The organism is Solibacillus sp. FSL W8-0372 (assembly GCF_037969735.1).
GTDB lineage: Bacteria > Bacillota > Bacilli > Bacillales_A > Planococcaceae > Solibacillus > Solibacillus faecavium.
This window is the reverse complement of sequence record NZ_CP150204.1, coordinates 2631402-2862087: the sequence shown is the minus strand read 5'-3', so window position 1 is coordinate 2862087 and position 230686 is coordinate 2631402. Positions and strand designations below refer to the sequence as shown.

Annotated in this window: 224 protein-coding genes, 1 tRNA gene, 8 pseudogenes, 2 riboswitches and 2 other annotated features (1 of these 237 running past the window's edge); of the genes and pseudogenes, 189 read left to right on the top strand and 44 right to left on the bottom strand. The window is 36.6% G+C overall.

All coding sequences use genetic code 11. The features are described 5' to 3' along the window. The first annotated feature begins 183 nt into the window (after window positions 1-183). Window positions 184-825, top strand: coding sequence for a hemolysin III family protein (locus MKY13_RS14535; RefSeq protein ID WP_339213507.1), 642 nt, complete (start codon window positions 184-186; stop codon window positions 823-825). Between the two features lie 37 nt (window positions 826-862). On the opposite strand, the gene MKY13_RS14530 is transcribed toward MKY13_RS14535, so the two are convergent. Both MKY13_RS14530 and MKY13_RS14525 read right to left on the bottom strand, forming a co-directional pair. Continuing rightward, window positions 863-1678, bottom strand: a complete 816-nt coding sequence (locus MKY13_RS14530; protein WP_339213505.1) for a cysteine methyltransferase — start codon at window positions 1676-1678, stop codon at window positions 863-865. Window positions 1679-1758: 80 nt separating this feature from the next. After that, window positions 1759-3021 carry an NAD(P)/FAD-dependent oxidoreductase gene (locus MKY13_RS14525; protein ID WP_339213503.1) on the bottom strand — a complete coding sequence of 421 codons (1263 nt, stop codon included), beginning with the start codon at window positions 3019-3021 and terminating at the stop codon, window positions 1759-1761. A gap of 251 nt (window positions 3022-3272) precedes the next feature. Between MKY13_RS14525 and MKY13_RS14520 the strand changes: the two genes are divergently transcribed. Both MKY13_RS14520 and MKY13_RS14515 read left to right on the top strand, forming a co-directional pair. Then, on the top strand, window positions 3273-4889 hold the full coding sequence (locus MKY13_RS14520) for a polysaccharide biosynthesis protein (protein WP_191700631.1): 1617 nt from the start codon (window positions 3273-3275) through the stop codon (window positions 4887-4889). Window positions 4890-4939: 50 nt separating this feature from the next. After that, window positions 4940-5653: a pseudouridine synthase gene (locus MKY13_RS14515; RefSeq protein WP_191700630.1), complete on the top strand. Its 714-nt coding sequence runs from the start codon at window positions 4940-4942 to the stop codon at window positions 5651-5653. Between the two features lie 187 nt (window positions 5654-5840). Here the strand turns inward: MKY13_RS14515 and MKY13_RS14510 are convergent, their stop codons facing one another. Beyond that, window positions 5841-6062, bottom strand: coding sequence for a DeoR family transcriptional regulator (locus MKY13_RS14510; protein ID WP_008408196.1), 222 nt, complete (start codon window positions 6060-6062; stop codon window positions 5841-5843). Between the two features lie 327 nt (window positions 6063-6389). Here MKY13_RS14510 and pepV point away from each other — a divergent pair, with 327 nt between their 5' ends. The 6 genes from pepV to MKY13_RS14480 all read left to right on the top strand — a co-directional run bounded on the left by pepV (window position 6390) and on the right by MKY13_RS14480 (window position 12314). Further along, complete coding sequence (gene pepV / locus MKY13_RS14505; RefSeq protein WP_339213502.1) at window positions 6390-7784, top strand: dipeptidase PepV; 1395 nt, start codon at window positions 6390-6392, stop codon at window positions 7782-7784. 20 nt (window positions 7785-7804) lie between these two features. Next, entirely contained in the window at window positions 7805-8656 is an 852-nt protein-coding gene (dat, locus tag MKY13_RS14500) for a D-amino-acid transaminase (RefSeq protein ID WP_339213500.1), read from the top strand. 128 nt (window positions 8657-8784) lie between these two features. After that, complete coding sequence (locus MKY13_RS14495) at window positions 8785-9792, top strand: nuclease-related domain-containing protein (RefSeq protein ID WP_191700627.1); 1008 nt, start codon at window positions 8785-8787, stop codon at window positions 9790-9792. Between the two features lie 3 nt (window positions 9793-9795). Then, window positions 9796-10716 carry a diacylglycerol kinase family protein gene (locus MKY13_RS14490; RefSeq protein ID WP_339213497.1) on the top strand — a complete coding sequence of 307 codons (921 nt, stop codon included), beginning with the start codon at window positions 9796-9798 and terminating at the stop codon, window positions 10714-10716. A 65-nt stretch (window positions 10717-10781) separates the two neighbouring features. Further along, a complete protein-coding gene (gene trmB, locus MKY13_RS14485) occupies window positions 10782-11429 on the top strand; it encodes a tRNA (guanosine(46)-N7)-methyltransferase TrmB (protein ID WP_191700625.1) in 648 nt (215 codons plus the stop codon). 24 nt (window positions 11430-11453) lie between these two features. Next, window positions 11454-12314, top strand: a complete 861-nt coding sequence (locus tag MKY13_RS14480) for an MBL fold metallo-hydrolase (RefSeq protein ID WP_339213495.1) — start codon at window positions 11454-11456, stop codon at window positions 12312-12314. 45 nt (window positions 12315-12359) lie between these two features. Here the strand turns inward: MKY13_RS14480 and MKY13_RS14475 are convergent, their stop codons facing one another. The 3 genes from MKY13_RS14475 to MKY13_RS14465 all read right to left on the bottom strand — a co-directional run bounded on the left by MKY13_RS14475 (window position 12360) and on the right by MKY13_RS14465 (window position 13691). After that, on the bottom strand, window positions 12360-13043 hold the full coding sequence (locus MKY13_RS14475; RefSeq protein ID WP_339213493.1) for a DUF3169 family protein: 684 nt from the start codon (window positions 13041-13043) through the stop codon (window positions 12360-12362). Further along, entirely contained in the window at window positions 13040-13246 is a 207-nt protein-coding gene (locus MKY13_RS14470; protein ID WP_339213491.1) for a helix-turn-helix transcriptional regulator, read from the bottom strand. Before MKY13_RS14470 ends, MKY13_RS14475 begins: the two co-directional genes overlap by 4 nt. 130 nt (window positions 13247-13376) lie before the next feature. Further along, window positions 13377-13691 (bottom strand): hypothetical protein, encoded by a 315-nt coding sequence (locus MKY13_RS14465; RefSeq protein WP_191700621.1) that lies wholly within the window; start codon window positions 13689-13691, stop codon window positions 13377-13379. A 145-nt stretch (window positions 13692-13836) separates the two neighbouring features. Between MKY13_RS14465 and MKY13_RS14460 the strand changes: the two genes are divergently transcribed. From MKY13_RS14460 to MKY13_RS14420, 9 genes are all read left to right on the top strand, one after another. Next, entirely contained in the window at window positions 13837-14913 is a 1077-nt protein-coding gene (locus MKY13_RS14460) for a M42 family metallopeptidase (RefSeq protein ID WP_339213489.1), read from the top strand. A 144-nt stretch (window positions 14914-15057) separates the two neighbouring features. Continuing rightward, window positions 15058-15594: a DUF84 family protein gene (locus tag MKY13_RS14455; protein ID WP_339213487.1), complete on the top strand. Its 537-nt coding sequence runs from the start codon at window positions 15058-15060 to the stop codon at window positions 15592-15594. 71 nt (window positions 15595-15665) lie between these two features. Continuing rightward, window positions 15666-16184, top strand: a complete 519-nt coding sequence (locus tag MKY13_RS14450; RefSeq protein ID WP_339213485.1) for a hypothetical protein — start codon at window positions 15666-15668, stop codon at window positions 16182-16184. Window positions 16185-16291: 107 nt separating this feature from the next. Then, window positions 16292-17107, top strand: coding sequence for a DUF1444 domain-containing protein (locus MKY13_RS14445; RefSeq protein WP_191700617.1), 816 nt, complete (start codon window positions 16292-16294; stop codon window positions 17105-17107). Beyond that, the gene (gene ytpR / locus MKY13_RS14440; RefSeq protein WP_191700616.1) at window positions 17104-17718 is read left to right on the top strand and encodes a YtpR family tRNA-binding protein; all 615 of its coding nucleotides are present in this window, start codon (window positions 17104-17106) and stop codon (window positions 17716-17718) included. Before MKY13_RS14445 ends, ytpR begins: the two co-directional genes overlap by 4 nt. Window positions 17719-17912: 194 nt before the next feature. Continuing rightward, window positions 17913-20954: a DNA translocase FtsK gene (locus MKY13_RS14435; RefSeq protein WP_339213482.1), complete on the top strand. Its 3042-nt coding sequence runs from the start codon at window positions 17913-17915 to the stop codon at window positions 20952-20954. Window positions 20955-21101: 147 nt separating this feature from the next. Continuing rightward, on the top strand, window positions 21102-22400 hold the full coding sequence (gene murC, locus MKY13_RS14430; RefSeq protein WP_191700614.1) for a UDP-N-acetylmuramate--L-alanine ligase: 1299 nt from the start codon (window positions 21102-21104) through the stop codon (window positions 22398-22400). A 232-nt stretch (window positions 22401-22632) separates the two neighbouring features. Next, the gene (locus MKY13_RS14425) at window positions 22633-23148 is read left to right on the top strand and encodes a DUF948 domain-containing protein (RefSeq protein WP_191700613.1); all 516 of its coding nucleotides are present in this window, start codon (window positions 22633-22635) and stop codon (window positions 23146-23148) included. 33 nt (window positions 23149-23181) lie between these two features. Then, window positions 23182-23667: a YtxH domain-containing protein gene (locus tag MKY13_RS14420; RefSeq protein ID WP_191700612.1), complete on the top strand. Its 486-nt coding sequence runs from the start codon at window positions 23182-23184 to the stop codon at window positions 23665-23667. A gap of 498 nt (window positions 23668-24165) precedes the next feature. Here the strand turns inward: MKY13_RS14420 and MKY13_RS14415 are convergent, their stop codons facing one another. Then, complete coding sequence (locus MKY13_RS14415; protein ID WP_191700611.1) at window positions 24166-26313, bottom strand: cell division FtsA domain-containing protein; 2148 nt, start codon at window positions 26311-26313, stop codon at window positions 24166-24168. Between the two features lie 179 nt (window positions 26314-26492). Here MKY13_RS14415 and MKY13_RS14410 point away from each other — a divergent pair, with 179 nt between their 5' ends. The 3 genes from MKY13_RS14410 (at window position 26493) to ccpA (ending at window position 29617) form a co-directional block, all read left to right on the top strand. Continuing rightward, complete coding sequence (locus tag MKY13_RS14410) at window positions 26493-27578, top strand: bifunctional 3-deoxy-7-phosphoheptulonate synthase/chorismate mutase (protein ID WP_191700610.1); 1086 nt, start codon at window positions 26493-26495, stop codon at window positions 27576-27578. A 121-nt stretch (window positions 27579-27699) separates the two neighbouring features. Further along, window positions 27700-28461 (top strand): 3-hydroxybutyrate dehydrogenase, encoded by a 762-nt coding sequence (locus tag MKY13_RS14405; RefSeq protein WP_339213478.1) that lies wholly within the window; start codon window positions 27700-27702, stop codon window positions 28459-28461. Window positions 28462-28618: 157 nt separating this feature from the next. After that, complete coding sequence (gene ccpA / locus MKY13_RS14400; protein ID WP_339213476.1) at window positions 28619-29617, top strand: catabolite control protein A; 999 nt, start codon at window positions 28619-28621, stop codon at window positions 29615-29617. 81 nt (window positions 29618-29698) lie between these two features. Here ccpA and MKY13_RS14395 read toward each other — a convergent pair whose 3' ends face one another. The 4 genes from MKY13_RS14395 to MKY13_RS14380 form a co-directional block, all read right to left on the bottom strand. Next, entirely contained in the window at window positions 29699-30112 is a 414-nt protein-coding gene (locus tag MKY13_RS14395) for a universal stress protein (RefSeq protein WP_191700607.1), read from the bottom strand. A 105-nt stretch (window positions 30113-30217) separates the two neighbouring features. Further along, complete coding sequence (locus MKY13_RS14390) at window positions 30218-31381, bottom strand: acetoin utilization protein AcuC (protein WP_191700606.1); 1164 nt, start codon at window positions 31379-31381, stop codon at window positions 30218-30220. Next, window positions 31378-32025 (bottom strand): acetoin utilization AcuB family protein, encoded by a 648-nt coding sequence (locus MKY13_RS14385; RefSeq protein WP_191700605.1) that lies wholly within the window; start codon window positions 32023-32025, stop codon window positions 31378-31380. Before MKY13_RS14385 ends, MKY13_RS14390 begins: the two co-directional genes overlap by 4 nt. Window positions 32026-32050: 25 nt before the next feature. Continuing rightward, window positions 32051-32683 carry a GNAT family N-acetyltransferase gene (locus MKY13_RS14380; RefSeq protein ID WP_191700604.1) on the bottom strand — a complete coding sequence of 211 codons (633 nt, stop codon included), beginning with the start codon at window positions 32681-32683 and terminating at the stop codon, window positions 32051-32053. A gap of 164 nt (window positions 32684-32847) precedes the next feature. Here MKY13_RS14380 and acsA point away from each other — a divergent pair, with 164 nt between their 5' ends. From acsA to MKY13_RS14350, 6 genes are all read left to right on the top strand, one after another. Further along, window positions 32848-34575, top strand: coding sequence for an acetate--CoA ligase (acsA, locus tag MKY13_RS14375; RefSeq protein ID WP_191700603.1), 1728 nt, complete (start codon window positions 32848-32850; stop codon window positions 34573-34575). A 256-nt stretch (window positions 34576-34831) separates the two neighbouring features. After that, window positions 34832-35866, top strand: coding sequence for an N-acetyl-gamma-glutamyl-phosphate reductase (argC, locus tag MKY13_RS14370; RefSeq protein ID WP_339213474.1), 1035 nt, complete (start codon window positions 34832-34834; stop codon window positions 35864-35866). 19 nt (window positions 35867-35885) lie between these two features. Then, entirely contained in the window at window positions 35886-37109 is a 1224-nt protein-coding gene (argJ, locus tag MKY13_RS14365; protein WP_339213472.1) for a bifunctional glutamate N-acetyltransferase/amino-acid acetyltransferase ArgJ, read from the top strand. After that, the gene (argB, locus tag MKY13_RS14360; RefSeq protein WP_191700600.1) at window positions 37072-37848 is read left to right on the top strand and encodes an acetylglutamate kinase; all 777 of its coding nucleotides are present in this window, start codon (window positions 37072-37074) and stop codon (window positions 37846-37848) included. Before argJ ends, argB begins: the two co-directional genes overlap by 38 nt. Continuing rightward, window positions 37845-38993, top strand: coding sequence for an acetylornithine transaminase (locus tag MKY13_RS14355; protein WP_339213470.1), 1149 nt, complete (start codon window positions 37845-37847; stop codon window positions 38991-38993). Before argB ends, MKY13_RS14355 begins: the two co-directional genes overlap by 4 nt. 320 nt (window positions 38994-39313) lie before the next feature. Continuing rightward, window positions 39314-40663 carry an IS1182 family transposase gene (locus tag MKY13_RS14350; RefSeq protein ID WP_191701905.1) on the top strand — a complete coding sequence of 450 codons (1350 nt, stop codon included), beginning with the start codon at window positions 39314-39316 and terminating at the stop codon, window positions 40661-40663. A gap of 354 nt (window positions 40664-41017) precedes the next feature. Here the strand turns inward: MKY13_RS14350 and MKY13_RS14345 are convergent, their stop codons facing one another. After that, on the bottom strand, window positions 41018-43864 hold the full coding sequence (locus MKY13_RS14345) for a transglycosylase domain-containing protein (RefSeq protein ID WP_191700598.1): 2847 nt from the start codon (window positions 43862-43864) through the stop codon (window positions 41018-41020). Between the two features lie 102 nt (window positions 43865-43966). Next, window positions 43967-44174 (top strand) — a binding site (T-box leader). A gap of 70 nt (window positions 44175-44244) precedes the next feature. Between MKY13_RS14345 and tyrS the strand changes: the two genes are divergently transcribed. From tyrS to MKY13_RS14330, 3 genes are all read left to right on the top strand, one after another. After that, complete coding sequence (gene tyrS / locus MKY13_RS14340; RefSeq protein ID WP_339213468.1) at window positions 44245-45516, top strand: tyrosine--tRNA ligase; 1272 nt, start codon at window positions 44245-44247, stop codon at window positions 45514-45516. 103 nt (window positions 45517-45619) lie between these two features. Further along, window positions 45620-46792 carry a substrate-binding domain-containing protein gene (locus MKY13_RS14335; RefSeq protein WP_339213466.1) on the top strand — a complete coding sequence of 391 codons (1173 nt, stop codon included), beginning with the start codon at window positions 45620-45622 and terminating at the stop codon, window positions 46790-46792. A gap of 83 nt (window positions 46793-46875) precedes the next feature. Then, entirely contained in the window at window positions 46876-47493 is a 618-nt protein-coding gene (locus tag MKY13_RS14330) for a YIP1 family protein (RefSeq protein WP_191700595.1), read from the top strand. 59 nt (window positions 47494-47552) lie between these two features. On the opposite strand, the gene MKY13_RS14325 is transcribed toward MKY13_RS14330, so the two are convergent. Then, a complete protein-coding gene (locus MKY13_RS14325; protein ID WP_318245214.1) occupies window positions 47553-47720 on the bottom strand; it encodes a uroporphyrinogen-III decarboxylase in 168 nt (55 codons plus the stop codon). A 249-nt stretch (window positions 47721-47969) separates the two neighbouring features. Here MKY13_RS14325 and MKY13_RS14320 point away from each other — a divergent pair, with 249 nt between their 5' ends. After that, window positions 47970-48164 carry a hypothetical protein gene (locus MKY13_RS14320; protein ID WP_191700594.1) on the top strand — a complete coding sequence of 65 codons (195 nt, stop codon included), beginning with the start codon at window positions 47970-47972 and terminating at the stop codon, window positions 48162-48164. 149 nt (window positions 48165-48313) lie between these two features. On the opposite strand, the gene rpsD is transcribed toward MKY13_RS14320, so the two are convergent. Continuing rightward, the gene (rpsD, locus tag MKY13_RS14315) at window positions 48314-48916 is read right to left on the bottom strand and encodes a 30S ribosomal protein S4 (RefSeq protein ID WP_191700593.1); all 603 of its coding nucleotides are present in this window, start codon (window positions 48914-48916) and stop codon (window positions 48314-48316) included. Window positions 48917-49515: 599 nt separating this feature from the next. Between rpsD and MKY13_RS14310 the strand changes: the two genes are divergently transcribed. Then, window positions 49516-51315: a sensor domain-containing diguanylate cyclase gene (locus MKY13_RS14310; protein ID WP_339213461.1), complete on the top strand. Its 1800-nt coding sequence runs from the start codon at window positions 49516-49518 to the stop codon at window positions 51313-51315. A 43-nt stretch (window positions 51316-51358) separates the two neighbouring features. On the opposite strand, the gene MKY13_RS14305 is transcribed toward MKY13_RS14310, so the two are convergent. Together MKY13_RS14305 and hisJ are read right to left on the bottom strand one after the other, a co-directional pair. Beyond that, complete coding sequence (locus MKY13_RS14305) at window positions 51359-51838, bottom strand: GAF domain-containing protein (RefSeq protein WP_339213459.1); 480 nt, start codon at window positions 51836-51838, stop codon at window positions 51359-51361. Window positions 51839-51850: 12 nt separating this feature from the next. Beyond that, window positions 51851-52654 (bottom strand): histidinol-phosphatase HisJ, encoded by an 804-nt coding sequence (gene hisJ / locus MKY13_RS14300; protein WP_339213457.1) that lies wholly within the window; start codon window positions 52652-52654, stop codon window positions 51851-51853. A 140-nt stretch (window positions 52655-52794) separates the two neighbouring features. Between hisJ and ezrA the strand changes: the two genes are divergently transcribed. The 9 genes from ezrA to MKY13_RS14255 all read left to right on the top strand — a co-directional run bounded on the left by ezrA (window position 52795) and on the right by MKY13_RS14255 (window position 62610). Next, window positions 52795-54498, top strand: coding sequence for a septation ring formation regulator EzrA (ezrA, locus tag MKY13_RS14295; RefSeq protein WP_191700589.1), 1704 nt, complete (start codon window positions 52795-52797; stop codon window positions 54496-54498). 204 nt (window positions 54499-54702) lie between these two features. Continuing rightward, window positions 54703-55851 carry a cysteine desulfurase family protein gene (locus MKY13_RS14290; protein WP_339213454.1) on the top strand — a complete coding sequence of 383 codons (1149 nt, stop codon included), beginning with the start codon at window positions 54703-54705 and terminating at the stop codon, window positions 55849-55851. Continuing rightward, on the top strand, window positions 55848-57059 hold the full coding sequence (thiI, locus tag MKY13_RS14285; protein ID WP_339213452.1) for a tRNA uracil 4-sulfurtransferase ThiI: 1212 nt from the start codon (window positions 55848-55850) through the stop codon (window positions 57057-57059). Before MKY13_RS14290 ends, thiI begins: the two co-directional genes overlap by 4 nt. A gap of 109 nt (window positions 57060-57168) precedes the next feature. Continuing rightward, window positions 57169-57375 carry an alpha/beta-type small acid-soluble spore protein gene (locus MKY13_RS14280; protein ID WP_191700586.1) on the top strand — a complete coding sequence of 69 codons (207 nt, stop codon included), beginning with the start codon at window positions 57169-57171 and terminating at the stop codon, window positions 57373-57375. A gap of 165 nt (window positions 57376-57540) precedes the next feature. Next, on the top strand, window positions 57541-59112 hold the full coding sequence (locus tag MKY13_RS14275) for an acyl--CoA ligase (protein WP_339213449.1): 1572 nt from the start codon (window positions 57541-57543) through the stop codon (window positions 59110-59112). Between the two features lie 160 nt (window positions 59113-59272). Next, window positions 59273-60280: a signal peptide peptidase SppA gene (gene sppA / locus MKY13_RS14270; protein ID WP_191700584.1), complete on the top strand. Its 1008-nt coding sequence runs from the start codon at window positions 59273-59275 to the stop codon at window positions 60278-60280. Window positions 60281-60294: 14 nt separating this feature from the next. Continuing rightward, window positions 60295-60786 carry an RDD family protein gene (locus tag MKY13_RS14265; RefSeq protein WP_191700583.1) on the top strand — a complete coding sequence of 164 codons (492 nt, stop codon included), beginning with the start codon at window positions 60295-60297 and terminating at the stop codon, window positions 60784-60786. Between the two features lie 183 nt (window positions 60787-60969). Continuing rightward, window positions 60970-61476 carry a thiol peroxidase gene (gene tpx, locus MKY13_RS14260; protein WP_191700582.1) on the top strand — a complete coding sequence of 169 codons (507 nt, stop codon included), beginning with the start codon at window positions 60970-60972 and terminating at the stop codon, window positions 61474-61476. 192 nt (window positions 61477-61668) lie between these two features. Next, entirely contained in the window at window positions 61669-62610 is a 942-nt protein-coding gene (locus tag MKY13_RS14255; RefSeq protein ID WP_191700581.1) for a class I SAM-dependent methyltransferase, read from the top strand. 117 nt (window positions 62611-62727) lie between these two features. Here MKY13_RS14255 and MKY13_RS14250 read toward each other — a convergent pair whose 3' ends face one another. Further along, the gene (locus MKY13_RS14250) at window positions 62728-63174 is read right to left on the bottom strand and encodes a universal stress protein (protein ID WP_191700580.1); all 447 of its coding nucleotides are present in this window, start codon (window positions 63172-63174) and stop codon (window positions 62728-62730) included. Window positions 63175-63497: 323 nt separating this feature from the next. On the opposite strand from MKY13_RS14250, the gene ald reads away from it, so the two are divergent. Continuing rightward, window positions 63498-64634 (top strand): alanine dehydrogenase, encoded by a 1137-nt coding sequence (gene ald / locus MKY13_RS14245; RefSeq protein WP_191700579.1) that lies wholly within the window; start codon window positions 63498-63500, stop codon window positions 64632-64634. 62 nt (window positions 64635-64696) lie between these two features. Here the strand turns inward: ald and MKY13_RS14240 are convergent, their stop codons facing one another. Both MKY13_RS14240 and MKY13_RS14235 read right to left on the bottom strand, forming a co-directional pair. Continuing rightward, the gene (locus MKY13_RS14240) at window positions 64697-65470 is read right to left on the bottom strand and encodes an SH3 domain-containing protein (RefSeq protein ID WP_191700578.1); all 774 of its coding nucleotides are present in this window, start codon (window positions 65468-65470) and stop codon (window positions 64697-64699) included. Between the two features lie 433 nt (window positions 65471-65903). Continuing rightward, window positions 65904-66992 (bottom strand): Xaa-Pro peptidase family protein, encoded by a 1089-nt coding sequence (locus MKY13_RS14235; protein WP_191700577.1) that lies wholly within the window; start codon window positions 66990-66992, stop codon window positions 65904-65906. Window positions 66993-67115: 123 nt separating this feature from the next. On the opposite strand from MKY13_RS14235, the gene MKY13_RS14230 reads away from it, so the two are divergent. Further along, window positions 67116-67796: a metal-dependent hydrolase gene (locus MKY13_RS14230; protein WP_191700576.1), complete on the top strand. Its 681-nt coding sequence runs from the start codon at window positions 67116-67118 to the stop codon at window positions 67794-67796. A 171-nt stretch (window positions 67797-67967) separates the two neighbouring features. Continuing rightward, the gene (locus MKY13_RS14225) at window positions 67968-69275 is read left to right on the top strand and encodes a DRTGG domain-containing protein (protein ID WP_191700575.1); all 1308 of its coding nucleotides are present in this window, start codon (window positions 67968-67970) and stop codon (window positions 69273-69275) included. A 77-nt stretch (window positions 69276-69352) separates the two neighbouring features. On the opposite strand, the gene MKY13_RS14220 is transcribed toward MKY13_RS14225, so the two are convergent. Continuing rightward, window positions 69353-69664 carry a YtpI family protein gene (locus MKY13_RS14220; RefSeq protein ID WP_191700574.1) on the bottom strand — a complete coding sequence of 104 codons (312 nt, stop codon included), beginning with the start codon at window positions 69662-69664 and terminating at the stop codon, window positions 69353-69355. Between the two features lie 92 nt (window positions 69665-69756). Here MKY13_RS14220 and MKY13_RS14215 point away from each other — a divergent pair, with 92 nt between their 5' ends. From MKY13_RS14215 to MKY13_RS14180, 8 genes are all read left to right on the top strand, one after another. Further along, entirely contained in the window at window positions 69757-70701 is a 945-nt protein-coding gene (locus MKY13_RS14215) for a bifunctional oligoribonuclease/PAP phosphatase NrnA (protein WP_191700573.1), read from the top strand. Between the two features lie 19 nt (window positions 70702-70720). Next, window positions 70721-73795 (top strand): DNA polymerase III subunit alpha, encoded by a 3075-nt coding sequence (dnaE, locus tag MKY13_RS14210; protein ID WP_191700572.1) that lies wholly within the window; start codon window positions 70721-70723, stop codon window positions 73793-73795. Window positions 73796-74029: 234 nt separating this feature from the next. Next, a complete protein-coding gene (locus tag MKY13_RS14205; RefSeq protein ID WP_191700571.1) occupies window positions 74030-74662 on the top strand; it encodes a GntR family transcriptional regulator in 633 nt (210 codons plus the stop codon). 32 nt (window positions 74663-74694) lie between these two features. Further along, entirely contained in the window at window positions 74695-75567 is an 873-nt protein-coding gene (gene accD, locus MKY13_RS14200; protein ID WP_191700570.1) for an acetyl-CoA carboxylase, carboxyltransferase subunit beta, read from the top strand. Continuing rightward, on the top strand, window positions 75560-76516 hold the full coding sequence (locus MKY13_RS14195; protein WP_191700569.1) for an acetyl-CoA carboxylase carboxyltransferase subunit alpha: 957 nt from the start codon (window positions 75560-75562) through the stop codon (window positions 76514-76516). The genes accD and MKY13_RS14195 overlap by 8 nt, the downstream gene beginning before the upstream one ends. A gap of 156 nt (window positions 76517-76672) precedes the next feature. After that, window positions 76673-77632: a 6-phosphofructokinase gene (gene pfkA / locus MKY13_RS14190; RefSeq protein ID WP_191700568.1), complete on the top strand. Its 960-nt coding sequence runs from the start codon at window positions 76673-76675 to the stop codon at window positions 77630-77632. A 27-nt stretch (window positions 77633-77659) separates the two neighbouring features. Then, window positions 77660-79420, top strand: coding sequence for a pyruvate kinase (pyk, locus tag MKY13_RS14185; RefSeq protein ID WP_339213440.1), 1761 nt, complete (start codon window positions 77660-77662; stop codon window positions 79418-79420). 109 nt (window positions 79421-79529) lie between these two features. After that, entirely contained in the window at window positions 79530-79919 is a 390-nt protein-coding gene (locus MKY13_RS14180) for an FxsA family protein (RefSeq protein WP_191700566.1), read from the top strand. Here the strand turns inward: MKY13_RS14180 and MKY13_RS14175 are convergent. Further along, window positions 79903-80871, bottom strand: a complete 969-nt coding sequence (locus tag MKY13_RS14175; RefSeq protein WP_191700565.1) for an AI-2E family transporter — start codon at window positions 80869-80871, stop codon at window positions 79903-79905. The two genes, MKY13_RS14180 and MKY13_RS14175, sit on opposite strands and share 17 nt — an antisense overlap. A gap of 261 nt (window positions 80872-81132) precedes the next feature. On the opposite strand from MKY13_RS14175, the gene citZ reads away from it, so the two are divergent. The 3 genes from citZ (at window position 81133) to mdh (ending at window position 84755) form a co-directional block, all read left to right on the top strand. Beyond that, window positions 81133-82248, top strand: coding sequence for a citrate synthase (gene citZ / locus MKY13_RS14170; RefSeq protein WP_191700564.1), 1116 nt, complete (start codon window positions 81133-81135; stop codon window positions 82246-82248). A 79-nt stretch (window positions 82249-82327) separates the two neighbouring features. Continuing rightward, window positions 82328-83590 (top strand): NADP-dependent isocitrate dehydrogenase, encoded by a 1263-nt coding sequence (icd, locus tag MKY13_RS14165; RefSeq protein ID WP_191700563.1) that lies wholly within the window; start codon window positions 82328-82330, stop codon window positions 83588-83590. Window positions 83591-83816: 226 nt separating this feature from the next. Next, window positions 83817-84755 (top strand): malate dehydrogenase, encoded by a 939-nt coding sequence (mdh, locus tag MKY13_RS14160; protein WP_191700562.1) that lies wholly within the window; start codon window positions 83817-83819, stop codon window positions 84753-84755. A 50-nt stretch (window positions 84756-84805) separates the two neighbouring features. Here mdh and MKY13_RS14155 read toward each other — a convergent pair whose 3' ends face one another. From MKY13_RS14155 to MKY13_RS14145, 3 genes are read right to left on the bottom strand one after another with little or no spacing between them, the layout of a single operon-like run. Beyond that, complete coding sequence (locus tag MKY13_RS14155; RefSeq protein ID WP_191700561.1) at window positions 84806-85573, bottom strand: ABC transporter permease subunit; 768 nt, start codon at window positions 85571-85573, stop codon at window positions 84806-84808. An 11-nt stretch (window positions 85574-85584) separates the two neighbouring features. Next, window positions 85585-86523 carry a sulfonate ABC transporter substrate-binding protein gene (locus MKY13_RS14150; protein WP_191700560.1) on the bottom strand — a complete coding sequence of 313 codons (939 nt, stop codon included), beginning with the start codon at window positions 86521-86523 and terminating at the stop codon, window positions 85585-85587. A gap of 13 nt (window positions 86524-86536) precedes the next feature. Further along, window positions 86537-87310 (bottom strand): ATP-binding cassette domain-containing protein, encoded by a 774-nt coding sequence (locus tag MKY13_RS14145; protein ID WP_339213437.1) that lies wholly within the window; start codon window positions 87308-87310, stop codon window positions 86537-86539. Window positions 87311-87667: 357 nt separating this feature from the next. On the opposite strand from MKY13_RS14145, the gene MKY13_RS14140 reads away from it, so the two are divergent. From MKY13_RS14140 to MKY13_RS14040, 21 genes are all read left to right on the top strand, one after another. Further along, window positions 87668-88378: a response regulator transcription factor gene (locus tag MKY13_RS14140; protein WP_191700558.1), complete on the top strand. Its 711-nt coding sequence runs from the start codon at window positions 87668-87670 to the stop codon at window positions 88376-88378. Then, the gene (locus MKY13_RS14135) at window positions 88378-89916 is read left to right on the top strand and encodes an ATP-binding protein (protein ID WP_191700557.1); all 1539 of its coding nucleotides are present in this window, start codon (window positions 88378-88380) and stop codon (window positions 89914-89916) included. Before MKY13_RS14140 ends, MKY13_RS14135 begins: the two co-directional genes overlap by 1 nt. Window positions 89917-90162: 246 nt before the next feature. Then, window positions 90163-91134 carry an FtsH protease activity modulator HflK gene (hflK, locus tag MKY13_RS14130; protein ID WP_191700556.1) on the top strand — a complete coding sequence of 324 codons (972 nt, stop codon included), beginning with the start codon at window positions 90163-90165 and terminating at the stop codon, window positions 91132-91134. Then, on the top strand, window positions 91131-92204 hold the full coding sequence (locus MKY13_RS14125; RefSeq protein WP_191700555.1) for a protease modulator HflC: 1074 nt from the start codon (window positions 91131-91133) through the stop codon (window positions 92202-92204). Before hflK ends, MKY13_RS14125 begins: the two co-directional genes overlap by 4 nt. Before the next feature lie 164 nt (window positions 92205-92368). Further along, window positions 92369-92809 carry a DNA polymerase I gene (locus tag MKY13_RS14120; protein ID WP_191700554.1) on the top strand — a complete coding sequence of 147 codons (441 nt, stop codon included), beginning with the start codon at window positions 92369-92371 and terminating at the stop codon, window positions 92807-92809. A 224-nt stretch (window positions 92810-93033) separates the two neighbouring features. Beyond that, window positions 93034-94200: an ATP-grasp domain-containing protein gene (locus MKY13_RS14115; protein ID WP_191700553.1), complete on the top strand. Its 1167-nt coding sequence runs from the start codon at window positions 93034-93036 to the stop codon at window positions 94198-94200. A gap of 56 nt (window positions 94201-94256) precedes the next feature. Further along, window positions 94257-95939: a methyl-accepting chemotaxis protein gene (locus MKY13_RS14110; RefSeq protein WP_191700552.1), complete on the top strand. Its 1683-nt coding sequence runs from the start codon at window positions 94257-94259 to the stop codon at window positions 95937-95939. Between the two features lie 534 nt (window positions 95940-96473). Then, window positions 96474-99104, top strand: a complete 2631-nt coding sequence (gene polA, locus MKY13_RS14105) for a DNA polymerase I (RefSeq protein ID WP_191700551.1) — start codon at window positions 96474-96476, stop codon at window positions 99102-99104. Window positions 99105-99116: 12 nt separating this feature from the next. Then, window positions 99117-99989: a bifunctional DNA-formamidopyrimidine glycosylase/DNA-(apurinic or apyrimidinic site) lyase gene (gene mutM, locus MKY13_RS14100; protein ID WP_191700550.1), complete on the top strand. Its 873-nt coding sequence runs from the start codon at window positions 99117-99119 to the stop codon at window positions 99987-99989. Window positions 99990-100001: 12 nt separating this feature from the next. Continuing rightward, the gene (coaE, locus tag MKY13_RS14095) at window positions 100002-100598 is read left to right on the top strand and encodes a dephospho-CoA kinase (protein ID WP_318245213.1); all 597 of its coding nucleotides are present in this window, start codon (window positions 100002-100004) and stop codon (window positions 100596-100598) included. Window positions 100599-100781: 183 nt separating this feature from the next. Continuing rightward, the gene (locus MKY13_RS14090) at window positions 100782-101801 is read left to right on the top strand and encodes a glyceraldehyde-3-phosphate dehydrogenase (RefSeq protein WP_339213430.1); all 1020 of its coding nucleotides are present in this window, start codon (window positions 100782-100784) and stop codon (window positions 101799-101801) included. Between the two features lie 275 nt (window positions 101802-102076). Further along, window positions 102077-102544 (top strand): transcriptional regulator NrdR, encoded by a 468-nt coding sequence (nrdR, locus tag MKY13_RS14085; RefSeq protein WP_191700548.1) that lies wholly within the window; start codon window positions 102077-102079, stop codon window positions 102542-102544. 19 nt (window positions 102545-102563) lie between these two features. After that, a complete protein-coding gene (locus MKY13_RS14080; RefSeq protein WP_339213428.1) occupies window positions 102564-103928 on the top strand; it encodes a DnaD domain protein in 1365 nt (454 codons plus the stop codon). A gap of 2 nt (window positions 103929-103930) precedes the next feature. Continuing rightward, the gene (gene dnaI, locus MKY13_RS14075) at window positions 103931-104872 is read left to right on the top strand and encodes a primosomal protein DnaI (RefSeq protein ID WP_191700671.1); all 942 of its coding nucleotides are present in this window, start codon (window positions 103931-103933) and stop codon (window positions 104870-104872) included. Between the two features lie 560 nt (window positions 104873-105432). Then, complete coding sequence (thrS, locus tag MKY13_RS14070) at window positions 105433-107364, top strand: threonine--tRNA ligase (protein ID WP_339213426.1); 1932 nt, start codon at window positions 105433-105435, stop codon at window positions 107362-107364. A 412-nt stretch (window positions 107365-107776) separates the two neighbouring features. Beyond that, on the top strand, window positions 107777-107908 hold the full coding sequence (locus MKY13_RS14065; protein ID WP_336046680.1) for a hypothetical protein: 132 nt from the start codon (window positions 107777-107779) through the stop codon (window positions 107906-107908). Then, window positions 107899-108402, top strand: coding sequence for a translation initiation factor IF-3 (gene infC, locus MKY13_RS14060; protein WP_191700545.1), 504 nt, complete (start codon window positions 107899-107901; stop codon window positions 108400-108402). Before MKY13_RS14065 ends, infC begins: the two co-directional genes overlap by 10 nt. A 35-nt stretch (window positions 108403-108437) precedes the next feature. Continuing rightward, window positions 108438-108638, top strand: coding sequence for a 50S ribosomal protein L35 (gene rpmI / locus MKY13_RS14055; RefSeq protein ID WP_036156293.1), 201 nt, complete (start codon window positions 108438-108440; stop codon window positions 108636-108638). Between the two features lie 76 nt (window positions 108639-108714). After that, a complete protein-coding gene (gene rplT, locus MKY13_RS14050; RefSeq protein ID WP_191700544.1) occupies window positions 108715-109074 on the top strand; it encodes a 50S ribosomal protein L20 in 360 nt (119 codons plus the stop codon). A gap of 77 nt (window positions 109075-109151) precedes the next feature. Beyond that, window positions 109152-109421: a DUF1294 domain-containing protein gene (locus MKY13_RS14045; RefSeq protein WP_191700543.1), complete on the top strand. Its 270-nt coding sequence runs from the start codon at window positions 109152-109154 to the stop codon at window positions 109419-109421. A 205-nt stretch (window positions 109422-109626) separates the two neighbouring features. Next, window positions 109627-110220 carry a peroxidase-related enzyme gene (locus MKY13_RS14040; RefSeq protein WP_339213419.1) on the top strand — a complete coding sequence of 198 codons (594 nt, stop codon included), beginning with the start codon at window positions 109627-109629 and terminating at the stop codon, window positions 110218-110220. Window positions 110221-110268: 48 nt separating this feature from the next. Here the strand turns inward: MKY13_RS14040 and MKY13_RS14035 are convergent, their stop codons facing one another. Further along, window positions 110269-110649, bottom strand: a complete 381-nt coding sequence (locus MKY13_RS14035) for a sigma-w pathway protein ysdB (RefSeq protein ID WP_339213417.1) — start codon at window positions 110647-110649, stop codon at window positions 110269-110271. Between the two features lie 90 nt (window positions 110650-110739). Between MKY13_RS14035 and MKY13_RS14030 the strand changes: the two genes are divergently transcribed. Together MKY13_RS14030 and MKY13_RS14025 are read left to right on the top strand one after the other, a co-directional pair. Continuing rightward, a complete protein-coding gene (locus tag MKY13_RS14030; RefSeq protein WP_191700540.1) occupies window positions 110740-111222 on the top strand; it encodes a dUTP diphosphatase in 483 nt (160 codons plus the stop codon). 90 nt (window positions 111223-111312) lie between these two features. After that, window positions 111313-112401, top strand: coding sequence for a M42 family metallopeptidase (locus MKY13_RS14025; RefSeq protein WP_339213414.1), 1089 nt, complete (start codon window positions 111313-111315; stop codon window positions 112399-112401). 51 nt (window positions 112402-112452) lie between these two features. Here MKY13_RS14025 and MKY13_RS14020 read toward each other — a convergent pair whose 3' ends face one another. Then, the gene (locus MKY13_RS14020) at window positions 112453-114120 is read right to left on the bottom strand and encodes a sensor domain-containing diguanylate cyclase (protein WP_339213412.1); all 1668 of its coding nucleotides are present in this window, start codon (window positions 114118-114120) and stop codon (window positions 112453-112455) included. Between the two features lie 502 nt (window positions 114121-114622). Between MKY13_RS14020 and MKY13_RS14015 the strand changes: the two genes are divergently transcribed. The 3 genes from MKY13_RS14015 to MKY13_RS14005 all read left to right on the top strand — a co-directional run bounded on the left by MKY13_RS14015 (window position 114623) and on the right by MKY13_RS14005 (window position 120284). After that, window positions 114623-116368, top strand: a complete 1746-nt coding sequence (locus tag MKY13_RS14015; protein ID WP_339213410.1) for a HAMP domain-containing methyl-accepting chemotaxis protein — start codon at window positions 114623-114625, stop codon at window positions 116366-116368. 113 nt (window positions 116369-116481) lie between these two features. Further along, on the top strand, window positions 116482-119439 hold the full coding sequence (locus tag MKY13_RS14010) for an amino acid adenylation domain-containing protein (RefSeq protein ID WP_339213408.1): 2958 nt from the start codon (window positions 116482-116484) through the stop codon (window positions 119437-119439). Window positions 119440-119759: 320 nt separating this feature from the next. Next, complete coding sequence (locus tag MKY13_RS14005; RefSeq protein WP_191700535.1) at window positions 119760-120284, top strand: 4'-phosphopantetheinyl transferase superfamily protein; 525 nt, start codon at window positions 119760-119762, stop codon at window positions 120282-120284. Window positions 120285-120360: 76 nt separating this feature from the next. Here MKY13_RS14005 and MKY13_RS14000 read toward each other — a convergent pair whose 3' ends face one another. Continuing rightward, a complete protein-coding gene (locus MKY13_RS14000; RefSeq protein ID WP_191700534.1) occupies window positions 120361-120813 on the bottom strand; it encodes an SRPBCC family protein in 453 nt (150 codons plus the stop codon). Window positions 120814-121109: 296 nt separating this feature from the next. Here MKY13_RS14000 and argF point away from each other — a divergent pair, with 296 nt between their 5' ends. Further along, window positions 121110-122075 carry an ornithine carbamoyltransferase gene (argF, locus tag MKY13_RS13995; RefSeq protein WP_191700533.1) on the top strand — a complete coding sequence of 322 codons (966 nt, stop codon included), beginning with the start codon at window positions 121110-121112 and terminating at the stop codon, window positions 122073-122075. 267 nt (window positions 122076-122342) lie between these two features. Here the strand turns inward: argF and sspI are convergent, their stop codons facing one another. After that, window positions 122343-122552, bottom strand: coding sequence for a small acid-soluble spore protein SspI (sspI, locus tag MKY13_RS13990; RefSeq protein ID WP_191700532.1), 210 nt, complete (start codon window positions 122550-122552; stop codon window positions 122343-122345). Between the two features lie 128 nt (window positions 122553-122680). Between sspI and MKY13_RS13985 the strand changes: the two genes are divergently transcribed. The 7 genes from MKY13_RS13985 (at window position 122681) to pheT (ending at window position 132112) form a co-directional block, all read left to right on the top strand. Then, a complete protein-coding gene (locus tag MKY13_RS13985) occupies window positions 122681-123442 on the top strand; it encodes an RNA methyltransferase (RefSeq protein ID WP_191700531.1) in 762 nt (253 codons plus the stop codon). Window positions 123443-124051: 609 nt separating this feature from the next. Next, window positions 124052-124942, top strand: coding sequence for a cytochrome aa3 quinol oxidase subunit II (qoxA, locus tag MKY13_RS13980; protein WP_191700530.1), 891 nt, complete (start codon window positions 124052-124054; stop codon window positions 124940-124942). A gap of 36 nt (window positions 124943-124978) precedes the next feature. Continuing rightward, window positions 124979-126943 (top strand): cytochrome aa3 quinol oxidase subunit I, encoded by a 1965-nt coding sequence (gene qoxB / locus MKY13_RS13975; protein WP_191700529.1) that lies wholly within the window; start codon window positions 124979-124981, stop codon window positions 126941-126943. After that, window positions 126943-127542 (top strand): cytochrome (ubi)quinol oxidase subunit III, encoded by a 600-nt coding sequence (locus MKY13_RS13970; protein ID WP_191700528.1) that lies wholly within the window; start codon window positions 126943-126945, stop codon window positions 127540-127542. The genes qoxB and MKY13_RS13970 overlap by 1 nt, the downstream gene beginning before the upstream one ends. A 3-nt stretch (window positions 127543-127545) precedes the next feature. Further along, on the top strand, window positions 127546-127827 hold the full coding sequence (qoxD, locus tag MKY13_RS13965) for a cytochrome aa3 quinol oxidase subunit IV (RefSeq protein WP_191700527.1): 282 nt from the start codon (window positions 127546-127548) through the stop codon (window positions 127825-127827). A 68-nt stretch (window positions 127828-127895) separates the two neighbouring features. Then, window positions 127896-128125 (top strand) — a binding site (T-box leader). A gap of 526 nt (window positions 128126-128651) precedes the next feature. Then, window positions 128652-129689: a phenylalanine--tRNA ligase subunit alpha gene (gene pheS, locus MKY13_RS13960; protein WP_191700526.1), complete on the top strand. Its 1038-nt coding sequence runs from the start codon at window positions 128652-128654 to the stop codon at window positions 129687-129689. A gap of 17 nt (window positions 129690-129706) precedes the next feature. Next, the gene (gene pheT, locus MKY13_RS13955) at window positions 129707-132112 is read left to right on the top strand and encodes a phenylalanine--tRNA ligase subunit beta (protein ID WP_191700525.1); all 2406 of its coding nucleotides are present in this window, start codon (window positions 129707-129709) and stop codon (window positions 132110-132112) included. Between the two features lie 55 nt (window positions 132113-132167). Here pheT and MKY13_RS13950 read toward each other — a convergent pair whose 3' ends face one another. Continuing rightward, the gene (locus MKY13_RS13950; protein ID WP_191700524.1) at window positions 132168-132644 is read right to left on the bottom strand and encodes a nucleoside-diphosphate sugar epimerase; all 477 of its coding nucleotides are present in this window, start codon (window positions 132642-132644) and stop codon (window positions 132168-132170) included. Window positions 132645-132770: 126 nt separating this feature from the next. Between MKY13_RS13950 and MKY13_RS13945 the strand changes: the two genes are divergently transcribed. Continuing rightward, the gene (locus MKY13_RS13945) at window positions 132771-133310 is read left to right on the top strand and encodes a hydrolase (RefSeq protein ID WP_191700523.1); all 540 of its coding nucleotides are present in this window, start codon (window positions 132771-132773) and stop codon (window positions 133308-133310) included. Window positions 133311-133603: 293 nt separating this feature from the next. Here MKY13_RS13945 and MKY13_RS13940 read toward each other — a convergent pair whose 3' ends face one another. Continuing rightward, on the bottom strand, window positions 133604-134146 hold the full coding sequence (locus MKY13_RS13940) for an ECF transporter S component (RefSeq protein WP_191700522.1): 543 nt from the start codon (window positions 134144-134146) through the stop codon (window positions 133604-133606). 153 nt (window positions 134147-134299) lie between these two features. Further along, a complete protein-coding gene (locus tag MKY13_RS13935; RefSeq protein ID WP_318245212.1) occupies window positions 134300-135685 on the bottom strand; it encodes an amino acid permease in 1386 nt (461 codons plus the stop codon). 319 nt (window positions 135686-136004) lie between these two features. On the opposite strand from MKY13_RS13935, the gene MKY13_RS13930 reads away from it, so the two are divergent. The 4 genes from MKY13_RS13930 (at window position 136005) to MKY13_RS13915 (ending at window position 139827) form a co-directional block, all read left to right on the top strand. After that, window positions 136005-136631 (top strand): TrkA C-terminal domain-containing protein, encoded by a 627-nt coding sequence (locus tag MKY13_RS13930; protein ID WP_191700521.1) that lies wholly within the window; start codon window positions 136005-136007, stop codon window positions 136629-136631. Between the two features lie 251 nt (window positions 136632-136882). Next, window positions 136883-138082, top strand: coding sequence for a glycine betaine/L-proline ABC transporter ATP-binding protein (locus MKY13_RS13925; protein WP_191700520.1), 1200 nt, complete (start codon window positions 136883-136885; stop codon window positions 138080-138082). Then, the gene (locus MKY13_RS13920) at window positions 138075-138938 is read left to right on the top strand and encodes a proline/glycine betaine ABC transporter permease (protein ID WP_191700519.1); all 864 of its coding nucleotides are present in this window, start codon (window positions 138075-138077) and stop codon (window positions 138936-138938) included. The genes MKY13_RS13925 and MKY13_RS13920 overlap by 8 nt, the downstream gene beginning before the upstream one ends. A gap of 1 nt (window position 138939) precedes the next feature. Further along, window positions 138940-139827: a glycine betaine ABC transporter substrate-binding protein gene (locus MKY13_RS13915; RefSeq protein ID WP_191700518.1), complete on the top strand. Its 888-nt coding sequence runs from the start codon at window positions 138940-138942 to the stop codon at window positions 139825-139827. Between the two features lie 49 nt (window positions 139828-139876). Here the strand turns inward: MKY13_RS13915 and MKY13_RS13910 are convergent, their stop codons facing one another. Then, window positions 139877-141067, bottom strand: coding sequence for a coenzyme F420-0:L-glutamate ligase (locus MKY13_RS13910; RefSeq protein WP_191700517.1), 1191 nt, complete (start codon window positions 141065-141067; stop codon window positions 139877-139879). A 152-nt stretch (window positions 141068-141219) separates the two neighbouring features. Between MKY13_RS13910 and MKY13_RS13905 the strand changes: the two genes are divergently transcribed. After that, window positions 141220-142113 carry a LysR family transcriptional regulator gene (locus MKY13_RS13905; RefSeq protein ID WP_191700516.1) on the top strand — a complete coding sequence of 298 codons (894 nt, stop codon included), beginning with the start codon at window positions 141220-141222 and terminating at the stop codon, window positions 142111-142113. A gap of 22 nt (window positions 142114-142135) precedes the next feature. After that, window positions 142136-143581: a DEAD/DEAH box helicase gene (locus MKY13_RS13900; RefSeq protein ID WP_339213397.1), complete on the top strand. Its 1446-nt coding sequence runs from the start codon at window positions 142136-142138 to the stop codon at window positions 143579-143581. A gap of 63 nt (window positions 143582-143644) precedes the next feature. Here MKY13_RS13900 and MKY13_RS13895 read toward each other — a convergent pair whose 3' ends face one another. Beyond that, on the bottom strand, window positions 143645-144538 hold the full coding sequence (locus MKY13_RS13895; protein WP_339213395.1) for a TetR/AcrR family transcriptional regulator: 894 nt from the start codon (window positions 144536-144538) through the stop codon (window positions 143645-143647). Between the two features lie 229 nt (window positions 144539-144767). On the opposite strand from MKY13_RS13895, the gene MKY13_RS13890 reads away from it, so the two are divergent. Continuing rightward, window positions 144768-146291, top strand: a complete 1524-nt coding sequence (locus MKY13_RS13890; protein ID WP_191700513.1) for a DHA2 family efflux MFS transporter permease subunit — start codon at window positions 144768-144770, stop codon at window positions 146289-146291. 96 nt (window positions 146292-146387) lie between these two features. Beyond that, window positions 146388-146759 (top strand): VOC family protein, encoded by a 372-nt coding sequence (locus tag MKY13_RS13885; RefSeq protein ID WP_191700512.1) that lies wholly within the window; start codon window positions 146388-146390, stop codon window positions 146757-146759. 38 nt (window positions 146760-146797) lie between these two features. Here MKY13_RS13885 and rnhC read toward each other — a convergent pair whose 3' ends face one another. Next, window positions 146798-147730 (bottom strand): ribonuclease HIII, encoded by a 933-nt coding sequence (gene rnhC / locus MKY13_RS13880; RefSeq protein WP_339213392.1) that lies wholly within the window; start codon window positions 147728-147730, stop codon window positions 146798-146800. A gap of 264 nt (window positions 147731-147994) precedes the next feature. Here rnhC and zapA point away from each other — a divergent pair, with 264 nt between their 5' ends. The 5 genes from zapA (at window position 147995) to MKY13_RS13855 (ending at window position 153560) form a co-directional block, all read left to right on the top strand. Beyond that, a complete protein-coding gene (zapA, locus tag MKY13_RS13875) occupies window positions 147995-148255 on the top strand; it encodes a cell division protein ZapA (protein WP_191700510.1) in 261 nt (86 codons plus the stop codon). 5 nt (window positions 148256-148260) lie between these two features. Continuing rightward, entirely contained in the window at window positions 148261-148800 is a 540-nt protein-coding gene (locus MKY13_RS13870) for a CvpA family protein (protein ID WP_191700509.1), read from the top strand. Window positions 148801-148984: 184 nt separating this feature from the next. Further along, complete coding sequence (gene polX, locus MKY13_RS13865) at window positions 148985-150700, top strand: DNA polymerase/3'-5' exonuclease PolX (protein WP_339213390.1); 1716 nt, start codon at window positions 148985-148987, stop codon at window positions 150698-150700. 14 nt (window positions 150701-150714) lie between these two features. Then, window positions 150715-153078, top strand: coding sequence for an endonuclease MutS2 (locus MKY13_RS13860; RefSeq protein WP_339213388.1), 2364 nt, complete (start codon window positions 150715-150717; stop codon window positions 153076-153078). A 68-nt stretch (window positions 153079-153146) separates the two neighbouring features. Further along, the gene (locus MKY13_RS13855; protein ID WP_191700506.1) at window positions 153147-153560 is read left to right on the top strand and encodes a DUF350 domain-containing protein; all 414 of its coding nucleotides are present in this window, start codon (window positions 153147-153149) and stop codon (window positions 153558-153560) included. Window positions 153561-153805: 245 nt separating this feature from the next. Here MKY13_RS13855 and MKY13_RS13850 read toward each other — a convergent pair whose 3' ends face one another. Next, window positions 153806-155155, bottom strand: a complete 1350-nt coding sequence (locus MKY13_RS13850) for an IS1182 family transposase (protein ID WP_191701905.1) — start codon at window positions 155153-155155, stop codon at window positions 153806-153808. A gap of 595 nt (window positions 155156-155750) precedes the next feature. On the opposite strand from MKY13_RS13850, the gene MKY13_RS13845 reads away from it, so the two are divergent. From MKY13_RS13845 to MKY13_RS13810, 8 genes are all read left to right on the top strand, one after another. Continuing rightward, window positions 155751-157442, top strand: a complete 1692-nt coding sequence (locus MKY13_RS13845) for a long-chain-fatty-acid--CoA ligase (protein WP_191700505.1) — start codon at window positions 155751-155753, stop codon at window positions 157440-157442. A gap of 103 nt (window positions 157443-157545) precedes the next feature. Continuing rightward, window positions 157546-158127: a TetR/AcrR family transcriptional regulator gene (locus tag MKY13_RS13840; protein ID WP_191700504.1), complete on the top strand. Its 582-nt coding sequence runs from the start codon at window positions 157546-157548 to the stop codon at window positions 158125-158127. Between the two features lie 15 nt (window positions 158128-158142). After that, a complete protein-coding gene (locus MKY13_RS13835) occupies window positions 158143-158916 on the top strand; it encodes an enoyl-CoA hydratase (protein WP_191700503.1) in 774 nt (257 codons plus the stop codon). 60 nt (window positions 158917-158976) lie between these two features. Further along, entirely contained in the window at window positions 158977-159750 is a 774-nt protein-coding gene (locus tag MKY13_RS13830; protein WP_191700502.1) for an electron transfer flavoprotein subunit beta/FixA family protein, read from the top strand. A gap of 58 nt (window positions 159751-159808) precedes the next feature. Continuing rightward, window positions 159809-160786: an electron transfer flavoprotein subunit alpha/FixB family protein gene (locus tag MKY13_RS13825; protein ID WP_191700501.1), complete on the top strand. Its 978-nt coding sequence runs from the start codon at window positions 159809-159811 to the stop codon at window positions 160784-160786. Between the two features lie 171 nt (window positions 160787-160957). Next, window positions 160958-161272 carry a thioredoxin gene (trxA, locus tag MKY13_RS13820; RefSeq protein WP_191700500.1) on the top strand — a complete coding sequence of 105 codons (315 nt, stop codon included), beginning with the start codon at window positions 160958-160960 and terminating at the stop codon, window positions 161270-161272. 98 nt (window positions 161273-161370) lie between these two features. After that, window positions 161371-163161: an excinuclease ABC subunit UvrC gene (gene uvrC / locus MKY13_RS13815; RefSeq protein ID WP_191700499.1), complete on the top strand. Its 1791-nt coding sequence runs from the start codon at window positions 161371-161373 to the stop codon at window positions 163159-163161. A 34-nt stretch (window positions 163162-163195) separates the two neighbouring features. Further along, a riboswitch (Lysine riboswitch) is annotated at window positions 163196-163374 on the top strand. Between the two features lie 92 nt (window positions 163375-163466). Then, window positions 163467-164699, top strand: a complete 1233-nt coding sequence (locus MKY13_RS13810; protein ID WP_339216945.1) for an aspartate kinase — start codon at window positions 163467-163469, stop codon at window positions 164697-164699. Window positions 164700-164824: 125 nt separating this feature from the next. On the opposite strand, the gene MKY13_RS13805 is transcribed toward MKY13_RS13810, so the two are convergent. Continuing rightward, the gene (locus MKY13_RS13805) at window positions 164825-165241 is read right to left on the bottom strand and encodes a YslB family protein (protein ID WP_339213381.1); all 417 of its coding nucleotides are present in this window, start codon (window positions 165239-165241) and stop codon (window positions 164825-164827) included. Between the two features lie 271 nt (window positions 165242-165512). Between MKY13_RS13805 and MKY13_RS13800 the strand changes: the two genes are divergently transcribed. The 11 genes from MKY13_RS13800 to MKY13_RS13750 all read left to right on the top strand — a co-directional run bounded on the left by MKY13_RS13800 (window position 165513) and on the right by MKY13_RS13750 (window position 173338). Further along, on the top strand, window positions 165513-166130 hold the full coding sequence (locus MKY13_RS13800) for a succinate dehydrogenase cytochrome b558 subunit (protein ID WP_191700498.1): 618 nt from the start codon (window positions 165513-165515) through the stop codon (window positions 166128-166130). Window positions 166131-166222: 92 nt separating this feature from the next. Beyond that, complete coding sequence (gene sdhA / locus MKY13_RS13795; RefSeq protein ID WP_191700497.1) at window positions 166223-167968, top strand: succinate dehydrogenase flavoprotein subunit; 1746 nt, start codon at window positions 166223-166225, stop codon at window positions 167966-167968. A 16-nt stretch (window positions 167969-167984) separates the two neighbouring features. After that, window positions 167985-168761 (top strand): succinate dehydrogenase iron-sulfur subunit, encoded by a 777-nt coding sequence (gene sdhB / locus MKY13_RS13790; RefSeq protein WP_191700496.1) that lies wholly within the window; start codon window positions 167985-167987, stop codon window positions 168759-168761. A 170-nt stretch (window positions 168762-168931) separates the two neighbouring features. Continuing rightward, entirely contained in the window at window positions 168932-169375 is a 444-nt protein-coding gene (locus tag MKY13_RS13785; protein WP_191700495.1) for a thioesterase family protein, read from the top strand. Between the two features lie 69 nt (window positions 169376-169444). Then, complete coding sequence (locus MKY13_RS13780) at window positions 169445-169666, top strand: LuxR C-terminal-related transcriptional regulator (protein ID WP_339213378.1); 222 nt, start codon at window positions 169445-169447, stop codon at window positions 169664-169666. A gap of 73 nt (window positions 169667-169739) precedes the next feature. Then, window positions 169740-170183, top strand: a complete 444-nt coding sequence (locus MKY13_RS13775; RefSeq protein ID WP_191700493.1) for a MarR family transcriptional regulator — start codon at window positions 169740-169742, stop codon at window positions 170181-170183. A gap of 16 nt (window positions 170184-170199) precedes the next feature. After that, entirely contained in the window at window positions 170200-171000 is an 801-nt protein-coding gene (gene racE, locus MKY13_RS13770) for a glutamate racemase (protein WP_339213376.1), read from the top strand. Window positions 171001-171125: 125 nt separating this feature from the next. Then, on the top strand, window positions 171126-171881 hold the full coding sequence (gene rph / locus MKY13_RS13765; RefSeq protein ID WP_339213374.1) for a ribonuclease PH: 756 nt from the start codon (window positions 171126-171128) through the stop codon (window positions 171879-171881). After that, on the top strand, window positions 171878-172471 hold the full coding sequence (locus MKY13_RS13760; protein ID WP_191700490.1) for an XTP/dITP diphosphatase: 594 nt from the start codon (window positions 171878-171880) through the stop codon (window positions 172469-172471). The genes rph and MKY13_RS13760 overlap by 4 nt, the downstream gene beginning before the upstream one ends. A 114-nt stretch (window positions 172472-172585) precedes the next feature. Beyond that, entirely contained in the window at window positions 172586-173086 is a 501-nt protein-coding gene (locus tag MKY13_RS13755; protein ID WP_339213371.1) for a metallophosphoesterase, read from the top strand. 178 nt (window positions 173087-173264) lie between these two features. Further along, window positions 173265-173338 (top strand) — tRNA-Arg (locus MKY13_RS13750). Between the two features lie 159 nt (window positions 173339-173497). Here MKY13_RS13750 and MKY13_RS13745 read toward each other — a convergent pair. After that, window positions 173498-173977, bottom strand: a complete 480-nt coding sequence (locus MKY13_RS13745) for a DNA polymerase III subunit alpha (protein WP_191700488.1) — start codon at window positions 173975-173977, stop codon at window positions 173498-173500. A 359-nt stretch (window positions 173978-174336) separates the two neighbouring features. Here MKY13_RS13745 and MKY13_RS13740 point away from each other — a divergent pair, with 359 nt between their 5' ends. From MKY13_RS13740 to MKY13_RS13725, 4 genes are all read left to right on the top strand, one after another. Continuing rightward, the gene (locus MKY13_RS13740) at window positions 174337-175020 is read left to right on the top strand and encodes a GDSL-type esterase/lipase family protein (RefSeq protein WP_339213368.1); all 684 of its coding nucleotides are present in this window, start codon (window positions 174337-174339) and stop codon (window positions 175018-175020) included. 195 nt (window positions 175021-175215) lie between these two features. Then, entirely contained in the window at window positions 175216-176358 is a 1143-nt protein-coding gene (locus MKY13_RS13735) for a cation:proton antiporter (RefSeq protein ID WP_191700486.1), read from the top strand. 396 nt (window positions 176359-176754) lie between these two features. Further along, window positions 176755-177408 (top strand): SIMPL domain-containing protein, encoded by a 654-nt coding sequence (locus MKY13_RS13730; RefSeq protein WP_339213366.1) that lies wholly within the window; start codon window positions 176755-176757, stop codon window positions 177406-177408. A 192-nt stretch (window positions 177409-177600) separates the two neighbouring features. After that, window positions 177601-178662 (top strand): hypothetical protein, encoded by a 1062-nt coding sequence (locus MKY13_RS13725; RefSeq protein WP_339213363.1) that lies wholly within the window; start codon window positions 177601-177603, stop codon window positions 178660-178662. Window positions 178663-178703: 41 nt separating this feature from the next. On the opposite strand, the gene MKY13_RS13720 is transcribed toward MKY13_RS13725, so the two are convergent. Then, window positions 178704-179039 carry a DUF5082 family protein gene (locus tag MKY13_RS13720; RefSeq protein ID WP_339213361.1) on the bottom strand — a complete coding sequence of 112 codons (336 nt, stop codon included), beginning with the start codon at window positions 179037-179039 and terminating at the stop codon, window positions 178704-178706. A gap of 305 nt (window positions 179040-179344) precedes the next feature. On the opposite strand from MKY13_RS13720, the gene MKY13_RS13715 reads away from it, so the two are divergent. The 34 genes and pseudogenes from MKY13_RS13715 (at window position 179345) to MKY13_RS13550 (ending at window position 206570) form a co-directional block, all read left to right on the top strand. Then, window positions 179345-179638, top strand: coding sequence for a WXG100 family type VII secretion target (locus MKY13_RS13715; protein WP_191700482.1), 294 nt, complete (start codon window positions 179345-179347; stop codon window positions 179636-179638). Between the two features lie 148 nt (window positions 179639-179786). After that, on the top strand, window positions 179787-180026 hold the full coding sequence (locus tag MKY13_RS13710) for an EsaB/YukD family protein (protein ID WP_191700481.1): 240 nt from the start codon (window positions 179787-179789) through the stop codon (window positions 180024-180026). Between the two features lie 12 nt (window positions 180027-180038). Then, window positions 180039-181367, top strand: a complete 1329-nt coding sequence (gene essB, locus MKY13_RS13705) for a type VII secretion protein EssB (protein ID WP_339213357.1) — start codon at window positions 180039-180041, stop codon at window positions 181365-181367. A gap of 69 nt (window positions 181368-181436) precedes the next feature. After that, window positions 181437-185909: a type VII secretion protein EssC gene (gene essC, locus MKY13_RS13700; protein WP_339213356.1), complete on the top strand. Its 4473-nt coding sequence runs from the start codon at window positions 181437-181439 to the stop codon at window positions 185907-185909. Between the two features lie 17 nt (window positions 185910-185926). Then, window positions 185927-188650 (top strand): type VII secretion protein EsaA, encoded by a 2724-nt coding sequence (gene esaA, locus MKY13_RS13695; RefSeq protein WP_339213355.1) that lies wholly within the window; start codon window positions 185927-185929, stop codon window positions 188648-188650. Beyond that, entirely contained in the window at window positions 188640-189161 is a 522-nt protein-coding gene (essA, locus tag MKY13_RS13690) for a type VII secretion protein EssA (protein ID WP_339213354.1), read from the top strand. The genes esaA and essA overlap by 11 nt, the downstream gene beginning before the upstream one ends. 49 nt (window positions 189162-189210) lie before the next feature. After that, a complete protein-coding gene (locus MKY13_RS13685) occupies window positions 189211-189513 on the top strand; it encodes a YwqI/YxiC family protein (RefSeq protein ID WP_191702800.1) in 303 nt (100 codons plus the stop codon). Then, window positions 189513-191084 (top strand): LXG domain-containing protein, encoded by a 1572-nt coding sequence (locus MKY13_RS13680; protein WP_339213351.1) that lies wholly within the window; start codon window positions 189513-189515, stop codon window positions 191082-191084. Before MKY13_RS13685 ends, MKY13_RS13680 begins: the two co-directional genes overlap by 1 nt. A 19-nt stretch (window positions 191085-191103) precedes the next feature. Continuing rightward, a complete protein-coding gene (locus tag MKY13_RS13675) occupies window positions 191104-191889 on the top strand; it encodes an ABC transporter ATPase (RefSeq protein ID WP_339213349.1) in 786 nt (261 codons plus the stop codon). A 13-nt stretch (window positions 191890-191902) separates the two neighbouring features. Then, entirely contained in the window at window positions 191903-192352 is a 450-nt protein-coding gene (locus MKY13_RS13670; RefSeq protein WP_191700473.1) for a biotin carboxylase, read from the top strand. Beyond that, window positions 192349-192798, top strand: coding sequence for a DUF5085 family protein (locus tag MKY13_RS13665; protein ID WP_191700667.1), 450 nt, complete (start codon window positions 192349-192351; stop codon window positions 192796-192798). Before MKY13_RS13670 ends, MKY13_RS13665 begins: the two co-directional genes overlap by 4 nt. Before the next feature lie 55 nt (window positions 192799-192853). After that, window positions 192854-194497, top strand: coding sequence for a T7SS effector LXG polymorphic toxin (locus MKY13_RS13660; RefSeq protein ID WP_339213346.1), 1644 nt, complete (start codon window positions 192854-192856; stop codon window positions 194495-194497). A gap of 15 nt (window positions 194498-194512) precedes the next feature. Beyond that, on the top strand, window positions 194513-194929 hold the full coding sequence (locus MKY13_RS13655; RefSeq protein WP_339213344.1) for an SMI1/KNR4 family protein: 417 nt from the start codon (window positions 194513-194515) through the stop codon (window positions 194927-194929). A 267-nt stretch (window positions 194930-195196) separates the two neighbouring features. Next, window positions 195197-195654, top strand: a pseudogene (locus MKY13_RS13650) (DUF2247 family protein). Between the two features lie 141 nt (window positions 195655-195795). Beyond that, window positions 195796-196214: pseudogene (locus MKY13_RS13645) on the top strand (T6SS immunity protein Tdi1 domain-containing protein). Window positions 196215-196226: 12 nt separating this feature from the next. Then, on the top strand, window positions 196227-196970 hold the full coding sequence (locus MKY13_RS13640; RefSeq protein WP_339213342.1) for a hypothetical protein: 744 nt from the start codon (window positions 196227-196229) through the stop codon (window positions 196968-196970). Beyond that, window positions 196939-197205, top strand: coding sequence for a hypothetical protein (locus MKY13_RS13635; protein ID WP_339213340.1), 267 nt, complete (start codon window positions 196939-196941; stop codon window positions 197203-197205). Before MKY13_RS13640 ends, MKY13_RS13635 begins: the two co-directional genes overlap by 32 nt. A gap of 11 nt (window positions 197206-197216) precedes the next feature. Next, window positions 197217-197630, top strand: coding sequence for a hypothetical protein (locus MKY13_RS13630; RefSeq protein WP_339213338.1), 414 nt, complete (start codon window positions 197217-197219; stop codon window positions 197628-197630). A gap of 79 nt (window positions 197631-197709) precedes the next feature. Further along, window positions 197710-198264 (top strand): T6SS immunity protein Tdi1 domain-containing protein, encoded by a 555-nt coding sequence (locus MKY13_RS13625; protein WP_339213336.1) that lies wholly within the window; start codon window positions 197710-197712, stop codon window positions 198262-198264. A 182-nt stretch (window positions 198265-198446) separates the two neighbouring features. After that, on the top strand, window positions 198447-198695 hold the full coding sequence (locus MKY13_RS13620) for a hypothetical protein (protein WP_339213334.1): 249 nt from the start codon (window positions 198447-198449) through the stop codon (window positions 198693-198695). 610 nt (window positions 198696-199305) lie between these two features. Continuing rightward, window positions 199306-199812 (top strand): DNA polymerase III, encoded by a 507-nt coding sequence (locus MKY13_RS13615; protein ID WP_339213332.1) that lies wholly within the window; start codon window positions 199306-199308, stop codon window positions 199810-199812. A 15-nt stretch (window positions 199813-199827) separates the two neighbouring features. After that, complete coding sequence (locus MKY13_RS13610; protein WP_339213330.1) at window positions 199828-200397, top strand: hypothetical protein; 570 nt, start codon at window positions 199828-199830, stop codon at window positions 200395-200397. A 12-nt stretch (window positions 200398-200409) separates the two neighbouring features. After that, the gene (locus tag MKY13_RS13605) at window positions 200410-200898 is read left to right on the top strand and encodes a DUF2247 family protein (protein WP_339213328.1); all 489 of its coding nucleotides are present in this window, start codon (window positions 200410-200412) and stop codon (window positions 200896-200898) included. 109 nt (window positions 200899-201007) lie between these two features. After that, window positions 201008-201535: pseudogene (locus MKY13_RS13600) on the top strand (T6SS immunity protein Tdi1 domain-containing protein). Window positions 201536-201547: 12 nt separating this feature from the next. Continuing rightward, entirely contained in the window at window positions 201548-202570 is a 1023-nt protein-coding gene (locus tag MKY13_RS13595) for a hypothetical protein (RefSeq protein ID WP_339213326.1), read from the top strand. 3 nt (window positions 202571-202573) lie between these two features. Continuing rightward, entirely contained in the window at window positions 202574-202996 is a 423-nt protein-coding gene (locus tag MKY13_RS13590; RefSeq protein WP_339213324.1) for a hypothetical protein, read from the top strand. 619 nt (window positions 202997-203615) lie between these two features. After that, a pseudogene (locus tag MKY13_RS13585) lies at window positions 203616-203705 on the top strand (recombinase family protein); the annotation flags it as partial. Between the two features lies 1 nt (window position 203706). After that, a pseudogene (locus tag MKY13_RS13580) lies at window positions 203707-203988 on the top strand (SMI1/KNR4 family protein); the annotation flags it as partial. Window positions 203989-204166: 178 nt separating this feature from the next. Further along, window positions 204167-204415 carry a hypothetical protein gene (locus tag MKY13_RS13575; RefSeq protein WP_339213322.1) on the top strand — a complete coding sequence of 83 codons (249 nt, stop codon included), beginning with the start codon at window positions 204167-204169 and terminating at the stop codon, window positions 204413-204415. Between the two features lie 42 nt (window positions 204416-204457). Beyond that, window positions 204458-204673 carry a hypothetical protein gene (locus MKY13_RS13570; RefSeq protein ID WP_339213320.1) on the top strand — a complete coding sequence of 72 codons (216 nt, stop codon included), beginning with the start codon at window positions 204458-204460 and terminating at the stop codon, window positions 204671-204673. 96 nt (window positions 204674-204769) lie between these two features. Continuing rightward, window positions 204770-205195, top strand: coding sequence for an SMI1/KNR4 family protein (locus MKY13_RS13565; protein ID WP_339213318.1), 426 nt, complete (start codon window positions 204770-204772; stop codon window positions 205193-205195). Window positions 205196-205286: 91 nt separating this feature from the next. After that, window positions 205287-205409 (top strand): annotated as a pseudogene (locus MKY13_RS13560) (polymorphic toxin type 15 domain-containing protein); the annotation flags it as partial. A 12-nt stretch (window positions 205410-205421) separates the two neighbouring features. Further along, window positions 205422-205964 carry a T6SS immunity protein Tdi1 domain-containing protein gene (locus MKY13_RS13555; protein ID WP_339213316.1) on the top strand — a complete coding sequence of 181 codons (543 nt, stop codon included), beginning with the start codon at window positions 205422-205424 and terminating at the stop codon, window positions 205962-205964. Between the two features lie 165 nt (window positions 205965-206129). Continuing rightward, window positions 206130-206570 (top strand): toxin, encoded by a 441-nt coding sequence (locus MKY13_RS13550; protein ID WP_339213314.1) that lies wholly within the window; start codon window positions 206130-206132, stop codon window positions 206568-206570. 12 nt (window positions 206571-206582) lie between these two features. Here MKY13_RS13550 and MKY13_RS13545 read toward each other — a convergent pair. Further along, window positions 206583-207712 (bottom strand): IS3 family transposase gene (locus MKY13_RS13545; protein WP_339212252.1). Its coding sequence is split into 2 segments (ribosomal slippage): window positions 206583-207466 and window positions 207466-207712, totalling 1131 coding nucleotides; the frame shifts between segments, so codons are not numbered across the junction. A gap of 129 nt (window positions 207713-207841) precedes the next feature. Here MKY13_RS13545 and MKY13_RS13540 point away from each other — a divergent pair. From MKY13_RS13540 to MKY13_RS13440, 21 genes and pseudogenes are all read left to right on the top strand, one after another. Continuing rightward, complete coding sequence (locus tag MKY13_RS13540) at window positions 207842-208162, top strand: DUF6572 domain-containing protein (protein ID WP_339213312.1); 321 nt, start codon at window positions 207842-207844, stop codon at window positions 208160-208162. Window positions 208163-208296: 134 nt separating this feature from the next. Beyond that, a complete protein-coding gene (locus MKY13_RS13535) occupies window positions 208297-208671 on the top strand; it encodes a YwqJ-related putative deaminase (RefSeq protein WP_339213310.1) in 375 nt (124 codons plus the stop codon). After that, the gene (locus tag MKY13_RS13530) at window positions 208655-209116 is read left to right on the top strand and encodes a hypothetical protein (protein WP_339213308.1); all 462 of its coding nucleotides are present in this window, start codon (window positions 208655-208657) and stop codon (window positions 209114-209116) included. Before MKY13_RS13535 ends, MKY13_RS13530 begins: the two co-directional genes overlap by 17 nt. Continuing rightward, a pseudogene (locus MKY13_RS13525) lies at window positions 209113-209829 on the top strand (endonuclease V). Before MKY13_RS13530 ends, MKY13_RS13525 begins: the two are co-directional and overlap by 4 nt. Before the next feature lie 207 nt (window positions 209830-210036). Beyond that, complete coding sequence (locus MKY13_RS13520) at window positions 210037-210294, top strand: hypothetical protein (RefSeq protein WP_339213307.1); 258 nt, start codon at window positions 210037-210039, stop codon at window positions 210292-210294. Continuing rightward, window positions 210282-210572: a hypothetical protein gene (locus MKY13_RS13515; protein WP_339213306.1), complete on the top strand. Its 291-nt coding sequence runs from the start codon at window positions 210282-210284 to the stop codon at window positions 210570-210572. The genes MKY13_RS13520 and MKY13_RS13515 overlap by 13 nt, the downstream gene beginning before the upstream one ends. Before the next feature lie 306 nt (window positions 210573-210878). Then, on the top strand, window positions 210879-211085 hold the full coding sequence (locus MKY13_RS13510) for a hypothetical protein (RefSeq protein WP_339213304.1): 207 nt from the start codon (window positions 210879-210881) through the stop codon (window positions 211083-211085). A 127-nt stretch (window positions 211086-211212) separates the two neighbouring features. Further along, window positions 211213-211629, top strand: coding sequence for an immunity 70 family protein (locus MKY13_RS13505; RefSeq protein ID WP_339213302.1), 417 nt, complete (start codon window positions 211213-211215; stop codon window positions 211627-211629). Between the two features lie 114 nt (window positions 211630-211743). Beyond that, window positions 211744-211862 (top strand): annotated as a pseudogene (locus MKY13_RS13500) (hypothetical protein); the annotation flags it as partial. Window positions 211863-211873: 11 nt separating this feature from the next. Next, window positions 211874-212449 carry a suppressor of fused domain protein gene (locus tag MKY13_RS13495; protein ID WP_339213300.1) on the top strand — a complete coding sequence of 192 codons (576 nt, stop codon included), beginning with the start codon at window positions 211874-211876 and terminating at the stop codon, window positions 212447-212449. Between the two features lie 148 nt (window positions 212450-212597). After that, a complete protein-coding gene (locus MKY13_RS13490; RefSeq protein WP_339213298.1) occupies window positions 212598-213014 on the top strand; it encodes an immunity 70 family protein in 417 nt (138 codons plus the stop codon). 103 nt (window positions 213015-213117) lie between these two features. Continuing rightward, window positions 213118-213495: a hypothetical protein gene (locus tag MKY13_RS13485; RefSeq protein WP_339213296.1), complete on the top strand. Its 378-nt coding sequence runs from the start codon at window positions 213118-213120 to the stop codon at window positions 213493-213495. Between the two features lie 183 nt (window positions 213496-213678). Beyond that, window positions 213679-214131, top strand: a complete 453-nt coding sequence (locus MKY13_RS13480) for a hypothetical protein (protein ID WP_339213294.1) — start codon at window positions 213679-213681, stop codon at window positions 214129-214131. Then, on the top strand, window positions 214103-214438 hold the full coding sequence (locus MKY13_RS13475) for a DNA/RNA non-specific endonuclease (protein WP_339213292.1): 336 nt from the start codon (window positions 214103-214105) through the stop codon (window positions 214436-214438). The genes MKY13_RS13480 and MKY13_RS13475 overlap by 29 nt, the downstream gene beginning before the upstream one ends. 12 nt (window positions 214439-214450) lie before the next feature. Further along, window positions 214451-214984, top strand: a complete 534-nt coding sequence (locus MKY13_RS13470) for an SMI1/KNR4 family protein (protein WP_339213290.1) — start codon at window positions 214451-214453, stop codon at window positions 214982-214984. Between the two features lie 274 nt (window positions 214985-215258). Beyond that, the gene (locus MKY13_RS13465) at window positions 215259-215426 is read left to right on the top strand and encodes a hypothetical protein (RefSeq protein ID WP_339213288.1); all 168 of its coding nucleotides are present in this window, start codon (window positions 215259-215261) and stop codon (window positions 215424-215426) included. Between the two features lie 212 nt (window positions 215427-215638). Next, a complete protein-coding gene (locus tag MKY13_RS13460) occupies window positions 215639-215956 on the top strand; it encodes a hypothetical protein (protein WP_339213286.1) in 318 nt (105 codons plus the stop codon). 463 nt (window positions 215957-216419) lie between these two features. Next, window positions 216420-216701, top strand: a complete 282-nt coding sequence (locus MKY13_RS13455) for a hypothetical protein (RefSeq protein ID WP_339213284.1) — start codon at window positions 216420-216422, stop codon at window positions 216699-216701. A 77-nt stretch (window positions 216702-216778) separates the two neighbouring features. Then, a complete protein-coding gene (locus MKY13_RS13450) occupies window positions 216779-217450 on the top strand; it encodes a PoNe immunity protein domain-containing protein (RefSeq protein ID WP_339216943.1) in 672 nt (223 codons plus the stop codon). A gap of 247 nt (window positions 217451-217697) precedes the next feature. Then, complete coding sequence (locus MKY13_RS13445) at window positions 217698-218162, top strand: hypothetical protein (RefSeq protein WP_339213282.1); 465 nt, start codon at window positions 217698-217700, stop codon at window positions 218160-218162. Between the two features lie 104 nt (window positions 218163-218266). Further along, window positions 218267-218803, top strand: a complete 537-nt coding sequence (locus MKY13_RS13440; protein ID WP_339213280.1) for a hypothetical protein — start codon at window positions 218267-218269, stop codon at window positions 218801-218803. 394 nt (window positions 218804-219197) lie between these two features. Here the strand turns inward: MKY13_RS13440 and MKY13_RS13435 are convergent, their stop codons facing one another. After that, entirely contained in the window at window positions 219198-219827 is a 630-nt protein-coding gene (locus MKY13_RS13435) for a hypothetical protein (RefSeq protein WP_014823221.1), read from the bottom strand. 195 nt (window positions 219828-220022) lie between these two features. On the opposite strand from MKY13_RS13435, the gene MKY13_RS13430 reads away from it, so the two are divergent. Continuing rightward, the gene (locus MKY13_RS13430) at window positions 220023-221213 is read left to right on the top strand and encodes a M14 family zinc carboxypeptidase (RefSeq protein ID WP_339213277.1); all 1191 of its coding nucleotides are present in this window, start codon (window positions 220023-220025) and stop codon (window positions 221211-221213) included. A gap of 45 nt (window positions 221214-221258) precedes the next feature. Here MKY13_RS13430 and MKY13_RS13425 read toward each other — a convergent pair whose 3' ends face one another. Next, window positions 221259-221540, bottom strand: a complete 282-nt coding sequence (locus tag MKY13_RS13425) for a hypothetical protein (RefSeq protein ID WP_191700419.1) — start codon at window positions 221538-221540, stop codon at window positions 221259-221261. Window positions 221541-221722: 182 nt separating this feature from the next. Between MKY13_RS13425 and MKY13_RS13420 the strand changes: the two genes are divergently transcribed. Beyond that, on the top strand, window positions 221723-221875 hold the full coding sequence (locus MKY13_RS13420) for a YpzG family protein (RefSeq protein ID WP_191700418.1): 153 nt from the start codon (window positions 221723-221725) through the stop codon (window positions 221873-221875). A 67-nt stretch (window positions 221876-221942) separates the two neighbouring features. Here MKY13_RS13420 and MKY13_RS13415 read toward each other — a convergent pair whose 3' ends face one another. After that, entirely contained in the window at window positions 221943-222116 is a 174-nt protein-coding gene (locus MKY13_RS13415; protein WP_339213274.1) for a hypothetical protein, read from the bottom strand. Window positions 222117-222260: 144 nt separating this feature from the next. Here MKY13_RS13415 and MKY13_RS13410 point away from each other — a divergent pair, with 144 nt between their 5' ends. Next, on the top strand, window positions 222261-222464 hold the full coding sequence (locus tag MKY13_RS13410; protein ID WP_191700416.1) for a hypothetical protein: 204 nt from the start codon (window positions 222261-222263) through the stop codon (window positions 222462-222464). 74 nt (window positions 222465-222538) lie between these two features. Here the strand turns inward: MKY13_RS13410 and MKY13_RS13405 are convergent, their stop codons facing one another. Further along, entirely contained in the window at window positions 222539-222979 is a 441-nt protein-coding gene (locus tag MKY13_RS13405; RefSeq protein WP_191700415.1) for a cell wall hydrolase, read from the bottom strand. Between the two features lie 170 nt (window positions 222980-223149). On the opposite strand from MKY13_RS13405, the gene MKY13_RS13400 reads away from it, so the two are divergent. The 5 genes from MKY13_RS13400 (at window position 223150) to MKY13_RS13380 (ending at window position 230454) form a co-directional block, all read left to right on the top strand. Beyond that, the gene (locus MKY13_RS13400; protein WP_339216941.1) at window positions 223150-224439 is read left to right on the top strand and encodes a glycoside hydrolase family 18 protein; all 1290 of its coding nucleotides are present in this window, start codon (window positions 223150-223152) and stop codon (window positions 224437-224439) included. A gap of 169 nt (window positions 224440-224608) precedes the next feature. Next, window positions 224609-224707: riboswitch (TPP riboswitch) on the top strand. Between the two features lie 88 nt (window positions 224708-224795). Then, window positions 224796-225608, top strand: coding sequence for a bifunctional hydroxymethylpyrimidine kinase/phosphomethylpyrimidine kinase (thiD, locus tag MKY13_RS13395; protein ID WP_339213271.1), 813 nt, complete (start codon window positions 224796-224798; stop codon window positions 225606-225608). A gap of 178 nt (window positions 225609-225786) precedes the next feature. Further along, the gene (locus tag MKY13_RS13390; protein ID WP_339213269.1) at window positions 225787-228150 is read left to right on the top strand and encodes a bifunctional 2',3'-cyclic-nucleotide 2'-phosphodiesterase/3'-nucleotidase; all 2364 of its coding nucleotides are present in this window, start codon (window positions 225787-225789) and stop codon (window positions 228148-228150) included. A gap of 263 nt (window positions 228151-228413) precedes the next feature. Then, window positions 228414-229322, top strand: coding sequence for a CAP domain-containing protein (locus MKY13_RS13385; RefSeq protein ID WP_339213267.1), 909 nt, complete (start codon window positions 228414-228416; stop codon window positions 229320-229322). Window positions 229323-229542: 220 nt separating this feature from the next. Beyond that, a complete protein-coding gene (locus tag MKY13_RS13380) occupies window positions 229543-230454 on the top strand; it encodes a glycine betaine ABC transporter substrate-binding protein (protein ID WP_339213265.1) in 912 nt (303 codons plus the stop codon). A gap of 139 nt (window positions 230455-230593) precedes the next feature. Here the strand turns inward: MKY13_RS13380 and MKY13_RS13375 are convergent, their stop codons facing one another. Then, window positions 230594-230686, bottom strand: partial view of a TraR/DksA C4-type zinc finger protein gene (locus MKY13_RS13375; protein WP_339213263.1) — the 3' portion only. The gene runs 594 nt beyond the window's last position; only the last 93 of its 687 coding nucleotides appear in the window; its start codon lies beyond the right edge, outside the window; the stop codon is at window positions 230594-230596.

The following is a 230686-nucleotide window of genomic DNA, read 5'->3' as shown; positions in this document are numbered from 1 at the left end:
ACTCACTTGGAAAATTAGTTCAGGTGAGTTTTTTATTTGTGTATAAGTGGGTATAACTTTTATGGATATCCCTTTATAAAAACTTTTATTTATTATGATAACTATCATATGGAACTAATGACAACTACCTCTATAACAGGTACTTGTTATTTTTTATACTGGAAAGAAGGAAGAGGTGGCTTTATGACACAAATCATGTTTGAACAAGGTAAGTATAGTACGAAGGAAGAATTTTGGAATGGCCTCACACATGGAATAGCGGCTGTTATGACGATCCCTGCTACATTGATGCTTATTAATAAAGCGCAAAATCAGGGCTCGACTATCGAGTTAATTAGCTATGTTATTTTTGGGATATCTATGTTCTGCCTATATTTTGCATCAACAATGTATCATTCATGGCCGTCACATAAAACATTTCTGAAAAAGCTCGATCACAGTTCTATTTTTTTATTAATTGCTGGGACATACACACCTATTGCATTAGTTGCTATAGGTGGTAAATTAGGATGGACTATTTTTGCCATTCAATGGATTTTGGCGACAATCGGAATAGTACTAAAACAATTTTTCGTTCACCGATTTAAAGTATTGTCGCTATTTGTTTATATCGGAATGGGCTGGATCGTCATTTTTGTAGCAAAGCCTTTATATGCGCATATAGGAATAGCTGGTTTTACGACGTTATTAATCGGTGGTTTATCCTACACAATCGGTACGTATTTTTACAAAAATGACCGTATTCCATATAACCATGCAATTTGGCATTTATTTGTCATGGGGGGCAGTGTGGCAATGTTTTTAGCCGTTTACTTATATGTATAAAATAAAGAGTCAATCCGACTTTCCGGATTGACTCTTTTTAGATGCTGGCTGTAAATTTTTCGATTAGGTCCTGTAAGTAATCGTTATATTGTTCTTCGTTTCGTTTTTTCATTTCTTCCAATACTTGATTTAAAAACACTTTGTTGTCCATAAATTGATCAGGCAATGCATCATACAAAAGCTGATGATGATAGTTTTCCTGATCCAAATACAGTTCGAAATAATAGCCTAGTTTGTCCTCTTCATTAAATAAATGCATCATGCATTCCACTTCATAACATTGCATAATAAATTCATGCTTAAAGCCAATCTGAACTGTAAATGCTATATGTCCACCTTCACCATCTATTTTAAAAGGGCTTATACTGGAAATTATTTGATTCTGGTCCATAAGCCAATAGAGTTGGTTCGCTTGCCGATTCGTAGTATAGCTCGTAATTCCTTGCGGTGCATTTTCGATTAGAAAATGTTTGGCAAGTTTAGCTTGGACAGCTTCTTCAATTGATGATGAAACAGCAATTTTATCAAGGTGTTGACATACACTTTGTAAGAGCGTCGGACTTTTTTGAATGTGTTCGATTATTTTTTTTAATTGCATTGGAAAAACATTTGGTATATTTGCTAAATCGATAGCCAGTGACATCCCTAGGCCTTTTTTATTTAAACCGAGAGTCAATTTTAACGGTACGTTTTTGGCATAGGATTCATTTTTTTCGATATAGCAAAAAGCCTTTATGGAAAAAGTAAATTCATCTTTATTACTGTCGCTAATTTTTTTGCAAGTCAAATGAGTTTGCATAAGCTCGTCTGATGCTAAAAAGAGCATTGTTTGTTTTGTTTCGGAATTATGCATCGCATCATGTCCTCCTGAGTGTACATACCTTTTATGATACTAGGGAATTATTAGGAGTACTAGTATTTTTGTGATAAAAATTATAAATGTTTGATTTCACCAGCACTCATACCTGCTATTCTTCCAGTTACAAGTGCTGAGGTAATATTATAGCCGCCCGTATAGCCATGAATATCTAAAATTTCCCCACAGAAAAATAACCCCGGCTTTTTCTTGGAAGCCATCGTTTTAGGTTCAATTTCCTTTACAGAAATCCCGCCGCCTGTGACGAATGCCTTTTCGATTGGCTGGGTGCCATGAACATCCATCGTAAATGCAACAAGTTCACGTGCGAGATTGCGAATTTTCTCTTGAGATAATTCAATGCCAGTTAATGTAGCGTCAATGTCGGCACGTTCCAATAAGAATAATAACCAACGTTCTGGTACTAGTGACTTCCATAAATTTTTAACAGCCTTTTTCGGTTCATCTTTAATCGTCTTATTTAACATTTGGAAACATGTCTCTTCATTATAGTCAGTCAATGACTGAATACGTACTTGCACAGGAGCGCTACCGGTTTTCAGCTGCTCCTTTACTATAAACTGACTGCAACGTAATATTGCGGGACCACTTAATCCAAAGTGTGTAAATAACATATCCATTTGATGGGTAACGAGAACTTTCCCTTTTTTGTTAAGCACTGAAACAGCAACATTTCGTAATGCTAATCCTTGTAATTCACGGGATTGGATAAATGGTTCCTTTGATGTAACAGGTACTTCTGTCGGGTATAAAGTCGTAACTGTATGACCCGCACGTTCTGCCCAAGGATAACCATCACCGGTTGAACCCGTTTGTGGAACAGCTTTCCCACCAACTGCTACAACTACAGCATTTGCGCGGATTTCATCGCCACTTTCCAAACGAACACCATAAATTTTTTCCTCATCCATTAAAAGTTTATTAACCGCTGTATGCAGGCGCACTTCCACTTTCAGACGCTTCATTTCATTTACGAGTGCATCGACAACATCCTGTGCACGATCGGAAACCGGGAACATGCGACCGTGATCTTCTTCTTTTAAAGGGACGCCAAGCCCTTCAAAAAATGCAATTATGTCTTCATTGTTATAAACTGTAAAAGGACTGTATAAAAAGCGACCATTGCCAGGAATATGTTTAATAATTTCTTCTGCTGATAAACGATTTGTTACGTTACAGCGTCCTCCTCCTGAAATTGCGAGTTTTTTCCCTAGTTTCGAACCTTTTTCAAGTAGGAGTACTTTTCTATTTTTTTCGGCTGCGGCTATAGCTGCCATTAATCCAGATGGTCCGCCACCAATTACAATCACATCATACATATATTATTTCTCACTCTCTTTTATACAAATTTTCTTAAACGATTTTACTTCTACTTATTATACATGAATTGAAGAAACTATTTGAGTAAATGGACTTTCACATGTAAACTTGTAAAAGGAAATGTTCGGGAACTATAGCGAAGCACAATCCGTCTTTATCTTTCGAGAATAAAATTGGACTTCGCAAATGAATATAACGATTAAATAAAGGTATATTAAGAGAATTTTTATATAGAACGGTAGGTCATTTCATGTCTTCATTAATGAAAGGAACAGCCATATTAACTATCGGTTTGTTTCTATCAAAGCTTTTAGGATTAATTTATATTTTCCCGTTTTATGCCATTGTAGGTGAAGAAAACATTGTCTTGTACAACTACGCCTACATTCCTTATAACATTATGTTAAGTATTGCTATTGCGGGTTTACCAATTGCAGTATCAAAATTTGTTTCGAAATATAATGCATTAGGTGATTTTGATGCTGGTCGTCGTTTAGTTAAAACAGGAGCTCTCCTGATGACATTAACAGGGATCATAGCATTTATTTTAATGAATTTACTTGCAACACCGCTTGCCAATATAGTGATTGATAGTGAAGATCAAACGTTTAGTGTTGAGCAAGTTGCGAATGTTATTCAATGGGTAAGTTATGCATTAATTGTTGTACCATTCATGAGTTTAGTACGGGGTTATTTGCAAGGTTATGGGCATTATTTGCCGACATCTGTTTCACAATTAGTTGAGCAAATTGTGCGTATCGTCTTTTTACTAGGCGGTGCTTTTATCGTTGTCAATGTTATGGGTGGCGATGAAATAACAGCAATCAATTTCTCCGTATTTGCTGCATTTATTGGTGCGCTTGGCGGGCTTGTGACGCTGTTTTATTTTTGGAAAAAACTTCGCCCTGATATTAAGGCGGTTCAAGTTGTTGCACCGAAAGAGCGAAGACTTCCTTATTCAGATATGTATAAAGAGATTTTCAAATATTCGATACCTGTTGTATTCGTTGGTTTAGGGAGCTCTTTATTCCAACTTGTGGACCTACTCACATTCATCCGTGCAATGAACGCCAGTGGAATAGCAGGAGACATCAGCGAAGCCTACTTTACGATGCTGAATTTGTTAACACAAAAAATTGTTATGATTCCAGTCGTATTGGCGACAGGGTTTTCAATGGCAATTATTCCAACAGTCACGAAGTTTTATACAGAAGGCAATTTGCGGCAAGTACATTCTGCTATGGATAAAACATATCAAGTGCTACTGTTTATTACAGTACCGGCCGCGATCGGAATCTCAATTTTAGCGGAAGATTTATATCATTTCTTCTATTCCTACAGTGAGATGGGAACACAAGTGTTAAGTCATTATGCACCTGTGGCCATTTTATTTGCACTATTCACTGTAACAGCCGCGATACTGCAAGGGGTCAATTATCAAAAATGGGTTATTTTCAGTTTATTAGTGGGCTTACTCGTAAAGACGGTATTAAATACGCCACTTATTCACTTGATGTCTGTTGATGGGGCGATTTTAGCTACAGCGCTTGGTTATGGTGTTACGATAGTTATTAATATTTTTGTTATAAACAAAGTGACAAACTACAATGCGAAAGTTGTAGTACGCCGAATATTATTAATTATTATTTTAACTATTTTAATGGCATTAGCTGTTTCATTAACTCATGCGGCATTATCATCAATTGCACCTGCAACATCAAAACTATTAGCATTGCTTTATGCAATTGTTTGTGCGGCTGTTGGTGTCATTGTTTATGGTACAATATCCTATAAATTAGGGTTAGCACAGCTTTTATTAGGTGATAAGCTAACAAAAATCGCACGTAAATTAAGATTAGTAAAATAAAAATGAGGACGTCTCTAATAAAGGCGTCCCCTTTTTACATGGAGGATTTTATGCGTTTAGATAAATTATTGGCAAATATGGGCTACGGCTCACGAAAAGAAGTAAAGCAACTGTTAAAGCAAAAAGCTGTAACCGTAGACGGCATTACCGTGAAGGATTCGGCGATGCATGTAAATCCTGAAAAGCAGGATGTTTCGGTGTTAGGAGAACGTGTAGAATATGTAGAGTTTATATACTTAATGATGAATAAACCGCCTGGTATTATTTCTGCAACAGAAGACCGATATGATCAAACAGTTATTGATCTGTTGGATCCGGATTTCCAGCATTTCGAGCCTTTTCCTGTAGGGCGTCTGGATAAAGATACGGAAGGGTTTCTGCTTATTACGAATGACGGGAACTTAGCGCATAACTTATTATCTCCAAAAAAGCATGTACCCAAATGGTATTATGCGAAAATTGACGGAGTTGTAACGGAAGAGGATATTAAAGCTTTTGCACAAGGAGTTACATTGGACGATGGGTATCATACAAAGCCAGGGGAGTTAAAAATACTACACTCAGGTGAGCAATCGGAAATTGAACTCATGATTCAGGAAGGGAAATTCCATCAAGTAAAACGTATGTTTGAGGCGGTTGGTAAAACAGTTACGTACTTAAAACGTTTATCGATGGGACCATTGCAACTGGATGAGCAACTGGCACTAGGTGAATATCGTGAGCTGACAGAACAGGAACTTAATCTGTTAACAGCAAATAAATAAAAAGTAAAAGCGAATGCCCCGACGAAAAGGCATTCGCTTTTTAGTTCTCTCAATCAAGAACTGATAAACGTTTACTAAGAATAAACGTTCCTAATATTTCATTGTGTAACTGATCGACACCTTACGTTATGTTGGGACAAAATAAGTCCTTTCTCACAAAATAAAGAATCAGCCGCTTTCAAGAATTCTAAGATGTCATTTTTACTTTTTTCTTCGTCGTTGTCCATTTACCCCGACTTGGACTCATTACCAAGTCATTGAAGGCTAACACATTCAAATCTCTTTGAATGGTGCGAGGAGTGATGTTAAACTCTTCGACTAAATCCTGTGTAGTCACTTCTCCTTTATTGAGGATAAACATATACACGTCTTTAATACGATTAAGCATTCTATCAGTAGTTGGTTTCATTTCTAAAAACCACTCCTTCGATCTTAAATTCTCATGGCATAAGACTAGCGGACGACAAAATGTGTGCGGAGTGCACTTAGGCTTTAGTTGTTTGCCTTAGACATCCCCTTTTCTGAAAGTTTGGTCAGAATAGAAGTTCCGACACACACATTATAGCGGAAAATCAAATAAAATTCCAGAATTGAGTTGCAATTTCTGATATTTTTACAGAAAATTCATATTTTTAATATTAATAGAAATATAGTTCTTTGTAAAAATAATGAATGATTATTGTAATTTTGTTTAGAAAGAGTACAATAACAATATTATAAAAATGAGGTGCAGTTAATGGATTGGTTACAGATGGCAAAAGCAAGAAAACAAGAGCTCATTCAAGAATTACAACAGTTAATTCAAATTGAAAGTGTAAAAGATGAAAATAATTTTTCTGATATAATACCTTTTGGTGCTGGACCTAAAGCGGCATTGGATTTTATGCTGCAAAAAGGTATAGAGCAAGGAATGACTACAAAAAACATTGACAATATGGCAGGTCATATTGAAATGGGACAAGGTGAAGAGCTTATCGGTGTGCTTTGTCATGTCGATGTTGTACCTGCCGGTGATGTTGCAAGTTGGACATATCCCCCTTTCGCTGGGCAAGTAGCAGACGGGAAATTATTTGGTCGCGGAGCAATCGACGATAAAGGTCCGACAATGGCTGCTTGGATGGCGATGAAACTTATACATGATGCCAAAATCCCTTTAAATAAACGTGTACGCATGATTATCGGCACCGATGAAGAAAGCGGATTCCAATGTGTGACACGTTATTTCGAAAAAGAAGAAATGCCGACGATTGGTTTTGCTCCGGATGCAGATTTCCCGCTAATCAATGCTGAAAAGGGTATTGCCCATTTAACGTTTACAAGTAAAGAAAAACCATCAAGCGATGAACAACTACTAACATTCTATGCAGGAAAAAGAACAAATATGGTACCAGACGAAGCAACCGCTACTTTAAAATATGCCGAAAACAGCACAAGTGAGAATTTTCAGAAATATTTAAAAGAAAATCAGGTTGAAGGTACTTTCACAGAAACAGATAATGGGATTATAATTGTTGTTAAAGGGAAATCAGCCCATGCGATGGAACCGGAAAAAGGGCGTAATGCAGCGGTTTATTTAGCGAAATTTTTACAAAATGTTCTGACGACAGAACAAAGTAAGTCATTTGTCGATTTTATCGTTCGTGTTTTTGATAAGGACCATTTTGGAACTGCATTGGATTTAAACTTTGAAGATGCAATGTCAGGTCCAACTACATTCAATCCTGGAATTGTAAAATTTGATAAGCACGGGGCATCAATTGAAGTGAGCATGCGTTATTCAGTTTCTTACCCTTTTGAAGAGAAAATAACAAGAGCACAATTATTGTTACAGGGTGAAGTGTTTACATTAGATGTTGTGAGTAACTCAAACCCACATTATGTTAGCGAGGAAGATGAATTAATCCAAACATTGTTGCAAGTGTATCGTAAATACAGTGATGATTACTCGAAGCCACTTTCAACTGGTGGAGGCACCTATGCACGCGTTATGAAAAAAGGGGTGGCATTCGGGATGCTATTCCCTGGTGAGCCAGATGTTGCACACCAGGCAGATGAATTTGTAGATATTGAAAACTTAATAAAAGCAACTGCTATTTATGCAGAAGCGATTGTAAAATTGGCAACTAACTAATAATAAAGGTGGTATTTGAGATGAGCTTTAGTTTATGGAATGATCAAATTGTAAAAAATGAAGAAGTGTTAGTGGATAAGGAAGATCGCGGTTACCAATTTGGTGATGGAGTTTATGAAGTTGTGAAAGTATATAATGGAGAACTGTTTACAGCGACTGAGCACATTAATCGTTTTTATGACAGTGCGGAAAAAATCCGTATTACTATTCCATATACGAAGGATAAATTACACCAATTATTGCATCAGCTTGTAGAAGCAAACAATATTGATACGGGTCATGTTTACTTCCAAATTACACGTGGTGCAGGTCCACGTAATCATATTTTCCCTGGTGATGACGTGAAGCCGGTATTAACAGGAAGCGCGAAAGAAAATCCACGCCCATTAGATAACTTTGAAAAAGGTGTAAAAGCGACATTTGTTGAAGATATTCGCTGGCTGCGCTGTGATATTAAATCATTAAATCTTCTTGGTGCAGTGTTGGCAAAGCAGGAAGCATATGAAAAAGGCTGCTATGAAGCGATATTACATCGCGAAGAAACTGTTACAGAAGGCTCTTCTTCTAACATTTACGGAATTAAAGACGGTGTCCTTTATACACACCCAGCTAACAATTTAATTTTAAATGGGATTACACGTCAGGTGATCCTTAAATGTGCTGCAGAAATTGGTTTACCTGTAAACGAACAGGCGATGAAGAAAGAGCAGCTACTTGCAATGGACGAAGTAATCTTATCATCAACAACATCAGAAATAACGCCGATTATTGAAATAGATGGTACGGTTATTAGTAATGGTACTCCAGGTGAATGGACGCGTAAATTACAGGCTCAATTCGAAACCAAAATTCCTAAAGGGATTAATGCATAATCTTATACTCCAAGTAAAGAATTAAATAATTTAGCGCGTTGCTTATTGGCAATGCGCTATTTTTTTTGCACAATAACCTGTAAAATATAAGTATTAAAGATTAGCAATGAACTTAGGGAGAAGATAAAATGGCTCAGTTAGTAAAACTTCAGGATTATATTTCACGTTATGAAATTGATTTAGCTCGTTATCCAACACAATTTATACGCTTAAAGCAAAATCAGTGGGATAGGGTAAAGTATCAATGGCAAACGGGTGAAATGATTGAGCGTTGGGAACATATAGAGGAAGAAAATGTTCAGGAGGAGAAGAAAACTTCACTGTTCCAAAAAATCTTCCCATTTAAAAAAGATAAACTCAGTGAAGAAAATGAAGAACAAGAAGATATTGAAAAAATAACGATTTCAAATGATTGGGCAGTAGAAAATGACGAAGTTCTAGAAGAGGAAACAACGTTATTATTTGAACCGAATATCGTATATACACCACAAACTCTTGAAGAGTTAAAGAAAATGTTTATAGATCAGTTCTTCCACTTTCAAATGAAATGGGCAAGCTCGACATTACGTCAAAAATCGTATGTAGATCCAAAATTTATGCGGGATACATTGCTGCGTTCAATGCTACAAACATTACCAGATAATTATTTAATATTTTACTTCCCAATATTAAGGGTGAAAAAAGCACCAATTGAATTGGACATTATTATTTTAACGCCAACAGAATGCTTATGTATTACATTATTAGAACAAGAGGAGCAGGCTGTATTTATTGCAAATAGCGAGCGTTTCTGGACTAAAAAGGTCGGGAAAAATGAGAAAAAGCTTTTAAGTCCTCTAATTCAATTAAACCGTATGGAAAAAATAATCGAACAAATCTTTGCTCAGAACAATATTGAACTACCGATTCGTAAAGTGTTACTGACAAGAAATGGCTATATTGATTATCCAGGGACGATGTATGGCATTTCATTTGTTGATAAACGAAAATTTCCGGATTGGATGAATTCCTTGAAGCACTCTGTTTCACCAATGAAGCATATGCAAATACGCGGCGCACAGGCTATTTTGAATACGGTTCAAACGACTTCGTTTAACCGTGATATTTGGAATACAGATGGCAATAAGGAAGATTAACAAATGGAATTACATTTTATTATTAACTCTAATGCCGGTAATGGACGAGGGATAAAGCGTTGGGAGCAATTTAAACAGGATTTAACTTTGCCGTATACTACCCATTGGACACAATATGCAGGCCATACGTTATTGATCGTAAAAGAAATTACCGAGCGCGCTACAAAACAAAATCCGGTCTGTTTAATAGCGGTAGGGGGAGACGGAACAGTTCATGAAGTTTTGAACGGTGTCGTACATTTTGAACATGTATATATTGGCGTAATTGCAGCAGGTTCTGGTAATGACTTTGCCCGTGGCTTCGAAACATTTAAAACAGGCAAACAGCTGGAACAGTTTATTAAATACCCAACTCGTTCCCTACATGATTATGGAAGTGCACTATTTAATGGTACATCAAAATATTTTATTAATAATTTTGGTGTCGGTTTTGATGCATTTGTTGCAATGAAGGCAAACGAATCCAAACTGAAAAAATCTCTGAATAGATGGAAGCTAGGGAAGCTCAGTTATCCGTATTATGTAATTTCTGCCTTATTTACATATAAGCCGTTTCATTTAACGATCCTTCTGGACGGGAAAGAACAACGATTTGAAAATGTGTGGTTCACAACCGTCAGCAACCAGCCGTATTTTGGGGGTGGGATGAAGTTATCTCCCGCTTCCAACACTTGTGACGGAACATTGGAAGTTACAGTTGTATCCAATTTATCGAAGTGGAAATTATTATTTGTTTTCGGGAGTGTATTTTTTGCTAAACATACAGGCATGAGAGAAGTGCACCAGTTTTCAATGCACTGCATACAGTTGTTTTTTGAGGAACCTATTATGGCACATGCAGATGGGGAAAAACAAAAATTACAGCAACATATGAATACTATTGAAATATCGGTTCATCAAAAAGCATGGAGTTTAGCAAAATAAAAGCAAAAATAGATTATATAAGCTATAATATGAGACATGCAAACAACAGAAATGAGGATAAGTAAGTGAGATTAAAGCATAAACCATGGGCAGCAGATTATATTCAGGAACATCCGGATGTGATTATCCCAAACCCTGAGCATTATAAAGGGAAATGGAATGAAGTATTTGGTAATGACAACCCAATTCATATTGAAGTGGGTACTGGCAAAGGACAATTTGTATTAGGGATGGCTCTTCAAAACCCTGATATTAACTATATTGGAATTGAATTATTTGATAGTGTTATAGTATGTGCCTTGGAAAAAATCGTAGCAGCAAATAAGCCTGCAAATTTACGATTATTGAAAGTAAATGGCGAGAAGTTAGAAGAGTTCTTTGGCAAAGGTGATGTTAGTCGTGTGTATTTAAACTTTTCGGATCCATGGCCTAAAGTTCGCCATGCGAAACGACGATTAACACATGGCGGCTTCTTGAAGATTTATGAAAATGTTTTAGTCGATAACGGGGAAATCCACTTCAAAACGGATAACCGTGGTCTTTTTGAATATTCGCTAGTAAGTATGAATGAGTACGGCATGGCATTAAAATATGTATCGTTAGATTTGCATGCGAATATGCCGGAAGATAATATTATGACAGAGTACGAGGAGAGATTCTCGAAGCTCGGTCAACCAATTTATCGACTAGAATGTCAATTCAAAACTAAATAATTTATGATTTAGGGGGATGGAGAAATGGATCGATTTGAATTTCACAACATGACACTAACATGGTTACATGGGGGTGTTACAGCACTGGATGGCGGGGCTATGTTTGGGGTAGTGCCAAAAGCACTGTGGTCTCGTAAATATCCAGTAAATGAACTGAACCAAATTGAATTAGCATGTGAACCAATCTTAATTCAATACGAGGGGAAAAATTATTTAGTGGATTCTGGTGTTGGTGCTGGAAAATTAAATGAAAAGCAACTTCGCAATTTCGGTGTATCAGAAGAATCAACAATTGAAAAAAGCTTAGCTGAAGCTGGATTACAGCCGAATGATATTGATGCAATCTTAATGACACATCTACATTTCGATCATGCAGGTGGCTTAACAAAGTGGGAAGGTGACAAGCTAGTTCCTGTCTTCCCGAATGCTGTAATTTACACAACACAAATCGAGTGGGATGAAATGCGTAACCCGAATATTCGCTCGAAAAATACGTACTGGAAAGAAAATTGGGAGCCAGTAGAACATTTAGTTTCTACATTTGAAGGCGAGCTTGAAGTAGCACCAGGTTTAAAAATGATTCATACGGGTGGCCATAGTGAAGGACATGCGATTATTCGCCTGGAGCAAAATGGTGAAGTGGCGCTACATATGGCGGATATTATGCCAACGCATGCTCACCAAAATCCACTTTGGGTATTGGCGTATGATGATTACCCGATGACAAGCGTATATGCAAAGGAAAAATTACTGAAAGAAGCACTCGAAAATAACTACCGGTTTATTTTCTACCATGATGCGTATTACCGTATGATTCAATGGGATACAACAGGAAAAGTAATAACGGACAGCTTGGAACGTTCGAAAGAGGCTTTAATTAAGTAAGTAAAAAAGCGCCAGCATGATTTTTTCAATTCATGCAGGCGTTTTTTATCGATTACGTACTTTTAACATATATTGTGTGTTCACGATTATTAATATAAGAGAAATAATTAGAATCGCGAATAGCTGGGATTCTCCCGAAGCGATTGAATAGAACATCAATAATAATAATGATGCGAGTAATAAAATATTAGCCGTATTGAAGGCAGAATAAAATCCTTGAAGCATAACATGGCGTTCACCTTCATCTGACATTTCTAATAGTTTTTTTGAATATTGACTATCATTAAAAGAAGGAAATTCCCGATTAGGATACGCATATTTCAAAGATGTTCCTACTAAGATAGTTGATAAAATTGAAAGTAAAACAACGAAAATTGATAATATTAAAATGACAATAGATTGTTCGGTAATTACTCCAATACACATTGCTACAATACTTAAAATCAGAGCAATATTACTTGCTAAAGAAACATCGCTATACAATGTATATAAATATTGTTCATGTAAATCTTCTTCATCTCCTGAAAATTGCTGTGCAGATTTTTGTTTTAACTGAGCTAATTTCAGCAAGCTTCCAACTAATAAAAGAAATGCAATGCCTAAAAACACAAGGGTCATTTCAGTAGCGATTTCATATAACGGTAGTGCAAAATTCCCGCTTACGGTGAAAAAACCAATAGGTGCACCTATAGCCGCTCCGCCTAAAAGCTGTATTAACGTTTTTTTCATTCCAATTCCTCCTCCTCAAAAATAAAAATCTCATCAATAGACTCATTTAAAATTTTTGATATTCTGACGGCAATTAATAGCGAAGGGACGAGTTCTTCTCGTTCTATTAAGCTGATTGTCTGTCTCGATACTTTTGCCCGCTTTGCCAATTCGGTTTGGTTTAACTGATACCTTGCCCGTAACTCCTTTAGCCGAGTTTTCATTTCCTCACCTCTTAAATGAAGTGTAAAGTAAAAAAGTCAATTTGACAAGTATATTTGTCAACTTGACTAATAAAATTTACTTTTTGTTCAAAAAAATACGATGACATATTTCGTCATCGCATTTATATTTCTAAACTTGTTTAATATCTACAATTGCACCAGAACGGGCATCTGCTGCAAATTCGTAATTCTCTAACTCCCCATTCATCGTACGGGAAATACCACCACGATATACAGGTGTTTCTGTAAAGCCATTACTGAAGTTTTCAGTTTTCATATAAATCCAAGAACCATCAATCGGTGCCTGCTTTTTAAATTCATCTTTAATGTTTGTTAAAATATGATCAGGATTTGCATATGGCGCAACGCGATTGCTCATTTCCTTTACGATGACAGCTGCTGCCACCCCTGTTACAAGACCTATTGTAAAATCTTTTAAGTTCATCCCAAAAACCTCCTCAAAATATTCACTATATTTACTTTAACACACTCTGAAAATAGTGTAAAAAAAATAGAAGGTTCGAAAGTCGAAATACTCAATTAATTTTGTGTTATAATAAGTGCAAATCTACTTATAGAGGTGTTACATAATGAATCAAGACACACTGGCCCTATTTAAAACGTTAACAGAACTTCCTGGAGCACCAGGTAATGAACGTGCTGTTCGTAATTTTATGCGTTCAGAATTAGAAAAGTATTCCGATGAAATTATTCAGGACAATTTAGGGGGCATTTTTGGCTTACGTCAAGCAAAGGACGAAAATGCACCGAAAATTTTAGTAGCGGGGCATATGGATGAAGTAGCGTTCATGGTTACTTCCATCACTGACAATGGAATGATTCGCTTCCAAACTCTTGGTGGCTGGTGGAACCAGGTAATGTTGGCACAACGTGTGACAGTCTATACTAAAGAACGTGAAATTCCAGGGGTCATTGCATCAATTCCTCCACATTTATTAACAGATGCGGAGCGTTCAAAACCAATGGATATTAAAAATATGCTGATTGATATCGGAGCAGATTCAAAAGAAGATGCGATAAAATTAGGTGTACGTCCAGGTCAATCAATTATTCCTGTATGTCCATTTACACCGATGGCAAACCCAAAAAAAATTATGGCAAAAGCTTGGGATAATCGTTACGGCTGTGGATTGGCAATCGAGCTTTTAAAGGAGCTTCATGGAACAGAAGTGAACAGCCATATCTATTCGGGTGCAAATGTCATGGAAGAAGTAGGTTTACGCGGAGCGGCAGTTTCTGCAAATATGATTAAGCCGGACTTGTTCTTTGCATTAGATGCATCGCCAGCAAATGATACATCCGGTGATAAAAATGAGTTCGGACAATTGGGTAACGGCCCGTTATTACGCATTTTTGACCGTTCAATGGTGACTCACCGCGGGATGCGCGAGTTTGTATTGGATACAGCCGAAACAAATAAAATTCCTTACCAATATTTCGTATCTCCAGGTGGTACGGATGCAGGTCGAGTGCATACGCAAAATGATGGTATCCCTTCTGCTGTAATTGGAATTTGTTCCCGCTATATTCATACATCTGCTTCCATTATTCATGTGGATGATTATGCAGCGGCAAAAGAGTTGCTTGTTAATTTAGTTCAATCGGCAGACCGTTCCACAATTGATTCAATACGTGCAAACGTATAAAAAAATAGAAGAATATATTATAATACAAGGATGTGAAATAATTGCATCCTTGTTTTTTTGTGAAAATAAACGGGATAGGCAATCTACATAAGGAAACGGGTTTTAAGAACTTTTTCCTAAATTGATCAACTTGGAGATGAAAAGATGAAAGTAGCAGTCGGAACGAAAAATAAAGCGAAAGTCGGCGCTGTCGAAGTAATTGTCAAACAGTTCTTCCCAGAAGCTACAGTGGAAAGTATAGATGTACCTTCTGATGTATCAGTTCAACCTTTTTCAAACGAAGAAACGAGGCAAGGTGCCATTAATCGCGCACGCAATGCAATGATGAAAACAAATGCCGATATAACATTTGGTCTTGAAGGCGGGGTTGATGAGATAGAAGGGACAATGTATTGCTGTAACTGGGGAGCTGTAAATTTAAAGGACGGAACGGTCATTGCCAGCTCTGGTGCACAATTTGCATTGCCTGAAGAAATCGCACGGGAGCTTCGGGTAGGGATGGAACTTGGACCTGTCATGGACGTCTATACTAATATCGAAAATATTCGTCAACATCAAGGTGCAGTAGGCATCTTTACACATAATTTAATCGATCGTAAAGCAATGTTTGAACATATCGTAAAGCTATTGGTTGGACAAGTATTATTCAAAATGAGCAAAGAACAGAAAGAAGAAATGTAAATCATTTTCGTTGCTTTGCAAGTTGGAAAATTATTATGATACGTTAGAAAGTATGAAAGTGAGGGGAAACTATGAGTCGTAAATGGATACAGGCAGCTATACTTATCGCAATAGTTGCTGTATTAACTGCGTGTTCACAATCAGCTGAGGAACAAGCTTTAGCTGGAATGGAGAATGCCGAAACGGTGTTTGGTAGTGAACCGAAAGAAGTGAATAAATCGATTGGACATATAGAGCTTTACTTACCGGCAGGATATAGTATTGAAAAAGGAATTGATGATTTAAATTATACAATTCTAAATGGTAAAGATTCTTATATTTTATTTGTAAACGAAAATGAAACAAGTGATAGTCAGCTGCATTATGATATTTTCAAGAGTGAGAGCACAGGTAAAATTGTACAGGAAAAAACATTTCAATCAGAGGGTCTATTTGGCTTTGCGGGAGTTGTAGAGCAATCTGAAGAGAAATATGAACTCATTGCAAATTTAGGCGGCGTTAAATTATCTACGATTTCCGAAGACAAAAAGTTGGATATCAAAATTCAAGAAATGATGGAAATTGTAAAGACGGTCAACGTTATTGAATAACTGAAGCATTGAGCAAAGTATTCGTATTGCTTTTTTGCTACAATAGTGAAGTAGATGAAACGGTTCACATTTGTGGGCCGTTTTTGATTAGATAAAGGAGTGGTTGAATGGATTCGAAACAATTAGTGGCTGAACTGAAAACTAAATTGGGTGAGGCTAACTTTACATTCACATTCGATGAGAAGCATGATAAATTGCGTCTGGATCACAAAAAAATCGGTAAAGGGATGGATATTTTTTTACCGGAAATTGTGACGAAGTACAAAACGAAGAAACATCAGGCAATTGAGGAAGTTGTTTATACAATTGAACAAACTTTTTTAGCAATGGAACGAGAAGAGGAACAAGGATTTGGAGGATTGGCTTCTGTATATCCAATAATTCGTTCCACATCCTTCCCAAAAAAATCAAATGATGGTCATGCCTTTGTAATGACGAGCCACACTGCAGAAACTCGTATTTATTATGCGCTTGATTTAGGGACAACTTATCGTTTAATTGATGAATCGATGTTGCCAAAATTAAGTGTTACAGAGGAGCAGATCCGCGAAGCTGCCCGTTTTTCTGTAAAAAAATTACCGACTTCTGTTAAACGTGATGAAGTTTCAGGCAATATCTATTATTTTTTAAATCAGAATGATGGGTATGATGCAAGCCGTATATTAAACGAAAGCTTTTTAAAGGAAATGGAAAGTCAAATTGAAGGAGAAATGACAGTATCTGTACCACACCAGGATGTATTAATTATTGGTGATATTCGAAATGAAGTAGGGTATGATGTATTAGCGCAGATGACAATGCATTTCTTTACAGTTGGCGCGGTTCCGATTACGAGCTTGTCATTTGTATATGAAAACGGTCATTTAGAACCAATATTTATTTTAGCAAAAAACAAAGTGAAAAAGGAGCAAGACGAAAAATGAAAGTAGCATACAACAAAGCACATGTAGGAGATGTCCTATTAGTTCAGTTAGCAACAGAATCCATTGTAAAAACAGAGGTTGAACGTGCTGGTGACGTAGCCATATTAAAAGAAGAATCAACTGGAGAAATAAAAGCATTCAATCTTTTTAATGCTAGCAAATATTTAGAATTGGATGTAGCAGGCAATGTGGAAGTTACTCCTGAATTAGTTCAAAAAATAGAGGCAGCCTTAACGACTAATGGTGCAGAAATTTCTTTGGATGTAGATTTCTCCCCTAAATTCGTTGTAGGTTATGTAGAAGCGAAAGAAAAACACCCAAATGCTGATAAATTAAGTGTGTGTAAAGTAAATGTAGGTGACGAGACATTACAAATCGTATGTGGTGCACCAAATGTTGAAGCTGGCCAAAAAGTAGTAGTAGCAAAAGTTGGTGCAGTTATGCCTTCAGGATTATTAATTAAAGAGGGCAATTTACGTGGAGAAGATTCGTTTGGTATGCTTTGCTCTGCACGGGAACTAGCAATTCCAGGTGCTCCAGAGGTGAAAGGGATTTTAGTATTAGAGGATTCTGCTGAAGTAGGTAGTCCGTTCGAAATGCCTTCTCGTTAAATTAATCTAAAGTTAGTATGTTGAGCCTAGTCTCGCATACTAACTTTTTTTATGTTTAAAATTATTAACGACAAAGCGCATTTATACAGCAAATATGATATGCTTTTGATGTGTGTAAATCTTATATACATATAAAGACCGTTTAAATAATGAAATTTGAATGGCAATGTTTTTAAGGAAAGTAGTGGTATTTTATGAGTTGGATTAAAAATAAATTTAATAAACTTTTTAAGATGGATTTAAATGAAGAATATGATGAACATGAGGGCTATACAAACACCGATTTAAATGAACAACATAAGGTGCAACCCAATTACAATGAGCAGACAGATCGACCGAAAAATGCATTTCGATTCCCTTTAATAGAAGATGAATTTAAAGAAGCTGCACAAAAAGAAGAGCAACAACGCCAAACGACTAGCTTTTATGATGAAGATAATGAAAAGCTTTCATTGCCAAATTACTTGCAAAAATCTACTGCGGGTCGTGAAATCTATGATGTGGAAGTCTCAGGCATTGGAGAGCTGCTGGAGCGACGCCGTAAAGGAAAAGGGCATTCAAATGTCATACAGAAGAATGAGCCAGTACGCCGATTGCCGATTTTAAAAGAAGAGCGGGAAAATTTACGCAAAAAACCGTCGCTTGAAGAAAAACAAGTCAGCAACCAAGCTACGAAACCAATCGAATTGAGAAAACGCTTTATTCCTACGGATGTACCTTCGCCTGTACATGGATTTAAAAAGCCAACTCCCATTGAAAAGCTAATCGAAAAACAACAAGATGCGGATGAGCAACACAAAAATGATGAACCGTCTTCATTAATAAAGGTCGAACCGGAAAATAGTGAAGCGCTAAATCAATTCCCGGAGGCGGAGACAGCTGTTGAAAATCCCCTTGAATCGCAACAACACGAACTAGTTGAACAAAGTACAAGCGAAGAACCATTACGACAAAGTGAAGTTGTTGTGGAAAATGAAAATAGTAGTGAGAAAGAGCTTATTTTATTTGAAGTAGAAGAAGATGTTCTAGAACCACAAGAGTTCACTGAAGCACCAGATAATAAAGATTTATCCCCTCCTGTTATAGAGGTGGAAGAAGTTGAAGAAAAGAAAACAATTGAAGAGACACCTGCTGCAGATACTATGAATGATGTGCAGGTAAAACATGTAACAATTGAAAACTCAACAATTCATATAGGTCAATTAAATGTTGAGCAGGTTCCTTCGACAGACGATAATACTGTAATCGAGCAGAAGAGTGAAGAAACAGTAAAACCTGTAAGTACGGGAAGTCGTCTTCCATTCAATGTTGTGATGTTAAAATCAGATAAACAAAAGTTGCTTACAAAGAAATTTGTTGAGCAGCATTTAAGTCAACAGAAGCATATTGTTATAGAGTCGGAAGAAATAGATGAAGGTAATGAAGTGGTTAACGATCAAAATGAATTAATGGATTCTGAGATGACTATGACTACTACGTTTACCAAAGAAGTCACTACCATTCAACAATTGGATGATGTGCAGAATATTATTGATACAAACCCCTTAACACTATCTTATGGACAGGAACAAGAAGAACAATCTGAAATGATTATCTTACAACATGAGCCGGTACAAAAAGTTGAAGACAGTGGGGGACAGACAGAACCAATAAATGACCTGCCTTTGACTTCCGTAGGATTACTGGAACGAGATGAAAATGTGCAGCAACCAATGGAGGAAATACTTGAAGTAGCGGCTACTACAGAAGAAATTCAGGAATTACCTTCAATTGAAAATACTAGCGAGGAAGTTATAGAAACTCCTCCATTACCGAAACGAATTCCTTATGTAAAACCACCACTTGAGTATTTAGTGCCGCCCGAGGAAATGGTTGAAGACCGTGATTGGATGGACGAACAGGGAGAGAATTTAGTCGAAGCATTATCCCACTTCCAAATTCAGGCGCATATTGAGTCAATTGTGCAGGGACCTGCTGTAACACAGTTTGAAATTACGGTTGGGCAAGGAACGAAAGTAAGTAAAGTCCGGAATCTAACAGATGATATAAAGTTGGCGCTGGCTGCAAAAGATATTCGTATTGATGCACCAATTCCAGGGAAGCGCTCGATTGGCATTGAAATTCCAAACCGGATTTCCCGTTCAGTACGATTATCTGAAGTAACGGATTCGGCATCGTTTACAGATTCTGATTCACCATTAGAGGCTGCTTTAGGTTTGGATTTAACAGGCAAACCTGTAACAATCGATTTACGAAAGATGCCTCATGGTCTTATTGCAGGTGCAACAGGCTCAGGTAAGTCAGTATGTATTAACACGATTTTAGTTAGTTTACTGTATAAAGCAAACCCTAATGAATTAAAACTAATGTTAATTGATCCTAAAATGGTTGAATTGGCACCATTTAATCATATTCCACATTTAGTAAGTCCTGTTATAACGGACGTTAAGGCAGCTACGGCCGCACTTAAATGGGCAGTTGAGGAAATGGAAAGACGATATCAGTTATTTATGCATAGCGGTGCACGTAAAATAGAAGCATATAATAAAATGTGTGACGCAAATGGAATGTATGCACAGAAGCTTCCATACTTGTTGATTGTAATAGACGAGTTGGCGGATTTAATGATGATGTCTCCACAAGATGTAGAAGATAGTATTGTTCGGATTACTCAAAAGGCTCGTGCTGCAGGGATTCATTTAATTGTCGCAACACAACGACCTTCTGTGGATGTTATTACAGGGCTAATTAAATCCAATATCCCTACACGTATTGCCTTTTCAGTATCATCTCAAATTGACTCTCGTACAATTTTAGATACACAAGGCGCAGAACGCTTGCTTGGACGCGGAGATATGTTATATTTAGGAAATGGAATGTCGGCTCCTACCCGTATTCAAGGTACATTTGTTACTGATGATGAAATAGAAGAAATTATTGAGTATGTACGTGAACAGGGAGAGCCACAATATATATTTAAGCAAGAAGAACTATTAAAACGCTCTGAAACAGTAGAGGACCAAGATGAATTGTTTGAAGAAGTTTGCCGATTTGTATATGAACAAGGTTCAGCGTCGACATCTCTTTTACAACGTCGTTATCATATAGGCTACAATCGAGCGGCAAGACTAATTGACATGTTAGAGCGTCAGGGCTTTGTTTCTGAACCAAAAGGGAGTAAGCCGAGAGATGTATTTATAACTGAGGAAGATATAGTTGAGCAATTTGGCGGCTAAGGTACATGATAATTGAATGACAATAATTTTTGAATTGTCGTTCAATTATTGTTACGTATATTTAGTGCTATAATGTATGCATAACTTTGAAACAACAAATTGATAATTTCAATGGGATCAATGTATCCTAGGAGGGTTTTAACAATAATGACACGCTATCATTTTACAGGTATTAAAGGTTCAGGAATGAGTTCACTTGCGCAAATTTTATTTGATGCTGGAGAGCAAGTACAGGGTTCTGATGTTGATACGTATTATTTTACAGAGCAACCTTTACGTGAGCGAGGAATAGAAATTCTTACTTTTGATGAAAATAATATTAAAGAAGGCTTAACAATAATTGCAGGTAATGCATTTAATGATGACCACCCAGAATTAGTACGTGCACGTGAATTAGGTTTAGAGGTAATCCGTTACCATAAGTTTTTAGGAGAGTATAGTAATCGCTATACATCTATTGCTATTACTGGTGCGCACGGTAAAACATCAACAACTGGATTAATGAGTCATGTTGTAGGTGGCTATATGCCAACTTCTTATTTAATAGGTGATGGTACGGGTTCTGGTGCACAGGATGCATCGTACTTTGTAATGGAAGCATGCGAATACCGCCGACACTTTTTAGCCTATCATCCGGATTATGCAGTGATGACAAATATTGATTTTGATCACCCTGACTATTTTACGAGTATAGATGATGTTTATGACGCATTTCAGCAACTAGCTTTACAAGTAAATAAAGCAATCATTGCATGCGGAGATGATGAACAGCTTCAAAAAATTCAGGCAAATGTACCTGTTGTGTATTATGGTTTTGATTCTGCCAATGATTTTTCAGCTCGTAATATTGAGAAAACAACAGAAGGTACTAAGTTTGATGTATATGTTCGCAATGAATTTTACAGTAAGTTCTTTATTCCACTATTTGGGGATCATACAATTTTAAACTCATTAGCGGTTATTTCGCTTTGTCATTATGAGGGTATCCCAGCAAATTTAATTCAGGAACGACTTAATACTTATGGTGGGGTAAAACGCCGCTTTACAGAAACAAAAATTGGCGACGTTGTTTTAGTGGACGATTATGCACACCATCCTACTGAAATTGCCGCTACTTTGCAATCAGCACGACAAAAATATCCGGAACATAAAATTGTTGCGATATTCCAACCACATACATTTACTCGAACAAAAGCTTTTTTGCAAGACTTTGCGGATAGTTTAAGTGGGGCAGATAACACATACTTATGTGATATCTTTGGTTCTGCTCGCGAAAAACAAGGCGAACTTTCAATTGATGATTTAGCATGTCTAATCGAAGGGTGCACTGTATTGACTCTTGATGAGATTAGCGATCTTAAAAAGCATGGAAATGCCGTATTCCTTTTCATGGGAGCGGGAGATGTTCATAAATATCAAGATGCTTTTGAAGCTATTTTGAAATAAAAAGAGAAAAGCAGCTTAACCTGGATTAGAGGATAAGCTGTTTTTCATACATAATTGATAGAACTAATAATTATAAAGGGTTTTATTAACTGATAGATTGGGAAATATGACAATATGGACAAAAGGCACATTCATTTTTGAATGAAGTTTTGGCGAAATATGTTTTTCAAAGAAAAGGATTGTCAGGTTTTTTGTCGAATGTTTAAATGGACTAGATATAGGAGGTAACATTATGGAAGTACTACTTTATATTGCTGCATTAGTAGCTGCAATCGGATTTTTAGTATTATGTGTAAGCATCGGTATGACACTGTTTTCTGTAAAGAATACATTGAATTCTATTGCCGGGACAGTTGCTGGAATTGAAGGGCAAATGGAAGGCATTACCCGTGAGACGACGAGCTTACTTACAAAAACAAATGCATTGGCTGATGATATTTCAGAGAAGTCGGAGAAGTTAAATTCTGTAGTTCATGCAGTTAAAGGAGTAGGCGATTCTGTAAATAGTTTAAATTCTTCAGTACAACGTATTACTACATCAATTTCCACAGAAGTTCATAAAAATGAAGATAAAATTGCACAAGTCGTTCAGTGGAGTAATGTCGCAATGGGTATCGCAGATCAATGGCGTCAGCGCAAGCCAATTAACGATGAAGATGTAATTTATACGAGTACTAAAACAAATGAAACACCACCAAATATGAGTTCAAAATCAAAATTTGGGTTTTTGAAGAAGAATAATGGGTAAAATTATTTTAAAATGTCAAGGGGGAGTATTGTGATGGAAGAAAAACGAGTTAACTATCAACAGATTAATGATTCAATTTATGATGATGAAAAAATTCATGTAAAAGATTTTGTGATTGGTGCATTAGTTGGCGGAATAGTAGGGGTAGCTACTGCGTTATTATTAGCTCCAAAAACAGGCAGTGAAATGCGTAACGATGTTGCTGTACAAGCTGTAACTTTGAAAGATAAAAGTATCGAGCTTTCAGGAACAGCAAAGGAAAAGACTGCTCAACTATCTACTCAATTAAAAGAACAATCTTCATCAATTGTTGAAAAAGTAAAAGGGAAAACAACAAAACAACCACCAGTATTTGATGATGGAACAGCATCTTCAGAAGGGGAAGAACCATTACCTTTAGACGAAGTAGATAAAGTAGATGATCCGAAATCTCAGGCAATAGCTGCTGAAAATGCAGATCCTGATACTTTAAATACAGATCCAGATCTTGCAAATTCTACACGTCATACTGATATGTAATAAAAGCAAAAAGGCTTCCAATAAATGTTGGAAGCCTCAGACTGTAGACAAACTTGAAGGAATTCGGGATTGCCTACAGTCTTTTTTTATTAAAATAAAGTTAACTAATGAAAACCGTTAATTTCCATTCCGGGACCGATGCTTTCCCCGGGCACGGCTCCAGCTAACTAAATTGTGCCTACAACGGCAGGCACAATTTAGTGGATCTTCCGCGCGTGCTCCTGCGGTTACTCGTCGCAAAATAAATTTCGCTGTTCCCGGTGGAGTCACGGTCCCTCCACTCCAATCAACTTATTCATCGCTTTAAATAAAGTGAGAGATAGGATATCTACGATGACTAGTATTCAATTCAAATCAATGAACATAAACAACTTATTCCTGTTAAGCATCGAATAAAAATTTATAATAAAAAGACAAAAGGTCTCGAGAGACCTTTTGTCGACAATCTGAGGCTTCCAATAAATTTTGGAAGCCTTTTTTATTGTTGAAATTCTATGATTATTTAATTTCTGCGAGCTGAATTTCTAACAGGTCGCCACCGAATATTTCCGCATCAAATGTTGAAGGCTGTCCATTTCGTAAAATCGTGAAAGAACCTTTAAATGTGGTAGGAAGCTGCCAAGTTGAAAAACGGAAAACATCCTGATAAATCCACTTTCCCGTATCCTTTTCAATAATCTTAATCGTAGCTCCATTTGGTACGGTTGAAGTACTTTGAACAATTTGACCATTGACGTAGAACTCCCGTGCCGTTTTGGCAAGTTCTACTTGTTCCTGCTGGAATGTGACAATCACTTTTTCCTCCAAAAGCAAATTTAAAGATGCTGCTATTTGTTCTGCAGAAGGCAACATAATTTGCTCAAAGGTAATTACATCCCCTGTTTGGATAGGATAATGAGTTTTAGCAGGCTTTCCATTTATAAAAAGTTGCGAAGAAAACTCCGGTAAATAAACGGGTTTACCATCTAGATGAACACAGTAAGAACTAAACTGCTGGAGATGTTTCGTATTATTCGTACTGTTGAAAGCATCTTCTACCGTTGTAACTGTTTGGACAACAATGACATCACGATCCTGTATAGGAGTATCCAGTTTCACTGGCTTTTCATTAACTATTACTTTCGGCTCTATTATGTATTTTTCCTTACCTATAGTTATCTTTTTAACAGCTGCCTCATCAATAATGTCACGAACTGTGGCATATGCATCAGCACCATCTTTTCCTGGAATAAGCTGAATTTTATCGCCATTTTTTATTAGTGTTTTAGTGGAAGCTATTTCCCCGTTTAATACTATTTGTGCAGGCTGTCCATGTTCTCCCGGTACAAATACATTTTGACCATTCACTGTAATAGATAAACCGTGACCTAATCTGCCATACAACTGTTTCGCACGGATATTCGCTGCAAGAAAGGCATCGCCTACTGTCATTTCTTTTAATTCGAATAAACGAACAACTTGATCATTAACTGAGATGGACATGTAATGAATTGGTGATTTTTGAGCTGCAATTGCAATGCCAATCGGTGTGACAAGTTCAGGTGTTGCAGGGATATGTTCTGCACGTGTTAAATTCTGAATAGCATTTACATCACGAACAGCTACACGATTCGCAGGTAGGTTCAATACTTTTCCAAGCTCTTCCGGAAGATGAGGAGTTAAGCTCCCGCCACCTACAAGCATAACGGCCTTAGGAGGAACATTATTATTTAAACGTAAAATTTCCTCACCAATAGATTTTGCTAGGTTTTCAATTGCGGGAAAAATGGCTTTTACCACTTCTGCTCGAGGAATATATTCGTCAAATCCTAAAATATCCTGAATTAAAATTTCTTCATTTGTATGCATTTGGCGTTTCGTTATTTCAGCTATCGGAAAATCCAATAAATAATGGTCACTTAAGCTTTCAGTAATTTCATCACCGGCAGTTGGTACCATTCCGTATGCAACAACTGTACTTTTATCCGTAATTGCAATGTCCGAAGTTCCCGCACCAATATCAACTAGCGCAACATTCAACCGACGCATTGTTGGGGGGATAAGTACATTAATCGCCGCAATAGGCTCTAAAGTTAAAGCTTCCATTTCTAAATCTGCACGTTTTAATGCAGCAAGAAGTGATTCAACAACTACCCGTGGCAGGAATGTTGCGATAACTTCTACAGAAGCTTCATCACCTTGCTGATCGAGTAGGCTACCAATTTCTTCGCCATCTAACCGGAAATACAAAACGGAATAACCGACACAATAGTAATGATTATTTTTTACATCTTCTTTATGCTGCAATAATTGCTGTTGGGCTTGTTGGACAGCTTGAAGCTCTAACCTATTAATATCTTCTTCAGTAAAAATTGGTCTGTTTTTTATTGAAAGTGTGACAAGTGCTTGCTCAGTTTTTAATGCTCGACCTGCTGCTGCGACACTGACTTTTTTCAATGGACCATGTGTTTCTTCCAATTTTGTTTTAATCTCCTGGATGAGCTCTGCTACATACAGGACGTTATGTATTTGACCATCAACCATTGCACGTTCTTTATGTTCCTTCACTAAAATATCTGCGACATGATATTTATCTTCGTGTTGTTCTAGAATAATGCCAACAACGGAGCGCGTTCCGATATCAAGTGCAAACAATTTATTTGTCATATGATAACGCTTCCTTTCAATTTATTATTACAATATACTTTAGCGAGTTGAATCGCTAAATTAAAAAGACGTGACATTCTACAATAGATTGATTATAATAAGTTTATTACTTAAAAATGTATCATACTTTTAAGTTATCTGAAAGAGAAGGATACGCAAAGAAGAGGGGTAAGAGGAATATGAGTCAACAGGATTTAGAAAGCTTACGTAGTCAGATTGACAGCTTAAACTTGGAAATTTTACGATTAATTAATGAACGTGCAACCGTTGTAGAGGAAATAGGTAAAATAAAAGAGAAACAAGGCGTGAATCGCTATGATCCACTACGTGAGCGCCATATGCTTGATTTAATTAAAAAGAATAACAATGGTCCATTAAATCAGATGACGGTTGATTATATTTTTAAACAAATCTTCAAAACAGCATTAAAACAATTAGAAGCAGAGAAGAAAAAAGAATTGCTAGTATCACGTAAAGAAAAGTCAGAAGATACTGTCATTAACATTAACGGTGAACTAGTTGGATCTGGAACACCTTCATTTGTATTTGGACCATGTGCAGTTGAGTCATATGAGCAAGTTGCGGCAGTAGCTGCCTCTATCCAAGAAAAAGGATTAAAATTAATTCGTGGCGGTGCATACAAGCCGCGTACATCACCATATGATTTCCAAGGTTTAGGGTTAGATGGATTAAAAATATTAAAAGAAGTTTCAAAAGAATATGGTTTAGGGGTTATTACAGAAATCGTAACACCTTCAGACTTGGAGCATGCACTTGACTATATCGATGTAATTCAAATCGGTGCCCGCAATATGCAAAACTTTGAGTTATTAAAAGCAGCAGGTTCAACGAATAAACCTGTCCTATTGAAACGTGGTTTAGCAGCGACAATCGATGAGTTCATCCATGCTGCAGAATATATTATGTCAAAAGGAAATGAAAATATTATTTTATGTGAACGTGGTATTCGTACATACGAAAAAGCAACACGGAACACATTAGATATTTCGGCAGTTCCTATTTTAAAGCAAGAAACACATTTACCAGTCATGGTAGACGTTACACATTCAACAGGTCGTCGTGATTTACTGCTACCATGTTCTAAAGCAGCAATTGCTATTGGAGCAGACGGTGTCATGGCGGAAGTACACCCAGACCCATCAATTGCATTATCTGATCAACAACAGCAAATGGATATTCCTACTTTCAATGCGTATTATGATGAAATATTAAAATTCATGAAACAATACGAAGTATCAAAATAATATTTGATAAAGGCTATGTTGAATTTATTCGACATAGCCTTTTTTTTAGCTATATTTATTTGACTCATGGTGCATATTAAATTACAATTTTTTCTAAATAGCATTATAAAGGGGAAGTTGTATGGAGCAAAAGATTGCATTAATTACTGGGGCAGCACAAGGTATTGGGTTTGAAATTGCGAAAGAGCTGTCAAATAACGGGATTAAGGTTATAATTTCCGATAAAAATGAAGAGAGATTAAAACAGGCAGTTGAAGAGGAGCCTAGTTTAGGTTATTTATTATGTGATGTTAGCGATGAACGACAAATACAACAATCGATTGACGCTGTAATCTCCCAATTTGGTGCACTCCATATCGTTATAAACAATGCAGGCTTTCAACACGTGTCAATGATTGAGCAGTTTGATACGGAAATTTTTGATTTGATGCAGAAGGTGATGGTTGTCGCACCATTTATTTTTATGAAACATGCATTGCCGATTATGAAACAACAAAAATATGGCAGAATAATTAATATTGCTTCTATTAATGGTTTAGTCGGATTTGCAGGAAAAGCCGGCTATAATACTGCAAAACATGGGGTTATCGGATTAACTAAAGTAGCAGCACTCGAAACGGCTACCGATGGAATAACGGTCAATGCTATTTGTCCGGGCTATGTCGATACTGAACTCGTAAGAAATCAATTCGAAGATTTAGCGAAAACAAGAAATATTGCAGTTGAGGATGTATTAGAGCAAGTCCTGTATCCTTTAGTACCACAAAAGCGATTGATAAATGTTTCTGAAATAGCAGGATTGGTTGTATATTTATGTAGTGAGGCAGCAAAAGGCATGACAGGGCAAGCAATTGTCTTGGATGGTGGTTATACAGTGCAGTAAAATATTTTTTTTGCAGAAATTATAGGTAAAACTAGTTATTCACTAGGTTTTGGATTGAAAAAAGAAATGAAAATATTATATGATAAAACTATACATATTATTAGTTAATCTACTTTAAAAAATAAAAATCGTATAACATGCTAAAGGGGGAGATTTTTTGACTGTCACAATTTATGATGTTGCGCGTGAAGCAAATGTTTCAATGGCAACAGTATCACGTGTAGTGAATGGAAACCAAAATGTTAAGCCAGCTACAAGAAAAAAAGTGCTGGAAGTGATTGAGCGTCTTGAATATCGTCCAAATGCTGTAGCACGTGGCTTAGCTAGTAAAAAAACAACATCAGTAGGTGTCATTATCCCTGACATTTCGAATAACTTAAATGCAGAGCTTGCTCGTGGTATAGAAGATATTGCGACAATGTACCGCTATAATATTATTTTAGCAAACTCAGATCAGAATGAAGAAAAAGAGTTAACATTACTCGATACGATGCTAGGAAAGCAAGTAGATGGAATTGTCATGATGAGTGAGGAAGTAACGGAAATGCTCCAACGGGCAGTAGAGGCTTGTCCAGTCCCGATAGTTTTAGCTGGATCGATAAGTTCAACTGAAAAAGTTGCATCTGTGAATATCGATTACTACAAGGCAGCTTTGGAAGCAGTTCAAATACTGATTGACAATGGTCATACGCGCATTGCTTTTGTTTCGGGTCCTTTACAATATACAGTTAATGGTGAACGCAAATTAGCAGCTTATAAGGATGCCCTACAAAAAGCAAATATTGCCATTGATGAAGTATTAATTGTTGCTGGGGATGGGTCATATGACGATGGTTTGGAAAGTTGGGTAAATTTAAGTGAACTAGAGAACCCACCTACCGCTATTTTTGTAGGTAATGATGAACTTGCAATTGGTTTAGTTCATGGAATTCAGGATAGCGGGAAAATGGTACCAGAAGATGTAGAGATTATTAGCTTCGAAAATTCCAAACTGGCTCGTATGGTACGACCACAATTAACAAGTGTTGTATTGCCTTTATACGATATTGGGGCAGTTGCAATGCGTTTATTGACGAAGTATATGAATAAAGAAGAAGTCGATGATCAGCATGTCATCTTGCCACATCGAATAGAACAACGTGATTCAAGTAAATAACAAACAGCCTGTCACAACAATGTGGCAGGCTGTTTGTTATTTTTTGTTCTATGCTACTTGCATTTTGTAAATCACTAATAATTATTTTACTAATAAAGTAGAGCAATTCGCATTTTTGGAGACGTATGTACTAACACTGCCAAATACCATTTCCTGCATTGTATTTAATCCACGACAGCCAATTACAACTAAATCTACATTGTGATGGTTAGCATAGTTTGAAATCATTCGACCTGCAGGACCATGTACGATTGTTAATTTTAAATGGGGATGATTACTTTTTACATAATCAATTTCACGCGATAATTTTTGAATATATTGTTCATCTGTTTGAGTGAGGGTTCCCATATGTAACGGTTCATTTGAAATAGCTTCTGTAGGTATTGAAGAAATAATCTCAATCAACGATTCCTCTGTAGCAATGCCGACAGCATCTTTTGCAGCACGAAATGAATTTTCAGAACCATCGATAGCCAATAAAATATGTTTATACATGTAATAGCCCCCAATTTTCTTTATTCTATTTTAGTATATAGGAATATCCCTATTTTAGGAAAATAAAAACTATACAATCTTTGACTAAAGATTGTATAGCGACTTTTAAGAACGATTCTTTTCTGTACGAATAATATGTAGCGCTTTTTCAAGCATTCGTGCATTTTTTTCTTCAATTTCTGCTTTTCGAGGAATAGCATCATATAAAGGTGTTGGATCATCCCAAGTCGGAATTAAAGGAACTGGTGATTCCTGTTGCCATTTATCAAGCCATTTTTGTGGGAGTGGACCAGTTGGTGTAGGTTGGTCGGTCATTTCTGTCCATATATGTGACCAGGCACGTGGTACTACACGCCAAATATCATAGCCTCCACCACCGACAGCTATCCATCGGCCACCACAATATTCATGGGCCAATTTGTGGGCAAGCTTTGGAATTTCCCTATAAATATTCATCGTTCCATACAAATGAGTTAAAGGATCAAAATAGTGTGCATCTGCTCCGTTTTGAGTTAGTACTACATCCGGTTTAAAAAACTCAAATACTTCGCGCATTGATTGCTCATATATTTCTAGGAAGCTCTCATCTTCTGTAAAGGCGTCAATTGGGAAATTAAAGGATGTACCATAGCCCTCGCCATTACCACGTTCCGTAATATTCCCTGTACCCGGAAATAAGTAGCGACCTGTTTCATGGATAGAAAGAGTACATACATTGGGATCATCATAAAATGACCATTGAACACCATCACCATGATGGGCATCTGTATCTACATATAAAACACGAAGCCCATACTTCTCCTGGATGTATTTAATAGCAACGCTACTATCATTGTATATACAAAAACCGGAAGCTCTTCCACGGAAGCCATGGTGCAGTCCGCCCCCTAAATTTAGTGCATGCTGTGATTTCCCCTGCAAAACAGAGTCGACCGCCTGCAATGTACCCCCTACAAGCAATGCACTTGCTTCGTGCATATTTCGGAACATAGGCGTATCCTCAGTACCAATTCCAAATGGTTCACCCTGTTGTGCGGTTAATTCACCATGACCGGCTTTTTTTACAATTTCAATATACTGAGGGTCATGAGCCAAAGCAATTTCTTCATCTGTTGCAACACGGGCCGGAACAATATCCTCATCGTTTAAAGCCCCAATATTCTTAAGTAAATCAATTGTTAAATGTAGTCGTTTATGATTAAACGGGTGTGTGTCCGAAAATTTGTAAGTAAGTTGATCTGGAGAATAAATAAATACAGCTTTTTTCATAGTGAAACGCCAGGTAAATTCGGCCATAGTACATCGTATCCTTGCTTACGCAAATCCTCGATGATATGAAGCGGATTCATTACTTGTAATCGGACACTTACGATACGTGATTTTGTATTATCGCCATCAGGATATACAAGAACACTTACTACATTTGCTTTATTTTCCTGAAATACTCTTGAAATCTCAAAAAGCATGCCAGGTTGATTGCTAACTCGGATATCTATTTTTGAACCTGGCTGATGTGCCCCTGTTAATTCAATATATGTGTAAAGTAAATCTGTTGTAGTAACAATACCGACTAATTTACCGGCAGATACAATTGGCAAACAGCTGATTTTAGCATCATAAAATATTGAAGCAACTTCTTCAACAAAATCTAAAGGATGACCGACTATTGGATTCTTCACCATTATTTCTTCGATGGGTGAATCATAGATAGTAGAGTTCGGTTCTTCTCGTAAACATGATGGTAATGCGTTTTTTAAGTCATGATCTGTAATGATTCCGACAACTATATCGTCAGAACTTACAATCGGTACGTGGCGGATTTTTTCTTCCCGCATAAGACGGACGGCATCGCGTACCGTATTCTCGGGAAGGAGTGTATGTATATCCCTTTTCATAATTTCTTCGACAATCATTTTTCAATCCCCTTTGCAATAAGAATTAATACATGAAACGACTTCTAAAGCGAAGTTTGTCAAATCTTTCAAGTGTCTCGGTTCCTACACGTGACCCGACACGAGCCATTAAACAGTTTGCAGGATGGGACGTTATTTCAGGGTCGTCTGTAGCGTAATATTCAAAATTGGCGGTAGTCATCATTCTCTCCATCATATTCCGATAATCCCAAACTGATAAACCTGTTCCTTTGAGGTCCCAATGCCAATAATATTCAGTCGTGATAACTAAATAATCTTCCATAGCATCATCCATAAAGGAAACTTCGAGCAGTTTCTTTCCTGCACCCGTACCTCTATAAGAGGGTATTACCTCAATAGCACCAAGTTCAATCATATTAGGAATACGATCTTCTGCCCAACGCTCTAAAGGATCAGGATAAAGAAATGTCACATAGCCCACGATGATATCATCTTTTCGTATAATAATTATACGTCCTTCTTCTAGCCCGGCAATTTCGACTAGTGCTTTATGCTGTTGATGAGAAGGTCGAAATGCTTTCAGGTCTTCGTGTAATGAGTAGGATGCAAGTTTTTCTGAGGAAACGGGCCCTTCCACTAAAACATTACCATTCTTCGATTCGAATTCAAGACAATAGTATTTTTTTACATGATTCATAATCACACCACCTGCTTGTAATACCTCCATTATACTCTATTTAATGCGAAAATACGCTTTATTTTACGATAAATAACTAAATTGTTAGAAAATTATAAATGTTTTGCCCATTATAGTATTTTTATTGTAAAATGGTTGTATGTTTTAAAGAAAGGGGAAATTTCATGGGGACAAAAACAGTTGAAAAACTAGCAGTAATTCCAGGGGAACATAATTTGAAAAATTATGAGGATGCAGCTGCAAATCATGATTGGGTCAATACTGAGAAGGCATTTTCTTGGTATGAAACGGGGAAGATTAATATTGCTTATGAAGCAATAGATCGACATGTCGAAACACATCGGAAAAATAAAGTAGCACTTTATTATAATGATGGGCATCGAAAAGAGTCATATTCTTTCTTTGATATGAAACGCAACTCGAATAAAGCGGCAAATGTACTGAAGGAGAAAGCAAATTTGCGAAAAGGGGATCGTATATTTGTATTCATGCCACGTACACCGGAGCTTTATTTCAGCTTATTAGGGGCATTAAAAATAGGGGCAATTGTTGGACCGTTATTTGAGGCATTTATGGAAGGGGCCGTTTATGACCGTTTAATGGATAGTGAGGCAGTTGCAATTATTACAACACCATCATTATTAAATCGGGTACCTATTGAGAAGCTTCCACATTTAAAGACTATTTTTGTAGTTGGAGAAGATGTTGAAGAAACGGATAAAATATTAGATTTTAATAAATATTTCAAAGAGGCACCTCAAGATTTTGACATTGAATGGGTCGATAAAGAGGATGGCTCCATTTTACATTATACATCTGGTTCTACCGGTACTCCAAAAGGTGTATTGCATGTGCATTATGCAATGGTACAGCAATATCAAACCGCCCAATGGGTACTTGATTTAAAAGAGAATGACATTTATTGGTGTACAGCTGATCCAGGTTGGGTAACAGGAACAGCTTATGGCATTTTTGGACCTTGGTTGAATGGGGTTACTAATGTAATTATTGGTGGTCGCTTCAGCCCGCAAGCATGGTATGGTGCGATTGAAGAATACGGTGTTACTGTTTGGTATAGTGCACCAACTGCATTCAGAATGTTAATGGGTGCTGGTCCAAGTATGATCAGCAAATACAATCTATCTTCATTACGACATGTTTTATCCGTTGGGGAACCTTTAAACCCTGAAGTTGTGAAATGGGGAATGGAGATCCTAAATCACCGTATTCATGATACATGGTGGATGACAGAAACTGGCGGACATATGATATGCAATTTCCCGGCAATGGAGATCAAACCAGGATCTATGGGAAAACCAGTTCCGGGAGTATATGCTACGATTGTGGATGATCAGGGAAATGAAGTACCACCATACACAATGGGGAATTTAGCAATCAGAAAAGGCTGGCCAGCTATGATGCGCCAAATTTGGGGGAATCCTGAACGATATAATTCTTATTTTTTAAAAGGTGAATGGTACGTATCAGGTGACTCAGCATATAAGGATGAGGACGGATATTTTTGGTTCCAAGGGCGTGTAGATGATGTAATTATGACGGCAGGTGAGCGTGTCGGTCCGTTCGAGGTAGAAAGTAAATTACTTGAACATCCGGATGTAATAGAAGCAGGTGTCATCGGAAAACCGGATCCTGTGCGCGGGGAAATCATTAAAGCATTCATTTCATTGCGTGAAGGGGTAGAGCCAAGTGATGAACTTGAAGCAAATATTAGGGAATTTGTAAAAACAGGATTATCTGCCCATGCAGCACCACGTGAAATAGAATTTAAAGATAAGTTGCCAAAAACACGAAGTGGAAAAATCATGCGCCGGGTATTGAAAGCGTGGGAATTAAACTTACCAACGGGTGATTTATCCACTATGGAAGACTAATCCTTTCTACATTTGCATATGCTATGGGGCGCTTACATATGTAGGCGCTTTTTTTACTATTAATATAATGAGGCTATAAGAAAGGCAATTAGTGCTTTTCACCTTAAATACTCAAATAATTGAACGATAATTTGGAATTATCTATGATTATATAAAAATACAGTTGACTAAATAAATATACATAACTATACTTATTTTTATCTTTTAGATTTCATTGATGTATTTTTTGGCAATAAAAAAATTAGAGGTGACAAAGATGAAAGTAAGTATTATTGGTGCCACAGGGTATGGCGGTCTGGAATTATTGCGTTTCTTGCATAACCATAAAGAAGTAGAAGAAATAGGATTATTTACATCATCTGAGGAAGGAACAGTATTTTCAGATAAATTCCCTCACTTAACAAACATTTATAATCAACCTTTATTGAAAATAGATTACGATGTATTAGCAAAATCCGATGTTGTCTTTGCAAGTACACCGTCTGGGGTATCTAGTACTCTATTTCCACCTTTAGTAAACCGAGGTCCAAAATTAATCGATTTATCAGGGGATTTTCGATTGAAAAACCTTGAAAGCTATGAATCTTGGTATAAAAAAAAGCCGGCACCGAAAGAAGCAGTTGAAAAAAGTGTATATGGATTAACAGAGTGGAATGAAGCGGCCATTAAGACATCGGATTTAATTGCAAATCCAGGATGCTATCCAACAGCAGTTCTCTTATCCATCCTGCCCCTTATAAAGCATCAGCTGATTGATCCAAGTTTTTTAGTCATTGATGCAAAGAGCGGAATATCCGGCGCTGGCAATAAACCATCAAATACTACACATTACAGTGAAGCAAATGAAAGCTTTTCAATATATAAAATTAATGAGCATCAACATATTCCTGAAATAGAACAAGCAATTTCGATGTTTACCGATACCGAAACAACTATTACGTTTAACACACATTTAGTGCCTATGACACGGGGGATTTTAGCTACTTCCTATGCACAGGTAACAGAAGGTGTGACCCAAAAACAATTAGTTGATTGTTTAACTTCAACGTATGAGAATCACCCTTTCGTACGTGTCATTCAGGAAGCGTCATCTATTGGAACTAACCGCGTAAAAGGTTCGAATTATTGCGATATTTATGTGAAGCTCGATGAACGGACGAATCGCGCAACAATTATTGGGGTTATCGATAACTTAGTAAAAGGGGCTGCAGGGCAGGCAATCCAAAACATGAATGTTCAGTTTGGGTTGCCACAGCAAACAGGCCTACAACTTGTACCGTACTTTATTTAAACATTAGGAGGAACATCAAATGGCTTCAACAATTGAAATGAAAAAACTATCTAGCAAAAATATCGTATCACCAAAAGGCTTTACTGCAGCAGGTGTTCATTGCGGTATTAAACATAAGAAAAAAGATTTAGCGATTTTAGTCAGTGATGTACCAGCAAGTGTAGCGGGCGTATTTACAACAAATGCTGTTCAAGCGGCACCCCTTAAAGTAACAAAGGAAGTTGTATATGGAACGAAAAAAATGCAGGCAATGATTGTAAATTCAGGGAATGCTAATGCATGCACAGGTAAACAAGGGATAGCAGATGCATACGAAATGCAAAGACTTGCTGCACTAAAGCTCGGCATTTCTGAAGGTTTAGTTGGGGTAGCATCTACAGGTGTTATTGGGGAAATTATGAAAATGGAACCTATTAAAAAAGGGATGGAAATGTTATTACCGGATTCCAAACTTGAAAATGGAATTGATTTTTCACAAGCAATCCTGACAACAGATACAGTAATGAAAAATACAACATACGCTACGATTATAGACGGTAAAGAAGTAATCGTATCGGGAACAGCAAAAGGTTCAGGTATGATCGAACCGAATATGGCGACTATGTTGGGCTTTATTACGACAGATGCAAATATTGAATCGGATGAATTGCAAAAAGCGTTATCTAATGTAACGGATTGTACATTCAACTCAATTACAGTAGATGGAGATACATCAACAAATGATACGGTAGTAGTAATGGCAAATGGGTTAGCTGGTAATGAACCATTATCGCCTGCACATCCGGATTGGGAGAATTTTTATACAGCATTACGATTAGTATCCGAAGACTTAGCAAAATCGATTGCACGTGATGGAGAAGGCGCAACAAAACTCATTGAAGTTGAGGTCGATGGTGCAATTTCTGATGAAGAGGCAAGAAAAATTGCAAAAACAGTTGTCGGTTCCCCTCTTGTAAAAACAGCAGTTTTCGGATGTGATGCAAACTGGGGTCGTATTATCGCAGCAGTTGGTTATTCTGGAGCCGTTGTTGATCCAGATAAAATTACAATTAAAATTGGCGGGGCAACAATGGTCGAAAATGGAGAACCTATTAATTTTTCAGAAGAAGCGCTAATAGAAATTTTAAAACAACATGAAGTTAAAATCTTTGTGTCTTTAGAAGTGGGAGAGGGACACGGCTTTGCTTGGGGGTGTGATTTAACTTATGACTACGTTCAAATCAACGCATCATACCGTTCGTAAAATGGTCATCAAGCTAGGTGGCAGTACATTAGAAGGTCTTAACGAGGCCTTCTTTCGTAATTTCAAAGCCCTTCAAGATCAGGGGATTCAACTCATCATTACTCATGGGGGAGGACCTGCCATTAATCGTGAATTAGCCGCTGCTAACATTCAATCTCAAACTGTAAATGGCTTACGGGTAACGAATGAAGAAATGATTGAAATTGTTCAATCAACTTTAATCGGTAAAGTTAATCCTGCATTAGTTCATGAACTCAATGCTGCAGGAATTGACTCTGTAGGATTAAATGGTTTTGATCAAACTTTGTTGGAAAGTGAATATTTAGATTATGAAACTTATAAATATGTAGGTAAGGTAAAAAGTGTTAATGTAAACTTATTAAATACATTAACTGAAAGTGGTATTGTCCCTGTAATAGCATGCATTGGCGCAACAAAGGATGGGCATGCACTTAATATTAATGGAGATACAGTGGCAAGTGAAATTGCATTGGCAGTAGGTGCAGACCGTTTACTCCTCGTTACAGATGTTGCAGGTATTCGGATTAAAGATGAATTTCAAACAGAAGCCACACCAAATTTAATTAAGCAATGGATTGATGAAGGAGATATATACGGCGGTATGATACCGAAAGTACAAGGGGCTTTAAATTGTTTAGAGTCGGGAATACCATCTGTCCAAATTGTCAATGAAACATTAACCGGTACAACTATTTTAAGTGAGGAGCTAGTAAAATGAGTGCATTATTTCAAAATTACGCAAGAAGACCTTTCGCTATTGTTGAAGGGAAAGGAACTGAAGTATTCGATACTACAGGAAAACGCTATTTAGATTTTACAAGTGGAATAGCTGTCTGTAGCTTAGGTCATGCCAATCCTGCAATTGTAGAGGCAATTCAGCAGCAAAGTGAAAAACTATGGCATATTAGTAACTTATTTGAAAGCCCAGGTCAAGAGAAGCTGGCGGCATCCTTAGTGAAAGATTTACATCTATCCTATGCTTTTTTCTGTAATAGTGGAGCAGAGGCAAATGAGGCTGCAATTAAATTGGCTCGAAAGCATACAGGGAAGCATAAAATAATCGTTTTCGAACAAAGCTTTCATGGACGTACATTCGGTGCAATGAGTGCGACTGGTCAAGATAAAGTACGTAACGGCTTCGGACCATTAGTGAGTGAATTTATTACATTACCGTTTAATGATGTAGAGGCATTAAAAGCTGCAGCAGACTCTGAAACAGCAGCAATAATGTTGGAGATGATTCAAGGTGAAGGCGGGGTAAATTCTGTATCTGATGAATTTGCGCAAGCTATTCATGACATTCAGCAATCAACAGATATTTTAGTAATCGCCGATGAAGTACAAACGGGAATTGGGCGTACAGGTACCCGTTTTGCATTTGAGCAAACTGTAATTAAGCCTAATATTGTATCAATGGCGAAAGGTCTAGGAGGAGGTTTTCCAATTGGAGGCATTCTCGGTACAGAGGAACTATTTAATACGTTTAACGCAGGTACACATGGCACGACATTCGGTGGAAATCCACTAGCGGTGTCCGTAGCACAAACGGTTATTGATCATATATTTAATGATGAATTTTTACAATCTGTAAAACAAAAATCAAGCTATTTTGTAATAAAACTTAAAGAAGCATTTCCGAACTATACTGTTCAAGGGAAAGGTTTAATGCTTGGATTAGGATTAGGTGGAGAAGACGTAGCGCCATATGTAGCTGCTTTAGATAAAGCTGGATTGTTAACTGTAGCGGCAGGTCCGAAAGTAATACGCTTATTGCCACCATTAACAGTAAGTGAGCAGGAAATTGATGAAGCTGTAGACATTCTAAAAGGTGTATTACAAACAGATAAAATTACAACTCTATAAATAATTTAAAAGAGTTTGGGACAAAACGAAAAATATCCATTTTCCTTAAGGGAAAATGGATATTTCAGACTGTAGACAAACTCGAAGAAATTCGAGTTTGCCTACAGTCTTTTTTGTTTTAAAATAAATTTAAATGATGAAAACCGTTGATTTCCATTCCAGGGGACGCGTTTCGCGGGCGGGTGCCAATCCTCCTCGTCGCTACGCTCCTGCGGTGTATCGGCAGTCCCGCTATTCCCGCAGAAGTCGCCCCTTCCATTCCAATCAACTTGATCTATTCTTTCTAATATAGTTTATCTAAATCAAAGAGGTGTCCCGATATGATGACTAAAAACCAAATGAATGAACGTAATCAATTAGAAATGTTGACGATTGAACAACTTGTCCCAGAAAATCATCTCGTACGTAAATTAGAGGCAGCCATTGACTTTTCGTTTGTATATCCATTAGTTGAAAACTTATATTCACCTTTCGGTAGACCAAGTATTGATCCTGTTGTCTTATTTAAAATGACAATGATTCAATACGTTTTTGGTATTCGTTCGATGCGTCAAACGATTAAGGAAATTGAAACGAATGTAGCGTATCGCTGGTTTTTAGGCTTCGGTTTTCATACAGAAGTGCCTCACTTCTCAACGTTTGGCAAAAATTATACACGGCGTTTTGAGGATACAGATGTATTTGAACAGATTTTCTATCGCATCTTGAAAGAAATTGTGGATGCGGGTTTATTATCAGCTGACCATATCTTTATTGATTCTACGCATGTTAAGGCAAGTGCGAATAAACGAAAATTTGATAAGAAGATGGTTCGAAAAGAGACACGTGCTTATGAAGAAAAGCTACAAGAAGAGTTAAACATAGACCGTGAAAAGAACGGGAAAAAGCCGTTTCCACCGGAGAAGTTTGAAAAGGAAGAATGGAAAGAAATCAAAGAGAGCACAACGGACCCTGAAAGTGGTTACTATGTGAAGGACGAACGGACAAAACAATTTGCCTATTCATTTCATGCAGCGACAGATGAACGTGGCTTTGTATTAGGTACGATTGTGACACCGGGCAATATCCATGATAGTCATATGCTGCAACCGCTTGTTGAAAAGGTCATTCATCGTGTGAAAAAGCCTGTGGCTGTTGCTGCGGATGCGGCTTATAAAACACCTGCGATTACGAACTTTTTATTAGAAAATCAAATGTTGCCTGTTCTTCCTTATACAAGACCGAAAACGAAAGATGGCTTCTTCCGTAAACATGAGTATGTCTATGATGAGCACTATAATTGCTATATTTGCCCGAATGACCAGATGTTGCGCTATACAACGACGACGAAAGAAGGCTATCGCCAATACAAATCGAATCCAGCGGTTTGTGCAGATTGCCCATTTCTAGCACAATGTACGGAAAGTAAAAATCATACGAAAATGATTCAGCGACATATTTGGGCAGATTATCTAGAAGAAGCCGAACATCTTCGTCATCATCATGAAATTAAATCCATTTATGCAAAACGAAAAGAGACGGTTGAGCGTGTCTTTGCGGATGCGAAAGAGAAGCATGGTATGCGATGGACAACGCTAAGAGGCCTTAAAAAATTGTCCATGCAGGCGATGCTTACTTTTGCTGCCATGAACTTGAAGAAACTTGCCACATGGACTTGGCAAGGAGCTTAGATGAGGGCATCTTCCCTCGAAGAGGAGCCCTTTTACAGAACTTCGGAGCCTAATTTGATAAAAGAAATGACAAAAGGCATCGAGAGACGAGCTCTCGATGCCTTTTGTCGACAACCTGAAATATCCATTTTCCTTAAGGGAAAATGGATATTTTTCTGTTTCTACCAGAATTGATTTCCGTTGCGGGGACGCTTTCCGGGGGCGTGGCCTGAGCCTGTAGTCTCAGGCGTCACGCTCATCCCCCAGGAGTCGCCCCTTCACTCCAATCAATTCATAAAGTATCGGTTTCTTAATAAGGAATTTTCTCTTATACAAAGAAATTCTACTTATGTCTCAGCCACTGTTTTTTATAAATTAGTCAATAGTTGTTTCGGGATCGATTTCTATATCGTCTAAATCTTCTTCTATGATCTCTCCTGGTACAGTATTCTCTTCATCTTCGGGTTCAGGTGGCGCAATATAAACTTCCCCAACTTCATTCGAATAACCCGACTCCAGGCCAGTAATATCAACAGCAACAACGACATACCTAACGCCTTCTGACACAGACATTTGGAACCCTTCGTAAGACTTTAATGATCTTACAAGTGATGTGCCTTCATTTGTAATACTGTATACACGGTAGCCAACCACATCATTGGATGCTGAAGCCGTCCATGATAATGAGCCATTTGCCAATGTTGCAAATACAGCTTCAGGTGGAGCACCATCCGCTTCGAACTGGGCACCTGATACAACACCATTACCAGTACTAAACGGCAATAGCTTTGATGCATCCCCACCGAGCCTACCTAGCATACGGTCAATAAAGGCCTGATTCAATCCGAATCCACTCATTTGGACAAACTCAGTAGGTGTACTTGGTAGTGCCGCATAAGTACTGCCATTAATTACTACAGAAGTAGATGAAACGAAACTATCATCTGGCTGTGTAGGTAAAAATACATTTTTGTTAAATAAATCGGAAACGACTAAACCAGCATTTGAACAAGATGTGGAAGCAGCTAATCCGGATATTCCACAGAACGACTGCGTAACAACACCTTCTGGCTTTTTGAATGTTTCCTTCGTACCGATTAATTCTGGATCGATATCATAAAGCGTATTTAAATAACTTGCCCATAATCGGTTGACACGATTACTAGGGTGCTGATAACGATTATTAAATGCATAAAGAGTACGAGGCTGGTCATAACCTAACCAGACACCGACTGAGATATTCGGATTATAGCCTACTAGCCAAACGTCTTTATGATCCTGTGTTGTACCTGTTTTAGCAGCAAAGTCTGAAGAGAACTTTAACTGACTTTTCGCTAAAGTTGCGGTACCGCCTTGTTGAAGTACATCACGTAACATATCTGTCATCATATAGGCAGTTTCCGGACTGAATACCTCCACCGGCTCAACTTTATGTTCATAAACAACATTACCATCTAAATCCTCGATACGCTCAATCATATAGGCATCTATGAATTTTCCTTCATTTGCAAATGTAGTATAAGCATTTGTATTTTCCTCGACTGTTGCCCCATGCGTGATACCGCCAATGGCTGTAGATAAATGAACATAATCTCCTTCAGTTAACTTAGAAAAGCCCATTTTATCTAAATACGTAGCAGGACGACGATCTAAAATTGAGTCATACAAACGTAACAAGGCCAAGTTTTGAGAAGAAGCTACTGCTTGACGTGCAGGAATAATGCCTAATTCCTGTGTAGGAATATAGTTTACAGGTTCGTAATTATCATAATCACGTTTAAATTTAACATCCACTACCGGGCTACCCGCCCCGATTACACCATATTCCAGTGCCGGTGCATAAGCAAGTAATGGTTTCATCGTTGATCCATTTGATCGATAAGCTTGTGTAGCATGATTTAACTGTTCTAACTGGTGGTCACGTCCACCGACGAAGCTTAAAATACGACCTGTTTTATTATCGATAATGATACTTCCTGTTTGAACAGGCACATCCACTTCGATTTCTTCACCTGTTTCTGGATCTTTTTCTTTTTTCTTATATGTTTGACCATACAGTGTAAATTCTTCTGTTACATTTCGCATAGCATCGTACATATCTTTATTGATTGTCGAATAAATACGATATCCTCCAGAACGAATTGTACGGTCTGCTAAAATAGAGTATTTTTCGTTTAAGTTCTTTTCTTCTTTTAAACGGTCTGGGTCAATTCCGTCTTCTTCAGCAAGGATTTTTGCGAAAATTTCTTTTGATCGCATTTCAAGCTCAGCTGTTAGCCAAGGATATTTGTCCTCTGGTCGTTCTTCATAACCCTTCAAATCTTTTGTAATATCATAGCCTATTGCTTCGTTGTACTCTTTTTCCGAAATATAGCCTACTTCCTGCATACGATATAATACCGTTTTCATACGGTCGATACCAGGTTTCATTCCTTCAGCACTCTTTTGTTCACCCTTATTTGTGAATGGTGTGTATTTAAAAGGCGCTTGAGGTATTCCGGCAATATAGGCTGCCTGTGGTAAATTTAGCTTAGAAGCTGGAATACCAAATATACCTTGGGCTGCTGTTTCAATTCCGGCAATATTACGACCGGAAGAATTACGGCCATATGGGATAATGTTAAGGTATGCTTCTAAAATCTCTTCTTTACTCATAAATTTCTCGAGACGGAAAGCGAGTAAGATTTCTTTAGCTTTACGCTCATACGAAACTTCATTTGTAAGTATTTGGTTTTTTATTAACTGCTGTGTTAAAGTAGAGCCACCAGTTTGTGTAGAGGAGTTCGATACATCTTGCAGTAACCCACGTAAAACTGCTTTTGGTACAATTCCTTCATGCTCGCGGAAATATTCATCTTCCGTAGCAAGTACCGCATTTATAACTATTGGAGATATATTAGCAAGCGATGTCTCACGTCGGTCTAAATCTGTTCGAATTTTTCCTATGTAAATATCGTTTGCAAAGTAAAGTTCACTTGTTTCTTCATAACTGAATATTTGCTCGCGCATCTCTTCTTTTGATCGCAAAGGTTCATCCTTTGTTAATGATGCGAAGTAACCTGCACCTACACCCCCAACAAATAACAGTGTAGTAGCAACAAAAATTACTGCTAATAAAGTTAAATTCCAAAAGACACCACCAGTAATTCGTACATAGCGCATCTGTTTTGAAGAAACAAGGGATTCGATTTTTTTATTAAATTTATCAAGCCATTCTTTCACAACATCGCCCTCCTAAAATCTTGTTTATTATAGCATATTTGATATATAAACGAATATATTTATTGACAACATCTATTTTCTAGGTAGAATAGAAAATATAAATTTCAGGCAAAGAAGAGTTTGCAGTAATAAATGTGCTCCCTGATTAGAGAGCTGGCGGTTGGTGAAAGCCAGAGAAAGCGCATTTATGAATTACGTACTTGGAGCTTGAACGGATCGTCACGTTATAGACGCTTAAAGTGGAAGAAAAGTTTTTTGTTTCTTCAAGCTGGGTGGTACCGCGTTAAATGAGAAATTTGACGTCCCTGCATGCATTGGCGTGTAGGGACGTTTTTTGTTTCCTTACATAGCGAATACAACACATGTAAAAGGAGAGAAAAATGATGAACGAATTACTGCAAGATTTAGAATGGCGTGGTTTGTTATACCAACAAACAGATGCTGAAGGTATGGAAAAGCTTTTAAACGAGGAAAAGGTTTCATTATATGTAGGTGTCGATCCAACAGCAGATTCCATGCATATCGGTCATATCGTACCATTACTTACATTACGCCGTTTCCAAAAAGCGGGCCATACACCGATTTTATTAGTTGGGGGAGCTACAGGTACTGTAGGAGATCCGTCAGGACGTTCTGAAGAGCGCCAACTACAGACGATGGAGCAAATCGACAAAAACGTTCAAGGTCTAAAAAAACAAATGGAACGTTTATTCGACTTCTCATCAGATGCAGCAAACGGTGCTGTATTAGTAAATAATAATGATTGGGTTGGCCCAATGTCATTGATCGATTTTTTACGTGATTACGGGAAATTAATTAATGTAAACTACATTTTAAATAAAGACACAGTAGCTTCACGCTTAGATTCAGGTATTTCATTCACTGAATTTGCTTACACATTAATTCAAGGAATCGACTTCAACCATTTATACGATCATCATAATGTTCGTATTCAAGTAGGTGGCTCGGATCAGTGGGGCAATATTACAACGGGATTGGAAATGATTCGTAAGACACACGACGAAAATGCAAAAGCATTCGGTATTACGATTCCTCTTGTAACAAAAGCAGATGGTACAAAATTCGGTAAAACAGCAGGTGGCGCAGTATGGCTGGATGCTGAGAAAACATCACCATATGAGTTCTACCAGTTCTGGATCAACACTGCAGATGCAGACGTTGTAAAATACCTTAAAATATTTACCTTCTTAACACGTGAAGAAATTGAAGCGCTGGCAGTAAGTGTGGAAGAAGAGCCGCATTTACGTAAAGCACAAAAAGCTTTAGCTGAAGAGATGACACGCCTTATCCACGGTGAAGCTGGTCTAGAGGCAGCGGAGCGTATTACAAAGGCATTATTCTCAGGGGATTTAAAAGCTTTATCAGTAGATGAAATGAAAGTGGCATTTGCTGGCGTTCCATCTGTAGAGGTAGCGAAAGAAGACAAAAACATTGTTGAATTAATCGTAGAAGCCGGCATTTCATCTTCAAAACGTCAAGCACGTGAAGATGTAACGAACGGTGCAATTAGTGTGAACGGTGAAAAAGTTACAGAGCTAGAATATGTGATTGATGGCAAAGACCGATTAGAAGATGCATTTGCGATTATCCGTCGAGGAAAGAAAAAATATCACATGGTGAAATTTGTATAACTAAATGATTTTGAAACGTCTTGGAAATAAAGTTTTCCAAGGCGTTTTTTTAAAGGGATATTAGGAAGTAAAAAGAACGTAATAAGGAGAAGGGAGAGATGACATGGAGAAAAAATCTTATTGGGGACAAATTGGAATGGCCATTTTTGTATTGCTGGGAGCAAGCTTTTTCACGTTTGTTATTGTTTTCACGTTTCTACTGGCGGGCAACATTCATTACATACCGCTAATAATTGCAGTAGCTTCAATTTTATATATAGGTTTTGTCCTTCAAATTTTTGATGTATTTTACCAAAAGAAAAAACGTGTGAAAGTGTATTGGGGACTAGCGGGGATTATTATAGCTATTACATGTATTCAACCGATTTATAAGTGGTTGGATAGCAGGGTGTCAACTGTTGATGCTGAGGTTAATATTTATCAGTATGAACCTTTTGTAGAAGGCAACCAATTAGTAGCGCTCGGACAAACCGCTTCCTTAACATTGGAGGAGCCTTTACCGATCATAGATGGTGCGACGGCATTGTACCCACTCTATGCGGCAATCGCTCAAGAAGTATATCCTGAAAAAAGTTATAATCCATATCAGAGTGAGGTAATGGTTAACCAAACACATGAAGCCTATACGAATCTAATTTTAGGAAGGGCGGATATAATTTTTGCGGCGGGACCATCTGAAAATCAAAAGAAGCGTGCGGAAGATAAGGGCTTTGAACTGGTATTAACCCCTATTGGAAAAGAAGCATTCGTCTTTTTTGTAAATAGTAAAAATAATATTAACGGTTTATCGTTGGAACAAATTAAAGGCATCTATTCCGGTGAAATTACAAATTGGTCTGAAGTTGGTGGGGATAATGATGAAATTCGTGCATTCCAAAGACCGCAAGATAGTGGATCCCAAACTGCTTTACAACGTTTAATGGGGGATACGCCTTTAATGGAGGCGCCAACTGAAGATATTGCAACTGGTATGGGTGGAATAATTAATGAGGTATCCCAATATAAAAATTATAAAAATGCAATTGGTTATACATTCCGCTATTACTCAAATGAAATGGTGCGGAATGAAGAAATAAAACTATTGGAAGTTAATGGGGTAGCTCCTTCAAAAGAAACAATTCGTTCAAATACTTATCCAATTGCCTCGGAGTTTTATATTGTGACGGCAGGTGAGCCTACTGGTAATGTAAAGCGATTAATCGATTGGGTATTATCAGATGAAGGTCAATCTTTAATAGAAAAAGCGGGTTATGTTTCACTATCTTCAGTAGAATGATATTTAAGGTACAATAATTTTGAATCGCCCACAGTATGCCAGTATAATAGAGTATAGACATATTTTTTTAGGGGGATTTTGATTTGAATGAGCAATTGACACATGCAGTCGATGATCGACATGCGGTATTAAGTATTGCTACTAAACCTCGTGATACCATTCGTTATGTTCTAACACATAAAAAGTTATCTTATTTTATTATCGTAGGTATTATCGGTATGTTTGCAAGCAATTTAATTAGCTTTATCGGCATGGATTTTACAGGAGCATATACTTTAGGTGATATCGTTTATTCGACATTATTATCAAGTTTATTGCTCTACTTTCTTTCTACAGCATTATCAGCAGGTGTTTTGACACTATCAGCAAAAGCATTTGGCGGGATAGGTAAGTTTAAAGAAATGTTCCGCATGATTAGTGTAACGATGATTCCTTATATTTGGATATTACCGATAATATTGTTTTGGATGCAATTTGCGCCACAATCTTTTTTTAATATTACTTATATTGAAACATCATTAAGTGATTTAATCCTACAGTTTGTATGTGGTACGTTTATAATTATTGCCAGTTTATGGACATATGTTATTACAGTAGTTGGTATTTCAGAAGTGCACCGAATCTCAACATGGAAAGCATTTTTCGCTTCCTTTATTGTGATAATTATATTAGTGGTAAGTGCTCGTTATTTACTGTTTTAAATTCAAGACATTCACATTGTATATTTTGTGAATGTCTTTTTATTTTATAAAGTAAAACATTAAGACGGGTTAATAACATCGGGACTATTGCCATTTTGAATATGACTATTCGATCCGGTAATGTCATAAGCAATTAAGGTTACGTCCAACTTTTCTTCCAGTTGTTTGATTGCACTAAGTTTTTCATTATTAAGTTCGGCAAATTTTGCATCTTCCAAAAAAATCACATCCTTTAATAAATTATAAATTAAGTATGAGAGATATTTTAATATTTATCCGTTTGCAGAGATGGGAAATTGGGGTATATAAATAGTAACGCAAGATAAGTTATGTAAAGAAAATTATCCCCACATCAGTTCAAAAATTTGATAATTTTCTGTATAGTTGTATAAAAAAGTAAACTTATCAGATTAATAGCTTGGTCCTTGGGTTTCTTATTTGCGTGGAATTGTAGGTAGAAGTTGGGAGGTGTAACAATGGAATCTTATAATGTTTCTATTTTAATCAATGAATCAGATCAAAAAGTTAAAGACAATATAAAACTTGATTATCAAACATTAGATTTAATAGTCAAATCTAATGGAGTATGGTTTGATGACAAAGGACATTCAGTAGTAAGTGTTCATATAGGTTTAGAAAATGATGCAACAATTTATATTTCTGAAGAATAAAATATATTTCGTTCAGCTACTTATGCATGATCAATTGAGTAATATCTAATACTTCCTATTACAAAGTACAATATAAAAAGCCCTAGAAACATTGATTTAACAACGTTTCTAGGGCTTTTTAAGTTACTCTTTGCAGACTCAACTACTAATTAACGAGAGTAGAACTCGACGATTAATTGTTCGTTGATTTCAGCAGATAATTCAGAGCGCTCTGGCATACGTACGAAAGTACCTACTTTAGAGTCTGCATCGAATGATAAATATTCTGGTACGAAGCTGTTAACTTCTACAGATTCAGCTACTACTGAAAGGTTAGCTGATTTCTCACGTAATGAGATCGTTTGACCTGGTTTTACTGAGAATGATGGGATATCAACGCGTTTACCATCAACTAAGATGTGGCCGTGGTTAACTAATTGACGAGCTGCACGACGAGTGCGAGCTAAACCTAAACGGTATACTAAGTTGTCAAGGCGAGTTTCAAGTAAGATCATGAAGTTTTCACCTTGTACACCTTGTAATTTACCAGCTTTAAGGTAAGTGTTTTTGAATTGACGTTCAGTCATACCATACATATGACGTAATTTTTGTTTTTCAGTTAATTGTAGACCGTACTCTGATTTTTTACCGCGAGAGTTCGGGCCGTGTTGACCTGGTGCGTAAGGGCGTTTTGCGATTTCTTTACCTGTGCCGCTTAATGAAATACCAAGACGACGAGATAGTTTCCAAGATGGACCTGTATAACGAGACATAATTGTGTCTCCTCCTTTAAATTTGGTTTTTGTTGTAAAAGAAAAAACCAGTTGTACCCGACATTAAACGGTATTCTATTTTCATGTATCTTCGCCCATGCAGCCGAGAGGGTTACACAATACACCATTCTAATAAGATAGAAGGAACAAAATACACGATTAAGTTATACAACTACTGCATTCATTTTACACAAAGGCTATTGTATCTTTTTTTTAACAGTACGTCAACAAATAGTAATATTCCCGTGAAGCAGTAAATGTTAAGTGAGAAGTACTAGAAGAATAAAAGAAGTATAAATACGTGAAAAAATATGAATTAGTAGAGAGATTTGCTGAAAAAATTAATATTAGGTAATTATGCGTATAAGGGAAAATGGTAATGAGACAGAAAATAATCGTTTTTCTAATAAAAACGATACTATTAGGGGTGTTTATTAGAAAAATATTACATAAATAAATAGTCAAATAGACACGAAAAGTGTATACTTGAGGATAAGTAATAAGAAACTGACAATGGCAATAGCGAAAGAAAAGGTGATTTAATGGTGGAAAATCAACTAAAGATTGATCAATTTAAATCGAATATCCTGAACCTTTGTATGAATTCAAATATACAACAACATAAACTCCATGACTATTTTCTACTATTGGAAAAGAGCCTGGCAGATTTTTTCGATATGGAAGATTGCTTTTTATTCCATTTGATTGATAACAACCTAAAACCGGTAACCAACCTGAATTTTTATAATATCGATTTTAATTTATTAATCCCTTATTTAAATGGAAATAAAGTTGTAGAATTACCTAAGTTTTTAAAGGAACTTTCGTATTTCAAAAACCATACAAATATAATGCCACTTATGAGAAACAATAAAATGGACGGAATCATTGTTTTTAAATATCAAAAAACAACTCCCCCTTTCGAAATACAATTAACAGAAGATATTATAATTAATATCTCCTCTGTTCATAAATATTTAGTGCAAAATTATGAAGTACATTCAAATGAGCAAAAATACCGTAAACTTTATGGAATGACTGACCTTTTTCACTCCACGATGGATATTGATGTAATTTTGCAAAATGTACTCATTACGATTGAAGATAATTTTTCGGATTTAGAAGTGGAACTGATATTATCAAATGATCAGGATCGTCAAACGAAAATCCAAATAAAGCCTTTTGATTACTTGTCAGAGCGACCTTCAACAATCGAGGCGTTTGTATCTGGAGAGTTAAAAGAGGATATTGCCATGGAATTGGACTGTCGTTTATTAAACGTACCTATTAAAGGTAGGCAAGCAATTTACGGCATATTACAGGTGAAAGCACCTATTAACTATTCCTTTACTAATTCAGAGAAAGATTTCATAAAAATGCTTGCCCAAGCATCAGGGAATGCATTGGAAAATGCCAAACTCTATCACCAATCACATCGACTAATCAGCGATTTGCAGTTAATTAACGAAACTTCTCATCGTTTGAATATGAAGCTGACGATTAACGAAATGCTTTTATTTTTACAAAAACAATTATTAAAGTCATTCCAACCGATGGAAGTCGGGTTTTTATTTAAAGGGAAAGATTATTATGAAATGACGGAAGTCTGTACTCCATATTTTAATCAAGATGAATCTCTAGCATATATTCATTATGTGGAAAAGCACTTTAAAGTAAAACAGGATCCGTTATTTATCGCTGATTTTAGTCGACTTATTGCGGAGGAAATTAAATATAAATCAGTGATGGCTATTCCAATGATTGTAGAAGAAAAGATTATTGGGTTTAGCATTGTATTGCATCAGGAACCGTATTTCTTCTCCTTTGATAGTTTTAAGTTGATGCAATCGCTTATTCATCATTCTTCTTTAGCTATTTCTAACTCTGTTTTACGGGAGCAATTACAGGAAATGGTGGATCGTGACCATTTAACAAAGCTTTATGCCCGTAGTTACTCTGATACTTATGTAGAAAAATCAATTCAAAAAGATGACTCGGGTATGTTTCTTCTAATTGATATTGATAACTTTAAAAAGGTTAATGATACGTTTGGACATCAGGTTGGGGATAAAGTGCTCGTTCAAATTGCTGTTCAATTAAAAAAGAAAATTGGTTTAAGAGGGATCTGTTCAAGGTGGGGCGGTGAAGAGCTCGCAATTTATATTCCGAACATTTTAGAAGATGAGGCATTGAAAGTTTCGAAAGAGCTAGTTGATCTGATACCAAAAGTAACGAAACCTTCAGTCACAATTTCGGCCGGAATGGTTACATGGTATAAAGGGAAGCGACCGGATTTTCAACATATCTTTTTACAGGCGGATACAGCTTTATACAATGCTAAAAGTAACGGGAAAAATCGCGTTTGTGTGTTTGAAAGTTCAATGGAACTAAAATGTTAAAGGGAGAACCTGAAAAGTAATTCAGGTTCTCCCTATTTTTTATTTAAATATGTTTTAAGAGCACACTGACAAATCGCTCTAATCCTTCTTTATCTTCCAATGAAAAACGTGCTTCATTCGGGCTATCAATATCCAAAACGCCAAATACCGTTCCATTTGCAGTTAAAGGAATGACGACTTCCGATTTTGATGCTGCATCACAGGCGATATGTCCAGGGAAAGTATGTACATCATCCACCATAATTGTTTCATTGTTTTTCACGGCAGTTCCACAAACACCGCGTCCAACGGGAATACGCACACAAGCAGGTAATCCTTGGAATGGACCAAGAACTAATTCGCCATCCTTCATTAAATAAAAGCCAACCCAATTTATATCTTCTAAAAAGTAATTTAGTAAAGCTGAAGCATTGCTTAAATTAGCAATGAGGTCGTTTTCCCCTTCCAATAATGCGTCAAGATGTTTTGCAAGTTGCTCGTACTGCTCTGTTAGCGTGCCGCTGTAAGTAATATTAGAAAACATATAAACCTCCAATTAAAATTTAATTTTTTGTTGTAAAGCCTCGTGATGCTGATGTAAATCCTGTGCAGTATGTGCATCAGATCCAAAAATAATAGGTATGTTTAATTCTTTTGCGAATTGCACAAATGGTAATGGCGGGTAGGGCTCCTTGCAGAAAGGTTTACTTAAACCGGCACTATTAAAATCAAGTTCATAATGATACTGCTTCATTAAAGTGAGGATTTCCTTAATTCGCAAGGAGTCGTCGATTTGTTCTGAATGCGCAAGCTGAAATTTATGAATTAATGTTGGATGACCTATTCGCGTTGGCTTGTAAGGGCCAAGGTCTGCCAAAATCGATTTTTTAACCGTTTCGTAATAGAGTTCGTACATAGGGGCGATTCCGCCTACCTTATTAGCAAATTGTAAATAGACTTTGTCGGAAAAGTCAATGCATACATACTCATCTGCTGCCTGTAAAAAGTGAACTGATAAAATGGCATCATCGAGGAAAGGACCAAACTCATTTAGTAAGTGACGAGTTTGACTCTCGAATCCAATAATATAATCAACTTCTAAACCGATATTAATTATAATTTTTGACTGATAATGTTCTTTTAGTCTTTTCAGTTGATGAATATAGTCTTTCAAATATGCTTTATCCATGCCACTATCCTTGTCGGGTGTTGGATCGATAAAGCCATCAGGTAAAGGTGCATGTTCTGTAAAAGATATTTCTTTGAATCCATTTTCAATCGCTTTATCGATATATTTCTCGAATGAATCTGTGGAGCCATGTGGGCAAAAAGGGGTATGTATATGACCATCGCGCATCAATTTATGCGACCTCCTTCAAAAATATGGGATTTGCAGTAAAAAAACCTGTAAATAGTTCAACAAATAGTATAAAACATGTTATTATTATAAAGACATATATAAGTAATTTATTGATTTTAATTGGGATTAGGGGGCTTACAATGATAAATTATATCATCATTGTTGTCGTCATACTATTAGCATTATTGATTGTAGGGTTGGTAGTACGACGCAAGCATAATGCAGAAATAGGACGATTAGATAAAGAAAAGTTACAAATCCAACACTATCCAATTTTTGAAGAGCTAGCTAAAGTAAAAGCGCTAAACATGAATGGTCAAACAGAAGAGCTATTTGAAAACTGGCGAAATCGATGGTTAGATGTTGTGGATAAACAAATTCCGAAAATTGACGAATTGTTATTTGATGCGGAAGAATTTATTGATCGTTTTAAATTCAAAAAAGCTACGCATGCAGAACGAGAAATTGACCAGGAGCTTACAAAGTGTGAGCAAGTTCGTGTGCAAATTATTACAGAGCTTGACGAATTAATCGGCAGTGAAGAAAAAAACCGTATCGAAATTGAACAATTGAAAGAGTATTACCGCTCAGCACGTAAAACGATTTTGGCACATCAACATTCATTTGGTCCCGCTTTAGAGGAATTGGAAAAGAAGCTAGAGCAGTTTGTACCAAAGTTTGAAGAGTTTGATGAGTTAACAAAAGATGGTAACTACCTACAGGCCCGTGAAATTGTACTCCAGCTAAATGATGAAGCTCAAACGATCTTTAACCTTCTAAACGAAGTACCAACACTACTTACAGAAATACAGACAAAAATTCCGACAGCGATTCATGAGTTGCGAAATGGTCAGCGTGAAATGGAAGAGCAAAACTATTATTTGCGTCATTTAGAGCTGACAGAATACTTGGATGGGCTTGAAAACGAATTAGACGTATTGAAGGATGCAATTGCCGAGTTAAACTTACAGACTGTATTGCCTCGCATTCAAACGATTAATGATGAGATTGATCATTTCTATAATTTACTGGAAAAAGAAGTAATGGCAAGAAAATATGTCGAACGCAATTGTTCAGGTATGTATAGTACGATTAATGAAGTGATGCGATTAACAAAAGATATTAGTGATGAAGTGGCCTATATTCAGCATAGCTATCGATTGCAGGATAAAGAGGCGGAAATTCCAAAAGTCGGTTTAAAGCATTTGGAAGTTTTACAAAGACGCTATGAATTATTGTCTACACGTGTACAGGAAGAAAAGTCCGCATATTCAAGCCTTCAGGAAGAATTGAAGGAAATTACGGATGAAATTGAGCGTATTGCAGAAGAACAAGAGAGCTTTTCAAATAAATTAAAGAATTTACGGATTGACGAGAATAAGGCAAGGGCAGAATTAGAAACTTTAAAGCGTCTGCTACAAAACACAGAACGCTTACTAGGACGTGCCAATATTCCTGGGATACCAGAGGAAATGGACGCGCGATTGGAAGAAGCGGCAGAACGTATTTTTGTGGTGGTTCAAAGTTTACAGGAAGTACCACTAAATATTGTACAAGTAAACCAACATTTACTAAGTGCAAAGCAATCCATTGAAGAAACACATGAAAAAGCACAGGAAATGATTGAGAATGTTTTAATAATCGAACGTCTCATTCAGTTTGGTAATAGATATCGCGCCAATAATCGTCAAGTGCATGAAAGCTTACTTGAAGCAGAGGACGCATTTAAAAAGTTCCGCTACATAAAGGCATTGGAAGACGCAGCAAGGGCAGTTGAAATTGTTGATCCAAATGCTATTAATCGTATTGAAGAGCTTGTACAAGAACAACTGATTTCAAAATGATAAGCATAACGGTTACATGTTGAACGATTTAGCGTTATAATAAATAAGCAAATTAAAGAGGTTGTGGTAATGGTTTAATAGACTATTATCACAACCTCTCTGCTTGAGATGAAATTACCTATAAAGTATTGCTTTGCGTTGGTTAAGTGTATTCACGCCACCTTGTCGCAAAGCTAAATAGTTAAAAAAGAAGGTAGAGTATAGATGATTTATTTAGATAATAGTGCGACAACAAAACCACACGAGGATGTTCTAAAAACATTCTTGGTAGTAAATGAACAATATTTTGCAAATCCGGCTTCCATCCATCGTGCCGGTGTAGAGTCAAATACGTTATTAACAAAAGCTCGTGAGCAATTAGCAAGTATTCTCCATACTGATGAAAAAAACATATTGTTTACTTCCGGTGGAACTGAGTCGAATAATGCCGCGCTTTTTGGTCTTGCAAAATCAAGTAATTTTAGAGGAAAGCATATTATTACGACAGAAATAGAGCATCCCTCGATTTTGGAAGCTGTTAAGCGTTTAGAGGAAGAAGGCTATGACATCGACTATTTAAAAGTAAATAAGTCTGGGCTTATTTCTTTAGAGGAATTACAGCAAAAGCTTCGTAAAGATACTATTATCGTTAGTATTATGCACGTAAACAACGAAATGGGTGCAATACAGCCAATTAAAGAAGCAGCCCAAATAATTCATAAACAATGCCAAGCAATGTTCCACGTAGATGCGATACAAAGTTTCGGTAAGCTACCAGTATTGTTTGATGGTGATAATGGTCCAGATGTTATTTCCATTTCAGGACATAAAATTCATGGTCTGAAAGGGAGCGGTCTGTTAGCATTTCGTAAAAAACCACAACTGAAAGCATTTATCGTTGGTGGGGGACAGGAATTTGGTTTACGCAGTGGAACTGTTGCAGTACCACAAGCTGCTGCGTTGGCAAAAGCTGCACGTTTAGCTGTGGAGAAAATGCCTGTACATGTCGAGAACTTTAAAAAGTGGTCAGCTGAGCTGCATCATTTCTTTGAGCAATTTGATCAAGAGGTTTATATACTTTCCCCAAAAGACGGTGCACCACATATTTTATCGTTTAGTGTAAAAGGATTAAAAGGTGAAATTTTAATTAATGCATTACAAAAACGCGATATTATCGTTTCAACATCAAGTGCCTGTTCATCTAAACAAACGAAAACAAGCCATGTTGTGGAGGCAATGAATATCGATAGTCGCTATAAAAACGGCGTATTGCGTCTAAGCTTCGGCGCTAATAATACAGACGAAGATATTGCTGCGTTTAAAAAGCAATTTTCAGTAGTTATGAAAGAGTTAAAAGGAGAAATTACACAATGATTTTTAAAGAAATTTTAGTTCGCTACGGTGAATTATCAACAAAAGGTCGTAACAAAAAAGATTTTATCAGCCGTTTACGTGATAATGTTCGTTATTCATTCAATGATATTGCACCGCTGAAAATTCGTGCAGAACGTGATCGTATGTTTATCGAAATCGAAAACAAAGAGAAATTTGCTGTGTTAATGGAGCGTTTACCTAATGTATTCGGTATTCAATCTATCAGCCCCGTTGCATCATGTGAAAAAGACTTAGATGTAATGAAGGCGTTAGCTATGGATATTTTAGAAGACTACCGTGATCGAGGCGATTTAACTTTTAAAGTGGAAGTGCATCGTACAGATAAAACGTTCCCACTAGATACACATGAATTGCAGCGTGAAATGGGTGCAACCCTATTACCAAACTTTCCTAACTTTAAAGTACAGGTGAAAAATCCGGATGTCGCACTTCGTATTGAAGTACGTGAAGATGCGATCTATATGATGGCACAAGTAATCCAAGGTGCTGGAGGAATGCCAATCGGTTCAAATGGCCGAACACTGTTAATGCTTTCCGGTGGTATTGATAGCCCAGTTGCTGGGTATTTAATGATGAAGCGTGGCGTTAGACTGGATGCCATTCACTTCTTCAGTCCACCATATACAAGTGATAATGCATTGCAAAAAGTAAAAGAACTAGCAAATGAGTTAACTAAATTCGGTGCAAATGTTCGCCTGCATGTCATTCCATTCACAGAATTGCAAGTAGCCGTAAAAGATGCAGTACCGGATAATATGTCTATGACTTCCACTCGTCGTATGATGATGAAAGTTGCTGATAAAGTTCGCGAAGAAATTGGTGCACTAGGAATCGTAACAGGTGAAAGCCTCGGGCAAGTTGCATCACAAACATTAGAAAGTCTAACTGCTATTAATGATGTGACAAACACGCCAATATTACGTCCGCTAATTTCAGCAGATAAAAATGACATCATTAAAATTGCCAAAGATATAGGCACCTACGAAACATCAATACAGCCTTTTGAAGATTGCTGTACGATTTTTACACCATCTAGTCCGAAAACTAAGCCAAAATTAGAAAAAGTACTACATTTTGAAAGCTTTACGGAATTCGATGATTTAATTGAACGAGCAGTGAAAAACCGCGAAGTTCATGTGTTTCCACAAAAGCAAGTAAAAGAAGATAAATTTGCTGATTTACTATAAGTTTAAACTCTAGAAATGATTTCCTAATCGAACTATAAATTACCTGCCTTTTTTGTGTATTAAACTTTTCTCCTGGTGCATTCTAATGTCACAAGGAGGTGAGCAACACATGGCAAACAACAATAGTTCTTCAAACAAATTACGTGTACCTGGTGCACAACAAGCGCTTGACCAAATGAAATACGAAATTGCACAAGAGTTTGGTGTACAATTAGGAGCAGAAGCATCATCTCGTGCAAACGGATCTGTAGGCGGAGAGATTACGAAACGCCTAGTTCAGATGGCTGAGCAACAATTACGTGGTGGAAACCAATAATTAAAATTTAAAAAAGGGACCGTTACTTTAAGTAGCGGTTCTTTTTTATTTTGCAGGTAATAAAATAATTTATTCATTAAAAAATGGCGGAATATTTTGATATTAATGAATTGCATCATTATACTTAAATGGTAAGATCTTTTTAAACAAAGGGGAGATTTAAAAATGATTCAAGACTATTTAGTAGCACCGGCACATTATAATATTGTGGATGAATTTGAAAAGCACGAAAATAAAGCGAATAAAACTGCATTGATTTTTCAGGACGAAAATGGGAAGGAAAGTCGCTATACATATGAAGAACTTTTGCTGCAGGCAAATCAGGCTGCGAATGCTTTTTATGCTAAAGGGTTAAAAAAGGGTGATGTAATTTTAATTATGCTACCACGCTGTTTGGAAGCATATGTGTCATATATCGGAGCATTAAAAGCAGGATTAGTAATAATTCCAAGTTCAGAATTACTAAGAGCAAAAGATATTGAATACCGTTTAATTCATTCTGAAGCAAAAGCAATTATCGTAATGGAGCAATTTGTAAAAGAATTTGAAAGTGTTGAAAGTTTATCCAAAGTTGAACGATTTATCGTTGGGAACAACAAAGAAGGTTGGACATCGTTAATGGATCTTGCTCAGCAACAATTAAACGAATTTAATTCTGTAAATACAACATCAAATGATTTAGCATTTTTAGCCTATACATCTGGTACAACAGGAAATCCAAAAGGTGTAATGCATTCGCACGGCTGGGGATATGCACATTTACGTACAACTGCGTCAGAATGGCTTGGCGTACAGGATGGAGATACGGTATGGGCGACAGCAGCACCTGGTTGGCAAAAATGGATTTGGAGTCCTTTTTTAGCGGTGTTGGGAAGTGGCGCAACAGCATTCGTATATAAAGGAAAGTTTGATGCAAAGCAATATTTGCAATTAATAGAGCAACATAAAATAAATGTGCTTTGCTGTACACCAACTGAATACCGCATGATGGCCAAATTGGACCAATTAGGGTCATTTGATTTAAATTCATTGCGAAGTGCAGTATCTGCAGGTGAACCGTTAAATCGGGAAGTAATCGAAACATTTAAGCGAGAGCATAATTTAGTAGTGCGGGATGGATATGGACAAACGGAAAACACATTGCTAATAGGAACATTGCTAAATACAGAATTACGTTCCGGTTCTATGGGAAAACCGACTCCTGGTAACATTATTGAACTGGTAAATGAGGATGGTGAGCCGGTTCCAGTAGGTGAAGTTGGAGATATTGCTGTACACAAATCAACGCCAGCACTATTTAAAGGCTACTATAAAGACCCAGAGCGTACAGCGATTCAATATCGTGGAGATTGGTATATAACTGGAGACCGTGCTACAAAAGATGATGAAGGTTACTTCTGGTTTGAAGGACGCAATGATGATATTATTATTTCTTCCGGCTACACAATTGGTCCGTTTGAAGTGGAAGATGCTTTAACGAAGCATCCGGCAGTCCAAGAGTGTGCAGTCGTTGCAAGTCCAGATGAAGTACGGGGAAATATCGTAAAAGCTTTTATTGTACTAAAAGACCAATCGTTGAAAGATAGCCCAACAATTGTTGAAGATTTACAAAACCACGTTAAACAACTGACAGCACCATATAAATATCCACGTGTGATTGAGTTTTTAGATGAATTACCTAAAACAATTTCAGGGAAAATACGTCGTGTCGAACTGCGTTCAAAAGAGTTGAAATAACAGTTTCCGACATTATTTCCTGGGGAATAAGGGGAAAAGGTGGCGAATTTTGCCGCCTTTTTTTGCGGGAAATGGAGGTGAAATAAAATGGGGAGATGATTTGCCTTTTCATTGAAACTTTTTTAATATACCATCGTACATATAATAAGGAGGCGAAGACATGAATACAAAACGAGTAGTAGCTTTAATAATAGCTGCCGTATTATTATTTTTCTCAATAGGGATTAATACTATTATTACAATTTTTAAAACGGATTTCTTTAGTAGCTTTGATATGCTAGGGTCAGATGCACTTACATATGAAAATGTAGTCGAAACAGGTGATTTTACGAAGCGTATTGCTAATCTAAAAGTTGATGGTGTAATTCAGGATGTTGGTGAACCAAGTATTTGGGAAACTGTGGATTATAATCATCAAGTATTTCTTGAACAGCTGGACGCTGTTTTAAACGATGAAACAGTTAAGGGGGTTCTTTTAACGGTTAATACGCCAGGTGGTGGTGTAATTGAATCAGAAGAAATATATCAAAAGTTATTACAGATTAAAGAAGAAAGACAAATACCGATTTATGTAACGATGGGGGCGATGGCTGCTTCTGGTGGCTATTATATCTCAGCACCAGCAGATAAGATTTTTGCTCAACGTGAAACGATTACAGGATCTATTGGTGTAATTATGCAGTCGATCAATTATGAAAAATTAGCTGAAAAAATTGGCGTAGAATTTGAAACGATTAAATCCGGCGAACATAAAGATATGTTCGGTGGGCCACGTCCTTCTACTAAAGAAGAGCTGGCAATGCTTCAGGAGATGATTGATGAGTCGTATGAACACTTTGTCGATATTATTGAAGCTGGACGTAATATGTCGGAAGCAGAAGTGAAAAAAGTTGCGGATGGTCGTGTATTAGGTGGTACACAGGCATTAAGAGCTGGCTTAGTCGATGAAATTGGTAATAAAGAGGCAGCTATCAATGCATTACGGGCAGACCATGACCTGGAAGATGCACAGTTGTTTGAATATACGATGGATACATCGAGCTGGGGTTCATTATTAGGTATGAAATTGGGTTCAATGTTTAGCCCATCAGCAGAATCACAAGTTTTATCTAAAATTATTTCATCAACGAATTCACCGCGTATGATGTATTTATACGGGGACTATTAATAGGGGGGAAAGCAATGACTGAAGCAATCGAAGTAGTTGATACAACATCTGCCGAAGAGCTGCCTTCTATTAAACAAAAAACAGCGGGTTTTTGGATGCGTTTTTGGGCTTTTATACTGGATTCTCTAGTTGTTAGTGCAATAGTGGGGATATCTATAAAACCAATATTTGCCTTAATGGATTGGAACACAGCTAGCAATGTCTGGTATGCACCAATGACCATTATATCCGGAATCATTTTTTATGCTTATTTTGTTCTGCTGACGAAATTCTTCAAGCAAACATTTGGGAAAATGGTTTTTGGCATAAAGGTAGAAAAAGAAAATGGCGAACCTTTGGACTGGATGACTATTCTCTTTCGTGAAGTAGTAGGCAGATTCATTAATAGTACATTATTGTACTTACCATATTTAATCGTCGCATTTTCGCCGAATAATAAAAGTATTGCAGATTATTTTGCGGATACTGTTGTCATTCATGAGAAAATTTATACTAAAGATGTTTAAGAAAAATTAGAAGGGGAAATGTACATTATCGACACCTTCTATATAAAAGCAAAGGGTTGCTTCGTAATCAATTTTGATGCTGAGCAATCCTTTTCTTTATTTGGGAGTGAATGTGAGTTCAGTTAGTTGCATTTTTCAAATCATGTTTAGTAATATTAGGGAATATAAAGGAGGCGTATAGTTATGGCACAAGTAACATTTAAAAACGGTCCGGTAACATTAATCGGCAATGAAGTAAAAGTAGGGGATCAAGCCCCGGATTTTAAAGTATTAGCAAATGATCTATCTGAGGTAACACTAAAAGACTCTGAAGGTAAAATTCGCTTATTTTCAGTAGTACCATCATTAGAAACAGGTGTTTGTGACAAGCAGACACGTACATTTAATGAAGCGGCAGCTAGTTTAGGTGAAAATGTAGTTATTTATACAGTTTCAATGGACTTGCCATTTGCTCAAAAACGCTGGTGTGGAGCAGCAGGTATTGACAATGTCGTTACAGTATCTGACCACCGCGATGCATCTTTTGGCGAAGCGTATGGCGTACATATGAAAGAATTACGCCTATTAGCACGTTCAATTTTTGTAGTGGATGAAGCCGGTAAAGTAACTTATGTAGAATATGTTCCAGAAGGTACAGACCACCCAAATTATGACGCAGCGATTGAAGCTGTAAAAGCTCTTTCAAAATAATTTCGTTTTTTACGATTTTGTTGTAAAGTAAATACATGATGATGGATACCCACTCAATAATTATTGAGTGGGTTGTTCATTTGTGGATTGAGAAATAGATTTCAACAAGGAATCCACAGAAGAAAAGAGGTGTTGTCTCACTTTTTAGTGGGAATCGTTTCTTTGATGAATAGGAATGAGGGAGTTATTTTTATGGAGAAGTTTGAACAAATCTTTAAATACATTAATGACCATGCTGAAACTATTGTTGCCCAGGAAGAGCAGGATTATTTAGAAGCGTTGTTACAAACATTGGAAGAAACACTTGATGGGAAATTTGAGTGGCAAGTAGAAGGTGCAACTAAGGAAGATATGCGTAAAGCTATCCAAATTGCGATTCTTAAAGGTATGCGTAAAAGTGCTCAGCCAAATCACCAAATGACCCCTGACACGTTAGGACTGATTGTGAGCCATTTTGTGGAGCGCTGCTTTGAACAGGAACTCACTGAGCGACCAATATCAATAGTAGACCCAGCCTTAGGGACAGGGAATTTACTGTTTACATTAATGAATGCGTTTGACGGCAAAGTTAAGGCAACTGGAGTTGAAGTTGATGATGTGTTAATTCGATTAGCTGCAGCAACTGGAGACTTAGTAGAACAGCCCGTAACGCTGTTTCGCCAAGATGCGCTCGAGAAGTTATTAGTCGATCCGGTGGATGCAGTGGTATGCGATTTACCTGTTGGCTATTATCCGAACGAAGAAGTAGCACTTGATTATGAATTATGTGCAGCAGAAGGAATGAGCTATTCACACCACTTATTTATCGAGCAATCGTTAAATTACACAAAAGAAGGCGGTTTTGCATTATTCCTTGTTCCATCTAATTTATTTGAAACAGAGCAAGCTAAGCAATTACATCAGTATATTAAAGGTCATGCATGGATTCAGGCTGTCATTCAACTACCTGAAAATCTATTTTCTTCAAAGGCACATGAGAAAAGTATTTTAATTTTGCAAAAGCAAAGTACACAACTAAAAGCACCACGTGAAGTATTATTAGCAAAAGTGCCTAATATGTCCAATAGAGAAGCATTGGCAATGTTTTTTGAAAAGGTACGTATGTGGAAGGAAAGCAATAATCAAAAACGTTAATTCACATTAAGACGTTAGTTTTGTTAATGACTGTACAGCTAATGAAACTAGATATTTTTGAACTAAAAAAGCCATCTTCTCAAATTGAGGAGATGGCTTTTTGCTTTTAAAATGAATTCATTCTGGAGTACGAATTACTAATACGTCACATTTAGCAGTACGAACGATTGATTCAGAAACTGAACCGATTAAGAAACGTTCAACGGCGTTTAAACCAGTAGCTCCACAAATGATTAAGTCTGCTTCAACAATATTTGAAAGATCTTTTGTAATGATATTTTTAGGAGAACCATACTCGATGATAAGGTTTACATTCTCAACACCTGCTTCTTCTGCCTGCTTTTTATAGCCATTCAGTAATTCTTCAGAGTGTTGTTGAGCACGCTCAGCGATTGAACGGTCATAAGCTTCGATAGCGGCAAAAGAACGTGTATCGATAACGTTTACTAGATTAATTGTTGCACCTTCATTACGTTTTGCTACATCAATTGATTTTCGGAACGCATATTCAGCCTCTTTAGAACCGTCTACTGCTACTACAATGCTTTTATAATGATTTGCCATTTCCATTACCTCCTAATTTTTCTATGACTTTATTATAACAAATGATTTTCGAATGGAAATAGCTAACACGGAAAATTAAAAAAATTACTATTGTTATGTCGTGTATTATATGGAAAACGTACATAATTTGTTCAAATACTATGATAATATATTTTTATTACAATTTTAAATTTAATTTTGATTTTAAATATTTTTTGCAAGTTCATTATTCTGAATAAACTTTATATTTAAAATAAATCTACTATTTTTGTGTTAAAGTTGGTAGAATGGATTTGAATTATGTTATGCATTTTTCTAAGCGATGTTTATAGGGAGGAATTACGTTGAAAATCGGGGTACCGAAAGAGATAAAAAATAATGAAAATCGAGTGGCAATGACACCAGCAGGAGTATTGTCATTAATTGCTAATGGTCATGAAGTGTATATTGAACAAGGTGCTGGCTTAGGTTCGGCATTTACAGATGATGACTATATTGCAGCAGGTGCAAAAATTGTTGATACAGCTGCAGATGCATGGAATGCGGAAATGGTTCTGAAAGTAAAAGAACCAGTTAAAAGCGAATATAATTATTTCCGTGAAGGTTTAATATTATTTACGTATCTACATTTGGCACCAGAACCAGAGCTTACAAAAGCATTAATTGAAAAACGTGTTACGGGAATTGCCTATGAAACCGTTCAATTACCAAACCGTTCATTACCACTATTGACACCGATGAGTGAAGTGGCAGGGAAAATGGCGACTCAAGTTGGTGCGCATTATTTAGAGAAATACCAAGGTGGAAAAGGAATTTTACTTGGGGGTGTCTCAGGTGTTCCACGCGGAAAAGTAACTGTAATTGGTGGGGGTATTGCTGGTACGAATGCAGCGAAAATTGCAGTTGGTATGGGTGCGGATGTAACAATAATTGATTTAAGCCCGGAACGTTTACGTCAGCTTGAAGATATTTTCGGTCGTGATGTACAAACTTTAATTTCAAATCCATACAATATTGCTGATGCTGTTCGCTCAGCAGATTTAGTTATAGGTTCTGTTTTAATTCCTGGAGCTAAGGCACCAAAATTAGTAACAGAAGAAATGATTAAATCGATGTCACCAGGTTCAGTAGTAGTTGATATTGCGATCGACCAAGGTGGCTGTTTCGAAACTTCTGAAAAAGTTACAACACATGACAACCCAACATTCGTTAAACATGATGTAGTTCACTATACAGTTGCAAATATGCCAGGTGCAGTGCCACGCACATCTACACTTGCATTAACAAATAATACTGTGCCATATGCATTGCAAATTGCCAATAAAGGATTCATTAAAGCATGTTTAGACAACCCAGCGTTAAAGCTTGGTTTAAACACGGTTGATGGGCATGTTGTCTATGAGGCGGTAGCAGATGCACAGGGATTACCTTATGTAGCTGTGGATGACGTTTTAGGCGTATTAACAGGATTAAACAGCTAAAAGTATGAATAATAAAACACTCGGATGTTACTAATAACGTCCGAGTGTTCTTTTATGAATGTTTATTTCACTGAAACAAGCTCTGTCGTAATTTCACCTTCAAAGTTAGTAACTCGAATTATACCGTAATCCTTTGCTAAATAAAGTTTAGATCCGTTTGGGTATTTAATGACTACAACATTTTTAAATGTCCCTGCTTTAGTCTTTAAAGTAGTCGAAGTACTTTCGACAGTTACCTCTGTTTTCGTATCCGATTCAATTCCATAATCCGTATCATAAATTGTCGATTTTTCCTTCATCGGATAACTTAAAGAAAAGAAGAATACATCGGAATAGGCAACACCAAGTTCGAAACTATTTTCATTTTCAATATATGTGTAGCCAATAAACTCTTCTTCCATTAAGCTAACGGAATTCCTTATATCCGGATTCACGGCAGCTTTATACGTAGTTTTTGCTCCACCTTCCAATGATGGTTCATACGTATAGCTTCGATTAGCTTTAGGGAGTAGACCGTTTGTAATAACAGGCGCTTTTTTCGGTTCATATTTTTTCGGTTCTTGTTTTGTTAAAGTTTTTGAAAGAATATAACCTTTATTGCCGTTATGTTTTATATAAGACCATTGACCTTCTTTTGAAAGAACAGTAACTTTAGAAAATTTTTCAAGAAGTGTTAATTTTTTTGCACTAGGTGATGGAGCATCACGTAAAAAAGTATTTTCTTCCGCATTAATAAACTGAGTCGACTCGGCATGTGCTGGCTGCGTTTGTAATAAGCTAAATGGCATTAGAAGCATGAGCAAGATGATTAGCATAAATAACGATAATTTTTTCATGATGCACTCCCTTTCTTCGTATTTATTTCCTCTTGTAAATTACCTATTCCTCAATTTTACCTATAGAAAACAAGTAAAGATTTGGGAATAGCCTTAAAAGTACATTAATCCTAGTAGTTGAATACTACTTGAAAACGTTGATATGCCTTCACTTAACATCTTATTCTCACAACAAAAATTTATATCATATCTCCTGGAAAAAATATTCTCAAGGACAAGTATATTACTCAGACTTTTCTTTATTCCTACTTTATTAAACAAATTTATAAAATGTACTAAACGAGTAAATTGTTGAATTCAGATGAAACAACTTTATGAAATTACCCTTATAATCCACAAAAAAAGCTGTATGAAAGTTAAAACGCAACTTTCAATACAACTTTTTAAAAAGATAAATTATATTTTTAGGACTGTTAAACAAGACAGCCAGATTTTAAAGGATAACTAATTCCTTAGTAAACTTCGTTAATACTTCTACGCCGTCATTTGTTACGACTACATCATCTTCAATTCGAACTCCGGCTGCATCTGATTTATAAATTCCTGGCTCGATAGTAAATACTGTACCAGGCTGTAACGTCATTTCGTTTGTTCCTGTAATCGATGGGAACTCATGAACAGAAATTCCAAGCCCGTGACCTAATCGGTGCGTGAAATATTCTCCGAAGCCTGCATCTGTAATAATATCGCGAGAGATTTTATCTAAATCCATTGCACGAACTCCAGGTTTTACTGCTTCGATTGCAGCTTCATTTGCACGGCGTACTGTATTGTATATTTTCATTTGCTCTTCATTTGGCTGACCGAATGCTACTGTTCGTGTAATATCTGAACAATATCCTTCATAAATTACGCCTAAATCAAATAAGATGAAGTCACCTTTTTGGATTTTACGATCTCCTGGTGTACCATGTGGAGAAGCTGTTTTTTCACCGGCTAGCACCATTGTATTAAAGCTCATCGCATGGCCTTTCGCTTTAATAGCAGATTCAATCGTATTTAAAATTTCCATTTCTGTTTTGCCTTCAGCGATTGCATCACAACCTACTTCAATTGCAAAGTCTGCTAATTGCGCTGCTTTACGTAACTTCACAAGCTCTTCTTCGTCTTTGCAAATTCGGAGTGCATTTACCTTTTCATCGATATTTGTAAACTTTAATGTTTCAAAACGTTCTTGTATTGCTTCTAAACGTTCAACAGTCAAATGGGATTTTTCGATTGCCAATGTATTGAATGCTACGTTACGTGCTTTAACAGCGTTTGCCACAACATCCCATGCATTTTGAGTGTCTTCATGTCCGATTACTTCATAAGTCCATCCCGCTGCTACAACGTCTGGTATTTCCATTTTCGGACAAATTAAAAAAGGCTCTGCGTCTTTAAATACCATGACACCGAGTAAACGTTCATGCGGATCACTTTTAAAATTAGAAAAGTAAAACACATTATCGGGAGTAGTGATAAAAGCAGCATCCCACTCATTTTCTACTAAATATTGCTGTAATTGATTTTGCTTTGACATATTAAAAATCCCCTTTTATTTCCTAAGAATGAATTCATAATTAAGCATATCAAAAAAAGGAGATTTATGCATAAATATCGAATATATTAGTGGTGACAATATATCTTTTAGGAGGGTAATTTTATGAAAGTTTCATATCATGGGCATTCAATTATAAAAATAGTAACGAATGGTACAACTATATTAATAGACCCTTTTATAAATGGGAATGGTCTTACAGATTTAAAAGTTGAAAACGAAAATCCGGATGTTATTTTACTGACACATGGTCATAATGATCACGTAGGAGATACGGTAGAGTTGGCCAAAAAGAATAATGCGCTCGTTGTAGCACCTAATGAGCTAGCCGATTATTTAGGCTGGCAAGGGTGCAATGTGCATAATATGCATATTGGAGGAGCTCATGAATTCGAGTTTGGAAAAGTGAAATTTACCCAGGCTTTCCATGGTTCTTCATATGTAACGGAGAATAAGGAAATCATTTATACGGGTATGCCTTCAGGGATTTTATTTACAGCAGAAGGAAAAACAATCTACCATGCTGGAGATACGGCATTGTTTGGAGATATGGAACTGATCGGAAAACGTCATCCAATTGACGTTGCTTTCCTGCCAATAGGAGACAACTTTACAATGGGACCAGAAGATGCTGCATATGCAGTAACATTACTAAAACCAAAAATTGTTGTACCAATTCACTACAATACATTCCCGCCAATTACTCAAAATCCTGATGAATTTGCGAAGCTTGTAGAAGGGGCGGAAGTCCAAATTCTACAGTCAGGGGAATTTGTTGAATTTTAATATGAAAAAAGCAAACTGCCCAACTTAGCAGACCAGGTTGGGCAGTTTGTCTTATTTTCTACTGTTTTTTATAAGTAATAATGAGGGTATAGATATGGAAAATATATAATTGCAACGTTTAAATATGGTACACTAGGGACATAAATGAATGATGAGAAATAGGTGATGTAATTGTCAACGAAACACGAAAAGATTTTACAATACATTGAATCACTACCAGTTGGCGATAAAATTTCAGTTCGTCAAATTGCAAAGGAAATGCAAGTGAGTGAAGGGACAGCCTATCGTGCGATTAAAGAAGCTGAAAATCGTAGGTTAGTCAGCTCAATTGAACGTGTAGGAACGATCCGTATTGAAAAGAAAAAGAAAGAAAATATTGAACGATTAACATTTGCAGAAATTGTAAATATTATTGATGGTCAAGTGTTGGGTGGAAAGTCAGGGCTACATAAGACGTTAACTAAGTTTGTAATCGGTGCGATGAAGCTTGACGATATGATGCGATATACAGATGCAGGAAGCCTTCTGATTGTCGGAAACCGTACACAAGCTCATGAATATGCATTAAAAACCGGTGCGGCCGTATTAATTACAGGTGGTTTTGATACGACGGATTCAAACAAAGCATTGGCTGATGAATTGGATTTACCGATTATTTCGACTAGTTACGATACGTTTACTGTAGCAACAATGATTAACCGTGCTATTTATGACCAATTAATTAAAAAAGATATTTTGCTTATTGAAGATGTATATGTTCCAATGGAGGATACTGCTGTTTTAAGAAATAGTGATACGATTGCAGACTTCCATAAACAGAATCGCCGAACTACACACGGGGCATTCCCTGTATTAACACATCAAAACAAGCTAGTTGGAATGATTACAAGTAAGGATGTTATTGGTAAAGAAGAGTCAGAGCCGATTGATAAGGTTATGACAAAGAGTCCAATTGCAGCTTCTATGAAAACAAGTGTAGCCTCTGCTGGTCACCGAATGATTTGGGAAGGGATAGATTTGCTTCCAGTCATAGATGAAGATGGCTTGTTAAAAGGGGTCATTAGCCGTCAGGACGTATTAAAGGCGATTCAATTAGCGCAGCGTCAGCCACAGCACGGAGAGACAATTGATGATTTAGTTAAAAATGAGATGCGCGTCATGGGTGAAGAAGATATTGCTGTGGAATTTACAGTCACACCGCAAATGACGAATCAATTTGGCGCGATTTCTTATGGTGCCTTTACGATTTTACTTTCAGAAGTTGGGGCTTTTGCTTTGAAACGTCGTAAGCGTGGGGAAGCCGTTGTAGAAAATATGAATATTTACTTCATCAAGCCAGTACAGATGGAGAGTGTATTAACGGTTCGTCCAAGAATTTTGGACATGTCACGTAAATTTGTGAAGATGGATTTTGAAGTATTCAGTGGAGCAAATCTTGTTGGAAAAGCAATGATGACTTTCCAGCTTTTAGAAAGATAATGATAGCAGTAATATTGAATTTTAATAATAAAAAGGGTGTCCTCAAGGTAAAATACCTTTAGAAACACCCTTCTCATTTACTTATTCAATTCATATTCTTCATGTACGTAACGACCTTCATGGCGCATACGTTTATAATTGTTTATACCTAAGCCGGCACCTAAAACAATAAATACAGCTGCAATGGCAAAACCAATTATATCAGGATATAAGATAATTGCATTAAGACCGAAGAAAATCAAAAATGCTGCAAGTGAAACACCTGCTTTTGCAGTGTACCATTTTCGGCGAATAGGCAAAGTGGAGCGGAATTGCTTCGTTTTAAAATAAAAGTAAAATACAAGTGATGCTACAATACCAGCAACGAATAGAAAATTTAAATAGACCATAGTGAACCTCCTAGTAGCCAAACTACTAAATATTGTAACGATTTTTCTTGGAAAATGATATAGGTATTCACTATGTGCGAGGGGGAAATGTTGTGAAACGTCAAATAATTGACAAAATTAAACAATATGACACGATTATACTGCATCGTCATGTACGGCCAGATCCAGATGCATATGGTTCTCAAATTGGCTTGGCAGAATTAATCCGTGCGAATTATCCGGAAAAAGAAGTATATACAGTCGGCGAACATGATCCGTCTTTATCGTTTTTAGCTATCCCACAGCATATAGAAGATACGCAGTTTAATAATGCACTCATTATTGTAACTGATACAGCAAATACAGAGCGTATTGATGATGATCGTTATCAAAAAGGTGACTTTATTATTAAAATTGATCACCATCCAAATGACGATGCATATGGTGACCTACTTTGGGTTGATACGAATGCAAGCTCATGCAGTGAGATGGTTTATGAACTTTATGAGGAAGGCAGAGAATATGCTAATTGGCAAATGTCCGATGCAGCAGCTCGTCTTTTATTTGCAGGAATAGTTGGAGATACGGGGCGCTTTTTATTCCCAAGTGCTAGTCCAAAAACATTTGAAACTGCAGGTCAACTAATCCAATATAATTTCGACCGCAATCAAGTGTTTGATGGTATGTACGAAATGGACCGCAAATTATTAAATCTTCAAGGTTATATATATCAGCATTTCGAAATGGATGAAAACGGAGCGGCTTCGATTAAATTGCCTACATCTGTTTTACAGCAATATGATGCAACACCTTCCGAAACATCTCTTTTAGTTGGCTCATTGGGAAATGTGAAAAATATCCGAGCATGGGTTATGTTTATCGAAGACAATGATACAATTCGTGTGCGGATACGTTCAAAAGGTCCGGTTATCAATGGACTGGCAAAAAAATATAATGGTGGAGGGCACCCATTGGCATCCGGTGCAACAGCCTATACTTGGGAAGAGGCAGATCAAGTAATTGATGATTTAAAAGCTATTTGTAAAGAATATAAATAATATGTTGGAGGGATGAAGCGTGACTGTATATCCACAAATACGGACAAGTGCCGATTTATTAAAAAGTACAATTCGTCTTGAAGAGCTCATCCCTTTTTTACATCAACAAAAGGCAAAAAGCTGTGCAATCGTCAATACGAAATTGTACGGACTTTTGCCTTTTTGGTTTGAAATGAAAAGGGCTGGCATACACCCGGTAATTGGACTGACAATACAGCTAGAATGGACAGAAGAACAGTCATTACCGCTTGTATTATACGCGAAAACAAATGAAGGCTATCAAAACTTATTGAAGATTTCCAGTAGTATTGCGATACGAACAGAACAGACAATTCCTTTACGATGGCTGCTGGCTTATGGAAAAGGAATAGCCTTCATGATACCTGCACTTGACTTACAAGGAAGATGGCTGCAGCAAACGGCCGAGAAAACAATGCTGGAGATTAAAAATGCATATTCAAATGAGCTGTATGTTGGAATTTCCCGTGGATCAAATGAAGCCCCTTCTGAAAGACAAGCTATAGAATTTGCTGTTAAAAATGGACTGCCCATTGTTGCGACACATGAATCGTTGTTTATGAAAGAAGAAGATTTCTTTTCATATGAAGTGGCCAAGGCGATTGAAACAGGTGTGAAGCTCAATGAAGCTGCTAAAAGCAACAAAGAACAAAGCTATGTATTAACTGCGGAGCAATGGCAAGGGAAATTTCATGATGAGCCCCAATGGTTGATACAAATGGAGAATCTATTAATGAGCTGTCAAGTTCAGTTGACAACAAATGATGTATATATGCCGAAGTTTCCTCTTCAAGAAGGGGATACCGCAGAAAGTATATTGCAACAGCAAGTAGTTGCAGGGCTTCAGCGCAGATTAAAAATGGATTCATTGCCGACTCGCTATTTGGAACGTATAAATTATGAGCTGAATGTTATTCAATCAATGGGGTATTCTGACTACTTTTTGATCGTGGCCGATTTTATGCGCTTTGCAAGGGAAGAACAAATATTAACAGGTCCGGGACGAGGATCATCGGCATCATCACTCGTTGCCTATGCACTTGAAATTACACAAGTGGACCCTTTGCAATATGATTTATTATTCGAACGCTTTTTAAACCCTGAACGTATTACATTACCGGATATCGATATAGATTTTTTAGATACGAGACGTCATGAAGTAATTCAATATGTTGCTAGAAAATATGGGAAGCAGTATGTCGCTCAAATTATTACGTTTGGTACGCTTTCAGCAAAAGCGGTTGCACGGGATGTCGCTCGAATGTTCAATTTTGAAAGTGAAACATTGGAGATGATTTCTAAGCTCATTCCAAATAAACCAGGTATTACGTTACAGGAAGCTTACTCGAAGTCGGAAAATTTACGAACATGGATAGCAGCAGAGCCAATCCGCCAAAAGTGGTTTCAAACGTCTCTTCGATTGGAGGGCCTACCTCGAAATGCTTCGACACATGCAGCGGGTGTCGTATTAAGTCCGATTCCATTAGTCGATATCGTGCCAATTGAAGATGGGCATGATGGAATTTATTTAACACAATGGCCAATGCTTGAAGTTGAACAAACTGGATTGTTAAAAATTGATTTTTTAGGGTTGCGTAATTTAACGATTCTTGAACAAATAAGAAAATCCATTCAGTTTACACACGATATTCGACTAGATTTCAATCAAATTCCTCTTAATGACCAGAAAACGTTTGAACTGCTGCAACATGGGGATACAGCTGGTATCTTTCAGCTCGAATCAGAGGGAATGAGAAATGCTTTACGGGAAATAAAACCAACACACTTTTTAGATATTGTTGCGGTAAATGCATTATATAGACCAGGTCCAATGGAGTTTATCCCACTTTATGCAAGAAGGAAGCATAAAAAAGAGCAGGTAATGATGCCGCACCCCGATTTAACGCCAATTTTGGAAGAGACGCATGGGGTTATTATTTATCAAGAACAAATTATGCGTATAGCCAATGTAATGGCAGGATTTTCATTTGGACAGGCAGATTTGCTCCGTCGTGCTGTAAGTAAAAAGAAGCGTGATGTGTTGGAACAGCAACGCGCCTCTTTCGTGCAAGGTGCGTTAGAAAAAGGCTATACAGAGCAAGTGGCAGAAGAGGTATATGCATTAATTGTACGCTTTGCCGATTATGGTTTCCCAAAAAGCCATGCAGTCGCATATAGTATCATTTCGTATCACATGGCATATTTGAAAGCAAATTACCCTGTTAATTTCTATGCAGCCCTTCTTACAAATGCAACGGGCAATTCAGAAAAGCTAGCACAAATTTTAATGGAGGCAAAAGCAAGGGGAATTGAAATTCTGCCGCCGTCGATTAATCGAAGTATGCGCCATTTTAAAGTAGAAGCCGGGAAGATCCGTTTTAGCTTTTCGGCGATTAAAGGGGTACCACAGCCCTTTTTGCAAAAGTTGCTAACTGCCCGTGAAGAAAGACAAAAGCCGTTCGAATCCATATTTGATTTAGCGGTTACCATGACGACAGCGAATTTCACCCGTAAAATTATCGAACCGTTGATTAAGGCAGGGGCACTTGATGAATTTGGAAAAGATCGCGCAACATTACTTGCTACAATTGAAGGGGCACAAAAACAAGCTGATTTTGTGCGGCCTGGTGGAGATGATTTATTTGAAGGCGCACTACTTGCATTTGGAAAGCCGAAATACAGTGAAACATCACCGATACCGGAAAAAATAAAGTTGCAATATGAAAAAGAAGTACTCGGTTTTTATTTATCCGACCATCCAATTGTAAAAGTACGCAAACATTTCCCGGAGGTTACAGCGACAGTCCAAACTTTATCCCAATTGAAAGATAATACTTACGTAAAAATGATTGGTCAAGTTCAGGAAATTCGTCAGCTCCGTACGAAACGAGGAGAACTGATGGCATTTGTCCAATTAGAAGATGAATATGGGGCGGTCTCTTTAACACTTTTTCCAAAAGAATACGAGAAAGTTGTTGGTAAATTACAGGAGGATACTTTACTTTATATTGAAGGGTTTTTCGAACATCGTTTTAATAAGTCCCAAATAAAAATTAAGGATATTATTATAAAATAAATAGTATTATAGAGCGTTTCTAATAAAATTAGAAACGCTCTTTTTATATTACTTCATCAAATTTTATCGAAAAAACATAAAAATAGTTATATATTCGCAAATTTTATTATATATAAGATTATAGTTTTATAATTTCCCTTTACAACTTCAAAAACATTTTGTATTCTTACTTTATAAACTGGTCTGACCACTTTTGATAAATTATGGAATGTTGGACTCGATGAGGTGAAAAGCGTGGAAGAAAAGCCCGCAAAAAAAAGATTCATACAAATTGTAAAGCAGTTGCATGATTTAATAGCTGAACAAAACATTCAGGAAGGGCAAAAGCTACCTTCAGAAAGAGTATTAAGTGAACAGCTGCAAGTGGGAAGATCTTCTGTCAGGGAAGCTTTACGTAGTTTGGAATTGTTAGGCTTAATTGAAACAAGACATGGCGGAGGTACTTATTTGGCTAGCATGAAACAACATCAATTCGTTGAGATTGTTGGTTCATTTATTTTACAGGATGAGCAATCTATAGCTGATGTCCATGCGACAAGACAAATGCATGAAAAAGAAGCCATTCGCATCATTTGTCAGTCTCCTGTTTTCTGCGCATTACCGATTTGGAAAAGTTTTTTTGTGAAGCTGGAGCTTGGAGAATCATTAAAGCGAGAAGATATACTTCGTGAATGTATTGTTATTTCCGGGAACCGTCTTTCATTAAAAATTTGGCTGCAGCTTCTTGCGTTTAGCGATAAACTGCTTGCGACTGATATAACTGCCGAAGAGAAAAGGGAAGTAAAGACTTTACTAGCTTCTATGCAGATGGGGTATTCACAGGAAGCTCTTGATGCATACGAAAACTGGATGGTCATTATAAAATAAACATTTTCAGATCAATTCAAAGGGGGATTACGATGTCAATTCGTGATTTATTTACAATTAGCCGCAAAAAAAATACAGATAATATAACAAAAAGAGAAGATGAAAAGGCCTTTCCAGAAGGCATCGTTACAAAATGTCCAAAATGCAAAATGATTCATGTAACAAAGGAAATAGAGAAAAACCTGAAAGTTTGTACGAAATGCCAGCATCATTTCAGCTTAACAGCAGATGAAAGAATTGCCTGCTTTTTAGATAAAGGTTCATTTGTGTCGATGGATGATCATCTACAAACGACAAATCCTTTAAATTTCCCGGCTTATGTGGAAAAGATAGAGATCGACAAAAAGAAAACAGGTTTGAATGAAGCAGTTTTAACAGGGGTAGGCGCATTAAAAGAAATGCAGGTCGTTGTTGCAGTAATGGATTCACATTTCCGTATGGGATCGATGGGGTCTGTTGTAGGGGAAAAAATCACTCGAGCTGTGGAGAAGGCAACAGAACTAAGGGTGCCATTTATTATTTTTACTGCTAGTGGTGGAGCTCGTATGCAAGAAGGTGTACTATCTTTAATGCAAATGGCGAAAACGAGCGTTGCATTAAAACGCCATAGCGAAGAGGGCTTACTTTATATTTCTGTTATGACCCATCCTACAACAGGAGGCGTTTCTGCAAGTTTCGCATCGATTGGGGATTATAATATTGCCGAACCTCAAAGCTTAATTGGCTTTGCTGGACGTCGTGTTATCGAGCAGACGGTACGGGAAAAGCTGCCTGATGATTTCCAAACGGCAGAGTTTTTATTGGATCATGGTCAACTTGATGCCATTTTTAATCGATTGGAAATGCGAGATAAAATTGCAACAATTGTAAAGTTACATGTACAAGGAGGCGTATCCCATGTCTAAATTAATGGCATTTGAAGAACCGGTAGTGAAGCTTCGGGAAAAGATTGTAGAATTAAAAACAATTGCTACAGAAGCGGAAGTCGATATGAGCGGTGAAATTGAGAAGTTAGAAACGAGATTGCAGGAGTTGGAAAAAAACGTTTATGCAAATATGGAGCCGTGGGACCGGGTGCAAGTAGCCAGACATGCGGAACGACCGACTACGCTTGAATATATTGAACGAATATTTGATGATTTCATTGAGCTGCATGGGGATCGTGCGTTTAAGGATGATGCAGCAATTGTAGGGGGGATTGCCTCATTTAATGGGCAGGCAATAACGATTATAGGTCACCAACGCGGGAAAACGACGAAAGAGAATATTCGACGTAATTTCGGGATGCCACACCCGGAAGGATACCGTAAAGCATTACGACTGATGAAGCAAGCGGAGAAATTTAATCGTCCCATTATTTGCTTTATTGATACGAAAGGTGCTTACCCAGGTAAAGCAGCTGAGGAGCGCGGCCAAAGTGAAGCGATTGCCCGTAACTTGTTTGAAATGGCGGGTATCCGGGTACCGATTATTAGCGTTGTTATAGGAGAAGGCGGTAGTGGTGGCGCACTTGCATTAGGTGTAGCAAACAAAATACTAATGCTTGAAAATGCGACCTACTCAGTTATTTCACCAGAAGGAGCGGCATCGATTTTATGGAAAGATGCAAGCTATGCTAAACAGGCAGCAGAAGCTATGAAAATTACAGCCCTTGATTTAAAGCAGTTGGAAATAATCGATGGGATTATTCCGGAAGTTGCCGGTGGAGCGCATAAAGATAAGGAACAGCAAGCCATAATAATGAAAGAATACATTACAAATACGTTAAACGATTTAAATAAAGAAAGTGCAGAGCAATTAGTTGAGAATCGTTATACAAAATTTAAGAATATTGGTCAGTATATTGAACAATAATATTGTTTAACTAATGATTGAAGAGCGAAGAATGCGTGAAAGCGCATTCTTTCGTTATTTTCAAATGCTTTACATTTTTGTTTTCTAGAATAGTTACATATAAATGGTTTTTCTGTTAATGTGGATAGTAACAGTCGTAATAGGAGGAAAGGTCGTATGAAGAAAATTGCGGTTTTAACGAGTGGTGGAGATGCACCGGGTATGAATGCTGCTATTAGGGCAGTTGTTCGTAAAGCACGTTTTCACGGAGTAGACGTTGTCGGAGTTTACCATGGCTACGAAGGCCTTTATAATGGGAAATTTGAGCTTTTAGATATAGGTTCTGTTGGCGATATTATACAACGAGGCGGTACGAAATTATACTCTGCACGTTTCCCTGAATTTAAACAGGACGAGTTCCAATATAAAGCAATCGAGCTTATGAAAGAAGAAGGTATAGAAGGCTTAGTAGTGATTGGTGGAGATGGCTCTTATCGTGGTGCAATGCAATTAACTGAAAAAGGGTTCCCTTGTGTCGGCATACCGGGAACAATTGACAATGACGTACCTGGAACAGAATATACGATTGGCTTTGATACCGCATTAAATACAGTTGTTGAATCTATTGACAAAATTCGTGATACTGCAACAAGCCATGAAAATACATTTGTTATTGAAGTAATGGGTCGTGATGCGGGAGATATTGCATTGTGGTCAGGTTTAGCAGCAGGTGCCGAATCTATTTTAATTCCTGAAGAGTCATTTGAAATAGAGGATATTGTAACCCGTCTTGAACGAGGGGCAGCACGTGGCAAGCGACATAGTATAATTATTGTAGCTGAAGGTGTAATGAATGGTCATAAGCTGGCAAAACAACTGGAAGAACGTACAGGTGTAAAAATACGTACATCTGTTTTAGGTCATATACAACGCGGTGGTTCTCCATCTGCCCGTGACCGTGTGTTAGCAGGCAGATTCGGTGCAAGAGCGGTTGAGCTATTATTGGAAAATAAAGGCGGAAGAGCAGTTGGCGTGAAAAATCATGAAGTAATAGATTATGATTTAAGGGAAGCATTTGAAACAAAGCACAAGGCAGATTTGAGTTTGTATACATTATCAAAAGAACTTTCAATTTAAAGTGCATAAAACGGAGATGACGAAACTATGAGAAAAACTAAAATTGTTTGTACGATTGGACCAGCAAGTGAATCACCAGAAATGTTAGATAAGTTAATCGAAGCAGGTATGAATGTGGCACGCTTGAACTTTTCACATGGAAACCATGAAGAACATGCTGCACGTATTGCAGCTATTCGCGATGCATCTGAACGCAAGAAACAACCGGTAGGAATATTATTGGATACAAAAGGTCCGGAAATTAGAACACATTCGATGGAAAACGGAGAGCTTCACCTAGTTTCAGGACAAGTTATCGATATTTCAATGACAGAAGTGTTGGGGAATGAATCACGCTTCTCGGTGACTTATGACCAGTTAATAGAAGACGTTGACCAAAATGATAAAATTTTATTAGATGACGGTTTAATTGAACTGCGTGTGTTGGCTAAAGACTTGGAACAAGGATTAATCCATACAATCGTTGAAAACGCCGGCGTTTTGAAAAATAAAAAAGGTGTTAACGTACCGGGCGTATCTGTCAAATTACCAGGTATTACGGATAAAGATGCAGCCGATATTCTATTTGGTATTGACCAAGGTATTGATTTTATCGCTGCTTCATTCGTACGTACAGCGAAGGATGTTCTGGAAATCCGTGAGTTACTGGAACAAAATGAAGGAAGCCATATTCAAATCATTCCTAAAATAGAAAACCAGGAAGGCGTAGATAATATTGATGAAATTATCGAAGTTTCTGATGGTTTAATGGTAGCGCGTGGGGATCTGGGTGTAGAAATTCCAGCAGAAGAAGTACCGTTAGTACAAAAATCATTAATTCGTAAATGTAACCAAGTGGGTAAACCTGTAATAACGGCTACTCAAATGCTAGATTCTATGCAACGTAATCCTCGTCCTACTCGTGCTGAAGCATCCGATGTTGCCAATGCAATCATGGATGGTACAGATGCAATTATGCTTTCAGGAGAAACGGCAGCAGGTTTATATCCTGTAGAGTCGGTAGCAACGATGAACAAAATTGCTAACCGTACAGAAAATGCGCTAGATTACCGAGCAATTGTAGCACAACGTAGTCGCGAAAAAGAAGCGAACATGACAGAAGCTATTTCTCAAGCTGTTGCCTACACATCAATTAATCTTGGTGTAAAAGCCGTATTAGCTCCAACAGAAAGTGGAAATACTGCTAAAATGATTGCAAAATACCGTCCGGGTGTATCCATTATTGCTGTAACAAGCCAACCTTCGACAGCTCAAAAATTAACGTTAGTTTGGGGTGTAAGACCAATTTTAACGCAACGTGTTTCGACGACAGATGAAATTTTGGAGCTTTCGGTAGACGAAGCATTGCAATATGAATATGTTAGCCATGGAGATGTTGTTGTCATTACAGCAGGTGTTCCAGTAGGAGAAGCAGGTACAACAAACTTAATGAAAGTTCACGTAATTGGGGACCTATTAGCTCGTGGGCAAGGTATTGGAAGATTTTCTGTAGTCGGTAAGGCAATTGTCGCAAAAAATGCAGGCGAAGCTTTAACTTATGATACAGAAGGTGCAATCATTGTAACAGTTGGTTCAGACCGTGAAATGATGCCAGCAATAGAAAACTGTGCAGGTATTATTACAGAAGAAGGCGGCTTAACATCGCACGCCGCAGTAGTTGGTTTAAGCTTAGGAATTCCGGTAATTGTCGGAGTGAAAGAAGCTACATCATTAATTCGCCACGGTCAGGAAATTACAATGGATGCTGAAACAGGTGTCATTTATAAAGGACATGCAAGCGTTCTATAATAAGATAAATGGAGCTACTCAAATAAGTGTAAACTTACATGAGTAGCTTTTATTTTGAAACTTTTTCACTCCTTAAACGTATTAAATAGTAGAAGAGGGGGCTTTTTTAATGAAGAAATTTTTATTTGGATTACTCGCACTTGTATTCGCTGAAATTGCCTTGTTTATCGTAATTGGGAATGCAATCGGTGTTTTATATACTTTACTTTTAATCATTTCCACTTCTGTAGTTGGGCTGCTTATTGCAAAACAACGTGGAACAAAATCTGTCCAGGATATTCAGAAGAGTTTGCAGCAAGGACAACCTCCTGCAGTTGCGATGATTGAAACATTCATGATTTTTATAGGTGGTGCCTTATTAGCATTACCAGGGTTTATTACAGATATTATTGGTTTGCTTTTCATATTGGGCATTACAAGAAAGTTATTTAAACCTGTAATTTTCTATTTTTTACGCAAAAGAATGAAAAAAGGACAGGTTGTCATCTTGCAAAGGTAGGATGCTGCTTTAATTTAATAGCAATCATCAAAAGTATTGGGCTGACGATAATTCCATAAAAACCAAATAATAAGACTGAGGCAGCGCTGATTAAAAATGTGTGGATCATACGTAAATGCAATGTATGGGACCAAAGCATCGATTCAGTTAGCTGTCTTATTGTTTGTACAATAAAGTAAATGCCTATAATAGTTGCTCCCATAAGTGGATTGCTGATAATAAAATAATAAATGGCGACTGGTATTAAGAAAATACCGATACCTAAAAAAGGCAAGCAGTCTGCTACAGCAATTAAAAATGCTTTTATAATAAATGATTCAAAATTTAAAAAGTAAAAAGAACCACAAAGAAGCAGAAACGTTATAGTAAATAACTGCAATTCTACAACGATAAAGCTTCCAATAAGCTCCATTCCTTTTTGAAAATATCGTGACCAGGCATCTCGATATGCTTTAGGAATATAAGCAAAAAACCATAGTCTATTTTTATAGCTTTCAAATAAGGCAAAATAAAATGTTACAACGAATATAAAAAATTCAAACAACGATTGAAAACTATTTTTCAACATAGTAACAATCAAAAATAAAAATTCATTTAAAAAATTTTGGAGTTTTTCTATAATAAACGGAAGCAGGGGATGTTTAATATAATTGTCTTCCAAAGATAGAAGTGTTGATTGGATGACAGGTAGTAATGTTATGAAGCTATGGATAAGCAATAAGATAATCGATACCACTACTGCAAATATAAAAACAGATAAAATAATTACAACAAGAAAAAACGGTAGTTTAAACTGTTCCTTAAAAAAGATGAAGACAGGAAATAATAAATAAGCAAAAAATAGTCCGAAAATTATAGGCGGTATGAAATAAAAAAGGGTAAAATAAAGTAGTAGAATGATAATATTCCTACTTTTCACTAGCAATTGATTTGGTTTATTTGTATAATCCACTTATACCACTCCTAAATTATGCCATATATATCTCGTTGTTAACGATAAATTCTCTCTCATGCGCTAAATCTATCATCTATGCTAATTTTTCTTAAAATCCGAGTAATTCATTCACAAAGACGTCAAAATTTATTATAATGAAATATGTAAGCGATTTACTTATAGGTTCAACTGAGCAGAACGATATGAGTGTGCCTCTTTTTAATAGACTGAAAAGAAAGCACTTACAAAATTAATTTATTAAGTGAAGGAGCGATTTTTATGTCAGCAACTAAAGGTTTAGAAGGTATCGTAGCAGCAGAATCAAAAATTTCTTCAATTATCGATGATACACTTACATACGTAGGTTATGGAATCGACGATCTTACTAACAATGCAACTTTTGAAGAAGTAGTATTCTTATTATGGAACACACGTTTACCAAACGCTGAAGAATTAGCTAACTTAAAACAAGAATTAGCTAACAACATGGATATCCCGGCGGCAATTACAGATTTATTCAAATCTATGCCATTAAACACAGTACACCCAATGGCTGCATTACGTACTGCTGTATCAATGCTTGGTGCATTTGATGAAGAAGCAGACGTTATGGATGCGGAAGCTAACTACCGTAAAGCGATCCGTTTACAAGCAAAAATTGGTACAGTAGTAACTACTTTTGCACGTGTACGTCAAGGTAAAGAACCAGTTGCTCCAAAACCAGAATTAGGTTATGCAGCAAACTTCTTATATATGCTGAAAGGTGAAGAACCAGCAGCAATCGAAATTGAAGCATTCGATAAAGCGTTAATCTTACACGCTGACCACGAATTAAATGCTTCTACATTCACAGCTCGTGTATGTGTTGCTACATTATCTGATGTATATTCAGGCGTAACTTCAGCAATCGGCGCATTAAAAGGTCCATTACATGGCGGTGCGAACGAGCAAGTTATGAAAATGTTAACTGAAATCGGTTCTATCGATAAAGTTGAATCTTGGGTACAAAACAAATTAGATAATAAAGAAAAAATCATGGGCTTCGGTCACCGCGTATACCGTGGTGGAGACCCACGTGCACCTCACTTACGTGTAATGTCTGAAAAGTTAACTAAGTTAACTGGTAAACCAGAATTATATGATATGTCAGTTAAGATTCACGATATGATTGTTGAACAAAAGAAATTACCTGCAAACGTAGACTTCTTCTCAGCATCAGTATATGATTCTTTAGGTATCGAGCATGACTTATTCACACCAATCTTTGCAGTTTCTCGTACTTCAGGTTGGGTAGCGCACATTTTAGAACAGTATGCAAACAACCGCCTAATCCGTCCTCGTGCGGAATATGTTGGTCCAGATATGCAAAAATACGTACCAATTAACGAGCGCTAATTAAAAAAGTATGTTAAAATATCTAGGACTGTGAATTGACACAGTCCTAGATTTATGATTATTAGGAGGCAAATTTCCAATGACTAACAAAATCGTAGTAGAAAACGGTTCTTTAATCGTTCCAAACAATCCAGTAATCCCTTTCATCGAGGGTGACGGTATCGGTCCAGATATCTGGGCAGCAGCATCTCGCGTAATCGACGCAGCTGTAGAAAAAGCTTATAACGGTGAAAAGAAAATCGAATGGTTAGAAGTTTTAGCTGGTGAAAAAGCATTCAACCAAACTGGTGAATGGTTACCAAAAGAAACTTTAGAAAAAATTAACGAATACTTAATCGCTATTAAAGGTCCTTTAACAACTCCAATCGGTGGCGGTATCCGTTCACTTAACGTAGCATTACGTCAAGAGTTAGACCTATATGTATGCTTACGTCCAGTTCGTCACTTTGACGGTGTACCTTCACCAGTTAAACGTCCAGAAGACGTAAACATGGTAATCTTCCGTGAAAACACTGAAGATATCTATGCTGGTATCGAGTACAAAGCTGGTTCTGACGAGCAAAAGAAATTATTAGCATTCTTACAAAACGAACTAGGTGTTAAAAACATCCGTTTCCCAGAAACTTCTGGTTTAGGTATCAAACCTGTATCTAAAGAAGGTACTGAGCGTTTAGTACGTTCTGCTATCGAATATGCTATCCAACACAACAAACCATCTGTTACTTTAGTACACAAAGGTAACATCATGAAGTTCACTGAAGGTGGATTCAAACAATGGGGTTACGATGTAGCTGAAGCTGAATTCGGCGACAAAGTATTCACTTGGAACCAATACGATGCTATCAAAGCTGATAAAGGCGAAGCTGCTGCTAACGAAGCACAAACTGCTGCATTAGCTGCTGGTAAAATCTTAATTAAAGATTCTATCGCTGATATCTTCTTACAACAAATTTTAACTCGTCCAAATGAGTTCGACGTAGTAGCTACTATGAACTTAAATGGTGACTACATCTCTGACGCATTAGCTGCTCAAGTTGGTGGTATCGGTATCGCTCCAGGTGCTAACATTAACTACTTAACTGGACACGCTATTTTTGAAGCTACTCATGGTACTGCACCTAAGTATGCTGGTCAAGATAAAGTAAACCCATCTTCAGTATTATTATCAGGCGTATTAATGCTTGAGCACTTAGGATGGCAAGAAGCTGCGGACTTAATTACAAATTCTGTAGAGAAAACAATCTCTTCTAAATATGTAACTTATGACTTCGCACGTTTAATGGATGGCGCTACAGAAGTTAAATGTTCTGAATTCGCTACAAAATTAATCGAAAACTTCTAATTAAAGCTTAATTTTTTACCTTTATATGTGAAATTATGAACAAATTGTTTAGTAATGAATAGTATTGTTCTAATAATTTCAAAATGATAGAGGTAATAATTGACTTTATAAGTTGTTCGTTCCAAAATTAATAATAGTTACAAAAGGGAGAGAGCGTAATGTTTTCTCCCTTTTTTGTACATATTTTTATGATGCTAAGATTATTATTCTAAAGGAGCGATTCATAATGAAACTTAAACGCAAAAAAATCTCAGTAATTGGTAGTGGATTTACCGGAGCAACAGCAGCATTTTTAGCTGCACAAAAAGAATTGGGCGATATTGTAGTAGTAGACCTTCCAGCAGCTGAAAATCCTACAAAGGGAAAAGCATTGGATATGTGGGAAGCAGCCCCTGTTCAAGGATTTGATTCATATGTGACAGGTACATCATCTTATGAGGATACAGCTAACTCGGATATCGTATTAATTACTGCGGGTGTTGCACGTAAGCCGGGTATGAGTCGTGATGATTTAGTTCAAATTAATCAAGGTGTAATGAAAACTGTAGCAAAGGAAATTGCAAACACTTCTCCAAATGCAATTATTATCGTTTTAACAAACCCTGTAGACGCGATGACTTATACAGTGTTTAAAGAATCGGGGTTCCCGAAAACTCGTGTCATTGGTCAATCGGGTGTATTGGACACTGCTCGTTTCCGCGCGTTTGTTGCAGAGGAATTAAATGTTTCGGTAAAAGACATTTCGGCTTTAGTATTAGGCGGTCATGGTGACACAATGGTTCCATTAACGCGATATGCTTCCATTGGAGGGGTACCTTTACATAGCTTGATTCCAGCGGATCGTTTAGAGGAAATAGTACAGCGTACACGTGTTGGTGGAGGAGAAATTGTTAATCTATTAGGAAACGGTTCTGCGTACTACGCACCGGCAGCTGCAATGGTGGAGATGGCGGAAGCGATTTTAAAGGATCAAAAGCGAATTTTGCCAGCAATCGCCTACTTAGAAGGTGAATATGGTTATAATGGCATTTATTTAGGCGTACCAACATTATTAGGTGCCGATGGAATTGAAAAAATTTATGAGCTGGAACTGACAGATGATGAAAAAGCAGCGTTGGATCATTCTGCGGATGCAGTTGTAGACGTTATGAAAGCATTGAAATAATATAAAGCAAAAAGGGCTTTCGGTAGTTTATACCGAAGCCCTTCATTTTTTTATTGGTACACGGGATTCCATTTTAATAATTTTTTCTCTAATAGTTTTGCAATAGAATCTGCAATTTTTCCTAAAATGGCATATAAAATAATTGCCAATACAACAATATCAAGTTGCATATATTCACGTGCATTCATTGACATATAACCGATACCTGAACTTGCCGCTACTGTTTCTGCAACAATTAAAGTAAGCCACATTATTCCTAATGAATAGCGAATACCGACTAATATCGATGGCATTGCTCCTAAAATAATTACTTTAAAAAACAGTTTGTATTTCGAAAGATTATATATTTTCCCCATTTCGATTAACCGCGGATCTACATTACGGATTCCGTGGTACGTATTGACGTAAATAGGGAAAAAAACGCTTATTGCCACTAAAAAGATTTTTCCTTCTTCGCCTACACCAAACCAAATAATAACTAATGGAATGAGTGCCAAATTCGGAATGTTTCGCAGCATTTGAATAGTTGTATCTAAATACCGCTGTGCGAATGGAACAATCCCATTCAAAATACCGATAATAAAAGCAATACTTCCGCCGATCAGAAACCCGATTAAAGCACGTGTTGTACTGATTTGAAGATGTTCAAACAGAACCCCTGAAGCTGCTTGTTGATAACCTGCTGCTATTACATCAGAGGGGGCAGGTAATATTGTATTGGCAAGGATGCCTGTTTTATTTGATACTTCCCAAATGATAATAATTAAAATAGGAATGATCCACGGCTCAATCAAATGAATCCATTTTTTCTTCTTCATTTACTCACCTCTTATGGTTTCCAAATATAGTTTTCAAGATTTTCTACAAGATTAGTTGTTAATCCAATGTCATAAAGATCTTCATTTAATCTTTGTAAATCTGCTTGTGCATCTTCATCCAAATAAGTAGCAACAGATGAACGTCGGGCTAAGCTTGTTACCCAAACATCTGCGGCGATACCTGTATTCTCTTCAAGAATTTCTGCTGCATCACTTGAATCAGTATCAATAGCTTCACCGACTTTAGATAATTCTTCCACATAGGCAACGACAGCATCTTTATTGGATTCAATAAATTTATCAGATGCATAGTAGAATCCGCGGTGTTCCACAATGCCTTCTCCTGTAGCTAAAATTTGATTGCCTTTACTTTCGGAAACCGTCATATACGGATCCCAAGTAACCCAGGCATCAACCTCACCGTTTTGAAATGCAATAGTCGCATCTGCAGGACTTAAAATAACAGATTCTACATCATCCAGTGTCAGATTAACTGTTTCCAAAGCAGTAACTAATAAATATTCGGAGATGGAAGCTTTATTGTACGCAATCTTTTTTCCCTTCAATTGTTCTATTGATTGGATAGGGCTGTCATTTTTTACTAAAATCCCCTCGAATTGTGGAGAAGATTCTTCACCTGCGATGTATTTGAAATTCATTCCTTTTGATAATGCCATCATTGATGGGGCATCACTTGCATTGGCAAAATCAATAGCTCCGGAGTTTAATGCTTCTAGAATTGAACTGCCCGTATTGAATTCAGACCATTCCACTGAATAACCTAATTCCTTTAAACGTGATTCAAGTTCACCATTCGCTTTTAATAATAATGTTGTACCGTTTTTTTGGTAGCCAATTCGCACCTTTTTATTTTCTGCATTCGATGCTGAGCACCCGACTAAAATAATGGATAGAGTTAAGAGAAAAAAGATAGAGAGTAGTTTTTTCATTAGTAATACCTCCTCAAATAATTGCTTGTAATTGTTTTTGTTTAGTTGGTGATTCTGTTTTTATTTGTTGTCCTAATAACTGTTGAAGCAGTATTTCCTCTAGCTCCGCAAATTTTGGATTTGAGCGTGTTCTAGGGCGGGGAAGGTTAACTGGCAAATCCAGTGCTACAATCCCGTCTTCTATTAGAATAATTCGATCCACCAATGTAATTGCTTCTGCCACATCATGTGTCACGAGCAACGAAGTGTATTTTTGGTTTAACCATAATTGTTCGATTAGATTTTGCATTTCCAATCGTGTAAGAGCATCCAATGCCCCGAGCGGCTCATCCAATAACAAGAGTCTTGGTTTTGCACTAAGTGCACGCGCTAGTGCAACCCTTTGTTTTTGCCCACCTGACAATACATGTGGCCACTCTTTAGCGCGGTCCTTTAACCCAACATGTTCAAGCGCTTCTAATGCGAGCGGTTGCCAATCCTTTTTCAACTCTGTGCCAACCCCGACATTTTCTAAAACAGACAGCCATGGGAGTAATCGATCCTCTTGAAACATGACGCGAACGCCTGAGAAATCATCTTGGTGAATCCCGTTCTTTAAAGATTCGCCAGCTGTTTTTTGATCTAAATTTGCGATGATTCGTAGAAGCGTACTCTTTCCGCAACCACTTTTCCCGACAATTGCGACAAATTGTCCAGCGGGGATTGTTAAGTTAATATCCTTTAATACTTCTTTTTCACCGAAACTTTTCGTTAAATTAATTAACTCAATATTGATTCCATTTGCCATGGAAGCACCTGCTTTCTATTGTTATACTTAACATATTGAAATACTCGGAATTAATATTAAAAAAATTTACATACGCTTATCTTCCGTGCGCATATAAATAATTTTCTAAATGTTAACATAATAACAAATATTCGGTCAATAAGAAATGTTATTTTACCTATCGAAATAATAAGGTATATGAAATTCTAGTCAGTAAAATGATGTCTTCACATATGAATAATTGTACTTTTCAAAAAAAGTTGCTACTATGAAGATAGTGCTTCTAAGCAGTACATAATTATAGAAATAGTTGATAGTCAACCACATGGAAAATTGATTTTGAGATGGGGGTTTCAAATCGATTTGGAGGAACTTAAAATGGTTAAAACGGTTTTAGTAGTAGAAGATGAAATGCCAATCGCAACATTATTGAAATATAATTTGGAGCAAGCTGGCTTTGAAGTTCTTTTAGCACATGATGGTCAGGCTGGGCTTGATACGGCAGTTCAGCAAGCACCAGACTTAATATTACTGGATTTAATGCTGCCGAAACTTGATGGTGTGGAAGTATGTAAAGAATTACGACGTTTACGCATAAATATACCAATTATTATGTTAACAGCTAGAGATGATGAATTCGACAAAGTATTAGGTTTAGAGCTGGGTGCAGATGACTACATGACTAAACCATTTAGCCCTCGAGAAGTAATCGCACGTGTTAAGGCTGTATTGCGACGTTTTTCAGGACCAGTTGTAGAAGAGGCAATTGAGACAAATGAAGTCGTATACTCGTTTGGAAATTTAAGAGTATTCCCGGAGCGATTTGAAGCATTTATTGATGAAGAATCTTTGGAGTTCACACCGAAAGAATTTGAATTACTAGTATACTTACTTGAAAATAAAAATCGGGTATTAACACGTGATCAATTACTTAGTGCTGTTTGGAACTATGATTTTGCAGGAGATACACGTATTGTAGACGTCCATATTAGCCATCTTCGAGATAAAATTGAAGAAAATAGTCGTAAACCACTTTATATTAAAACAATTCGTGGTTTAGGATATAAATTTGAGGAGCCAAAAAAATAATGAACGGAATGAAAAATCGTTTGTTTTATTCGTTTATTTTTGTTATTGGATCAAGTTTAGCTGTTCTAGGGCTGTTCATAGGGCAGCTTTTTCCTTTTTTTATTGATGAATATATTAACGAAGCGACAAATGTCTCAGAAAACAAATTAGCACAGATAGTAGAGGAACAGCAGATTGAGCTAACGGCAAGTCAAAAACAAGCTATTATAGATGCCTCTAGGATTGATGTTGAGGCAGAGTCTTTAATAGATATTAAGCAAAAAATGTATGTACTTATAGCGGCAATGTTATTAGGTGGATTTATTATAACGGGTTTTATGGCTCATCGCGTTGCCAGTAATTTTATAACGCCGATTATCAATATTACAAAGACGGCACTGGAGTTATCGAAAGGCAACTATCGGGCGCGGGCTTTTGCAAATGGACCAAAAACAATTGTGGAATTACGAAATTCAATCAATATTTTAGCACGCAATTTACAGGATATAACGAAGACGCGGGCAATCGAGGAAGAACGTTTAAAGACATTAATTGAAAATATGGGTAGTGCGCTAATGATGATAGACCGTGAAGGGAACATTTCTATTGTTAATAAAAAGTTCCAAACACTTTTCGAGCTCCCCACAGAACAGCTTATCGGTAAAAATTTCATGATGCTAGGATTACCAAAGGAACTGGAGCAATTTATCGACCATGTGTTTTTAACGGAATTGCCATATCGCCAGCAGCTTGTAATGGAAATTGCTGACGAAGAATATTATGAGCAAGTATATGGGGCACCTGTTGTTGGTGAGCACGGTCGTTGGCTAGGTGTAGTTATAGTCATGCATGATGTAAGTGAGCTTGTAAGATTGGAGCAGATTAGAAAAGATTTCGTGGCGAATGTATCCCATGAGCTGCGTACACCGATTACATCGATTAAAGGTTTTTCGGAAACCCTTCTGGATGGAGCGTTTAAAGACGAGCAAATGTTGCTTTCTTTCTTGAATATCATTTACGATGAAAGCAATAGAATTCAGGTTCTTGTTAATGACTTACTCGAGCTATCCAAAATTGAGCGCCACGGCTTTACGCTTGATGTGACCCCAACGAAGCTTCAGGATATTTTAGTGCGGGTTGTTGATTTAACGAGTTCGCAGCTGGAAAGTAAAAATATGCAATTTGATGTGAAAATTGAGCAGGATGCGGTTATTTTAGGTGATGTTAATCGATTGATGCAGATTTTTACGAATTTAATTAATAATGCCATTGCATATTCAAAAGAAGAAACTACCGTGACACTATGTATTAGTGCGAATGAACAATACGGAATTTTTGAAGTGAAGGACGAAGGAATCGGCATTGAAAAAGCAGAGATTGCACGTATTTTTGAACGCTTTTACAGGGTGGATCGTGCACGTAGCCGTAATTCTGGTGGTACAGGGCTTGGATTATCTATCGTGAAACATTTAATAGAAGCTCATAATGGGAAAATTCAAGTAGCAAGTGAAATTGGCAAAGGTACCAGCATAAAAGTATTTCTGCCATTACAACGTTAAAGCTTAACAGTAGCTTTACAATAATGTTATATAGCCTTTATATTGGGGTGATATATTTTTTATAGAAACCCCCGTTTCAAAAAAGGTAATATGCCACAATGGTACACGCGACCATGCAAAAAGCTTTGCGCTATTTGCATGGTTTTTTGATTTTCTTCTACCTTTTTATGTTTCTCAAAAAATATGAAACTTTTACAATAGATGGAGCGTAGAATAAAAGGAAAATAAAAAAGGAGGTTCTTTACGATGAGTGTAAAAAGAACATTACTATGGGTAGCACTTGCCTTGTTTGCCGTTGTGGCAATTATTGTTGTTACGACATCGTGGTATACAGTAGATGAATCGGAACAGGCAGTAGTGATTACATTTGGTCAAGCGGATGAGACAATACAAGATTCAGGACTTCATTTTAAATTACCATGGCCAGTACAGGCAGTAGAGATTTTATCAAAGGAAACATACAGTTTACAGTTCGGCTATAAGCAAAATCCGGACGGTACGGTGGAAGCATTCGATAAAGAAACAAAAATGATTACAGGTGATGAAAATATTGTTTTAACAGATCTTGTTGTTCAATGGCGAATAGTTGACCCGAAAAAATACTTATTTAGTTCACAGGAGCCGCGAGCGATTTTACATAATGCGACATCCAGTGCGATTCGTTCAATCATTGGCAGCTCAACAATCGATGAGGCATTAACGGATGGTAAAGCGGATATTGAAGCAGAAACACGTGAGTTGCTTGTATCGTTAATCGATAAGTACGATATCGGTATTGGGGTTGTAGGCGTAAAGCTGCAAGATGTAGAAGTACCAAATCAGGAAGTACGTGCAGCATTCACAGATGTTACCGATGCGCGTGAGACAAAAAATACAAAGATTAACGAAGCAGAAAAGTATGAAAACCAGCGTGTAAGTGAAGCGGTTGGTGAAGCAGCGGCAATTCTTTCAAAAGCGGAAGGGGAAAAGGCTTCACGTATTGAGCAAGCTACAGGTGAAGTGGCATTATTTAATCAGCTTTATGAAGAATATCGCCTGAATAAAGATATTACACGTGAACGATTAGTACTAGAAACATTGGAGGCAGTTTTACCGAATGCCCAAATTTATATAATGAATGATGATGGCAGCGGTACGATGAAGTACTTGCCGATTCAACCAATGCAAACGACACCACCTTCTACAGAAGAGAAAAAAGAAGGGAGCAAAAGTGAATGAGTAACGACAAAAATAATTTTAACGGCGATTTAGATGAATTTGTGAAAAAACTATTCGGCAATAAAAACGGATCGAAAGAAGTAAAGAAAGTCCCGAAAGCGAATGATCCAGATCAACAAGTAAATAACGGTGATTTAAATACAAAAAAAGCACCAACACCATTAAAAAAAGATAAAAAGCCTTTAAATGTTAAGCAATGGGTTACTTCTGCTATTGTATTAACGGTTGTGTTTGCTGCATTAATTGTCGTAGTTGCGAACTTGTATATTGTAAAAGAAAATGAATATAAAGTAGTTCGTCAGTTCGGGGAAGTAGTGAAGTACGAAAGGGAACCGGGACTTCATATGAAAATCCCATTCATCCAAAGTGTGACGACTCTTCCAAGAAATTTAATGACTCATGATATGACAGAAGAAGAGATCAGCACGAAGGATAAAAAGCGGATTATTATCGACAATTATACAGTATGGCGTGTTACGGATCCAAAAGCGTTAATCTCAAATGCAGGACAGTTGCTCAATGCGGAAAATCGTATGGAGGAGTTTATTTATTCGGCACTTCGTACAGAATTCGGTCAAACGGAGTACGGAGATATTATTAATGAAAAAGATTCGAAACGCGGGAACATTAATGACCGTGTTACACAACGTGTCAATGAATTAATTGAATCTGCCAATTTCGGTATTGAAGTAATTGATGTGCGTATTCGCCGTACTGATTTACCTGAGGAGAACGAACAGTCTGTTTATACACGAATGGTTTCGGAACGTCAATCGATTGCGCAAAAGTATCTGTCTGAAGGGGATGCGGAAAAGCGTAGTAAAGAGGCAAAGACTGATCAGGAAGTACAGGTAACACTTGCAAAAGCAAATAAGGAAGCGTCTGTAATCCGTGCAGAAGGGGAAGCACAGGCAGCTCAAATTTATAATGCCGCTTACTCGAAAGACCCGGAGTTCTACAGTTTATTCCGAACATTGGAATCATACAAGAAAACAATTGGTAATGAGACAATGATTATTATTCCATCTGATTCACCATATGCGAAATTACTATCAGGTCAATTAGATTAAAAGCAGAAAAAAGCTATTTAGAATGTAAACCCATTCTAAATAGCCTTTTTTATTGGTGGATTTATTTTACAATATTTACCTTCACTGAAAATTTGAATTATATTATTTCAAATTATTATTTTATTGTTATAATAAGTGAGTAATATAATTAAGGGGGAGCAAATTTGAGTAGAAAAATACAAAATAGTTTAATTGCTTTCATTATGGCAACATCAGTGACAGCACTATTTTATCAAACGAATTTAAGTTTCATGAAAGTGGAAATTTATCATATACCTATTTTATTTATTGTGATTTTATTGTTAAGTGCCTTTATAGCAGAAGATGTCCGTAATTCGTTTAAAAAAGTACTATGGTTTGAAAAACGTGAGGACAAGCGTCCGATTTGGCAGGTAGGAGTAGGAATGATTTTTTACTTTTCCCAAATTGGTTTTGTTGAGGTATTTGCACGTGGATTAATGCAATACGATTTAGGTGGTATGCCAATGTATATCATCATTCCATTTTTAAATGCATTTTTACTAACAGTTATTTTTGAAGAGATTTTTTATAAAGAAGAGAAAAACAGTGTACATGTTGTGAAGTTCAAAAATAAAATTAAATAGATATTTAGACCGCGCGGGATTTTATTCCACGCGGTTTTTATTATAGCAAGATTATTTAAATAAAATGGAAAAATTTAAAGAAGTGTGTATAATATAACAAGCGTAGTCTTTTTTGCATATATTGTAATAATTTTTTAGGGTATAAATGCTTATATATTCAGAAAAATTAGGTAATAATGCGCGTTGTTTAATTAATGCTCTATACATATAAGGAAGTGAAAGTTTTGATTCTATTAGATACAGCTTATGTATCCCCGCTCTTAGCAGAAACATTGATCGAAAAGAAAGTAAAGATTTTAGATATTGAACAACAGTTGATTCTAAATGACAAATCAGAAGATGAGCAAAATCTGGTGAAAGTATTTCAACAAGAGGATTTAATCATTATGAATTCTGAAGAAGCCATTCAGATTCTAAATGAATATTATGCAGAATCGCATGTAACAAAAACAGCGAATTTATTTAAAAATAAATTTGCATTCAGAAAGCGTTTAGCTGAGAGTTATCCTAATTTCTTCTTTTTAGAAACTACTTCAGGTGAATTAGGGCAACTTGATCTATCCTCACTACCCTATCCGTTAATCTTTAAGCCGACAGTCGGATACTCAAGTGTTGGGGTTTACAGAGTAGAGAATCTACAAGAATTCCAAAGTATAATCGATAAGATGGAAGAAACGATGGAACAGTCGAGTGAAGACGATTCAAAGGATATTTTGGGTAGTGAAACCTTTATCATTGAAAGTTATATTGAGGGGCAGGAATTTGCAATCGATCTTTTCTTCGACGAAAAGAATGATCCGGTTGTGCTCAATTTATTTGCGCGTATGTTCAAAGACGAAAAAGATATGAGTGATCGTATTTATTATACGAGCAAGCAAGTGCTGCAAAATTACTTAACTCCGATTACCGAGTATCTGCAAGGACTTGGGGAAATCTTCAATTTACGGAAAATGCCGCTGCACGTAGAACTGCGCATGGATGATGAAGGAACAATTGTACCAATTGAAGTGAATCCATTACGCTTTGCTGGTGCAGGTACGACCGAATTGGGAAGTTTTGCATATGGGGTTAACTCGTACGACTATTTCTTCGAACAGAAAAAACCGGATTGGGCTACCTTAAGAAATACAATGGACAATAAAATTTACAGCTTTACTTGTGCCGAGTTTGAAGGTGAGATAAAGATTGATGACGGGCTTGTGATACACCATGAATTATTGCAGAAACAATTCCACCATATTTTAGAATATCGTCATATTCCGTACGGTCAGGGTGCAACGTTTGCTGTCATTTTCTTTAGCAGTGAATCGTTGGCACAAAATGACCATATCTTATCGTTGGACTTTATGGAATATGTAGAAAAAGAAGAAAAGTTGTATGTGAAAAATTAAATTTGGGGGGAAGCTTGGTTAAAACAATTTCATAATTGTTTTAAAGAGCAATGTAAATGTTAAAAAAATATAATTCAGTAAAAACCAAGATTTTATTAGGAATTTTAGTTCCAATTATTTTATTAAGTGTTGTTTTTAGTTCACTTCTATTTTTGGTTTCCAGCAACTTAATTAATAACCAGATCATTCCGCAGCACAACCAAAACTTATTGTTGAGTATGGAAAAATTCAGTACGCTTTTTGACGCGGATATAGTGAATGATGCTAAGAAAAACAAGGCTTCATATGAAAAATTACTGGAAGCCACAACCGATTTCCAAAATGATTTTGATTTAGAAAATGCCTATATTATGAGTAAAGTCGATGGAGAGGAAGTTATTCTGGTATTGGGGAATTCGGAAGATTACCTGACACCGCTTGCTTTTACAGAAGAACAGACAGCGGCACTTTCCACAACGGAAACAGTGGCGAGCGAGATCTATGAAGATGATTATGGTAAACATCAATCAACCTTTCTTCAAATTCCTGGGACGGATTCTGTTCTGGGATTGGATGCGGATGCGGATTTTATTGATGAATTGAATAGATTGTTAATTATAATTATAGTTGCTTCACTGCTTGTTGCATTGATTATAGGCTCAATTATAGCGGTTATGGTTTCAAAAAAAATTGTGAATCCTTTAAATCAGCTTTTAAACCACACTGAAATTGTGGCACAGGGTGATTTATCAAAACAATTGGAAGTATACAGTGATGACGAAATCGGGCGTTTAACAACTAGCTTCTCGGATATGCAAACGCAATTGAGAGAGACTATCTACCATGTAACCGACACATCCGACCATGTTGAGGAAGGTTCTTCGATATTAAAAGAGACGGTAGAACAGTTAACAATTACATCGAATCAGGTATCGGGCGCGATTCAGGAAATTGCTTCTAGCACTGAGCTAATTACAGAAGGCGCTGTACAAAACCGGGTGGCAGTGGAACAGATCGCATTCAAAATTGAAGAAATTTCTAATGTTACGAAATTAGTGGCACAGGAGGCGATAGATACCAATACTGTCGCAACACAAGGAATAGAAGTTATTCATAAGTCTGTTGCAGGAATCGAAACAATTAATGAAACGGCGAAAATGTCATTAATGAAAACAGAACAAATGAATAGCCGTTCTTTAGAAGTTGGTCAAATCACGAAAATTATTTCAAGTATTTCAGATCAAATCAACTTACTTGCTTTAAATGCGGCAATCGAAGCGGCAAGAGCTGGGGAATACGGGAAAGGTTTCGCAGTAGTAGCGGATGAAGTTCGTTCATTGGCAGAACAATCGGCGAATTCGGCGAGTGATATTACGACATTGATTAATGAAATGCAAAAAGATTCAAATGAATCTGTTGTTGCAATTAATAATGTTGTAACGAAAATCGAGCAGGAAAGCGTGACGATCTACTCGGCTGTTGAAACATTTAATACAATATCTAAATTAGTGGATAATATGAAAAATGAAATTCAAAATGTAACAGATGCATTCCAAGTAATCGCAACGGACTCTAATCGGGTACTTGAAACAACGGATATAACTGTTCACTCATTGGAAGAAACCAATGAGCATTCTCAAAGTATTGCTGCATCAATAGAAGAACAGACAGCATCGACTGAAGAAATGTTGAGCATCGCACACGAATTGAATGAAATGATTATTAAGTTAAAAGGACAAATTAATCACTTCAAATTATAAAGATTTTCTTTAGTTATATAAATAACTTCTAAACTAATATGAACTTAATTCAATGATGGAAAAATCCAGATTATGCTATTTTGCATTCATCTGGATTTTTTCTTTTTAGGCGGGAAATACATATTGCGGAAGGTTTCTGTTTGCATAAGGATTATAAGATGGAGTTTGCGATGAATTGCGAATAGAGGGTATTGCCTGCTGATGTTAAGTTCTTGGAAGGGACATTCACTTTGGCGTCCTGCATAATTGTGGCGAATAAGAATTTTATTGCAGAAGAGTTTGCGTTTATGTTGGCAATTCATCGCAATAATCGCTAAAGTAGAAGGAGAACATACAATCGTAACTTAACTTCTTACAGTGCGTTTTGAACACACGCCAGAAGTTAATGCCTCTGGGTGGAGCAACAGATTCGGCAAAGAGTGTTTAAAAGAAAATCCGGTTAAAAGTGTCGGGTGACTGATCCGTATCCTGTGAACCTGACCCGAAACCGGGCGTAATCACCCCGAGGTGAAATTGATTAATGGAGGAACGCGCATGACAAAACAAAAATTACTTTTACTAGATGGAAACTCATTGGCTTATCGTGCTTTTTTTGCATTGCCGCTGCTGACAAATGACAGTGGGATTCATACAAATGCTACTTACGGATTTACAACGATGCTGCAAAAAATTATCGGTGAGGAAAATCCGACACAAATGCTTGTTGCGTTCGATGCCGGGAAAACGACTTTTCGTCATGAATCGTTCGGTGAATATAAAGGTGGACGTCAAAAAACTCCGCCAGAGCTTTCCGAACAATTCCCTTATATTCGTAAGCTGATTGATGCATACAACATTAAACGCTATGAACTGGAAATGTACGAAGCAGATGATATTATCGGAACACTAGCGAAACAGGCTGCCGGACAAGGTATAGAAGTTATCGTTGTTTCGGGAGACAAAGATTTAACGCAGCTAGCAACAGAAGATGTCACAGTCTATATAACTCGTAAAGGGATTACCGATATTGAAAAATATACACCGGCACATATTCAAGAAAAGTATGGACTGACACCGGAGCAAATTATCGATATGAAAGGGCTTATGGGCGATCAATCGGATAATATTCCGGGAGTTCCGGGCGTTGGTGAAAAGACAGCGATTAAATTATTGAAGGAACACGGTACAATTGAAAAACTATATGAAGCGATGGATTCATTGAAAGCATCGAAAATGAAGGAAAAGCTGGTAGATAATGAAGAAATGGCACACTTATCAAAAAAACTTGCGACAATTCATACAGATGCACCACTAACAATTTCACTGGATGATTTAGCTTATTCAGGTCCGGATGAGGAATCACTTCTTAATGTATGGCAAGAGCTTGGGTTTAAATCTTTAATCGAAAAGAGCGATTTTGAAGCAGTAGAAACTGAACAAGCTGAACTAGTATTTGAAAATGTACAGTCTATTAAAGCTGACATGTTAAAAGATACGATGGCAATTCATCTGGAGTTGGAAAATGAACATTACCATAGCTGTAATGCCCTCGGTTTAGCCTTGACAGACGGGGAACGCACGGTATATACAGCGATTGATAATGTAGTGGATAATGCAGATTTAAAAGCATGGATCCAAGATGAAACAAAGAAAAAATATATGGTAGACAGTAAAGCGACACAAGCAATGCTCCATCGTTTAGGGATTGAGCTAAAAGGTGTGGAGTTCGATTTATTGTTAGCTTCGTACATTTTAAAGCCGTCGATTTCTGGTGATGATGTTGCAACACTTGCAAAAGAATTCGGTTATCAGGATGTACAATCCAATGAAGCGATTTACGGAAAAGGGGCAAAGTGGATTGTTCCGGGGGCAGATCATGTAGCAGAACATGTAAGCCGAAAAGCAGTAGCAGTATGGAAGCTGCAGCCAGTTTTAGAGCAAACACTTAAAGAAAATGAACAGTTTGAATTATATAAAGAGCTGGAGCTGCCGCTTGCACATATTTTAGGGAAAATGGAGAGCGAAGGGATAACAGTCAATATCGATACATTGCGTCAAATGGGTGATGAACTGAAGACAAAGCTCGAAGTAATGGAAGCGACAATTTATGAACTGGCAGGCGAGAAATTCAATATTAATTCACCGAAACAGCTTGGTGTTATCTTATTTGATAAATTAGGCTTACCTGTCATTAAAAAGACAAAGACAGGATATTCAACAGCAGCCGATGTACTGGAGAAGTTACAGTCCGAGCATGACATTGTGAAGCATATTCTTGAGTACCGTACGCTTGCGAAACTGCAATCAACATATATTGAAGGTTTAATAAAAGAAGTGCATAAAGAAGATTCAAAAGTGCATACCCGATTCCAGCAGGCTTTAACTTCAACTGGGCGTTTAAGCTCAACAAACCCGAATTTACAAAATATCCCGATTCGTTTAGAAGAAGGACGTAAAATTCGAAAAGCATTTGTTCCGTCGAAAAAGGATTGGATTTTGTTTGCGGCGGACTATTCACAGATTGAGCTGCGCGTATTGGCTCATATGTGCGGTGATGATGCGCTTGTAGAGGCATTCCAGCAAGGAATGGATATCCATACACGGACGGCAATGGATGTGTTTAATCTTGAAAATCCGGATGATGTGACAAGCTTAATGCGTCGCACAGCAAAAGCTGTAAACTTTGGTATTGTATACGGGATTAGTGATTATGGCTTATCACAAAGCCTTGATATTACACGTAAAGAAGCTGGGATTTTCATTGAAAACTACTTGCAAAGCTTCCCTGGTGTAAAAAACTATATGGATACAAGTATTGAAGAGGCCAAGAAAGCCGGCTTTGTTACAACGATTTTAAATCGCCGCCGCTACTTGCCGGACATCACAAGCTCGAACTTCAATTTAAGAAGTTTTGCAGAGCGTACGGCGATGAACACGCCGATTCAAGGAAGTGCAGCGGATATTATTAAAAAAGCAATGATTGACATGGATGCTCGCCTTGAACAAGAAGGGTTGCAGACGAAGCTGTTGTTACAAGTACACGATGAGCTTATTTTTGAAGCACCAAAAGAAGAAATTGAAATTTTAGAACGTATCGTACCTGAAGTTATGGAAAATGCAATTAAGTTGAGCGTGCCGTTAAAGGTTGAATTTTCATATGGTCCTACATGGTACGATGCGAAATAAGGAGTACCATTTATGCCAGAATTACCAGAAGTAGAAGGGGTCGTACGTGATTTACGGCCAATCGTAGAAGGGAAGACGATTGAATCTGTCTCTTTATCGGATGTCGTTTATACATCGCATGAGGCAGGGAAACAGGCGATTGTAAAAAACGCAAAGCCTTCTCAATTTGAACTATTAGTACGCGATATGAAAATCGATAAATTGGAGCGCAGATCAAAATATATATTCTTTCATCTAAAGAAAAATGATGAACGTTTTATTTTAGTGAACCATTTAGGGATGAGTGGCGCATGGTTTGTTGTGAATGATGTGGTGGAGATAACGGAAGAAAAATTCCGTAAGCATATCCATGCGATATTTACATTGGCAAGCGGAGAATTGCTTGTCTATGCTGATATCCGCCGTTTTGGTGAATTGCGCTTTATAAAAGAACTAGCAGACCATCCACCTTTACTGAAAATGGCACCGGAGCCTTTTGATGAAAGCGCATGTGATTTTTTCCTAACGCAAAGTGAAAAGCCGAAATTTGCGAAAAAGGCGATTAAAGAAGTCATTATGGACGGTCAAGTTATCTCAGGCTGCGGGAATATATATGCAACTGAAGCTTTATTTAAATTATTCATTCATCCTGGCCGTGTGACAAGTGACTTAAATAGAGAGAAAAAAATGGAGCTCTTTCAAATGATTTGTGATGTACTTCAGGAAAGCATCGACTCAGGCGGCTCTACAATATCTGACTATCGGAGTATTAACGGTGGGGCAGGTACGATGCAGCATCGCTTAAAAATGTACGGAAAAAAACAATGTGTAATATGTGAAGCAAATACAGAGTCCATCGTTATCGGGGGAAGGACGTCAACATATTGTCCTCAATGTCAAAAGTAAAGGGGAATTACTGTGATTATAGGTTTAACAGGAAGTATTGCAAGTGGAAAAAGTACAGTCGCAAAAATGATTCAGTCATATAACTTACCAATTGTTGATGCCGATCAAGTTGCACGACAAGTCGTAGAGCCAGGAAGTCCAACGCTTTTGAAAATCGCCGAAGTATTTGGACAGGATGTCATTTCTGAAGATGGTACAATGGACCGCGCAAAAGTAGGGAATCTTATTTTCCATGATGAATCGAAGCGTCAACAACTAAATGCCATCATTCACCCAGCTATTCGTGAAGAAATGATTCGCCAGCGTGATGAGTTTATTTCATACGGTGAAAAAAACGTATTTATGGATATTCCATTATTATTCGAAAGCAAGCTCGAGCATTTTGTTGAAAGGATTATTGTAGTTTCGGTAAGGGAGGATGTTCAACTAGAACGCTTAATGGAACGAAACGGCTTGACAGAAGAAGAAGCCAAAGCACGTATTGCTACGCAAATTCCTGTAAAAGATAAAGAAGCGCTAGCTGATATAGTTATTTATAATAATGGCTCTTTGGAAGATACTGCCCTTCAATTGCAAAATGTTTTATATGAATGGAATGTTTTGAAATAAAATAATGCCTTGCCCGTTTTTGTTTGAAGCGGGTTAAGGCATTTATTTTTAGGGTATGTATTATCTGAAAATAACAACTTTTTTTATATGTGTTAAATATGTTCACCTTTTTAGAATATGTGTTATACTAATCAACGAATAAATAAAACGAATGAATCGTACTTTTAGGAGGATTTAAATAATATGACAGTTTCTATTGCAATTAATGGTTTTGGCCGCATTGGTCGTATGGTATTCCGACAAGCGATGATGCGCGGTGATGTTAATATCGTAGCAGTAAATGCAAGTTACCCATCTGAAACGTTAGCACATTTAATTAAGTATGACACAAATCATGGTGTATTTCCAGGTACTGTTGAAGCGGTTGAAGGTGCATTAATCGTAAACGGTAAACGTGTTGAGCTAGTTAGTGAACGCGATCCTTTAAAATTACCATGGGCTGAAATGGGTGTAGATATTGTTATTGAAGCTACTGGTAAATTCAATGACCGTGAAAACGCTGCAAAGCATATAGAAGCTGGCGCGAAAAAAGTTATTTTAACAGCTCCAGGTAAAAATGAAGATATTACAGTAGTGTTAGGTGTAAACGATGATAAATTAGATTTATCAAAACACGATGTCATTTCAAACGCTTCTTGTACGACAAACTGCCTAGCTCCAGTAGCAAAAGTATTAAATGATGAATTTGGTATTGTAAACGGCTTAATGACAACTGTACACGCTTATACTAATGATCAAAATAACATTGATAACCCACATAAAGATTTACGTCGTGCTCGTAACTGTGCATCGTCAATTATTCCAACTTCAACTGGTGCAGCTAAAGCTTTACGCTTAGTGTTGCCAGAGTTAGATGGCAAAATTCACGGTATGGCCTTACGTGTACCAACACCAAACGTATCATTAGTGGACTTAGTTGTAGATTTAGAAAAAGATGTAACAGTAGAAGAAGTAAATGCTGCATTTAAAGCAGCTGCTGAAGGCAAAATGAACGGTATTTTAAACTTCTCAATGGAGCCATTAGTATCTTCAGACTACAATACAACAACATATTCTTCTACAGTTGATGGATTAACAACAATCGTTTTAGGCGACCGTAAAGTAAAAGTAATTGCTTGGTATGATAACGAATGGGGTTATTCTGCACGTGTAGTAGACTTAGCAAATAAAATCGCCAAAGAATTAGTAGCGGTGAATGCATAATTTAATTTCTTTTTACGAGTAAAAAGAATGAAAAGTCTTGATTGGAAATTCGGTAAGTGATTCTTTCGGCATATATAGTGCCGGGATATAACTAAACTATTGCCTTTTGTAGAATATTTATTTTTACAAAAGGCATTTTCTATTGTGTGAATCGATAGGGCACTATATAATTGAATCACTTTCCTTTTGGAAAATTTCGACGCGCATGAAGAACTATTTCACGCGCGTTGTTTTTGTTATAATATAGATAAACTAACATTTAGGAGAAATAAAATATGAGATGTCCAGCTTGTCAATACAACGGTACACGTGTTGTAGATTCAAGACCTGTTGATGATAATAAAGAAATTCGAAGACGTCGTGAATGTGAATCGTGTGCTTTCCGTTTTACGACATTTGAAAAAATAGAAGAAACACCTTTAATCGTTGTGAAAAAAGGTGGCTCGCGTGAAGAATTCAGCCGTGAAAAGGTATTGCGAGGACTAATACGGGCATGTGAGAAACGACCGGTTGCTTTAGATCAATTGGAAGAGATTGTATTATCAATTGAAAAGGAATTACGTCGACTTGGCAATGCAGAAGTACGCTCGGAAGATGTGGGTGAAATGGTAATGGATCGCCTTGCAACAGTTGATGAAGTGGCATATGTACGATTTGCATCCGTTTATCGACAATTTAAGGATATTACTGTATTTATCGAGGAACTAAAAGAAATTATGACACGTCAGTCAAGTGACAAATAAGTTTTAGGAGGGGGACAAAATGGTTCACTTTAAAGAAATACAGCCAACAGATCATTTTGAAATAACGCTCCCTCACGCCTTATCTACAAATGAACGTCAATTATTAACGCTATTTTATCAGCCCCTAACAGGACCGGAGCCGATAAGTTTATTTTTAACGCTATGGGCGGAAGCTGAAAATCATACACCTCAGCAATATAATCATTATTATTTGATGCATGTATTGTCGATGCCTTTAAAGAAGATTTTTGAAGCGCGAATTGCATTAGAAGCGATTGGTTTAATGCGTACTTGGCGAAAGGATACTGCTAATGAACGGCATTTTATATATGAATTAGTAAGACCACTCGATGCACCGAGCTTTTTTAAAGATCCGCTTTTATCGATGTTCTTATTTAGTAAAATTGGCGAGGGGGCTTATCGAAAATTACGTCAGCGCTTTTTGACTCAGCCAAATAAAGAACAGTATGAAGAGGTTACACGTACATTTATGGATGTGTACCGTCCGATTAATCAAAATCTGCCTCAGGATGAGTTGGAAACAATGACACCGAAGCAAATTGATTATCCATTTTATTTTGAGCAATTTGATTTTAAGCTACTGCAGGCTGGCTTATCTGAGCAGTTAATACCGAGTGCAGCATTAACTGTGAAAGCAAAGGAAACAATTGCAAAGCTTGCCTTTTTGTATCATCTCACACCATTGCAAATGCAAAAAGTGGTAATACAAGCATTGGACGAGCAAAATAAACTAACGACCGATCGTTTAAAACGTTGTGCAGCAGATTATTATAAATTGACCGTTTCTACAGAAGCCCCGGTCATGACAAAAGTATTCGAGGGCAAAAATAATGATACTTTACACGCGGAAAACTTAACGAAGGAACAAGAACTTCTGCATTATTTGGAAACAACGCCACCGGTTCAAGTGTTGCGTGATATCAATAATGGAAAAGAACCAATTCCTTCCTCAATTCAACTTGCAGAAGATTTAGTTGTAAAGTATAGCATGCCTATAGGAGTAGCTAATGTACTGCTCGAATATGTCATGTTATCGACAGATATGAAATTACCGAAAAGCTATGTAGAAAAAATTGCAGATCACTGGAATCGTAAGCAATTGAAGACGGCTAAAGAGGCGATGGATTTAGCACGTGAAGAACGCGATAAATATACGAAATGGAAACAGGAAAGTTCAGTGGTCAAACAACCGGCTACTTCCCAAAAGAAGCCTTCGTACAATCGTAAAAGTGGACGAGATGAACAAGTTCCTGACTGGTTTTACAAGCGCAATGAGCAGCAGCAACCAGAAAAAGACAGTACAGTGGATTTCGAACAGGAGCGCCTAAAAATATTACAAAAGCTTGATAGGGCAGGTGAATAACAATAGAACCGATTAATAATCAATTAAATCAAATTAAGAAAAAAATGCCCTCTTTTGAAGAACGTTTTGAAGCGATGCGCAGAGAGACGATCGAACATCCGAAAGTTCAACAGTTTTTACGTGAACATGAACAGCAAGTGACGAAAGAAATGGTTGAAATTAGTTTACCTAAATTATACGAATTTATTTCACAGTCAACAGGATGTTGCGGAAATGGACATACAGGACAATGTACAAATTTATTGCAAGGTTATCTTCCAAAATTATTTATAACGCATAATGTCATTGATATTACGTATGTTCCTTGTGAGCAAAAGCTTCGCGAAGATGAACGACGTGATGTAGCCAATATGATTTCGAGCATGCATATGCCAAAAGATGTATTAAAGGCAACATTAAAAGATTTGGCAATCGACAATCATTCCCGACTTAGTATTGCAGAACAAGCAGCTGAATTTGTCGCGACTTATAAGCGAACGGGAGAATTACCGAAAAAAGGATTTTACTTGTACGGTAAATTCGGTGTAGGAAAATCCTTTGTACTTGGAGCGATTGCAAATGAGCTTGCAACACTAAAGGTAAGAACAGTTGTCGTATTTGTTCCTGAGTTTTTACGAGAAATGAAAAATGCGATTAGCGACAATACTTTGAATGAAAAAATAGACTATGTCAAAAAGGCGCCTGTATTAATGTTGGATGATATCGGTGCAGAGACGATGTCGGCATGGACACGTGATGAAATACTCGGGACGATTCTACATTACCGAATGAGTGAAGAATTACCGACATTTATTACATCGAACTTTGATTATAAAGGGCTGGAGCATCATTTAGCGCAATCACAACGTGGTGATATCGAAGTCGTAAAGGCTGCTCGTATTATGGAACGAATTAAAGCTGTGACAATTCCGGTTGCGATGGATGGAGTCAATCGCCGAGAATAAAAAATAACAAGAAAATTTACTTTTTACCAGTTGCAATTGTTATAAATCGAGCGTATACTTTGTACGTAATTAAACAAAAAATGCATTGAAAAGGACAACAAGTTTAACGAACTAGCTTATAGAGAGGGGAGCCACGGCTGCAAGCTTCCTAGCACAAGCGTTTCACTTTACTACCTTCGAGCAGTGACGGGGCCAATCCGTCAACGTTTCTCAGTACGTTAACTGACCGAGAGCTTCTAATTCGTATTGACGAAGAAGGAAGAAGGGTGGCACCACGAGCATACAGCATCGTCCCTTTTATAGGGACGGTGCTTTTTATTTTGCCTTAATATGCAAATATTTTGACTGATAAAAAATATGGGGAGCAAATTAATTTATAACTATAGATTAGTTGATTGTAGTGTAGGGCGGCGACTCCAGCGGGGAAAGCGTGACGCCTGAGACTACAGGCTCAGGCCACGCCCGCGGAAAGCGTCCGCCCGAAACGGAAATCAACGGATTAGGATGACGACACTTTGCTACTCTCAATTAAATGAAAACCTTATAAGGAGGACAATAACATGTCAGAAATGATCAAATTAACTTTCCCGGATGGCGCAGTAAAGGAATTTGCCAAAGGAACATCTACATTAGACGTTGCAGGCTCTATTAGCCCAGGTCTAAAAAAATCAACATTAGCCGGTAAAATCAACGGTACACTTATCGATGCAAAAACAGGAATTGAACAAGATGGTGCAATCGAAATCATTACTAACAAATCAGATGAAGCGTTAGAAATCCTTCGTCACTCAACTGCTCACTTAACAGCGCAAGCAGTAAAACGTCTATACCCAGATGCAAAATTAGGTATTGGTCCAGTAATTGATTCTGGCTTCTACTATGATATCGATTCACCAACTCCGATTACTGCTGAAGATTTACCAGCAATCGAAAAAGAAATGAAAAAAATCATTTCTGAAAACATCGAAATCGAGCGCAAAAATGTTTCTCGTGATGAAGCACAAAAAATTTACGAAGAAGTTGGCGACGAGTATAAATTAGAATTACTTGAAGCAATTCCAGCAGATGATCAAGTATCAATCTACTACCAAGGCGATTTCTTTGACCTTTGCCGTGGTGTACACGTACCATCTACAGGCAAATTAAAAGAGTTCAAACTATTATCATTAGCTGGTGCTTACTGGCGAGGTAACTCAGACAACAAAATGTTACAACGTATTTACGGTACTGCATTCTTCACAAAAGACGAGTTGAAACATCACCTGCAAATGCTTGAAGAGGCAAAAGAGCGTGATCACCGTAAAATTGGTAAAGAATTAGATTTATTCATGACTTCTCAAACAGTAGGGCAAGGTCTACCGTTATGGTTACCAAACGGTGCGACAATCCGCAGAACTATTGAACGCTACATCGTAGACAAAGAATTATCTTTAGGCTACAAGCACGTATATACACCAGTGCTTGGCTCGAAAAAGTTATATGAAACATCAGGACACTGGGAGCACTATCAAGACGGCATGTTCCCGCCAATGGAAATGGACAATGAAACACTTGTTTTACGTCCGATGAACTGTCCTCACCATATGATGGTATTCAAAAACGGTCTGCACTCTTACCGTCACTTACCAATCCGTATCGCGGAACTTGGTACAATGCACCGTTACGAAATGTCAGGTGCCGTATCTGGTTTACAACGTGTACGAGGAATGACTTTAAACGATGCGCACATTTTCGTACGCCCGGATCAAATTAAAGCTGAATTTAAAAAAGTAGTTGAATTAATCCTTGAAGTATACAAAGACTTCGAATTGAAAGATTTTTCATTCCGTCTTTCATACCGGGATCCGAACAACACAGAGAAGTATTTTGATGACGATCAAATGTGGGAAACTGCACAAGCAATGTTAAAAGAGGCAATGGATGAGCTAGGTTATGATTACTTCATCGCAGAAGATGAAGCCGCCTTCTATGGTCCGAAATTAGACGTTCAAGTAAAAACAGCAATTGGTAAAGAGGAAACTTTATCAACTGCACAACTTGACTTCTTATTGCCACAACGCTTCGACCTTTCTTACATTGGTGAAGACGGTCAGCCACAACGTCCAGTAGTTATTCACCGTGGTGTTGTATCGACAATGGAACGTTTTGTAGCATTCTTAATTGAAGAGTACAAAGGGGCATTCCCAACTTGGTTAGCACCAGTTCAGGCAACAATTATTCCTGTATCAAACAGCGTACATTATGACTACGCTCGTGAAGTTCAGGAAAAACTAGCAGCTGCTGGCGTACGTGTTGAAATGGATGATCGAGAAGAGAAATTAGGCTACAAAATCCGTGAATCTCAAATGAAGAAGATTCCTTATATGCTCGTACTTGGAGATAAGGAAGTAGAAGATAATTCAGTAAATATTCGTCGCTACGGTTCGAAGGATTCTGAGACAATCAGCTTTGACCAATTCCTTGCAGATATTACTGAAGAAATAAAAAAATAAGATAGCAACTTAGAACTCCATAATAAAAGCAGTTCAAATTTTACTATGAGTAAATTTGAACTGCTTTATTTTTGTGCCTTGAGATTATCAATAGACTCAGTCCGATTTTTCAAAGAGGATTATGATTTTTTCACAACATCGATATCGAAGAAGAAACATTGAAAATTAAAAAACTTTTTAAACTTAAAAGATTATATTATAAAGCGTACTAAAAAGCTTGACGTTATTTTTAAAGCATGATAAGATTGTTTAAGTTATGAATACAAAAGTTTGCAAGTAGAGGCTGCCCGCTTCTCACCTGATTAAGTGCTTTTATAAGTTACGAGCAGGTATTAGACACGTTGAATTGTTTTGCGCAGGACTGCGTATGCACATATAGCGGGCGGACATCTCAAATGTCCGTCCTTTTTGTTTGAATAAAACAAAAAGTACATATGGACATAACGCAGAGGTGTACCGTTCGACCGGGTTATACTTTACACCAACTCATGTATTCCGACAAACATTTGGAGGTGGATTAATATTAGCAAAGACATGTATGTAAACGAAGGCATTCGCGCACGCGAACTTCGTCTAATCGACCACAACGGTGATCAACTAGGTCTAAAAACGCGTACAGAAGCGATGGAGATTGCTGCTCGTGCTAACTTGGATCTTGTCCTTGTAGCCCCTCAAGCCAAACCACCAGTCGCTCGTGTTATGGACTATGGTAAATTTAAGTTTGATCAGCAAAAGAAAGACCGTGAAATTCGTAAAAATTCTAAAGTAATCGTTATGAAAGAGGTTCGCTTGAGCCCGACGATCGATGAACATGATTTTCAAACGAAATTACGTAACGCGATTAAGTTCCTTGAAAAAGGTGACAAAGTTAAAGCATCAATTCGCTTTAAAGGTCGTGCAATTACACACAAAGAAATCGGTCAACGTGTGTTAGATCGCTTTGCCGAAGCGTGTGCTGAAGTATCTACGGTTGAACAAAAACCGAAGATGGAAGGCCGAAGCATGTTCTTAGTTCTTCAACCAAAGAATGAGAAATAATACTTATGTATAAACAAGTTTAGGAGGAAATCGACATGCCAAAAATGAAAACTCACCGTGGAGCTGCGAAACGTTTCAAAAAAACAGGTACTGGTAAATTAAAATTTGACCGTGCTTATGGCTCTCACTTATTCGCTAACAAATCAACTAAAGCAAAACGTCACTTACGTAAAGCGAAAGTTGCATCTTCAGGCGATTTCAAACGTATCCGTACATTATTAACTTACATGAAGTAATCTTTGACCGTTTTAAAGATTATTAAAAAAACTAAAAAACAACTACATTCGAAAGAATTAGCAGGAGGTAATTACTATGCCACGCGTTAAAGGCGGAACAGTAACACGCGCTCGTCGCAAAAAAGTTTTAAAATTAGCTAAAGGTTACTACGGTTCAAAACATACATTATACAAAGTAGCTAACCAAGCAGTAATGAAATCAGGTCAATATGCATACCGTGACCGTCGTCAAAAGAAACGTAATTTCCGTAAATTATGGATCACTCGTATCAACGCAGCTGCTCGCATGAACGGTTTATCTTACTCTCGTTTAATGCACGGCTTAAAAGTAGCAGGTATCGAAGTTAACCGTAAAATGTTAGCTGACTTAGCTGTAACTGATAGCGCAGCATTCACTCAATTAGCTGACGCAGCTAAAAAAGCAGTCGCTAAATAATTAGCACTTACTTTTATAATTAGACTGGTAGGGAATTTTCCTTATCAGTCTTTTTCAAATTGAGGGGGAATTTGTTTATGGCATTGGCAGCACTTTCATATTTAGTAGTCGTTTCACTCATTTTGTGCATTTATATGTATATTGATAAAGAACGTGCAAAGAAACAGGAATGGCGCATTTCAGAAAAAACATTGCTGACGCTTGGATTATTAGGTGGAGCATGCGGTGGTGTGTTAGGAATGTATTTATTCCGGCACAAAACAAAGCACAATGCATTTGCATTCGGCTTTCCATTAATGGCAGCAGTACATATTTTTCTAATAGTTCAGCTATATAGTAGTATTTAATTAAACACATTAAGGAAGTATTATTTTCCTTAGTGTGTTTTTTGTTATGGGGCATTTATTGTTTCTCATTATTCCTACATAATTGGTTTGTATTATAAATAGCTATAATTTATAATATATTCAGAAAACTATTTTTAGGGGGATTTTTTTTGATAGTCTCTACAAATTTCATACAGTCATCAGTAATTAGGGGAAATGGGAATAAATGATGAGCAAATACAATGAACAGCTGTCGCATTTACAAGTGCCTAATGAAAAGGAAATTCCACAGGAGCTACAGGAAATTTTTGATGGTCATGTAGAAAAGCAATTAGAGCAAAATGGCTTCGTGAATAACTTATTTAAAGTGCTTCCTTTAAATGCTGCGCAATATAAAGGGTTTTTAGACTTTAAATATTCCTTGTTTAATGAAGAAACATGCTATTTATCAACAGCAGATAAAGAAATGATTGGACTTGTTGTGTCTTCAACAAACAATTGCAGCTACTGCTTAACAACGCATAGCGATATATTGCGAGGGCTGACAAAAAATCCAGGTTGGGTAGACCAGCTTACATATAATTATCGTTCTGCAAAACTGACGGATAAGCAGCGAGCATTATGTGATTATGCATACCGTACTACACGTTATCCGAATGAAATTACTACAAAAGAAGTAGATTTATTGCGTGAAGCTGGATTTAATGATCATGAAGTTTTAGAAGCGGCATTTACAGTAGGCTTCTTCAATTATACAAACCGCTGGGTAAGTACAATAGGTGTAATTGCAAATGAAGGTCATTACGGACATAATCGATAACAAATGGGTGCTACAGTTTAATGTAGCACCCTGATTCGTTCAAAGTATTCAACCTTGCATTAATTGTTCAATTGGGTTTTTCCAGTTAATTTTCGCGTTAGGATAATTCATTAAAATTTCTTTTTCTAAATATAAAAAATCCTCTTTCGTGAAGCCTTGAAGTTTCATCGAATCATGGACGAAGACGAAAATGCTGACGACATCAAATGCATTTTCAGTCGTACCTAAATATTTTTCACCTTCAAATAATGCTCCTTTATACGTAATGAAAAAATTTTTCCGAATGTTCTTTACATCATCATAAAAATAATAGTGTCCATTTTCATAGGCCTCATCTAATTTACGCTTCGGGTCAGTTAAATAGCGTACCCCTTTGTAAAATATGTAAATGATGAGAAGGATAATGGCAAACCGTAATAATATAGCCATAAAACTTCCTCCTTGCTAGCGGTGTTTCTCTGCTATACGATTAAGTAGTAGAAAAAGTTTCAATATTTTTAGCAAAAGAGGGATTTTATTATGGAATTTAGTCAATTATTTGAAATGCAGAAGCAGCTTGACCGCTATATTGAAGAAACACAAAATATACAACATGACGTTTTTGATGAAAAAGGACTGGCGCTATTGGTTGAGCTTGGAGAGTTGGCAAATGAGACGCGCTGTTTTAAATTCTGGTCCACAAAAGGTCCGTCTGAGCGAAATGTCATTTTGGAGGAGTTTGTAGACTCCATTCATTTCATGCTATCACTTGGGTATATGCGTGATTTTAAACTGGATGAGTGGCCTGTTGTAATGGAGAAAGCGGATTTAACAAAGTGTTTTATTACGGCAACACAAACTGTTCTTACCTTCTTGCAGCATCAAACAGAGGAAAACTATAAAGACATTTGGACGCAGTATAGCTTAATTGCCTACAATTTAGGTTTCACGGTAGAGGATATTATAGAGGCATATAAACTAAAAAATGAAAAAAACTATGAACGTCAACGTAATGGCTATTAAAACAGTTTTAATTAGTCAGCAATAAACTATTTCACATTTCGAAATATTGGCGCTATAATAGGTAAGAGTAACTATTAGGGGGATATCCACATGACAAAGCTAGATGCTACATTACAAATGTTTAAAGATTTAACAGATGCAAACGGAATTCCGGGAAATGAACGCGCTCCACGTGAAGTAATGAAAAAGTATATTGAGCCATTTGCAGATGAAATAGAAACTGATAACTTAGGTAGCTTAATTGCAAAAAAAGTGGGCGATGAAAATGGTCCAAAAATTATGGTTGCTGGCCACTTAGATGAAGTTGGTTTTATGGTAACTCGCATTGATGACAAAGGATTTGTATTTTTCCAAACAGTGGGCGGCTGGTGGAGTCAAGTTATGCTTGCTCAACGTGTTACAATTACAACACGTAAAGGGGAAGAAATTATTGGGGTTATCGGTTCAAAACCACCACATATTTTACCGGCAGATGTCCGCAACAAAGTAGTGGATATTAAGTCAATGTTCGTTGATATCGGAGCTACTTCCAAAGAAGAAGCGATGGAGTGGGGAGTGCGTCCTGGTGATATGATCACACCGTACTTCGAATTCCATGTAATGAAAAATGAGAAGCATCTTTTAGCTAAAGCATGGGACAACCGTATTGGCTGTGCCATTGCAATCGATGTTTTAAAAGCATTAAAAGACGAAAATCATCCAAACATCGTTTACGGTGTAGGGAATGTGCAAGAAGAAATAGGCTTACGCGGTGCAAAAACATCAACATTTAAAGTACAACCGGATATCGGTTTTTCAGTAGATGTAGGTGTTGCTGGAGATACACCAGGTGTAACATCAAAAGAATCTACTTCAAGAATGGGTGAAGGTCCACAAATTGTTGTATTTGATGCATCAATGGTTTCTCATACAGGTTTACGCGAATTTGTACTTGACGTGGCAGAAGAAGCTGGCATTCCATATCAATTCGAAGCAATGGCAGGCGGAGGCACGGATGCGGGAAGTATCCATATTACAGCAAACGGTGTTCCATCATTAGCAATCGGTGTTGCTACACGCTATATTCACTCACATGCAGGTATTTTACATCGTGATGACTATGATAATGCCGTAAAACTAATCGTAGAAGTAATCAAGCGATTAGACCGTGAGACAGTAAATAAAATTACGTTTGAGTAAAAGAGGGTGTATTCAGGAAGGGTTTAACTTTTCCTGAATACACCAATTTTTTTATTTTATATATAACTTATAGTTATCCCTACCACTATTTTTCGCTTCGTATAATGCAATATCTGCGTTTTTAATTAACTCGGATTTAGTGATTTTTTGAGAAAATTTCGCCATTGCAATTCCCATACTTGTAGTAACCGTTAATTTTTGTCCTTTGATTTTCCATGGTTGCTGCATTTTAATTTTAATTCTTTTCGCAATTTCAACGGCATTTTCGATATTCTGTATGTTGGGTAAAAGAATAACAAATTCATCACCACCCATTCTTGCCACAGTATCATGACTTCTAATAGATTGTTGGATTCGAGCCCCAAACTCCTTAATAACTGCATCGCCTATATCATGGCCGTAAGTATCATTAATTACTTTAAAATGATCTATGTCTAAAATAACTATTGCTAAACTATTGTTTTTGTTTGAAAACTGTTTTTTAGCTGATGCGAATCGTTTATTGAATAGAATACGATTCGGAAGTTCCGTTAAAGCGTCGTGATAAGCAAAATATTTAAGTTTTGATTCGTACTCTTTTCTTAATGTAATATCTCTTGTAAGAATAACTAAATGCTGCAACTCATTTTTATGATTAAAAACTGGTTTCCCAATGGATTCGCACCAGAGCATTTCTTCATTCGCATTTTTCTGTTTAAATTCAATAGTGAAGGCTTCCCCTGATTGTATGGATTTCTTAGCTACATCTTTTATGCGTTCCTGATCAGTAGGATGAATATTATGTACAAAATCTTTCCCGAGAAATTCGTTACTTTGATAGCCTAATACATTTTTATAGGAAGGGGAAACATAAATAATTTTGCCATCCTTATTAACGAGTGTTATTAAATCATTGGCGTTTTCTGCAATAATTCGAAATCGATTTTCACTTTCCTCTAACTTTTCACTATTTTTCATCAAGTCTGTTACGTCTTTTAATATGCCGTACAATCCAATGACTACACCATCCACGAGAAGGGGTACAATTTTATAAATGATATTTACATAGTCTCCACTTTTATTTTTAATAATTATGTTGTAGCTTTTAGTTGTTCCGTTAATTGCATCATCTATTACTCTTTTTAGCTCTATGTCCTGTAATTCTACTAGTGTATTAAAGGATTTCCCGACTACTTCCTCGATTTTATAGCCAGTAATTTTTTCACTCGCCTCATTCCCATCTGTAATATACCCCATATTATTTAGAATAAAAATGCCATCTATATTATGAAAAAATAAAGAATGGAAACGATCATTGTTTTCTATAGCATTACTTGCCATTTCCTTCACAGAAGAAAGAGTTTCTTTTTCTTTTGTAATATCCCGTACAACTGCAACAAGTCGATCGACTAAACCATGTTTGTTTAATAGTGGTGTTAAAACCGTTTCAAAGTAGAGCGTTTTTTGTCGTTCTTCATTAATTTCATAAGTATCTTCGTATGTAAAACTTGTCTGACTTATAACAACTTTTCTAAATTGTTCATATAAAAATTCTGATTTATCTAAACGCTTCTCAACTTCCTTAAGACTTAAACCAATAATATCTTTGGATGTACCTATACGTTCCTTCGCGGATTTATTAATAAACTGAAATTGAAAATCGTCCTTATTAATCACTTTAAATACAAAAATCATATCAGTAATACCGTCCATTAATACTTCCTCAAAAAAATTATTCATAATGCAACAGCCCCTTAACAATAAAATGCTCCATCTTTTTAGTAGATATTTGATTAATTTTGTTAAATTGTCCCTCATAAAAGCTTCTAAATATTAGTAATAGAAGGGAGTATGTAAGCGAGTGAACTCGATATGCCTTATTCTATTGATTCAATATTCGCAATTATGAGTAATTTGATATAAAAATATAAATCCTTTTTGCCTACTAAAATACTAATTTGTATATACCCACAATTAATTATAAATAACCATTTATATTGCACCAAATTTTTGGACTTTTTTATAAAATTTAGTTGAGAATCAAAATTTATAGGTATTTTATATTGTTTTTATAGTTTTTTTAAAAATCCAAAAACATTACAAAGGGACTATATTCACTCGTAGTGAATTAGTTTCAATGGTATAGTTTATAACTGAGATTAATGGAATTACATGATTTTATTGTCAATTTATTTGGCGGTAGAATTAATAAAAATAATAATTTATAAAGGAAGGGAAAATAATGTTTCGAAATCTAACATTTTTCACAAAAAACATATTAGTTACAATCATAACCATTTTATGTGTAGGAACAGTTCTTATTGGTCTAAGTTATTTTGTACAAGGATATTTATTAAAAGATCAATTAAGTGAACAAACCCAGGAAATTTCGGAATCTTGGTATGAAAAGCTTGATGGCAATGAAGTGGAACAATTAATTCAGGAAAAAAATATTCAAAGTCCTATACATAAAAAATATACAGATATGTTCAACAAAATGAGTGAATATAATCCTGTAGTAGCACAAGGCTATATTTATGGAGTCGAATTATCAGGGGATAATAGTAATGAAACTTCATTAATTTCATTTGATGATACGATTTGGGAGATGTTTAAAGAGGAAGGTCTACAACCAGGTACTTTATACGAACAGCCAGCCATTGTAGTTGATGGATTAAAAGCATTAAAGGAGACGGGTGAACCTCAATTTACAGAGATTTATAAAGATGACTATGGTACATGGGTAACGTTTATGTATCCAATTTTTAATGCCCAAAACGATCTCATTGCTTATTATGCCATTGATGTAGATGCTTCAAGTGTTGGCGAAGGTCAAATGGGACTATTAATGTGGTCATCAATCATTTTGGCAATATTATTAGTCATAGCGATTATTGTTCAGTACTTCATTATTAAATCGCAACTAAAACCTCTAACATATTTATTGGCAGGGATTAATAAAGCAAGTAAAGGTGATTTAACGGTTAAATTACCCGAAGGAAGAGATGAATTAGGCACTGTAAATGCACGATTCAATGAGATGATTGCCTCATTAAGTAATATTGTAAATGGTGTGAATGAATCTGCAGGTAAAGTAAAAGAAGATTCCATCCAACTCGAGAATGCCTTTACATCAACATTTAATACATTTGATTCAATTACTGGTGCAGTTACAAACATGAAAACGAATTTAAAAGGGCAGGAAACTTCAATTGAAGAGGCAGCATTATCGATGGAAGAGATGTCTAGCCAAGTCCAACAAATCGCGGTAGATATAACAGATGTATACAAATATGCTGAAGACGTAACTTCACATTCGAATGACGGCAGCAAAGCAATAGCAAATGTAACGAATCAAATGGAATCCATTGTAGAGAATGTAGAAAATTCAAATCAAAATATTGGAACTTTAGTAAATTTATCTGATGAGATTGGGAAGTTTCTGCAAATCATTACAGATATTTCGGATGCGACTAATTTATTGGCGCTAAATGCAAGTATCGAAGCAGCACGTGCTGGAGAACATGGAAAAGGGTTTGCCGTCGTTGCACAGGAAGTCAAAAAACTGTCTGAGCAATCAGCTCAATCAACAGAAGGTATTCAAGAGCTAATTGGGCGTGTACGAGAAGCGGTTAAAGAAGCACAAAAGTTTATGGAGAGCATAAAAATAGGCGTAGACGGAGGAAAAGCCTCTACTCAGCATACAAACGAAATTTTCAACAAGATTTATGAATTCAACAAAGAGATAACAGATAAATTGCAATCGGTATCTTTGGCTACAGAAGAGATTTCGGCCGGTGTAGAAGAATCTACAGCAATGATTATTACATTATCTACAAATGCAAGTGAAATTGTAGATGGTTATGAAGGTATTGCTACAAATGTCGAAAACCAGCGTGGAACGTTAGGCAATATCCGAAATATGTCTGAAAATCTAAAAATTACTTCCGAGAAATTAGAAGAAGTTGTAAGTACGATTAAAAATTAAAAGGATTTAATCGCATAATAAATTTCAGAGGAGGCATTTGAATTTTAAATGCCTCCTCAGTTAGTTTAAACAGTTGAATATTAAATAGATTTTTTACGAGAGGTTGTTTAGGAATGAATACTATTTTACATAAATTGAATGAAATCGTTTTAAAGCAAGGAGATGCAATTGCTTTAAAGGAGAGAAATCGTCAATTAACGTTTACTGAGCTGAACAATGAATCAAATAAAGTAGCTAGTTATTTAATAGATAATGGTCTTGAAAAGGGTGGATTTGTAGCAATCTATTTAAAAAGAAGCATCGATACGGTCATTTCTTTATTAGGCATTATTAAAGCTGGTGGTGTGTATGTATCTTTAGATCCATCACATCCAAATGAGCGTAACAGCTATATTATTGATGATATTAATACTTCATTCATAATTACAAATACAGGTGCAGAGCAAAATCTAGATTCCTTACAGCTTGATCCTTCTATGAATATTTTGCAATTGGAAAATATTTATGCTAATAAGGCAGTTAATTTAACTTTGAATATAAATGATAATGTAGAAGATCCGTGTTATACGATTTTCACATCAGGTACAACTGGAAAGCCTAAAGGAACATTAATTCGCCAAAAGGGAATAATGAATTTAGTAGATTATATGCAAAAAGATTGGCAAGTAAATGACCAAGATAAAATATTGCAATTCGCCACATATAGCTTTGATGCATCTGTATTAGATACATTTTTATCATTATTAACAGGTTCTATGCTGTATTTAATAGATGATGAAGAGCGTATGTCTGAAAGCAACTTCCTGAACGTAGTAAAAAGTGAAGGGATTACTATTATTCCGGTATTGCCGACTGTTTTCTTTAATCGAATTGTGAATCATTTAACAGAAGAAAATTCGGATTTATTTGCTTCTGTTAAATTAGTCGGTGTTGGCGGGGAATTACTAACAGGCGACTTGGCAAGAAAATTCAAATCATTTGTTGGTGATCAAATAAGATTCTTTAACTTATATGGTCCTACTGAAATTACGGTCATGGCTACAGCGTATGAAGTGCCGAAAGGTCTTTTGAATGATGTATATAGTGTACCAATCGGAAAACAATTACCAGGAAATAAAGTATATATAGTCAATGAGGACGGAAAACAATGTAAGGAAAATGAAATTGGAGAGCTATGGGTAGCTTCCATAGGAATTTCCTTAGGTTATTTACATAATGAAGAAAAGACAAAAGAAGTATTTATCCCAAATCCTTTCGATGCCAATATTTATGAAGGCATTGTTTATAAAACTGGGGATCTTGTGAAGCAATTGGCTGATGGCAACATTGAGTTTGTTTCAAGGAAGGATACTCAAGTGAAGATCCGTGGCCATCGTATTGAAATAGCAGAGATTGAAACAAAGATGAATGAAGTTGATGGAGTGAATAATGCAGTTGTAGTTGTCGAAAAAGAAGGCGATGATCAAATATTAAAAGCCTTTTTCACTTCAAATGAACGTATTGAGCACACAGCAATTATAGAAACATTAAAGACAGATTTACCGAGCTATATGCTCCCTACTAAATTGAAACAACTGGAGGATATTCCTTTTGCACCAACGGGCAAAGTAGATCGAAAAGCACTAGAAAAAATGGAAGCGGATCGCGTGTCGTTAGTGGGTTCACGGGAAATCATTGCACCGCGCAATGAGATAGAGAAAGATCTTATCGATGTTTGGAAAAAAGTACTGAAAATTGATGCTGTTAGTGTGAAGGATAATTTATTTGATATTGGTGGACATTCTTTAAAGGTTATTGAGATTTTAGCGCATGTAAAGCAAACATATCCTGCCTTGACGATAAAGGACTTCTTCGATTTAAAAACGGTTGAAAATTTAGCTGAAAAAGTTATCAATACATCACTGAATCAAGACATCCAATTTAATGGTGAGTTTACAAATTTAACGGAATGGCCAGTAATGCCCATTAAAGAACAAGTACGAGAAGTTAATAAAATATTGGTAACCGGAGCTACCGGGTTTTTAGGTAGTCATATTGCTCAAAAATTGCTGGAAGAAGGCAAAGAAGTATTTTTACTTGTGCGCGGCGAGAATGCGGAGCAACGAGTAAGTGAAACAATGCAAAAATACTTCAACTGTAATACGAATCCGCTTATTACAGTTATTAGCGGGGACTTAACTAAAAAATTTTTAGGGTTATCGAAAGAAGACTTTACAGAACTGGCCAACAACATAGACGCCATTATCCATTCTGCAGCAGATGTGAGACACTTTGGAAACCGGGAACATTTTGAAAAAGTAAATGTACAAGGGACTAAAAATATATTCGAGCTGGTAAATATAAACGCAGACATCACTTTCCACCATATTTCAACTGTAGGGGTTGTCCAGGATTTATTAACAGAGGGAAAATGGAATAGCGTAAAAGATATGTCGAACATCCCTGAAGATTTACAGTTGGATAGTGTTTATACAGATACGAAAATGAAGGCTGAAAAATGGATTTTGGACCAGGCAAAAGTAGGGAAGCAAGTATTCGTATATAGAATGGGTAACTTAGCAGGTCGTTATAGTGATGGACATTTCCAAAGCAATATTGATGAAAATGCATTTTATCGAATGCTAAAGCTCATGATTTTAGTAAATAAAGCGCCAAATGTTCAGTGGATGGTGGATTTCACACCAATTGACTTTGCGGCGGATGTAGTAGTGAAATCAGCATTGACAGCCGAGCATACAGTACGTGTATACCATGTTTGTCACCCAGATCCGATACCGTTTGCACAATTCGTTTCGATATTAAATGAGCTTGATTTATCAATTGAAATGGTCGAAACAGCATTTTATGAAGATTATATTTTAAGTGATAGTATGAGTGAGGAAATTAAAAACCTAGCTGTTGCACAATTGGATGGCGACGGTGCTAGTGATACAAACGCAGTGTTTGATAGTCAACAAACGATGAAGCTGCTTAAAATTCAGCATTTACCTAAAATAGAAAAAGAGTATATCGGTAAATTAATTCAGTATGCTTCAGAGCAGCAGTTTATTAAACTAGCTGTATACGCATAAAAAACATGGGGTGGGGCTGGGACAGATATAGAAATTTCATTGGATAAGGAAAAGACACTTATTATAAAACGGATATTTTATAATTTATAAAATTGATTGGAATGGAGGGCGACTCCTGCGGGAACAGCAAAATTTATTTTGCGACGAGTAACCGCAGGAGCACCGACGCCTGAGACTACAGGCTCAGGCCGTGCCCGCGGAAAGCGTCCCGGAATGGAAATCAATTTTTACGCCAGCAAAAAAATGCCATTTTTCTCATAGAGAAAAATGGCATTTTGGGGTTATGTCCCAGTCTCATCCTTTTTAGGAGATATCATATTGTGAAAGTATATTTAGTAAGTAATTGGGCAGCAAAAGTAAATCAAAACAAGCCAAAAGAAATTTGGGCGACCGAATTAATAAAAGAACGGTTAGGTAATGTTGCTATTCAAAAAGATTCAAATGGGAAGCCTTTTATTTTAAATTCTTCTTCTTTTATAAATTGGTCACATAATGATGATACGTTAATCTATGTATTAAGTGAGAAAGGTAAAGTAGGCATCGATATAGAAAAAGATGATTTGATCTATAATGAGCATTTGTACGGCTGGATTTTGCATAAAGATGAAATACAAAAATTAAAAGAAGGAACGACATTTTCTGAGATTTGGACGAGGAAAGAAGCCATTTTAAAATGTACGGGGGAAGGGATTAATGAAAACATGGGTGATTTCAGTAGTTACCAAAAGATGAAATTCACTGTAAAGACAGTTTTTATGAATAATCTATGTATTAGTATATGCAGTGAATTTGATGAGGAAATTGAAATTTTAATGGATTATACAACATCCTATAACATAGAGTAATTGAAGTTAACGTAAAAAACATTAATTTTCTCGGAAGGAAAAAATTAATGTTTTTTATTTTATCCTCACACTATAGTCACTTTACACTATGTAACTCAGTGAGCTTTGCTTCAATGGAATTGATTAAATCTTTTGTTGCTTGAGGTACGAAGGTTTCTAAAACAGAATTAATCATTATGCCCATAAATCCACCTGCAGATAGATCCAAACTTCCCGTTACCTGCACACTATCGCTACTGTTTTCTTGAATTTTAAAGTAACCACTGCCTTCAAAGTTATCGGATAGCCCCTTTAAGCCGAATTTTATATCCGATGGCTCGGTAAATTCATTCATATCAACCTGAAGCTTAATTGTCTTTTTCGTAAAGCCTAAATCCGCTAAATAAATCCACGTAAATTGAGACTCATTTTGTACTTCGTGTGCTATATAACCAGGCATTAATGGTGCCCAATTATTATAATCCTTTAAAAAGTCCCATGTAACTTGATTAGATAATGGTAAATCAACTGTATGTGTAGCATTTGGCATAATGATTCCTCCTTATAATACTTTACTTTTGCTTTAAGTGAATTTTCACAAAAAACAATCCTTTAAAATATTATGCTTAAAAGTGAATGGAAATTCAATGGTAAATTAATAAATTTCTACCTGTAAAGCATGTAATTGTCGTTTGAGTAATTTTTTCATTATAACTGTCTAATTAGTGAATATATATAATTATTAAATAATTTAATTAATTATAAAAATTTATATTAATTCGCTTGATTTTATAATTATGCATATGTATAATAAAAATCAATATAAAGCTTACAGAGGTGTGTTATATGAAATTATTGGAAGAGGTTCAATTAAAGCCTGTTGAAAGTCTGAAGGGAAAAGACTTATTAACGCTACTTGACTATACAAGTGAGGAAGTAAAGCAATTGCTTCAACTCGCTACACAACTAAAATTAATTACTAAAGCGGGAAAATGTCCACGTCTACTGGCAGGTAAGACGCTCGGTATGATTTTTGAAAAAAGCTCAACTCGTACTCGTGTATCCTTCGAAGTTGGCATGCAACAATTAGGTGGCTATGGTATGTATATGAATGCCCGTGATATGCAAATTGGACGCGGAGAGCCAATATCCGATACTGGGAAAGTATTATCCGGTTATTTGGATGGTATTATGATTCGCGCTAATTCCCATGCAATGGTTGAAGAGTTAGCCGAGTATGCTACTGTGCCGGTTATTAACGGGTTAACAGATATCGATCATCCTTGCCAGGCATTGGCTGACCTTGAAACAATTGCCGAAAATAAAGGTGAACTAAAAGGATTGAAAATCGCATACATTGGAGATGGCAATAACGTGGCACATGCACTTATTGTTGCCGCTGCACATGTAGGAATGCATGTATCCGTTGCTACTCCTGTAGGATATGAATGTAACGACAGCATTATTGAAAAAGCACAATACATTGCTTCCCAAAATGGTGGGACAATATTTGTAACGCATGACCCAGTAGAAGCTGTAACTAATGCTGATGCCATATACACTGATGTATGGACATCGATGGGGCAAGAAGAAGAAACGGAAAAACGATTAAAAGACTTTGCTGGTTATCAAATAAATGATGCACTCGTTGCGCATGCTAAGCCAGATTATATGTTCTTGCATTGTTTACCGGCACACCGTGAGGAAGAAGTTGCGACATCAGTTATTGATGGACCAAATTCCTATATATTTGAGCAAGCGGAAAATCGTTTGCATGCTCAAAAAGCAGTTTTAGTATCTTTATTAGCATAAAGATCTAGGAGATGGTGTCCTGCGGGTTGCAGGCACATCTGCTTTCGTACAGATTTGCAAGCAGGTAGGGCGAGCAAATTATGTAGTAGTCCAATATGAATAACAACGGGAGACGCTGTGACGATTTATAAAAGACTACAAGTGATGTTTGTATTCAAGATGGAATGCTTCATCGCTACATAGTAAAAGCAATCTGGGAGACGCCAGATTGCTTTTTGTTTTTTATTTAAAAATCGCTTTATATACTAATAATAGGACATACTAATTTTAATTAACAAATTGTTGGGCCAATTTTTTAGTGAATTCATTGCGCTCATTTTCATTTGCGCTCTTCCACCATGTTTCTAAAAATACACCGAGTCCAGGTAACAAATGTTCCTCACCTCGTGCAATTGCATCATTAACAATATCCTGAAATTCTGCTGCATCTGAACCCATTACGTTTGCAGTAATAGCTTGCCGAATTTGAAAATCCATATAAATATGAAACCTCCTTTTCCCATACTTTGTACCAATTTATCAACTTTATACATTGCATGGCGGTATAGATTACGAAAAATTTATGATAGAATGTAAATTCGAGTACTGAAAAAGGACGGGAAATTATGAAAAGAATCGAATCTACACAAAACAGTCTAGTGAAGCATTGGAAGAAGCTCGTTACTCAGCGTAAAGAGCGGGAGAAAACTGAAGAATATATAGTAGAAGGCTTCCATTTAGTAGAGGAAGCATTAAAACACAAAGAGCAAATTGTTCAAATTATTGTTCGAGAAGGCGTTGATTTGCCTTTATTATGGGCGATTGATGAAGTAACAATAGTATACGTTAACGATGCAGTTGCAAAGGAAATTGCAGAAACAGAAAAATCACAAGGTGTATTTGCGCATTGTAAACAACGCCCCATTTCAGAGGATGAACAATATGAATGGCGTAAAGTTCTCTTAGTCGATGCCGTGCAAGATCCAGGCAATATCGGTACAATGATCCGTACTGCTGATGCAGCCGGAATAGATGCCGTCATTTTAGGAAAAGGATGTGTTGATCCATTTAATCCGAAATCATTGCGTTCTGCACAGGGCTCACATTTTCATATTCCTGTTATCCGAGGAGATTTAATGGAGTGGATTGAAAATTTACAAGCAGATGGAGTTCGTGTATACGGTACTTCATTGGAAGAATCAATATCCTACAGAGATATTGAAAAAAGCGATGCATTTGCACTAATAGTAGGAAATGAAGGCAGCGGTATAAATCCGCAAATTTTGGCAAAAACAGACCAAAATGTTATTATTCCAATTTTAGGTGGTGCAGAATCATTGAACGTAGCAGTAGCTACTGGAATTTTATTATACGCATTTGTTAAATAATACAACAAAAAATACAGGGATTTCATAGTATCTTCAGCTATGAAACCCCTGTATTTTTGGTATTTACAGGCATTTTTATGTAAATAAATCCAGTGAAATAGGGCAAAGGGATTTTTCTGATTAGTCCCAAAAGAATTACTTCATTATGTTCATAGAAATGTCATTTTTGAAATCGAGCTGTTTATTCGCTCGCAATTGCGCAGTTTTACTGTATTTTTCATTATTATTTTAAAATACCAATTAAAAAAAGCTCGAAAATAGTAAGAAATAAGGGTTTTTTCCAATTTGATGTTTTGACACTTATTTGTTGTTTAACTAAAATCTAAGTAGGTTAGACAAGCGCTTGAAGTTTCCGCACGAAAAAATAAAATAATGCTTTCGAAAAAATTGTGCAAACTGTTAATTATGGACTTCAATCTAAAATTCCAACGTGGTAATGATGGATTGAGGGATTATCCATTATATTTAACACTATATGCATAGTGTTAAAAGTTGTAAGTGAATTTATTCAATTGAATTGCACTATTTTCACTATTTTATTTTCGCTCTCAGATGAAAGCGCTTAAGCAAGATCTAACAAGCTTTATTTAATTGGAAAGGAGTCCAACTATGAAAGTAAATATGAAGGGAACATTACTCTCTTTCATGGGATTAGGAGCTATTCTTTTAGCAGGCTGTAACGACAAGTTAGCAGTACTTGATCCTAAAGGTCCTCAAGCTCAAAGACAAGCCGACGACACAATGTTATTAATTTATCTAATGTCAGGGATTGTTCTAGCAGTATTAGCAATTATGGTATTTATGTTAGTTAAATACCGCGCTTCAAAACAAAGTCCAGATTATGAGCCACCGCACATTCACGGTCACTGGCTTGTAGAGTCAATTATGATTGGTATTCCTGTAATTATCGTTATTTTCTTATCGTTCGTATCTGTAAAGAGTAACTATATTGTAGAAAATGTTCCTCAAGCATACGAAGATCAGGAGCCATTAGTAATTTACGCTTCATCATCTAACTGGAAATGGCATTTCAGCTATCCAGAGCAAGGGATTGAAACAGTAAACTACTTATACATTCCTGCTGGACGAGCAATTGAATTTAAACTATATTCTTACGGTCCAATTACAAGTTTCTGGATTCCACAACTTGGTGGTCAGAAATACGCGATGGCAGACATGGTAACAACTTTACATTTAGCTGCTGATAATCCAGGCGAATTCTGGGGACGTAACGCGAACTTCTCAGGTCGTGGTACAGCAGAAAATATATTTGATGTAACAGCCTTAACGCAAGCAGAATTTGACGAGTGGGTAACAGAAGTTCATGAAACGGCTGCACCTCTAACAGAAGAGAAGTTTGAAGAATTATTGGAGCCAGGTCATCTTGGTAAGTCAACTTATACAGGTACTCATTTAGAGTTCTCACCAGCTCCTGAACACAACCACGATTCTTCTGATGAAGATGATGAAAAAGAAGAAGAGGATCACTCTTCACATTAATTTTGAAAGTAAGCACTTTTGAAAGGAGTAACTACTATGTCGGAATTTTTTGCACAGTTTGCAGTTCCACACCCAAGTACCTTGATTTATATCGCAATGGCTTCAATAGTTTTAGGAAGTATCGCGTTAGTAGCTGTTGTTACTTACTTTAAATTATGGGGCTACTTATGGCGTGAATGGATTACAACTGTTGACCATAAAAAAATCGGTATCATGTATTTAATCGTCGCTTTAGTAATGCTATTCCGCGGCGGTGTCGATGCCGTAATGATGCGTTTACAGTTAGCTGTTCCAGAAAACAGCTTCTTAGATGCTCAACACTATAACGAAGTATTTACAACTCACGGGGTAGTAATGATTTTATTCATGGCAATGCCATTCATTACTTTCTTCTTTAACTATTTAGTACCATTACAAATCGGGGCACGTGACGTTGCGTTCCCACGTTTAAACAACTTAGCATTCTGGTTATTCTTCATGGGTATGGGATTATTCAATATCTCATTCATTATCGGTGGATCACCTGATTCAGGATGGACTTCTTATTTCCCATTAGCGGGTAATGAGTTCAGTACATCCGTTGGTACAAACTACTACATGCTCTCGCTGCAAATCGCGGGTCTTGGTACGTTATTGACAGGTATTAACTTCATAACGACAATCTTTAAAATGCGTGCGCCTGGTATGACATTATTCAAAATGCCAATGTTCACTTGGTCAGCGCTTATCTCAAACTTAATTATCGTATTTGCGTTCCCAGTATTAACAGTAGCTTTAGCTATGGGTACGATGGATCGTCTATTTGATACTAAGTTCTTTACTATCGGCGACGGTGGTATGGACATGCTTTGGGCCAACCTATTCTGGGTTTGGGGTCACCCTGAAGTATATATCTTAATTTTACCGGCATTCGGTATTTTCTCTGAAGTTATTTCGACATTCTCACGTCGTAACTTATATGGCTATAACTCAATGGTATGGTCTATGATCGTAATTTCAGTATTCTCGTTCGCTGTATGGACTCACCACTTCTTTACGATGGGGCAAGGTGCATTCACGAACTCGATTTTCTCAATTACAACAATGGCTATTGCCATCCCAACAGGGGTTAAGATTTTCAACTGGTTATTCACAATGTATAAAGGGAAAATTGAAATGACAACGCCGATGTTATATGCGATGCACTTCATTCCTTTATTCACACTAGGTGGGGTAACAGGTGTTATGCTTGCGATGTCAGCAGCTGACTACCAATACCACAATACTATGTTCTTAGTAGCTCACTTCCATAACGTAATCATTCCTGGTGTTGTTTATGCGATGTTAGCTGGTTTAACGTTCTACTGGCCGAAAATGTTTGGTTTCATGTTAAATGAACGTATCGGTAAAGCTACTGTTTGGGTAATGTCTACAGGTTTCGTACTTGCATTCATTCCAATGTATATTACTGGTTTAGACGGACAAGCTCGTCGTATGTACACATATTCAGAATCAACAGGATTCAGCATGTTAAACATGGTATCATTCGTTGGTGCTGGTATTATGTCTGTTTCATTCTTAATGCTTGTATGGAACATTTGGTACAGTTTCAAAAACTCTCCACGCGACATTGGATCAGATCCATGGGATGCACGTGGTCTAGAGTGGGCGACACATACACCAATTCCGCACTACAACTTTGCAATTACTCCAGACGTAACTGATTCAACTTCAGAAGCATTCTGGGATTCTAAGAAAAACGGCACGAAGTTATTCAAAGGTGAAATTAAAGATATTCACATGCCAAATAACTCAGGTCAAACATTTATTTTATCAGTATTCTTCTTCATCGCTGGTTTCGCTCTAGTATTCAGTATGTGGTACTTGGCAATCTTCGGCTTAATCGGAATTTTAGCTTGTATGGGTTACCGTTCTATGGAGGACGACCATGGCTATCATATCCACAAACATGAAGTAGAAGAAACAGAAAAAAGCTATGACAAAAAAGGAGGTGCGAAATAATGGGTAAAGTAAATAACAATGTTCCTTTAGAGTATTCTACTGAAGAAAATAGCTTAAAAATCTTTGGTTTTTGGACTTTCCTAGGTGCGGAGATTATGTTATTCGGTACATTATTCGCATCATACTTCACACTAGTGGATCGTACAGGTAACGGTCCAACTGGTGCGGAAATTTTCGAAATTACTCCAGTATTAGCAGAGACATTCATCCTGTTAACATCAAGTTTTACAATTGGTCTAGCCATTCATGCGATGCGTCTTGGTAGTAAAAAAGCGACGTTGACATTTATGGGTATTACATTACTACTTGGTGCGGCATTCTTATCTGTCGAAATTTATGAATTTGTACACTATGCACATGTAGGTGCAGGTATTACTGTAAGTGCCTTCACTTCTATTTTATTGACAACTTTAGGAACACATGGTCTTCACGTAACATTCGGTTTATTCTGGGGTATCTTCCTTATGATTCAAATCGCTAAACGTGGTCTGACTTCAGTAACAGCGGGTAAAGCATTCGTATTCTCACTTTACTGGCACTTCCTAGATGTAGTTTGGATCTTCATCTTCAGTTTCATTTACTTGAAAGGAATGATGTAATCTATGGCAAAGTTCTTTCCAATAGGCCAAATTATGGGCTTCGTATTTTCACTGATTTTAACAGTGATTGCAATGCTTGTTTACTTCACAGATATGTCATTCACAACTGGAATGATCATCCTGCTAGTAACAGCATTCATTCAAGCAGGTTTACAGTTCATGGTATTCATGCATGCTGGTGAAACAGAAGACAAATGGGCTATCTACTCAAACATCATTTACGGTATTGGTTTAATCGTACTTACTATTTTAGGTACATTATTAATTCTAATCTGGGATATGTAATCGTTAAAATTTCTCCAGCTAGTTGAAAAGTATTCAGTTATACATTAAACTAGTTGGAGAATATATTACGAAATGCTTTGACCGGGAAGAGTAGGTATACAACATTTGTTTTAGGGAATGCAAGCCATGACTGAAAGCTTGCTAACAAATTGTATAGCGAAGTTCACCCCGCGAGCAGCATCCGGGAGCCACTTGTGGTGAAAGGATTGCCGGCTAGACATAGTCGTTAGCTCCAATGAAGTGATTGCTTTAAAGCAATAACTAGGGTGGTACCGCGAAACTCGTCCTCGTCCCTTTCTTAGGGGACGAGGTTTTTTTATTTTCAAAAATAGTGATTATTATAGTGCATATATGTAAATTTATTAAAGCCAACACTAGTTGCTTGAAGTGGAGGGCGATGAGTGTAGCTGACGGCTAAAGCCTTTCGCTACATGCAGAGCATCCTGTGGGAAAAGCGTGACGGTGCTTCTGCGGTGGCCGCAATAAATAACCGCCATCCTCGGCGCAAAGAATTAGAGACAAACAAGTTTGACTCTAATTCTTGCCCGCGGAAAGCATTCGCCCGGAACGGAAAGCAACGGGTTCAGAACAGGCACTATGTCGCTATTTCTAATGAGTAGGAATTTTGTGGTTTTTGGAGATACTTAGTTGATTGGAATGTAGGCGGCGACTCCTACGGGAACAGCACGAGCGGAAGCACCCGGACTGAGCGAAGCGAGGGAGAAGGCTGGAGCCGTGCCCGTGGAAAGCGTCCGCCGAAATGGAAATCAACGTATTGAAGAAGCTAACTTTATTCTCTAACTAAATAAGGAGGACTTTGTAAAATGGAACAACAATTAAAGCAATTAGAACAAGAAGCATTAGCAAAAATTGCTGACGCTGCCGATTTAAAAGCATTAAACGACGTTCGTGTTGCGTACTTAGGTAAAAAAGGACCAATCACGGATCTTTTAAAAGGAATGGGGAAACTTTCTGCAGAAGAACGCCCAAAAATGGGTGCCCTTGTAAACACAGTACGTGAAAATGTAACAGCTGAGCTTGAGAAAAAGGTAGCTGTATTAGAAGAAGCTGCAATTTTAGCACAGCTTGAAAACGAATCGATCGATGTAACATTACCAGGTGCAAAAGTACGTGCAGGAAACCGCCATCTTTTAACACGTGTTATTGAAGAAATTGAAGATTTATTCCTAGGAATGGGATACGAAATTGTAGAAGGTCCGGAAGTAGAAAAAGACTACTATAATTTTGAAGCGATGAACTTACCAAAAGGCCATCCAGCACGTGATATGCAGGATTCATTTTACATTTCAGAAGAAACATTATTACGTACACACACTTCACCTGTACAGGCACGTACAATGGAAGCCAAAAAAGGCGAGCCGATTCGTGTAATTTGTCCAGGTAAAGTATTCCGTCGTGATACAGACGATGCGACGCATTCTCACCAATTCATGCAAATTGAAGGTCTTGTAATTGGTGAAAATATTCGCATGTCCGATCTTAAAGGTACTTTGGATGCCCTTGCGAAAAGAATGTTCGGTGCAGAGCGTGAAATTCGTTTACGTCCATCATTCTTCCCATTCACAGAGCCTTCTGTAGAAGTGGACGTATCTTGTCATAAATGCTCAGGTAAAGGCTGTAACGTATGTAAGCAAACTGGTTGGATCGAAATTTTAGGTGCTGGTATGGTACATCCGAACGTACTTGAAATGGCTGGATATGATTCAACGGTAGTTTCAGGTTTCGCATTCGGAATCGGTGCCGAGCGTATCGCAATGTTAAAATACGGTGTGGATGATATTCGTCATTTCTATACAAATGACACGCGCTTCTTATCACAATTCCACCAGGCAGAAGTGTAAGAAGGAGGACAATATAAATGTTAGTTTCGTTAAAATGGTTAAGTCAATATGTAGATATTTCTTCTTTAGAAGCAAATGAATTAGCAGAAAAAATTACGCGTGCGGGGATTGAAGTAGATGCAGTAATCGATCGTTCACTAGGCATGTCAAATGTTGTAGTGGGTCATGTTGTATCAAAAGAAAAGCACCCGGAAGCAGATAAATTAAATGTGTGCCAAGTAGACGTTGGCGAAGAAGAACTTCAACAAATCGTTTGTGGTGCTCCAAATGTAGATGCAGGTCAAAAAGTAATCGTAGCGCGTCCAGGTGCGAAATTACCTGGAGGCATTAAGATAAAAAAGGCGAAATTACGTGGTCAAGAATCAAACGGTATGATTTGTTCACTTCAAGAGTTAGGCATTGAAGGTCGCCTTGTACCAAAAGCTTATGCTGAAGGGATTTATGTTTTACCTTCAGATTCAACGCCAGGTGCGGATGCATTAGAAGTTTTAGGCTTATGTGATACAGTACTTGAGCTTGGTTTAACACCTAATCGTTCGGATGCATTAAGTATGCTTGGTGTTGCTTATGAAGTAGCAGCAATTTTATCTCAAGATGTAAAATTACCGGAAATTAATTATACAGCTTCAGCTGAAAAAGCGGCAGATGTATTAAAATTAACAGTAGAAGATAAAGAAGCAAACCCAATGTACGCAGCGAAAGTTGTGAAAAATATTGAAGTAAAAGAATCTCCATTATGGCTGCAACATGCGCTTATGTCTGCGGGAGTACGTCCACATAATAACGTAGTCGATATTACAAACTATGTGTTAATGGAGTACGGTCAACCATTACATGCGTTCGACTATGACAAGTTAGCAACTGGTGAAATCGTTACACGTATGGCTCGTGATGGCGAAGTGATGACGACTCTTGATGATCAGGAACGTAAATTACAACCACATAACCTTGTTATTACAAATGGTCAAGAAGCTGAAGCAGTAGCAGGTGTTATGGGCGGTGCTAAATCAGAAGTATCAAATACTACAACGACAGTAGTAATCGAATCTGCATACTTCAACCCGGCATCTGTCCGTCGTACTTCAAAAGAAATCGGCTTACGTTCGGATTCTTCTGCACGTTTTGAAAAAGGTGTAGATCCAAACCGTGTCCTTCCTGCTGCTGAACGTGCAGCACAGTTACTTGCTGAATTAGCAGGAGGAGAAGTACTAGAAGGTACAGTGCTAGTTGATGAGTTGGATAAGACACCAGCCCGTGTAGTTGTATCACCTGACTTCATTAATGGCCGCTTAGGTATGAAGATATCTTTAGAGGATATGCTGTCTATTTTAGAGCGCTTAAAATTTGATGTGGAAGCAGTTAATGGGTTATTAATCATTGATGCTCCGACACGACGTCAGGATATTAAAATTCCGGAAGATATCGTGGAAGAAATAGCACGTATGTATGGCTACGATGAGATTCCTGTAAGCTTACCGGCGAGTGATCAAGTTGGCCGCTTAACGCCATATCAAGCAGGACGCCGTATTGTACGCAACGTTATGGAAGGTGCCGGTCTTTATCAAGCAGTAACTTATTCTTTAACTTCAGCAGCGCATGCTCAAAAGTTTGCTTTAAAAGCTGAAGAGACGACAAAGTTATTAATGCCTATGTCTGAAGAGCGCTCTACACTACGCCAAAGTTTAATTCCTCACTTAGTAGAGGCGGCAAGCTATAACGTAGCCCGCCAAGCAGAAACAGTGGCATTATATGAAATTGGTTCTGTATTCCTTGGTCAAACTGCGGAAGAACTTCCATTTGAAGAAGAGCACTTGGCACTTGTATTAACAGGTAAATGGATTGATAATACATGGCAAGGCGAGAAGAAAAACGTTGATTTCTTCGTTGCAAAAGGTATTGTAGAAGCGGTATTTGCAAAATTAGGCTTAACATCTCGTGTAGGCTATGCAAAAGCGCAAGTAGACGGCTTACATCCTGGTCGTACAGCTGATGTTTTATTAGATGGCGAAAAAGTGGGTGTCATTGCCCAGCTTCATCCGCAAGAACAAAAAGCATTTGATGTAAAAGAAACTTATGTGGCTGAATTAAACTTGAATGCCATTTTAAGTGCGACGCAAGAAGAGCTTGTTTATTCAATGATTCCGCGCTTCCCGGCAATGAGCCGTGATATCGCATTAGAACTGGATATAGCAACTCCAGCAGGTGAAATCGTCAGCATTATTAAAGGTGCAGGCACTTCATTATTAAAAGATGTAAAAGTATTCGATGTATATGCAGGGGAAAAAATGACGGCTGGTAAAAAATCAGTAGCATTCTCATTAACATACTATGACCCAGAGCGCACATTAACAGACGAAGAAGTAGTCGCAGCACATAATAAAGTATTAAAAGCATTAGCACAAGCTGGCGCGGAAGTACGATAATATCATAAAATATTTTAAAACCCGAATGCAGCAATTTTAGGCATTCGGGTTTTATTTATGGTTGAATTTGTTTATCTGGTTTCACCATTCCTACAATTGTGCCGATTAGACCACTAATTGTATGTATGATGCCAAATGTGTAAAAGTTTAAAAAAACATGGTTTGTATATTCATTTAAAATGGGAAAACCAAAAATGGTAGAGCCGGGTGTAGTCGTGTCGCCTCCAAGGGAAGCATACACACTATCTTTAAAATCAATTGCATAGAAAATTAAAACGACGAGCAGTGCAACGCCAAATATAAAGTAAATCATGCGTATTATATGATCTTTCGCATTGCGTGAACTTACAACAAAAAAACGATATGTAATAAATAAACTTAATAATATAAATGGTGCGACAAGTGCTAAACCAAGTGCACCAAGATTACCGCCATCGGCAACATCATCTGGCTTAACCGTAAAAAAGTGCTGAATAATCATTACACCAAATAAACTAATGCCCAAACTTATGAGCCAACTAAGACGTAGCATGTAAATCCTCCATTTCTATATTCACTATACATGGTACTCCATTTCGTTTCAATGAAGCATATAGGATTCTTTTATCCATTAAATTCAGTATAATATAGTAGAATGATGTAAAGGGGAGGAATTTTTATGCTTAAAAAAGAAGAAGCGGTACTAGTACTTATTGATATCCAGGGGAAATTGGCGCAAATTGTTGATGAAAGTGAATTTATCATAAAAAATATTGCCAATGTGATACAAGGAGCAAAACTACTCGAGTTACCGATTTTATGGCTTGAGCAATACCCTAAGGGGCTCGGACCAACCGATGAACGTATTGCAGAGCATTTAACTGATGAAAAACCAATCGAAAAAATTACATTTAGTGCCTATGATACAGAGGAATTTGTACGAGCTTTAGAGCAGACAGGGCGTAAAAAAATTCTACTAGCGGGAATCGAAACACATATTTGTGTTTATCAAACTGCTGCGCATTTACTTGCTAATGGCTATGAGGTGGAAGTGTTGGCGGATTGTGTGTCTTCACGTACTGCAGCTAACAGTAATATAGGTCTTCAGAAAATGGTACAACTTGGGGCTACCGTTACAAGCGTAGAAATGGCCTTATTTGAAATGCAGCAAGTGGCAAAAGGCGACGTTTTTAAAGCAATCAGTAAATTAGTAAAATAATAGAGAGAAGGGAGCCTGGGACATAAGTAGAAATTTGTTTGGATAAGGGAATATTCTTATTAAGAAACTGATACTATATGAATTGATTGGAGTGAAGGGGCGACTCCTGGGGGAACAGCAAATTTATTTTGCGACGAGTAACCGCAGGAGCACCGACGCCTGAGACTACAGGCTCAGGCCGTGCCCCCGGAAAGCGTCCCCGGAACGGAAATCAATTTTGATAGAAGCAGAAAAATATCCATTTTTTCTTTGGGGAAATGGATATTTTTTGTTTTGTCCAAGGCTCTTTTTCATTATTTAAAAATCGACAGCTTCTTCAATGCAATGCAAACAGGTATAGCAATAATAAGTCCGACTGTATTTTGAACAAGGTTGCCGGGAATAGAAGCTAACGGAATAATCCAATTTCCATACAACACACGTTCACAAATATAATAACCGCCCAACATAAAGGGAATCGAAACAAAAATCGCAATGATATTATAAATCGAACTCTCACCATTTTTGCCCTTAGATGTAGCAATTTTACCTACGATATAGCCTTGAATACCACGTGTAATAAAAGTGAAGGGTGCCCACAATGTCCAGCCAGATAGAATATCAAACAATGCCATTCCAAAAGCTCCTGCAATTGCCCCTTTTTTCGGACCAAATATTATCGCTACTATAAACAGCATTGCCGATCCTAAATGGACGAGGCCGCCGTTTGCTGCAATAGGCAATCGAATATTAATGAAGAATGTAGCAATAAAGACTAGAGAAATAAGTAAGCTAGTAATAATTAAATCTTTTGTTTTGTCTGACGAGGTAGAAACAGACCTTGTTGTTGTTTGCATAGATAATTCTCCTTCTATTTGAAATTATCTATCATCTTAGCAACATATTGACATCTCTAAAAGGTTCAAAATTAAACAATTTAATAAGGTCAGATTGCACTAAAAAAGCCTTATGTCAAATGAATGATCATTTAACATAAGGCTTAGGTCATTTTATGAATTTAAAGTTGATTTTCTTTTTCCATAAAGGAAATAAATAATGAGTCCTATTATGAACCAGATACCACAAGCAGCCCAAGTTTGCATTGACAGCTGTGTAATGAGGAATATACATAGAACTAGCGATACGATTGGCAACACAGGATAAAACGGTACTTTAAATCCATTAGGCGGCAAGTTTTTGTTTTTTCTTAAATTCAAAATTCCAGCTGAAACGAATATAAAGGCAACTAATGTTCCCATATTTACTAATTCTGCTAATGTTTCCAATGGAACAAATCCAGCAAAGAAAGAAATGACAATTGTAAAAAACCATGTGTTTTTCACAGGGGTTTTACGCTTTGGACTTAACTGTGAAAATATTTTAGGCATTAAACCGTCCCGGGCAAATGCCATTAATAGACGAGTGCCTCCATACATCATTACTAAAATAACGGTCATCATCCCAATCACTGCACCTAATGAGATAATGCCAGCTGCCCATTCCTGATTGATTACTTGCATGGCAAAGGAAACGGGATCTGTCACATTTAAATTTGTGTAAGGGACAATACCAGTTAATACTAAAGAAACCACGACATAAAGCAATGTACAAATAAATAAGGAGCCGATAATACCAATAGGCATACTTCGCTGTGGATTTTTAACCTCTTCAGCTGCAGATGACACTGCGTCAAATCCTAAGTAAGCGAAAAACACGAGCGCTGCACCAGTAAATACACCGCTCATACCGAATGGTAAAAAAGGTGTCCAGTTTTCTGGCTTTACATAAAATACCCCGACAGCAATAAATAATAAAATAACCCCTACTTTTATCGCAACTAATAATGCATTAAATCTTGCGGACTCTTTCATACCTAATGTCAGTAAAATTCCGATTACAAAAATAATAAAAATTGCTGGTAAGTTAATATAAGTGCCATCTTCCAGGTTGAATGGTCCGGTTAAAGCTAACGGAATGTGAATATTTAACCCTTCTAATAAGGAAATAAAGTAACCTGACCATCCAGTCGCTACAGCCGCTGTAGCGAGTCCATATTCCAGTAGCAACGACCACCCAACGAGCCAGGCGATGATTTCACCGAAAACGATATAACTATAAGAATAAGCACTTCCTGTCACGGGGACAGTTGAAGAAAATTCTGAATAACAGAGCGCGGCTAATGCGCACACTATAGCTGCAATGACAAAGGAAAATATAATCCCGGGTCCTGCATGTAGAGCTGAAACTGTTCCAGGCAAGATAAATATACCTGTTCCAACAATTGCACCCACCCCGAGTAAAATTAAGTCAAATGCGCCTAATGTTTTTGGGAGTTGCAAATTATTGCTTTTATGCAAAAGGTCCTCAATGGGTTTTTTTCTAAATAATTTTTTCACTATTTCACCTATTTCTAATTTAACAATATCAAAATTTTATCATCATTAATCGGAATAATAAAGAAGTTTATCAAGTTGAAGCGTTAAAGTGAGATTTCCTTTCTAAAAGCAGAAAAATATGGTGTTAAAGAGAGAATGAAATGACAGAGATAAAAGTATTATTTGTTTATATTTAAAGTTTTATGTAAAATAAATACTATTTAAATAAAGAATATTAAAAAGTAAATTTGCGGTTATGAAAAAAACAGATATAATTTCGATAGAGTGAAGATATTGAAATTTACTCATCTTTTGAACCTAGCACAAAGGAGTGCAAATAATGGAGAAAAAAATCCAAATTAAACAGCCGAAGTATCAAGTGATTGCAGAGGATATAGCAGCAAAAATTGTTGAAAAAAAATATATTGTCGGAGAAAAAATTTATGCACGTTCATCATTAGCATCTCAATACAATGTATCTTCGGAAACAGCGAGAAGAGCGATTGCCGTTTTACAAGATTTAAATATCGTCGAAGCAACAAAAGGAAGCGGTGTTGTAATCGTTTCGTACGAAAATGCCGCCAATTACGTTCAGCGATTGCAGGGAGTAAAATCAATACGGGATTTACAAAAGCAATTAACAGATAGTATTGGCAAACAAATTGATGAATTAAATAACTTCCAGGATACGCTAGAGGAGATGGTTAATCGGACAAGCAGATATCAATCCATTAATCCTTTTGTTCCTTTTCAAATTGATATTACAGAGCAATGTCCTTATTTATCAAAAAATATTGGGGAAATTAACTTTTGGCAACAAACTGGAGCAACAATTATAGGCATTAAAAAGGATCATGAACTAATTGTTTCTCCTGGTCCGTACGCTACAATTTCTTCTGGAGACACTTTATTTTTTATTGGTAAAGATGAATGCTACTCAAATGTGAAACACTTTTTACAACTATAAAGTAACCATTTTCATTTAGCTTTAGTGAAGCTTGTCATATTTGTAATAAAAACAAACTACTACCGAAAACTTGTTCGGTAGTAGTTTTTTCTGTTTAATGTAAACTATTTCTTTCTGAAAATTTTCGAATGGATACTTCTTATTTGACAAAAGTAACAACGTTCATTAGTATTGGAGTTGTTGCTTGTAACAACCTGATAGAATAAAAGAGTTGTTACTTGTGAGAAATTTATAATTATAGGAAGTGGATTATGGGGAAAATTAATATTGAACGAGTCACGAAAGTATTTGGGAAAAATACATCACAAGCATTGAAGTTAGTTAAGCAGGAAAAATCTAAAGAACAGATTTTAAAAGAAACAAATGCCACTGTAGGTGTATATGAAGCTAGTTTAACGATTGAAGAAGGTGAGATTTTCGTAATTATGGGGCTTTCAGGAAGTGGGAAGTCAACATTAATACGACTGTTAAATCGATTAATTCAACCAACAAGCGGTGATATATATATAGATAACCAGAACATTACAAACTTGAATAAAAAGAGCTTACAAATTGTTCGAAGAGAAAAAATGAGCATGGTGTTTCAAAACTTCGCATTATTCCCACAACGTACAATTTTGCAAAACGCAGAGTATGGCCTGGAAATCCGAGGCATTCCAAAAGAGGAAAGACGATTAAAAGCAGAAAAGGCTTTACAAAATGCAGGATTGCTCTCCTATAAAGATCAATATCCAGATCAATTATCAGGTGGTATGCAACAACGTGTAGGACTTGCACGTGCGTTAGCAAATGATACAGAAATTATTTTAATGGATGAAGCTTTTTCTGCTCTTGATCCGCTCATTCGAAAAGAAATGCAAGATGAGCTATTGGAATTACAAGCTAATTTACAAAAAACGATTGTCTTTATTACACATGATCTGAATGAAGCACTTCGTATTGGCGATCGTATTGCCATTATGAAGGATGGTAAGATCATTCAAGTAGGAACAGGGGAAGAAATTTTGACTAACCCTGCAAATGAATATGTCCGATCATTCCTGGAAGATGTAGATCGTTCGAAAGTATTGACGGCGGAAAATGCGATGATTCGTCCAATGACAATTCAAATTGATCATGAAGGGCCAAAAGTTGCGTTGCAGCGTATGAGAGAAGATAAAGTAAGTGTCCTGCTAGCAGTAGATAAAGCCCGAAAGTATTTAGGCTATATTACTGCAAATGATGCACTTGAGCTTGCGCAATCCGGTGAAAAATCATTGCAATCGATTCTACGCAATGATATGCCAATTGTTGAACCATCTACAGTCATACAGGATATTTTATCGGTTATTTCCGATTCTCCGACACCTGTTGCTGTAGTCGAAGAGGGGAAACTGCGCGGTGTACTTATCCGCGGTGTAGTACTAGAGTCATTAGCCTCTGAAAAAAACGGAGGTGTAGATCATGAGTAAACTATTAAATTTTGGAACTCCAATACCAGTAGCAGATAGAGTAGAAGACTTAATGGACATAGTTACGGATACACTTTCAGCTCAATTCCGTTTTATACAAAATAATGGTGCGGACTTAATGGATCTCGTCACATCAGGATTGACGTCTATACCACCATACGTATTTATTATTATCGTAGCTATTTTAGCATTTTTTGCAACAGGTAAAAGATTTGGTTTAGCGATTTTCTCAATACTAGGTTTATTATTCATTTTAAACCAAGGGCTATGGAATCAACTTATGAACACATTTACGCTTGTACTGTTCTCAAGTTTACTTGCAATTGTAATCGGTATACCACTTGGAATACTAATGTCTAAATCAAAAATTGTTGAACAAATATTAAAACCAATTTTAGACTTCATGCAAACAATGCCAGGATTTGTTTATTTAATTCCAGCGGTTGCATTTTTCGGAATTGGTGTCGTACCAGGTGTATTTGCCTCAGTAATCTTCGCATTACCACCAACTGTACGCTTCACGAATTTAGGTATTCGCCAAGTTCCAAAGCACTTAATCGAGGCAGCGGACTCTTATGGTAGTACGTTTGCACAAAAGTTATTAAAAGTTGAACTACCTCTTTCCAAAGCTACTATAATGGCCGGTATTAACCAAACAGTACTATTATCTTTATCGATGGTTGTTATTGCATCAATGATTGGTGCACCGGGATTAGGTCGGGAAGTATTATCAGCATTGCAACGCGCACAAATTGGTAACGGATTTGTCGCGGGTATTAGTTTAGTTATCTTTGCGATTATCGTAGACCGATTAACACAAAGTTTAAATAAAGATAAATCAAATGGGGGAAAATAAAATGAAAAAATTCAAATGGATGTCGGCAGCTACTGCACTGAGCGCAGCACTTTTATTAGGTGCATGTGGAGATGAAACAACGGATACAAAAGATACTTCAGCTTCAAAAGATTTAGATTCAATTAAGTTAGCCTATGTTGAGTGGGATTCAGAAGTTGCTTCTACGTATGTAGTTGCAGAAGTATTAGAAAGTGTTGGCTATAATGTCGATATTACACCTTTAGATAATGCTATTATGTGGGAGGCTGTCTCAAAAGGTGAGTCAGATGCCATGGTATCTGGCTGGCTACCTGCAACACATGCTTCACAATATGAAAAATATGGTGCAGATATTGAGGATTTAGGGCCAAATTTAGAAGGTGCAAAAATTGGTTTAGTTGTACCGAGCTATATGGAAGTTGCATCGATTGCGGATCTGTCGACAGAAGCAGCATCAACAATTACGGGTATTGAAGCAGGTGCTGGAGTAGTTGCGGCTGCGGAAAGAGCGTTAGAAACTTATCCAAACCTAGAATCTTGGTCATTACAACCATCTTCTTCAGGTGCGATGACGGTTGCTTTAGAGCAAGCGATTAAAAATGAAGAAGAAATCGTTGTAACAGGCTGGAGCCCACACTGGAAATTTGCCAATTACGATTTAAAATATTTGGAAGATCCTGAACGTGTATTCGGTGGGGAAGAAAGTATTCACACTTTTGTTCGTCAAAACCTAGAACAAGAAGCACCAGATGCATTTAAAATTTTAGATGCCTTTGAATGGACTACAGAAGATATAGAAGAAGTAATGCTGGATATTTATTCAGGGACTAAACCTAAAGAAGCGGCCCAAAAATGGATTGAAAACAATGAAGACCGTGTGAATAAATGGACAGAAGGTATTGAAAAATAATAAAAAATAGCAGAATGGAAGCTGATATAGCGACCATTCTGCTTTCTTTTTATTTTGTGTAGTTATCGAAGTAGCCTTGAATATAAATCATTGGTGTTCCTTTATCGCCTGATCCTGAAGTTAAGTCAGACAATGAGCCGATAAGGTCAGTCAGCTTACGAGGTGTAGTACCTTGAGCAGCCATATTACCAGTTAAATCTTCTTCTTTGTTATTAATATAATCTTTAATTGCTTCTTTTAATGCTTCACCGTGTAGATTTGCAAAATCATTATCAGCTAAATACTTCAACTTGATCTCGTTCGGAGTACCGTCAAGGCCTGGCGTATAGGCAGGAGATACAACAGGGTCTGCAAGCTCCCAAATTTGACCTACAGGATCTTTAAATGCTCCATCGCCGTAAATCATTACTTCTACAAGTTTACCAGTAGCAGCTAAAATTTTTGCTTGGATGTCATCAACGATTGGTTGACAGTTATCCGGGAATAATTTTACGCTATCTTCTGTCGATTTGTTCGAGCCAAGTAAGCCGTAGTTAGAGTTAAAACCAGATCCGTTCACAGATTCCGCTAAAATATTATCTAGACCGTAGATTTTTTCTGCACCGGCAGCTTTTAAAATACGTTTTGTACGGAAACGAGAGTGAATATCACATGTTAAAATATTTTTCGTATAATCTAAAATCGTTTTTGCGTTGTTTGAGAAAATTACTTCAACTTCAGCGCCTTGTTCAATGATTAATTCTTTATAATATTCGATGTAGTCCACACCTGTAAATGTATGTTTGTTGTAACCGAAATGGCCACGGAATTCAGATTCAGTTAGCACATCTGTCCAAGGATTAATTCCTTTTTCATCAAGCTCATCCAAAGTAACTAAGTGGTTACCTACTTCATCAGAAGGGTAGCTTAGCATAAGGACGATTTTCTTTGTACCTCCTGCAATTCCTTTTAAAATGTTTGAGAAGCGATTACGCGAAAGAATTGGGAAAATAACACCTACTGTATCATCTCCAAATTTGGCTTGTACATCTGATGCGATATCTGATATTTTTGCGTAGTTCCCTTGTGCACGTGCTACAACAGACTCTGTTACAGTAACAATATCACGATCTTCAATAGCATAGCCTTCTGTCTTTGCTGCATTTAACGCTGTATCAACAACGATTTGAACAATATCGTCCCCTTCATTAATAATTGGGCCACGAAGACCTCGTACAACCGTTCCTACTACACGTTCCAAAATAATCTCTCCTTCAATAGCTGTAAGTTATATTTTAATGGTTTTGCTTTCGATAAAACAAAACTTAAGAAATCTCACAATATTTACTATAACCCGTTCATGTGATATAAGTAAAATTAATAATTCTAATATCAGATATAAGTGAGGGTTATATGATTATAAAGTTGGAAGCTTATCGTATCTTCAATGAAGTGAGTCGAAATAAAAGTTTTTCAAAGGCAGCGGCAGCGTTATACATGACACAGCCAGCAGTTAGTCAGTCCATTTCAAAACTTGAAAAAGAACTTGATATCATTTTATTTAATAGAACTCCAAAAGGGGTAACATTAACAGAAGAAGGCGAGCTGTTACATGAATATGTTAATTCCGCTCTTGGTATTTTAGACGCTGGGGAAGAAAAAATTGCCGAATTTAAAAACTTGCGTACAGGCGTTTTACGTATTGGTGTCGGGGATACAATTTCAAGGTACTTTTTACTGCCTTATTTAGAGGCATTCCATATTAAATATCCTGGCATTAAGTTAAAGGTTCTAAACGGTACAACAAATGAAATATTAGCTTTTATTAAGTCTGGGGAAGCGGATTTAGGCATTTGTAATCTGCCAATACAAGATCCTCAGCTTCAAGTTATCCCTTGTAAGGAGATTCATGATATATTAGTGTGCGGACAAAAATATAAAAACTTAACGAAAAAACCGATTCGGTTCGATATGCTTATGAAGCTGCCATTGATTTTTCTTGAAAAAAAGGCGAATTCCCGTAATTATGTGGAAAACTATCTAAAAGAACAAGGCTATACAATTTCACCTGAATTCGAATTGGGCTCTCATGATTTAGTATTGGAATTTGCTAAAATCAATTTAGGCGTCGCGAGCGTAACAAAAGAGTTTGCAACCGACTACTTAAAAAAAGGGCTTTTATATGAAATTGAGCTCCAACAGCCAATTCCTAAGCGCAGTTTAGGGGTTGTCCATTTAAAAAATGTTTCACTTTCAAAAGCAACGAGAAAATTTATCGCTATTGTTGATCCGGGAATCATTCATTAATAGAAGAAAATGAGGAATAAATATGACAACTAATTTTAACGACTATTCATTATCACAAGAATTACAGCGTGCACTTAAAGATTTGGATTACAGTACACCGACTGAAGTACAGCAAAAGGTTTTGCCCCATGCTTTAAAAGACGAAGATTTAATCGTAAAAGCACAAACAGGAAGTGGAAAAACTGCTGCATTCGCGATTCCAATTTGCGAAAATATAGAATGGATTGAAAACAAGCCACAAGCGCTCGTACTAACACCGACACGTGAACTAGCTGTCCAAGTAAAAGAAGAATTCACAAATATTGGACGCTACAAACGTATTAAAGCGACAGCATTGTACGGGAAGCAACCATTCCGTTATCAGCAAGATGAACTAAAACAAAAAACACATGTTGCAGTAGGAACGCCAGGACGCGTATTGGATCATATTGAAAAGGGCACGTTAAAACTGGATAAAATTCGCTATGTAGTTCTTGATGAAGCAGATGAAATGCTTAACATGGGCTTTATTGATCAGGTAGAAGCAATTTTAGCACATGTTGAACATCGTGAAGTTATGATGCTGTTTTCTGCAACTGTGCCAGATACGATAAAAAAACTTGCATCCAATTATTTAAAGGCTCCGATTGATATCGAAGTACACTCAGAGGAGGCTGCTCCAAAAATTGAGCATGCTGTGATAGAAGTACACGATGAGGAGAAAACAGCAGCTGTAGAAAAAATTGCGGTTGTAGAAAATCCGGATACATGTATTATTTTCTGCCGTACGAAAGACCGTGTTGATGCTCTCCATGATTATTTATACGACCGTAAGTACAGTGTCGATAAACTGCATGGCGGGATGGATCAGTCTACGCGTTTACTTGTCATGAATGATTTCAAGCGTGGGGATTTCCGTTATTTAGTGGCGACAGATGTTGCAGCGCGTGGTATTGATATTGAGAACATTTCACTAGTGATTAACTATGATTTACCAATGGAAAAAGAAGCCTATGTCCATCGTACAGGTCGAACAGGGCGTGCTGGCAAGCAAGGGAAGGCTGTCACGTTTATTACACCGTTTGAACATGAGTTTTTAGCAGGAATTGAAGAATTGATTGGGTTTACAATTCCAAAAGTGAATTTGCCGACACATGAAGAAGTAGAAGCAAAGGCAGAAGCATTTGATAAAAAAATGCAAAGTCGACCACAGAAGAAAAAACAAAAGAATGCTAAGGTTGATGCAAACATTACAAAGCTCTACTTTAATGGCGGTAAGAAGAAGAAGCTACGTGCCATTGATTTTGTCGGGACGATTGCAAAAATTCCTGGCATGACTGCTGCAGATATCGGCATTATTACAATTTTAGATACGTCCTCATTCGTGGAAATTCTAAATGGGAAGGGCAACCTCGTATTAAAAGCGATGAAAACAACGCCAATAAAAGGTAAGCAATTAAAAGTGCATATTTCGACTAGCGGTAAATAGTTTAAAAAGTCGTATTGAACATTATATAACGTTCAATACGACTTTTATTTGTTATGAGGAAGTTTAATTATTTTCCGCGTTTTTGATATAAAACCATAATAAATTTGCGAGCTCGACATTTTCCCCAGCATGAGGCGTATTTGCAAAAGCTTCACGAAATGGTTTTAGCAATGCTTCAATGACGGCAATACGTAATTCATTGCGCTGTAGCTCATCTAGAATACTTTCCGTAAATTGAGCTCCTACCCCATTTGCGGCATCCAATTTTAACTGGTCAAGAAACCCTTGGACTTTTTCAATTAAATCGCTCTTTGTTACCGATTGGTAAATTTTTTTCTCCTCAACTAGTTGAAGAGCATCTTGAGTAATTAATATTTCGCCATTTTCCAACATGGAAGGGTAAATTGCTTTAATATTGCGAAGTGCAATCCTTAAAATCTTCTTCGGATCAATCATATCCTTATAAAATAAGCGATGACAATACGTTAAATGATGCACCATCGCGAAAAACAAAATAGCGAGCTCAAGAGTATAAGGGCGTACTTTTTCGCCAAAAATATCGGTGAACCGATTAGATACCCATTCAATTTCCAGTAAGCGATAGCGCTCTAATAATTCCCTGAGCTCCTTATCGTTCGACTGAAAAATATTTTCAAACACGGATGCTAGATTTTGTTTCTTATTTATTTGCATAAGTACGAGTATTTGTTCCAACAATAAATTTTCATCTGTATTATCTTGGTTTAATAGCATTTCATGGCGTAACAAGCTCGCTTCATAACGGGTTTGCTCCATAATTGCTGTAAAACATTCTACTTTTGAAGAAAAATAATTATAGAAAGTTCCTTTGGAAATAAGTGCTTTGTCCAAAATGTCTTGTATTGATGTTTCATGGAAGCCTTTTTCAATAAAAAGCTGTAATGCACTGTCTAGCACCTGTCTTTTTCGTTGATTCATGAGTTTCCTCCAAATAAATATATCCGATTCAGTGTGCATATAAAAAATAAATAGAAAAAAACATTTCTATATACGCTGATTTATACTCCTATTCTACTGACTGAAACGCGTATTAGCAATGTTTTTAGACTTAGAGTATAAAATTGTTGTATTTATTGGACTCCGAGTATAAAATAGTTCGAGTATAGAAATAGGAAGTTTGAACGTATAAAGAAGGGAAATAAAATTTATGGATAAAACACAAGATATAAAGACATTTAAAAAACCTCCATATTTAATGATTGCTGTATTATTTGTCGGGGCGTTTGTAGCATTTTTAAATAACACATTATTAAACGTAGCCTTACCATCTATTATGGTAGCGTTTGATATTCAAGATTATTCAACTGTTCAATGGTTAGCAACAGGCTATATGCTTGTAAGTGGGGTATTGGTTCCTGCTTCGGCATATTTAATTACAAAGTTCAGAACAAGACCTTTGTTCATTTTATCGATGGCGATTTTCGTTATTGGTACAGCATTGGCCTCATTTGCGCCTAGCTTCGCACTTTTATTAGCGGGTCGTATGATTCAAGCTGCTGGTGCAGCAACGATGGCACCAATTTTAATGAACGTAATGCTGATTAGTTTTCCGGTTGAAAAGCGCGGGCAGGCAATGGGGATGTTCGGTTTAGTTATGGTACTGGCACCAGCAATCGGACCAACACTATCAGGGTGGATTGTGGAACATTACGACTGGAGCGTTCTGTTCAAAATGATTCTTCCAATTGCCGTTTTATCACTCTTACTGGCAGTTTGGAAACTGGAAGATGTCCTTCCAAATCGTGATGCTAAAATCGATATACTTTCTATTGTATTGTCTACAATCGGTTTTGGCGGATTGTTATACGGCTTCAGTACAGCAAGTTCAGCTGGCTGGTCAGCAATAGAAGTATGGGGTACGATTGCTGCAGGGGCAATTGGTTTAGCATGGTTTATCGTACGTCAATTCAACTTAGAACAACCATTACTAGATTTACGAATTTACACATACCCTTCGTATGCATTGGCTTCTGTCGTATCAATGGTACTATCTGTAGCTATGTTCTCAGGGATGATTTTAACACCGGCTTATGTACAAAATGTTCGTGGAATCGAACCATTTGAAGCAGGATTAATGATGTTGCCTGGTGCAATTATGATGGGGATTATGTCACCAATTACCGGGAAGTTATTCGATCGATTCGGACCGCGTATTCTAGCCGTTATAGGATTAACTATTACAACATTGGCGACAGTAGGTTTAGGTTATTTGGATGTCGATTCATCATATTTATATATCATTTCGGTATATACAATTCGTATGTTTGGTATTTCAATGGTAATGATGCCGATTATGACAAACGGTTTAAATGCATTACCTAACCGTTTGAATCCACATGGTACAGCAATGAACAATACAGCTCAGCAAGTTGCTGGAGCGATTGGTACAGCTGTCCTAGTAACTGTCTTCAACTCTCATACAAAAACACGTGCAGCAGAAATTGCGGCTGATCTTAAAGCAAATGCTTCATCTGCTGTCCAACCGACAGCAGAGCAAATCGCGCAAGTTCAGGCACAGGTAATGCAACAAGCAATGCTTGACGGCATTACATTCAGTTTCTTCGTAGCAGCAGCTGTAACAGTAGTTGCTTTAGTGTTAGCATTATTTATTAAGCGTGTTGACGTGACGAAACGTGAGGACTATACAGGTCCAGTGCCACAAAAGAAATAATAAATAATCGGATCAATCGGCGGGAGTTTTTTGCTCCTGCCGTTTTTTATTTGATATAATTGGTAAAATTATATTTTATAAAAGAGGAGTAAAAAAATGATTGGACAAATAGGGCAAGTAATGTTGTATGTAGAGGATCAGGAGCGATCAAAAAAATTTTGGACTGAAAAATTAGGCTTTACCGTAGTTTCAGATATTAATAATGGAATGCGTATTATTACAATAGTGCCAAATGAAAATGCACAAACAAGTATTGTTTTACATGATAAAAAGAAGATTGCGGAAATGTCTCCCGAGTTAAATTTAACGACACCTTCTTTAATGTTTTATGCTGAAAATTTAGATGAGTTATATAGAGACTATCAAACTAAAGGAATTACAGTTGGAGAGTTTATGGAAATGCCTTTTGGTAAAGTATTTAACTTTGCCGATGATGAAGAAAATTACTTTGCTGTTATGGAGAAATAACGAAAAGAGCTGTGCCTATTGGTCACAGCTCTTTTTCGTTACTGCTTTCTTTTTTGGAGAAGTTTACGTGCTTTTTCTGTATTGGCAAAATGCCACTTTGTCATAGAACGAAGTGTCTCTTCTCCAAATTTCAGCCAAATTTTTGCTGCCATTTCGTCCACTTTACCACTGGCTCCTTTTTGAAGGGGAAAACCTGTAACCTTTGAGAGACGATCCATTTCCTTTAAAAAAGCATACCTTGCCAATATCGATGCTGTTGCAACAGCTACATGCAGGTTTTCTGCTTTTGTCGAGAACAGAACTTTTTCCCGCACAATTTCTTTCTCATTTTTAATATGATTGTAATAAATCCCGCGTTCTGCGAATTGATCTATTAAAATATATTCAGGCGTCTCGGGAGCTATTTTAGTTAGGACATGCTTGATAGCCTGATTGTGAAGCATTGCCTTTATTTTACCTTGGGAATACCCGCGTGCCTGGATTTCGTTATATTTGTCATTGCGAAGTGTCAATATGCTATGGGCACATACTTTCATTAAATCCGGTGCAATTTTGCGCATATAGTCGTCTGTTAATTGTTTGGAATCTTTGACACCCAATTCCTTTACGAGTGCGATTTTGTCGGCTGGAACATACACTGCTGCCACCGTAACAGGTCCAAAATAATCTCCTGTTCCCGTTTCGTCTGAACCAATTACCGATAATGCTGCAAAATTATCCGGTAGCGTATCCCCTTTAATGGAAACTTTTTTCGTAGTTTGGGAACTTACTTGCCCCCAGCGTGCAGCTTCCCGTTCCGCACCAGCGCCTTGAAACATGACTTTGCCGGATTTATAGGCGGTAATTGCGGTATCGGCAAGTTTTACTGCAAATAAAACTCCAGGAGCCTTTCGTTCGATGATTGCGTCTTTATAGAAATGTTTAATTGTTTGCTGTTGTTCAGCACTACATAGTAGAACGATATTTGTCATAAGTAATCCTTTCAAAAAACATTCATTTTTAAGTAGTATAACTTTTGACGAAAGAAAGGGGAAATAACAAATTCATTTAATGTTTCGATGAACATTAACGTCATGGTGTTGCGATAGTGAAATGGGAAATGATATGATGTACAATATGAAAATAGCATCGTTTTATAAAATAACAGCAATCGGGTTTGCTTTTAACCATTTCATTAAGTAAGAATTGAAAAAGTATTTTCGTACTGTTTACATATTCTTTCTGGAGGGATTATTTTGGCTGAGCAAGAGAAGAATCGCATTTCCGTAGAAATATATGGCAATACATATAAAATGGTAGGAACAGAATCATCGGGTCATATGCGTCTTGTTGCTTCAATAGTAGATGACAAAATGCGGGAAATCGGTGCACATAATCCATCATTGGATACAGCGAAACTTGCTGTACTTACAGCAGTTAATTCAGTTCATGATTATTTACTATTAAAAAAACAATTTGAAAAATTAGAAGAACAATTGAAACAATTGAAGGGTTGACATACATGTTAGATATATTTATTTTAGCTGTCTTTATCATTAGCCTTATAATTGGAGCGAAACGAGGGCTCGTTGTCCAATTAATAAATATCGGTAGTTTTATAATTGCCCTAGTTGTGGCCATAATTTATTATAAGCCGCTTGCAGAAAAATTTGTACTGTGGATACCGTATCCAGGGTTTACAGAAGGTGCAACGATGACATTAGTACTCGACTCACTTGATGTCGATCGTACATTTTATCGCGTATTTGCATTTGCCATCATTTTCTTTGCTGTAAAAATAGCGTTACAAATTGTTGGCTCAATGTTTGATTTTTTAACGTATTTACCTGTGCTGAGTTCTTTAAACTATTTATTGGGCGCAGTACTTGGATTTGTTGAAATGTACCTTATTTTATTTATTGGATTATATGTCGTTGCATTACTGCCGATTGAATCCATCCAATCTATTATTGACGGATCTATTCTAGCTGGAATGATGTTGGAGCATACGCCAATTATTACGAGCATGTTTCAAAACTGGTGGTATATTTATAAAAACTAACTTTTTTAGCTAGTGTCCTACATTCAGTATGAAGTTCTTGAAGAAAATCAGCTGCTATATACAATAACAGCTGACTTACCTACGTCTAGGCGCCAAATGCACCGGGATGTAATGGATTGAAAATCATGCGAAAGCTTCTCTCGATTTTCGGGAGGAGCTTTTTTAAAGGGGGAGGCAATTATTAATGAACAAAAAAATTATTATTCGTACTTTAGAAAAAATTGCGTTATATATGGAACTACAAGCAGAAAATCCATTTAAAGTATCTGCATTCCGCAAAGCGGCAGCTGCCCTTGAGGCGGACGAGCGTAGTCTAAGTGAAATTGATGATATTACTGCAATCAAAGGGATAGGTAAAGGTACTGCGTCAGTTATTACAGAACTGATGGAAACGGGAGAATCCAGTGTCTTAAAGGAGCTTGAAGAAGCCGTACCTAAAGGACTAGTACCGCTTATGAAATTACCGGGTTTAGGAGGAAAAAAACTTGCGAAACTTTATCAGGAGCTTCACATTGTCGATGCTGATACATTAAAGATAGCGTGTGAAACAGGAAAAGTACGTGAGTTGGCTGGGTTTGCGGCAAAAACTGAAGAAAAGATTCTAAAGGAACTTGAGAATTTTGGGACCCGGGCAGAACGATTACCAATTTGGCAACTTGAGCCTGTAGTATTGGAAATTAATGAGCTTTTAGCAAGCCTGCCTGAAGTCGAGCTATTTTCAGTTGCAGGAAGTTTCCGACGAGTTGCGGAAACAAGTAAAGATATAGATTTTATCGTGGCTACTAACGAATATGAAGTTGTTCGTGAGGCTATTCTAAAACACCTGGCAATATTAGAGACAGTTGCTGCTGGTGATACAAAAGTATCTGTGATTTTAGACCGGGAAGACCCGGTAAGTGTAGATTTCCGGCTAGTAAAACGAGAAGAGTATGCAACAGCACTTCATCACTTTACAGGTTCGAAAGATCATAATGTGCGTATGCGTCAATTGGCTAAATCAATGGGGAAAAAAATTAGTGAGTACGGTGTGGAACAAGAGGATGGTACAATCGAAACTTTTGAAACAGAAGAAGCGTTTTTTGCCCATTTTAATTTACCATTTATCCCACCAACAGTACGGGAAAGCGGGAAGGAACTTGATCGCTTGGATGAACTTCAGGACTTAGTTGCATTAGATAATATTGTCGCGGATCTGCATATGCATACAACTTGGTCTGATGGTGCGCATTCTGTCAGTGAGATGGGGCATGCTTTAATTGAAAAGGGCTATTCATATGCTGTCATTACCGATCATTCACAATATTTAAAAGTAGCAAATGGTTTAACTCCAGAAAGATTAGAATTACAGAAGCTAGATATTTATGCTTTTAACGAAGCGAACCCTGACTTCCGACTATACCGTGGAACAGAAATGGATATTTTACCAGATGGGACTCTTGATTTTGGTGACGATGTATTAAAAGATTTAGATTTTGTGATTGCTTCCATTCACTCGAGTTTTACACAATCCCAGGATAAAATTATGGCACGTTTAAAAACAGCCATTGAAAATCCATATGTCCATATGATTGCACATCCGACTGGGCGAATCGTAGGGCAGCGCGGAGGCTACGATCCGGATGTTCCCCTTTTAATTGAGTGGGCAGCAGAAAATGGAAAAATATTAGAATTAAATGCAAGTCCTTATCGTTTAGATTTAAGTATCGAGTTTTTACAGTTAGCGATGGAAAAGAATGTTCCAATCGCAATCAATACAGATGCACATGCAATTGACCAATTGCGCTACATGGATATTGGTGTTAAATATGCACAAAAAGCATGGTTAAAGAGAGAATTAATCGTTAATACATGGTCTAAAGAAAAATTCGAAGCATTTATTAAAAAAAATAAAGAAAAGTAATAGGAGGTGTTCTCATGATCGAACAACGAGCATTGAAAACACTAGAATTTCATAAAGTGCGTGAGCAAGTAGCGGTATTTTGTACAAACTCTATAGGGAAACAAGCGATTGATGAGCTCGTACCAGAAACGGACTATGATACAGTTGTGGAACTATTAGAGGAAATGGATGAAGGCTTAGCCATTTTACGTGTAAAAGGCAATGTACCGATGGGTGGAATTTTTGATGTACGCCCTCATGCACGTCGTTCTCAAATTGGCGGTATGCTAAGTCCGATGGAGTTGATGGAAATCGCAAGTACAATTCGTGCAAGCCGAATTTTACGTAATTTCATTGAAGATATTGAATCTGAGAATGCGATTGACATTCCTCATTTTATCGAACGGAAAGAACAAATGCCTGTATTGACGGCATTACAGCATGAAATTAATGATTGTATTGATGATAACGGGACAGTCCTTGATTCTGCAAGTGCTACACTACGTTCGATTAGACAGTCATTGCGATCAGAAGAGTCCAAAGTACGTCAAAAGCTGGAAAGTATGACACGTGGGTCGAATGCAACGAAAATGCTGTCAGACGCGATTATTACGATTCGTAATGACCGATTCGTAATCCCAGTCAAACAGGAGTATCGTTCACATTATGGCGGTATTGTCCACGACCAGTCTGCTTCGGGTCAAACATTGTTTATTGAGCCTGATGCAGTGATTCAAGCGAACAACGAAGTGCAACGTCTAAAAGTGAAAGAAAAGGCAGAAATCGAACGCATTTTATCTGAGCTTACATTAAAGGTACAGGAAGTCGGACATGAAATATTTGTTCTTGTACAATTACTTGGAGAAATCGATGTGATTTTAGCAAAAGGGAAATATGGACAAGCGAATAAATGTACAATGCCAAAGATGAATAATGAAGGCTATACACGCCTCATACGTTCCCGACATCCTCTTTTACCAATTGAAGAAGCAGTTGCCAATACAATTGAATTTGGGCGTGATGTGACAGCAATTGTAATAACTGGACCAAATACAGGTGGTAAAACGGTTACTTTGAAAACAGTGGGGCTTTGTACGATCATGGCACAGTGCGGCTTGCCAGTCCCGGCTCTTGACGGTTCGGAGCTAGCTGTATTTGAGCAAATCTTTGCAGATATAGGTGATGAGCAATCGATTGAGCAGTCCTTGTCAACATTCTCTTCTCATATGGTTAATATAGTAGATATTTTAAGTAAGTTTAATGAGAAGTCTTTAATTTTATTTGATGAGCTTGGAGCAGGTACAGACCCTCAAGAAGGTGCAGCGCTGGCCATTGCCATTTTAGATGAAACAGTAAATCGTGGTGCACGTGTTATGGCAACTTCGCACTACCCTGAGTTAAAGGCATACGGATATAACCGACCATTAGTTGTCAATGCAAGTGTAGAATTCGACGTAGAAACACTTAGCCCAACTTACCGATTGTTAATCGGTGTACCAGGTCGTTCAAACGCATTTGAAATTTCCAAACGTTTAGGCTTGAAAACAAATATCATTGACCATGCGAAATCATTCACAGGTACAGACCGTCATGAAGTTGAGTCAATGATTGCGTCGCTTGAAGAAAGCCGTTTGCGCTCCGAGCGTGAAGCGGACGAAGCACATATTTTACTCGAAGAAGCTCAACAGATTCGTGCAGAACTGGAAGAACGCCTTCGAATTTATGATGAGAAAAAAGATAACTTAGAGAAAAAGGCGAAAGAAAAGGCACGTAAAATTATTGATGAAGCGAAAAGAGAAGCCGAATCGGTAATTGAAGATTTAAGAAAAATGAAAGAAAATGCAGCATTAACTGTAAAAGAGCATGAGTTAATTGAGGCGAAAAAACGATTGGACAATGCAACACCAGTCGAAAACAAAGTACTGCAAAAGGCAGTTGCAGCCCGAGAACGTAAACAAAATCTTCAAGTAGGCGACGAAGTAAAAGTATTAAGTTACGGACAAAAAGGGACAATTCTTCAAAAGGCTGGCAATGAGTGGGTAGTTCAAATTGGTATTTTAAAGATGAAATTACCTGAATCTGATTTAGAATACATGAAACCTGAGAAAGAGCAGGTTACCCGTCCGATGATGAATGTGAAAAATCGCAATAGCGTCGTAAAGTTGGAACTTGATTTACGTGGAGAGCGATATGAGGAAGCGCTCATTCGCACAGAAAAGTATCTGGATGATGCTTTATTAGCCAACTATCCACGCGTCTCGATTATCCATGGTAAAGGAACTGGGGCATTACGACAAGGAATTCAAAGTTTCCTGAAAAATCATAAGCGTGTTAAATCGTTCCGTTACGGTGAAGCAGGTGAAGGTGGCTTTGGTGTAACTGTCGTGGAACTAAAATAATAGTTGCTCCTTTTTAATTATCCGCTAATATTAGTAATAGGAAGAAAATTTAAAGGGGGTAAAATGGATTGCTAGGTTCAAATTTTTGGCACCATCCTCTCGTAGAAACGGCAGGTTATTTTAGTGTCGTAGTCCTTTGCTTATTCGTATCGATGATCTTATTTGAAGTTGTAACAAAGTATAAAAATTGGGATGAAATAAAAAAAGGGAATGTTGCAGTCGCTTTAGCTACCGGTGGGAAAATTTTAGGTGTGTGCAATATTTTCAGATATTCCATTAACCAGCATACATCCTTTATTGAAATGCTGGGCTGGGGTTTGTTCGGTTTTATACTGCTGATTTTTGCCTATTTTTTATTTGAATTTCTAACACCGAAGTTTAATGTTGACGAAGAAATAGCGGCAGATAATCGCTCGGTAGGTTTTATTTCATTTACGATTTCACTTGGTTTATCCTTTGTAATAGGAGCAAGTATATCTTAGGAGTTTAAATATGGAAACTTTATCGAAAATACTAATAGCCGTCTGCATAATATTTCTCGTAGTCGGTATTTACTACATGATGACCCTTTAGGCTTAGGAGCAAATGAACTAACATAACTGTTAGTTTCAGGTTGTCGACAAAAGGCATCGAGAGCTCGTCTCTCGATGCCTTTTGTCATTTCTTTTATCAAATTAGGCTCCGAAGTTCTGTAAAAGGGCTCCTCTTCGAGGGAAGATGCCCTCATCTAAGCTCCTTGCCAAGTCCATGTGGCAAGTTTCTTCAAGTTCATGGCAGCAAAAGTAAGCATCGCCTGCATGGACAATTTTTTAAGGCCTCTTAGCGTTGTCCATCGCATACCATGCTTCTCTTTCGCATCCGCAAAGACACGCTCAACCGTCTCTTTTCGTTTTGCATAAATGGATTTAATTTCATGATGATGACGAAGATGTTCGGCTTCTTCTAGATAATCTGCCCAAATATGTCGCTGAATCATTTTCGTATGATTTTTACTTTCCGTACATTGTGCTAGAAATGGGCAATCTGCACAAACCGCTGGATTCGATTTGTATTGGCGATAGCCTTCTTTCGTCGTCGTTGTATAGCGCAACATCTGGTCATTCGGGCAAATATAGCAATTATAGTGCTCATCATAGACATACTCATGTTTACGGAAGAAGCCATCTTTCGTTTTCGGTCTTGTATAAGGAAGAACAGGCAACATTTGATTTTCTAATAAAAAGTTCGTAATCGCAGGTGTTTTATAAGCCGCATCCGCAGCAACAGCCACAGGCTTTTTCACACGATGAATGACCTTTTCAACAAGCGGTTGCAGCATATGACTATCATGGATATTGCCCGGTGTCACAATCGTACCTAATACAAAGCCACGTTCATCTGTCGCTGCATGAAATGAATAGGCAAATTGTTTTGTCCGTTCGTCCTTCACATAGTAACCACTTTCAGGGTCCGTTGTGCTCTCTTTGATTTCTTTCCATTCTTCCTTTTCAAACTTCTCCGGTGGAAACGGCTTTTTCCCGTTCTTTTCACGGTCTATGTTTAACTCTTCTTGTAGCTTTTCTTCATAAGCACGTGTCTCTTTTCGAACCATCTTCTTATCAAATTTTCGTTTATTCGCACTTGCCTTAACATGCGTAGAATCAATAAAGATATGGTCAGCTGATAATAAACCCGCATCCACAATTTCTTTCAAGATGCGATAGAAAATCTGTTCAAATACATCTGTATCCTCAAAACGCCGTGTATAATTTTTGCCAAACGTTGAGAAGTGAGGCACTTCTGTATGAAAACCGAAGCCTAAAAACCAGCGATACGCTACATTCGTTTCAATTTCCTTAATCGTTTGACGCATCGAACGAATACCAAAAACGTATTGAATCATTGTCATTTTAAATAAGACAACAGGATCAATACTTGGTCTACCGAAAGGTGAATATAAGTTTTCAACTAATGGATATACAAACGAAAAGTCAATGGCTGCCTCTAATTTACGTACGAGATGATTTTCTGGGACAAGTTGTTCAATCGTCAACATTTCTAATTGATTACGTTCATTCATTTGGTTTTTAGTCATCATATCGGGACACCTCTTTGATTTAGATAAACTATATTAGAAAGAATAGATCAAGTTGATTGGAATGGAAGGGGCGACTTCTGCGGGAATAGCGGGACTGCCGATACACCGCAGGAGCGTAGCGACGAGGAGGATTGGCACCCGCCCGCGAAACGCGTCCCCTGGAATGGAAATCAACGGTTTTCATCATTTAAATTTATTTTAAAACAAAAAAGACTGTAGGCAAACTCGAATTTCTTCGAGTTTGTCTACAGTCTGGAACTAACATAACTGTTAGTTTGTTTGCTTTTTTTGTTGGATTTTTCACTGGAATATTATGTTATTCATAAAAATGATTAATAAATACTATAATTAATACAATCATTGAAATAAAATTTTGAATATTAAAAATTTTACTGAAAAAGTATATTTCTATACTAAATGAGGGATCGATGGTTAATCTGCTACGATAATACTATAAAATCAAAAATAAATAATGAGAAAATAAACGTATAAACGAGAATAAAATGTAGAAATCTATGAAAATAGTTTGAAAGAATTTCCTTTTTTACTTATAATAATAAAAACAAGTAAAGCTTTAGCAAAGGGGAGAAGTTTTATGACAGAAAAAGTTTGGTTTTCGAGCTATCCGGAAGAAGTTCCGCATACACTGGAACTGCCTGAATTTCCAGTGCATCAATTTTTAACGCAGGCATATGAGTCTTTACCTAACAAAGTTGCTATTCACTTTATGGGGCGCGAGGTTACGTATAAAGAGTTATATGAATCAGCGATGAAGTTTGCGAATTATTTACGTTCTCTAGGGGTGGAGAAAGGTGATCGTGTAGCAATCATGTTACCGAATTGTCCGCAGGCTGTAATTGCTTATTATGGTACGATGTATGCAGGTGGAATCGTTGTTCAGACAAATCCTCTTTATACAGAACGAGAGTTGCAGTATCAAATGGCGGATTCTGGAGCGAAAGTTATTTTAGTAATGGATATTCTGTATCCACGTGTCATGAAGATAATGAATGAAACAAGTATTGAAAATGTTATTGTTTCAGGAATAAAAGATTACTTACCGTTCCCAAAAAATTTAATCTATCCGTTTATTCAAAAGAAGCAATATGGCTTTAGCGTAAAAGTTGAACATAGTGGCACAAATCACTTATTCACGGAAGTTATGAAAATGGCTAAGATGGATAAGATCGAGCTAAATTTTGATTTTGAAAATGACTTGGCATTATTGCAATATACAGGGGGTACAACAGGCTATCCAAAAGGCGTTATGCTTACACATAAAAACCTGATTGCCAATACGATGATGTGTGATGCATGGATGTACAAATGTAAAAAAGGTGAAGAATCGATTCTAGGTATCCTGCCTTTCTTCCATGTCTATGGTATGACGACAGTACTCATTTTATCAGTAATGCAGCAAGGCAAAATGGTATTATTGCCGAAGTTTGATGCTGAACAGGCTTTAAAAACAATTGATAAGCAAAAGCCAACGCTATTCCCGGGTGCACCAACGATGTATATTGGTTTATTGAATCATCCCGATTTAGCAAAGTATGATTTGTCGTCCATAAAAGCTTGTTTAAGTGGTTCGGCACCACTGCCATTAGAAGTGCAAGAGAAATTTGAAGCGTTGACTGGTGGACGCTTAGTAGAAGGATATGGTTTAACTGAAACATCTCCGGTTACGCATGCCAATCCAATTTGGGAAAATCGTATAAATGGTTCTATCGGTTTACCGTGGCCAAATACTGATTCTGTCATTTTACGTTCTGGTGAAGCAGAAATTTTACCGGTAGGAGAAATTGGTGAGATTGCCGTTAAAGGACCTCAAGTAATGAAAGGCTATTGGAATCGCCCAGAAGAAACTGCGATGACATTTTCTGATGGTTGGTTCTTAACAGGTGATTTAGGCTATATGGATGATAAAGGTTATTTCTATGTTGTAGATCGTAAAAAAGATATGATTATTGCTGGTGGTTTCAATATTTATCCGCGTGAAGTAGAAGAAGTCCTTTATGAGCATGAAGCTATTCAGGAATGTGTTGTAGCAGGTATTCCTGACCCGTATCGCGGGGAAACAGTTAAAGCCTATATTGTCTTAAAAGAAGGTAAGTCAGTTACAGACAAAGAGCTAAATGAATTTTGCCGTAAAAATTTAGCAGCCTATAAAGTACCTCGTTTTTACGAATTCCGTGCTGAACTGCCTAAAACAGCTGTAGGCAAAATTTTACGCCGTACACTTATTGATGAAGAAAAACAGAAAATGACACAGCAAGAAGCAAAATAATTAATTGTAGAGCAAACTGTTGACAGAATGTAGAACAAATTATAATATGAAAACATGAATGAATGGTCATTCATGTTTTCATATTTTTTTGGTGGTGATCAGCTTGAAACGAAACAAACCCAAATACATGCAAATAGTAGATGCTGCAGTCATAGCAATCGCAGAAAACGGCTATCATCAAGCCCAAGTTTCAAAAATTGCAAAACAGGCTGGAGTAGCTGATGGTACAATCTATTTATACTTTAAGAATAAAGAAGATATTTTAATTTCTGTATTTCAGGAAAAAATGGGTATATTCGTAGACAATTTACAGGCTATAATAAAAAGTGGAGATACTGCTTCTGATAAGTTATGTAAGATGATTGAGAATCATTTACACGTTTTATCAAGCAATCGACATCTGGCAACTGTAACTCAACTTGAGTTACGGCAATCGAATAAAGAAATTAGACTGAAAATTAATGCTATTCTAAAAGAATACTTGATTTTACTAGATCAAATTTTAATTGAAGGTATGCTTAACGGTGAATTTAATCAAGCAATGGATGTTCGTATTGCAAGACAAATGGTATTTGGGACAATCGATGAAATTACAACGACATGGGTAATGAATGACAATCGTTACAACTTATTGGAACAAGCTCCAAAAATACAGCGATTATTGTTAAATGCATTAAAAGCATAAAGGGGATGTAGAGAAATGGAGTTTCTAAGTTGGAAAGTAGAAGAAGGGGTAGCTATTGCTACTATTTCAAGACCACCAGCCAATGCACTTTCACAAGGCTTAATCCAAGATGTTAATGCACTATTAGATGCTGTTGAAAATGATGAAACTGTACGCGTCATTGTCATCCATGGTGAGGGACGATTCTTCTCTGCCGGCGCTGATATTAAAGAATTTACAAATGTACAGACAGGTGAAGAGTTTACGGGATTGGCAAAAAAAGGACAGGACGTCTTTGAACGTGTTGAAACATTCAGTAAACCTGTAATTGCTGCCATTCACGGTGCAGCATTAGGTGGAGGTTTAGAACTTGCGATGGGATGCCATATGCGTTTCGTAACTGAATCCGCAAAACTTGGACTTCCTGAATTATCACTTGGCCTAATTCCTGGTTTTGCAGGAACACAGCGTTTACCTCGCTATGTAGGGGTTGCGAAAGCAGCTGAAATGATGTTCACAAGCGATCCGATTTCTGGAAAGGAAGCTGTAGAATGGGGATTAGCAAATCGTGCTTTCTCTGATGAAGAGCTCCTGACAGAAACTTTAAAAATTGCGAAGAAAATTGCAAAGAAATCACCAATTGCGTTAAAGGCAGCTATTCAAATGCTTAATTATTCAAAACCATCGTCCTACTATGATGGTGTAAATGCAGAAGCGAACAGCTTTGGGGATGTATTTGTTTCAGAAGATGCAAAAGAAGGTATCCATGCATTTATTGAAAAACGTGAACCAGTATTTACAGGAAAGTAAACAAATGTATCCGCCCCGTTTTTACGGGATTAAATTAAAAGCTTTTAGGAGGTCTAGATTATGAATATTTTCGTATTAGTAAAACGTACTTTTGACACAGAAGAAAAAATCGTCGTATCAGGCGGTAAAATTCAAGAAGATGGTGCTGAGTTCATCATCAACCCATATGATGAGTATGCAATTGAAGAAGCAATTCAAAAGCGTGACGCATTAGGCGGTAAAGTAACAGTTGTGACAATCGGTGGCGAAGATGCAGAAAAGCAATTACGTACAGCTTTAGCAATGGGTGCTGACGAAGCGGTATTAATTAATACAGAAGATGATTTAGATGAGCTTGACCAGTATTCTTCAGCTTATATTCTATCGGAATATTTAAAAGATAAAGTAGCAGATTTAATTTTAGCTGGTAACGTTGCAATTGATGGTGGTTCAGGGCAAGTAGGTCCTCGTCTTGCAGATTTACTTGGAATTAATTACGTAACAACTGTTACAAACTTAGAAATTGATGGGACAAATGTTAAAATTGTACGAGATATTGAAGGTGACTCTGAAGTATTAGAAACATCTTTACCATTATTAGTAACAGCTCAACAAGGGTTAAATGAGCCACGTTACCCATCTTTACCAGGCATTATGAAAGCGAAGAAAAAGCCGCTTGAAGAGTTGGAGTTAGATGATTTAGATATCGATGAAGACGATGTTGAAGTAAAAGTAGAAACAGTTGAAATTTACTTGCCGCCACAAAAAGCAGCTGGTCGTGTATTAGAAGGGGATCTTTCAGCGCAGGTAAAAGAATTAGTAAACTTACTTCATAGTGAAGCAAAAGTAATCTAATAGAATATCAACTTGAGAAACGAAAATTTTTACGAAGATGGTAATGGAGGGATATTTTATGACAAAGAAAGTTTTAGTGTTAGGTGAGGTTCGAGATGGGAGCTTACGTAACGTTACATTTGAAGCAATCGCAGCAGGTTCACAAATCGCTGACGGTGGAGAAGTAGTAGGATTATTAGTAGGGGATTCAGTAACGGATTTAGCTCAAGAGTTAGTTGCCTATGGTGCAAGCCGCGTAATTACAGTTGAGCATCCACACTTGAAAAATTATACATCTGACGGTTACAGCCAAGCTATTTTAGCGGTTGTTGAACAAGAAAGCCCAGAAGCAATTGTCTTCGGTCATACATCTTTAGGTAAAGACTTATCACCAAAAATTGCCTCTCGCTTACAATCCGGTTTAATTTCGGATGTAACAGATATTGAAGGGTCTGGCGATGATACTGTATTCATCCGTCCGATTTATTCTGGTAAAGCATTTGAGAAAGTAAAAATTAAAGACGGCGTAATTTTTGCGACAATCCGTCCGAACAACATCGCGCCTTTAGAGAAAGATGGTTCTCGTTCTGGTGAAGTATCATCGGTATCAGTTGATATAACAAATTTACGTACAATCATTAAGGAAGTTGTCCGTAAATCAACAGAAGGTGTTGACCTTTCAGAAGCAAAAGTAGTAGTAGCTGGTGGCCGTGGGGTAAAATCCGAAGAAGGGTTCGAGCCATTAAAAGAGCTTGCTAATTTACTAGGCGGTGCAGTAGGTGCCTCTCGTGGTGCATGTGACGCTGAATATTGTGATTACTCATTACAAATCGGTCAAACAGGTAAAGTTGTAACACCGGACCTTTATATTGCAGCTGGTATTTCCGGTGCTATCCAACATATGGCTGGTATGTCGAATTCAAAAGTAATCGTTGCCATTAATAAAGATCCGGAAGCAAACATCTTCAAAGTAGCGGACTATGGTATTGTAGGCGATTTATTTGAAGTAGTACCAATGTTAATCGAAGAGTTTAAAGCACTTAAAGTAAACGCATAATGACTAGCTTCCCTCGTTTTGAGGGGAGCTTTTTATGTCAAAATAAGTGCAAACAATATGAAAAACTACTGTAAAATGTCATCTGTTTATATTCCCAAGCATTTTACTACTTTTTAAATGGCAAAACATGCTATACTACAACCAGATGTTATTTAAGGAGGCTATTTTATTATGGCAATTGTACACGGTACAGATCAAACTTTCCCACAGGAAATTTCAAACGGCACAGTTTTAGTAGACTTTTGGGCAGCATGGTGCGGACCATGTAAAATGATTGCTCCAGTTCTTGAAGAATTAGATGCAGAAATCGGTAACGAAGTAAAAATCGTAAAAGTTGACGTAGATAACAACCAAGGCACTGCTGCTGATTATCAAATCATGTCAATCCCATCATTATTATTATTTGTTGATGGTGAATTAAAAGCAAAAACTGCTGGCTTCATGCCAAAAGAAGCTTTAATCGACTTTATTAACGACAACAAATAATCAATTTGCAAAGCCGTATGCCTAATAAGGTGTACGGCTTTTTTCTTATGGGACTATCAGTTAAAATAAAGTGAATGACATATCCAATAGGTGAGAATATGAATGCAAATATTAAAGCAAAGCTAGAAATATTACCGAATGAATCCGGCTGCTATATTATGAAAGACCGTCAAGGGACGATTATATATGTCGGCAAGGCAAAAGTGTTAAAAAACCGAGTGCGTTCGTATTTTACGGGAAGTCATGATGGTAAAACAGCCAGATTAGTCAGTGAAATAGAGGACTTTGAATATATTGTAACTTCAAGTGATCTCGAAGCGCTTATACTTGAACTGAATTTGATCAAATTACATGATCCGAAATATAATGTAAAGCTAACAGATGATAAAACATACCCTTATATAAAAATAACGAATGAACGTTACCCTCGAATAATAACGACAAGGAAAGTAAAAAAGGATAAGGCAAAATATTTTGGGCCTTATCCAAACGCGTATGCGGCCAATGAAACGCGGAAATTGCTCGATCGTTTATATCCACTTCGTAAATGTACACATCTGCCAAATCAAGTATGCCTGTATTATCATTTAGGGCAATGCTTAGCACCTTGTGTAAAAGAAATTGAAAAACAAGTATATGATGAAATGATAGGTGAAATTTCAAAGTTTTTAAACGGTGGTGTCGAAGAAATACAGAAAGATCTTCAGCAAAAAATGCTCGATGCAGCCGAAAAGCTGGAATTTGAACGGGCGAAGGAATTCCGGGATTTAATTGCACATATCGAGCAGGTTATGCAAAAGCAAAAAATCGTATCGGATGATTTAAGCAATCGGGATGTATTTGGCTATGCAGTCGAAAAAGGGTGGATGTGTGTACAAGTATTTTTTGTACGGCAAGGAAAATTAATTGAACGTGATGTATCGATTTTCCCTATATATAACGAGGCAGAAGAAGAATTTTTAACATTTGTCGGACGATTTTACGAGCAGCCACATCATTTACTGCCGAAAGAGATTTTTGTACCAAAGACGATTGATGGTACGATTTTGCAAAAGCTTTTAAACGTAAAGGTGCAGACACCAAAGCGCGGTACAAAAAAAGAGCTGGTCGATTTAGCTATGAAAAATGCCAATATTGCAATACATGGAAAATTCCAGTTAATTGAGCGTCAGGAAGAACGTACAGTAGGAGCTTGTGAAGCACTTGCCGAAGCTATGCAAATTCCATTACCACTTCGTATCGAAGCATTTGATAATAGTCATATGCATGGTGCTGATCCTGTTTCTGCAATGGTTGTGTTTGTAGACGGGAAGCCTGCAAAAAAGGAATACCGGAAATATAAAACACGAGAAGCCGCAAAACATGATGACTATGGGGCGATGCAAGAAGTCATTCGGCGCCGTTATACGCGGGTATTACGAGAAAGCTTGCCATTACCGGACTTAATCCTAATCGATGGAGGAAAAGGACAAATGGAGGTTGCAAGAGAAGTAATAGAAGATGAGCTAGGATTAATGATTCCAATAGCAGGTCTTGCAAAAGACGATAAGCATAACACATCCCAACTGTTATTTGGCGCTCCACCAGAAGTTGTACCTTTAAAACGGACAAGTGATGGTTTTTACTTATTGCAACGTATACAAGATGAGGTACACCGATTTGCCATTACATTTTTGCGTCAGCAACATCAGACGAATGCAATTACATCCGTTCTTGATGGCATTCCGGGTATAGGACCGAAACGTAAACAGCAACTTATGAAGCATTTTGGATCGGTAAAAAAAATTAGGGAAGCAACAGAGTTACAATTGCAAGAAGCCGGTGTTCCTGCCAAATTGGCAGAAGTAATTTATCGTCACTTTCACGAAGCATCATTGAATAAAGAATAATGTTGTGTTACTATAAAAGACAATTCAATAGTTAATAAACGATAGAGGTGCAGTATTTAAGAGTAAATTGCTCGAGGAAGAACAATTCCAGCGACAGCAATTGAAAGGGAATTCTGCCGAAGTGAAATACGTATTGTTCACGTGTTTTGCTGGTTTTGCATTTAAGAAATGTAAGATTGTCAGAACTTTATGTTCTGGAGAGCTATCCTGAAAAACATATAAACTTTTATTTGTATTGACGGCGACTTTCCATGAACATATGGAAGGTCGCTTTTTTGATGGAAAAAAATAAGGGGTGGAAGACATTGCAGACAGTTGTAGTAAAGTTTGGTGGACCAATGTTGGCAACAACAGAAAAAATAGTACAGGTAGCAAAAAAGGTGATAAAAGAGCAAGGTCGTGGCATAAACTTAGTCGTTGTCGTTTCTTCGATGACGTCCATTCGTCAAAATTTACGGCAATTTGCCTCGGAAATTACTCATGAACCGTCGAAGCGTGAAATGGATGCATTAATCTCTACGGGAGCGCAGATAACAAGCGTCCTTCTTGCTTTAGCAATTCAGGAGCATGGGGGAAAAGCAGTGTCACTTGCCGGTTGGCAGGCAGGTATCCAAACAAATGAAAAATATGGAAATGCCCGAATTGATTCTATAGTTAATAAGCGTTTTGAAAAACATTTTGAACTAGGAGAGATCGTTGTTGTATCAGGATTCCAAGGAATAACATACACAGACAACATTTCGACTTTGGGGAAAGGCGGTTCTGAAACTTCCGCCGTTGCATTAGCCATCGCCTTAAATGCGGAACGTGTTGATATTTATTCAACGGTAGAAGGCATTTATACGGCAGATCCGCAGCTAGTGGAGGATGCTACGAAATTATCTGTAATTTCATATGATGAAATGTTGGAGTTTTCCAATTTAGGTACCAAAATTTTGCATCCTCGAGCAGTTGAGCTTGCAAAAAATTACAATATGCCAATCGTTGTACGCTCAGCTACCGAAGACGTAGAAGGTACATTAATAAAAGGGGATGTAGACATGGAAAAAAATTTACTTGTGCGCGGGGTGGCATATGAATCTGATATTATTCGTTTAACGATCGGATATGATTCATATGAAACAGCGTCATTAGCCGAAGTATTTAGTGTTTTAGCGGAAAATGATATTAATGTTGATATTATTGTGCAGGCAGTTATTGACGGGATTAAGCCTACAATTTCTTTTACAATTTCAAAAGAAGAATTTGCTGATGCTTTACGTGTATTAGAGTCGAGTAAATTGTCACTTGGATTTAGTTTTGCAGATTTTGAAATCGGATTGGCTAAAGTATCGATTATTGGATCAGCAATGGCTTCAAACCCTGGAGTCGCAGCACGTATGTTTGCGCGTCTGGGACGTGAGCATATTCCGGTTAAAATGGTTAGCACATCTGAAATAAAAGTGTCGGTCGTTGTGCCACAAGAAGAAATGGTGCGCGCTGCCAATGCTTTGCATGAGGAATTTAATATAGCAATGAAAGAAGTTCCCGCTTCTTAAAATAAAGATACGAGACAGAGTGGAGAGTCTTTACTAGTGGTAATCAAGAATGATATAACTATATTTCTATGTTAAAGAAACTAAAAAACTGCTAGCTTTTAAAAAGCAGCAGTTTTTATTTACGCTCAAATCTTCTCTTTTAAATCCCACTTTAAAATGAATTTGACGCAATTCTTCTTTTCGATTTTTTCTTCATAGCATTCCGTTAAATAGCCAAGTTGTTTTTGCTTTTGCTCAGCTAAAAAGCCTGCTTCTAAACGAAAACAGCGTTGCTCAATATTAATCGACATTTCCTCGGTCGTCATAAGTATGTAATGAAGTTCATCCTTTATTTCTTTCTCCAAAATTAACTGACCCCAGCCGGCCTCCCCGAAAAATGAAGGAAGCTCATCCATGGAAAATAGCGGAAATTTACGTGCTAGTTCTTTCCCTGCCCAATATAAAACATCTTCCTCATGCTTACCTAAAATCGATGGTAGAAGATGATCGCGAAGGATTTCATATCCAAAACTTGGAATCGTTTTCATTTTGTACCCCTCCATATTAAAAACCTCTTTCATAAATTTTCTTATAATTTTCATTCTTTCAGGAAGAAAATAGTTATAAGTAGAAAAAACTGGACTTAATATAGCAAAAATCCGTCTTTAAAATGATTATAAAATATCCCTCGTTACCTTGACGCTAGTATCTGTTGAGAGTACAATGGACATGTCATAATATTGTACCATGATGAAATGCGCAGTCAATAACACAACGTTTACAAATTTGAGGCGTTGCACTTGTGTATTTCAAGTACTAAGGGGGGTAACAGTTTTGTCGAAAGATCGTGAATTTTTATGGCGCCGCTTACACTCGTTATTAGGTGTAGTTCCTGTCGGGTTGTTCTTGGTGTTCCACTTGTCTTTGAACTTCACTGCAGTTGGTGGTGAAGAGGTTTACAATAACGCAACAGGTATGATGGAATTAGTTCCGCACTCGTTATTGTTAGCAATGGAATGGATTATTATTTATATTCCATTAATGTTCCACGGATTCTATGGTGTGTTTATTGCATTTACATCTACACACAATACGGGTCGTTTCAGCACGTTCCGTAACTGGATGTTTGCTTTACAACGTTTCACAGGAATCTTCCTTGTAATCTTCATTGCATGGCACATTTTCCAAACGCGTGTTCAAAAAGCATTTGGCGCTGAAGTTAACTTCGATATGATGGTAGAAATCGTAGATAACCCATTAATGTTGGCATTCTATATTGTCGGTATCGTATCAGCAGCATTCCACTTAGCGAACGGTCTATGGTCATTCTTAGTGAGCTGGGGTATTACACAGTCTAAAAAATCTCAACAGATTACAACTTATGTTACGTTATTATTCTTCGTAATTTTAGCAATCATAGGTGTTGCAGCTATCATTTCATTCGCTGTTTAGTTTAACTTGACCACTAATATACAGTTATTAAGACAGTTCAGATGAATTATGAGTAAAAGTAATTAGCAATTAATGAGGAGTGAGAAATAATCATGGCAAAGAGTAAAGTAATCGTCGTTGGTGGCGGTTTAGCAGGCTTAATGGCTACGATTAAAGCAGCTGAAGTTGGTACTGCAGTTGAATTATTCTCGTTAGTTCCAGTAAAACGTTCACACTCTGTATGTGCACAAGGCGGAATTAACGGAGCAGTAAATACAAAAGGTGAAGGGGATTCTCCATGGATCCACTTTGACGATACAGTTTACGGTGGAGACTTCTTAGCGAACCAACCACCAGTTAAGGGTATGTGTGATGCAGCCCCTGGAATTATTCACTTAATGGACCGTATGGGTGTAATGTTCAACCGTACGCCAGAAGGTTTACTTGATTTCCGTCGTTTCGGCGGTACGTTAATGCACCGTACAGCATTCTCTGGTGCTACAACAGGTCAACAATTATTATACGCACTAGATGAGCAAGTTCGTGCTCAAGAAGTTGCTGGTTTAGTTACAAAATATGAGCACTGGGAATTCCTTGGTGCGGTGCTTGATGATGAAGGCGTTTGCCGTGGTATCGTAGCACAAGATCTAAAAAGCGAAGAAATCCGTTCATTCCGTGGTGATGCAGTTATTATGGCTACTGGTGGACCTGGTATTATCTTCGGTAAAACAACGAACTCTGTTATTAACACAGGTTCTGCTGCATCGATTGTTTATCAACAAGGTGCAACATATTCAAATGGTGAGATGATTCAAATTCACCCAACTGCAATTCCTGGCGATGACAAAAACCGTCTAATGTCAGAATCTGCTCGTGGTGAAGGTGGACGTGTTTGGACTTATAAAGACGGTAAGCCATGGTACTTCCTAGAAGAAAAATACCCTGCTTACGGTAACTTAGTACCACGTGATATCGCAACACGTGAGATTTTTGATGTGTGTGTAAATCAAAAACTGGGTATTAATGGCGAAAACATGGTATACTTAGACCTATCCCACAAAGATCCACATGAATTAGATATTAAATTAGGTGGTATCATTGAAATCTACGAGAAATTCGTAGGGGATGACCCACGTAAATTACCGATGAAAATCTTCCCGGCAGTTCACTATTCAATGGGTGGATTATGGGTCGACTATGACCAAATGACTGAAATCCCTGGATTATTTGCTGCGGGTGAATGTGATTACTCACAACACGGTGCAAACCGTTTAGGTGCTAACTCACTATTATCAGCAATTTACGGTGGTATGGTTGCGGGACCAAATGCTGTGAAGTACATTAAAGGACTTCAAAAGCATGCTGAAGATTTACCAGAAGAAATCTACACTCGCCGCGTACAAGAAGAAACAGAAAAATGGGAAGCTATCTTAAACATGGATGGTACAGAAAACGCTTACTTACTTCATAAAGAGCTAGGTGAGTGGATGACTGACAACATGACTGTTGTACGTGTGAACGCAAAATTAGAAGAAACTTATGCGAAATTAACTGAGCTACAAGAGCGTTGGGAAAACATCAACATTAACGACACTCAAAAATGGTCGAATCAAGGTGCCCACTTCACTCGTCAGTTAAAGAACATGCTATATTTAGCTAAAGTTATGACTAAGGGTGCATTATTACGTAACGAATCTCGTGGTGCTCACTATAAGCCAGAATTCCCAGAACGTGATGATGAAAACTTCTTAAAAACAACTATGGCGAAGTTCGACCCTGCAACGGGCGAACCAATTATTTCTTATGCAGAAGTAGACGTTTCGTTAATTCCACCACGTAAACGCGACTACTCAGCGTAGAAAGGGGAACTAAAAAATGGAAACAGTAAATACTGAAAGAACAGTTAAGTTAGAAATCGTTCGTCAAGATAGTGAGAACGGTGCTACACGCGTTGAAAAGTTTGAAGTTCCTTACCGTCCAGGTATGAACGTTATCTCTGCGCTAATGCATATTCAAAAATACCCTGTTACTGCTGACGGTCAAAAAACGACACCAGTAACTTGGGATATGAACTGTTTAGAAGAAGTTTGTGGTGCATGTTCAATGGTTATTAACGGACGTCCACAACAATCTTGTTCAGCATTAGTAGATAAATTAACTCAACCAATTCGCCTAGAGCCAATGAAAACTTTCCCAGTTGTACGTGACTTACAAGTAGACCGTGAGCGCATGTTCAATGCACTTAAGAAAGTTAAAGCATGGGTACCAATCGATGGTACTTATGATTTAGGTGAAGGTCCACGTATGCCTGAGCGTAAACGTCAATGGGCATATGAGCTATCTAAATGTATGACTTGTGGTGTTTGTATGGAAGCATGTCCAAACGTGTCTGAAAAAGCTTCATTCATGGGTCCAGCACCATTATCACAAGTTCGTTTATTCAACACTCACCCAACTGGTGCAATGAATAAAGACGAGCGTTTAGCAGCAATTATGGGCGACGGTGGTCTTGCAAACTGTGGTAACTCTCAAAACTGTGTAGCTGCTTGTCCAAAAGGAATTCCTTTAACAACATCTATCGCTGCACTTAACCGTGCAACAACAGTTCAAATGTTCAAGAACTTCTTCGGTTCTGACCATATGGTTGACTAATCTAATAGATTTAAAAGACTCCCGCTTTGGTGGGAGTCTTTTTTTTTACTTCTGTATGAATAACTCCTATTATCGTGCTCTCGTATTTAAACGAAATTACAAATTATGCTATAATGAATGCATATTCATTATCAGGGGATGATGATTTATTTAAAAAGGGGGATGTTTTTATGCGAGCTACATATATTCAAGATGTGAAAGAGTGGATGGCTGGATTTTCTTTTTCTACAAAAGTACGTGTCCGCTTTTCGGAAACAGACATGTATGGTCATGTAAATAATACGAAAGTGTTTGCATATTTAGAGTATGCGAGAATTGAGTACTTTAAAGCAATGGGTTTTAATTTCATAGAAGGATCAGATGATACAAGTATGTTTGTAGTAGCGGATATTCAATGTGATTATTTGAAGGAAGTGTTTTTTGATGAGGAATTGACAATTTTCGTTAAAACGGCATCAATCGGCACATCTTCACTTGATTTGCATTATATGGTGACGAATAAAAAAGATGAAATATGCTACACAGCACGTGGAACGCTTGTACAATTGAATCATAATACGGGGAAAGGTGTCCCTTTATTAGAGGACCAAAAAAAATTATTGCTCGGGAAATAGTTAAATGCCCTCACCTGCTTTGTATATTCGACATAATGTACAAGGAAGAAGATAGGAGGGTGTTGCAAAATGAATCGTCCGCAGCATCGTTCGCTGTTAACAAAAAGAGAACGCGAAATTTTTGAGCTTTTAATAAAGGACTATTCAACTCGGGAAATCTCGGCAAAGTTAGGTATTAGTGAGAAAACTGTTCGAAATCATATTTCCAATACGATTCAAAAGCTGGGTGTATCAAGTCGTACTCAAGCAATTCTAGAGCTGTTAAGACTTCAAGAATTGTCAATATTCTGATTGAAGACTTGCTATTTCACAAAAAAAACTTCAAAATAGAACTATGAAACGCATCGAGGAGTGAATGGAGTAGATGAAAGATCACAGCACACATAGCTCTGAATCTGTAGCAATCCTAGAAAAAGAATTAAGATATATTTCACACTTAATTAAACAAAAAGGTCGCGAAATACTAAGCAATTATACAATTACCCCACCGCAGTTTATTGCATTACAATGGTTGCATGAATCTGGTGATATGACGATTGGTGACTTGTCGACGAAGATGTATTTAGCTTTTTCGACAACGACGGATTTAGTAGACCGAATGGAAAAAAATGAATTGGTACAACGTGTGCGTGACGAAAATGACCGCCGTGTTGTACGTATTCATCTTTTATCTGAAGGCGAGCGAATTATTCAAGAAGTAATTCTTAAGCGACAAGATTATTTAAGGGATATTACAGAGGAATTTAATGAAGAAGAATTCGAGCAATTATCACGAACTTTACAAAAACTACATTTATTAATGAAATAGGATAGAGGCGGTACAAGTGAATGCCCCAATTGGTGTAATCGATTCTGGAGTTGGCGGTTTAACAGTGGCAAAAGCGATTATGGAGCTCTTGCCAAATGAAACAATATACTATATAGGTGATACGGCGCGCTGTCCATATGGACCTCGCACGAAACAAGAGGTACGTAATTTTACATGGCAAATGGCAAAAGTACTTGAAAAGAAAAATGTGAAAATGCTTGTCATAGCATGTAATACTGCGACAGCCGTTGCATTGGAAAGTTTACAAAAGCATATGCCATTTCCTGTTCTAGGTGTAATTAATGCTGGGGCACGAGCTGCAATAAAAAAGACAAAGCGTAATGAAGTAGTAGTACTCGCAACAGAAGGCACGATTAAAAGTGGCGCTTATGAACAGGCTGTAAAATCGTTAGCAACAAAAGCAACGATTATTCCACTCGCCTGTCCGACATTTGTGCCTCTTGTTGAAAGTGGCGAATATGAAGGTCAGTTTTCATACGATCTTGTCGCAAAAGGATTAAAGCCATTGGAAGATGAGCGATTTGATACAGTTATTTTAGGCTGTACACATTATCCTATTTTACAAAAACAAATTGAAGCAGCAGTTGGTCCACATGTTCATGTTTTGTCATCTGCTGAAGAAACTGCCAAAGATGTCGAAGCAATTTTAAGCTATAAAGGGCAGTTGCGAACAGATGAGGAACCACCAAAACATATATTATATGCTTCCGGTTCCGTTCCAATTTTCCGTTCCATTGCAGAACGTTGGTTGGAGAATGATGAACTGGATATACGCAAAATTACATTTGAAAAGTAATTAAAGGTTCAGATTAGGCATTTTGTCTAATTTGGGCCTTTTTCCTTCTATGTCTTGCGTTTACACTTTTGACCGTTCTGAAAGTGTGTTAAGATTAGTGCGCGAACAAATTGAGGAGGTCAAGAATGACTAGACATGACTTACGAGCTGTGAATGAATTACGTCCAGTTCAAATTGAAAATAATTATTTAATGCATCCGGAAGGCTCGGTACTAATTACGGTTGGACAAACGAAAGTAATTTGTACAGCTACGATAGAAGAAAGAGTACCAGGTTTTTTACGTGGACAAGGTAAAGGCTGGATTACGGCTGAATATTCAATGTTACCACGCGCTACAGAGCAACGCACACGCCGTGAAAGCTCTGCAGGGAAGGTAAGTGGTCGCACAATGGAAATTCAACGCTTAATCGGCCGTGCATTGCGTGCTGTCGTAGACTTAGAGGCATTGGGCGAAAAAACAGTTTGGATTGACTGTGATGTTATTCAAGCGGATGGTGGAACTCGTACAGCTTCCATTACTGGAGCATTTGTAGCGATGACACAAGCGATTGCCAAATTAGATGCTGAAAAACCATTCGCAAAATTCCCTGTGACTGATTACTTAGCTGCTACAAGTGTAGGGAAACTAGCTGAAATTGGTGCAGTATTGGATTTAAACTACATTGAGGACTCAGCAGCCCAAGTCGATATGAATATTATCATGACAGGTGCTGGCGAATTTGTTGAATTACAAGGTACTGGAGAGGAATCGACATTTACTCGTTCAGAGTTGAATGAACTGCTTGATTTAGGCGAATCAGGAATCTCAGAATTGATTGTTATTCAAAAAAATACTTTAGGTGAAATCGCACAACTGATTGGGAAGGTGGAACCAAAATGAAACAGGTAGTCATTGCAACGAAAAATAAAGGTAAAGCAAAAGACTTTGAAGCGCTCTTTGAACCATTCGGCTATAAGGTTGTTACAATGTTTGATGTAGCACCAGATGTGGAAATTGAAGAAACAGGAACAACATTTGAAGAAAATGCGATTTTAAAGGCGGAGACATTAGCCAACCTATTAGGGCAAATTGTGATTGCAGATGACAGCGGTTTAGCTATAGATGCATTAAATGGTGAACCGGGTGTCTATTCTGCACGCTATGCTGGAGACCATGACGATGAGGCGAACATGGTAAAAGTACTGGAAAACATGAAAGATGTACCGGAAGATGAGCGTACAGCTCGTTTTTGCTGTGCGTTGGCGATTGCAGGTCCTAATTTAGAAACGAAGACGGTATTTGGAACATGTGAAGGTGTGATTGCGCATGAGAAGAAGGGAACTAACGGTTTTGGTTATGACCCGATTTTTTATGTACCTGCCTTAGAAAAGCATATGGCTGAACTTTCAGCCGAAGAAAAAGGCGCTATATCACACCGTGGTAATGCGATTCGCAAGCTTGCTTTACAGTTAGCTGAATTTCTTAAATAAGTAGTACTTTTCTTGCATTGTAAACAACTGTTAATAGAATTGTGCAATAACGATTGAATTTTTGATTCATTCCTGTCACAATATGTATATAAATGGAAAGGATGTGGTTACGAAATGAAGCTATTGATAATGAGTGATACACATGGTGACGAGGATATCATTGAACGTGTAAAGGGCTACCATCCAGACGCATATAAAATAATCCATTGTGGTGATAGCGAATTACCGTATACCAATCCATCGATGCAAGAAATCGAGCGTGTGAAAGGCAACTGTGACCATGATCCGAATTATTTAGAGGAGATTCTATTCCAAGTAAATGGAGACCGTGTGTATGTGACACATGGACATTTATATGATGTGAAAAACTCTCCGATGAAGTTAGTCTATCGGGCTCAGGAAGTTGGTGCCCAAATAGTGTGCTTCGGTCATTCACATGTGTTAGCCGCGGAGTATATAGAAGATACTTTGTTTATTAATCCAGGTAGCTTATTAAAGCCCCGGGGCATTAAAGAAAAATCTTTTGTTACTCTAACAATTACTCCTACCCATTTTACTTTAGATTGCTATGATGATAATAATAATTTAATCGATAAAATGTTTTTTGAACGTTAGATTGAAGAAGCGAAGTCCACTTTTTATCAAGGGGGCTTCACTTTTTTATAGTCGCCACTGGAAAGTGAATTTTATTTTAGTTGAATAATAATTTTTATAAAATTGATTGTTGACTTTCTAGTTAATGTACCATATAATAAAAATTGTCTTTAATACCAATTACGTTATTGAAGCAGTTGTCTCCATAGCTCAGCTGGATAGAGCACACGCCTTCTAAGCGTGCGGTCGTAGGTTCGAATCCTACTGGGGACGTATATAATTTGTGGTTTAGACCACCTCGAATTAACCTTCTAACTTAATGTTAGGAGGTTTTTTTTGTTTACAAAAAGAAGGTACGACTGATCGTTTAAAACGTATTTAATCGGAATCTTTAATGAAGAACAACAAACAGTATTTAAGTCGATTTAATGCTTATATCACTCCAAAAGCATTATCCAATCTATTCGCTATAGCTGAAATGTCTTCATTAACTAATATGAATGTGAATGCATCTCTAATTCTTACATAACTTTCAACAGCTTGTTCTAGGTCCTCATCTTCTTCAAGTATCTCTACTAACTCTTCACTAATATCATAACTATTAGAAATTTGATCATAAATACAGTCTTCTACTTCACTATCAATGCCCATTTCTGTAAAATATTCAGCCATTTGTTTCATTAAAAAGTCTAATTTTTTATCAGAATAAAAATTATATAAATTGCCATCACGCATCTCAATATATAAATATTTGAAACTATATTCACTCCAAAGTTCATCCTGATTGAGCAATATGAAAAAAAAACGTTCCTCTTCTGTATCATTTCTATGATATAGTTCATCAGAATTTATCTCGTACCTATTAATTCCTTTTAGAAGAATTCTTTTGTTGTCTAGTACCATAACACTCATTTAATAATCATCCTTTTTACATTGATTTATAAATTATGAGTATTCTAACCTTAAAAGGTTTTTTTTATTCGTTTCATAAATTAACATATGTCGAATATGACGGATTAAATACTTAATAATTATAGAGCACCTTTTATAGATGATTAACGCTTTTCGCCTTGGTATAACATTCAATTCGTTTTTCCAACTTCTTTCGCGATTTATTGAATTGTGCCACGATATAGAAAAGGGGAGTTAATTATATTTTCCGTTAAATGGAATATAATTGATTAGAAGAATTGGCTAATACGAATAAGTTAGATAAAACTTTGAACAAGAGCCGCTAAAAACAGCCAATGTATTAAGAGGAGGGATACAAAATGAAAATTGCTTTAATCGGTGACAGTTTAACTGAAGGTCGTCCAGGGGTTCCTTTTCATACGATATTAGAAGATAAATTTCCAAATATCACTTTTGTTAACCTTGGTAAACCAGGGGAAACAGTGAAAAGTTTATATACGCGCCTTTTAGAAAAAAAGTTAAAGGATGATTATGATCTTTCTTTCATATGGATTGGGGTAAATGATGTCTATTCAAAACTGCTTAGCGTTCAAGCGCAGCCGGTTGCGAAAGATTATGATGAATTTCAGACTTATTATGAGAAAGTCTTAGCGCTAGTTATAGAATCGTCAAATAAAGTCGTAACAGTTACCCCGACTGTAGTTGGTGAAAATACTAATAATGCTCCCAATAATGAAATTAAAGAATTGAATCACCTTATCCAATCCATAGCACATAAACAGACAAATGTTGGTTTTCTAGATATCCAATCAGCTTTCCTGAATCATCTTTCAGCAGTGAATAGCTCGGATTACATCAGCACAAAAGTATTGAGTGTTATGACCGACGTTCTTTTTTATAAGAAACCTTCAAGGATTGATAAAAAATCCAAAAAACGAGGGCTACATCTTACGTTAGATGGTATACACCTTAATAGTACTGGGGCACAACTTGTTGCAGACATATATACGGCTGAAATAGAACGCTTGCTTTACAGTGATTAAAATGAAGTGCGGTAATGAAGTATTTTGTCGAAATGTGTAATTTTTTATGAAAAATAATTAATCATTACTTGCAATTAAAATAGATGATATATTAATATATAGACAGGAACAATAAATTTAATAAATGCAAGACAAGGTGGAGTCGTAGTCAGCTACGGCACCTCCTTGTCTTTTTTGCATTGAAAGGGGAAATTTATGTTTATTTTACAAATTGTTATTATTTTATTTGCTACAAAATTGGCAGGGCACTTAGCTGCTAGGTTAGGCCAACCATCAGTATTGGGAAAAATACTTGTTGGTATCATTCTAGGGCCGGCATTACTTGGATGGATTCACGATACAGAATTATTAACAGTATTTAGTCAAATTGGAGTTTTATTATTAATGTTTTTGGCAGGACTTGAAACAGATCTTCAGGAAATGAATAAAAATAAAAAGGCAGCGATATATGTTGCATTAGGCGGTATTATTTTACCGATTATTTTAGGTTACGCGGGAGCCCAATACTACGGAATGTCTGTAGGAGAATCTATTTTTATTGGACTATTGCTTTCTGCTACATCTGTAAGTATATCTGTTCAAGCACTGCGTGAACTAGGTTGGTTAAATAGTAAAGAAGGTTCAACGTTACTGGGCGCTGCTGTATTGGATGATATAGTAGTCGTAATTTTAATTGCCATTGCAATGAGTTTCTTTGCAGGTTCGGATACGAATATTGGATTATTAATAGGGAAAAAAATACTGTTCTTTGCAATTTTAATCGTACTTGCAAAATGGTTTATTCCACATTTTATTCGTGCATTTAAGAAATTTAGAGTTACAGAATCAATATTGAGTGCAGGTTTGATTATTTGCTTTGGTTTATCATACTTTGCAGAATTTTTAGGTATAGCGGGAATTATCGGTGCATTCTTTGCCGGTATTGCCATTGCACAAACTGAATTTAAAAAAGAAATTGAGCACAAAGTTGAACCTATCGCGTATGGAATTTTTGTACCGTTCTTCTTTGTAAGTATCGGATTAGCGGTTTCATTCGATGGAATTGGAGATCAAATTGGGTTTATAGTCGTATTTTCAATTATTGCAGTTGTTTCCAAGTTTGTTGGTTCCGGATTAGGTGCTAAATTAGCTGGATTCAATACGAAATCATCGATGGGCGTTGGTGCAGGAATGGTTTCCCGAGGTGAGGTTGCACTTATATTAGCTGCAATGGGACTTGAAGGGGGATTATTACCAGCAAATTATTATACTTCCGTTATTATTGTCATTATTGTAACGACAATTGTTACTCCGCCTTTACTAAAAGCAATTTTTGGCAAGAGAATTGTCATAGAGTAAGAAGAGGACAGGACATAATTAGGCCGTGCCCGTGAGTAATCAAAACGAAAAACAATTATCCCACAAAGAGGCTGTAGAAATTTCTTTGTATAAGGGGAGTACTCTTATTAAGAAACCGATATTATATGAATTGATTGGAGTGAAGGGGCGACTCCTGGGGGAACAGCACGACGTCTGAGACTACAGGCTCAGGCCGTGCCCCCGGAAAGCGTCCCCGTAACGGAAATCAATTCTGGCAGAAGCAGAAAAACATCTATTTTTTCTTTGGAAAAATAGATGTTTTTCGTTTTGTCCCAGGCTCTTTTTTACCCACCTAGATTAAAAAGCTCAGAAATAAAAATGAATTAATACTTACTCGCATAGTATGTTAAAAACATTAGAAGAAAGGTGGGAGGTATGTATTATCCACAAATGAAGTATCAGCCATTACCTACTTCACGGGAAATGACAGTTTCGGGTAATGGGGAAATAACGCTTCAACCAGATTATGCGCAAATTCAAACTGAAGTGCGTACAGAAGGAGATAATGTCAGTTCTGCTCAACATGAAAATGCGATTATTATGAATCGGGTTATTGAATCGCTCTTGAATTTAAATATTCGGAGAGATGAAATGCAAACGTCAGCTTATAATATATTTCCAACCTATGACTATATTGATGGAAAACAAGTATTAAGAGGCTATGAAGTTCAAAATGCAATTACTGTAAAAATAGTGAATATTAATCAAGTTGGTACGGTTATCGATACAGCGACACGAAATGGGGCGAACCATGTATCGGGCATACAATTTAAAATAGAGCACGTAGATACTTACTATCGTCAGGCACTTCAGTATGCCCTGATTGACGCGTTAGGTAAAGCAAAATCAATGGCTGAAACGATGCATGCAACTTTAGAACCGTTACCTATAGAAATAATTGAAGAGACAAATACTGCTACTCCTATTCCATACAAAATGCTTCAACTAAGTAACCAACAGGCTGTTACACCGATTGAACCAGGTTTGATAACAGTAACAGCTACTGTAAAAGTCAAATTTCAGTATTAGCGCAGTAAGTTAGATATTCTAATTTTAAATTCCGTTTTCTATCAAATAAAAAATAGAAATGAACCAAACTGTTAAGGACTTTTTCAGTTTGGTTTTTATTTTGTATTGCTTATTCTTTCATGTAAAAGCATGATTGGATCCTTTGTATACATAAAGTAACAATGATAAAAAGTGAAATAAAGAAGGTGCGTATTGAAAAAGAGTATACAAATTGCAGGTACATTTGTCAGTTTGGTAGTCGGTGCAGGTTTTGCTTCTGGACAGGAGATTATGCAGTACTTTACAAGCTTTGGACTAGTAAGTGTGTTTGGTTGTATTGTTGCTGCGGTCATTTTTGCTTTCTTAGGCATGACACTTGCGCAGATCGGATCGGACTTGCAGACGACTTCCCATAAGGAGGGCATTCATTACATTGGCGGTCGTGCTTTTGGTCCGGTGCTGGATGTATTAATTTCTATTGTATTATTTGGGATTGCGATTGTTATGTTCGCGGGTGCAGGAGCTACATTTAATCAAATGTATAATATGGAGCCGTCATTTGGAAGTATGTTAATGACTCTCGCAGTAGTTTTTACACTTTTACTAAATGCGAATAGCATTATCAATATGATTGCGGCATTAATGCCATACTTACTGGGCGTTATTTTTATTCTTTTGATTTATTCTTTATTTACAATCGATTACTCAATAAGCGAGCTGAATATTATAGCAAAAAAACAACCATCTGCAAGCTCTCATTGGCTAACGAGCGCGGTATTGTATGTTTCATATAATATTGCTGCAGGGGCGGCTATGCTTATTTTAATGGGAGGAACGACAAAAGATAGAAAAGCAGCAAGAATGGGTGGTGCTTTAGGAGGGGGAGTACTTGGCTTATTAATATTGCTCATTAATTTAGCTCTTTTTGCGAAAATGGATATTGTGGCAGGCGTGGATATGCCAACGCTTGAGCTAGCAAAACAAATTCATCCGACAGTAGGGAATCTTATGTCCATCGTTTTACTAGCAATGATATACAGTACAGCGGTAGGCACACTATATATACTGGCAGTAAGAATTGTAAAGAAAGAAAATCTCATGATGAAAATCATTGTGATACTGCTTAGTTTAGTAGGTTTTGCAGCTAGCCTCATAGGCTTTACAACATTAGTCGGTAAACTGTATACCATTATGGGCTACCTCGGGATGGTGTTAATAGTGGCTATTGTATTGGCGCAAATACGTATTTTACGTACCAACAAGAGAAAAATATAAAAACTAAAATGCTGAATTCCTCAGCTAGGTAAATTTAACTCTTAAATTGCTGCTTCAAGGCGGGCAATGATTGCTCGAATTGATTCGATTTCTTGACGGATTTTATCCATCATATCCGACAGTGCGGCAAATACGTTATTCAATTGTATATTTTGTATAGCTTCATAGCTGTTAAGAATTCCGTTGTTTCGAATATCATCAAATCGTGTTGCTAAACTTCCATTCCATGTCATTGTTGTTAATTCAGGTTTTGTCATAAGGTGCTTATTGTTGGAAAATTCATTTTGCTTTCCTGTTAATTGACTATTGCACGTTTCCAAACGGTTTAAATGACTTTGCTTTTTATTCAACTCAGAATACCAATATCCTAACGACATTTCGTCACCTCATAATCTATTAGTTTTTGCGGATTAGCTTTTAAAATTAACTATTTTAGTTAATTTTAAGTTCTAAAATATGACTCCAATTCGAACTATACCTCATTAATATATCACAATTAAAAAATCTTAAACTGATATAGTTTGCTTATTTTATTAATTTAAAATTAGTATAAAACTCCTTTTTTACTCAAATCTTGTTGACCTTGTTATTTTTTGGTTTATAAAATTAAAATACGGGTATTAAATTGCAGGATATATTTTACAATTTATACCTAAATAAACAAGAAAAAGGAGAGAAATTTATGTCAGGAATTATTCGTGTAACCCCAGCTGAGTTAGAAGCAATGTCCAATCGTTATGGAACTGAAAGTGCACAGGTTGAAGAACAAATTTCACGATTAGATAATATGATTCAAGAATTACAGTCTATGTGGGAAGGTGAATCAAGTCGCGCCTTTGCAGATCAATACACGACTTTACGTCCATCAATTCAAGATATGCAACGACTTTTACAGGATGTTTCTGTACAACTGAAAAATACTGCACATGCTCTTGCAGATGCAGATCGTCAAATTGCAGGGCAAATTCGCAGTTAAGTTTCATCTAGAATTAAGATTTAAAGAGCGTCGTATTCAGATGAAGGCGCTCTTTTCATTTGCTGGACAGTTTTGTATTTGTTCCCTATAAAACGACTTTCACTTTGAATTAGTCAACCTTAATTTGATTGAATGAGGTGAATATAAAATGTACATAGAGGTATCTATAGACTTAAAAAACTATAGTGAGGAGTGTTTTGATTTACGTCTGTCAAATTCCTATTCAGTCAAAGAGTTGGTCAATATTGTTTGGCAGGCAAAGTCAATAACATATCCTCCAAAGGAAGGTTATTGGATTCGAATTGTAAATAAACAAACCGTATTATCCGGAAATGACCTATTGGCAAATAGTGGTGTTACTACAGGTGATCGACTAGAAATCTTGTAAGGAGTCAAGCAGATGTCAAAAAAGAAACTATCCTATTTAGAAAAGCAATTAGAGGCTACCCTCAAGTTTGAACAAGATGAGATCACAATTATTTTTCAAAAAGAAAAAATAAAACTAGCAAATGAAATAGAAATTGCACTATTACAAGAACATAACCCTTTCATAAATAAAAGTATCACTTTAACAGATGATGAATTAATCTTCACCTATAAAAAAGAATCAAATTATATGAATTTTGGAGAATTGCGGAAATTAAAAGAACTAAGTCGCTGGATGTTTGCTTCACAAGTTTTAAAAGTGCAAAGCCGCCATTCATTTAACCGGCTCCACCTTATTGTATGCCCGGAAAATGTATTAATCGATGAAAGCTTAATGCCATATTTTCTACATTACGGGGTGAAGGAAAGTATTCCTCCCTATGAAAAAGAAAGTAACCGAATTTGGAATGAAACGAAAGCGCTTATTGCTGCTGCAATTGATCCTAAATATACATTCGAACAATATATTCAGTTCTCTCAATCTATTGAACTTAGTCCCATCGCTGAAAAGGTAATGAGTGCAAAGGATGAAAATGAACTAAATGATACGATAAAAAAACAAATAACTCTACTGAAAAATGAAGAAAAAAAGCTAGTAACAGTTTCAAAAACAAAATGGAGCTGGGTACGTTACGGTATTGCAGGTCTTTTATTGGCACTTATACCTCTAGGAGCATATACAGGATATTCGGCACTAGTGCTTCAACCTCGTCAAGAAGCTTTTGTGGAGGTTCAGAATTCCTATCTTCAAGGAGATTATAGTGAAGTAATTAATAAACTGACAAATTATGATATTGAGCATATGCCTAAAGTTATACAGTATGAGTTATCGCTTGCTTATATCGTAAATGAAACATTGACCGAAGAGCAGAAAGAAAATGTCTTAAAGACAATAACGTTGCAGACAGATCCAAATTATTTTAAATATTGGATTTATATTGGCCGTGGACAGGCAGAGGAAGCTTTAGCCTTAGCCCGACAACTCGAGGATTTGGATTTAATAATGCTAGCTTTACTGCATTATGAGGAAACTGTAAAAGGAAACCTCGATCTGGAAAATGAAGAACGAGAGCAGTTACTAGATAAAATTCAAACTGAAAAAGAGGAAGTAACGGAACAGCTTGAACAATTAAAAGAAGAACTTGAAATAGAGGAAGCAAGTTCTAGTAATAAAGATTCAAACAAAAATGAGGAAATAAAGTCTGAAAAACCAAGCACCAACAAACCAACCGCAGAGGAAAATAAGGAAGACACTGCGGGTTCTACAGATACAGAAAGCGCGGATAATTCTACAGAAGAATAATTGAATTTAATAAAGTTATTCCAGCACTAATCTATTTAGTAGTAAAAGTCCCTATTAGAAGGTGATTTAATGAGTACGCTTTTGTTTTTTTATGATAACTATTACCAAGCGATACAACTGGATCAGTTGAAAAGTAAAACCGTTACAGTTGGTCCCGATTCATCGCATACAGTGACGATTCAAAACTTACCATTTACAAATGGCTCACTACTGATTACCGAAGATTCCTTTGGCTTTACAGTAAAACAGCATGAAAAACTGCTTGGCAAAGTAAATCCGAAGCAATTTTTTGAATGGCAAGATGAAAACAGCAATAAAAAATTGAAAATCATTCTCTTTTTAGCCGTAACAAACAGCAATACTTATTTCATTGGAAATAGACAGGAAATTCTGTTTTCAACTAAGTTTGAAGAAGCAGATATTTTCTGGGAAGAAAATTACGGAAATACGCAGTCGTTCTCACTAATAAGAGCGGAGAAAAAATGGCTCCTCGAAATATCGAATGAGAATCACCTATATATAAATGGTCAAAGAAAGTTTGCAAGTAAGGAAATACAAATTGGGGATATTATATTCACACCTTTTTTGATTATTCGACTTTTGGAAGAGGACGTACTCGAAATTAGCAGTTTTGAAAACTTCGATTCAACGCTTTCCAATATTATCGAACCTGCTTCAGAAATGAAAAAAAAGTATCCAATTTATAGAAGGACTCCAAGGATGGTATATGAGCTTCCGAGTGAAAAAGTAACACTTTCTTTTCCTTCGCAAGAAAATGATCCTTCAGGTAGAGGGTTGTGGATAATAATTTTACCGCCGCTTGTAATGTTGATTGTTATGGGAATTGTAGCCGTTATTCAACCTCGTGGAATTTTTATTCTAATTACGATGGTTATGTTCGTTATGACATTAATTACATCATCAGTACAATATTTTAAAGATCGCAGCAACGAAAAAAGAAAAAAAGAAAAGCGAATCCGTGTGTACACAGCTTATCTTGAGAACAAACGCCATGAACTTCAGGAGCTGGCAGATAAACAGAAGTTCACAATGGAATTTCACTTTCCTACGTTTGAACGGATGAAGTATTTAACAAATCAAATATCCGATCGAATTTGGGAACGATCTGTAGAAAGTGAGGATTTTCTTCAGTTTCGATTAGGAACTGGTATTGTTCCGTCGAGCTTTTCCATTTCATTAAATTCAAATGATATGGCCAATCGCGAAATGGATAATTTAATCGAGCAGTCTCAGAAACTTGAAAAAGTGTATAAAGAAATCGCTGATATGCCAGTTATCGCAAATTTAGCGAAAGGACCGATTGGATTAATTGGTAAGGATCGAGTAGTAAAAAAGGAAATACAACAGCTAATTGGTCAACTCGCCTTTTTTCATAGTTATCATGATCTCCGTTTTATTTTTATTTTTGATGAAGAAGATTATGCTCAGTTTGAATGGATGAAGTGGTTGCCGCATTTTAATATACCTAATATGTATGCAAGGGGACTCATTTATAACGAAAAAACGAGGGATCAGCTGCTTTCCTCCATTTATGAAATGGTTCGTGATCGTGATCTGAAAGAAGAAAAAGAGCAAATTCAATTTACTCCACATTTGGTGTTTATTGTTACAAATCAACAGCTCATCTCAGACCACGTCATTTTAGAGTACTTGGAAGGCGACCATACTCATTTAAATATTTCTGTCATAACTGCAACTGATGCAAAGGAAAGCTTATCTGACAACATATACACACTCGTCCGGTACTTAAATGATACGGAGGGCGATATTTTAATTCAGAACAAAAAAGCGGTAAATATACCGTTTACATTAGATAGTCACCAAAAGGAAAACAATGAACGCTTTTCACGGATGTTACGTACCTTAAATCATCAAACGGGTATGACAAACTCCATACCAGATAGTGTAACATTCCTTGAAATGATGAGTGTAAGAGAAGTAGAAGAATTAAATATCGCACATAAATGGATGGAGAATAAATCTTCCCAATCTTTAGCTGTACCAATTGGGCTTAAAGGCAAAGATGATCTTGTTTACCTGAATCTGCATGAAAAAGCTCATGGACCCCATGGTTTACTTGCTGGTACTACGGGTTCAGGGAAAAGTGAATTTTTACAATCGTACATTTTATCATTATCCGTTCATTTCCACCCGCATGAAGTAGCATTTTTACTAATTGACTATAAAGGCGGGGGAATGGCACAACCGTTTAAAAAATTACCGCATCTTTTAGGGACGATAACAAATATAGAGGGAAGTGTAAACTTTACAAATCGTGCGCTTGCTTCCATTCGAAGTGAATTAAAACGCCGTCAGCTTCTGTTTGACCGTTATAATGTAACGCATATTAACGATTACACGGATTTATACAAACAACAACTCGCAGAAGAGCCGCTACCTCATTTATTTTTAATCTCTGATGAGTTTGCGGAATTAAAAAATGAAGAGCCTGACTTTATTCGCGAACTAGTTAGTGCAGCCCGGATCGGAAGAAGCTTAGGGGTTCACCTTATATTAGCTACTCAAAAGCCAGGTGGCGTTATCGATGATCAAATCTGGAGTAATGCACGCTTTAAAATAGCCTTAAAAGTTCAGGATGCGACGGACAGTAAAGAAATACTTAAAAATACGGATGCTGCATCAATCACTGTTACAGGTAGAGGTTATTTACAAGTGGGAAATAATGAAGTGTATGATTTGTTCCAGTCGGCCTGGAGTGGAGCACCTTATCTTTCAGAACATTCTGGTGGTGAAGACGAAATAGCTATTGTAACCGATTTGGGGCTCATTCCTTTATCGAATATAGCAGCGAAGGAAAATAAGCAGAAGTCGATTTCCGAAATTGAAGCGGTTGTTTCGAAAATTGAAGAAACACAAAATATATTAGGCGTCAAAAAGCTTAGAAGTCCATGGTTATCACCGCTTGAAGATAGAATTTATAATAATACCTACAATTCGGAGGAGCGATATCAAATTGCGATCGCTTTAGTCGATGAACCGGAAAAACAAAAACAAACGCCTTATTACTATCAAGTGATGGAAGATGGAAATATCGGTATATTCGGTTCAAGCGGTTATGGTAAATCTACGACAGTGCTTACGTTACTATTAACTATCGCACAGAACTATAGTCCCGAAGAAGTGCATTATTATTTAATGGACTTTGGGAATGGATCATTGCTTCCATTAAAACAACTTCCTCATACTGCGGATTTCTTCTTAATGGAAGAAAAGCGGAAAATGGAAAAGTTTATGAGAATGATCCGGGAAGAGATTATCCGGAGAAAACAGCTATTGCAACAGTTGGAAGTTGGTAACATTAAATTATATAACAGTGTTGCAGAGAAAAAGCTTCCGTTAATTTTTGTTGCTGTAGAAAATTTTGACTTTATAAAAGATGAAATGCCCGATTTCGAAACAAATTTCAATCAATTTGTAAGGGATGGACAATCATTAGGAATTTATATGATTTTTACTGCGACTCGTATATCAGCGATTCGCCAAGCAGTAATGAACAACTTAAAAACGAAAATAGTTCATTACTTAATGGACCACAGTGAGGCGTATTCAGTCCTGGGTAAAACAAATCTAGCTCCTGAAACAATTCCTGGAAGAGCCATCATAAAGAAGGATGAAGTACATTTCTCTCAAATATTCCTGCCGGCTAATGGGGCAAATGATTTTGAAATGCTTGAAGCAGTAAAAGAAACAGTTAAATCATTAAAGGCCAAGTACCACGAGTATGCTGCGCCACAGCCTATTCCAATGCTTCCTAATGATTTAACATTAACGAAGTTTTCTGAGTATGTCCGTCTGGAAGGGCAACCACAATTTCTACCAATTGGATTGGACGAAGAATTTGTTCAACCTGTCGCAATTAATCTATTAACAAATAAGCACTGCTTAATAATCGGACAAGCGCAAAAAGGAAAAACAAATGTATTAAAGCTACTTATAACGACCGCTATACAAAAGGGATTAGGACACATTGCTGTATATGATTCTTTCGACAGAGGCTTGGCTACGTTAACAGAGAATGAGTTGGTGACACAACTAGAAGGAAAGGATCAAGTTGAGCAATGGTTGAGCGCAATTGAAGAAGAACTAGCGGCGCGCGAAATGACCTACACTAATACAAATTTCAGTGATCGATCAGAACTCAATTTTGAGCCAATATTATTTGTAATAGATGACTTTGCACGATTCAACGCAGCTATGGATACTAGATTACAAGAACATATTTTAAAACTGATGAAGAATGCTAGTTATTTAGGATTTAACGTTATCGTTACAGGCAATGCGTCAGATATTTTGAAAGGCTATGATTCGCTGTCGGCTGAGGTTAAACAAATTAGACAAGCAGTCTTATTAATGAAGAAGTCCGATCAAACATTGTTCACACTTCCTTATGATCGTAAAGAAGAAGAGATTCAGGCAGGGTTTGGTTATTACGTTTTAAATAACAAAGAAATCAAAATACAACTCCCACTATGTGATGTTGAAAGGAAGATATACTCATGACGTCTCAAAAGAGGTTAATGTTAAAAATTGCAATCGTCATGATTTTGATTATCGGAGCCCCGATTATTTATTTCTTTGCAATAGGTGAAAATCCGTTTTTTGATGAATCAAATGGAACGAAAAATATCGCTGTTGTAAATGAAGATACAGGTGCAGAAAAGGAAGAAAATGCACTGGAATTCGGAAAAGAGGTAGCGACTGTTCTCACGACAGACTCTGACTTTAACTGGTCTGTTGTGAGTCGTAGCGCTGCTGAAAAAGGGTTGGCTGGTCAAGATTACGATGCAATCGTCTATATTCCATCGAATTTTTCAAAAAATATTATGACATATGAGGAACAACAACCAGTTAAGGCTGAATTTAAATATACAGTTGGCGGTCAATTAAATGCAGCAAATCGTGAGAAAGTTTTACGTGAAATTGATAAAGCGACTGCACGTGTCAACGGGAAAATCGCTACTCTTTACTGGAGTTATGTATCTCAAGATTTAGAGAAGGTCCGTAATGAGTTTGATACGATTTTGCAAAAGGAAATAGAATTTTTAAATACAATATCGGAATTTTACCGTCCAAATTTAGCGAGCGTAGTAGGGGATATTGAAAGTCAAAAACAAATGCTAGAAAATCTAGCTTCAACTGTAAGTGGGACTCCAATCGATGGAAGTATTCAGGAAGCTGGAGAATTTGAAGTGCTATTATCCCAATTTGTATCTTATGTAAATGACTACAAAGAATATCATACGACCCAACAACAGCTATTACAGCCACTACAGCAGGAAAGTTTGCTTTCAGTAGTCTTTATGAAAAATGATCAGGAACCTCGATATAATGAAACAAAAAATTATTTGATTGATCACAACGATAGCATTAATGAGAACGTCCAAATGCTTGAAGAACAACTGGCAAAAAATAAGGAGAGTGTAAACAACTTAACTAGCCAGGTCGTTAAACAGAGAGAGGAAATTATCGACCTTTTAAATCAAGTGGAAGGCGAATTACTTGTTCAATATGAAAATCAATTAATTACGTTAAAAGATCAGCTAAATACTAGTTCACCTAGTCAAGTACAACCAATACAGGCTAGAAAAAGTGGAGAAGTAAAAAACAATACGCGCCAATTTATCGCATCCTCTAAAATTGCAGCATTAGATTCTGAAAGAGATAAATTAATAAGCTTAATTCAAAATATTAATTCAGTGAAAGAAGAAGTAGTCATTGCTTCGGGAAATACATCTGAAATAAATGATGAAAATACTAATAAAGAAGTTCTAGCTGTAAATGATCAACTTTCACAGCTGTCTTCTCAGATTGCTGTAATTGAATCAAATATTAATCAAATTCAACAGCAAGAAAGACAACTGCAAGAGGAGTTAATCGAGTCTCAAGAATCTCAGGAAGACGCCAAAGGAGATGAGCTGAAGCCTGAAATAAATGAATTCACAATTGTAGAAGAAGTAAAGAGGAAAGAATCTGAAATTATGAATTCACCATTGATGAATGGGGCGAAAAAGGAAAGGCTAAAAAGTGTTTTCTCTAAAACTATTGATAGTAACAATACAGCAATGCTCATGGAATATTACGGGGCATTAGCGCAATACGAAACCATTTTAAAGACAAATTTAAGTGTAAATAACCTTTTAGTTATGAACAATGAAGGTTCAAGCATTCTAAATGAATTACAACAAGGGGTTCCGGATTCCCAGGAACAGTTAGTAAGTTTAGAGGAAGATGTTAAATCTTTCTTTACAGAGTATACGGCAAAAGTTGACTCTGACTATGAGGCAATTTCATCACAAATACAGGCTGTTGAGACAAGTGCTAACAATATGCAGAAAAGCTTGGATTCATTTATATCGGGTTCCACAGTATTTTCAGTACCACCTGCAGACGGCAATGCATTAGTTTCAAATCAACATAGTATTATTCAAAACTTAACAGCAATGAGTAACTCAATGAACAGCATTATGGATAATCAAGATAACATCATGCTCGTTACAAATGATTTATATGCAAAAGCAGCTAATGTAAACGCAGATACAAATGAACTAAATAATAAGTGGAATGATAACGTTAGTACAACAGAAAAATACCGAAATGATATTCATAACGTATTAAATAATGCGTTTGTGGATGGACAAAGAAATGGGCATATATATGATCATTTATCAACACCGCTTACATCTACTAGCTTAAATGCAACGGTAGAAGAGAATAAAGTACCGCCAGTCATCGTACTTGTCATTGTATTAATTAGTAGTTTATTAATCGGCTACTTCTGCTACTATTTCAACAATAACAAACCGGGCGTACGTATCGCGTTATTCTCTTTATTAAACTTAATCGTCGGGTTGATTATAAGTATTTACGGCATGGAAATTTATTCTCTAAATGAAACAGGAACAATCGAGTGGACGATTTTCACTATTTTATTATTAGCTGCTGTATCGACAATTATTTTTGCAAGCTTCTCGATTGGACCTTTAATCGGTTGGTTTGTAAGTGTGGCAGTGATCGCGTTTTTCGTAACACCAATGTTGACATTGTTAGCTTCGAATCTAGATTATGAAGATCCGATGTCAAAAGTTTATTTATCGATTCAATACGGTCCGGAATCATTAATTATCCCTGCAAGTATCGTTCTATTGGTGATTATTGGAGTGTCTGCATTAATACCGTATATCGCAGGGAAAATCAAAAACCGTTCCAATGAACAAGACGAGGAACCTATGTATGAAATGTAAGGTAATAGTTGGTTTCTTTAGTTTATCTCTAATTTGGGGAGCTGGATTCATATTTGAAACCAGCTTCCCGTTGGATTTAAAAGTTGGAATGACTGTCTATGCATCTACCGACCTGTATAAATTGAATCCAAACGAATATAAAGAAAAAGAGTTTAAACATAATAAGGAATACCTTCATAATGAGGCTTTATTAGAGATTCGCAAAAATATTCGAGAAGAGCAAAAAAAACTGGATTTCCTGCCAAAGGATAAAAACTCCAATGAAAAAATAAAGGAAGAACTCTTTATTAATAACTTTGAAAACCGTAAAACAATTGCTTACGAATCAACAAAATATCAATTATTCTCAAGCGAATTAAATGCTGCTAAAGAAAAAGTTTCAAATGCAACGACCATTAACCAAAGTAAAAGTAAAAATTTACGAATTATTTATATTGGTATATTAATAGTAAGTATTTTAGTTGTGCTAATTTGGCTTGTACCTAAAATGGTGCAAAGTGAGAAAAAATAAGAAATGGTAGGAGTAATGTCTAGATTCCATTAGAAAGGAGAGAGTACATTTGTCAAATGAAGTGAAAATCGTCTATGCGGATGTAGAAGAACAGCTATCTGTGATTGAAAATGCAGCTTCATCACTTAAGCCTACTGCAGAACTTCCAATTGAAGGAAATACATTAGATGTAGTAACAAAGTTAAACGAGCTCTCTATACAATTAGAGCAAATCTTAACAAGTTACCAAGCGGTGCTGCAAAATAATATTCAGACTACAAGAAATTCTGTTCAATATATGAAGGAGCAGGATCAACGTATTTCGACGAATATTAATGGCACCGTTTCTGGTCCGAGGAGGCTAATAGATTAATGAAAATACTAGATTCGAGTAATTTCCACAGTGGTATTTCACGAAATCTAACTATGCTAACAAGACTTGAGACAGAAATGAAAACAGTTGAAACATCCCTTCAAGAGCTAATTCAGCTTGAGGAATCATTAAAGGGGCAAGGCGGCAGTGCAATACGAGCATATTATCAGGACTGTCATGTGCCCTTTTTGCAATTTTTCTATTTAGTTAAAGGCAATTTCCAGGATATTCTTACGCAAATGCAGTCAGCACTTGATAGCCTAGAACCTGATCGTAATGGTTATATTCAACAATCATTCCTTGAAAATAATGTGGAGCAAGGCTTGAACAATGCAAAACAAATTACAGAAAGCCTAACAAATGAAACAAATACAATAATAGGTAGCGTTTCAGATATTGTATCGCTTCCGCAATTAAATGATTCCGAAGTTCATAATGAAATTCAGGTAGCAAAAAAGCATCGCGATACAACAGTAGAAGATCTAAATACATTTGACAATAGCCAAACGTCCGCTCTGACAGCTGTTGAGAGTGACTTTTTAGCAATGAATACATGGATTAAAGATTTGGAAACGATGATAGCGGAAGGCTTAACAGATGTGAATTTCCCTAAAGAGCTTTGGGCACAGTATGCTTCAACGACAGCGCTTCTTACGGGGTTAACGAGTAGAACCAACCCATTAGATGGAGTAACAGAAGGGGCACCGGTAGAAAAGACCGGTAATGTCTCATCAGCTGATGAAACAATTATGGGATATAAGGAAGACACAGGTAATTTTAGGAGATTTAATACGGCTTTAAATGGAGCAGTTGAAAGCTTTGGAATGTTTATGGCGGGTAAAAAGGGTGGTTTGAAAATGGAGTTAGTACGTGATACACGTACTGGTCGACCTGCTTACCGTTTACGTGCTAGTAAAGAGGCACTTCACTATTTGAGGGTTACTCCAGATGCAAGAGCGTTAAGAGAGCTAAATTATAAACTACCAAAAGGGGACAAACCATGGAAGCCGCAACACCATCAGCAGCAAGCTAATAACAGTGCAATTTTAAAATTCGGCACACAAAAGAAGGGGCAATCCGGCTGGTCAAAAGTGGGAGAAGCCGCATTAAAGGACCACTCTTCCCTTAAGTACTGGAATGATAAAGCAAGTATTACTGAAAAGGCAAAAACTGTCGGTAAGGCAGCAGCGGCGGGTGCCGGGAAATCATTTAAAGATATTGTAGATGTGAAAGGTATCTTCACGAATGGTTTTACAAAAGGAATTACAAAAGGATTAGCGCCCATTTCAGCCGGATTCAACTATTATGCTAACTATCATAATGCGAAAGATGCCGGGTTATCAGGCGGAGACCTGCATAAGAGTGCCATAAGAGATACAGCGATAGATACAGCAGTCGGCGGTGCGGTTCAGGCTGCCAGTGTTGCACTTTTCACTGCAGCTGTTCCTATTCCCGGTGTTGGGACTGCAATTGGTGTTACAGCTGGTATATTTATCAATGGTTTGTTAAATAAAAAAGATAAAGAAACAGGGGAATCGGCCATGGATAAAATAAAGGGCTGGTTCCGTTAAAAATAGGAGGCTTCACCTCATGTTAAAAAAACTATCAGAAGAAGATTTCGCTGTATTAAGAGGACCGCTGGAATCTGGTAGACAAAGCCCAAATTCATTAGCTACTGTGTTGATATTAGGTATGTTCATACAGGCATTGGTATTTTATCTTACTTATTATGTTGCTGGTAAGTACACAATCTATCCAAATTTCGAAAGTATTCAAACAATCCATATGTGGTTGACAGCAATTTTAATTTTATTATCCGTTGTTTTTGCGATACCAGCTGTTTTTAAAAGAGAGGAGAAGGTACAGTATTTCTTATCTATTATAGTCACTCAAAATTTCACCGTTTTTTTCTACCTATCTGCGCTTTTTTATCTAGGAGAAAGTGATGATGCAACAGTTGAATCTCTAGTTAACTTAACATGGATTACACTTACGATCGGTGTATTATTATTTCTCGCAACGTTTATTCGATTTTATATACTCCTTCAGAAAGGTTATTATCGCAAAGGATCTAAAAGTGATGAAATGCGCGGGAAATTTGAAACGAAATCTTATATCCCTATTGCAATAATCGGCAGTATTAGTCTTGTTTTTATTATCCAATACGTAATGAAAATGGGATCTTATGATTTCTTTGATACAGTAATGTTTGTTTTTTTACCATTTGGTCTTTTTTACACATTGATTTTTGTCTTGCCCGAACAGCTCGTTATTCTTTATTGTAAAATTCGTTTTAAAAGCTTTAATTTTGATATAAGTGGCTATTTGTACACGGAAAGAGTAGCTAAAAATAATAGAAAAGTTAAACATAATTAGGAGGCTGGATTTAATGGATATTCGCAGCTTACATTTCGATCATTTAATTACATTTCAAGTAAGAGATAAAAAAGAAAATTGGCTAGAAGGGATTAAGATTTTAGAAGATTTCCCATTAAATCATGAAGTGTATCAAAATGGTCCTGTATTTTTTTCCTATGAAGAAGAAAAAGATAATGAAGGCCTGTTCACATATTATTTACCGATAAATGATGCCGTGGAATTTGAAGAAGGTATTACAGATTTTGAATATATCCACCAATTTAGTATAGAAAAAGCGCTATTAATGCGCCAGGCACAGGAAGAGGAAGATTTTAGTACAGCTATCCAGAAAATCAAAAGTTATGCAGCAACTGAGAATATATCAGTAGATAATTCATTCATTTGCGTACTATTGGATGTTTACGGAGAATATTTAATTGATTTATACGTCCCGTTAAAAGAATGGAGCGAAGTGAAATGATTGTAGAAAATCACCAAATTTCTTACCGGAATGTAGCTTCTAAATATTATAACTTTGTGCCAGAAGAAATTGATCTGGCTTTTGCGGATTTTGATCAAATTCTCTCAAACAATGGTTTTCATATTCAAGACACGATGTTCTTTTCTATTATTAGTGACCCTACTGCTCCTGTAATGACAGCTGAAATATTCCGTTCTATAGAGGAAAGTAATGTTTCGGATTTGAAAGCTGCTGAAGATGTCAATTTTAGAAGCTATTTTTCAGTCAATCGCATGCTTATGACAAGGATTACGAACGAATTTGATGCGCAGTCTCAGGAGAAGTACTGGGAGCTAGTGGAACACTTACAAAAAAATAATTTTAATCAAAGTAGCCCAATCTTTGTGGAGTACAAGCGCAGCCATTCTGGTACAGTATATGCGGAAATGAGTGTAGGAGTAAGGTAATTAATAATTAATGGTTGGCCAATTTAGATGGAACTATTAAAAAGATGGTGATAAATTGAAGGTATTGGATGTAAATGAGTTTCAGCAAGGACTTGAAAGAACTGTTAGTCAGTTAACCCGCCTGGAAAGTGAAATGAAACAAATTGAAAGTGCTGTTCAAGGTCTCACACAATTAGAAGAATCGCTAAAAGGTCAAGGTGGAGAAGCATTACGTGCATATTACGAGAGTTGCCATTTGCCATTCCTCACATTTTTCAATACCTTTAAAAATAGCTTTACGAGTGTTCTTCAAGAGATGAAAACAGCCCTTTCATCGCTTGAACCGGATTCATCAGGCTTTATTCGCCAAGCAGCATTGGAAGGCGAAATCGAGCAAGGCTTAAATCGAGCCAAACAAGTGACAGAAGAGCTAACAGACGAAGCCAATAATATCATGGACCAAGTGTCAGATATCGTGAACTTGCCAAAACTGGATGATAGTGAAGTCCATCTGGGTGTACATGACGCGAAACGACATCGGGACGAAACCGTTGAAAAACTCATTGAATTTGACGTGTCCCAAACCGATGCATTAACGACAATTCAAACAGACCTGATGCATATGAAAACATGGATTACCAACATAGAAACGATGATGACAGAAGGGGTAACAGATGTTAACTTCCCGGCAGAACAATGGCAGTCATTCGCTAGTCAGAATCCGTTAATGATTGCACTGGCCTATCGTACGCAATCGTTGGATCAAGTGATTAATATGAATCCATTATTTAATCCTGGAGGAATCGGAGGAGCGAATCCTTACACACTTTCGGGTCTTTATCTAACCGGTCAACAGCCTTTAGGTACTTTCGGGCTAAGCGGTGCAATGGTTTCAACAAATTTCGTTTCATTTATGAAGCAAAAAGAAAAAGAAATCGCAAAAGAGCTTTCCGCTACAGCCACAACAGTAGATGATGTGAAAGATGAGGGGAATGGTTTTCTTAATTTCCTAGGAGACGTTGGAAGTGGCGCTACAAAAGTCGGAAAAGGTTTGTTGGATTTCTTAATATTGGACGATGTGAACACGCTCACTGATAAAAATGCTTCGGGTCTTGATAAAGGAATTGCGTTAGCATCCTTCATTCCAGTAGGAAAAGTTTTGAAAATCCCGAAAGCGATTGATAAAATTGTAGATAGTAACGTGGACGAGGTTGTTGGTAAGGGTACTAGTAAAGCTAAAAATTTTGAATTCAGAAGTAAGGTGTATTCTCCTGTAGAATATCAAGGAAGAAGGGTTTATCAAAGGAATGATATTGATTGGAACATGGTTGATCCTGATAAAGGTCTTACGAATTTAGAGAGGGCTCAAATGGGATGGGCACCTTTAGGTAAGGATGGTAAAGCTATCAATTTGCATCATATACTACAACAGGAACCTGGACCAATGTTAGAGATTCATCAAACAGTACATCAGAAAAACTATCGAATTCTTCATGGACTTTTAGAAAAAAATAAATTTAAAAGGGTTAAGCCTATTGATAAAATAGCTTCACATGCTAATAAATCTATAGATGAAATTTCAGAGATTAGAAGAGAAAGGAAAATGAGAAAAAAACGTAGTTTTAGGAGTGACCCAGACTTAGATCAAAAATATAATGATTTTCGGGGAGAGTATTGGAAATGGCGGTCAGATGAACTTCTTAAGGATCCAAATAAATAAGGAAGGATGATAGCTTTGAATAAAGAGGCAGTCATTGAATTAATAAATAACGCACCTAAAAAGTTTTTTGTTGGGGCTTTAGAGGAGAGTAAAATAAGTGACATTGAGGAAAGACTTAATGTGAAATTGCCGGAAAGTTATAAGTGGTTTTTGCAAGAATATGGAACTGGAGGAGTTTTTGGGATAGAGATCTTTGGAGGTGGACTTCGCGAGGTGCCAACTTGTGTAAGAGAAACGGAAGAATGGAGAGAATATGGTTTACCAATGGAGTTCGTTGTAATACAGAACTACGGATCTGGTGTTTATTGTCTTGATACTTCAAGGTTAGACAACAATGAATGTCCTGTTATAGACTGGGAGCAAGATGATGAGGATGGAATATATGAATATGAAAATTTCTACACATTTTTAGTAGAACAGTTCTCAAAATAATTCACTAAACCTTAATCAGGTGCTCGTACCTTGTCGAGTTTTTCTTTTCCTTTTATAATTAATCTCATGATAGTTAGCTGACATATGGTATTGGTTATAATGAACAATATAGAAAACCAAGGTATATATTACTCGATTTATATTTCACACGAGAACGGCAGGAGTATTTTATAGAATTAACAACAAGCACTTGATTGCCTTATTAGGAATCAGGTGCTTTAATTTTTCCAAAGGAATGTAAACTTAACAGATTTAAAAAATAGAAATATTAATATGATTGGAAAACTATTTTTGTAGGAATCGATGAAAATTACTTCAGTAAAAATGCTATTTCTGACTATGCGGTAGAGTTGATGGAAAATGGTGATGAAAATGAGTTTGTTAATGAACTTACATGGGGAATATCTATTGAAGATTTAAATAAAGTGATGTTGGAGATAAAGGACATTTATTTCCCACAATTAGATGAAAATAGCGCATTTTTAATAGCTGAGAATAGAAAACTTCGATTTGTTTGTTTATCTAAAATAAAAGAAGAGTGTAAAGAAGATAATGAATTATTAAATAAAATAGCCGAGTTTTATGAAAGTCATCATTACCCAGAAGACATGGTGAGTTTCATAAATTATATGCCTCAAGAAGTCCCAACTACAATAGCAGATATGGTAAAAAGGTTTGAAGAATTTTTAAAATTAGAGAAAGATTTAGTTAGCTCATATTCTTGAAATTTAAATATGGAAGAATTTTCGTTTTCAAGGTGCACTTAAAGCATTTTGTTTCCTTGGAGTGAAAATTTATTGGTTTAAGGAGTTTAAACGGAAAAATATTTAATAGATTTTAAATCGTATAAAAAAGTTCCGAGTGAAATGATTATAAAATATACGAAACTGGTACCAAATGAATTTATAGATTTATGGAGTAATTATGGATTTGGTACATTTATGCAAGGGTATTTTAAAAGTGTAAATTCAGAGGAAATTAAAGAAATTTAGGGGGAGAGTAGTCAAAGATACAAGGATTCAGTTGTATTGTTTGCTACAGGTATTGGTGATCTAGTTATTTGGTCAGATGGATATGTTAGACTACTTAATTACAGGTATGGTGTGGTAAAGACAATTATGTTTACATTTGAATTTTTCTTTATGGTGAGTTGGATTATGATGAGTGCTTTGGCTACACTCCTCTATTAGGTTTAGGTGGAGCAGAAAAAGTAGAGAATTTAAAAAAAGTCAAATTGAAGGAACATATTCTTATTATTACTGAATTTATGGGTCCAGTTCAGTAATGTACAGGAAATATGGTTAGAGTTAACTATGAGCACTTGATTGTCTATATTAGGCGACGAGTGCTTTTTTATGTTTTCAATATTCAGACCGATGTTAACTTCCCGGCAGAACAATGGCAGTCATTCGCTAGTCAGAATCCGTTAATGATTACATTGGCTTATCGTACGCAATCGTTGGATCAAGTGATTAATATGAATCCACTATTTAATCCTGGAGGAATCGGAGGAGCGAATCCATATACCCTCCCTGGTCTTTATCAAAATGGTCAGCAGCCTTTAGGTACTTTCGGGCTAAGCGGTGCGATGGTTTCAACAAATTTCGTTTCATTTATGAAGCAACAAAATAAAAAAGTCGCAAAAGAGCTTTCCACTACAGCCACAACAGTAGATAATGTGAAAGAAGAGGAGAATGGTTTTCTTAATTTCCTCGGAGACGTCGGAAGTGGCGCTACAAAAGTCGGAAAAGGTTTGTTGGATTTCTTAATATTGGACGATGTGAACACGCTCGCTGATAAAAATGCTTCGGGCCTTGATAAAGGTATTGCGTTAGCATCCTTCATCCCGATAGGAAAAGTTTTGAAAATCCCGAAAGCAATTGATAAGATTGTAGATAGTAACGTGGGTGAGGTTGTTAAGAAGAGTGATGTAGATGAGGTAGTTGGTAAAGGTAATGCTCTTGTAGATACAAGTAATTTTGTGAAAAATGGGAAAATTCCAGTTGATTTTGAAGTCAATAATACCAAACGACATACCTAATACATTTAAACCGAGTGAAACTATAACTGAAGGATATAAATATAATTTTGAAATAGACGGGCAAAAGATAGAAGTAAAATGGCATTCACCAGATTTAAATGCAAAACAACTGTACCCTGATAGTAATTCAGGGAATATGTGGACTGCCCAAATAAAAATAGGGAAAAAACTTCTAGGACAGGATGGTAACCTTTATAAAAAGCCGAATAATTTAACACATATTCCAATTGAGTAGGAGAATTAAGAATGGATTTTTCTAAATTTGATGAGTTACCCGATTATTTATCTGAGGAAATACTAAAAATGTATTTTGAACAGGTTATTGATTATTACGAAAATAATGGGGATAGAAGTAAGATTGATTTGTCTGAAGCTATATATCAATTAGCAGAAAGACAATGGCATACCTATAAATTTTTGGATGAAAAAATTAAAGATAAGGTAGATTCGATAGTTCAAGAAATATTAGACCCAAATTCTTATGAGTTAATGGATAATGTAACGTCAATAATTGCATATCTTGGACTCTCAAATAGTTTTCAAACATTAAAGGAAATAGATAGTACAAGTCTAAGTATTAATGTTAAGGAAATAATAGAGGAAACAATAAATGAATTAGATGGAAACATTGGTAATCCTTATTCAGGGGTAGAGGAGTAAGTATGATTAAAACCTTTAGTTATTGGAGCTAGCCCTGTCTATTTAATTGCTATGCTGCCATATCAGAGGAGGGTGTAATTTGAGCTTATTTAAAGATTTTAAAAAAGTAAGTGAAGTTGAGGAATATACAATTAATAAATATAAGAATATGCTCCCAGAAGCTTTAATTGAAGTATGGAAATCATATGGGTATGGTACAATAATGAATGGATACTTAAAAATAATTAACCCTGATGAATTTAGCTCTTTAGTAAATGAGTCTTATTTAAGAAGTAAAGGGACAATACCTATTTTCAGTACATCCATAGGTGATCTAATACTTTTTGAAAAGGATGAAAATCAAGAATCCTATATTGTAACAATAAATTACCGAAAAGGTAAAACAAAAGTTGTAGCTTCAAAATACTCCTTGTTTCTAAGATTTTTAGAGGAAGAGGCTTTTAGACAGAAGGCTTTAGATTGGCTTCCTTATCCAGAAGCAATAGAAAAATATAATGAACCAGAGTATGATGATTGCTTTGGCTATACACCTTTGCTATGTTTAGGTGGAGCAGAAAAAGTAGAGAATCTAAAAAAAGTCAAATTGAAGGAACATATTCGTATTATTACTGAATTTATGGGTCCAGTGCAGTAATGTACAGGAAATATGGTTAGAGTTAACTATAAGCACTTGATTGTCTATATTAGGCGACGAGTGCTTTTTATGTTTTCAATATTTATACCGATGTTCACTTCCCGGCAGAACAATGGCAGTCATTCGCTAGTCAGAATCCGTTAATGATTGAACTGGCCTATCGAACGCAATCGTTGGATTAAGTGAATAATATGAATCCACTATTAAATCTTGGAGGAATCGGAGGAGCGAATCCGTATACACTCCCTGGTCTTTATCAAAATGGTCAGCAGCCTTTAGTTACTTTCGGTCTCAGCGGTGCGATGGTTTCAACAAATTTCGTTTCATTTATGAAGCAAAAAGAAAAAGAAATCGCAAAAGAGCTTTCCGCTACATCCACAACAGTAGATGATGTGAAAGATGAGGGGAATGGTTTTCTTAATTTCCTATGAGACGTCGGAAATGGCGCTACAAAAGTCGGAAAAGGTTTGTTGGATTTCTTACTATTGGACGACGTGAACACGCTAGCCGATAAAAATGCTTCGGGTCTTGATAAAGGTATTGCGTTAGCATCCTTCATTCCAGTAGGAAAAGTTTTGAAAATCCCGAAAACGATTGATAAAATTGTGGATAGTAATGCGGGTGCGGTTGTTAGAAGAGTGATGTTGATGAGGTTGTTGGGAAGGGTGATGCTCCAGTTCCTACCAAACCAGGTGGTGGTAGCAATTCTAAAGACTTTGTTAACCCACATTCTGAAAAACATATGTTTGGGCCAAGTAGACCATCTACTCCTAATAGGTCACAATATGGTGAAGATGTGTATGTAGCCAAGTTAAGGCAAGAAACAATGACTAATCCTGATAAAGTTTATTCAAACTGGCCAAATCCTAACAATCCAAATCCAAACAAAATAACTAAGTATTATAAAGAATTTGACTGAAATATCAGTACACCTGATACACCGACAGGGAGTCATAGGGTATTTGAAAATCTTGTTGATCCAACCAGAAGCTCACATGTCCCATATGTTCCAAGAAAATAACTATTAAGTAGGTGAAATACTTGAGTAATATGTTGTATCATGCATATTTACCTGAAAATCATGAACATCATGTTTCGCTGGAAGAAGTCATGAATGGTGGCATTAAATATTCTACTAAGTCTAATAATAGATATAGTAATGGTGGTAGAGTAAAATTTGAGATAACAGAACTATTAAAACCCTCCAATGCTCCTGCCTGGCTTAACTTTAAAGAAGCAATAGGTGTTGATATAACCAATCGTTTTTCAAAATCTTTTGGCTTTCCTATATTTACGGATAAAATCTTAGTATTTGATGGTGATATTTCCCTTTCAATCTATGACCAAGCATTCTATGAGGATTTGAAAGACTTTGATGAGGAAGCTTTAAATATTGATACTGGAGAAACTATTGAATATTGGCTAAAACTATATTGGAAAAGTATGATGACACTTGAAGACTATTTAATAAAGAGGTCTTATCCAAAGCCAGAAGTATTAATTTTTGAATCTGTTCCCAAAGAAATTATTCAACTATGTGAAGAATAGACTTATATACCTTGATTGGCTAATGCCTTTCAAGGTTTCTTTTTATGGAGGGCTGCGTTAGCATCCTTCATCCCAATAGGAAAAGTTTTGAAAATCCCGAAAGCAATTGATAAGATTGTAGATAGTAACGTGGACGAGGTTGTTAAAAAGAGTGAAGTTGATGAGGTTGTTGGGAAGGGTACAGTTGGTCAAGAAGTCAGCAAAGTTAATTCTAAAGTAATAGAAGAACTTGAAGGATCGGTTTTAGATGGAAAACGAGTTGGAAGTGGGAAGAAGGTTGACGAATTAAAGCCAGTTTGGGGAAGAGATGAAAAAGGGAAACCTATTATAGTGAGGGAATTCCCCCATGTAGCAAAGGAACATGGTTTTTCTGATGTTATCGATAATTATTCAAGATTTGCAAAGGAGTTTCCATTAGTTGGTGGGGACCAAGTTGAGAGGGAACTATATCAAATAATAGGAAGTAATAATGGAAAAAAAGGTGTGTTTGAATGGATTGTAGAGCCAAACGGTAATGTGACCCACAGGAGGTTCATAGAAAATGGAGAAATAACTGGTAAACCAAATCAAATTCCAAAAAAGTAGGTTATGAGAAATATGAACTTAACAGATTTAAAAAATAGAAATATTAAATATGATTGGAAAACTATTTTTGTAGGAATCAATGAAAATTACTTCAGTAAAAAGGCTATTTCTGACTATGCGGTAGAGTTGATGGAAAATGGTGATGATAATGAGTTTGTTAATGAACTTGCATGGGGAATATCTATTGAAGATTTAAATAAAGTGATGTTGGAGATAAAGGACATTTATTTCCCACAATTAGATGAAAATAGCGCATTTTTAATAGCTGAGAATAGAAAACTTCGATTTGTTTGTTTATCTAAAATAAAAGAAGAGTGTAAAGAAGATAATGAATTATTAAATAAAATAGCCGAGTTTTATGAAAGTCATCATTATCCAGAAGATATGGTGAGTTTCATAAATTATATGCCTCAAGAAGTCCCAACTACAATAGCAGATATGGTAAAAAGGTTTGAAGAATTTTTAAAATTAGAGAAAGATTTAGTTAGCTCATATTCTTGAAATTTAAATATGGAAGAATTTTCGTTTTCAAGGTGCACTTAAAGCATTTTGTTTGTTTCCTTGGAGTAAAAATTTATTAGTTTAAGGAGTTTAAACGGAAAAATATTTAATAGATTTTAAATCGTATAAAAAAGTTCCGAGTGAAATGATTATAAAATATACGAAACTGGTACCAAATGAAATTATAGATTTATGGAGTAATTATGGATTTGGTACATTTATGCAAGGGTATTTTAAAAGTGTAAATCCAGAGGAATTTAAAGAAATTTAGGGGGAGAGCAGTCAAGGATACAAGGATTCAGTTGTGTTGTTTGCTACAGGTATGGGTGATCTAGTTATTTGGTCAGATGGATATGTTAGACTACTTAATTACAGGTATGGTGTGGTAAAGACAATTATGTTTACATTTGAATTTTTCTTTCAAAATATTAATGACTTGGAATTTAAAGATGAAGATTTGTCTTGGCAACCTTATCCCGAAGCTCTTAAACAATATGGTGAGTTGGATTATGATGAGTGCTTTGGCTACACCCCTCTATTAGGTTTAGGTGGAGCAGAAAAAGTAGAGAATTTAAAAAAAGTCAAATTGAAGGAACATATTCTTATTACTACTGAATTTATGGGTCCAGTTCAGTAATGTACAGGAAATATGGTTAGAGTTAACTATGAGCACTTGATTGTCTATATTAGGCGACGAGTGCTTTTTTATGTTTTCAATATTCATACCGATGTTAACTTCCCGGCAGAACAATGGCAGTCATTCGCTAGCCAGAATCCGTTAATGATTGCACTGGCAAGTCGTACGCAATCGTTGGATCAAGTGATTAATATGAATCCACTATTTAATCCTGGAGGAATCGGAGGAGCGAATCCGTATACCCTCCCTGGTCTTTATCAAAACGGTCAACAGCCTTTAGATACTTTCGGTCTGAGTGGTGCGATGGTATCTACGAATTTTGTATCATTTATGAAGCAAAAAGAAAAAGAAGTCGCAAAAGAGCTTTCCGCTACAGCCACAAAAGTAGATGATGTGAAAGATGAGGGGAATGGTTTTCTTAATTTCCTAGGAGACGTCGGAAGTGGCGCTACCAAAATCGGAAAAGGTTTATTGGATTTCTTACTATTGGACGATGTGAACACGCTCACTGATAAAAATGCTTCGGGTCTTGATAAAGGAATTGCGTTAGCATCCTTCATTCCAGTAGGAAAAGTTTTGAAAATCCCGAAAGCAATTGATAAGATTGTAGATAGTAACGTGGGTGAGGTTGTTAAGAAGAATGATGTAGATGAGGTTGTTGGTAAGGGTACGGGTAATATCGGAAATAAGACCAGAGATCAGGCCAGACATACTGCTCAAAATCTACTGAAAAATGGAGAAGTTAGTATGTCTAATCTGGAATCAATGATTCCTTCGAATATTCCAAATTCATTTAAACCAACCGATACTATTACTGATGGTGCAAAGTATGAATTTACACTTGCCGATGGACAAAAGGCTATAATTAGATGGCATTCTCCAGACCCTGTAGCGGCAAGCAAATATCCAGGATCAGCATCAGGTTCAAGATGGACTGCACAGATAAAAATCGGAAATAAACAGCTAAAATCAGATGGAACATGGACAAAAAATCAATCTTTAAATGAGGTTCATATCCCGATAGAAGGGAAATAAAATATGGATATAAATGAAATTAAGAATCTACCTGATAGAATACCAAGTGAAACACTAATATCATTGTTTCAAAATGTATTAGATCAATTTAGAAATAATAAAATTGAAAAAAATGATTTTTTATTAATACTTAATCAACTTACAGACAGGCAAGTTATGACATACGAGTTATTAAGAAGTGATATAAGAAATGATATTGATAGAACTCTCTCTAAATTATGGAATACAGATTCCTATGATGAAGTAGATATTATTCTTTCTATTGTAGTAAATCTCGGTCTAGAAATTTGCTTTAATAAAATAAAAGAATCACTGGAACAGTATAAGGATATAGATAAATCAATCCTAGATGAAATACAGGAAACAATAGATGAAGTAGGCGAGAATATCTCTAATCCGTATTATAGTTTGGAAAAATTTAAATAGTCTGTTACGTTTTTTAGAGAAAATAAAATAGAAGCAGTGTTGGTTAATGTTAATGAAGTATTTAGTCACTTAAATGAAATTATTGAGTTAACAAAGTTTTCAGTTAGATATGGAGATTTTCTCCTAATTGCAGAAGATTTTAATTTTGGTTTGTATTGAACGAACGGAATATTTTTATGAGTTAAGTGTTTGGGGACTTTCATAAGGAAAAATATGAGAACCTTGATTGGCGCAAATGCCTTTCAAGGTTTTTTACTTTAATTTATACTAAATCAGCTGATATTTGAGTGAGACAATAAGAAAATGATTCGTTTGAGAATCGAGAGCTCATGATGGTAGTACCATCAAGGCGTTTTATTTTAATACATGGCTAGGAAGAAGTGTGAGAATTTGGTGAGATGACATTTTACATAGCATGGGTAGTTATGACAAGGATTGGATAACAAACTAACGAGAACGACAAAGCTTGTGACGATAAACAATGGGTAAAGTGAAAGAGAGTTGTTTTATTGCCTTTGCATTTTGGGTTGTATTTTTACTAAAGACGGTCGTATAATACTCGCTATTCGTTAAAAAAGCGTTACCAAAATTACAATTTATTTAACGGGAGGGTGAAAAGTTGAACGTTGTTGGGTATATACGAATCTCAACTCAAGGGCAGCCAAGAGATGGATTTAGCTTGAAATATCAAGAAGAGGAAATTAAAGCACGTAGATATTTTAGGAGTGGCTAAGTCTAATATTGCTACTGTTGTTATAGAAACGAAGCGTTATAGGGATTTAGGAATGAGTGAGAATTTAGTAGTTATTGAAGATATAGATGAATATGCTTATTGTTTGGATACAAGCAATGTGGAGAATAATAATGAATGCCCAGTAATAGCGTGGAATAAGCAAGGAGGCCTTGATGACTATAATTCGGCAGAAAATTTTTATGAGTTTTTATCACAAAGGTTATTTGATGCAAAAGAAGCTTGGGAAGAAGATTTTTAAGATAGATAATTAGCAAGAATTATAAATGAAATTAAAGAAAATCAAAAACTCTTGTTGGTTGTACCATCAAGAAATTATATAACAAGAATAAAAAAAGCTATGAAAATTATAGTGGGGGAAGAAGAGAAATAAGGTTAATTTTTATAAACAAGTTGGAGTACAGCTACTTTATGAATTTATGGATTCAGTTAACTATGAGCACTTGATAGTCTATATTAGGCGACGAGTGCTTTTTTATGTTTTCAATATTCATACCGATGTTAACTTCCCGGCAGAACAATGGCAATCATTCGCTAGTCAGAATCCGTTAATGATTGCACTGGCCTATCGTACGCAATCGTTGGATCAAGTAATTAATATGAATCCACTATTAAATTTTGGAGGAATCGGAGGAGCGAATCCATACACACTCCCTGGTCTTTATTAAAATAGTCAGCAGCCTTTAGGTACTTTCGGTCTCAGCGGTGCGATGGTTTCAACAAATTTCGTTTCATTTATGAAGCAAAAAGAAAAAGAAGTCGCAAAAGAGCTTTCCGCTACAGCCACAACAGTAGATAATGTGAAAGATGAGGGGAATGGTTTTCTTAATTTCCTAGGAGACGTCGGAAGTGGCGCTACAAAAGTCGGAAAAGGTTTGTTGGATTTTTTAATATTGGAACAGTTAAAGTTAGTGGAAAGGAAGTAGATGTATCCAGAAGAGTTTACTAAATTGAGATTGATAAAAATTATGTACCTAATAATCCGAAGGCACTAGGAAAGTCGAATAGGAGTGAGTTAATTTATGGATGAAAGAATTATAAAGATGATCGAAAATTATGGTGAAGAAGATGATTTTTTTGGAGAAATATCAGAAGAATATATTAATAAGGCTGAAGAAAAACTTAAAGTTAAATTCCCTCTAAGTTATCGCAATTTTATAAAAAAATATGGTTCGGGAGGAATATGTGGAGTTGAGCTTGAAGGTGTTCAGGGTAATTTAGGAGCATCTGTAGTTGATGCAACAGAGAGATGGAGAAAATTAGGGTTGGGCATGAACTTAATTGTTTTAGAGGACTCGGGAGAATTTGCTAGATGTATGTATTGTGCAGATATTAATGATGACAGAATATATAGTTTGGAAAGGGGAGGGATAGATTTACACCCGCGATATAATACATTTGATGACTATTTAATAGACATATTTCAAGAAGGAATTGATAATTGGTAAAAAACAATAAGGTTAATCCGGGGGATACTTATGAATCAATTAACGGACCAGAACAAACTCATAAGTTTAATGCAGTAGTAGTAACGCCCCTTCAATAGGTTCCCAATGGAGATATAGAATTGATATTGTTGATGAACAAATAAGGGGAATGGCAAAAAATATGCCACCTGAGCAACTAAAAAGTACCTATTTAAATGTTAAACTGACATACTAAGGAGATTTTTTTATGGAGAAAACATTAAATGATTTTAAGACACACAGTAAAGTTCCTAAAGAAATAATAGAAAAATATAAAAACCTTGTTCCAAAAGAAATAATAGACTTGTGGCAGGAATATGGATTTGGAACATTTATGCAAGGATATTTTAAAAGTGTTAACCCAGAAGAGTACATTGATATTTTACAAGAGTGTAGTCAAAGATATAAGGATTCTATAGTGTTATTTGCTACTGGTATGGGAGATTTAGTATTATGGGCTGACGGTTATGTAAGATTGCTTAATTTTAGATATGGAGTACTTAAAACAGTTATGCCAAACTTTTTGTATTTTTTCAAAAGTGTGGATTCAGAAAAATTTCGGAATGAGTATTTAAAGTGGAAACCATATCCTGAAGCTGTGGATCATTGGGGAGAACTATTTTATGAAGATTGCTTCGGTTATACCCCTCTATTAGGTTTAGGTGGAGCAGAAAAAGTAGAGAATCTAAAAAAAGTCAAAATGAAGGAGCATATTCTTATTATTACTGAATTTATGGGACCAATTCAGTAATATTCGGGAGTATGTTATAGAATTAACAATAAACACTTGATTACCTAATTTGGAATCAGGTGTTTTAATCTTTCCTTAGTAATTTCTATTTTTGGTACATTTGCAAATGCTTCGGGTCTTGATAAAGGGATTGCGTTAGCGTCCTTCATTCCAGTAGGAAAAGTTTTGAAAATCCCGAAAGCGATTGATAAAATTGTTGATAGTAACGTGGGTGAGGTTGTTAAGAAGAGTGATGTAGATGAGGTTGTTGGTAAGCCTAGGGGTGAAGATGTTGAGCGTCGTAAGAAGGCTGATATATTAGCTCAGAATCGGGCGAAAGGAAGAGCTTTTGAAGAAGCACAATTACTAGAGTTTGAGAAAACTGCAGATTATATAGTAGAACAAGTAACTATAAAAACAAATCAAGGGACAAAAATTAGAGTTGATGCAATAGGTACTGATAAATCCACTGGTAATATAGTAATTCAAGAATATAAATCATCAACTACAGCACCATTAACTAAAAATCAAGTAAAAGGATTCCCTGAACTACAAAGTGGTGGGGGCAACGTAGTAGGAAAAGGAAACTTTAAAGGTGGTACTCCTATATTGGAATGTCAACACTAAACTGGACAAAAATTATAAGGGTTGCAGCTTGAATTCCACAGGCGTTAAATAGCCAAGTGTTCCGTGAATTCGTAAGTTGTTAAACCAATGGACGTAATCTCCAAGTTCAAGAGCGAGCTGTTCAAGAGAGGTGAAGTGGGCTTGATTAGCGAATTCTGTTTTAAATACCTTGAATGTTGCTTCAGCCACGGCGTTATCATAAGGACATCCCTTCATGCTCAGTGATCGCTGGATTCCAAACGTTTCAAGTGCCTCTGAAATTAGTTTGTTATCGAACTCTTTTCCACGATCCGTATGAAACATTTTGACGTCATGCAGGTTGGCCTGAATGCTCGAGATTGCTTGATATACAAGCTCTGCTGATTTATTTTTACCAGCACTGTAACCTATGATTTCACGATTAAACAGGTCGACAAATAGGCATACATAGTGCCACTTTTTTCCGACACGGACATATGTTAAATCGCTGACAATGACAGCTAACTGTTCTTCTTGATTGAATTCGCGTTTCAATTCGTTCTTAACAGGTGCTTCGTTACAGCTTGATTTATATGGCTTAAATTGAGCTACAGTATAGTTTGAAACAAGCCCTAGTTCATTCATAATCCGTCCAATTCGACGACGGGAAACCTGTTTTGGTTTAGATAATCTCATTAATTCTTTCTTGATTTTACGTGTACCGTAATTATTGCGGCTTTCTTTAAAGATACTTGCGATTTCCTTTGTAAGTGCTATTTCTTCAACTTTCTTTTCACGCTTCCCAGAAAGGTCGGCATGGTAATAATACGTGCTTGTTGGAATATCTAGGACGGCACACATTGCTGATACCGAATACTTGTGAGTGTTATTACGAATCACATTTATTTTCGTCCCATGATCAGCGCCGCTTGCTTTAAAATATCGTTCTCCATTAATAAACGTTGGTTTTCCTTGCGTAATCGAGCCATTTCATTTTCTTCTTCTGTTCGATTATCCTTCGCTGAAAACGAACCTGTTTCCTGGTGATTCTTAATCCAGCGATCTAACGCAGAAGGCGTAATATCATATTCTCGGGCAATGTCTGCACGAGACTTACCGTTTTCATAAAGCTTCACTAATTGCAGTTTAAATTCGGGTGTAAATGTTCGACGTTGACGTGTCATAATAGCACGCTCCCTTTAATTGATAGTCTAAGTTTACAATCCCTTATTTTATCTGTCCAACTTAGTGTAGCCTATTCATATCTCCTACAAAAGTTGAGATTATCAGACCGGATTAGAGAGGAGAACATTATGTCTATATTAGAAACTAATAAGATTGATGCTATGGGTATCAGCAAGGACGGAGAAGGCTTGATATTGATGCTTGCAGATCATTTGGATTGGAAAAATGAATCGGAACATTTAACTCTTTTGCAAGATAAAATTAATGCATATATAGGCTTTATTGAATCAAATCAGTATTCAGATAACTATCCAGACAGAGTTTTTGAATATTATGTTATTGATGTAAGGTTTAAATATAAAGCAACCGAGAATTACTTAAAATTTTTCGAGGTGATTAATACTCAATTAAGAGAGTATAATATTCAATTGGTAAATAGTGACGTTTAAAATGGATGGAGCAAGAGGCATGAGCAAAAATCAAAAGAACCAAGAACACGAGAAAATCATATTGACTAATATAAAGCATGAGGCGAAAAAACAAAATTTTAAAATAATATCTAATTGTATTTATAAAAAGATAGATGGGGCCTGCGGTAGCTGGAACTTTTGATAAAACAACAGGTAAGTATTACTTTGGAATCAATAATACTTCAGGTAAGATTCCAGAAGAGTTACACCATTTAATAGAACAACGGATTATCAATATGCCAAAAAATATTAAAGAAGGATATACATTTACGTATGGGGCAGGATCTCACGCGGAAGTTTACTCATTAAATCAAGCGGTACTTGCAAACCCACAAGCGAGTACTTCAAATTTTATCACCCATGTAGTACGGTCTGGTAAAAAATTAAAATCGGCAGGTATGATGATGCTAACCTGTCCACATTGTAATTTTATTACTGAAGGATTTGAATCTAGTTCAGAGGTGAAAAAGATTGGAAAATCAAATTGATATATTAAGTAAAGAATATGTTATGGAACATGGGACTAACTTTGACGAAGAGTTATGGTTTACATCCTACAGTGATGAAGTTTTAGATAATCCTGAGGATGAGAATGGGAAACCTTTTACCGGTTTAGCTTATGAATTATATGATAATGGTAACTTGATATACTATACAAATTATGTAAAAGGTTTTATAGAGGGAGAGTTAATAGAGTTTTATAAAAATGGCAATTTAAAATCAGTGAAAAATTTAATTCATGGACAAAGTAATGGTACCGAAAGAATCTGGTATGAAAGTGGAGAATTAAAATTTGAAGGAGAATATAAATTGGGTATAGCTCTTCATTATATAAAATGGGATACTGAAGGCCGTATCATAAAACAAAAAATTTCTCCTACAGAAACAGATTTAAAAGTGATTGAATCTTTTTTTAAAAGTGATACTCAATGAAAAAGGTAGATTTAAATAATATGAAATTGATAAATGAATTTACCAATATTCAGAATGAATTGTTACCCAATGAAAATCTTGAGAATAGCTTTGACGTTAATGAAATCAAAACCATTGCGGGAGTAGATCTAGCTTATTGGGATGTAAATAACACGACGTATGGTACATGCTGTATTGTTATGATTGATTATTCTACAAAGGAAGTTATCGAAAAAGTATATAGTTATGGAGAAATAAATGTTCCTTATATTTCAGGCTTCCTCGCTTTTCGTTAATTGCCTTTAGTACTTGAAGCTGCGAAGAAATTATCTAATGAACCTGATTTATATATGTTTGATGGAAATGGGTATTTACATTATCGTCATATGGGAATTGCTACTCATGCTTCAATGTATTTAAAGAAACCAACAATTGGTGTGGCGAAAAGTTATCTTAAAATCCAAGGTGTAGACTCGATTATGCCAAAAAATATAAACGGATCTTATACCAATATTGTAATTAATAATGAAATATATGGTCGAACTTTAAGAACAACAGAAAATGTAAAACCCATTTTTATTTCCTGTGGGAACTGGATTGACATAGAAACAAGTACTGAAATTGTTCTGAACTGTATTAATAATATGAGTCGTTTACCTATTCCCGTTAGATTAGCAGATATAGAAACCCATAAAATTAGAAAACAATTAATAGAGAATGATTTGGGAGAATAATCTCTATATACAATAAGACATAATTACTAATAAATAATATTTCAGCTAATAAAGTGTTTTCATAGTAATTAACAAGGAAAACAAATAGATTTTTAAGCACTTGATTGTCTAATTTAGGCGACATGTGCTTTTTTTTTTTCAATATTCCTGGGGAGTGTTAACTTCCAGGTAGAATGCTGGCAATCCTTCTCCCCCCGGCATCCGTTAATGATTGCACTGGCCTATCGTACGCAATCGTTGGATCAAGTGATTAATATGAATCCACTATTTAATCCTGGAGGAATCGGTGGAGCGAATCCGTATACCCTCCCTGGTCTTTATCAAAATGGTCAGCAGCCTTTAGTTACTTTCGGTCTCAGCGGTGCGATGGTTTCAACAAATTTCGTTTCATTTATGAAGCAAAAAGAAAAAGAAATCGCAAAAGAGCTTTCCGCTACAGCCCCAACAGTAGATTGGACGATGTGAACACGCTCGCTGATAAAGATGCATCATTACTAGATAAAGGAATTGCCGGAGCATCCTTCCTCCCAATAGGAAAAGTTTTGAAAATTCAGAAAGTATTTGGTATGAAGCAACGAAATAAAAAAGTCGTAAAAGAGCTTTCAGCTACAGTCCCAACAGTAGATGATGTGAAAGAAGAGAGGAATGGTTTTCTTAATTCCTTAGGAGATATCGGAAGTGGCACTACAAAAGTCGAAAAAATTTTGTTCGATTTCTTAAAACTTCTTGGAAAAAGGCTTTAGAATCAGGCAAAACAGTTGAAGTTAAAATTGAACCTATTTATAAAGTTAATTCTTCCCGTCCTTCAAAATTTGAAGTTGAATGCAAAATTAATAGCAAGAAGTATGAAGTTAATTTAAGCAATTATAATAGAGGTGTTAAATTTAGAGACAAAACAGATGGAAATTGGACTAAAAGGGATAATGAGAATTTGATTAAAGGGGAAGTTCCAATCAAATATATTAAGGTTACGTCAAAGGAGTGAGAATTTTGAAACTATACTTTTTAAATGAGTTTTAGGAGATATATGCAATATTAGTGTTGAGGGAATGTGGATTAATGCTCAGATTAACCCTTCGAAAAATATCGACAAATTCAACGATTTTTTTGCAGCGATTGTTGATGAGGAAAAAGATTTTAATGAAAATATTTTTAACGAAGAATGGTTAAATGATAGTAATTGGCATATTATCGATAATAAAAATAGGAAAAAGGGTATATACATACCTGCAGTTTATCCTGGTAGGGGAAATTAACTGGAGGTGGAGATAATTTATAGATAGAATAAAACATACTTTGAGTGGTTTTACGCCTTTCAAGGTTTTTTGTTTAACGGAGTAAGACTAAAAGAAATACATTGGCAAGATTAGAGGTGAAATATAGATGACAGTAGGAATATTAGTAGATTGTTTTTATTACGAATTAGGTCATAGCGATTTTGTACATTCTTTCTTTTCAACAATCTCATATCATTTAGAAAAAGAAGGATGGGGGACAAAATACCCTTTAATTATGAATGAGTTGTATAATGACACACTAAATTGGGATGATGTTTCTGTTGCAAAATCTAATTTAAATGAAATTGAACAGAAATTATCAAAACACTCTCAAGAACATGTTATATGGGATATTGATGATTTATCACAAGAACCTCCGTGGGGGGATAAAATAAGTTCCAAAGTAACTAATCTTGCGAACTATTATGCAACAACGGATGGGAAAACATTCTTTGAAGTGATACGAACAGCGATGGATATGGCAGAAGAAGATAAATGTGATTTGAAAATTCATAAACTATAATTTTTTTAAACCATGGGACGCTATCCCATGATTATTTTATGATACGGAGTGTCGAATACATCACTCTTTATTCTGATAGTAAAGCTAAACTTTATAAGCCCTATTTGAGGCTAAGAGTTTCTAGATGAACACAATAATCCAGACCATTGCCGACCTGAATTACCATCTTCAAGCCATAAAATTAAAGACTGATCGACGATTATTTCGGAGATAAAAATTGTAAAGATGGATAAGGAGGTTTACTTTGAGTATTTCTAATGAGAATAAAATAATTGCAAAGACAGCTCTACATGCTTTAGGGGGTAAACCTTGTGTCTCAAAATACTGGGACGAAAATAATGTCAGTAACATTGATATGCTTTCAACAGTTAATAGACCCTTTGACGGTGTATCATCATACTCAACTATTGGACTATCTGACCATTCAATTGAATTGACTGTTGAAAAAACGCCTTTGCGAATAGAAATAGTTGGCGCAATAGCAACAGATTATAAACAATATCCTAATATATTGGCAAGCTGTGCATTTTGTATTATTAACTCAAAATTTTCAGTTTCCCATGGTTCAGTATTTCGAGATATAATAAAGATGTATTATCCCAATACTGAAATGAAACATGTGTTATTTGTGTCACCTTTCTTGTGGGAAGATTTACATATACTTGAATTTCCAAATAAAAAAGTGGCTTGGCTGCTAGCTGTTCCAATATCTGAGAATGAATATCTATTTGCCCAAGAAAAAGGAACAGATACATTAGAAGAATTATTTGAACAGGAAGAGATAGATATCTTTGATTTAGAAAGAGAATCAATAGTGTAATTTTCTAGTTTATTGACCTTGATTGACTACATTGTCTTTCAAGGTTTTTATATTTTTTTTACACAATATTTGAATCAAAAATTCATGATGGTTATCATACTAACTAAGTAGATAAAAGATTTAAAACAAATTGATTGAGGTGAGAAGAATGGCTGTGGGATTTAAAGTGAAATATTACTGGTATCAAATCGGGCATGGTAATTACTTACACTCTTTTTTCTCTACAATAAGTTATCATTTAGAACAAAATGGATGGGGAACTGAATATCCTTTCTTATTAAATGAACTCTATAATGGGAAACTTGAGAATAAGAATATTGATAGCGCTATAAATGAATTAGAAGCAATTAAAAAGAAATTACAGGATTTTAGCCCATCACAAGTAATATGGGACATTGATAACTTATCTAAAAGTCCGCCTTGGGGTGATAACATTAGTAAGGATATAACAAACTTATCTAATTATTTTATAACAAGTGAGGGTGAGGACTTAATAGATATGTTAATGAAAGCATTAGAGAAGGGACAAAAAACTAATTCTGATGTTTATATAGAAAGCATATAAATATCGTCCATTAGGTTTTTAATTCAAATTTATGTGGAGGTACCAAATATGTACAAGGAATTAGATAATCTTTTATCTGCAGATACAACAGTAGATTCTTGGTATGATGACGGGTTGTATTATAGCAGGCGAGATACTTTTAAAATTTAGTTTAAGTGATTGGGATGAATTATCCAATCAAGTACTTAGTAAATCAATAGAATGGCAGAGAAAAATAGCATATTGTTTGGATAATCAGTGTAATGAGCATGAACTTAATATTTTAATGTCCTTGCTGAATACTGATGATGAAGAATTATTTGCGACTTGTATAGATACATTAAGGAGTTATACAAGCCAAGAAAGTAAAAGAAAGATATTAGGTGGCCCTGAAATTCTGCAACGTATAAATGACCTATTACCAGGTGCCAGTGCACCAGTAAGGAAAATCCTTCAAGACTTTCTGTCTAAAGTTCACGAAGGGTGTGGATTCACACGCTGAGGTAATTACTTTAAATAAAGCATTGAAAGCTAATCCTAACGCTAGTATAGATAATTTTGTTATAAATGTAATTCGTACTGTTCAGAGTAAAACAAAACCAGACAGCTGAAATGATGTATCCTGGATGCTCGCATTGTGCTTATCTTACAGATGAATTTAAAATAATCACGGAGGTTTTAAAAAATGTTAAATGATATATTAACGAAGGAATATATAATACAGAACGGAGTAGAGTTTGAAAATCATTTAGGTTACGGGGGACCTTATAATTTAGGTATAGTAGAGTATACTGATGATAACAAAGAAAAATTGTTTACGGGCATAGCTTACGATATTTATGAAAATGGAAATATAGAGAGTTATTTCTATGTAGAAAATGGTGTTAAACAAGGTAAGTATGTGGAGTTTTTTCTGAATGGTAATATAAAATTAATAGGGAATATGGATAAAAGCTCTGCAGACGGCTATCAGGTTGAGTTTTATGAAAACGGGGCTAAAAAGTATGAGTCTGAATGTATTGCCGGACGTGAGATGACATTTAAAAAGTACGACGTTGAGGGAAATATTATGGAACAAAAAACAGAACCAAGTGAATTCGATTTATTGTATGCCAAAAGGTACAGTAAGGAACCTTAATATTGCCCTCCCTGGTCTTTATCAAAATGGTCAACAACCTTTAAGTAATTTTGGTCTCAGCGGCCAGTTAGATGGCTCTCGAAAAGATGCACGAAATTTAGTCACACTTTATCAGACACCTGTAAACTCAACTGTTATGAGAGATTTTGAGAGTTCTGTTCGAGCAGTTGTTGAAAAAGGTAAAGTTGTAAGATACCAATCAATTCCGATCTATGAGAGCAATAATTTAATGCCTAAAGGTGTTACGTTAAAAGCAAGGGGAACAAATGGTTTTTCTTTAGATGTTACAGTAATAAATATGAAATAGGAGTCGATTTATTTGGATAAATTAATTAAAATACTCCCCCCTCCAAAAATTTCACAAAAAACTGGGGATAAAGAACAATGGCGAAAATTTTTTGACACTCTTGGTACGGAACTGCCTTCAGATTATGTAAAATTTATTGAAACTTATGGTACGGGTGGTATTGACAATTTCTTGTGGATATTAACTCCTTTTGTAAATGATGAAAATGTAAATTATCTTGTTAGGCAGAAGGAAATGACAGATGCATATATTCAATCTAAGAAAAATTTCCCACAATATTATAAACATGAAGTTTACCCTTCAAGTGAGGGGATACTTCCATGGGCTTACACGGATAATGGTGACGAATTGTACTGGTTAACAGATGGAAAACCTGCTGAATGGAAAATTGTGGTGTATGAATCAAGATCACCAGAGTATTATACTTACTCACTTCCAATGGTAGAATTTTTATATCAAATAATAACGAAAGAATTAATATGCAATGCATTCCCTGATGACTTTCCAAGTGATGAAACTACATTTGTTTCAGTAAATGTTGAGTAGTTATTTAACCTTGATTGGCTATATGCCTTTCAAGGTTTTTTAACTTTAAGAATTTTATGATTAGAAACAAAATCACTTTTGAATCAAAAACCCATGATGGTTAGCAAACTTATGAGATTGGTTACAGTGACATTTAAATAAACAACCACACCCTAACTACTCGATTTATATTTTGCACACGAGATGACAAAGCTCGTACTAAAAAGAGGGGAATGGTTTTCTTAATTTCCTAGGAGATGTCGGAAGTGGCGCGACAAAAGTCGGAAAAGGTTTGTTGGATTTCTTACTATTGGACGATGTGAACACGCTAGAAGATAAAAATGCTTCGGGCCTTGATAAAGGTATTGCGTTAGCATCCTTCATTCCAATAGGGGAATTTTTGAAAATACCGAAAGCGATTGATAAAATTGTAGATAGTAACGTGGGAAAGCTGAAGAATTAGGTTATAAGCCACAAACAAAAGAATTTAGTGACTTTATCAAAAAATAGGTTAATCCAAGAAATATTCCATCTTCAGTTATTGAAGACGCTATAATGAATACGAAAAAGACACCTGGTAATAGAAGATCGTTCGTTCATGAAGCAAAGGATGTCAAAGTATTAGACGATGTTATTACAGTTATACCGAAATAATCAATAAAAGGATGAAGACGAATGTTTATAAAGTATGATGAGTACGATCTATTAGAACTTTTTCAAAGTGAGCCGGTTAGTATATCGGGTAATATAGATGATGGAGAATTAATTTATACTTACAAAGATGACCAAAATTTCAAGGTGATTTTAACCTTAGATGTATATCAACAAACGAGTAGTCTAACCATTACATTTAATGATTCTATAGTATTTACAGGGGATTTAAATAATGTAACAAGTATAAAAAAAGATGACAAAGTTATGGTAATAAATGTGGGGGAAGAAGAAAAATTAAAGGTTAAATTTTTTAAACAAGTTGGAGTGGAATTGCTTTAAAATAGCCATAAAGTATTAGAAAGAGTATAAAAACCTATTATGATATTCTTACCTATAAACAGTAGGTGAAGTAGTGGATATTTATATAATGTAATTGTTATCATACCTTGACTGGCTTTATGCCTTTCAAGTTTTTTTCTTAACTAAAAGAAGTTTGTGGTAAAAAAAGTAATATAGTGAATTATTTTGCAACAACCAACGGGAAAACATTTTTGAAGTGTTACGTACAGCAATGGATGTGGCAGAGGAAGATAAAGGTGATTTGAAAATTCTTAACCTATAACTATTTTAACAATGGAATACTATCCCATGTTTTTTTATGATACAGAGTGTAGAGTACAATTACTCTTTATTTTTTGATTGAATTCGACGTGTCGCAAACAGGTGCTTTAACGACGATTCAAACAAGTGGCGCTACAAAAGTCTGAAAACGAAAGCGATTGATAAAATTGTAGATAGTAACGTGGGTGAGGTTGTTATGAAGAGTGACTTGGATGAGGTTGTTGGGAAGGGTTCGGGTAAATCCGGAAAGGTAAATCAGACGCAATTAAAGATTAGAGATGAGGTAGAAACCGGAAAGAGCTCTTTAAAAACCAACAAACATAAAGGGAATTACGGTGAAATGAAGATGGTTGTTCATTATGAAAGCAAAGGCTATAAAGGCATCGACGGTGTTTATGAAGATTCAAATCCTCCGCCACAATTTATAATTGCAGAAGCGAAATGTCTTAGAATCAGTCCTTGACTCTGCTGAAAAAGTGAAAAAATAAAGGAGCTACTTATGAGAGATAAATTAAAAGATCGAGAATATTTTAATGTTATATAGATTATCAAAATCAACGAATAGATAAATTTGAAGGTTTATTAGAACAATTAATAAATGAAAAGGGAACAGAATTTAAGGGAGTTAGAACGGGCAAGTTATCCCTAGTGAATTTTTATCTCGATAAGATGAATGCTTTGTATTCTCTAGGGGCCCCCGTTAAAGAAATAAAGCAGTTATTTCCTAAGGTTATTCAGTATTTTACAGATATATGGAATAAAGAAGGCAGTTATTCAAATTTATTAAAGATAATGTCTTTAGCAATTTTATTTAACATTTCTAAAGATCAGTTAAAAGGTTTATTAGATTTAATAAAAAAAGAACAGTTAAATGATAAATTGATCGATTTTTTAGTGCAGTATATTGATTCAGACTGGGAAAATAACGGATCGGAATACCTGTTTTCAAATCCATATGGATATGTTCAAAATATTATTGAGGCGGAAAATCAAAATACAGCTTTGGAGTTGTTAAAAGTTTATCTGGAAAAAGAATGGTATAAAGGGCAAAATGATACAGGATGGTATGAATCTCATAAAGGCAATAAAGATATCTATAGTGGCTATTGGAGCTATGAAAGTGGTGCAGTTGCAAAAATCCTTCGATTAGATGATACGCTATTAAGAGAAGTTCCATACTATCCTTATGATTTGGTTCATTTTGAAGAATGATAATATAAATATAATTCATTAATATAGCACCTTGATTGGCAATTGCCTTTCAAGATTTCTTTTTTTGTGGGTCTGCCCAGTAAAATGGAAAGTGAGGCTTGTAATTTTTTTATAAAACATTACTGTAATTTTGAGCATATCGTAAGGTCGGGTAAGAAACTAAAACTAGCTGGTATGATAATGCCGACCTTCCTACATTGAAATTGTATTACTGAAGGATTTGAATCTAATTCAGAGGTGAAAAAAGGTGGAAAATAAAAAAGATATACTAAGTAAAGAATATGTATTAAATCATGGTATAAATTTTGATGAAGAATTATGGTTTACCTCGTACGGCGACGAAGTACTAGACAATCCAGAAGATGAGGGAGGTATGCCATTTACAGGTTTAGCTTATGAATTATTTGATAATGGAAGTATTGCCTATTATTGCTATTATAAAAATGGTTTTAAAGAAGGGGATTATATTAAATTTCACAATAATGGAAAAGTGAAATCTTCAGATTACATGGTAAAAGGACAAACGAGGGGTATAAGAAAAATTTGGTATGAAAGTGAAGAAATTAAATTTTTAGGAGAGTATAAATTTGGCATTTGTTTAAAATATATTGAATGGGATAAGCAAGGAAACATAATTGGAATAAAAGATACCCCGACAAAAGATGAAGTTGAACTAATTGCCCGACTTTCTGAAGGTAATGAGGATGAATAAGTTTGATGAAAATATATTAATCGTGGGAATTTTAGTGATTTCTAAGTAATGATTACAGTTCGAAAACGTTGAGTAAGAAAAATAATAACACGGAGTTGAAACACATGTTATTAGTACCTAAAGCACTTGAGAATATTATTGTAGGTGTATTAATTAATAATCATTTCAAATGGTATGTTTCCAAAAAAGATATTTGGTTTTTAGATAGAAAAAAACTAGAAGAGGCATATAAAAAGAAATTTAAAGAAATGGGAATTGCATATACTGGTCCATTTATCGAAGAAGATGATGAAAGGAAAGGCATAGATATATTAGATGAGGATTCATATGCAGAATTTGCGCCAAGAATGGCAAAGTATGCTGTTTCAGCAAAAGAATTAAGAGAAAGGCTTAAGTTAAATTTACTTACTGAAACGAAAGAGGACACTTTTTATAGTTTTATGCCTTCTTTATTCGTAAATTTCGATAAAAGAGAGCTGTACTCTCTTTATTCAGAACCAGCTTCCTACGAGGATTTTGTACCTGAAAATTGGACAGGACGCTACGAAGATTTTTTATCATACATAGATAGAGCAGAAAAGTACTGGTATGATGAAAATGAGATTGTCCTATTAAATTTTGAGGGAGGCAGTTGCAATTGACTGCTTCTTTTTTGTTATCCATAATTATTCGGACGGAAAAATGAGCACCGGTAAAAGGGTAAGTAAAACAAAAGCCGAATTCGCTAAGAAAGCGAATTCGGCTTATTTGTGCACAACAATAGCTGCCTGGTGGAGCCACAGACGGTCATGAATCGGCATACCTAAACCATACTCCAGGATTTGAATGAGCTTTATCATTTGAACATTGAGCTTTAAAAGTTAAGAGCTTTGAATTTTGATATTTCAGCTTTGACCTTTATACTTTGAACTTTTCTATTAAAAATTCATCTATTAATTGTAGGTTGAGTGACTGTTTGGTTGTTTCAACTCGCACACAGTCAAAGCACGAGCGCCGATCCGTTTACTGTTTTCGCTACGCTATGCAAATTATTAGTTAGATCTCAATAAATGTTGTGGCATTTGATTCTGATAATACAGCGTCTACTTCTGACTCAAATTCCTCGATTTTCGCTGCAAGCTCGTCAATGGTTTTCTTTACTTGCATCGGGTCGATCAATTCATATTCATTGCGCTTCATAAAAGTATCAGTATGAAGCTTCACTTCGTCTGAGGATGATTGCTTTTCCTTGCTGCCCAAAATATTAATAAGGTAATTTTCAAGCTTTTCTGGAAGGGCCTCATTCGCAGCTGTTACTTCGTCGATTGCTTCAAAATATTGGCGGCGTAGATGATTCAGTAAATCCTTCTCATATGCAATTGATTGTTTACGTTCAATTGCTTCAGCCACTGTCATTTCATTTGCTCCAATTTTAACGATTGTTTTAGCATTTGATTCAACAACGAGTGCTTTTAGTTTATTGCGGTATTGAATAAGACTAGTGACTTTGTCATACGAACCTTGCATTTCTTTTTTGTATTCATCAATTGACATGCCTTCAATTTTTTCGTTGCTTTTTCGGTTTGCTCGAGCCAGCACTACGCGGTACGTAGCCGATTGGATCCGTTCACCAAGCATTTTTAACTCAGATAGTGCACGATGCAGCGATATTCTTTTCGTCTCCATGATGAACCTCCATACAATAAAAATTTAGTAGATTCTACTATAACATAATGCTGCTCTCAATTTCACTATATAGGGAAATATTAGGGGATACAGAAAGCGATTGAAGGTAATAAACCATTTTCTCGAACCGTGTTAATAATCATTCCCCACATTCATATACTTTTCTATTGATTATTTTATAGAGGGAGGAGCTTTGTGGAGGTTTTTGTTAGACCGGGTGATTCTTTTTGGTATTATAGCCAAGTTTTTAATCTTCCGTATCAGCTAATTATTGATTCAAATCGTAATTTAAATGCACAGGCGCTAATCCCGAACCAACCTGTCCAGATTCCCGGCTATGTAACAAATCCATATACTATTCAACGGGGAGATAGCATTTGGTCGATTGCACAAAGAATTAATTTGCCGATGGATGCAATTTTTCTGCTCAATCCAGGAATCAATCCATATGCGATTCAAGTAGGTACTCAATTATTATTACCTATTCGTATAACATGGCGTGTTGTAAATGGTAAACAAAATTATGATTACAGCACGATGGTACAGGATATTCGTACATTGCAGGCAATCTATCCATTCCTAGTAAATGAGCCGATTGGAAATTCTGTATTAGAAAAAGAAATTCCAGGACTCACAATTGGAAAAGGGCAGAAACGTGTTCATTATAATGCATCATTTCATGCGAATGAGTGGATTACAACAGCGATTGTCATGACGTTTCTAAATGATTACCTATTGTCGCTTACGAATAATGGTTCCATAAGAGGGCTTTATACATTGCCATTATATAATCAAACAAGTTTAAATATCGTGCCAATGGTAAATCCGGATGGAGTGGATTTAGTACTGAACGGACCTCCGGAAGATGCAACAATCCACAATAATTTAATCGAATGGAATGGGGGGAGTACAGATTTCTCTGGTTGGAAAGCAAACATTAATGGGGTTGATTTGAATGACCAGTTTCCTGCTGAATGGGAACTGGAAAGAGAAAGAAATCCGAAAACACCAGGTCCACGCGATTATGGTGGGGAAAGTCCGCTATCTCAACCAGAGTCCATTGCAATGGCCGAGCTAACGGTTGAACGGGATTTTGCTCGTGTGTTGGCTTTTCATACACAAGGGCAAGTTATTTTTTGGGGATTCATGGGATTGGAGCCTCCTGAAACAGAACAGCTTGTCAACGAGTTTGCCAGGGTTAGTGGATATGAGCCGATACAGACAATCGAAAGCTATGCTGGTTATAAAGATTGGTTTATTCAAGACTGGCGTCGCCCAGGTTTTACAGTAGAACTAGGTCTTGGAACGAACCCTTTACCAATCAGCCAGTTTGGTGAAATTTATGAAGAAGCATTAGGGATTTTCTTAAGTGCACTTTATATGTAAATGAAATCCCCCCGTTACCACTTGTGATGGAACGGGGGGATACTTTTATGAATTTAAGTTTTCATCAATTTCCAGGATGTTTTGCTTTAGTTCATCTAGTTTGGATTTATTTTGCTCAACAATATCCATATGTTCCTGTTTTTGTTCTGCATTGGCAAGTGCATTTTCGGTACGCTCCAATGAATTGAATGCATGTTCTACTGCAAATTCTTCTGGGTGGGACATTGCCTGTTTTACTGCTCGCTCTGTTCTTTCAACTGAGTTGGATAGTAAACTAATCGGGTGATTTTGTTTCCAGCTAGGTGTGCCTGAACTTTTTTTAGCCACTGTTCCTCATCCTTTCCGTCTTCGGGACTGTTTTCACTGTTAGTATTGATCCTGACGAGTAATCCATCCGTCAAAAAAATTGCCAGTAAATGAATTCAAAAAGGACTTTGCTTTAAGAATAAATGAAGTAATTCGTACCATACTAATTTGGATTTCACTTTAAACATAGGGAGGCGGAACGAATGAGCAAAAAGGGTGCATTAGATCCGAAATCTCAAAAAATCCACCAAAACTGGACAAGAAATAAGCATCAGAAATCTCAGGTTAATGGTCAAACAGAGGTTACTCTGCAAAACCAAATATTGAGAATTAATGCGAAAGCTAAACAGTTCTAACCTTTGTTAAGAAGTAAATCAGGCCTTCACCAACAGTAGTATTCTGTTGTGAAGGTCCTTTTACTTTTTACTTATAATTTTTTGCAGCGTTACTTTTACCCTTTTCTACAAGGCGATGTAGTTCATTTAATTCATTTGCGATTTCTTCTCTCATTTTGTTTGGAGCAATTTTTTCATTCTTAGGTGTTTGAGGTAACGACCTCTTATTAGTTCCTTTGCTTGTGCTGTCGTCTCTGCCCATTTCGTATTCTCCTTTCGATTGGATTCCTTCTTAATATGGCATGAGATCAGTTTTTTATCACAAAAAGTAAGGAAGTAAACGAAGATGGAAAAAGGCATAAAACCCCCAATACTGAGCACATTAAATCAGTAGGAGGTGGAGAAAATGAGCAAAAACAACAAAAAGACATTGAATGAAAGAACACATAATCCTTTTGCTACTTATAAAGAACTGCATCATAACAAAACAAGTCATGATCGAAATCCAGAAGACAATGTAGCTGAATTTGCAGAAGAATTTGATTCCAAACTAAAAAATAAAAACAATAAAACAAATCATGACAAAAATCAGCAGTCCAACAAAAAATAGTTAATCTTGATTTTCTTTTCAAATAAAAAAGAGCCTTAATTAAAGGCTCTTTAATAATATGGAGAAAGGTAAAACTATCCCATATATACACTTTCACATGTTCCGGCTACAGGCTCGTAAAAACAATGTTGTTTAAATTGCCCTGTAAATGGTTGCCCATACCATGTAGGAGGACATTCCCCTGAAGGATTAAAATACCAGAGGGCATATTTTGCTGGATGGTCTCTCCAAAAATCTAATGTTTGCCTTGCCAAACGTTGTTCAGTAGGTCTTGCGCGCTGATAAAACATATTTCCTTTTTGAACTGCTTCAAAAGAATAGTTATTTCCCTGAACTTGAAAAATAACCTGCTCTACTGTTCTGACGTCTCTAAAGTCTAAACAATCCGCAACAACTCGATTTACAATTACATTCCCAACATATAACATCCCTTGCTTGCCTTCACCTTCAGCCTCAGCTCGCATCATTCTTGCCATCAAATCGACATCTGCATCGCGGTACTTAACTCTTGGCATTTTTTCACCTCACATTTATAGTATGAAAAAGTTTGCTACGTTGCGCATATCTTAATTAGTTTTGTATAAAAATTATTTCAAAAAGTGCTCTTATTCATTTATGACTTTTTCTCTCGCATTAATAGAGCATTAAGTTCATAAATTAGTATATAGAAAAAGGAGGACCGACAATTCAAATTCATGTTGTACAGCCAGGAGAATCGCTATGGGGAATTGCGCAAGCTTATGGAACGACGATACAGAACATTGTGGAAGCCAATCAAATTCCCGATCCTAATCGCTTAGTTGTAGGGCAAGCGCTTGTGGTTCCAGTAAATGGTCAATATTATATTGTTCAACCAGGGGATAGCCTATGGTCAATAGGACAACGCTTTAATGTGAATTATATGACACTTGCACAAGTCAATGGTTTGTCTTCAAATGCGGTATTAATGATTGGAACACGTTTATATATTCCTCCCGCTGCGAAAACATCTGCTGAAATTTTTGCTTATGTTGAACCAAGAGGCAACGAAGTAAGTGAACTACTAGTAAATCAAGTGCGTGAAACGAGTCCCTATTTAACGTATTTAGCTCTATTCAGCTATGAAGCAGGACGGGATGGTTCATTAAAGGCGCCAGTAATTGAACCACTACCTAGTTTGGCCGCAGAAAATAATGCGAGTATTGCAATGGCGATAACGAATCTAGAAGATTATCAGTTCAGTAGTGAGCTAGCACGTGATATTTTTCAAAGTAAAGCAGTACAAAACTTACTTTTTGACAATATTATTGCAGAAGCAAAAAGAATTGGGAATGTTTCGGATATCCATTTTGATTTTGAGAGAATACCAGGTGACCAAAGGGAAGCCTATAATAATTTCTTGAGAAGCGCGGTAGAGCGTATGCATGCTGAAGGTTATACAGTCTCCACGGCACTGGCACCAAAATCGAGTGCGAATCAGCCAGGGGAATGGACGGTAGGTCATGATTATAGAGCTCACGGGGAAATAGTAGATTTTGTTATGCTAATGACATATGAGTGGGGGTATTCTGCAGGCCCACCTCTGGCTGTCTCCCCGCTCCCTCAAGTGGAACAAGTAGTTCAATATGCTTTAACGGAAATTCCGGCAAATAAAATTTTACTTGGGCAAAATTTGTATGGGTATGATTGGACGTTACCCTTTGTGCAAGGGGGCGAATATGCAGAAGCATTAAGTCCACAACGTGCAATAGAAATAGCCAAACGTTATAATGCAGCCATTCAATATGACTATACCGCACAGGCACCTTACTTTAACTATTATGATGAGCAAGGACGTTCACATATTGTCTGGTTTGAAGATGCACGTTCCATCCAGGCAAAATTTAATTTAGTAAAAAGACTAAATTTACGGGGTGTCGGTTACTGGAAACTTGGTTTACCGTTCCCCCAAAACTGGCAACTTATCGGTTCAAACTTTAATGTCGTTAAGAAATAAAATAGGATTAAATAAAAACTCAGATGAATTAGTATATAGCTCATCTGAGTCTTTATAAGTGATGTGGCAATTTACAATCGTACTTCGCATTAGAAAGTATATTATGAATCTAAAATTTTTCCATTTACTTGCTATGTAAATTTTATTCTGATACACTCGACGTAATTAAATGCATTTGCAGGGGGACACACTTGTGTTGAGAAGGTTAAAACCTGACCCTTAGAACCTGACCGTTAATACGGACGTAGGGAGCAAAGTACAATTATACATATGTACTTACTAAGACCCCGCGTATTTTACGTGGGGTCTTTCTTTTGCAGTGTCACTTAATAATATTTTTATTAGGAGTGGTAAAAATGATTGCATGTACTATAGCAGGATCCGATAGTGGGGGCGGGGCTGGCATCCAAGCTGATTTAAAAACCTTTCAAGAGCTTCGTGTATTCGGTACATCAGTGATTACAGCTTTAACGGCTCAAAATACAAAAGGGGTGCATGGAATCTATCCGGCTACTGCTGATTTTGTAAAGGATCAATTAAATGCAGTAATCGATGATTTTGATCTGAAAGCTGTTAAAACAGGTATGCTGTTTAATGCAGAAATCGTAGAAACAATTGTCTCGGTATTGAAAGCTAAAGAAATACCACTTATTGTAGATCCAGTGATGATTGCAAAAGGCGGTGCTAGCTTACTGAAAGAGCAAGCAACAATAGCTTTAAAGGAAAAACTACTTCCGGTTGCTACGGTTTGTACACCGAATATACCCGAAGCAGAAGTATTGACCGGGCTTACGATCAAAACCGAAGAGGAAATTAAGCTTGCAGGGGAATATTTATTAAATTTAGGTATGCAATGTGTAGTGATAAAAGGTGGTCATTTAGCGGATAATCATGCGATTGATACGGTGTTTATTCGAGGAGAAAAGCCTTTTAAAATGAAAACAGAAAGACTGAAAACAATTCATACGCATGGAACAGGATGTACATTTTCAGCAGCAATTACCGCAGAAATTGCCAAGGGGAAACCATTAAAAACAGCGATCATTGAAGCAAAAAAGTTTGTCCAATTAGCAATTCGTTATCCACTGAATATTGGTCATGGATATGGTCCAACAAACCATTTTGCCTACCAGGAGCACCGAGGAATTTGCGATGTGCAAGTAATTTAATTAATTTATTGAGTAAATTGTACTCGTTTCTTGAAGTGAATAACTTGTGGCATTTTTTTAACTCTCAAAAAGTACTACTTGCCTAGATATAGTAATGTATCAATTTACTCTTTTCTACTATTCTGTCAATTTAGTATGATGGACTTGTTGAACAATTTAGATAATAGGAGTGAAAAAAATGTGGAAAAAACTTTCTGCTTCGGCCCTTACATTAACACTTTTAACTAGTGGAATGGCTGGAGTATCAGCGGCATCTACTTCCAACGAGGAAGAAATGACACGCGGAGATTTTGTGAAGGCAGTCATTGATGCATTAGGTGTTGAAGTAGGTTCTGGACAATCCGTTAAATTCAAGGACGTACCCGATTCACTAAAGCCATATATTGAAAAGGCTGTGGAACTAAAGTTAATTAAAGGTAAAACACCGACACAATTTGCACCAAATGAAAAATTGACACGCACACATGCCTTCCTTATTGCAGCTAGGGGTATACAGGATGAAAAACAATACTCCGAAAATGTATTAAATCAATTTAAAGATGCGAATAAAATTGGATCTGGGAATCGTCAAGAGATGGCAAAGGCAGTAGAGTTAGGCTTATTAACAGGCTATGAAGACGGGACGATCAAACCGAATGAGTTTGTCACGAAAGTGCAAATGCAAAAGATTCTGCAGCGGTTTTTAGCGGAATATAACCCAGTTGAAGCAAATACGACTGTGGCATTGCGCATTTTGGGTACGACGGATATTCATACTAATATTATGAACTATGATTATTACAAAGATGCGCCAACGAATAGTTTAGGTCTGGCAAAAACCGCGCTGCTCATCGAAAAAGCCCGTGAGGAAAACCCGAATACGGTATTATTTGATAATGGTGATGCCATTCAAGGAACGCCTCTAGGCTCTTACATTCAATCCGTGAAAAAATTAAAAGAAGGAGAAGTCCATCCTTCTATTGCATCAATGATTGCGCTAGATTATGATGCAGCGACTTATGGCAATCATGAATTTAATTACGGTTTAGAATTTATTGATGAAGTAACAGATGATGCACCATTCCCGTATGTTAATGCGAATGTTCGAAATGCTTTAACGAAGGAATTAATGTATGAACCTTATGTCATGATTGAAAAAGAAGTACTTGATTCTACAGGAAAAAGTACGATGATTAAAATTGGTGTAACAGGCATTGTCCCTCCACAAATTTTAAAATGGGATAAAGCAAATTTAGAAGGAAAAGTAACAGTAGATGATTCTGTAGAAGCAGTAAAAACAATCGTTCCACAGATGAAGAAAGCTGGCGCGGATGTAGTAGTTGTTCTGTCGCACTCAGGTATGGGTGATGCTACACATGAAATCGGTGAGGAAGATGTATCCTATCTATTAACAAAAATCAGCGATGTAGATGCGGTCATAACAGGACATGCCCATGATGTATTCCCAGGAAAAGTAGATAGCACTTTATCGAATGTGGATATTGATAATGGAACAATGAACGGTGTACCTATCGTAATGGCCGGTAAATTTGGTAGCCATCTAGGAGTAATTGATTTAGAGCTTGAGAAAACAGCTGATTCTTGGGATGTGATTTCAGGAACAGGTGCCGTGCGTGAAATTGCAAAAGATAATGAAAATGTAAGCAGTGCAGTAGTGGAAAGCGTAAAAGAAGCCCATGAAGGTACAATTGATTATGTGCGTCAGGCAGTAGGAACAACTACAGCAAACATACATAGTTATTTCTCACAAGTGCAGGATGATCCTTCTATTCAAATCGTAACAAATGCCCAAGCGATTTATGTAAAAGATAAAATTAAAGGAACACCATTTGAAAGTCTACCTGTATTATCAGCGGGTGCGCCATTTAAAGCAGGTACGAGAAGTGATCCCGAGTACTACACATTCGTACCAAAAGGTGAGTTGGCAATTAAGAATGTTGCAGACCTATATTTATATGACAATACATTAGCTATGTTAAAAGTGACAGGTGCTGATGTGAAAGAATGGCTTGAAATGTCTGCTGGTCAATTCCACCAAATCGATATAAATAAAGAAGATGAACAACAACTAATTAATGCTGAGTACAGATCATATAACTATGATGTCATTGATGGCGTCACTTATGAAATTGATGTGACACAACCAGCCAAATATGATGCTAATGGAAATATAGTTAATGAAAAGGCTTCCCGCATTGTAAATTTACAATATGATGGAAAGCCGATCGATTTATCACAGGAGTTCATAGTAGCGACAAATAACTATCGTGCGAATGGAACATTCCCGGGTGTACGAAACGCGACTGCAGTTGAAGTTTATCCAGATGAAAACCGTCAAGCAATCATCGATTATATTTTAGCTGAAAAAACAATTGATCCAAGTGCAGATGGTAACTGGAAATTTGCTGCGTTTCCAGAAAACGTGAAAGTGGTATTTGAATCGTCGAAAAAAGCAGTCGATGTGTTAGATGAAAATAGTAAAATTCATTATATTGATGAAGGTACAGATGGTTTTGGTAAATATGGATTAAAAACTAACTAAAAATTTTAAAAGCAGAAGTTCCTCACCCAAAGAGAAACTTCTGCTTTTTTATTCATGGGTGTATAGAATAGGAGAATTAGGATTATGTCAACACCATATTGAATGAAATTTTCGGAGTTAGTGGTAACTATTGGTCAACTTTTATTTCACAAAATACCATTTTAATAGCATTCATAATTCGTTATGGGTATCGTACCAAATTATAGGTGAAAAATTTTAATAAAAAGTATTTTACGATAGAGGTACGAAAGGAGGCGTACAAAATGAAAAAAAGCTTTATCACATTTTGTGCATTTGCACTTTTAGCTACTCAAGCTCCAGCAGCTAACGCAGCATCAACAACTGGAGGAGAGGTGACACCACAATATAAATCTACTCAAAATTATGAATATAAAAAGATAGCATCTAATAAATATTTTATTAATGGGAACTCGGTGTCTAACTTTATTGAAATTAAAAATGATAATTTTAAAGATGGAAAAATTTCAATTAAAATTAAAAAAGTTAAAAAGTCTGTTTCTAATAAAAATGAAAAAGGTACTGTTGAAGAGGTGCCAGCTGAACAACTAAAAGCACCAGTGAAGGAAGCAACAACAGAACAACCAAAAGCACCAGCGAAGGAAGCTACATCGGAACAGCCAAAAGCGCCAGCGAAGGAAGTTACATCGGAACAACCAAAAGCGCCAGTGAAGGAAGTAGCACCAGAACAACCAAAAGCAACTGAAACAACACAGACGTCGACTCAGTCACCTGCAAAACAACCAACAAACACAGTAGCATCTAATTCATCGGACATTGATGCTATTGAAGCAGCGGTTGTAGAATTAACAAATGCAGAGCGAGTGAAGGCAGGGTTACAACCATTTAAAACACATGCACCATTAATGGCGGCTGCTCGTGAAAAATCACAAGATATGAAAGACAAAAATTATTTCTCTCATACAAGCCCAACTTACGGTAGTCCATTTGATCGTTTGAAAGCACTAGGCATTAGCTATAAGGCAGCTGGTGAGAATATTGCCAAAGGTCAACGTACAGCACAGGAAGTTGTTACAGCTTGGATGAATTCTGAAGGTCACCGTGCAAATATTTTAAATGCAAACTTTACACATATCGGTGTTGGGTATGTGAAGGACGGTAATATTTGGACGCAACAATTTATTAAACAATAATAGTTATATAAAGAAGCATCTCCATGACTGAGCACATCAATCATGAAGATGCTTCTTTTTTTGTTCCATATACTGCTTAGTCATAAAGATAACAGCGCGCTGCCAAAAAAATAAGTCTGTATAGAGTACTCGTTTGACATTAGTAACAACCTCTTGTTAGAATTGGGTTGTTGCTTTTGAAGGAGTAGACGAAATTATATTTTTGGAGTTGATATTTAAGATGAAAAAATTTAAAACCTTAGGGATGACTTTAGGGGTTTCTTCAGCACTTCTTTTGGCTGCGTGCGGAGATGATACTAATGGTAGCGGTAGTGAAAATGGAGATAACAATAATCTTAGTGAACAAGTAGATTATACGATAGTCGGAGTTGAACCCGGCGCTGGATTGACAGGTCTATCACAAGATGTATTAGATGAATACGAAAATCTGGAAGGGTGGACATTGCAGGAAAGTTCAACTGCAGGAATGCTTGGAACTTTAGAACAGGCCATTCGTAACGAAGAGCCAGTCATTGTGACAGGCTGGACACCGCACTGGAAATTCTCTGCTTATGATTTAAAAATCCTTGATGATCCTAAAGGTGTTTTAGGTGGATCTGAAAATATTCAAACTCTTGCAAGAAAAGGGTTGGAAGAAGATTTACCGGATGTTTATACAGTAATGGATCGCTTCTATTGGGAACCGGAAGATATGGAACAAGTGATGTATGATGCACAAAATAGTGGTGATTTTGATGCAGCTGCAGCTCTTTGGATTGAGAATAACGAAGAAAAAGTAAGTGAATGGACAAAAGATATCGCCCAGGCTGATGGTGAGAAGGTTAAAGTCATTTCAACTCCTTGGGATTCTGAATTTGCATCAAGTAGTGTAGTAAAACTGGTCCTTGAAGGATTAGGTTATGATGTTGAAGTTACACCCGTTGATCCTGCAATTATGTTCCAAGCAATTGCAACAGGTGAAGGGGATGTTACTGTAGCACCATGGTTACCATCAACTCACAACGCTTTTTATGAAAAACATAAAGATGATATTGTAGATTTAGGCGAAAACTTAGAAGGTACACAAAATGGATTCGTTGTACCGTCTTATGTAGATATTGATTCAATTGAAGATTTAGAGCCGAAAGAATAACAATTAAATAACTTAAAAAGGGACAGCCTGTAATTTCAATAACAGGCTGTCCTTTTTAAATGACCACGCATTTAGTCGGGCTGTGTTAAACGTTATTTAACTTTAACACAGCCCTTTTTCCATAACTTAGTATTACTTGTTAATCCAAATAGTCATATTTGCTTGCTTCATCCGCGTACTTTTGCGAAATTTGCCCATTTAGCTGATCCTCTTTAGAAAGATGGAGGAATTC

Bases quoted from the DNA above. Each gene is read 5' to 3' on its own strand.
- MKY13_RS14240 (WP_191700578.1), bottom strand. From the start codon at position 65,470: ATGAAAAAATTATCGTTATTTATGCTAATCATCTTGCTCATGCTTCTA.
- esaA (WP_339213355.1), top strand. From the start codon at position 185,927: ATGTTAAAAATTGCAATCGTCATGATTTTGATTATCGGAGCCCCGATT.
- MKY13_RS13485 (WP_339213296.1), top strand. From the start codon at position 213,118: ATGATGACGGGTTGTATTATAGCAGGCGAGATACTTTTAAAATTTAGT.
- MKY13_RS13415 (WP_339213274.1), bottom strand. From the start codon at position 222,116: ATGGGCAGAGACGACAGCACAAGCAAAGGAACTAATAAGAGGTCGTTA.
- MKY13_RS13410 (WP_191700416.1), top strand. From the start codon at position 222,261: ATGAGCAAAAACAACAAAAAGACATTGAATGAAAGAACACATAATCCT.
- pepV (WP_339213502.1), top strand. From the start codon at position 6,390: ATGGATTGGTTACAGATGGCAAAAGCAAGAAAACAAGAGCTCATTCAA.
- rnhC (WP_339213392.1), bottom strand. From the start codon at position 147,730: ATGACAAATATCGTTCTACTATGTAGTGCTGAACAACAGCAAACAATT.
- ytpR (WP_191700616.1), top strand. From the start codon at position 17,104: ATGAAAGTAGCATACAACAAAGCACATGTAGGAGATGTCCTATTAGTT.
- MKY13_RS13435 (WP_014823221.1), bottom strand. From the start codon at position 219,827: ATGGAGACGAAAAGAATATCGCTGCATCGTGCACTATCTGAGTTAAAA.
- MKY13_RS14090 (WP_339213430.1), top strand. From the start codon at position 100,782: ATGACAGTTTCTATTGCAATTAATGGTTTTGGCCGCATTGGTCGTATG.
- MKY13_RS14410 (WP_191700610.1), top strand. From the start codon at position 26,493: ATGAGTCAACAGGATTTAGAAAGCTTACGTAGTCAGATTGACAGCTTA.
- MKY13_RS14535 (WP_339213507.1), top strand. From the start codon at position 184: ATGACACAAATCATGTTTGAACAAGGTAAGTATAGTACGAAGGAAGAA.
- MKY13_RS13505 (WP_339213302.1), top strand. From the start codon at position 211,213: ATGACAGTAGGAATATTAGTAGATTGTTTTTATTACGAATTAGGTCAT.
- MKY13_RS14280 (WP_191700586.1), top strand. From the start codon at position 57,169: ATGGCAAACAACAATAGTTCTTCAAACAAATTACGTGTACCTGGTGCA.
- MKY13_RS14230 (WP_191700576.1), top strand. From the start codon at position 67,116: ATGAAAGTTTCATATCATGGGCATTCAATTATAAAAATAGTAACGAAT.
- MKY13_RS13535 (WP_339213310.1), top strand. From the start codon at position 208,297: ATGGGGCCTGCGGTAGCTGGAACTTTTGATAAAACAACAGGTAAGTAT.
- MKY13_RS13755 (WP_339213371.1), top strand. From the start codon at position 172,586: ATGAAGCTATTGATAATGAGTGATACACATGGTGACGAGGATATCATT.
- MKY13_RS13490 (WP_339213298.1), top strand. From the start codon at position 212,598: ATGGCTGTGGGATTTAAAGTGAAATATTACTGGTATCAAATCGGGCAT.
- MKY13_RS13760 (WP_191700490.1), top strand. From the start codon at position 171,878: ATGAAACAGGTAGTCATTGCAACGAAAAATAAAGGTAAAGCAAAAGAC.
- ezrA (WP_191700589.1), top strand. From the start codon at position 52,795: ATGATAAATTATATCATCATTGTTGTCGTCATACTATTAGCATTATTG.
- argB (WP_191700600.1), top strand. From the start codon at position 37,072: ATGACTACGTTCAAATCAACGCATCATACCGTTCGTAAAATGGTCATC.
- MKY13_RS13510 (WP_339213304.1), top strand. From the start codon at position 210,879: ATGTGGATTAATGCTCAGATTAACCCTTCGAAAAATATCGACAAATTC.
- MKY13_RS14495 (WP_191700627.1), top strand. From the start codon at position 8,785: ATGGCTCAGTTAGTAAAACTTCAGGATTATATTTCACGTTATGAAATT.
- MKY13_RS13480 (WP_339213294.1), top strand. From the start codon at position 213,679: ATGTTAAATGATATATTAACGAAGGAATATATAATACAGAACGGAGTA.
- MKY13_RS14220 (WP_191700574.1), bottom strand. From the start codon at position 69,664: ATGGTCTATTTAAATTTTCTATTCGTTGCTGGTATTGTAGCATCACTT.
- MKY13_RS14305 (WP_339213459.1), bottom strand. From the start codon at position 51,838: ATGTTTTCTAATATTACTTACAGCGGCACGCTAACAGAGCAGTACGAG.
- MKY13_RS14045 (WP_191700543.1), top strand. From the start codon at position 109,152: ATGGCATTGGCAGCACTTTCATATTTAGTAGTCGTTTCACTCATTTTG.
- infC (WP_191700545.1), top strand. From the start codon at position 107,899: ATGTATGTAAACGAAGGCATTCGCGCACGCGAACTTCGTCTAATCGAC.
- thiD (WP_339213271.1), top strand. From the start codon at position 224,796: ATGATTGCATGTACTATAGCAGGATCCGATAGTGGGGGCGGGGCTGGC.
- sdhB (WP_191700496.1), top strand. From the start codon at position 167,985: ATGGAAACAGTAAATACTGAAAGAACAGTTAAGTTAGAAATCGTTCGT.
- MKY13_RS13785 (WP_191700495.1), top strand. From the start codon at position 168,932: ATGCGAGCTACATATATTCAAGATGTGAAAGAGTGGATGGCTGGATTT.
- MKY13_RS14035 (WP_339213417.1), bottom strand. From the start codon at position 110,649: ATGGCTATATTATTACGGTTTGCCATTATCCTTCTCATCATTTACATA.
- MKY13_RS13985 (WP_191700531.1), top strand. From the start codon at position 122,681: ATGAAAAGAATCGAATCTACACAAAACAGTCTAGTGAAGCATTGGAAG.
- MKY13_RS14480 (WP_339213495.1), top strand. From the start codon at position 11,454: ATGGATCGATTTGAATTTCACAACATGACACTAACATGGTTACATGGG.
- MKY13_RS14290 (WP_339213454.1), top strand. From the start codon at position 54,703: ATGATTTATTTAGATAATAGTGCGACAACAAAACCACACGAGGATGTT.
- MKY13_RS13905 (WP_191700516.1), top strand. From the start codon at position 141,220: ATGATTATAAAGTTGGAAGCTTATCGTATCTTCAATGAAGTGAGTCGA.
- MKY13_RS13595 (WP_339213326.1), top strand. From the start codon at position 201,548: ATGGTTAGAGTTAACTATGAGCACTTGATTGTCTATATTAGGCGACGA.
- icd (WP_191700563.1), top strand. From the start codon at position 82,328: ATGACTAACAAAATCGTAGTAGAAAACGGTTCTTTAATCGTTCCAAAC.
- MKY13_RS14010 (WP_339213408.1), top strand. From the start codon at position 116,482: ATGAATACTATTTTACATAAATTGAATGAAATCGTTTTAAAGCAAGGA.
- MKY13_RS14525 (WP_339213503.1), bottom strand. From the start codon at position 3,021: ATGTATGATGTGATTGTAATTGGTGGCGGACCATCTGGATTAATGGCA.
- MKY13_RS14490 (WP_339213497.1), top strand. From the start codon at position 9,796: ATGGAATTACATTTTATTATTAACTCTAATGCCGGTAATGGACGAGGG.
- MKY13_RS13720 (WP_339213361.1), bottom strand. From the start codon at position 179,039: ATGTCGTTAGGATATTGGTATTCTGAGTTGAATAAAAAGCAAAGTCAT.
- MKY13_RS14385 (WP_191700605.1), bottom strand. From the start codon at position 32,025: ATGATTGTCGAAGAAATTATGAAAAGGGATATACATACACTCCTTCCC.
- MKY13_RS13835 (WP_191700503.1), top strand. From the start codon at position 158,143: ATGGAGTTTCTAAGTTGGAAAGTAGAAGAAGGGGTAGCTATTGCTACT.
- MKY13_RS13540 (WP_339213312.1), top strand. From the start codon at position 207,842: ATGTCTATATTAGAAACTAATAAGATTGATGCTATGGGTATCAGCAAG.
- MKY13_RS13745 (WP_191700488.1), bottom strand. From the start codon at position 173,977: ATGAGTGTTATGGTACTAGACAACAAAAGAATTCTTCTAAAAGGAATT.
- MKY13_RS14135 (WP_191700557.1), top strand. From the start codon at position 88,378: ATGAACGGAATGAAAAATCGTTTGTTTTATTCGTTTATTTTTGTTATT.
- qoxA (WP_191700530.1), top strand. From the start codon at position 124,052: ATGAAAGTAAATATGAAGGGAACATTACTCTCTTTCATGGGATTAGGA.
- MKY13_RS14195 (WP_191700569.1), top strand. From the start codon at position 75,560: ATGTCTAAATTAATGGCATTTGAAGAACCGGTAGTGAAGCTTCGGGAA.
- MKY13_RS14265 (WP_191700583.1), top strand. From the start codon at position 60,295: ATGACTGAAGCAATCGAAGTAGTTGATACAACATCTGCCGAAGAGCTG.
- MKY13_RS13440 (WP_339213280.1), top strand. From the start codon at position 218,267: ATGTTATTAGTACCTAAAGCACTTGAGAATATTATTGTAGGTGTATTA.
- MKY13_RS14235 (WP_191700577.1), bottom strand. From the start codon at position 66,992: ATGTCAAAGCAAAATCAATTACAGCAATATTTAGTAGAAAATGAGTGG.
- MKY13_RS14435 (WP_339213482.1), top strand. From the start codon at position 17,913: ATGAGTTGGATTAAAAATAAATTTAATAAACTTTTTAAGATGGATTTA.
- MKY13_RS14040 (WP_339213419.1), top strand. From the start codon at position 109,627: ATGATGAGCAAATACAATGAACAGCTGTCGCATTTACAAGTGCCTAAT.
- MKY13_RS13780 (WP_339213378.1), top strand. From the start codon at position 169,445: ATGAATCGTCCGCAGCATCGTTCGCTGTTAACAAAAAGAGAACGCGAA.
- MKY13_RS14445 (WP_191700617.1), top strand. From the start codon at position 16,292: ATGGATTCGAAACAATTAGTGGCTGAACTGAAAACTAAATTGGGTGAG.
- MKY13_RS14470 (WP_339213491.1), bottom strand. From the start codon at position 13,246: ATGAAAACTCGGCTAAAGGAGTTACGGGCAAGGTATCAGTTAAACCAA.
- polA (WP_191700551.1), top strand. From the start codon at position 96,474: ATGACAAAACAAAAATTACTTTTACTAGATGGAAACTCATTGGCTTAT.
- MKY13_RS14335 (WP_339213466.1), top strand. From the start codon at position 45,620: ATGGAGAAAAAATCTTATTGGGGACAAATTGGAATGGCCATTTTTGTA.
- MKY13_RS13520 (WP_339213307.1), top strand. From the start codon at position 210,037: ATGATTGCACTGGCCTATCGTACGCAATCGTTGGATCAAGTGATTAAT.
- MKY13_RS14355 (WP_339213470.1), top strand. From the start codon at position 37,845: ATGAGTGCATTATTTCAAAATTACGCAAGAAGACCTTTCGCTATTGTT.
- MKY13_RS13845 (WP_191700505.1), top strand. From the start codon at position 155,751: ATGACAGAAAAAGTTTGGTTTTCGAGCTATCCGGAAGAAGTTCCGCAT.
- MKY13_RS14425 (WP_191700613.1), top strand. From the start codon at position 22,633: ATGGAAGTACTACTTTATATTGCTGCATTAGTAGCTGCAATCGGATTT.
- MKY13_RS14475 (WP_339213493.1), bottom strand. From the start codon at position 13,043: ATGAAAAAAACGTTAATACAGCTTTTAGGCGGAGCGGCTATAGGTGCA.
- MKY13_RS13475 (WP_339213292.1), top strand. From the start codon at position 214,103: ATGCCAAAAGGTACAGTAAGGAACCTTAATATTGCCCTCCCTGGTCTT.
- MKY13_RS14255 (WP_191700581.1), top strand. From the start codon at position 61,669: ATGGAGAAGTTTGAACAAATCTTTAAATACATTAATGACCATGCTGAA.
- mdh (WP_191700562.1), top strand. From the start codon at position 83,817: ATGAAACTTAAACGCAAAAAAATCTCAGTAATTGGTAGTGGATTTACC.
- pheT (WP_191700525.1), top strand. From the start codon at position 129,707: ATGTTAGTTTCGTTAAAATGGTTAAGTCAATATGTAGATATTTCTTCT.
- hflK (WP_191700556.1), top strand. From the start codon at position 90,163: ATGAGTGTAAAAAGAACATTACTATGGGTAGCACTTGCCTTGTTTGCC.
- MKY13_RS14390 (WP_191700606.1), bottom strand. From the start codon at position 31,381: ATGAAAAAAGCTGTATTTATTTATTCTCCAGATCAACTTACTTACAAA.
- MKY13_RS13385 (WP_339213267.1), top strand. From the start codon at position 228,414: ATGAAAAAAAGCTTTATCACATTTTGTGCATTTGCACTTTTAGCTACT.
- argF (WP_191700533.1), top strand. From the start codon at position 121,110: ATGAAATTATTGGAAGAGGTTCAATTAAAGCCTGTTGAAAGTCTGAAG.
- murC (WP_191700614.1), top strand. From the start codon at position 21,102: ATGACACGCTATCATTTTACAGGTATTAAAGGTTCAGGAATGAGTTCA.
- trxA (WP_191700500.1), top strand. From the start codon at position 160,958: ATGGCAATTGTACACGGTACAGATCAAACTTTCCCACAGGAAATTTCA.
- MKY13_RS13825 (WP_191700501.1), top strand. From the start codon at position 159,809: ATGACAAAGAAAGTTTTAGTGTTAGGTGAGGTTCGAGATGGGAGCTTA.
- MKY13_RS13940 (WP_191700522.1), bottom strand. From the start codon at position 134,146: ATGCAAACAACAACAAGGTCTGTTTCTACCTCGTCAGACAAAACAAAA.
- acsA (WP_191700603.1), top strand. From the start codon at position 32,848: ATGGGGACAAAAACAGTTGAAAAACTAGCAGTAATTCCAGGGGAACAT.
- thiI (WP_339213452.1), top strand. From the start codon at position 55,848: ATGATTTTTAAAGAAATTTTAGTTCGCTACGGTGAATTATCAACAAAA.
- essA (WP_339213354.1), top strand. From the start codon at position 188,640: ATGAAATGTAAGGTAATAGTTGGTTTCTTTAGTTTATCTCTAATTTGG.
- MKY13_RS13920 (WP_191700519.1), top strand. From the start codon at position 138,075: ATGAGTAAACTATTAAATTTTGGAACTCCAATACCAGTAGCAGATAGA.
- tpx (WP_191700582.1), top strand. From the start codon at position 60,970: ATGGCACAAGTAACATTTAAAAACGGTCCGGTAACATTAATCGGCAAT.
- MKY13_RS13570 (WP_339213320.1), top strand. From the start codon at position 204,458: ATGGTTTCAACAAATTTCGTTTCATTTATGAAGCAAAAAGAAAAAGAA.
- MKY13_RS13640 (WP_339213342.1), top strand. From the start codon at position 196,227: ATGGTTAGAGTTAACTATGAGCACTTGATTGTCTATATTAGGCGACGA.
- MKY13_RS13460 (WP_339213286.1), top strand. From the start codon at position 215,639: ATGTTTATAAAGTATGATGAGTACGATCTATTAGAACTTTTTCAAAGT.
- MKY13_RS13715 (WP_191700482.1), top strand. From the start codon at position 179,345: ATGTCAGGAATTATTCGTGTAACCCCAGCTGAGTTAGAAGCAATGTCC.
- MKY13_RS14520 (WP_191700631.1), top strand. From the start codon at position 3,273: ATGTCTTCATTAATGAAAGGAACAGCCATATTAACTATCGGTTTGTTT.
- MKY13_RS14380 (WP_191700604.1), bottom strand. From the start codon at position 32,683: ATGAATCATGTAAAAAAATACTATTGTCTTGAATTCGAATCGAAGAAT.
- MKY13_RS13895 (WP_339213395.1), bottom strand. From the start codon at position 144,538: ATGAATCAACGAAAAAGACAGGTGCTAGACAGTGCATTACAGCTTTTT.
- MKY13_RS13680 (WP_339213351.1), top strand. From the start codon at position 189,513: ATGAAAATACTAGATTCGAGTAATTTCCACAGTGGTATTTCACGAAAT.
- pyk (WP_339213440.1), top strand. From the start codon at position 77,660: ATGAGAAAAACTAAAATTGTTTGTACGATTGGACCAGCAAGTGAATCA.
- MKY13_RS14155 (WP_191700561.1), bottom strand. From the start codon at position 85,573: ATGAAGAAGAAAAAATGGATTCATTTGATTGAGCCGTGGATCATTCCT.
- essB (WP_339213357.1), top strand. From the start codon at position 180,039: ATGTCAAAAAAGAAACTATCCTATTTAGAAAAGCAATTAGAGGCTACC.
- MKY13_RS14310 (WP_339213461.1), top strand. From the start codon at position 49,516: ATGAATTCAAATATACAACAACATAAACTCCATGACTATTTTCTACTA.
- MKY13_RS13670 (WP_191700473.1), top strand. From the start codon at position 191,903: ATGGATATTCGCAGCTTACATTTCGATCATTTAATTACATTTCAAGTA.
- MKY13_RS13590 (WP_339213324.1), top strand. From the start codon at position 202,574: ATGGATATAAATGAAATTAAGAATCTACCTGATAGAATACCAAGTGAA.
- uvrC (WP_191700499.1), top strand. From the start codon at position 161,371: ATGAATGCAAATATTAAAGCAAAGCTAGAAATATTACCGAATGAATCC.
- MKY13_RS13675 (WP_339213349.1), top strand. From the start codon at position 191,104: ATGTTAAAAAAACTATCAGAAGAAGATTTCGCTGTATTAAGAGGACCG.
- rpmI (WP_036156293.1), top strand. From the start codon at position 108,438: ATGCCAAAAATGAAAACTCACCGTGGAGCTGCGAAACGTTTCAAAAAA.
- MKY13_RS14015 (WP_339213410.1), top strand. From the start codon at position 114,623: ATGTTTCGAAATCTAACATTTTTCACAAAAAACATATTAGTTACAATC.
- MKY13_RS14030 (WP_191700540.1), top strand. From the start codon at position 110,740: ATGGAATTTAGTCAATTATTTGAAATGCAGAAGCAGCTTGACCGCTAT.
- MKY13_RS13555 (WP_339213316.1), top strand. From the start codon at position 205,422: ATGGAGAAAACATTAAATGATTTTAAGACACACAGTAAAGTTCCTAAA.
- MKY13_RS14250 (WP_191700580.1), bottom strand. From the start codon at position 63,174: ATGGCAAATCATTATAAAAGCATTGTAGTAGCAGTAGACGGTTCTAAA.
- MKY13_RS13710 (WP_191700481.1), top strand. From the start codon at position 179,787: ATGTACATAGAGGTATCTATAGACTTAAAAAACTATAGTGAGGAGTGT.
- MKY13_RS13890 (WP_191700513.1), top strand. From the start codon at position 144,768: ATGGATAAAACACAAGATATAAAGACATTTAAAAAACCTCCATATTTA.
- MKY13_RS14415 (WP_191700611.1), bottom strand. From the start codon at position 26,313: ATGACAAATAAATTGTTTGCACTTGATATCGGAACGCGCTCCGTTGTT.
- MKY13_RS14450 (WP_339213485.1), top strand. From the start codon at position 15,666: ATGAGTCGTAAATGGATACAGGCAGCTATACTTATCGCAATAGTTGCT.
- MKY13_RS13870 (WP_191700509.1), top strand. From the start codon at position 148,261: ATGTTAGATATATTTATTTTAGCTGTCTTTATCATTAGCCTTATAATT.
- MKY13_RS13730 (WP_339213366.1), top strand. From the start codon at position 176,755: ATGTATTATCCACAAATGAAGTATCAGCCATTACCTACTTCACGGGAA.
- accD (WP_191700570.1), top strand. From the start codon at position 74,695: ATGTCAATTCGTGATTTATTTACAATTAGCCGCAAAAAAAATACAGAT.
- MKY13_RS14405 (WP_339213478.1), top strand. From the start codon at position 27,700: ATGGAGCAAAAGATTGCATTAATTACTGGGGCAGCACAAGGTATTGGG.
- MKY13_RS13420 (WP_191700418.1), top strand. From the start codon at position 221,723: ATGAGCAAAAAGGGTGCATTAGATCCGAAATCTCAAAAAATCCACCAA.
- MKY13_RS14395 (WP_191700607.1), bottom strand. From the start codon at position 30,112: ATGTATAAACATATTTTATTGGCTATCGATGGTTCTGAAAATTCATTT.
- MKY13_RS13740 (WP_339213368.1), top strand. From the start codon at position 174,337: ATGAAAATTGCTTTAATCGGTGACAGTTTAACTGAAGGTCGTCCAGGG.
- MKY13_RS14150 (WP_191700560.1), bottom strand. From the start codon at position 86,523: ATGAAAAAACTACTCTCTATCTTTTTTCTCTTAACTCTATCCATTATT.
- MKY13_RS13970 (WP_191700528.1), top strand. From the start codon at position 126,943: ATGGGTAAAGTAAATAACAATGTTCCTTTAGAGTATTCTACTGAAGAA.
- MKY13_RS13380 (WP_339213265.1), top strand. From the start codon at position 229,543: ATGAAAAAATTTAAAACCTTAGGGATGACTTTAGGGGTTTCTTCAGCA.
- MKY13_RS14180 (WP_191700566.1), top strand. From the start codon at position 79,530: ATGAAGAAATTTTTATTTGGATTACTCGCACTTGTATTCGCTGAAATT.
- MKY13_RS13605 (WP_339213328.1), top strand. From the start codon at position 200,410: ATGAACTTAACAGATTTAAAAAATAGAAATATTAAATATGATTGGAAA.
- rph (WP_339213374.1), top strand. From the start codon at position 171,126: ATGACTAGACATGACTTACGAGCTGTGAATGAATTACGTCCAGTTCAA.
- sdhA (WP_191700497.1), top strand. From the start codon at position 166,223: ATGGCAAAGAGTAAAGTAATCGTCGTTGGTGGCGGTTTAGCAGGCTTA.
- MKY13_RS14140 (WP_191700558.1), top strand. From the start codon at position 87,668: ATGGTTAAAACGGTTTTAGTAGTAGAAGATGAAATGCCAATCGCAACA.
- MKY13_RS13665 (WP_191700667.1), top strand. From the start codon at position 192,349: ATGATTGTAGAAAATCACCAAATTTCTTACCGGAATGTAGCTTCTAAA.
- essC (WP_339213356.1), top strand. From the start codon at position 181,437: ATGAGTACGCTTTTGTTTTTTTATGATAACTATTACCAAGCGATACAA.
- MKY13_RS14465 (WP_191700621.1), bottom strand. From the start codon at position 13,691: ATGAACTTAAAAGATTTTACAATAGGTCTTGTAACAGGGGTGGCAGCA.
- MKY13_RS14275 (WP_339213449.1), top strand. From the start codon at position 57,541: ATGATTCAAGACTATTTAGTAGCACCGGCACATTATAATATTGTGGAT.
- MKY13_RS13775 (WP_191700493.1), top strand. From the start codon at position 169,740: ATGAAAGATCACAGCACACATAGCTCTGAATCTGTAGCAATCCTAGAA.
- MKY13_RS13735 (WP_191700486.1), top strand. From the start codon at position 175,216: ATGTTTATTTTACAAATTGTTATTATTTTATTTGCTACAAAATTGGCA.
- MKY13_RS13950 (WP_191700524.1), bottom strand. From the start codon at position 132,644: ATGCTACGTCTTAGTTGGCTCATAAGTTTGGGCATTAGTTTATTTGGT.
- mutM (WP_191700550.1), top strand. From the start codon at position 99,117: ATGCCAGAATTACCAGAAGTAGAAGGGGTCGTACGTGATTTACGGCCA.
- MKY13_RS13575 (WP_339213322.1), top strand. From the start codon at position 204,167: ATGGATTCAGTTAACTATGAGCACTTGATAGTCTATATTAGGCGACGA.
- rplT (WP_191700544.1), top strand. From the start codon at position 108,715: ATGCCACGCGTTAAAGGCGGAACAGTAACACGCGCTCGTCGCAAAAAA.
- nrdR (WP_191700548.1), top strand. From the start codon at position 102,077: ATGAGATGTCCAGCTTGTCAATACAACGGTACACGTGTTGTAGATTCA.
- citZ (WP_191700564.1), top strand. From the start codon at position 81,133: ATGTCAGCAACTAAAGGTTTAGAAGGTATCGTAGCAGCAGAATCAAAA.
- argJ (WP_339213472.1), top strand. From the start codon at position 35,886: ATGGCTTCAACAATTGAAATGAAAAAACTATCTAGCAAAAATATCGTA.
- MKY13_RS13860 (WP_339213388.1), top strand. From the start codon at position 150,715: ATGATCGAACAACGAGCATTGAAAACACTAGAATTTCATAAAGTGCGT.
- MKY13_RS14145 (WP_339213437.1), bottom strand. From the start codon at position 87,310: ATGGCAAATGGAATCAATATTGAGTTAATTAATTTAACGAAAAGTTTC.
- MKY13_RS14350 (WP_191701905.1), top strand. From the start codon at position 39,314: ATGATGACTAAAAACCAAATGAATGAACGTAATCAATTAGAAATGTTG.
- MKY13_RS13830 (WP_191700502.1), top strand. From the start codon at position 158,977: ATGAATATTTTCGTATTAGTAAAACGTACTTTTGACACAGAAGAAAAA.
- MKY13_RS13405 (WP_191700415.1), bottom strand. From the start codon at position 222,979: ATGCCAAGAGTTAAGTACCGCGATGCAGATGTCGATTTGATGGCAAGA.
- tyrS (WP_339213468.1), top strand. From the start codon at position 44,245: ATGATGAACGAATTACTGCAAGATTTAGAATGGCGTGGTTTGTTATAC.
- MKY13_RS13630 (WP_339213338.1), top strand. From the start codon at position 197,217: ATGGATTTTTCTAAATTTGATGAGTTACCCGATTATTTATCTGAGGAA.
- MKY13_RS14420 (WP_191700612.1), top strand. From the start codon at position 23,182: ATGGAAGAAAAACGAGTTAACTATCAACAGATTAATGATTCAATTTAT.
- MKY13_RS14125 (WP_191700555.1), top strand. From the start codon at position 91,131: ATGAGTAACGACAAAAATAATTTTAACGGCGATTTAGATGAATTTGTG.
- dat (WP_339213500.1), top strand. From the start codon at position 7,805: ATGAGCTTTAGTTTATGGAATGATCAAATTGTAAAAAATGAAGAAGTG.
- MKY13_RS13390 (WP_339213269.1), top strand. From the start codon at position 225,787: ATGTGGAAAAAACTTTCTGCTTCGGCCCTTACATTAACACTTTTAACT.
- MKY13_RS13850 (WP_191701905.1), bottom strand. From the start codon at position 155,155: ATGATGACTAAAAACCAAATGAATGAACGTAATCAATTAGAAATGTTG.
- thrS (WP_339213426.1), top strand. From the start codon at position 105,433: ATGTCAGAAATGATCAAATTAACTTTCCCGGATGGCGCAGTAAAGGAA.
- polX (WP_339213390.1), top strand. From the start codon at position 148,985: ATGAACAAAAAAATTATTATTCGTACTTTAGAAAAAATTGCGTTATAT.
- MKY13_RS13945 (WP_191700523.1), top strand. From the start codon at position 132,771: ATGCTTAAAAAAGAAGAAGCGGTACTAGTACTTATTGATATCCAGGGG.
- MKY13_RS13900 (WP_339213397.1), top strand. From the start codon at position 142,136: ATGACAACTAATTTTAACGACTATTCATTATCACAAGAATTACAGCGT.
- MKY13_RS13930 (WP_191700521.1), top strand. From the start codon at position 136,005: ATGGAGAAAAAAATCCAAATTAAACAGCCGAAGTATCAAGTGATTGCA.
- MKY13_RS14515 (WP_191700630.1), top strand. From the start codon at position 4,940: ATGCGTTTAGATAAATTATTGGCAAATATGGGCTACGGCTCACGAAAA.
- MKY13_RS14510 (WP_008408196.1), bottom strand. From the start codon at position 6,062: ATGAAACCAACTACTGATAGAATGCTTAATCGTATTAAAGACGTGTAT.
- MKY13_RS14020 (WP_339213412.1), bottom strand. From the start codon at position 114,120: ATGAATAATTTTTTTGAGGAAGTATTAATGGACGGTATTACTGATATG.
- qoxB (WP_191700529.1), top strand. From the start codon at position 124,979: ATGTCGGAATTTTTTGCACAGTTTGCAGTTCCACACCCAAGTACCTTG.
- sppA (WP_191700584.1), top strand. From the start codon at position 59,273: ATGAATACAAAACGAGTAGTAGCTTTAATAATAGCTGCCGTATTATTA.
- MKY13_RS13915 (WP_191700518.1), top strand. From the start codon at position 138,940: ATGAAAAAATTCAAATGGATGTCGGCAGCTACTGCACTGAGCGCAGCA.
- sspI (WP_191700532.1), bottom strand. From the start codon at position 122,552: ATGGATTTTCAAATTCGGCAAGCTATTACTGCAAACGTAATGGGTTCA.
- MKY13_RS14025 (WP_339213414.1), top strand. From the start codon at position 111,313: ATGACAAAGCTAGATGCTACATTACAAATGTTTAAAGATTTAACAGAT.
- MKY13_RS13805 (WP_339213381.1), bottom strand. From the start codon at position 165,241: ATGGAGGGGTACAAAATGAAAACGATTCCAAGTTTTGGATATGAAATC.
- rpsD (WP_191700593.1), bottom strand. From the start codon at position 48,916: ATGTCTCGTTATACAGGTCCATCTTGGAAACTATCTCGTCGTCTTGGT.
- MKY13_RS14320 (WP_191700594.1), top strand. From the start codon at position 47,970: ATGGAATCTTATAATGTTTCTATTTTAATCAATGAATCAGATCAAAAA.
- MKY13_RS14110 (WP_191700552.1), top strand. From the start codon at position 94,257: ATGTTAAAAAAATATAATTCAGTAAAAACCAAGATTTTATTAGGAATT.
- MKY13_RS13885 (WP_191700512.1), top strand. From the start codon at position 146,388: ATGATTGGACAAATAGGGCAAGTAATGTTGTATGTAGAGGATCAGGAG.
- pheS (WP_191700526.1), top strand. From the start codon at position 128,652: ATGGAACAACAATTAAAGCAATTAGAACAAGAAGCATTAGCAAAAATT.
- MKY13_RS14080 (WP_339213428.1), top strand. From the start codon at position 102,564: ATGGTTCACTTTAAAGAAATACAGCCAACAGATCATTTTGAAATAACG.
- MKY13_RS13925 (WP_191700520.1), top strand. From the start codon at position 136,883: ATGGGGAAAATTAATATTGAACGAGTCACGAAAGTATTTGGGAAAAAT.
- MKY13_RS14000 (WP_191700534.1), bottom strand. From the start codon at position 120,813: ATGCCAAATGCTACACATACAGTTGATTTACCATTATCTAATCAAGTT.
- MKY13_RS14460 (WP_339213489.1), top strand. From the start codon at position 13,837: ATGAATCAAGACACACTGGCCCTATTTAAAACGTTAACAGAACTTCCT.
- qoxD (WP_191700527.1), top strand. From the start codon at position 127,546: ATGGCAAAGTTCTTTCCAATAGGCCAAATTATGGGCTTCGTATTTTCA.
- argC (WP_339213474.1), top strand. From the start codon at position 34,832: ATGAAAGTAAGTATTATTGGTGCCACAGGGTATGGCGGTCTGGAATTA.
- MKY13_RS14455 (WP_339213487.1), top strand. From the start codon at position 15,058: ATGAAAGTAGCAGTCGGAACGAAAAATAAAGCGAAAGTCGGCGCTGTC.
- MKY13_RS13565 (WP_339213318.1), top strand. From the start codon at position 204,770: ATGGATGAAAGAATTATAAAGATGATCGAAAATTATGGTGAAGAAGAT.
- pfkA (WP_191700568.1), top strand. From the start codon at position 76,673: ATGAAGAAAATTGCGGTTTTAACGAGTGGTGGAGATGCACCGGGTATG.
- MKY13_RS14530 (WP_339213505.1), bottom strand. From the start codon at position 1,678: ATGCATAATTCCGAAACAAAACAAACAATGCTCTTTTTAGCATCAGAC.